The sequence below is a fragment of the Anabaena sp. 54 genome (genome assembly GCF_017355725.1).
GTDB classification, from domain to species: domain Bacteria; phylum Cyanobacteriota; class Cyanobacteriia; order Cyanobacteriales; family Nostocaceae; genus Dolichospermum; species Dolichospermum heterosporum.
The window spans coordinates 1-230,686 of sequence record NZ_JAAVWA010000001.1 but is presented as its reverse complement, the minus strand read 5'-3'; the positions used below and the strand labels follow the sequence as shown (position 1 = coordinate 230,686).

Genomic DNA, 230,686 nt, shown 5'->3' with positions numbered 1-230,686 from the left:
AGTTTATAATTAAAATACAGTGTAATATTGTCCATAACCTAGTAAATAACATAAATAATTATGAATGTACAACTTGTTGATTCCCTTGTAGAAATTGTTTCCAAATTGACTCCCGAAGATCAGAAAATTTTCTTATCTAAACTTTCTCATGTCAATATAATTCTGCCAGCAGAACAGCAAAATTTAACATCAGCAGAAAAAGTAGCACAATTTCAAGAATGGTTATCTCAATTTCCTCAAAGTAATATTACTCTATCAGATGAATCACTGCGTCGAGAAAATATTTATGATGATAGAGGAATATAAAAAGCTATTTACTTGATAGCAATATTATTCTGAGATTTGCAAATTCTCAATCTCTGGAATATAACCTTATACAGAATTGTTACAAAGTATCGAAAAATCTTTTAGCAGGACAAATATATGTTTGGCAAAAAGCAGCCGGAACAACCCAGTCAATCCCAAACCATGAGCGGTATAACAGCGACTGGTGCTGTGATTGGACAACAACAAGCAGGACGTGATGCCCAACAAAATCAATCAGGCACACTGGAAACACAGCAACAAATCACTAATACGGATGCAGTTAAGCAATTAGAACTTTTAGAAATAGCCATAAAAGCTGCAAAACTAACTCAAGATGAGAAAGATGAACTGCTGGACTATTTGCGACCTGCCAAGCGCGAAGCAGGTAAGGATAGTGTGAATAAAGATATGGTGGGGCAGTACCTAAAACCAGTTAGTGAGACGCTCACAATCATGAAAGATACCACTGAAGCGGGTAAGAGCCTGTGGACTACTGGACAGGAAGTTTTTAAGACCATTGCCCCCTGGTTAGGAGTAGCAGCGAAATTAATCGGAATGTAGAGACATTTGGTTAAATTTGCGACAAAATATAAACAGACTTCTCCAAAAAAAAATGTAGAGACGTTCCATGGAACGTCTCTACAAGGGTTTTAGGATACGCATATTTAATTTCTGGAGATGTCTACTGGTGATTAAGACGCTGGTGGAGTTATTTGTGGGTGGGGGTAATGGGGCAAAATCAGGATATTGGCAATAGCTCACTTGCAAATAGTGAAGTTCAGCAAGCTCAAGCAGGGCGAGATGCGTTTAGTTTTCAAAATAGCAACGATAACCAAGTCACTATTAATAATATTATCTTGCGGATGTTTGGCAAATCAGAGTCACCGCAGGTTAATTGGGAATGGGGAAAGTTAATACTAGAAACAAAGCAGTTACCTGATATTCGTCAACGCTTGACGGATACGTTGGGACGGAAGCGCATTTCGATGGATGTCTCTCTGCAAGAACAGCTATCTTGGGTAAATCGAACTTTGCAGATTGATGATCAAGATTATGGAACTCTTGATGCCAATAAATTACTAATTGAGACCTATGGAAGAGATGATATTGCCGGGAAATTGCTAATTTTAGGAGCGCCGGGAGCGGGAAAAACTACAGCGTTGTTAAGTTTAGCAGAGCAGTTAGTTGAGGGGGCGCTGAAAAATCCCCAAACTGTAATTCCGGTTTTATTTGAGCTTTCAACTTGGCGTGATGATAACCAAAGTATTGAACAATGGCTAATTGAGCAACTTTATGAACTGCATGGGGGAAACCGCAAATCTAAAATTTATGAACGCTGGTTAGAGCAACGGGTGTTATTGCCTCTGTTGGATGGTTTAGATGAACTGGGACTAGAAAGACAGAAAAAATGCACTATTAAACTCGAAGAATTTGCCCAGCACTATCCTCATGTCGTTGTCTGTTGTCGCATGAAAGAATTTGCAGCGGTAGACATGAAGCTGAAAACATTCAGAGGTGCGGTGTATCTCCAACCTTTATCGGATATCCAAATTCAAAATTATCTCCATAGCCTAAATCGCTCAGAATTATGGTCAGTGATTCAGAAAAATCCTGACTTGGAAAAGCTGCTAGAACTGACTTCAGAGGGTGAGCCGGGTTTGTTGCGTGTGCCGTTGTTTGTTAAGCTGGTTATTGATGTGTATGACCCAGAACAACCCATTAGCAGCAAAGCGGACTTATTAGAGAAGTATATTGATCGTCAGTTGTTGAGAGATACTCGTGAGCAAGACCGCCGCAAAGAAAAGGAAAAGGCTAAATGGGCATATAAAACAGTAGAAGATGAACCCCACTGGAAAAAAACCCGACGTACTCTAAGTTGGATAGCAAGGCAATTGCAAGCTAACAACACGGTAGAGTTATTGATTGAGCAAATCCAGCCGAGTTGGATTGAGTCTGAAAAGTTACTGCGACGCTATCGGCGGATTGTTACTTTGACATTTGGTTTGATTGGAGGTTTGATTGGAGGGCTGATTGGAGGGCAGCCTGGAGCGTTTCTTTTCTCGTCCTCGCTGAGTTTTGGGCTGTTTGGAGGGCTGCTTAATGGAGGGATAGTGGATCTAATGGGTAAAATTGAACCTGTAGAAGCATTTCAAATTTCCATATCTCGCGCAGCGAAACGAAAATTTTTAAAGAATTTCTCTCGTGGGCTAATTGAATGGCTAGGTTTTGGGCTGATTGGATCGATCATTTTCGGTTCGCTTTTTGGGTTGATTCCAGGGCTAATTTTCATGCTGATTAGAGGCTTGAAGGAGGAATTAAAGGTGCGATCTTGTCCCAATCAAGGCATTTGGAATTCATTAAACAATATGCTATTTACAACAATCCTTAGCTATCCCTCCGGCGTGATTTTGCTTATGACGAGTCCAGTGGCTCACAGAGTAGCAGAAAAGCACGACTGGCTAAATGATTTGCGGGGGATTTTTTTCCGCAACTCACCCCAGGATTTGCCGCTACAAGTAGTATTTATGGCTCTGTTCTTCGGCTTCTTTGCAGGAGGTGGACGAGCCTGTTTGCAGCACCTTTGTCTGCGCTTTGTCCTTTGGCAGAGCGGTATACCCTGGAATCTTGCCCAATTCCTGGACTACTGTGTTGAGCGGCGGTTACTTTTGCGTGTGGGTGGGCGTTATCGCTTCCTGCACCGGGAACTCCTCGACCATTTTGCTCAGTCCCATCATGTTTAGGGCGCAGGGTCTGCGCCCCTACGGGCTTTGCGATTGGTGTGTACTGCTATATTTTTCTGATATTAACTCAAATGATTCTCTAACAAAGAAGCTATAGTCTCTGGCTGCACTTTCTTGTATTGTTTTTTACCTAACATCAAAACACAATTGGGAGCGCTGCTACAGCGTTTTTGACAGTCGGTATGTTCAATGGTGACTTTATCAGATAAACCGCGATCGCCTAAAGTTTTTTCTAAGTCTGATAATAACCCCTTTCCACCCCGTTTCATGCAACCAGATTTTTGACATACCATAATCTTGGCTTTAGGTTGAGGAAGAGGAAGGGGATGTTTGACAAGACAAAAACCAACCGCTTGAATTTGATAAGCTTCGAGTTTTAATTTCCTGTTACGGGGGTTTAATTTACTAATAGCATCTATATGAATTTGCTCACCAGGGACTAAAGATAAACCTATAGAACAACGTAAATTTTTAGGAATTTTAATTTTGATATTTCCCCCGGCAATTCCTAACTGTAAATGCTTATATTTTCCAGTTTTTTTCCCCGCAAAACCTAAAAACTGTCCTTCAATATTTAATTCCGATAAAGCCAAATATTTTTCACCCATTTGTGATAACCCAATTTTTTCAAGAGAAAATTTAATAACTTAGGAGTCAGGAGGAAGAAGAAAGAAGAAAGAAGAAGGAAGGAAGAAGGAAGAGGAAAAAAAGAGATTTTTACCTTTTACCTTCTTGGTATTGATGGGAATTTTAAGGAAGACGTTTAGCTTCTACTGTTACGGGTAAACGACTTTTATCGGGAAATTCACTAAATTCTAGTTCCCAACCATTAGTTAAAGTGAGAATTTTACCTGCTTCACCATCTCTTTCTTTGACTACTTCTTCTTCTAAATCTTTTTTAGGGACGTAGACAACTAAAGTACCAGCATCATTCATTCGGAGCATTACTTTCATGTGTTTCCTCAGCAGATTCTAGTTCTCTTTTTCGACAACCGATGATGTACCCTGTTTCCAAAAAATGTACAGCATAGATATAATAAGCTTGCAAAAATGTGCCAATGCTGGAGACATAACCAACATCACCAATTTTTGCTAAAACTTCCCCAATTTCTCTACCGGGAAAAGTTCCATCGTTTTTGATTAGTTTCTTAACTCGAACTTTTTGACCAATTTCAAAAATGGGTTGCGAGTCCAGTTCTATTTCATCACGTTGCATGGGAATACCTTTTTTCGCTGACTAAATTTAATAATTCTTCTGTAGTGAGACTGCGTTTTTTAAGGATTGATTGCTGACGGACTACATCTAAAATAGCTTGGGTTTCTTGAGAATCGAGAAAGATTCCATGCTGTTCTAAGAGATTAGATAATGAATGCCGACCAGAATGTTTACCTATGACTAAACGCCGTTCCCAACCCACATCTTCAGGAGCATAAGGTTCATAAGTAACGGGGTTTTGCAGAACACCATGAGCATGAATACCAGACTCATGAGCAAAGGTATTTTCACCCACAATTGCTTTCCAAGGTTGAACATTAGCACCGGAGGCTTTAGCGACTAATTGAGATAGTTTTAACAAGTGTTGAGTTTGAATTCCTAAGTCAACACCGTAAATACATTTTAGAGCCATGATTACTTCTTCTAAAGCGGCATTTCCGGCTCTTTCTCCTAGTCCATTAACGGTAGTATTTACAGATACAGCACCAGCTTTGATTCCGGCTAAGGCGTTAGCAGTTGCTAGTCCAAAATCATTATGGGTGTGAATCTCAATAGGAATTGATAGAGTTGATACTAAATGCTTAACTTTAAGGTGAGTTCGGAAGGGATCAAGTACCCCAACTGTATCACAAAAACGAAAACGTGATGCTCCCCATTCTTGCGATAACATGGCAACATCTTGGAGAAAGTTTTCGTCGGCTCTAGAAGAATCTTCACCACCAACTGATACCCAAAGACCTTGATCTAAGGCGAAGCTAATACAGTCTTTGAGCTTTTGTAAACTTACTCGCCATTGTCCATGAAATTTAGCGGCAATTTGCACTCCAGACACAGGAATAGCAATATGTACTCGCTCTAGTCCACAGGCTATAGAAGCTTTTATATCTGATAATACAGCGCGATTCCAACCTAATAGTTTAGCGTTTAAATCTAAGTTACGAATGGCAACAATGGCGCGAATTTCTTCTTCTCCCATTGCCGGAATTCCCACCTCTAATTCATGGACACCAATGGTATCTAGGAATTGAGCGATCGCTACTTTTTCTTCTAAGTTAAAAGCAACACCTGCTGCCTGTTCCCCATCACGTAATGTCGTATCATTAATCATGATTTGATACATTTTCAACATCCCTCTAGCGGAGTTTTTTGTAATATCCTTGTTCGCTACAATTCTTCATGGTGGTAGATGGGCAATAAATTCTTAATTGAGCGAATAAATCATGAATCATGATTTACGATCCTTAATTATTAATCAAATATTTCTGTTGCATCTGTATGACAAGAAACAAAAGATAAGTATAATTTATCCAATATTTCTGGTGGTATTATTTGTGGATTTTGTTAATAGCCAATAACCCAGACAGATATTAGTAAATCCTGTAAAAAATAACATACTCATACCAGCAATCAAACTAAGTAGGTTAGCATTGAAAATTGTCGTTTTGGGAAGGCAAGAGTGAAGAAGCTTTGGGTGATTTTACTTTTATTTACACACTTTGGTTTTATTGTGTTCACCTACTTAGTAATCATAATTATTACCTCTTATGTTTACTGGTAATTTTTCATCTACCTCAATTCAGGATGTTCTGCAAGCCAATCAAAAATTCTGTCTAGTTGTTGCAAATCCACTAAACCATATTGCCAAAGCAGCATCGGTAAAGGTCCATGATTGAACTCAGGATGTCGCGTTGCTACAGCAATATCAGCCTGGGAAAGTGCCAGTTCTTTTTGGAGAAATTGCAGTAACTTCCTATCAATACGATTAATTACCATAATTGGACATTGACAATTGAAATCAACATAAGGTACAAGTTATTCCCATCAGCAATTACTAATTTTTTAGTTTTAGTAACCTGGGTGAACCTTAGCTTATGTGAATTATCTGGAATATGCAAGATAGTTTGTGAGTGAATAATGACTTGAGATCAATCAGACTTGCATTAAAAATTAACCTCTGATATGCTTTGGATTAGACAGGGCTAGAATTATTAATTGTTATCAGTCGTACTAATCAAAAAAACATGATTGTTTCCAGCAATCTTTACTCAACACCGTTACACAAACAATTCTCTAACCATGTCACCAATTGATGACGAGAAGCAAAAAATTGCATCAATGTACTACGAACAAGAATCGCTTCTTCTAGGTTATTAACTTGCACGCGCAAAGACCCATCCGGGGGACAGGAACAGGAAATCATCAACTCTTGCAACCGATGATAAATACACCATCTATCACCTAAAGGAACTTGCAAAATTTGTTCACCGACAGTTAAAAAGTTACAATTTGGTGACATCAGTAATTCACAATTTATGGAGTTAACTTTATTGATCATCTTGGTGATGATTAGTGAGAGTTTGGACTTGTTGTTCTAACTGCTCAATCCGCGAGAGTAAAGAACGAATCACACCTGCCTCTATATCGGGTAATTTGCCATGTTCTAAGGGGGAAATGGGGTTACTAGACTTAGGAGCAATAATCCGTCCAGGAATGCCCACCACAGTGGCATCTGGAGGCACATCACGCAAGACAATTGACCCTGCACCAATACGGACGCGATCGCTAATTTGGATATTTCCTAATACTTTCGCACCCGCACCGACAACAACATTACTACCCAATGTCGGATGACGTTTACCGCTTTCTTTGCCAGTTCCTCCCAATGTTACACCCTGATAAATGAGTGTATAATCTCCCACAATGGCAGTTTCACCAATGACAACACCCATGCCATGATCAATAAATACACCCTTACCAATTTTTGCTCCTGGATGAATTTCAACACCTGTGAAAAATCGTCCCCAATGAGAAATCAACCGGGGAATAAAACTCACATTGTGGATATGTAACCAATGTGCAAGACGATGTAAACACAGAGCATGAAAGCCGGGGTAACAAAATATGACCTCTAACCAATTACGTGCTGCTGGATCACGCTCAAAAATAATCCGAAAATCACTGATTAATGGTTCTAAAAAAAATCTAAAACCTTCATGTTTACGTAGCTTTGTATTTACAGTCTCAGTCTTAATGATCCTGTTTAATGACTGGTGCATTGGTATTGTTAGGTGAAAAAATCCTGTACTGTTTTCATGCTTATATCAGATAACTTCCAAACAGACAGAATTAGCAACGCAGATTAGATTTATTAAATTTATTAAGCTTGTACTCAATATGTTTAACTGCCTATTTAACAGAACTTTACATTTTCTCTTGGGGTAGGGGTACTAGCTTTTGATCACAGGGGTACTGGTATTTTCAGATCAGGGATGCAGCTTTTTTGTACTCACCAGAAACCTCTTAACCTGTAGGACTTTACAGCTATTTAGGCAAGATATTCTTCCATATATTTAGTTGTACTCATTTCCTGATAAACACTGTTTTGATGACAGTAAATATAGATTTTATGTATTACCTACTACTATTATTATTTTATTATTTTGGTAGTGGAAAGGTGGATTTCTTTATTTTATTTTCGGATTTGTTTGCTGTATGTGGGGATACAAAATTGTAATAAGATCCCCGACTTCTTTGATTCATTCTGTCCATAAATAATAAATCAATGTTAGAAGTCGGGGATCTGGGTATGAACGATTGCTATATCAATCAAGAACCAAAGAAATATTTCATCTTAATCTTAATATCAGTAGTAGTTTTAGATACAGCAACAGCCGAATCATTAAACTTAGGCGGTCCGGTGAAAACCTCTGGATTATTAGAAAACCCAAAACCTTCTATGGGCGCACCAAAAGAACCAGTATCGAGATTACCATTTTCATTGGCATCATGAATTAATCCAACAGCATAACTACCCGCTCTCAAGTTATCGAAAGTCAGTTTTTGAGATATTTTTGTGATCTTGATACATTGGGATTGTAAAGCATTTTTACTATCACTAGGAAATCCCTGACTTTTATCAAAAAGCGTAGCACAAATTTGTCCAGATTTGTTTCTGAGTCCCTCTACTTCAATTGTCAGACTACTATTCAACTCTGCCTTAGCATTAGCTAAAAAGAGTAAATTTCCCAATATAGGGAGTAGTAACATTAGCCCCAGACTTGATGTTTTCCGTAACACAGTGTTTAACTGTTTCTTCACTAATTTACCCTCTATTAAATAAAACTAATATGTTACCTACTAGCCATGTTGATTTTCTGATGGCGTAACAAATGCGAGAATCTTACTGTGTCAGTATAGCAAAAAGTAACAAGATGTCGAAAATCATGGAGATTACAGTCTAATATGCTGACAGAGAAATTAATTGATAAGTAAGTGAATAGCAGAAAACCGACATAAGTAACGGAAGGTAAAATTGCCCAAAATGCCTTCTCTGTCGCTGTTCACCCTTTCCTATTTCTTTGTCATCAGGACAATTTTTAACGCTAACTTACTTAATTAAAACTAATCAATTAAAATCCGTCATCATTAAAATTATGGAGTATAATATGTTTTGTGTTCTAGCTTAAACCAACTGCAAAGATCCAGATTTTATCTGATTGCAGAACAATGACCCTATAAACGGCAACTTAACAGTTACATATCTCGGTGATTCCAGACATTAAGGATTGATTAACAAAGGACTTTTCAACCAATCATTATCTGTTTTATGCGAAACTCCATTCTGACAGGATTACTTCTAGCGGGGTTTCTATCTCTACCTTTAGAGGTGGTCAGTCACACCCCCGGTTCATCTGTTGCTCTAGCTACTCCCAATAATCAGAACCGTGAACGTTACAATCAGTATATGCGGGAAGGGTACAAAAAAACCGCAGTTAGAAATTTTAAAGCAGCTTTACTTTCTTTCAAGGAGGCTGAACAATTAATTCCCGGCGATCGCTATGCTCAAAATGCTATCAGAAATGTACAAGCCTACATTGGCCGGGGTAAGGTACTTAGACTTAGCTTTGTTCCCACCAAACCCATGAGACTGAGACAAGGAGCAACCAGAACAGGATCAACAAGAAGTTGCTTAAATGCTGTTAGTAGTTTGGATGGGAAAAATCATCAATCAGAATTGACAGCCTTAACAGCTATGTCTGATACTGATAGCTCACAACTGACGACATCAAATCATCCGACATTCTTTTTCTACATTCCTAAAACTGCTGAACCAATTCAATCTCTCGAATTTGTCCTCAGAGATGAAGCTGATGAACCCTTGTACACCAAGAATTTCAAAACACCTCCCCAAGGTGGCATTTTCAGTATCAAAGTACCTGATCATCGCCCATTAAAACTGGATCAGAAATACAATTGGATGTTGTCAGCAAATTGCTCTAATTATGGCAAACAAGCAGGCCTGTCCTTAACTGGTGTAATTCAGGTTGTTAAAGATGATAACCTCTCAGATGCCATCCAACAGACCAGTAATCCTATAGAGCAAGTAATGCTTTATGCTGCATCTGGAATTTGGGAAAATGCCATTACCACCTTGGCTGATTTACGTCGTCAAAAACCCAATGATCCCACAGTTCAGGATTATTGGGAGCAATTATTAACATCAGTTAAACACTTGGAAGAGGCAAACATTGCCCAAGAACCACCTCTGAATTGAGGATAATTGAGCAGTTTTTTTGCAAATACTTAACCCAGATCCCCGACTTCTTAAAGAAGTCGGGGATCTTTTTGATTTTGATTTAAGAGGATTGAATCTTTTGTACATTTAGTTTGTATAATTATAGCGGGCAAGATGCCCGCACCACAAAGGTTAAGTAAATTGTGGTTATCAAATTTAGCTGCGTAACAGCTTACAACCAATTACCCAAAAGAACGTAACCTGCCCAATAGTTAGGATCTTTGTAATCCTGACTTTGCAGTAATGCTAGTTGGGCTTGACGTAAAGCATCAGCTTTACTAATATTCTGATTCTTAAAAGCCTCATAAAACTTAGCCATGAGCATGGAGGTTGACTTGTCATCAACTAGCCACAGAGTTCCCAATGTACTCCGTGTACCTCCCCTGATAGCAACACCTGCTAATCCCAAAGATGCTCTCTTGTCCCCCGTTAAAGTCTCACAGGCACTCAACACCAATAATTCCACCGGATCTCTCGAACGCAATAAATTATCTAACTCATTGACTCTTAGCTTCTTATCGGAGGTAACAATAAAAGTCTGATCAGGTTGGGAACTAAACGCACCATGGGTAGCCAGATGAATAATTGAAAAAGAGGAGGAATTAAGCCTATTAGTCAAGGCGTTGCTGGTAAACTCTTGATTAAGTAACTTAGTTGAATTAGGCAGTAGGGATTTAATGTTGTTAATTTCATCCTTCACAGACTTTAACTCACCAAAATCTCTACCTTCAATAGTTCGTGAATCACTCAACCCAGCGATTAAGGCCGGGACATTTTTCTTTTGGAAACGCTGAACGTCCACCAGTTGCAAACTAGGAGCTAAAGCAATATTATACTGTTCGATTAGATATTTTGGCTGACCGTTTTCCTGACGCTTGTTTAACACAGACATGGGAAAGTTTTGCAAAGAACTATCCAGGACAAAAACTAAAGTTTTCACCCCACTCTCCTGTAAGTCTTTTTCCCCAGGACCAATGATCAAATCATATAATTTTTGGGCAATAACGGGTAATGTACGACCACTACCAGTATCTTCAGCGGTAATAATAGTTATTCCGTCTGCAATCTGACGCTCAAAATCTTGTTTATTTTTCTCAATCTTGGAAGTATAACGAGTTAAAGGCTTTTGGGGTAACTTGACAATCACCTCAAAACGGTCTTCTAATAGCACAGGATAAATCAGCGCGGCGTTAGGATCTTGTTTATCAATCACCTCATCAATACTCACTGACCTGCTAGAATTATCATCACAGGCTGATCGCAAAAAGTTTTCTAACTCTGCTAATTTTAAAGAATCAATGGTTTCACGAGCCAATTTCAGGTCTTCTGCTGGTACTTCTTGCGGTTGCAAAAGTAAACTCACATATTCTAGGTAAACAGGCTCAGTATTTTCCCGGAAATTAAATTGACTGTCTCGGTTAACAGCGACAAGATCACGGCGGAGAGATTTCAGTGTTGCTAATGATGTTTTATAAGAGTTAAGAGCCTCTTTATTTTTACCTTGAGCCTTAAATATCCGTCCCTCTTGCCATTGCCATTGATAGGTTAGTTCTGGTGCTTTAGCTTGGCGAGAATAATCTAATGCTTTTTGGGTGTAATTATTAGCACTATTCCAGTCTTGACGACTTTCGGCTAATTGACCCAATAATCCCATGATAGAAGATTGTGTCCCCTTGTCTTCCAATTGACTGGCAACTTCATCAGCCTGATTTAACATCTTCTCCGCTGCTTGGAAAGATTCTGCTTTCACAGATGATAAATTTAGGGTCGTTGGTTTCAGACAATTCGGCTGTTGTTGCTCTAAACACAGAGAATTTTTCACGTATTTAATTTGAGCATAAATACTTTCTCGACTGGGGGATAAATAGGTTAATGGAACTTTGATTTGATTTTTTAAATCAGTGGCTTCTTTCCATTTTTCCTGTTCCATTAAGATTTCTAATTGACCCAATTGAGATTGAAGTTCTATAATCTGTAAAGAAGGCAAAGGAGACTGAGGTTTTCCAGTTGGTGAAGGAAACTGAGACTGAGGTTTTCCAGTTAGTGAACGAGACTGAGGTTTTTCAGTTGGTGAAGAAGAAAGAGAAGCCGCTTCTTTATATTGAGCTAAGGCTTGTTCTTGGTATTCAAGTCCTTCCTTATTATTTAGTTCTATATTTCTATTAGCTAAGTCCCGTTGAGTGTTACCTAAATTCAGTAAAACCTTACTCTGATCTTCTCTAGAACCACTTTTTCTGGCAATATCTAAACTAGCCTGGAGAATTTTTTCAGATTCTGCTAAATTACCTGTCAGACGCATGACATTACCAAGACTTCTGAAAGCCTTAGCTTGATAGGTTTTCTCAGAATTAGCTGATATTTTATCCTTGATTGTAGGTAGAGTCGAGGGCGGGTATTATCCCGCGCCCCTCTCTGTTAAATCTGGACGTGCCACTTTCACGGCATCCAGCTTCCGATGTTCTTAGCTTTCGCTTTTGCTCATGTGAATATAATCGTGGCAGCTTTCATGAATTGCTAGAAGGTTTTTAGGTTTACCATTCTTATGGTTTCCATCTATATGATGTAAGTGTACCTTCTCATCACTGAGCATTTTTAACCCACAATTACCACATTTATGGTTTTGCCGTTTGAGGGCTTTAGAGGTGTTACCGTCATATAACTTACTGTTGCGTTCGCTCCAGTAGGTTATATCTCCGTCGTAGGGTGATTTTTCACCTTTGACATTGATATGTTTATTTTCGGAGTAAGGGACTGCTGGGAACGCCTTATCTAGTAATTGCTTACTAGTGTAGCGATTCTGCTTTGTTTCCTTGTTGAATACCCTAAATGCTCTAGTTTCGATGTGGAATAACGAGTTTCTTGACCCGTCCATCTTGCAGAAGCGGTGGTAATTCCTCCAACCTCTAACTACAGGGGCTAATTTCTCAGCCTTTGTGGTAGAACCATAATTCGAGTTGTTGACGATGTGTTTTACTTTCTTGCGGAAAGCTTTGAAATTGTCCGCTGATGGGACGCATCTAAACTTCCCGTTTTTCTGGACTTTAAAATTCCAGCCGAGGAAATCAAACCCCTCTGTCGCGGCGGTTAACTTTGTCTTTTTCTCACTGACTTTCATTCCCCGCTCTGCTAAGAACTGACTGATTTTGTCAAGTATATCAGTTGCATCGTCTTGTGGTCTGAGTATTATTACCATATCATCGGCGTAGCGAATTGATGGCTCAATAATCCTTTCCTTTGGGGTCTTGTCTGTGATTCTGTAGCCTGACATCTGGTGATATCTGTGAATACTTTCAATCCCATTTAAGGCGATGTTAGCTAAAAGTGGACTTACCACCCCGCCTTGAGGTGTTCCTTGTTCAGGAAACTCTGGATTAACTCCGGCTTTGAGACAGCGGAATACTCCCTGTCTTATACTCTTAGGAGCGATAAGTTTATCCATGATGGCGGTATGGTTTATCCTGTCAAAGCATTTTTCAATATCGAGTTCTATAACTCGTTTATCTATTCCATTGCAAAATGAGCGTAGGTTGTTGAACAGGATTTTCTGGGCATCGTGAGCCGAACGCCCCGTCCTAAACCCATAGCTGTATGCGTGGAAGGTTGCTTCGTGCGCTGGTTCTAATGCGTATTTGATAAGGCATTGATACGCCCTATCGGCAATAGTGGGGACTTTGAGAATCCGGGTTTTACCATCCTTTTTAGGGATGGGTATTTCACGCAATCCCTGGTGATTCCAGTTATTGCATTCTGTTCTAAGTTTTTCATTTAGTTCAAACCTTTGCTCGAATGAGAGCGCGGTTTTCCCGTCAATTCCCGCTGTCTTTTTCCCAGCATTTAGCTGTGTTACTTGACGAATAGCCAGTAATCTTGCTGCGGTTGATTTCAGAATCAGCTTTTGTAGGGACTTAGCTTTGCGCTTGTCGCCAACTTGAACCGCTTTGTACACTCGTTTTTGTAGGCGGAATAGGTTACGGCGGAATTTCTTCCAAGGTAACGTTTTCCAGGATTCACTAGAGTTTTCTCTGTGTCTAATCATGCTCTGCTCCAATTTGTGTATTCTGAACACCTCAGACCAATTACGGTCTGTCCTACCCGAATTGAAGGAGTTCCGCTGCTCGTCTAGCCTACTTTAGGGTTCGACCTCCCTAAGACCCTCAATCCGTTTTTATTCGTTCCCTCGGTTAGATTGTTAGTTCCTTTAGGTGTAGCCATTTCAACTACTGGAATCCCTAGACTCTTGCCGCTATTAATTAAAGATGCGGCGGGAATTAATTCCAGTTAAGTCAGGATTTTTAATGTTGTGTCCTGCTTCGTAGTTAGTCGCTTTTCTAGGCTCTGTTTCACCGTGGGAACTCCCCATTAGCACCAGTGTCACCCCACAACGGATGTCTGATTGCGCCCTGTTCCTAGCTTCGACCTCCCGAAACCGAGTCGGGTCATCGTAGGCAGATAGGGAGTCATACCTGAGTCTGGTAGATGGGACTTACACCCATATCAGACCGAGAGTTCAACCTTTCCTCTATTACTAGAGTTGGGTTGGTTAGCTTATGTACGGGCTGGATACCGTGATTCAACTAACAACGAATCGCACTTAATTTCTACATCAGAAATCATACATTTTTTCTCAGTATAACCAAGAACAGCCAATAAAGTTTGACAAGCTCGCGGATACAGTCCCAAGTCTTGCATAGCTTGAGCTTGGTTAATCTGATTTATCAACCCCATTTGATTATTTACAGAGTTGGGATATAGTTGTGCTGCTTGCTGCCATGTATTTAAAGCTGCTTGAGAATCTCCGGTTTTTTGCTGAAGTTGTCCTTGAATGTCAAGGGCTTGAGCTAAAACCCTCTGTTGTTCTGTAGTAATTTTAGCAGACTCCAAAATCTTCAAACTTAGGTTAATTTCGCTCTTAGCTAATTCCCATTTTCCCTGTTGCTGATAAGTCAAAGCAAGATTACTTCGTACTAAGGCTTGATTAAGAGAATCCTGGGGTAAGGACTGGATAGCTTGTTCCCAAATTGGGATAGCTTCGCTAAATTTCCCAGCTTTATACAATTGGCTTGCTTGTTGAATTAATTGGCCATTATCCGGTTTATTTGTCTGATTTTGGGCAATTACGGGAGTAATAGTCAGGGAAAAACAAAAAAGTAAAATCAGTGGCAAAAAACGATAGAATCTTTTTTTGCAGAGAAAATTTGTTTTTCTGGGTTGTTTTCCGGGTTGTTTTCTGATTTATGCTCATTTTCAACTCTACCTTAATTTGATGCACAAGTAATAGCAGTATTGACTCTCTCAGCGGGGTTTCCTGTGGAATGACCGACCAAAACCACATCTCCCTGACTATTGATTTCCCAACCCTGGGCTGGAATAATGGTTTTAAATGCTGTTTTCTCCATGTTTGCAGATGTAGAGTTAATTGCTGATGATGATTTTACAGATGTGGGCGCAATTAAACTTACTTCTACCTCACTACTACTAGGCAGTTGATCTGAAGTCAAGGCTAAACCCCCTCGACCTTTAACTATTAATGAATTTGAATTTTGTGAACTTTGTCCTTGACGGCAAGAATTGGTGATAATGGTAGCAGTCAGTAAATTTTCCGGTAAATCAATTAATCCTTGACTAGGATCTACTTCTGGAGTATTCGTTTCTACAACTCCATCAACACCTGTTTCCGAACTAGCGTCAATTTGCTTACCTTTATACCCGAATATTCCCTGGGTGGTAATCTTGATATTGCCACCCTTACCTTGCGTTGCGTTGGCACTAATGTTACCACCATTACCAATAATAAATTTAGTGTTAATTGTCACGTTACCACCATTACCATTTTCCCCCGCACTAGCTTCAATTTTGCTATTATTTTGACGGATAGTATCGGGAATATTCAGGGTGATATCACCGCCCTGACCACTTTTGGTACTGGCTGAGATGGTAGAATTATTCAGATTTAGGTTATCTCCTATTAGAGTAATATTACCACCGTCGCCTGATCCTTGACTATTCACAGTGATTTGAGAACTATCCAATTCTATCAGTGTGGGGTCAATGTTAATGTTTCCTGCTTTTCCCGTAGAGTCTGAAGTAGCGCTGGAGGAGATGGTACTATTGCTTAATTTGAGGTTGTCTGTGATGTCAAGTTTAATGTTTCCTGCATCACCGTTAGCACGAGTATCAGTAATAATAAGACCACTATTTTCCAAGGTTAAATTAGAGGTTGTAATTTTGATATTACCCCCTTTTCCTTCACCGTCATTGAATAACGTGAAGGAGTTATCATTAAAACCTCGATATACTATACTACCAACAAAACCTTGATCATCAATAGTAATGTTACTTGCTTTAATGTCAATATCTCCTGCATTGCCTATACCACCAGTACCAGTATTAATTTGAGAAGAAAATGAACTATTATTGTCACTGTAACGGCCTTTGATGTTTATATCACCAGCTTTTATAGTGATCTTCCCGCCGTTCCCGTCTCCTCGTTGTTTAACAATTGTACCGTTTGGAAGTGTTTCATAACCACGGATAAGACTCGTTATCCCACCACCATTAGTTAAAGACAAAGAACCTGCTTTTAAGTTTAAGTCAATGTTCCCTGCATTACCTTTGGCACCTGGATTTACATCACTCCGAATGCCGTTAAAACCATCTATTTTTACATCTGCTTTTACACTATCTTTTGCTGTAATGTCAATATTTCCTGCATCGCCTATACCATTGGTACTGGCATCAATAAAACCACCATTTTCCAAGGTTAAATTAGAGGTTGTAATTTTGATATTACCCCCTTTTCCTTCACCGTCATTGAATAACGTGAAGGAGTTATCATTAAAACCTCGAGATACTAAACTACTAAGAAAACCTTGATCATCAATAGTAATGTTACTTGCTGTAATGTCAATATCTCCTGCATCGCCTATACCAGCAGTACTAGTATTAATTTGAGAAGGAAAGCCCTTGATGTTTATATCACCAGCGTTTATAGTTATCTTGCCGCCTTTTCCGTCTCCTCGTTGTTTAACAATTGTGCCGTCTCGAAGTGTTTCATAACCACGGATAAAACTCGTTATCCCACCACCATTAGTTAAAGACAAAGAACCTGCTTTTAAGTCAATTTTAATGTTTCCTGCATTACCTTTGGCACCTGGATTTACATTACTCCGAATGCCGCTAAAACCATCTATTTTTACATCTGCTTTTACACTATCTTTTGCTGTAATGTCAATATTTCCTGCATCGCCTATACCATTGGTACTGGCATCAATAAAACCACCATTTTCCAAGGTTAAATTAGAGGTTGTAATTTTGATATTACCCCCTTTTCCTTCACCGTCATTGAATAACGTGAAGGAGTTATCATTAAAACCTCGAGATACTAAACTACTAAGAAAACCTTGATCATCAATAGTAATGTTACTTGCTGTAATGTCAATATCTCCTGCATCGCCTATACCAGCAGTACTAGTATTAATTTGAGAAGGAAAGCCCTTGATGTTTATATCACCAGCGTTTATAGTTATCTTGCCGCCTTTTCCGTCTCCTCGTTGTTTAACAATTGTGCCGTCTCGAAGTGTTTCATAACCACGGATAAAACTCGTTATCCCACCACCATTAGTTAAAGACAAAGAACCTGCTTTTAAGTCAATTTTAATGTTTCCTGCATTACCTTTGGCACCTGGATTTACATTACTCCGAATGCCGCTAAAACCATCTATTTTTACATCTGCTTTTACACTATCTTTTGCGGTAATGTCAATATTTCCTGCATGGCCTATACCATTGGTACTGGCATCAATAAAACCACCATTTTCCAGGGTTAAAGTTGAAGTATCAATAGTAATACCCCCGCTATTTCCCACTCCTGTATTGAATACCCCACTAGTTAGAAATCCCCCAATAGTTACACCTTGGGAAGCCTTAATGGCGATATTCCCAGCATTACCTTTACCAAAGGTACTGGCATTAATAAAACCACCATTTTCCAGGGTTAAAGTTGAAGTATCAATAGTAATACCCCCACTATTTCCCACTCCTGTATAATTTACCCCACTAGTTAGAAATCCCCCAATAGTTACCCCTTCAGTAGCTTGAATTTCGATTTTTCCCGCATTACCTTTACCACTGGTACTGGCACTAATAAAACCACCATTTTCCAGGGTTAAAGTTGAAGTATCAATAGTAATACCTCCACTATTCCCCTGTGCTTTATCTTTTACGTCACTAGTTAGCCTTCCTCGGACATTTACCCCTTGAGTAGCCTTAATTGCGATATTCCCAGCATCACCTTTACCCAAGGTACTGGCATTAATAGAACCACCATTTTCCAGGGTTAAAGTTGAAGTATTAATGGTGACTTTACCCCCGCTATTTCTATCTATTGTCTCTATTGTACTGAATACCCCACTAGTTAGGAGTCCCCCGACAGTCACCCCTTGGGTAGCGTTAATTGTGATATTCCCAGCATTACCTTTACCAAGAATATTGGTACTAATAATACCACCATTTTCCAAATTTAAAGTTGAAGTATCAATAGTAATACCCCCGCTATTTCCCTCTCCTGTATCCGTTACTCCATTGGATAGCCCTCCCCCAATAGTTACCCCTTGGGTAGCGTTAATTGTGATATTTCCCGCATCACCTTTACCAAAGGTACTGGCATTAATATAACCATCCTTATCTACAGTTAAAGTTGAAGTATCAATGGTGATACCCCCACTATTTCCCTCTCCTGTATCCGTTACTCCATTGGATAGAAATCCCCCAATAGTTACCCCTTGGGTGGACTTAATTGCGATATTCCCAGCATCACCTTTACTATAGGTACTGGCACTAATATAACCACCATTTTTCAGAGTTAAATTGGTAGTGCTAATTGCGATATTCCCAGCATTGCCTTTACCATAGTTACTGGCATTAATCAAACCATTCTTATCTACAGTTAAAGTTGAGGTATCAATAGTAATACCCCCGCTATTTCCTTGTGCTGTATCGTTTACCCCACTAGATAGCAGGGCGTTTTCCCCGACAGTCACCCCTTGGGTAGCCTTAATTGCAACATTTCCAGCATTACCTTTACCATTGGTATCGGCACTAATATAACCACCATTTTCCAGAGTTAAAGTTGAGGTATCAATGGTGACAGTACCCCCAGTCCCTTGTGCTGTACCTTTTACGTCACTAGATAGCCCCCCCCGGACATTTACCCCTTGGTTAGCCTTAATTGCAACATTTCCAGCATTACCTTTACCATTGGTATCGGCACTAATAAAACTACCATTTTCCAGAGTTAAATTTGCAGTATCAATAGTGACGTTACCCCCATTCCCTTCACTAGAGGCAGCAAAAACACTGGTATTAATCGTACCACCATTTTTCAAAGTTAAAGATGAACTGTGGATATTAATATCCCCAGCATTCCCCTTACCAAACTCGTCTACAATATTAGCAATAGCGGCATTATCTAGGGTGACTTGCTCAATATTATTAATCTCAATATTCCCTGCTTGAGCATTTGCTGAACCTAAGTTCTTTTGTATCCCCCCACGCACCCTACTATTCCCATTCACATTCAAATTTCGGGAATTTATGGTAATACTACCACCACCAGCAGCACGGACATTGATTTCAGCACCATTACTTAAACTGACATTTCCCCTAGTCACACCTTGAGGAAAGGTTGAGTAGAAATTTTCGTTGAAATTAACAGTTCCCGTCTGGGTTAAACCACCCAATTGTATCTGACTTCCCGGTGATAAAATTCCCGCTCTCAATCCTTGTGCATCAACACCATTACCATTAATATTGACATTACCACCAATTAGCGCTAAGGTTTTGTCTTGAGGAACTTTCAATCCCTGACCGTTATTAAATGCTAGGGTAGAACCAGCTAGATTAACATTAATATCCCCAGGATTATTGCGGAAACCTAACCCTAGAGGAATATTCACAGTTAACAACGGTGGCGCTGTGGGATTAGTGGTAGTAAACTCGTAGTTATCAAAAACAATTTTATCCGCAGTGGAAGCGACAAAAGAACCTTTGACATCTAACTGAGCATTTGGACCAAAACTAATACCATTGGGATTAATTAAAAACAGGTTAGCATTACCTAACACCCCTAAAGTTCCGAAAATATTTGACTGACTGCTGCCAGTAACCCTGGTTAAAATGTTGTTAATATCAGCAGGGTTACTAAAATAAACTCCCTTACCAGCATCTACATTAAAATTAGTGAAACTGTGAAATAAATTAGTACCACGGGTTGCTCCTCCCTCAATGATATCACTGGTAAGTCCCTTAACAGTATCACTTCTAGTAGTAGAACCAACGGTATTATCCGGTGTCAGTTGCGCCTTAACTATCCCAGTATTAGCAGCGACAATCAAGCCAGTGACAATCTGTAATATTAATTGTTGAATTAGGGTTGTTCCAGATAGGTTAAGCTTCATAATCTTGACTCCACAGAGAAGTATAAACGGTTTTCTGATGATGTTTTATCCTGAGAATTCAGATCAATTAGAGTATGTCCCCAATCAATACGAGCCTTGAGTTGATCTGATTTCCACTGTAAACCCAGACCAGCACCGACCAAAGAGCCATCTTTGTTGGTATTACCAGGATTTACCTTAGTGTTACCACTACTCCATCCCGTGCCAAAATCTACAAAGGGAATAAGAGATAATCCACTTTGCTGATTGATTGTACGTATAATAGGAAACTGAAATTCTGTAGATAGTAAGAAGCCATTATCCTTTAATAAAGCATCCTGACGATAACCCCGGACGCTGGATAATCCCCCTATACCAAACTGTTCTAGAGGTACAAGACTCTCTTTGCTCAACTGTAAGTTAGAACGCACCATCAGTAACATATCATTTTGGCGATTTAAAGAACGTACGTATTGTCCCTGTCCACGCCATGCGAAGAAACGACTATCGGGAATACCGTTATTATTGGTAGTAGCATCCAATATCCCTAGTCCAAAATTAAATTGAGAATAAAGACCTAGTACAGATTTTGAGTTGCGTGTCACCCAATTTTGAGAAAAGGCAATTTTAGAAATGCGAGTTTCACCGTTGTCATTTGCACCAATAGACAAAGGAAAACCGTCTGGACCGAGTTTAGTTTTACTGATTTGTCGGGAAAAAGCTAGACCTAAACCCAATTCTTGACTAGGAGTTTGCCATAATGGTTGATTAAAACCTACTTCGTAGTAACTGGAGTTACCAGTAATATCTAGTTGATCAAAGGGTGGTTCTGTGACACTGGTTCTTGTGATTCCTCCAGAGACTTTAATTGTCCCATTGCGGGGATTTAGTGGTAAACCATAGCTGACATCTAAGGCGTTGCTACCATCGGTGTTAGAGTAACTAAGACTAAAACTATCACCCCAACCAGACAGATTATTGTCGGTAATTGTCGTTCCCCGTCGCCAACTACCGACACTGGGAGCGCGGCCGTTATTGGTGAAAATATCAATATGAAAGGTATCTGCTTCTTTGACCGTAACTTCTAACACACTTAAATCCGGTCGCACTCCCTGTGATATTTGTGCAGAAATATCCTGAATTTGTGGGTCAGTTTTCAGCAGTTGTAAAGCCTGAAGAATGCGCTCTTGATTGAGGGGAGCTTTTGTGCTTAAACCCAACCGGGAACGAATATAATCAGATTTTAAGCGTCGAGTCCCTTTAATAACAATATTTTCGATGCCTCCTTCAATAATTGTCACCTTAACTATTCCCCCTTGAGCGGAAATATTTTGAGGCTCAATCACCGCCGCAGAGTTGATATAACCCTGATTCCGGTACAGGTTATTTATGCGAGATTCTACTGATATTAAATCAGGAAATGTAATTTCTTGATCAATTAAATCATTGACTGCTGATCTTAATTTTTCCTGGGTAAAGGCTGTATTACCAACAAATTCAAATCCCTTGATATTCACAGTCCCCGGAATATTTTCCAAAGGAGAGGGAGTGACTGGAGAGGGTGGGGTTTCCAGTTTCGGTTCTTCTGTGGGTTGGGGAGTGGGTAGAGGGGGTTCAGGTGTCGTTAATGTGGGTCTGGTGGGGATTTGACTCATGATTGATTGTGCTTGAACAACCCCTGCATTCATCAACCCCAAGGAAAAGATCCCAAAACAAGCCATACCTACCCAAGCTGTTTGAGTGGCAGATAATACAATCGGGAAACTATGATTAGGTGGGTAAATTTTTAGGTTTTGAGGGTTTCCATGGGCGAAAATCCCTGATAGTAAGGAAAACCCGGCCGAGATGCTGGTAATATCATCTTGGCAATAATGCTGTTGCTGATAACTAACTCTCACACTGGATGCTGGCGGCAACATGGAATAACTCCCAAGTTTTTCAACACCCTCAGTATACGATGAATCGTAATTAATTTCACAAGTATTAATTTAAAATATGGTTAAAATTTATTAAATATCTTTGAGAATTAGCCTTATGTGGCTACCTTTCTTTAGTTCGCTTTTGTGAAAGGATTTACCCCCCTTAGTCCCTTGTGAAGAGTGAAAACAAAAATCCAGTCCCCTCCCCTTTACAAGGGCAGGGAGGGTTAGGGTGGGGTAATTTAATATACCGCTCTCTCCTCTGACTTAATTAAGATCTTCGGCGTTGCTGATTAAGGGTATGAATTTTAGTCTCACGCAAAGGCGCAAAGACGCACTGAGGTTTGAGTTTTAAAGATTCAATTTGGGAATTTCATACCTCGATTCAGCAACGCCAGATCTTCTAGTATCTCCTTAACTGACTCATATCTTTTGGTAAAATCAATACTTACCATCTTATTTAAGACTCTAACCAATTCGTCATTGTCATTGATAGTTGCTATTCGTTGCCAATTTTGCAAAGTCACCTCACCTGTGGGAGATGTGTTAGCAATGACAATTAAACCCGTATTCCCATGTCTCCGAAAATCTTTGGGAGTTATCCCTGTTAAGGCTTGGATAGCGATAATTCCCAAAGCATAAATATCACTGTTCAATCTTGGCATTCCATTCAATTGTTCACCGGGTGCGTAATTCATGGTACCAAAACCAATAGTCAGATTCTCTGGAGTCTGCTGTTGAGGTTGGATTTGTTTAACACCACCAAAATCAATCAAAACAATCTTATCATCTTCTTTTCGCCTGATTAAGTTATCGGGTTTAATGTCTCGGTGAATGACACCATAACTATGGACAAAAACGAGTACCTGTAAAACCTCTTTGAGGATATTGATTACCTGATCATAGGAGCAACATATCCCAGGAGTTAACTCCTTAGTCAAAGTATGACCCTCAATATATTCCTGAATTAAATAAAATTCCTGATTTTGTTCAAAGAATGCTAATAATTGGGGTATTTGTTGGTGTTTTCCCAAGGTTTCCAGAATAGATGCTTCATTATTGAATAGACGAGTAGCTATTTTCAAGTATTCTGGATCTCGTTTGGCCGGACTCATTTGTTTGACAACACAGAGAGGATTTCTTGGCCGTTGAGTATCTGCGGCTAAGTAAGTTTTACCAAATCCACCACCACCCAATCTCTCAGTAATTTGATAACGTCCTTTGAGGAGGGCATTGTTGTTTAATGGTTGTCCTGAAACATAATTGGTATTATTATACTCAGCATTGACCTGATGCGATCGCAACTGGGCGATTATCTCTGCTTGTTTCTCTAATATTCCCCTGATTTTTTGTTCTTCTTGCTTACTTGCATAATTACTGTAAGCAAGTACGGCATTAGTTGTCAAAATTAAACCTAGTGCGGGAGCAATCACTGGCAACCATCCAGCTTGAGTAAAAATAATAAAATTACCAGCAAATAGAACCAGCAAGGATATAGTTTGCCCTACACCCAAGCCTAATGGATGACGAATCCGACAGGCTAAAAATCCACCAATGACAGACCATGTTCCTATCCAGAGGAATTCACCCCAAAGAGGTAAAAACCAAAATAAAGGCTGTTTGTTTAAAACGGTACTGAGAATCTCACTAGTAATTTGTGCATGAATTTCTACACCTGTTATTCTCCCAGAATCGTCCGCTTTTCCAGAATTAAATGGGGTATTAAAAACATCTTTTAAGCTTGGTGCTGTAGAACCTATTAAAACAATCCGGTCCTTAACTAAGTTGGGTTGAATTTTACCCGCAAGTATGTCCGTAAGAGTAACTTGTTGGGCAATCTGACGGTGAGAACGATAATTCAGGAGAATTTGGTATCCTTGGGTATCTGCATTCTCATAACCACCAGAGTGAGCTTTTAGGGGTTTAAAAACAACATCCCGTAGTTTTAGTTCTTTCTCAGTTGTTAGTTGGGGTTGAATACCGCCAACTGCTAGATATTTTGTGGCTAACTGCCAGCTTAAGGAATAGGGACTTTGGCATTTATCAGACTTCTCCACATTAACTGAGATTAAATTACGGCGAATAAAACCATCAGTATCTTCCACTAGGTCACTAAATCCTGCCTGTGATGGTTCTACACCTTGGGGTGATGCAATACCATCACTTTTACTGTCAGCGTGTTTACAGACTGGGATAATCACATCACTTTGCTGTAGGCGTTGTAGTAGTTTTTCGTGACCAGGTTGTACTGGTAAGTCACGGAAAATGTCTAAACCAATGGCTCTGGGTTGATATTGTTCTAGTTTATCGAACAACCGATCTAAAGTTTCACTGGATAAAGGCCAATTCCATTTTTGCAGGTCTTCTTCCGTTATACTGATGATTAATAGTCGCTGATCTGGACCTTGATCAGGAAGTAGTTGTACCATCTGATCATAGATTTTCAATTCTATGGTCTCTAATACTTGCAGTTTCTGAAGTCCTATAACTAAGACTGTAACCGCACCACAAATAATCACTGGTTGGTTTCGGAATTTTAGGAAGTTTGACAACATTCTCATCAGTTTATTGATGATATTGGAGTCATGTAAAATAGTCCTTTCCATACTTTTTCAACTTAGAAACGATACTTAACTAGCTTGAATATATTTAAGCGGAAATCTGGAAAAGTTAAGGCGTTGCATAATGGCTACATTTCTACAACGCTTATATTAGACATCTCCAGAAATTAAATGTGCGTATCCTAGAACTCTTGTAGAGACGTTCCATGGAACGTCTCTACATTCTTTTTTGGAGATGTCTACTGTATAACCGATCTGGCATTACTATAGAGTATAATATATTGAAGATGGTTTTGTGTAACCAACTCAAAACTCTTCAAATACCTTCTAAGGGACTTCCAATTAAAAAAATACCCAAAAATTTCTTGTGGTGCGGGGCGAAAAGCCCGCTAATCATCAAGGACGGGCAGGATGCCCATCCCACAAAATTGGGTAATTTATTTTTTGGTGTTCCCTAAAACCCCTCTCCAAACCTCTCCTTTGCACCTCTCCCTAACCCTCTCCTCTTAGGAGAGGGAAAAGGAATAATATTTAATACTGGAGAGGCTTTGAACCTTGTTCTTTGTATGATAAAAAAGTCCAGCTTCTAGTACAAAACGGCGTAAATAAACCAACCATTCTAAATCCTCCAAAAGCCTATACTGTCTTCATTTTGACTTTTGACTTTTGACTTTTGACTTCCGCCTTGCGGTACTAGCCGTTTTGAGTATAAGTCCTAATAATGATCAAAAAATTAAATCTTTTGCAAATTATCTGCATTAATATAGATGGTGTAATTAGGCTGTATTTATTGTATAGCAAGCAATACAGCTATAAAAATATCATTAATAATCGAAAACTTAAAAAAATATAAATTGCATTTTTACTCTAAAAAAAAATGATAGGTTGTATACAGAATTGAATTTCGCACGTATCTGGAGTAATCGGGTTGATTTTACTCCAGTTTTTTAACCTCAAATCTCTGAATAACAAGAGTTTCTAGGAGAATTTCCAGGAAAGTTGAGTACAGTCGAATATCAAGAAAATTCGCTAAAAATATAGCCAAAACCCTTACAGATATTGAGTTTGAGATGAGTACAAAGAAATCCTGAACCCCTAACTATAAATACTCGTACCCCTAACTATAAATACTCGTACCCCTACCCGAAAAAATCTTTTTTAATTTTTGTATCGTTGCAATGCAAGGATTTAAGGATTTGAGTACAAACATAATAAATCCAATAAGTTCTATCCTGGTGTAAACCAAAGGGGACAAAAAAAGGGCTGCTATAAATCATTTATCGCCAATCACTTAACGCTCCTTAACAAAACCAAGTTAGCAGTCAAAAGTGAGTGGAGGGATGAGATTAGCACCATGTCTAAAATAATTTAGGTATTGGCAGTAGTAAAAGCATCTCCCACAGTGGCTCTCAAGTCCACCTCCAACAGCGAAATTCAATGACACTACCTGCTACAGATATTCTCACCTCCGACTTTCAGAATGCCATTATCACCCCCGCTACATCTGCTGCTTGCGGTTGCGACAGCACCACAACTCCAGAAATGGACGAAAAACTCATAGAGCGTATTTCTAAACACCCTTGCTATAGTGAAGAGGCTCATCATCACTATGCACGGATGCACGTTGCCGTCGCTCCAGCTTGCAATATTCAATGTAACTATTGTAACCGCAAGTATGACTGCGCTAACGAAAGTCGTCCTGGAGTAGTGAGTGAATTACTCACACCGGAAGAAGCTGCACATAAAGTGTTAGTAATTGCCGGAAAAATTCCCCAAATGACTGTATTGGGAGTTGCCGGTCCTGGTGATCCTTTGGCTAATCCAGAAAAAACTTTTCGGACTTTTGAATTAATTGCAGACAAAGCACCAGATATTAAATTGTGCTTATCCACAAACGGTTTGATGCTGACAGAACATATTGATCGCATCAAACAATTAAATATAGATCACGTTACTATTACCCTTAATACCATTGACCCCGAAATAGGCGCACAAATCTATTCTTGGGTTCACTATAAACGCAAGCGTTACAGAGGGGTAGAAGGAGCAAAAATTCTCCTAGAAAAGCAGTTGGAAGGATTGCAAGCTCTCAAGGAAGCTGATATCTTATGCAAAGTTAATTCCGTGATGATTCCGGGAATTAATGATCAACATTTGGTAGAAGTTAATAAGGCTATTCGTGAGAGAGGCGCATTCTTACATAACATTATGCCGCTAATTTCTGCACCAGAACATGGGACTCATTTTGGTTTAACTGGTCAACGTGGACCAACAGGAAAAGAACTGAAGGAAGTCCAAGACAATTGCTCTGGTAACATGAAAATGATGCGCCACTGTCGCCAGTGTCGAGCCGATGCGGTAGGATTATTAGGAGAAGACCGTAGCCAAGAATTTACTAAAGATAAGTTCATGGAAATGGCTCCAGAATATAACTTTGAAACTCGTCAAGAAGTTCACGAAGGGATTGAGAAATTTAGAGAAGAAATTAAGGCTGCTAAAGATAAAGCATCAACTGGCAAAAAATCTGCTAATAGTCCTAAAATCTTAGTTGCAGTAGCAACAAAAGGCGGTGGATTAGTTAACCAACACTTCGGACACGCGAAGGAATTTCAAGTGTATGAAGTTGATGGCAATGAAGTTCGTTTTGTTAGTCACCGCAAGATTGATCAATATTGTCAAGGTGGTTACAGCGAAGAAGCTACCGCAGACAATATAATGAAGGCAATTGCAGATTGTAAAGCAGTCTTGGTATCAAAAATAGGCAATTGTCCCAAGGAAAAATTAGAAGCAGCAGGAATAAAAACTGTTGAAGCCTATGATGTAATTGAAAAGATTGCTTTAGAATTTTACGAGCAATATGTTCAGGCTAATGGGTAATTGGTAATAGGTCATGGGTCATAGGTAATATTGTTCCAATCACCAATCACCAATCACCAATCACCAATCACCTATTACCTATTACCTCTTCACCAATTTACACAAAGGTAAATAATCATGGCTTACGAAATTACTAGCCAGTGTATTTCCTGCAAGTTGTGTTTATCTGTTTGTCCTACGGGTGCAATTCAAGAAGTTGACGGTAATTACTGGATTGACTCTAAACTTTGCACAAATTGCGCTGGTAGTATTCACACTGTACCTCAATGTAAAGCCAGTTGTCCTACTGTTGATGGTTGCGTTAAACAACCTAGTGATTATTGGGAAAGTTGGTTTGCTACTTACAACCGGGTTTTAGCAAAGTTAACCAATAAACAAGACTACTGGGAAAATTGGTATAAGTCCTATTCTCAGAAGTTTTCCGAACAGTTGCAAAAGCATCAAGGAGAAGCAGTTATATAGGTGACAGGGGACAGGTGACAGGTGACAGTTAAGTAATGGGACAGAATTAATTACACAACTGATTTTTCTGTTCCCTGTTCCCTGTTCCCTGTTCCCTCTCTCAACGAGTGAATTTAATTTTGTCCGACTACTTAACAGGGAATAGGGAATATTTATATTTATCTTTATTCCGACTCCTGATAGCGTGGCGTTAGCCATAATCCTGACTCCTGACTCCTGACTCCTTCTTTATCACTTTATACTTTTATAGAGAAAATCATGCAAAATAATTGTATCTATCTTGATAATAATGCCACCACTAAAATAGATCCTCAAGTTGTTGAGGCAATGATGCCTTATTTGACGGACTATTATGCTAATCCTTCTAGTATGCACACTTTTGGTGGACAACTTGGGAAGGCTGTAAAAACAGCTAGAGAACAAGTAGCTGCTTTACTGGGAGCAGATGAATCAGAAATTGTTTTTACCAGTTGCGGAACTGAGGGTGATAATGCTGCTATTCATGCGGCGTTATTAGCTCAACCTGAAAAACGTCACATCATCACTTCCCAAGTAGAACATCCGGCAGTTTTAAATGTCTGCAAACAATTAGAATCCAAAGGTTATCAAGTTACTTATTTGTCAGTAAATGCTAAGGGACAAATAGATTTGAGTGAGTTAGAAGCTTCTCTAACTGGTAATACTGCTTTGGTGACAGTAATGTATGCCAATAATGAAACCGGCACTATCTTTCCAATTGAAGAAATTGGTGCTATGGTTAAGGAATACGGCGCTCTCTTCCACGTTGATGCAGTGCAAGCGGTAGGCAAAATATCCTTGAATATGAAGACCAGCACCATAGATATGTTAACTATATCTGGTCACAAAATTCATGCTCCTAAAGGTATTGGTGCTTTGTATGTGAGACGTGGGGTTCGTTTCCGTCCTCTATTAGTTGGTGGACACCAAGAACGAGGACGCAGAGGCGGTACAGAGAACGTTCCGGGAATTATTGCTTTAGGAAAAGCTGCGGAATTAGAACTGTTACATTTAGAAGAAGTAACTCAGAGATTAACAAAGTTGCGTGATTATTTGGAACAGTCTCTTCTAGCTAAAATTCCTGATTGTGAAGTAAATGGTGATGCCAAAAATAGATTACCAAATACTACGAATATCGGGTTCAAATATATTGAAGGTGAAGCAATTTTGCTTTCTTTAAATAAGTACGGTATTTGCGCTTCCTCTGGCTCTGCTTGTACTTCTGGCTCTCTAGAACCTTCTCATGTTTTACGAGCTATGGGTTTACCTTACACTACTTTACATGGTTCGATTCGCTTCAGTCTTTCTCGCTACACAACTGAAGCTGAAATTGATCAAGTAATTGCCGTAATGCCGGAAATTGTTGACCGTCTTCGGGCTTTATCTCCCTTCAAAAATGATAATGCTGATTGGTTACAACAACAGTCAATGGTCAGTAGTCATTAGTCATTAGTCATTAGTCATTAGTAGTTAGTCATTAGTCAGTGGTCAGTTTTCATTTACTACTAACTAATGACAAATCACCAATCCAAAATCTAAAATCCAAAATCTAAAATTAACTATGTGGGACTACACTGATAAAGTATTAGAGTTATTTTACGATCCTAAAAACCAGGGTGCAATTGAAGAAACTGGCGAAGCTGGTGTGAAGGTGGCAACCGGTGAAGTAGGAAGTATTGCTTGTGGTGATGCTTTAAGATTACATTTGAAAGTTGAAGAAGCAACAGATAAAATTCTCGATGCTCGGTTTCAAACTTTTGGTTGTACTAGTGCGATCGCATCTTCAAGCGCTTTAACTGAAATGGTCAAAGGTTTGACTTTAGATGAAGCTTTAGGAGTAACAAATAAGGAAATCGCTGATTATTTAGGTGGTTTACCTGAAGCAAAAATGCACTGTTCTGTTATGGGTCAGGAAGCTCTAGAAGCTGCTATCTATAATTATCGTGGTATTCCTCTAGAGGCACATGACGATGAAGAAGGTGTCCTCATCTGTAGCTGTTTCGGAATAACTGATGCTAAGATTAAGAAAGCAGTTGCACAAAACAATCTCTTCAGTGCAGAGCAAGTAACAAATTATGTAAAAGCTGGTGGCGGATGCGGTTCCTGTTTAACGAAGATTGATGATATAATAAGAGAAGTAAAGCAGGAAGCCGCCAACAAAAATCTCCACAGCTACAAGGCGAAAGCTAAAACAGAAATTCCTAGTTCAGAGCAAAAAAGACCATTAACTACAGTTCAAAAAATTGCCCTGATTCAAAAAGTATTAGATGAAGAAGTCCGACCCGTTTTAATCGCCGATGGGGGAGATGTAGAACTTTATGATGTCGAAGGCGATAAGATTAAAGTCATTCTTAAAGGTGCTTGCGGTTCATGTTCTAGCAGCACTGCTACTTTAAAGATTGCGATTGAAGCGAGATTACGCGATCGCATCAGTAAAGAAATTATTGTCGAAGCAGTTTAGAAAAAAACAGCTAATGGTAAGGGTTTACGCCGTAAACCCCTACAACTGACAAAGAAAAAAATCCTTACAACCTCATAAATACTATGAACACCACTCGATTTTCTGTAGAGCGATCGCCTCCATAGATAGCGACGTTCTACAAACGCTCACCGCCGTAGAACTTGGCCGTGAGAACCAACAAAACCACCAATCAACTAATTCTAGGAAACACGAACAATGACTGAAGAAAAAATTAGACAGATAGCTTTCTACGGCAAGGGCGGTATCGGTAAATCTACCACTTCTCAAAATACTTTAGCCGCTATGGCTGAAATGGGTCAACGCATCATGATCGTAGGTTGCGACCCTAAAGCTGACTCTACTCGTTTTAACAATGTGGACACCTCTCACAGCCAATTTCTCGGATAATAATTATCTATCAAAAAATGATAATTTGATACAGGTTATCTACTTAAATTAAGAGAGTTTTATCTTAATTTTTTCAAAATGAGAATTGCTGCTCGGAAGGAGTTAGCATTGATGGAGGATTTGATTCCGTTGTTGCACAAGCTGGCGCAGGGGCGAGAAATTTCGGGTTTGGGGGCGTATGAGCAGTAATATAGATAGATATCGTCGGTACTAGAGAAACGACAGCTATGAACTCTATTTTGCAACAAATTCAACACCATGCCGCCGCTCTACCGATATCATCGCAAGCGGAGTTACTGAATTATGCTGTTTATTTAGAACAAAAAGCACGAGAAAAAACGCCTATCACTTTAAACCAAGTAAGGCGCGAAGGTTTGGCGCAAGCATTGACGCAGGCGGTGGCGTTAAATCCTTTTGCAGAAATTGCTGATCCAGTTGTTTGGCAGCGTGAACAACGCCAAGATCGCAATTTATTCGGGAGAGACGATGCTGATTGATAGCAATTTGATTATTTATGCTACTCAGCCGCCATATTTTGTCAAGCCAACCTCTAGAGATCAACCACCATGTCAACATCAATTGCAGAAATATTACCCGCGATTGCCGCCCTATCCCATGCGGATAAATTTCAACTAGTACAGATAGTGTTAACACAACTAGCGCAGGAAGATAGTATTAAATTCGGACAAATACAGCAACCTACCCAGCCATTTAGTCCACGCTCGTTTTTTGGGGTTACTCACCAACCAAAGCAAGTCATTGATGACTACTTAACCAGTAATCGTGAAGGTTGGCTCTAATGCCTTACTTGATTGACACCAATATCATCATCTACTATTTTAACGGGTTGACAGATGACGAAGCCATCCACGCCATACTCGCCGATAGTTTCAAAATTTCTATTATCACCAAAATCGAATTTTTGGGCTGGGGGCAGTTTGCGGCTGATCTTGAATTGCATACTAAAGCGAGGGAATTTATCAGCCATGCCACAGTATTCGATCTGAAAGAAGCTATCACTGAACAGGCTATCTTGCTCAGACAGAAATTTAAGACCAAAACACCAGATGCCATCATCGGTGCGACAGCTTTGGTTAACGGTTTAACTGTTGTTACCAACAATACACTTGATTTCAGCCGTTTAGGTGTAAAAACCATTGGTGTAACTATTAAATAACTTCCATCATGAACCGACAAGATTATCGACAGCTACAAGTTCCGCAAGGAAGAGGAGCGTTATTCTCGTCGTGTCGCAATGGAAAAGATCATTGAGGAGCATGATTCTGATTCTAGAATAGTTTAATCTCAGCACTTTATAAGAATAAAATTTTCAAGATTGTACTTAAACTGAAAAATATCAGATATAATTGATAGAAAAAATATCAATTTATTGAGGAGTTAATATGGCAACAATATCGAAAGAAAAGCAGCTTTAAGATTTCAACAGAGGCAAGCGATGACCTCTTTAAAAGCAAAGCACAAGAACGATAGATAATATTTAAGGAAAACCAGAAAAGCTTCTTTAGCTAAAGAAGTGGAGACTATGAAAACCAGTCAAAAAAAATTAGGTTGAAACTTTAAGAGCCAAACACAAAAATTATTTAGCGGGAATTAAATAATATGGAAAATCAAAATCAACTTAACCTAATCTTGCAAGGCATTCAAGACTTGCAACAAAAAACTTCAGGATTCTACAATGTAGAACAGCGAGTTTACAGGCTAGAAAAATCTTTTTCTTTGCTAACGACTCAAATAAAGGTTTTAGAAACTCATCAGGATTCTGATAAAGAAAACTGGAATAAACTCGATTTACATAAAGATAGAATTAGAAAAGCAGAGGAATTTATTGGTTTAATAGAAAAAATTCCCGGTGGACTCACATCTATTTTAGTGGGACTGATAATTTTTCAATTTATGATCGCGGTTACGAGTGATGTTTTAGTGCGATCGCTTGGATTTAAAGAAGTTATAGAAATAGTGAAGCCTAATTAATCTTTATAGTTATTTTTTTCCATAAGCTTAATGGTTGAGTATTTCTGGGTGGGATAATTTGTTGTCTTTGCGGGTTTCTAGAGCATCTGTTTTGGTGTTAAATTAATGTTCATTTTCTTGTTAAAAAAAGGCTATCTCTGTTATAGAGACAGCCATTAGTTTTCATATTTGATAATTATTTTTTTGAAGCAAATCTTCTAGTTCATCCAGTCTGGATCATCAATATTATAAGCCCAAAGTTCACCACAGTCTTGGCATTCCCAGAAACCATGATTATGGTCGTAAGTTGTATTCTTTGAGTTGCAACTTTTGCAGTTATTCAACCTTTGATTATCTTGATTAAACATTTGGAAACTCCCTAATTTGTAAATCTTCTGGAAATTCAGATAAAATTCCACCTTTTTTATCGCTGATTTTATAGGGTTGGTTATTCAATATTGGTTTAGCACCAAGTTGTTTGATAAATGGAGAAATGTTGGCTTTTTGGCATTGATTTAGGAGCGAACGCAAATGTTCAAGATGAGTAGTTCTAGCATTTGCCCCTGACTCTCCCCCTAATATGACCCAATGTAGTCTGGGAGCGCATTGATCACAAATTGCCGCACCACATACAGGATAAGCATCAACACCGTATAGTTGACTTTTTTCCTTTCCGCAACCATCACAGATACCCGCACCAATAAACTCACCCAACCATTCTGATAAATCAATGTCTTCCAGAATCGGTTCACAACTGAGAAACCGAATCTTCGCAGGGGTTTTCAGTAGATAATAAACGTCTTCAGCGTCTTTCTGTGTGCATACTGAATACCCCAACCACAGATGATCTAATGGTAACTTGAGTTCCGTTTCCTCTAAGAATCTGCAACTTTCCTCAACCAATTTGCGTACCCGTTTTGTTAGCTTGGTTTCTAGTATTTCGGATTTAGCTTTCACCAATGCAGATTGAATCTTTTGGAGACGGTCAGGACTGGTGAAATACTGGTGCATAATTTCCGGGCGTTTGGTGAGAATTTGGTAAATGTTCCACCGGGCGATGATCATATAGACCACAGCTTCATCTATGAACTCAAAGGGGACTTTTTCGTGAAATAAATCCCCCAAATTAGCGACAAATACGAGTTCGGGTTTTTCCCAGTTTCCCCATTCCAAAATCCATTTTAAGCGTTGGGGTTGTAGGTTAATGTGTCCTGTCCATTGGAGTTTACCATTGGTTGATTTCCTAACTGTTCCTGCAAAAACATCAGAGATTTTGGGGTTCGGATGATGTGAATGAATCCAACTTTCCAACACTGCATAGCAATTCGCGCAGCCATCCGAATCAGGGTCACAGCCCGTTACTATTGGCCATGTATTCCCAGTCCATTCAATATTAGAATCTTTGCTCATTTTTAACCTTCCAACTTGGGATTTTTAGCTTGTTCAAGTAACTCCAACATTTTCCTCAATGTTTGTTCACTCAGGTAAAGGTAACGCTCACTATAGGTATCCGGGGCAGCATAGAAAAATCCAATTGTAATTTCGCATTTCTCACCAGTAATGTAATCAACATTTTCTTCATCATCACTGGATGTCTTGATATCAAAATCATCTATTTGCATACTTACTCCAAACTATTCAAAAGTAACCAAAATCATTAAGTGACAACATTTAAAAAAAGCCGGGATAACCCCAGCCTATTTATTATTTACTTGCCATAGATATCACCTTCTGGTATATATTCATCGGCAACAGGGGAATTACCATTAACAGTGAAAGTCTCTACTGGTTTGGATTTATCAAGCAGTTTTCTGTATTCTTCTCTGACAGCTTCCCGACATTTATCTTGGAGAAGTTGAGTACACATATCCTCGTTTTCTCCTTCTGATATTGATGCCCAGAGTGAACAGCCTAATACGGCACTATTAAAGTCGCCTAAGTTAAACTTTCTTTCGTAGCTAACTGCGATGGTTTTGATGAACATTTTAACCTCTATTTTTATTGAAAATTAACCAAAATCATTAAGCGGTAGCATTAAAAAAAGCCGGGATTTCTCCCAGCCTATAATTCCAGTTAATTAGCTATTTTTAGGACTCCTTTTAGCAATCTCAGCAGAAATTTCCTGGTACATATCGTATGCACCAATGCAATCATCAGGTAGATTACTTGGATATTTATAGCCATATCTTAGTAAGGCATAAAGTAAATTGATTTCATCATCATCGAAGTTAGCAAACCGAGACATATTTTTCTCCATTATGTAACATTAATGATTACCAATACCACTAAGCGGTAGCATTAATCATTTTGGTTCTACCGTTCCCCTTATGATCAAACATCCTTGTGAGATATCCAAAACCATTGGTGTACATGGGTTTGATATAAATTAATAAGCGATCGCCTATTTTTGAGCATATTAAAGCCTCAAACCCAACCAGGATAAGGGTTTATGCCATATTTGTTCCAATAAATCATAAAGGGAGCGGTAGAACCATCATTTTCTAAACATGAGAACATTAATAGGCTGGGAAACCCCAACCCGATTAATTACTGATAAACTTCTAAAAAGTAGTGTTGAAGTTTTTGAGCTAATTCATTAATTAACTTCCGGTTCTTCAAAGTTTCCAGACACCAATTTTCATCAGTATAGTTTTGGGCATAGAGATTAATTGCAGACTTGGCAATCAGAAAAAATGCCATTTTCAAGGAATTTTCTGTATGAGATTCTAACAAATATTCTCTTTTTATGAGATTACTTAATCTACAAATTTCTTGTTCATTTGTTGAAGCCAAGTAAATTTGTTCAACTGTTATGTTATCCTTAAAGTAATCACATTTTTCCGCAATATCAACAAGTTCGGACTCATCTTCTATTTCAAATTCTGCAACTAATTCATGTTCACAATAAAACTCTAATTCTGGCTCACCTTCTCCCATACTAGGAGAATTATAATAATGTATATGGTGTTTGCAGTCTAAACAGCTAAATTCAGTCATTGGGGATTCCAAAATCAACACAATCATCAAGCGGTAGCATTAAAAAAGACCCAGAAATAAACCTGAGTCAAATAACTAGATAAAAGATGTTTTCTTATTAGCAAGTTCAATTAATTCATCTACAAATTTACATAAAGTTTCCATATCATCATTTGGAGCTTTACGAACTTGTATAAACGTTTCATCTAAATCTGGTTTATCACCATCTCCCATCAGTCCGGGGTCAAACAAGATATGAACCAATGCTACCTTAGTGTTCTTAGCCCATCTGGTAACTTGAATTTCATAATGTCCATATAATCCATCATCATAGCAAGGGTCTTTACATATAAACATGGAACTCTCTAAAAACTCTATAAACTTTTTATCCGGTGAAATCCAGGTTCTTTTTTCCATTTTCTTAATATCAAACAGTTCTGCGTACATTTCTAATTTCTCCAAGTTAACACCCAAAAGTCAGCAATACCAATATAGGTATTGCCAACTAATTATTAAAAATTGTCTGGGTCATTCCAACCGGGGGGATTAAATACTAAAGTTGGTTCAAACATAATATTTTCCCCATAATCTCTAACAAGGTCATCACAGTTTCTCAGAGATTTAATCAAACAACTACCAAAATCTGGAGTACAAGCGTTACCATCAAATATATAGAAATCAGGATCGGAAGAAAGACTAACTTCGGAAGCATATCGTTGGTCAATCCATGTAGGATGATTTTCATAAATTTCGATTTGGAATCCTTGATAATGAACTATCATGTTATTCATGGGTGTCTTCGCAATTAATAAAAACCACAACCTTGCAGCGGTAGCGTCCCCACAGAAAAAGAGTCAGAATTACTCCTGACTCCTGGTTAGCTTAATAAGCGTTAAGCATTTGACTAACTAAACTAGGATTAAATTCAACAAGTCTTTCTGCAAAAGATGCCGACTGTTTAATCTTTTCTTCCTTGGATAGTTTCATCAACTCCTGAATTATCAAACTGATTGCACGACGTTCAGCTTTATAATCCTCGAACTGAGAAAGCCATACCCAATTAATCCCTGAACTTGAAAAATGCTGAACAATAGTATCTGTGTCGGTAACTTCTCGAAGCACGTCCCTAGTTTTGTTCTCACCTTTCTCATCTTGAAATTCCTCAGTAACTAATGTCTTAGTTTTGTAAAGAACTTCATAAACTTTTCCAAGCTCATTATCATCTTCGGAAATAATTTTGATAAGTTCATATCCATGACTTTCCAAAACCGCACTCAAATATTGAAAGAATTTCTCATCTTTCTCTTTCACTGTTTTCTTAGATTTCAACATTACAAAATCTCCCCAATTACCCAAGCCTGAAAACTAATACTTGTCCATTGCGGTTTTAATGTTTCCATTAGCAATTCAGCTTTTGATTTAATTTCTTGGTTTTCATTATTATTAATTAAATCAATTAATTCCAAACAAATAGAATCTAACTCACTGAAAGTATCTATACCATTTTGGATTTTAGATTCTAACTTAATTAATAATTCAAGCATTTTTCTTTCAAACAAACAACATCATCATTAGGCGGTAGCCCAATAAAAAAAAGGCAACTATTTCAGTCTGTCCAAAAACTTAAATCCCCAGTTTTCTCTGTTTTATGTTTTGCTATGCCAGAATCAAATTTTGTTACCGAGCCAGTAATAACTAACTCGGTTTTTATCTTTACTCTTTCCAGTTATTTGGATTTTCTGGCGATGCTAAACTTTGTTCATAGGTATGGTTCATAGTCATATCGCTAAATTGCCGTTTGGCAATCTTTAAGCCCAATCCTATAAAATCTTTATGATCTTCCTCATCCCATAACGGAGATAATGCAATCGCTTCAATCAATCTTGCATTATAATCAGTTAACACTCCATGTATTTCTAGAGTATCAACTAATTTCAACAATCTTTGTTTTGGTGATGGAGGACGGTAACATCTATTTGTTGTTAGCAATGCTTTTGGCGTAAAACCTGTTAATAATTTCATGAATTTCCTCTAACTAAAAAAAGAGCCGGGATTTCTCCCAGCCCAAAACCTAAATCAAATCAATTATTTACCGCCTTTAATCTTCTTAACATTTGATGGTGGTAACTCTGGCTGTTCTTGGCCACCTTCAAGAAGTGCAGTTATTTCTTCGCTAGACAAACCATCTAAACACTGCATATCACGAGTACCTTCAAAATCAAATAAAGCTGGTTGAGTCTGTAACAATCCAGCTATTTGTTGCAATTGCTTGTTTTCGGGTTCACCTTGACGTTCTCTCCAGTCGAAAGCAACTGTATAGTATGGACCATCTTTACCAGATTCTTTGTTGAATTTGATAGTGAATATTCCCATACCCGGATCTTGTTCACTAATTACATCCTGAACCTTGCTAAACAAGTTGGAAATACTTTGTTTCTTGATATAGCAAACACAGACTGTATTTTGTGGCAATATTTTGGGATCTATGTTTGGTGCAGCAACAAAGAATAATTGAATCCATTGACCTGTATATTGTAGTCCCAGATTTCCATAATACTTAGAGACTTTGATGATAGAAATATCAATTTTATCATCTGGATTACTGCGTCTGTGCTGTGGTTCTTTTCCACCTACAAATATTCCTCCATCTTTGCAGTTTAATCTCACACTATAAGGTACATCAGGTAAAGAAATTGCATCAACTGGTTTTTTCCCAAATACTGAAAACATGATTTTTCCTCTTATTACAATTCAAACTATTTAAAAACCCAAAAACTTATGACATGACTAATCTGAAATGAAAAGCCAAAACCTAAAAGCGGTAGCACAGAAAAAATGCAGAAACTTAGTATTTATTACCAAATTTCTACATTAATTCTAAACAATTTACAAGAACACTGAAAGGGTTGGTTTTAATGTCATTGTCTCTTGACGACGTAATTCATATTCCTTTTTAAGCCTAGAAAGGTATGAAGTGAACATTACACGATTTCGTTCTAATTCTAGTTCTGCGATCGCCTGTTGATGCTTCTCAATTTCCGATTCAATTCTAGCTAAATCGTTGGCTTTATTTTGAGATAATTTAGCCGTTGCTGTTCTGATATCTGATTCAAGTCTGTTTAACTTCAAATCAGTTTGAGGTGTTTCGTATTGTTTCTTGAATACCAAAACAATTTTGCTGTTATTGTTCTGGTAAACAGTTTTATTTTTGGTGTTTTCACAAGTACCCAAAACTTCTATTGCTTCACCAACTGCTTCTGGCATCAAGCCTTCAATTTCAAATTGCAACTTAGAAATATTGTTTCTAAGCTCAAGTAACTTTTCCAGATTTTTCATGATAAACTAACTTCAGTAATTAACTTGTTAGAGGGGTTAGTTGCAATCCTAACCCTTCATTTTTCATGAATTCAATTCAGATTTATTCTGGTCAGACGTGGACATTGCCAGAATTGATTCTAAAGTTTCATGGTCAAACTCAAGTAGTTTCTTGCAACCAGCTTGAAAAGATTGAAATTTCTCCCTGGCATAATCAGAATCTACAAAGTTAGTTCTGAAGAGAAAATCATAATAATCCATATTCCAGTAGGCTTTTGCCAATTGATTCAAAAATTCAGTTGTCATTATTCATCCTCTTTGATATTAAATTTGTCAGCTATTTCTTGCCAATTAATTTCTTCAAGACTTGCTGTAAGTAAATAAATCAATGGTTGAAATAATATTGAATCTTTACTTTCTAAGAAGTGATTTTTCAAGGATTCAAAATATTTCTCTAATTCACTTGCAGATGATTCACAAGGTAATCCATTGTTGGTTATCCACATTGAAATTACATAAGTTTCGTAATTTCTCCAACCTTCCCATCTACCATCATTCATCACAGTCATCATCTTTTTCTGTATCGTCTTCGTCGCTATCAATCCCATTTAGTTCTGTTAATTGTTTCCAATTCACCACATTAAGCGACTCGGTAAGTAGGTCTTCTAACGCACTACAAAATCTGTTATATTGCGATTTGTCTTTGAATATTTCATTTTTGAGATTTAAGAAACTATCTTTCAATTCCTGTTCTGACAAATCACAATCTTCAATCCATAAACTAACTTGCCAAGTCTCGTCATTTGAGTATCCGTTACAAGTCATTATTTTTTCATCCAGATAATACAATCATGAACACAACCACTAAGCGGTAGCACTGAAAAAATAAAGCAGGATGCCTATGGCAAACGAAGATATTAAAGTTCAGATACCACCGTTGTTTTACCGTCAAAAATCTCAACTTTCACAACTTTTTCTAGGTTTTCAATCGGGTAAGTTCCCACATCGAAATATTTTCCTAGAAAATACTCAATCGTTGATTCATAAGATGCCGTTGCACTGATTGAGGTTTTCCATGTATAGCCTGTAGTGGTTGTGAGTTTTGCTGATTTGAGCATTTATTTTTCCTGATGGATTTGCATAACAAAACCCCTAACTCTGTTGTGAATAGAATTAGGAGTGTTAAAATTAGAAATGATTAAAACAAACTGAATTGAGTATGATTTGGTTTTGGTGGTTGATAAATTGAGACTTCTTTCGTTTTTGGATGCACTTTAATCACAGGCATCAACTTCTTAACTGCCATGCAATAAGTTTTGAAAGCTCCACCTGTAAATCTTCCGTCATAAATTGCAATACACAAATCAGAATGATCAATCATGTATCTATTTCTGATGTGCATACAATCTGCGGTATAGTTGGGTCTGAGAATTACTTGATTTTCTGCATATCTGAGAAGGCGATCGCTTTCTTTCCTGTGCTGCAAACTCCACAATTCTGATTGATTAGCGCAAGGGATTACAGCCGTCCAAGGTAAGTTCCTACTCATTAAAACCTTTGCAGCTAATTGATCTGAACCTAAAGCCATACCAAGAAAGAAATGATTTATCCCCATGTCTAAAGCTAAGTCAATTGCTATGTTGATTTGTTTGGTGATATCAGGGATTTTTCTATGACCTGTAAAGCAAGCAATTTTCTGAGAATATAGTTCTGGGTATTCTGGCTCATATCTGGTTTCTTCAACAGATACACCATGAGCTTCAATTGTTTGAGCAATATATTTCATTATGAAACTACTACTAAAGACCACAACCAAAAGGCGGTAGCACAGAAAAAAATGAAATAAATCCTAATCTTCATGATGAAAGCTAGGATTCCAATTAATTAAAAATCTATTTCCTCGCGGATTTGCCTATACCGACGTAAATCATTGTGATTTCTTGCTTTTAATTCATTCAACTTTTCAAGAGCTTCATCAAGGTTTTGAGTGTTATAAATACAATATTGTCTACCCTTTTCAAATACGCTATAAAAGCCTGTTAAACCAATACTTTTCCCATATTTTGTCAAATCCGTACACCATTTGACATAAAGGTTATTGCCTACAGCAGCTAATTCATGCTTGATTAATTCATCTTGTCTGATTCTATTACCTCTAGCGATCGCTGAATTTAAAGCTTCCTGACGAGATTGAGAAGAAAAATCAAAATCTTCACTCAAAACTAGCTTATCATTGAGATATATGTCATAAGAAAACACATTCATTCCCGCTGATTCACGATAATACTGACGAAGATTACGGATAGAACCTTTGATTTCTGGATGCTGGTAAAACATTTGTTTAAACCTTGGTAAAACATTAAAAACAAATTCTCTTCGCGGTAGCGTTATAGCAATAAAAATCATGAAAAAAATAGTGATCGCCTCCAATCAAGAAAGCGATCGCTAATACCAAATGCTCAATAAACTTGTCTGATAGTCAAATTTAATCTTCCTCCAGATTTGAGAAGATTAGATGTACCATGAATTATGCCTTTAATGCCATGATAAAACATCCTAGATTCGCCATGTAAAATCAAGATATCGCCACTTTTCAAGATAATCTCTTTGGTAGGATCTTTTCTACGTTTACCACCTATGAGAAAGATTCCATCATCACCTAAACTAATACTAATAATTGGTGATTTTTGATTAACTTCAGTGTTATCTTGATGAAGTCCTAATTTACTACTCTGAGTATAATAATTAATCAAACAAGTCTCAGGTTTATAGTTATAATCTCCAACTTCTGCTGCTAGAGATTTAGCTAAATTTCTGATAACTCCTGGAATTGGCTGCCAAGGTTTATTAGTTACAGGATGTTTCTCATCATACCGATAACCATTTTGGTCAGAAATCCAGCCAACTTTACCACAATTGGTCATTTGATAATTAAAGGGAGAGCCATTTTTCATTGTCGGACTGAAAAGAGGGGATTTTTTACCAATTTCTCTACAATGTTGTAAAATTTCTTGTTGTTGAGATTCGGAAAGATATTGTTGTAGATGTAGCATAAAGATGTCCTAAAAAAATAAACTAAATTCTCTTAGCGGTAGCTGCAATATCGTAAAGAATTTAGTAATTCATTAAAAAAAAGCCCCAATTCCTATAGGAATCAGAGCTATTAAACATCAGAATTTATATTGTTGCTAGAATCTGACCAATTTTGTCATAGATTTCATTGTCAGAAATGCTTCTAAATTCTCTGTTTTTAACGTAATAATTACCATCAAAAATCATACATTTATCGTGATAATACAAAAATATGTATTTATCGGGATAACATGATACTAATTGTTCTAGATGTGGTTTGATTACTTCGTTGAAATATTTAGTATTTTCTGCTAATTTTCTGAATGCTGCTTGAACTGGTGTTTCTCCAGGTTTTCTATCAATCGGCTGTTGTTTAAATTTTCTTACGAACTTGACCATTATTTTCCTCCAGTTGTAATTAAAAAAAGCTTCTAACCTCATATAGAGATTAGAAGCTATCAAATCAATCAATCAAATATTTAGTATGGAGGATACCCATATTCATCATCTCCATCTTCACTTTCTTTAAAGCCATTCGTTTGACTAGTTTCATAACCAAACTCTCTAGCTTTCTTAGCTGCTACTCGTTCTTGAATTAGTTTCTTCTCAGAATAATGTTCTGATCTAACACTTAACAACTCATCAACGGTAAAACCTAAATCTTGGATAAATTCAATTAATTCATCTAAAGATTTATCGTGAATTGGATCTATTTTCCATTCATCACCAAATTCTGTATTATAACCTTCTAAGCCACGTTTATAATTAGGATTATCAAGCTTATGCTGTTCCCAACTCATAACTCGAATAGCATCCAATAAAGTTAAACGTTGCTTTTCAATAACTTGAACTTCTTGTTGAGATTTTGTGACAAATTTAATAGCCATGATGAAACTCCTAAAAGAAAATAAAATGAAAGAAAAAAAGAAAAGGAATCAATTGACTCCCAAAATCTCTTCGCGGTAGCGTCCATATTCAATAAAATGCTGAAATAAATATTCAATAAAATTCCTAGTAGCACTCACAATAATTTGCAAATGCTACCAAAATAAAATCACTTATAATACTCGCTATACGCCTGTTTAAACCAATCTTGCTGAATTATCCAATTCACACACCTAATAATTCCATCCCCATGACATTGCAAAGGACTACACCAACAAGTTAAGATTACATTTACACCCTCAAGAACTTTAAAGCATATATCCCTGAGAGCGATTGTTGTTTCATCAAGTATTCCCTCATTCATCCAAAGTTTAACTTTGTCGTACAAATATTTATCGAACATTTTACAACTTTCAAATCTTTCTTTCTCGCTGCTAAGTTTAAATGGATTATGTAAAGGACTTTCTTGTAAGTCATAAAACTTATTAGCTCTACCAATATAAATTTTATCTTGACCGATAAAACCATCACGTTTACCATTGATTACTTTAATCATAATTCATTTTATTTTATTAATTCAATCACTGCCAGAATTAACTAGCAGTAGTGTTACATTATCTATTCATCTTTATCATTTAGATGATTAGAAATTACGCTTACAAGACTGTCAATATTTGATTGATTAAGCATTTTATTCTTAACTATCAAATCAAATACATAAATTGACTGCATGGGGTTTAATTGTTTGAGCTTTTTAACAACATCACTCCAAACACCATTAATGATTTTATTTGACAATTCTTCAGCAAAACACCAAGCTTCTGATGCTTCAATATACATTTGATTCACCTCTTGTCTAAACTAAATTATTCAGAATTTCGTTGTTTGGCAAACAATTACAAACTCATTGTTTCTCACTTCTAAACAAATCACAAACTAAAAGCAGTAGCAAAGAAAAATCATGTTTTTAGTTGGTGTTACGAAAAAATCAATAACACCAACTTGTTTTGTTATTACATCTGCACTAATTCAAAAACTGACTCAGCTATTAAACCTCTAACTTTTATCTCCAATGGAAAGCTAGGATGTTTAACACGCTTGGCTTCTCTTGGAGTTCCGTCGTCACCTTCAAAATACCCATTATTCAATGCAACCCATTCAGCAAAGTTTTGATATTCTGAATAGGATTTTAACCCGATATAGGTGATAAAACTCTTGAATCCAGAATCAGAATCAGGCGACTCCTCCCAGTGAAAGCGATTACTGAAAGTTCCGACAATTGTAATGCGATCGCTCAACTTAACTACTGTATAATTTCCATGAGGTGAAACACTTTTAACTTCACCTTCAATTCCTGCAAAATTGATTCTGTTCATGATATAATTCTATTATTACTAAAACACCCTAAATAACAGGGAATAGCCTCTAACTATTCCCATTTTTTTAATTCTAAGTATCCTAGCTATCGAGCCATTTCAAGTTATCTTAGAATGGCTTGTTTCTTAGCGGTATACACAAAGCTCTCTAATTCTAGCTGGATAGAAATTGCAGACTGTTCAAGAGAATCACTAGGATATTTTGCGGATAAGTTTCTGATTTTCTCCAAGATTTCTGCGACATCATTTTCAAGCATCTTCAACATATTACTGTCCATTGGTGGTTCAACTGCTTTAACTAATTTCATGGCTTTAAACAACAACAGCAAACTCTAAAGGCGGTAGCACAGAAATAATTTTGTTATGATTACCTGTATTGATTACTTCGCTGGAATTGGTGCGTGGGAATTAGCTGCTAAAATTCTTGAACAAATTTATGGTTATCAGGTTTTCACAACTTACCAATTTGTAGAGATTCTTCCTTCTGCTCAACAAGTATTGCGTTCACACTATCCACTAATTCCTATTCACTCTGATATTAAAACTTACACACCACCGCAAAATATAGATGTCTATTTCATATGATTTGGTGCTACCGCCCTTGGGTTTTGAAGATTTTAGTTTTTTAAATATGGCAAGAAAACCAGGAAAGCCCAGAGAACTTTATGATCCTTGCAAAAATCCTCAACATTTTAATGCAAAACCAGACGTTGCAGCAGATTATTGGGAGTTGTATCAACAAGGGCTTAGTTTACAAGAAGTAGCTGAAAAATGCAATTCAACAAGAACTTCTGTTCATAATCTTCTAAAATCTCATGGGTATAAACTTAGAACTCAAAAAAGACTTCCATCTGTTATGTTTAATGGTGAAAAATACACACTAAAAACTCATGGTTATTATATTAAAACAACTCAACCGAGATCACTTTTACATAGAGATATTTGGGAGTACCACAACGATAAAATTCCTTGCGGTTTTGACGTTCATCATATTAACCATGATAAATTAGATAATAGGATAGAAAATCTTCAAATAATGACTTGCGAGGAACACACAAAACATCATCATCAACCTAAACCTGTTAGAAGGCTCGATACCGGAGAAGTTTATGAATCCGTGAAAATCGCATCTCAGAAAATTGGGATTTCAGGCGCGACTATTCGCCAATCAATCAATAAAGGCTGTAATGCTGACAATAGTAAATGGGAGTACGTTGATTAATGCAAACTTTTAAAGCAATTAGTTTATTTTCTGGAATTGGGGCATTTGAACTTGCTGCTAAATGGGTTTTTGGTGAACAATATCAAACCCTTCAATTTGTAGAAATAAATCCTATTGCTCAAAAAGTGTTGCAATCCCATTTCTTGAATGTTCCTATATGGAATGACATTTTAACTTATCATCCTCCAACACCTAAGAAACTCGGTTTTCCTTTAATTGTTGTTGGGGGATTTCCTTGTACAAATACATCAAATGCTTTGATGAGAGTAAAATTTTTAGCAAGTCTATGAATGGGCGATTACCTCCTTCGCAGAGTTATTTTTTGGTATTTTCCAAATTAAATTTCGTAATACCAAATATCCTCTTGTCTCACGATAATTCGATGCAGGGGAAGTCTATCAATCAATCCCTCCTGTTCCAATTGTCCCAGCAGACGAGTGATAGTTACACGAGTAGAACTGATCAGTGCTGCTAAATCTTCATGAGTTAGACGCATATCAATTAAACGCCCTTGTTCTACTTCTGAGCCAAATTTTTTGGATAACCATCCTAATAGTTGAATCAGCATAGTCTCTACTTTTTTATGGCTGCGAATCACCATTAATTCTTCCGCTTGTTGAATGTGATACAGCAAAGTTTCTGTGAGTTGATGCCAATCATCCACAGGTAAAACAGTGGCTTCTACTGTGGTTAAACATTCCATCCGATAGAGTTTTATTTTCGAGAGAACTTCACCAACCACATCTCCCGGACCCCATAATCCCAAAGCTACTGTTGTACCGTCTTCTAGATAAGTGTATGTCATCACAAAACCGCTTTCTATTTGCCACACAGCATTTTTTTTAACGGGCAATAGCGATCGCCTGGTGAAAATCTTTGGAGTATTGTTAGTAGATGATTGAGTTAAACCTGTGTATAATGACATCAGCGTATATATTACTAATTTCCGATGTAGTAACCGTAGTATACATTATTCTTGATTTAAAAAGTATTGTATTGAGATATTTTCCCGAAAATATTCAGCAATTTTGAGAATCTTGCATACAATCACCCTAAATCCGATAGAGTTATGGTATTTTACTTATTGTAGGTGTGGTACTATCACATCTAACACTCAAAAGTAAAATAATTGCGGTTAACAGCCGATAAATCTATCAATGTACAGTAGTATTCTGAATACAGATTTGAATAGTCAAAACTACGCTCTTCTGGATCTTTCTGCAAAAGTGGAATACGCGCTCCTAGCACTGTTAGAACTAGCCAGCCATCACGATAAAAAAGTTCCTTTGACTATGAGTGAGATTGCCGCCAAGCAACCCATACCAGAACGCTATCTGGAACAGATTCTCACTCAAGTGCGGCGTGCGGGTTTAGTCCACAGTCAACGTGGCTCAAAAGGCGGTTTCTTGTTAATGCGTGAGCCTTGGCAAATTACTTTGCTAGAAATTGTCACCTTGGTAGAAGGTGAACGGAAAGACAAAGAAAGCTCTGAGACTCCGACGATAGAAAAAACTTTGGTTCTGGAAATCTGGGAAAAAGCTAATGCGGCTGCAATTGAGGTTTTGCGTAGCTATACACTCCAAGATTTGTGTCAAGAAAGAGAGACTCGCGCCCAAAATAATCCCATGTATTACATTTAGTTATCAAGAGGTATAGCAATGCGAATAGCCAAAAATATCACCGAGTTAGTGGGCAAAACACCCTTAGTACAGTTAAACAAAATTCCTCAAAGTTTAGGAGCATTGGCGCAGATTGTTGTCAAACTAGAAAGTATGAATCCTGCGGCTTCTGTGAAAGACAGAATTGGCGTGAGCATGATTCAAGCAGCAGAGGAACAAGGCTTAATTATTCCTGGTAAAACAACTTTAGTTGAGCCAACTTCTGGGAATACAGGCATTGCTTTAGCTATGGTTGCAGCCGCTAAAGGCTACCGTTTGATTTTGACGATGCCAGATACTATGAGTCAGGAAAGAAGACTCATGCTAAGAGCTTATGGGGCGCAATTAGAGTTAACACCGGGGGTAGAGGGAATGCGGGGAGCGATCGCTAAAGCGACAGAAATAGTTGCTATCACCCCCAATGCTTATATGTTGCAACAATTCAGCAATCCTGCTAACCCCCAAATTCACGCTCGCACCACCGCTGAAGAAATTTGGCATGATACAGATGGAGAAGTTGACATCCTTGTGTCAGGAGTAGGAACTGGGGGAACAATTACGGGTGTTTCCGAAGTAATTAAACAACGCAAACCCAGCTTTCAAGCAGTTGCAGTTGAACCAGTTAATAGTCCAGTATTAGCAGGCGGAAAACCAGGTCCACACAAAATTCAAGGTATTGGCCCCGGATTTATTCCCGCTGTTTATCGTTCAGAACTGATAGATGAAGTCATTCAAGTCTCAGATGATCAAGCGATTATCTACAGTCGGCGGTTAGCGAAAGAAGAAGGACTGTTATCAGGAATTTCTGCTGGTGCGGCTTTATATGCGGCATTGCAACTAGCTAAACGCCCAGAAAATGCCAATAAATTGATAGTTATGGTGCAGCCTAGCTTTGGTGAACGCTATTTGAGTACCGTATTATTTCAAGATACCAATGAGAATGAATGGTTAACTAAACTTTGAAAATTTAATCATTGGTGATAGAAACAATTATTTCCTCTTCTCCTTTATCTTGGTTAATATCATTTCTCTTCACCAAAAACAATAAACAAATACAACTACCAAGGAGTTTTAACGGACTTAACGCTTTACTTTTCCATATAATGACTACTCCTAAACCCATCAGCACAAATGGCACAAGATAATTACCATACTTGGTCAAAAAATCAGCTATTTTATGCTGATGGGTTAACTGATATGCTGCATAACACCAAATGCCTAACAGGAGAAAAAATAAACTGATAATTATTAAAAACCCCTCTAATTGAATGCTAGAAAATAACGGTATATAAATGCTAATATTATCACTACCATTAGCCACCGTTATCGCTGCCACAGTGTAAATTTGTGGATTTAAAAAAGATGATGTTATCTCCTCTGTCATATCAGCTAATTGTTCAGTTTCTTTATTCACTAAACTACTGATACCAATAGCAATAGGAATTAAGCCTAGTAAACCAATCCATGATTGAGGCAGAATCAGTCCACCAAATAATCCAGGTAAACTGAAGATGACGAGAATAGTAAAACCTAAATATTGACCAACAACAATTTGCCAAGGGCGAAAATTTTTATTTACTTGCGAAAAAAATACCAACAGAATCAAAATATCATCAATATTAGTTGCTATGAAAGCAACTACCCCGGTAATAATTGCTGTCAATAAATTATTCATTTTAGATAATTTCAATAGTGATTACTTAAATCATGTAGGTTGGGTTGACGGAAGGAAACCCAACATTTCCGATATCTCTAATATTCCTGGTATTTTGTTGGATTGCGCTGTCGCTTAACCCAACCTACATTTTTTTAATTGAACCTGAAACTTATGAGATTAAATTTAGTGATCCAAATATTGCTATCTTAATACTCCCGGTTCGCCCATTTTTGCGAGAGTTAGAAGAATTCTACTCAGGAGTAAAAGATTGACCACTAAGCTGAGTATAAATAGTAGGGGGAAACCCAAGTAAAACAAGAATACGCTGCTGTAAAGGGGAAAGAGTAGTTAAATGAGTGTAGACTTCATTGTTAACCTCAATTAATATCAATGTGATTTCTTTAAATGCAACAAGAAGCATTTCAGCAGTAGGACGTGCCGTTTTACGCTGAGGATTACCAGCATAAAGTCCAGCCAATTTTTCTTGATTTTTGTCAAGATGGCGACGAACCTGAAACTCTAAAAGAGTCAAAACTCGCAAACCAATTGAAAGTAGTCGGATCAAACCAGTAATATGGTCTTCACGTTGTAAATAAATTGGAGTTAAAGAAAGAGGAAAGCCTTTAAGTCGAGCAAATCCTCGTTCTGTCAAATACTCATCTCTATAAGCACGAACTGCTTGTTTCAAACTCAGGTTAGCTTCAGTTTCATTAGTGACATAAACTCGCCAGCCTAACAGTTGAACTTGTTGTTTTACCGCGTCTTCATTAATTTTAAAATCTAAATTAAAGGAAACTTCTTCTATTATTTGAGATTGACGTTCGCCATATTGTCTTTTAACTTTTTCAACTCGCTGAGTTTGAATATCAATTTCAAATAATCCCCCAGTCCGATAACGCTTGAGAATCTCAGCTACAGATAACTCCCACTCTGGAAATGATGTCAGCTTTTTCTTGCCGCGTTTGGGGATTTTTAGTTGTTCAAGAGCATGAACGGTTTTCTGTATGCGTTCACGTAGATATTTTTCCTCTGTCTGGGCAATGGCATAAGAACGGACTACTAATTGTCGCTCTTCCCAAGATATTTCTTGCTCGTTAATCTTTTCTTTTTGGAGCAATTTTAGTTCAAATCCTTCAGCAATCTCTCTCGTTTTTCCATCTGCATAATCATAATTGATAGTTGTCAATTCTTGTTTTTCATCCCAAACTGGTTGCAGATATTCTCTTAATTTTTCTGTCGGTGTTTGCTTGGCATTTAAAGGACATAGATAAAAATCTCCCCCTGATACAATATGGATTCTTGTCCCCATTGATGCCATTTTACAGTCCCCAATATACAGTAATCCTGGCTGTTTTAGCGTCGAACGGACTCTCTCAATTGCGGGGATATATAAAGGGTCATCTGCTTTTTCTCCCGATAATATTTCTGTTGCTATTGGCATTCCTAATGGGTCTAATGTTGATAGCATGATTTTGACTTGTGCCAAATCTGGACGATGGTCTTTGCTATGACCCCATTGAAATAGCCCTTCAGTATTCACCCCGCAATAACTTGAAGCTGTTGTACTATCCAGTCTTACCCGTTCTGGTTTGATATCATACACTTGCAACAAATTACTTCCCAGTTCTTCCTCAAACGCATACCAGTTCTCGTCACAGTTAAGGTAACGCAATACTGCTTCTAATCGGTCATCGGTTAGGTCAAGTTCGTTTAAGCTTTCACCAATCAATTTTTTCAATGTTTCTAACCGTTTACCAGCCCAGGCTTGAACTTGATTTAAACGGTGGTCTGCTTGCGATAAGATATGTGTTAACCAGATCACTGCTACATTCCCCAAGCTTTGTCCTCGCCAATTTCCATGGGTGGGGAAGTTTTTATCTATTAGCTTTTGTACACCCATCCGTTCTATCTGTGTGAGTAGTACGGGTATGTCATCTACTCGTTCGTTTGTAATTATGGATTCAGTTGCCATAACGTCGAACATATACTTACTTAGCTTATTTTGTATAACCTGTCTCTGATTATACTTTTATCTGCACATTTTTCCTAACTCCCTAAAAAATGGGCGAACCGGGAGTTAATAAATAGTATATTTTTGAATTTTACCATGAACAAGTTTGCTACTGCTTTTACAGAAGGCATAATTGCCTTTGCTGCCACTAATATTGACGATATCATGATTCTGCTCTTATTTTTTTCGCAAATAGATCGAAATTTTCGGCGTAGACATATTTTTATCGGTCAATATCTTGGCTTTACAGCTATTATTATCCTCAGCTTACCAGGTTTTTTTGGTGGCTTAGTCATCCAGCGAGAATGGATTGGATTATTAGGAATATTACCAATTGCAATTGGGATTAAGCAATTAGTAAATCGTGAAGCAGAAAGTACAGAAGTGCAGACGGTGAATATTGAACAGAATAGCCCTCAATCTTCTTTTTTATCAAGTATTTTACATCCAAATACTTATAAAGTTGCAGCTGTGACAGTTGCTAATGGGGGTGATAATATTAGTATTTACATACCCCTATTTGCAGGTCAAGATATTGTTGGGTTAGGAATAATTTTAGCGGTATTTTTTGGTATGGTAGGGGTTTGGTGTGCTATCGCTTATTTATTAAACCGTCAAGCTAACATTAGTTATATTTTAAGTCGCTATGGACAGGCTATTGTCCCTTTTGTATTAATTGGTTTGGGGCTATTTATTATGTATGAACGAGGGACATTTAACCTATTATTTGGACAGGTAAATTAAAAAGCTGATGGAGGTATAGATAATCATGCCTGTGAAACTAATTTCCAACTTACCATCATTAAAATGCTATAGATAATAAATCTTAGTGGACGTTGAGGGGTAATCTCACAAAGTTTAGCACCAATAAGAACTCCGGGAACAGAACCTATCCAAATAGGGATTACTAAACTCCAATCAACAGTTCCTAAAGTTAGATGTCCCAGGGATGTAAATATTAGTAAAATGGCGGCTTGAGTAATATCTGTACCCACCAATTTTCGGGCATCTAATCGGAAAAAAGCTATGATAGCTAAGGCAAACATAGAGCCTGATGAAACACTTGTCATTCCCACAGAAAAGCCTAAAATTGCGCCAATGAGTAAAGTTAGAAAACGTCCTTGATTGGTTTTTAAATTTAATTTTGGCAATTCGGGTAAGTTGATTTTGGGAAAAAATGTCATCAACAACATTTGGATTAATGCTGTAAATGTAACTATCAAAATCATGACTCCTAGTAACCGCAGTAAGAGGCTATCTAGATTATGTTCTCCACTTTGTCTGAGTTGATGTAAAACTCTTACTCCCAACAGCGAACCAGAAACGCTACCCATTGACAGCCATTTAACTATTTCTAGATCAAGGGTTTTTTGTTGCCAGTGTTTTACTCCACCGACTACTTTCATTAATGTGGCTGCAACCACATCAGAACTAATAGCAACAGAAGGTGGTACTTGAAACACAAAAATCAACATAGGAGTGATCAAAGATGCACCACCTATTCCTGTTAAACCCACAATGATGCCAATAAAAAAGCTGAAAGCTGGTAGTAATAAATAGTCCATACTGGTATGAGTGTAAGGTTGTTGAGAAATGAAGAAGATAAGCTTGAATAGACTCAATTTTATGAATACAAAAAATCGCTGTCTAAGTTTGTTCAGAATGACTTTTTATAAATCTTGTAAATAGACTTTTATTACTCCTGAAGGGTAATTTTTTAGCCTAAGTGTTGAAAGATACCCTAGTTTTGGCAATTTTTCATAAAACTACAGCATCTCTATCAACTTACTGTATTATAAACTCATAAATAATAAAATGTCTAGTACCAGTATCTATAAAGTTCTTTTAGTGAAGATCTTCTGATTTTTACCACTCCGCAGCCAATTATTTCTCTTGTCTGGGGCTTAATCATTTGATTCCATAGGTAGAGGTAAAGCAAAAGCTCATTGGTGTTAAGCTGTTACGCAAAATCTTCATCCCGCAAGGAACTCAAGTTCCTTGCTAATAGCGAAAGTCATCTTTTAGTGCCACAAATATTGATGATTTAGTCATCCTGACTTTGTTTTTCTCTCAGGTGGATGCTAAGTTTCGCCGCTGGCATATTATTATTGGTCAATATCTAGGTTTTACAGCCTTAATTTTAACTAGTTTGCCTGGTTTTTTTGGCGGATTAATTTTACCCCGTCCCTGGATTGGTTTATTTGGCTTAGTTCCAATTATCATTGGTATCAAGAGTTTAATGAATCAAGAAACAGATGAATTAGAGGATGCAGAGACAGAAACAAAAGTTTCTCAGGAATCGCCAATAGCGAGATTTTTTAATTTGCAAACTTATAGTGTTGCGGCTGTTACATTTGCCAATGGAACGGATAATATTAGTATTTATGTGCCGATATTCGCCAGCAGTAATTGGCAAAGTCTACTAGTAATTTTGGGTGTTTTCTTTTCATTAGTGGGGATGTTGTGTTATGTAGCACATAAGTTAACTCGCAATCAAGCGTTGGCTACGCCCGCCGAAGGCATCGCTGATATCTTTACTAAATATGGAAATCTTTTTATGCCCTTTATCTTAATCGGATTAGGTACTTTTATCTTCCTCGATAGTCATAGTTTTAGTCTCCTCAATCTTCTGTATAGATAAACGAAGTTCTCTGTTTACATCCTGCTGACAAAAATTATCTAGGCATCATAAATATAGATTAAACAAAAGGGGAATTCAAATTGAGCATATTAGCATTTTCTTTACTGGTTTGGTTGGGATCATTTAGTGCCGGCTTAGTCGGAGCATTAACTGGGTTAGGTGGTGGAGTCGTCATAGTTCCGTTATTAACTTCCGTCTTTGGTGTTGATATTCGCTATGCGGTTGGGGCATCATTAGTATCAGTGATTGCGACATCATTAGGTTCAGCTTCTACATATATTAAAAAAGGCTACGCTAATCTGCGCTTGGGGATGTTTCTGGAGGTAGCCACCACCATTGGCGCTCTGATTGGGGCTTTAATTACCACTCATGTAACCGTAAAAATACTTTCCTTGATTTTGGCAATTGTGCTAATTTATTCAGCATATCTGTCTCAACGCCCCAGACCAGAACAAACAGAAATTGCTCCACCAGACCCCTTAGCAGAATATCTCCAACTTAATGGGACTTACCCCACTCCTGATGGTGTAATTCCTTATCAAGTTCATGCCTTACCTGCTGGGTTCAGTATTATGTTAGTAGCAGGAGTGCTTTCTGGTTTATTAGGAATTGGTTCGGGGGCATTCAAGGTATTGGCCATGGACCAAGCCATGCGTCTCCCTTTTAAAGTTTCTACGACCACCAGCAATTTTATGATTGGTGTCACAGCCGCAGCCTCAGCAGGTGTTTATTTAACCCAGGGATACATAGATCCAGGTTTATCTATGCCGGTGATGTTGGGAGTGTTACCAGGTGCTTTTTTAGGAGCGAGAATTTTAATTGGTGCTAAAACTCAAATTCTCAGAATTATCTTCAGCTTTGTATTGGTAGTAATGGCGTTAAAAATGGTCTATAACAGTCTAATAGGAGGGCTGTAATTATGTATAAGTTAAATTCTGGTTTTCGCTGGACTTGCACAACACAGATAGAAAGAAAAGTTGGAGCTTTCACTTTTGAATTAGAGGAGCAAGATTGTGATATTCAACAGCTAGAAGAACAGCATCTCAATCATTATGATGAAAATGTTAATCATCAAAAATTCACAAAATCAGCCAATGAAAAACAATTAGAATTTTTACTTAGTAACCTCCTTAAATATGGAGTTTTAATCGCTAGTTCTATAGTATTATTCGGAGGTATATTGTATTTAATTCATCATGGTTATGAGCCTGCTGAATATCAAATATTTCGAGGTACACCATCTGAATTTCATTCCCCAACAGGTGTAGTAAATGCTGTTTTGGCAGGTAGCCGCCGGGGAATTATTCAATTAGGATTGTTGATACTCATTGCTATTCCTATTTTGCGCGTGATCATTTCTTTCTGCACTTTTCTTTTACAGCGAAATTTTGTCTATGTAATTATTACGTCATTAGTGCTTGCTAGTTTAACTTATAGCCTGGTTGGCGCATATTACTAATATTTTTCACAAATAGACGGTGTAGAAAATATTGAATTTGATCAAAAAAAACAGTATTGGTTTTGGAGAAACAAATGGACAAAAAAAGGCTAGGTATTACCCTAGCCAAAAATCCACATCAACCGCAAACTATTATTGCTATTTTCAACCAACTAGTTACTGCTAATTAAACAATTACCATCGGTTTAAAACCATTTTATAATCCCACGAACTCAGGTATTTATCAATTTTGAGTCCAGGTTATTTCCCCTGGAGAGAATGTAAATAATTTAGTTGTGGGAACTGCTCGCTTGCAATTCTACGACAATTTTGATGATGAAATATGCAAACGATGGTAATTTTTTTGGGTTTATTAGTTGGGGTAAGATCCCCGACTTCTTATTTGATGATGTCAATTAAATTATTAACCAATGATAGAAGTCGGGGATCTCCTTTTTTTAGCAAATTAATATTTTTTTCTTGGACATTTTTAACTGTTTCCAGAGAATACGTATTTGTTTATAAGCCTCTTCTGAGGAAAGTTTACCACCAGTTTGTAGACCAGAAATATAGTTCACTCGTTGTGAAAAATCTTGAAGTTGGGCATTAAATTCTAAATGTTCTGACTTCAAATCTCCATAATAAGGACTACGAGGATAAAGAAAATCAGAGAGTTCCGATAGCAAATCAGAGTATTGATTCATAAATACCTTTAGTTACTATATGCTAATTCCTTGATATCAGGTTGGGATTTATTAACAGCTTGGATAAATTCGGTTAAAACTTCTTTGAGACGTTGATCAATTTCTTCATCCAATTGCAAACTACCATCAGCTTGAATTTGAATTTGCTTATCTACTGCGTAAACTGTACTTAAAATATGCCTTGCACCTAATTCACCTAAAACTGGTTTCAAAGCATATTCTATTGATAATAAATGAGCGATTGTACCACCAGTAGCTAACGGTAATAAAACCTTACCATTCAAAGCTTTTTCAGGTAATAAATCTAAAAAAGATTTGAGTAACCCTGTATAAGCAGCTTTATAAATTGGGGTGGCAATAATTACACCACTTGCTTGTTCTAATAATGCTTTTGGTTTTTCTAAAGCTGGACTGTTATAACGTCCATAAACTAAATCCTCAGCAGGTAAATCTCGCACAGAAATAATATTTGTTTCTAAGCCTTGTTCAGAAAGAATTTGAGTTGCATATTCCAAAATTCCGTAGGTTCTAGAAGGATGAGAAGGACTACCCGCGATCGCTAAAATATAAGCCATTTGACAAAAACCTCTTGATTTAATTAATTTTTAACTAATCTACAGTTGCTACTGTTGTTTCTCTAAGTTGTTCTTTAAGCTGTTGGGGAAATTCTCGGTTAGCAACAATTTCACCAAAAGGACTTAATAATTGTGGTTCTACTGTTGGTAAATTATCCAAAGGTAAACGAGGGAAAAGCAATTCTGCTACTCGATAAGCTTCCTCTAAATGGGGATAACCAGAAAAGATAAAAGTATCAATTCCTACGTCTGCATATTCCTGCATTCTTCTAGCAACAGTATCAGGATCACCTACTAATGCAGTTCCCGCACCACCCCGAACTAAACCAATTCCTGCCCATAAATTAGGGCTAATTTCTAATGCTTCTCGACTGCCATTATGTAATTCCTTCATGCGTTTTTGTCCTTCAGAATCCATGCGAGAATAAGCTTGTTGGGTTTTAGCGATCGCATCTTCATCTACATAACGAATTAAATCATTAGCAGCATCCCAAGCTTGACTTTCAGTTTCTCTGACAATGACATGAAGACGAATTCCAAAGCTTAACGTTCTCCCTTGTGCTTCTGCTAAACGTCTCACAGAAGCAATTTTTTCTGCTACTTGTTGAGGTGGTTCACCCCAAGTTAAATAAACATCAACGTGCTTGGCAGCAATTACTTGAGCAATCGGAGAAGAACCACCAAACCACAAAGGTGGATGAGGTTTCTGGATATTAGGAAATAGGATTTTCCCCTCTTTAATATTGAGATAATCACCTTCAAAGTTAGAAATTTCACCGCCAGCAATTTCTCGCCAAACTGTTAAAAATTCATCGGTTAATTGATAGCGATCATCATGACCAAGATGCAAACCATCACCAGCTAATTCAACAGGATCACCACCAGTCACGACATTAATTAATAATCGTCCGCCAGAAATTCTATCAAAAGTTGCTGCCATTCTTGCCGCTACTCCTGGTGACATCAACCCCGGACGGATTGCTACTAAAAACCGCATTTTTTTAGTGTATGTTACCAAAGTTGAAGCCAAAATCCAGGCATCTTCACAGGAACGACCAGTGGGTAATAAAGCCCCTGTAAACCCTAATTGATCAACCGCTTGGGCTATTTGTCGCCAATAATCAAAATTCACTGAACGACCACCTATAGCAGTTCCTAGATAGCGTCCATCGCCATGTGTGGGAATAAACCAAAGAACTTGCATGATATTTAAGTGTAAAACTTTGTAATCAAAAACTCAATCAATAACTACGCTAACTCTATCGGTAAACCGTATTATTTGGGTAATGACTAAGAGTATTACATAAATGGACTAAGAAAACAATACTTTTACCAAAATCAACTTTAATCCTATCGGGTATTAGTAGATTAGCCCTTCAAATAACTGGGATTCCATTGCAACCAGTAGTTTTCCAAAGCTTTAGCAATTATATCAGCCAGTTTACCGAACAAGGCATAGATTACAATACTTAAAACTACAACATCAGTTTGCATAAATTCTCTAGCATTTGTTGCCATATAGCCAATGCCGGAGTCAGCAGCAATTGTTTCTGCGACAATCAGTGTTAACCACATAATCCCTAAAGAAAACCGCACACCAACTAAAATTGAAGACATTGCCCCTGGGAGAATAATTCGCCAGAATAAACCCCAAGTATTTAAACCGTATATCTTACCCATTTCAATCAATCCGTGATCAACACTACGAATCCCATGAAAAGTGTTTAAATAAATGGGAAACATAACACCTAAAGATACTAGAAATAATCTCGCCTCATCACCAATTCCAAACCATAAAATTACCAATGGAATTAATGCTAAGTTAGGAATATTCCGCAACATTTGCAGTGATGTATCTAGTAACTTTTCCGCAATAGGAGAAATACCATTAAGTAAACCTAAACTAAATCCAATACTTCCTCCAAGTAAAAATCCAGATACTGCTCTTAGAGAGCTAATACCAATATTTTTGGGAAGTTCACCGCTTTGAGTTAATTTAATGGCAGCAGTAACAACTGCTAAAGGTGCGGGTAATATTCTGCTGGGAATAACACCAATAGAAGACAAAAACTGCCACACTACAATTATTGTAATTGGCACAAGCCAAGGGATAAATGATTGAATATAGCGATTTTTGATAAACTTAAACTGGAACTTATTTTTTTTAGTTCCATACTTTGAGGAAAAATCAGTAGGAGGAGAGGAAACTTTCATAATAATTTATTAAGTGATGAGGAAAATAATTATGGCGGGATTTAACCGCCGTGGTAAAAATCAGAATAACTACAGGTTATTTTTTACTAATTCTTTGGGGTGTAATAGCTGCATATTGTTGAGAACTTAAAACTGATTCTTTAATGGCAATTTGTTTAGGAATAACACCTTCTTTATAAAACAAATCGGCAATGCGTTGTTGTTCAGCAACAAGAGATGAGTTGATTGGACGTAAACGGAATGTCCGTCTACGAACTACCACAGCTAAAAGTGCAGGATCAAGTTTTAGTTCAGGTGCAAGAATTTTAACAACTTCATTAGGATTAGATTCTGCCCATTCTCCTAATTTATCTACCTCTTCTAAAACTATGCGAACAATTTCTGGATTTTCTACAGCAAAACTCCGTCTAGCCATATAAAATCCGCCTTGAGTGGCAATTTTGGAAGCATTTCTCAAAACACGAGCATTAGCAGTTTTTTGAACAACAGCAATAAATGGGTCCCAAGCAACCCAAGCATCAATTTTCTTTTGAATAAAAGCATCACGGGCTTCTGCTGGAGTTAAACTAACTGCTTGAATATCGCTATATTTCAAACCTACTTCACCTAATGCTCTAAGTAGTAAATAATGTGATGCTGATCCTTTTTGAAAAACAACTTTCTTACCTTTAAGATCCTTAACTGTCTTAATAGGAGAATCTGGCTGAACAACAATAGCACTACCTTCACCTTTACTAGGTTTACGTCCAGCAATATAAGCTAATTGAGCGCCAGCAGCTTGAGCAAAAATGGGTGGTGTTTCTCCAACAGAACCAATATCAACTCTGTTAGCATTCATGGCTTCCATTAATTGTGGACCAGCGGGAAATGGAGACCATTCTACCTTGATACCTAAAGGCTCAAGACGCTTATCTACCACTCCTTTGATTTTCACAATATCACCAGATGTTTGATAAGCAAGTCGGACTACTTTTGTCTTGATACCTGTTTTGTTAGTAGCATTTTGAGCTTGTACTATACTAGTCGCAATAGGAGCAGAAAGAAGAGCTAAGGCTAATGCTGAGTATTGAAAGAATTTCTGTAAAACTGTGCGTCGTGGTAACTTAAAGTTCATAATTATGTCTCATCACTTAATTTCAATTCAAATTGTTTTATTACTGTTTGACTACAAAACCTAAAATGGGCGACTACCCGCTAAACTAATCCGTTTCATAACCCGACGTTGATTAGGATCAAAAGCTTGGCGATAATGCAAAGTAGATTGATTATCCCAGTAGACAATATCGCCTACAGACCACTTATGTTGATAATAAAATTTAGGCTGATGAAGATGATTTCTCAACTGTTCAATTAATTCCTTACCTTCTTGAGGTTCTAAACCGACAACTTCAACTTCTGTGGTGTAATCTAAATACAAAATCTTCTTACCACTCTCTGGATGTGTTCTCACCAACGGGTGGGGAAAAACAGGACTAATGAGAGGAATATTCTTATCTTCACGATATTTTCGGCGAGGTTCTCCTGGTTTATTTAAAAATGGATTATAAGTAATCAACCGTAAATCTGCAATTCGTTGTTTGGTTGATTCATCCAAAGTTTCATAAGCCAAATTGAGATTTAACCAAGAAGTATCTCCACCTTCCGATGGTACTTCTAAAGCATAAAGTAGAGAACCACTAGAAGGATAGGGTGTCCATTTATGATCAGAATGAAATGCTAATTCACCTGTACCTGTGTAACCACCATCAACATTAGAAACGGGAATTATAACTGGTGTTACTCCTGGCTGAGAAGCGAGAACTGGAACATTATCTGGTGGGACAAATAATGAACCAAAATTAAAACTAAAGTTCAAAAATTCCTCATCACTAAGATGTTGGTTTTTGAAGATGAGAATATGATAATCTCTAAGTGCTTGTTTTAATTGTAAAATAACTTCAGGTAGAACTTTTTTACTAGCATCTAGTTCAGTAATAACTGCTCCTAATGCAGCATCAAGAGGAGTAATTTGGAAATTAGTTAAAGTAAGTGTCGGCATGGTTAAAAATCAAATTCATTCAAGTTTCATAATTTTGTCAAAAATCAATTTAAGTTTTACTTCTTTTTACTTTCTCCCGAAAATAAAGAGAAATAAAACTATTATAAATTGCTATTTTTTAGCAAGCACTTCCTTCGGAGTAATTGCAGCATATTGTTGAGGAGTTAAAAACCCATCTCTAACATTTACTTTTTTAGGTATAAGCCCCAAACTATACCATTTGTCTGCAACTTCCTGTTGTTTTTTTATCACTTTCTCGTTAATTGGCACTAATGCAAAATCATATTTATTGTGCATTTTTTCTAAAGTTGGTGCATCAAGTTGAGTCGCACTAGTGAGTAACTGAGCAATTTCTTTAGGATGGGTTTTAGACCAAACTTGTGCTTTTTGTAATTCTTCCAAAAAGATTTTAATTACTTGAGGATTTTCTTGATAGAATTTGCGATTGGTGGAATAAAAATTGTTAGTATCTTTTAAACCATTACCACCATCTAATAAAACGCGACCCACTTTATTTTTTACATTTCTGGTGACAAATGGCTCCCAAATAAACCAAGCATCTACTTTACCTTGGCTAAAGGCGGCGTTAGCATCTGGAGGTGCTAAAAAAACTGAAGTTACATCAGCGAGTTTTAAACCTTCTTTTTCCGCTGCTCTAACTGTAAGGTAATGTCCAATAGATGCTTTTTGGAAAGCAACTTTTTTGCCTTTCAAATCCTTGAACCGCTTAACAGGTGAATTGGGAGGAACTAGAAGTGAAACTGCCCTACCATCAGAGGAGTTAGCTGCTAAATATACAAGAGGAACTCCGGCTGCTTGAGAAAAAACTGGAGGTGATTCGGCTGTAGATGCAATATCAAGTCCATTTGCATTCAAAGCTTCTAACTGTTGTGGTCCGGCAGCAAATTCAGGCCATTCAACTTTATAGCCTAAAGCTCCTAATCGTTTTTCTAGATTACCTTGTTTTTCTAAAACTGCGACGGCTGTAAGTTGTTTAGAACGAACTATTCGGACTACTTTTTTGTTATTACTAGCAATTAGCTTACTATTTGTGTTAGTTGCACTGCCAGTAGATGAAATTGCTTGCTGTTGAGCGCTATTATGGGGTGTATTCCAAATAAATACTGTGGCAGATAAGAGTAAGCTGGAGCTAAAAGTGGATAAAACAGAACGACGAGTGATCTGTTTGTTTTTCCATGATTTCAATTTACTTTCCCAATTCAGCATGATTGAATTCCCCTTTTTTTGAAACATTTTCTAGTTTTGTTAAATATTTAAGAAAGTGAGGTAGAAAAAATAATCTACCTCAACACGGTATGAAGAAACCTAAAAATAACTGACAGTAATGCTTGGTAAGCTATGTAGAGAATATCAGTTATCAGTCAAATACCAAGAGTCTTTAAATCCTAAGATTAGGAAAGAGAAGTTGAGAAAAATTGGCTTTCTCACTTTTCACCAATATCACCTACTAACTCTAAACAATCTCAGAAGGCGCTGGGAAATTTTTGGGTATGAACTTCGGTGTTGATTAGAGGATAACCTAGACAACAGCACGGGCTGACTACTTGAACGCCTATCTGTACAAATTTGGCTTTTTGCAGACTTTCTATGGCGATAGTCATAATTTTTGCTCCAAACAGTTTCTAGTAATGACATTTAGGCAGATACAGAACTCAATAAATAAGAAGATGAAGATCCAGATACCAATTCTGTTTGTGATGATTCTTGTTTACCCATTACTCTGTCTAAAATTCTCTCTACAGTCTTCGCAAACTTTGCATCTCCTCTAGCCCGTGGACGGGGAAGATCAATTTTTACATTCATACTAATTTGACCATTTTCAATCAAAATTACTCTGTCTGCTAATACCACGGCTTCTTCTACATCATGGGTAATTAACAGTGATGTAAATCCTTGTTCCTGCCACAAACGTTCTAATAATTGCTGCATTTCAATTCTAGTTAAAGCATCCAACGCTCCCAACGGTTCATCTAGTAGTAATAAAGAAGGTTTACTGGCCAAGGCTCTGGCTAAAGCTACCCGTTGCCTTTGTCCACCGGAAAGTACAGAAGGCCATTCATGAGCGCGGTCTTCTAACCCTACTTCACGCAGAACTTGTAAAGCCGTTTGTTTGGCATAAACTTTGGAATTAGTACCTATTAAACCTAACTCTACATTTGCTAATACTCGTTGCCAAGGTAACAACCGAGCATCTTGAAACATCATGCGGATAGCGGGATTAATGGGTTTATCAGAATATTTGCCATTTAACAAAACATCGCCGCCACTGGGAGCATCTAACCCAGCCACTAGACGCAACATTGTACTTTTACCACAGCCACTGCGACCAACAATAGCCACGAATTCTCCTGGCTGAATTTCTAAATCAATTCCTTGTAAAACAGTTTTATTTCCAAAAGACTTTCGCAGTCCTTCAAGATTTAATTGCATTCCTTTTACTTGATTAGTCATGATCAAAACCTCTTAATTGTGGATGTTTGATTGGTGATTTGGAGTAAATCTGTCAAATAAAAATAGACAATGCTTGTGTAGGATTTTTCTGAGCCGAAATTCTGAGAAAATTCATATATTTATTTTCCGGCTTGAGGAAATTTTAAGATTGACAGAAATTACTCGCTTTTATTTACTTGAATCTCTCTGGACAGAAAGCTTTAGTAAACAAGCATCTGGTATTACTACCAATATGCTTGTTGTGCCAATCTGTTTTTCCCAGGTAGAATCTACTGTAAGTTGGTAGGGATACCGTAGCTTTAATTTAGTTTGGCATAACTAGATAAAAAATGCAAGTATCTTTGAGAAGAATTTTATGAAAAATATCCATAAAAAAATCCCCACTTGTTTATGAGGATTTATTTCACAGAAAATTTGGCAATTAATATATTAATTGCTGACATCAAACAATAAGAAAAATTTATTTTTGACTATTAGTTAACAAATTCTTGTGATTTATATTCTTGTTACAAAAGTTAATTATTGTAATTTAAAACCCAAATTATTCAGAATTTCCTTTAATCTATGCCGACCAGACAAAGATTCAGCCGATGCTACCCTTTTACTAGAATGTTCCGACCAATCACCAGGAATATTCATGTGTTGTGAATTGTAAAATTTCTCCATGATTTGGTTATATTCTGATATTCCTTGCTCTTGTTGGGCAAGTTGATATGTTTCTCGATGTAAGACTACAGATTGAGATAAACGTGGTTTAATTGCCACATTCACAACTGGATCAGCATAGCCTACACACAAACCAAAAACAGCAACTACATGAGGAGGTAAATTCAATATCTGCGCTACCTCTTCTGGTTTATTTCGTAATGCACCGATATACACAGTTCCCAATCCAATAGATTCTGCTGCCACTACAGCATTTTGTGCTGCTAATGCGGCATCTATGGCCGCCATCAAAAACATTTCCAAATAATCTAAACCTTCATGAGGTAGTCCACGATTTTCGGCAATGTTTGTGAGTCTGGCTAAATCTGCTAACCACACTAAAAATAAAGGAGATTGGCGAATATGTGCTTGATTATTAGTTAGTTTTGATAATTCTTCTTTGCGATTTACATCTTCAACTGCTACTACACTCCAAGTCTGGAGATTGGAAGAAGTAGAAGCAGATTGAGCAGCCGCAATTAAAACTTCTAAAGTTCCTGGGGGTAAAGCATCAGGTAAATAAGCACGAATTGAACGATGTGATAACAGAGTTGCTAAGGTGTCACTCCAGGGAATATCTGGATTGAAGTTACCACCATAGCGATGATTAAGTAATTCAGTTGGGTTAGTCATAATTTACAGAAAAATGATTATGGAAATGTCAGAATCAGGATTTACAGGATTAAAGGATTAACAAGATGAAAATGTCTGAATCAGGATGTCCAAGATTTAAGGATTAACAGGATTCGAGAATTTTAATAAGTATGAAATCTTGCAAATCTTCAAATCTTGTAAATCCTGATTTATGCGTTAAAATCTGAAGGTGGTACGAAGCCAACCAACTACACTACCAGGATTAGTAGTATCTGAATTTGGTGCTGTTACCCAAATAAATCCAGGTGTAACTTCAATGTTGTCAGTAAGTTTATATTGATACCATCCCTCAACGTGCAGAGAGGTATCTTTGTCGGCTTGACCTTTACCTGCTCCTAAATCAACATTTTTACTAAGTCCAGTTAGTGTTGGTGCTTGACCTACAAAAATGCCTCCTAAACTACCTTTTTTCCCTAAATCGGGAGATGTTAGTCCTACTCCCCAGTTCCAAACTTGACCATCTCCTTGTCCCAAATAACGATGGGATGAATAACCTACAAAACTATTGATTGCTAATCGGGGATGTATTTTATATAATGCCCCAAGTCCATAAAGATTTCCCACTGTTCCTTGATCAACAATACCCTTAGCTGCGTTGGCTGGGTTAGTGGAAATGGTACTATTTGCTAGGTTACTTCCCGCCGCTGAACCAAAGTTTGTTCCACCTTGACCTAAAGTACCCGCTGGACTATAGGTGTTAGCGTAACTCAAACCTAGTCGAAAATTCTTTTTGGGACTGAAATATGTTATCTGTCCAAATGCTACATATCTACCTGTAAATAAGCCATTTTTAGGTGCGGGATTATCACCATTAGGCGCACTGTATGATGCACCTAATTGCCACTGTTTACTTAGGTCGTGAAGTATGGCAATTCCAGGGCCTGTATCTCCATAGTTATAGACCATATTCCGCCGGGAAAATCGGGAAATCCCGTTAGAAGCTGACCCTTCAAATGGGTTTGTTGGACCACTTAAACCAATCTCGTTTGCTCCATCAGATTGGGCAAAAATGTTAAATTGGGTCTTTTTACCAACTGGAAACCGATAACGGATACCACCAACAGAAATCTGATTTGCGCCAAAACTAGGACTGGCATTATCGGCAGTTCTACTGTCAAATGTACCAAATATTCCGCCAGTGGGATTATTTGTGCTAAGTCCTGTTCCAGTTCCTCTAGGATTAGGTACTCCACCTAATGAGTTAATATTTCCACCGGAAAGTGTTAATCGTAGTTGATCTTTACCAGTAAAACTACTACTTAATATTAAGCGAGTCCGCTGGGAAAATGTAATGGTGCGGGGTGCAGGTTGTTTGGTAACGACGTTATTCCCAGCTAAAACTCCACCAGCTACAAACTGCACTTCACCTTGTAGCTTAGTTGTTGTTGAAAATTGATTACCTTCTAATTCTGTAGTTCGTGCTTCTATTGTCTGTAATCTTCCGCGTAATACAGTAAGTTCGGCATTAAATTCTTCATTTAGTCGCTGTATGCTTTCCAAATCTGTTTTTAGAGCCAAATCAGATGTAGATGCAGCAATAAGTTTATTGACTTGATCTAAGCAAGCATTTAACCCTGCGGCAAATTCATAGCGAGTCAAAGCTCGATTACCACGATATTTAGTATCAGAACCCACTAAGCAATCATAACGTTCTATAAGAGATTTTAAGGCCTCATAAGCCCAGTCAGAGGGTTGGACATCTGAAAGCTGGGATACAGATGTAACTTGTGATTCATCTGATAAAGAGGAAGGTTCTTTTTGGGCAATTATTTGAGTAATTTTGTTAAAGTCAGGAGTATTGATGTTGACTGGTGATAAAGTCTCTTTGTTTGTTGTTTCATTTTCTCCTCTTATTTCACTAGCAGAAGTTTTTGTACTAGCTGCTAAGACTAATAGGAATACAGACATTGGGAAAGTTAGCAATAAATTACAAGCAGTTTTTTTCATTTTGATAACCTCACACACACAAAATTTAAGGCAGTACGAAATCATCAATAATTTCGGACTTAGCATAGGAAATATCAAGGAACTTCTCAGATAGAAATTTTCGGTAATAGGTCTACTGAGACTGGTTTTGTATTCGTAGTGACAGGAAAGCCTATAGTAGCAACTAAATTACCCTATATTATATAATCCGGTAATTTGGTCAAGTTACTGTAGTTAATCTGTTATAGATAGCAGTATTTCACAAAAAATCTAGAATTTGAGTATTGGTGGATACATTTTTGATAATTTTAAATTAATTGTTACAAAGGGTTGTATATCTAAAATTTGTATGATATTATGCTTTTTCAGGTATTAACTCCGTTAAATCAGTAGATTTAGTGTAGTTTGATGAAATAGTGATATTTTTAGTTTTTGTAGCAAAATGGAATCAGGAGAATCATTAAAACATTATGAAATACAACCAACTTGGTGCAAGCGACCTCAATGTTTCAGAAATTTGCTTGGGAACTATGACTTATGGGCATCAAAATACTATTGAGGATGCACATGAGCAACTTGACTATGCTGTTACCCAAGGGATAAATTTCCTAGATGCGGCAGAAATGTATCCTGTCCCTCCTCGTGGTGAAACCCAAGGGAAAACTGAGGCTTATATTGGTGAATGGTTGAAGAAACAGCAACGAGATAAATTAATTGTAGCTACTAAGATTGCTGGTCCGGGTCGTCCTTTTTCTTGGTTGAGGGGTGGAAATAATAAAGTGGACAACGGTATTTAAAACCCAATGTCCAAGAAGCGGTGAAGGCTTATGTGGAGATTGCTAAAAAGTATAATCTGTCACCTGCTCAATTAGCGATCGCATTTGTTAAAAGTCGCTGGTTTGTGAAAAGCACAATTATTGGCGCAACAACTTTGGCACAATTGCAGGAAAATATAGATAGTGTCAATGTGGTTTTAGATCAAGAGATTTTCGCGGAAATAGATGCAATTCATACTCGTTATCCTAATCCAGCACCTTAAGCGAGTTTTGTAAAAAAATACAAAGCGAGATTCTCACCTCACTTAATAAGTAGCTTGGCACAATTAAATATAAAACCTCTCCCTAATCCTCTCCTACAAGGAGAGGGAAAAGGAATAAATCTTGGTACTGGAGAGGCTTTAACTCCCCCTTCCCTACCAGGGAAGGGGGTTGGGGGGTTAGGTTTGTATTATATTTTTTAACGCCCACTTACTTATTAATGATAGTAAGAGTTACTTTAGAAAAAAAATGTTATTATCTGATTCTGTTACTATTACTGATGTAGAAGCAGCGCAAAAAAGGCTTTTAGGTATTGCTTATCAAACACCAGTTATTACTTCTAATACTTTCAATAAACTGACTAAAAGCCAAGTATTTTTTAAATGCGAAAATTTTCAACGGACAGGATCATTTAAGTTTCGTGGTGCTTATAATGCCTTAGTCCAATTATCAGCCCAGCAAAAAATAAAAGGCGTTATTACCTATTCTTCAGGAAATCATGGACAAGCGATCGCTCTTGCTGGCAAATTACTTAACATTCCCACAATTGTAGTTATGCCTGATGATGCACCGATAGTCAAACAAACTGCAACTCGCGGTTATGGTGCTGAAGTCATTTTGTATAACCGTGAGACAACTAACCGGGAAGAATTAACCAAAAATCTCGCAGCAGAACGCGAATTAACTTTAATTCCCCCCTATGATCATCCTCATATAATTGCTGGACAAGGTACAACTGCATTAGAACTAATTCAGGAAGTTGGACAACTAGACTACTTATTAGTATGTTGTGGTGGTGGTGGATTAATTTCTGGTTGTGCAGTTGCGACAAAAGCAGTTTTACCTAATTGTAAAATAATCGGTGTAGAACCGGAATTAGCCGATGATGCTACTCGTTCCTTTTATACCAAAACCTTGCAAACTGTCCACAATCCCCATACCATTGCTGATGGTGTCCGAACTCCCAGTTTGGGTAAAATCACCTTTCCCCTAGTCTTGCGATACGTAGATGATATGGTGACAGTATCGGATGCAGGCATAATTCGCACCATGTTCTTGATTTGGGAACGCTTAAAAATCGTTGTTGAACCTACCGGAGTTATAGCCGCAACAGCATTATTAGAAGGTGTAGTTAAAGCGCCGGGCGCGAGAATTGGCGTAATTATCAGTGGTGGAAATGTAGATTTATTGCAAGTTAGTCAATTGAAGCAACTTAATCATCTTTTGCATTACTAGATAAATAATTATCTAACTACTTGATTTTTCCCAAATTGATATGGTACTCTGTGTTTATATTTAATCTACGGTTTTTTGATAGACATACCGTATTTTTATGTTATGGTGATGAAAGACACTGTTGAGAATCTGAATTTTTAGCAATCGGGAATCTTCTTTTATGCCAAAAGATTGGTTAGAATGGCACGATCTTTACAACACTGAACCCAAATTACAGCAACGGCTAGAAATCGTGCAGGAATATATTTCCTATAGTTTGGATAACTCCCCAACTGGTAATATTCGAGTAGTTAGTGCTTGCGCTGGTGATGGGCGAGATTTATTAGGAACTTTAGCAATTCATCACCGCGCTAAAGATGTATATGCAAGATTGGTAGAAATCAATCCTGAGTTAGTTGAACGTGGGCGTGCAACTATAGAATCATTGGGTTTAACAAAACAAATTGAGTTTATCAATGGTGATGCAACTGCTGCTGATAACTATGTAGGAGCAGTACCAGCAGATATTGTGATTGTTTGTGGTATTTTTGGCAATTTAGCTGATGAAAATGAACTCAATCGTTTATTAGGAAATTTGAGTTTTCTGAGTAAAAAAGGTGCTTTTGTTCTCTGGACTCGTGGACATTCTAACGGTATTGCTTACTCAGAAACCGTGCGTAAATACTTCCGTGATTTTGGATTTGAGGAAGTTAACTTTAAAGTCACAGCAACAGGAGATATGGGAGTAGGGATTCATCGTTATTTAGGTGAAAATTTACCTACACCCAAAGAAGAACAACTATTTGTATTTTCTGGCGTTCCAAATAAGGCAAGGTAAGAAATGTCTATTGCAAGCACTACCATATCCAATTGGGATCAATTATTAGAAACTGCTCGACAAAATACCCCCGCCCGTCGAGTTAAAAGACCAGGACAAGCACCTTCTACTGCTCCTATTCCTAGCAGTTATCATAAACTTCCGACTAATATAAAACCACCAGTATTATTATATAGAGATAGTAACTCTTGGTGTCCTTTCTGTGAACGAGTTTGGTTTGCGTTAGAAGAAAAACAAATTCCCTTTGAAACAGAATTTATTGATCTGAGTAATAAACCGAAATGGTACACAGATTTAGTGCCAACAACTCTTGTTCCCGCAGCAAATATTGAGGGCAAATTCGTTTATGAATCAAAAGATATTCTTTTAGAATTGGAAGAACACTTTGGAGAAACATTGTTACCTGAAAATCCCGAAGAAAATGCTCTTGCTAGACAATGGGTTGAAGATGCAGAAACTAATGGTTTTCGGGATATTGCCTATAAATTCTTGAGACAACCTCCAGAAGATGCTAAAGAATTATCAAATTTAGAAGCAGAATTTGAAGCTAAATTAGATGAAATTGAGAAAACTTTAGGGAGATACCCAAAACCCTATTTTTTATCAACATTTAGTTTGGTAGATATTATGTATAGTCCCCATTTAGATAGATTGGCGGCTAATTTACCAGTATATAGAGGATATCACATCAAAGGAAATCCTCGTTTTCCTCTCATCAATGTTTGGTTTGCAGCACTTAAAAAACGTCCTGCTTACAACAGAGTTAAATCAGACAATATTACTAATAATTTACTTTTACGCCGTAGATTTGGTGTAGAACCTATTGGTAATCCCTTACCTTTAGATTTATTTGATGCTGAATTTATTGAATATCGGGCTGAAGCAGCAGAAAGATTAAGTGATAATCGAGAAACTGCTATTGGCGATATTCTCAAAAATTCAGGAGTTCAATCTTTAGGTGATATCTCAATAATCAAAGAAATTGTTGATTTTCACCTCAGACTATTAGCTGATTATCTCCTTAATGGTAATAACGAACTATTACTAGGAGGAAGAACAGGTGGAAAAGAAAGTATAGATCCAATTATCGCGGCTACAGGGGCTATTACACTGGCTTATGTGAGAAATAGGATTTGTGCGCCACGAGATATGAGTGCTGGTGCTGCAACCGCATTACGAGCCGCAGCAGATAAGCTTTTGGCATCTATTTATTAATTTTTTTGACACAAAGGTGGAAACTAAATTAGTAGGGTGCGTCAGATATCAAAAATCTGTTTATTTATAGAAATTATTAAGTCTGACGCACCATAAAACAGATGTTCATTGTAACATTTTTTAATTTTGTTGGATGCAAAAAGGAATAAAAATGAGTGATTTAAAAAAGGTTAATGATGATTTGAGTATCGCTGGGCAAATTTCATCCAAGGAATTAAAACAATTGGCAATAGGAGGTTTTAAATCAGTTTTAAATTTACGTTCTCCTGATGAAAATGGTTTTTTCAACGATGAAAAGCAAGAAGCACAAATTGTAGGATTGGAATATGCAAACATTCCCTTAAATTCTCAAGCACCAAATCAAGAATTAACAGCAAAAGCAATTCAAGCTGTTGAGAATTTGTCTAAACCAATTTTAATTCACTGTGCTGGTGGTGCAAGAGCCGGAGGAATAGCCTTGATTGCTGATGCACTTCAAGCAGGTTTAACTTATGAAGAAATCGCTCAAAAAGCTAATGAATTGAGCATTAATTTAGAACAGCCACATCTCAAGCAATTTCTCGTAGAAAATTTTGCAGTTAAGCAAATTTAGATTTTTTAAATTATTTGGTTTGTAAATTTATCAGGGGGTACAATTTTTTATGAGTTTAGAACTAAATCTATCGGGTAAAACAGCAATTGTTACAGGTGGTAGTGCGGGAATTGGGTTAGCTACAGCCAAAGCTTTGTATAGTGAAGGTGTGAATGTAGTTATTGCTGCTCGCAATCAAGAAAAACTTTATCAAGCAATAGTTGATATTCAATATTTACCCAATACAGAGGCTAAAGTTATTAGCGTTAGTGCCGACTTAACTAAAGCTGAAGATGTTGAGAAGGTTGTTTCTACAACAATTGAACAATTTGGTAAAATTGACATCTTGATTAATAATGCTGGTTCAGCCCGTGCGGGTTCATTTTTAGAATTAAGTGATGAAGCATTTTTAGATGCTTGGAATTTAAAACTTTTGGGGTACATTCGATTAGTTAGAGCCGTTGTTCCCTATTTGAAAAATCAAGGTGATGGGCGTATTGTTAACATTATTGGTGGTGCTGGACGGACACCCCGCCCCAACTTTCTACCAGGAGGAACATCCAATGCGGCTCTACTCAACTTTACACGAGGGATTTCTAAAGAATTAGCCCTAGATAATATTAGGATTAATGCCATTTCTCCCGGTCTAACAGACACAGAAAGAGCGAAAACCTTAGCAGTGCAAAATGCCCAAAGTTTGGGTATTACGGTAGATGAATATAAAGCCCAAGCAGTGAAATCAATACCTTTAGGAAAAATCGTCAAGCCTGAAGAAATTGCTGCACTAGCTTTATTTTTAGTTTCTGATTTAGCTGCTTCTATAACTGGTGCAGAAATTCAAGTTGATGGTGGAACTACACCAGGAGTTTAAGTTATTGAGTAGGTTGGGTTAAGCGACAGCGCAACCCAACATTTTCAGAATTTTGTTGGGTTTCCTTCCGTCAATTAATGTTACAAAAAAGAGGAATTTCCATGACTCAAAAACAATTATTTTCCCAAGATAGCGATGTTGATCAAACCTTATTAGCTGATGTATTAGTAATTGGTGGTGGACCTGCTGGAACTTGGTCAGCGTGGAGTGCTGCTAATGGTGGTGCAAAAGTGGTTTTGGTAGATAAAGGCTATTGTGGTACAAGTGGCTGTGCCGCCGCATCAGGTAACGGTGTATGGTATGTTGCACCAGAACCAGACAGTCGAGAGGCTGCAATGGCTTCTAGAGAAGCTTTAGGAGGATTTTTATCTAGCCGTGATTGGATGCAACGGGTACTAGATCAAACCTATGCGAATGTCAACCAACTAGCTGACTGGGGTTATCCTTTCCCTACAGATGAAGAGGGTAAACCCTATCGGCGCAGTCTGCAAGGTCCAGAATATATGCGTTTGATGCGGCAACAAATAAAACGGGCAGGAGTGAAAATTTTAGATCACAGTCCGGCTTTGCAGTTGTTGGTAGATGCAGAAGGGGCTGTAGCTGGGGCGACGGGGGTTAACCGTCAGACTGGCGAAAAGTGGGTTGTGCGATCGCATTCAGTGATCATTGCCACCGGAGGCTGTGCTTTCTTGAGTAAAGCCTTGGGTTGCAATGTGCTAACAGGCGATGGATATCTCATGGCAGCCGAAGCGGGTGCAGATATGTCGGGAATGGAATTTTCCAATGCCTATGGCATCGCACCTGCTTTTTCTTCTGTCACCAAAACCTTATTCTATAATTGGGCAACTTTCACCTACGAAGATGGTACACCCATCCCCGGTGCTGGTTCACAAAAAGGGCGTTCTGTGATTGCCGAAACTTTGATAACTCAACCAGTTTATTGCATCATAGACAAAGCCTCAGAAGAAATGCAGGTAACAATGCGGTTATCTCAACCCAATTTCTTCCTACCCTTTGATCGTGCAGGTATTAATCCCTTTACTCAACGCTTCCCTGTAACTCTGCGTTTAGAGGGGACTGTCCGGGGTACAGGTGGCATTAGAATTACCGATTATACTTGTACTACTTCTGTGCGTGGACTTTATGCCGCTGGCGATGCAGCTACAAGGGAATTAATTTGTGGTGGTTTTACTGGTGGTGGTAGTCATAATGCAGCCTGGGCGCTATCTTCAGGGTATTGGGCAGGACAGTCTGCGGCTACATACTCCCATAATTTAGGTGTGCAAGCCAACCAACGACCAGTTCAAGCTGTAGGTAGTGTAGGATTTATTTCTGGTAGTGAAAAACAAATTCACAGTGAAGACATCATCAAAGCCACTCAAGCGGAAGTTTTCCCATATAACCGCAATTATTTCCGCAATGAACAAACTTTAACGGAATCATTGCAAAGATTACATTCTCTCTGGGATGAAATTCGCAATAGTCAAGTTGCAGATAATAGCAATATTCTCCGCACGAGGGAAGCTGCGGGAATGGTAGCCACAGCTAGATGGATGTATAGCAGTGCCTTGGAACGCAGAGAAACAAGAGGTATGCACAAACATTTAGATTATCCAGAACAGGATACTAATCAACAACATCATTTAATTAGTGGTGGTTTGGATCAAGTTTGGGTGAAAGCTACACCTATACAGGATACAAAAGCAAAAGAACTTGTAACTGTTTAATTGTAGGTTGGGTTGACGCTCATGTTACCCAACATGATCAAAACTTTTGCTATGTTTCATTCTCCTCAACATGATCATAACTTGTGTTGGGTTTCACTTCGTTCTACCCAACCTACATCAATATTAATTTTGGATTTTTATTATGATTGAATTAGTTAGTGAATCCCGGTGCATTGAATGTAATATCTGTGTTAAAGTTTGCCCGACAAACGTATTCGATAAAGTACCAAATGCACCTCCAAGAATTGCCAGACAAAGCGATTGTCAAACCTGTTTTATGTGTGAATTATACTGTCCGGTAGATGCGCTGTATGTTGCACCAGACGTAGAACCATTAACAGGAATTAATGAACAATCATTAGCAGAAGCTCAACTTTTAGGAAGTTATCGTAAAAATATCGGTTGGGGAAAATCTGTTACGAATACAGCTAAACAAGATTCAACATATCAATTGTTGCAGAAAATGAAATAGAATATCAAAAATAATCAGAGTTATTATGAAACTGATTTTACCAGTAGAAATTGCCCATGAACTTGAGCCGCATTTACCTGAAAATACTATTGTAGTGCGTGTAGATAGTGAGGGTAATATAGATGGTGATGCCACAGATGCAGAAGTTTATTTTAGTTGATTTTATCTCAAACCTACTACTTTACATCGAGTATTAGATGCTGCGCCTTTGCTGCGTTGGCATCATGCACCAAATGCAGGTGTAAACCATATTTTGACACCAAAATATTTAGAAAGAGATTTAATTTTAAGCAATGGGGCAGGGATTCATGGTATTCCTATTGCTGAATTTGTAATTACTTATTTACTGGCTTACACTAAGCAATTACCAAGTTTATATCAGCTACAAAATGAGCATGATTGGCAAAGAGGTTTACCAATTCAAGAATTATTCGAGAAAACTTTATTAATTATCGGCGCAGGTGGAATTGGTCAAGAAATTGCTGTTCGTGCTAAAGCTTTTGGAATGCGTATTTTTGGTAGTTCTCGTCATCCAAAACCATTACCAAACTTTGATAAAGTAGTCGGTGCTAATGAGTGGAAAAAATTACTTCCAGAGGCAGAATTTGTGGTAATTGCCACCCCTTTAACGCCGGAAACAAAGGGCATGATTGATGTGGAAACCTTACTTTTATTCCGCCCTGATTCCTATTTAATTAATATTGCCCGAGGGGCAATTGTTGATGAATTAGCACTTACTAAAGCTTTACAAGCAGGTTGGATTGCTGGTGCAGCTTTAGATACAGTTTATACAGAACCATTACCAACAGAGAGTCCTTTGTGGAAGTTGCCAAATATTTTTATTACCCCCCATTGTTCTGGTAATTCTCCTAGAGTAAAAGAGAGAACACTTGCCCTATTTCTGGATAACTTAAAACGCTATTATCAAGGTAAGCCTTTACGTAATGTGGTAGATAAAACTGCTGGTTATTAGGAATTTTTATTCGTCAAAATAGGAAAACCAGATTTTTTTTGATATAATCTACGGTAAGCCTATCGAGTTGCTGTGCTTTAGTTTTTTATTGACAAGAGAATTTATCATGACATTAGCCCAAGACATTAATATTCAGATCCATCAAAAAGCATATCCTCATGTTTTAGGGAAGGTATCAGAACTAGGAGTATCCTTATTTAAGGGGACATGGTGGTATATTCATCCTTATATAATAGTTTTCAAAATCATGCTGCTTGCTTTTGCTAGTCTCAGTTTTTTATATATTCATTACTCTAGGCAAAAGCTAATTAAAATTTTCCAAAATAGCAGTGTTTAAAAAAAAGAATGACTAAGATTACAAAATTACAGGCTGTATCTTATTTAGCTCCTAATTATTTTGGACTATATCAGGAGATTACAGCTTATTTAGGTCGTGTTTTACAAGTAGAAATTGCACTACATCAAAGTAAATACGACCCCTTAAAAGACACTCTATTATTTAAAGACCAAATAGACTTGGCTTTTATTTGTGGATTACCACTAATTCGTTATAGTCAAATAGCACCAAATCAATTACAGACATTAGTTGCGCCTGTGATGCAATCATCTCGATATGGTGATTGTCCTGTATACTATGCAGATGTGATTGTTAAGACTGATAGCAATATTCAGAAGTTTGCTGATTTATCAGGGAAAACTTTTTGCTATAATGACTCTGGTTCTAATAGTGGTTATCATTTACTTTGGCGGTGGTTGAGTCAAGAAAAATATCCACCCAATTTCTGGGGAAAATCTCTAGAATCAGGTTCTCATCAACGTTCTATTCGTTGGGTAGTTGAAGGACTGGCTGATTGTGCAGCCATTGATAGTGTTGTATTAGAACAAGAATTACGGGATTTTCCTGAATTATCACACCATTTACGTGTGGTGCAAATAATTGGACCTTCTCCGATGCCACCATTGGTAACAGCGCGGCGTTTAGGTATCTCTTTGATTCAGCAAATGCAATTGGCTCTACTCCAACCAGATGCTCAGTTGCAAGAAATTATGAAACAATTTAGTGTTAAGCGTTTTGATGCAGTGAAGTTAGAAAATTATCTGGTACTTAATCACTCCCGGTTCGCCCATTTTTTAGGGAGTTAGGAAAAATGTGCAGATAAAAGTATAATCAGAGACAGGTTATACAAAATAAGCTAAGTAAGTATATGTTCGACGTTATGGCAACTGAATCCATAATTACAAACGAACGAGTAGATGACATACCCGTACTACTCACACAGATAGAACGGATGGGTGTACAAAAGCTAATAGATAAAAACTTCCCCACCCATGGAAATTGGCGAGGACAAAGCTTGGGGAATGTAGCAGTGATCTGGTTAACACATATCTTATCGCAAGCAGACCACCGTTTAAATCAAGTTCAAGCCTGGGCTGGTAAACGGTTAGAAACATTGAAAAAATTGATTGGTGAAAGCTTAAACGAACTTGACCTAACCGATGACCGATTAGAAGCAGTATTGCGTTACCTTAACTGTGACGAGAACTGGTATGCGTTTGAGGAAGAACTGGGAAGTAATTTGTTGCAAGTGTATGATATCAAACCAGAACGGGTAAGACTGGATAGTACAACAGCTTCAAGTTATTGCGGGGTGAATACTGAAGGGCTATTTCAATGGGGTCATAGCAAAGACCATCGTCCAGATTTGGCACAAGTCAAAATCATGCTATCAACATTAGACCCATTAGGAATGCCAATAGCAACAGAAATATTATCGGGAGAAAAAGCAGATGACCCTTTATATATCCCCGCAATTGAGAGAGTCCGTTCGACGCTAAAACAGCCAGGATTACTGTATATTGGGGACTGTAAAATGGCATCAATGGGGACAAGAATCCATATTGTATCAGGGGGAGATTTTTATCTATGTCCTTTAAATGCCAAGCAAACACCGACAGAAAAATTAAGAGAATATCTGCAACCAGTTTGGGATGAAAAACAAGAATTGACAACTATCAATTATGATTATGCAGATGGAAAAACGAGAGAGATTGCTGAAGGATTTGAACTAAAATTGCTCCAAAAAGAAAAGATTAACGAGCAAGAAATATCTTGGGAAGAGCGACAATTAGTAGTCCGTTCTTATGCCATTGCCCAGACAGAGGAAAAATATCTACGTGAACGCATACAGAAAACCGTTCATGCTCTTGAACAACTAAAAATCCCCAAACGCGGCAAGAAAAAGCTGACATCATTTCCAGAGTGGGAGTTATCTGTAGCTGAGATTCTCAAGCGTTATCGGACTGGGGGATTATTTGAAATTGATATTCAAACTCAGCGAGTTGAAAAAGTTAAAAGACAATATGGCGAACGTCAATCTCAAATAATAGAAGAAGTTTCCTTTAATTTAGATTTTAAAATTAATGAAGACGCGGTAAAACAACAAGTTCAACTGTTAGGCTGGCGAGTTTATGTCACTAATGAAACTGAAGCTAACCTGAGTTTGAAACAAGCAGTTCGTGCTTATAGAGATGAGTATTTGACAGAACGAGGATTTGCTCGACTTAAAGGCTTTCCTCTTTCTTTAACTCCAATTTATTTACAACGTGAAGACCATATTACTGGTTTGATCCGACTACTTTCAATTGGTTTGCGAGTTTTGACTCTTTTAGAGTTTCAGGTTCGTCGCCATCTTGACAAAAATCAAGAAAAATTGGCTGGACTTTATGCTGGTAATCCTCAGCGTAAAACGGCACGTCCTACTGCTGAAATGCTTCTTGTTGCATTTAAAGAAATCACATTGATATTAATTGAGGTTAACAATGAAGTCTACACTCATTTAACTACTCTTTCCCCTTTACAGCAGCGTATTCTTGTTTTACTTGGGTTTCCCCCTACTATTTATACTCAGCTTAGTGGTCAATCTTTTACTCCTGAGTAGAATTCTTCTAACTCTCGCAAAAATGGGCGAACCGGGAGTAATTACTCATGGGGAAAATCGAATTTGGGAATCAGCAGTTATTAATGAATATCTGGATGAAGTATTTCCTAACCCACCGCTTTTACCTAGCAACCCCATTGCAAAAGCTCAGGCTCGGATTTGGATAGATTTTGCTAATACTAGATTAGTTCCTGCTTTTTCTACTCTGTTACGCAGTCCAGATTTTCAAAAGCAAGAGGAAGCTAAACAAGAACTCTACAAACATCTAGAATTTATTGAAAATGAAGGTTTAGGAAAACTTTCGGGAGATGGTCCCTACTGGTTTGGTGAATCTATCAGTTTGGTTGATTTTACCTTTTTCCCCTGGTTTGAAAGATGGGCTGCTCTTAAACATTATCGTGGCTTTGGTATTCCTGCTGAATTCACTCGTTTGAAACAGTGGAAACACGCGCTTAAAGAACGTGAATCAGTGAAAGCGATCGCTCATTCTAAAGAGTTCTATATTGAGCGATATGCTAAATTTGCTGTTCCTGTTCCTGTGGCTGCTTAGTCAAACGCTGCATTCAACTATTCCTAAATTGAGAACACAGATTTATGAGTTATCAAAACATAGAAATTAAACCAATTGCTGGACGTATTGGAGCAAAAATTAAAGGTGTTAATCTAGCTGAAAATCTCAGTGATGAAATCATCAGCGAAATTAGAAAAGCCTTAGTTAAATATAAAGTCATCTTCTTTCGTGGACAAGAACTTGATGCTAATGGACAAGTAGATTTTGCCCGTCGTTTCGGTGAAATCACTACCGCACATCCGACAGTTCCATCACTTCCTGGACATCCAGAAGTATTGGATTTAGATTACAGCCGTACCGTTGCCCGTGCGAATAACTGGCACACCGATGTTACATTTGTAGATCGTCCGCCCCTTGGCTCTGTCTTGCGGGCGCTAGTAATTCCGCCGGCGGGAGGGGATACTATTTGGGCAAATTCGGTGACTGCATACCAAGATTTACCGGAGAATTTGCGTAATTTAGCGGATAAACTTTGGGCTGTACATAGCAATGCTTATGATTATGCCACAGCCTTTGATATACCTGAAGAAGTGAAATCTTACCGAGATGTGTTTACTTCAACGGTGTATGAAACCTTGCATCCAGTGGTGAGAATTCATCCTGAATCTGGGGAAAAGGGTTTGTTTATTGGTGGTTTTGTGCGGCAAATTCGCGGTTTATCTCCAACTGAATCAGTCGATATTATTCGCTTGTTGCAATCTTATATTACACGACCTGAGAATACAGTACGTTGGCGCTGGAAAGTTGGTGATGTGGCATTTTGGGATAACCGCGCTACTCAACATTATGCGATCGCTGACTATGGAGATCAACCCCGTCGGGTACAGCGTGTAACCATTGCGGGTGATATTCCTTTAGGTATTGACGGTAAGTATAGTCAAGCCATTAAAGGAGATTCTGCGGCATATATTCCCAATCTTGTAGCAAGCTTAATCACAGGCTAACTTTAGGGTGTATTACCGCAAAGGGTAATGCACCATTTTGATATGAATTTGAAAATTTAAGGAGTTGGATTTTATGGCTTTAACATCTTCGACAATGTTACCTTTGGGGACTTTAGCACCTAATTTTCATCTCCCAGATGTGGTTTCAGGTAAAACGATTTCATTGGCAAACTTTGCTGATAAAAAAGCTTTGGTAGTTATATTTGTTAGTCGTCATTGTCCTTTTGTGCAACATATCAAGTTTGAATTAGCAAAATTAGGACAAGATTACAAAAATAGAAATGTGGGTTTTTTAGCAATTAGTTCTAATGATATTAATACTCATCCTCATGATGCACCAGAATTACTTAAAGATTTTGCCCAAGAAATAGATTTATCCTATCCTTTGCTTTATGATGAAAGTCAAAAAGCGGCTAAAGATTTTTTTGCAGCTTGTACTCCAGACTTTTTTGTATTTAATGCTAATAGAAAGCTGGCTTATCGAGGACAGTTAGATGATAGTCGTCCAAAAAATGGTTTACCTGTCACTGGACAAGATTTACGGAAAGCAATTAATTATGTTTTAGCAGATGAGGTAATTACTTGGGAGCAAAAGCCGAGTATTGGTTGCAATATTAAATGGAAAGCAGGGAATGAGCCGGTTTATTATAAAGTTCCGGTAGCGGTTGGGTAGTTAGGAATTTTTTTGAGAAAATAGTTAATGTAGAGATGTTTTAGGAAACGTCTCTACAGAATTTTTGATTGCACTGAATTTATATAAATCCTATTAATCAAATAAACTTGCTTCCACATATAAAAAATATCACATATTTAAAAAAATCTATTTTAAATAATAACCATTTCTAAATAAACGAATACCTTGATACCAAGGATTTACTAGCAAAAATGATATATGTAAAACATAGAATATTTTTAAATAAAATGGCATCAACTCCAAAACAAACAGAGATACAGCATAATAATTATAAAACCCATTTAATAAAGGATTTGACTTACGTAATCTAGTAAAAGATTTCAGAGAAAGAATCATACGTAAGTGTAAAGCAGCATAAATCGTAAGTAAAATAACTAAAATATTAATTTGCCAAGATGTTGAAAATAACTGAGTCATGACAATTAAGCCAATAATAATTAATATTTGTATAAATGTGCTATAAATCCATAATCTTTTAGGAATAAACATTTGATCTGAATCAAGCATTTTACTTCCAGCAGATATAACAAAACTTCTTGCTCCACATTCAAAATCTGTTTTTAAATCTTTTAACCCACTAGGAACACTATTTAAAAGAAGTAAAAGTAAAGTTAAACTTACAGAAAAAATAAAACTTTTTAAGGAGATTTGTTCTGCTTTTGATAAAGATCCTACTAAACATAGCATTCCAATAGAAGTCGCTAATGCCAACTCTGCCAGAAATTTAGATACTTTACCATGTTTACTCCATATATCGTAAATTGCACCCAAAATAATACTTACACAAAGTAAAATTAAACCCGTATTACTTCCTTGAATAATAAAATAATAAATAACTAACATTATAGGAATCTGAATTAGAGTAAATATCCATGCCTCCCATAATTGTACCTTTCCAGTAACTAATGGACTACTTTTTCTTGATGGTGCATTTTTATCTATTTTTAAATCAAGAATATCATTTAATGTGAAGCCAAATAAATGAAAACAGAAACCAACACTCCCTAAACTTAAAAAGTCTAGGAAAGATAAATAATTTAAAACCGTTAATCCTCCCATAATAGGTACAGTTATTGTTAATACTGATGTTAAAAAACGAGAGACTAAAAGCAAATTATATATTTTTTTTATCATGTTTTTTCCAAATACACTTTATTAATTTTAAATTACAGTTAACTTTGTATTAAATGACTCTTGTATTATTAGTAATATAAGAGTCATTGATATAATCAATATCAACCACACATACAATCACTACTACCACCTGTAGAACCACCACCTGTAGAACAACAATCACTAGTATCGAAACAACTACCACCACCATCAATACGAGAGGGATACAGAAAGTTCTTACCTAGATAATGAGATTTATAATGATCTGTTTGAAAAGGTGACATAAACATTGCCGCTTGGAAAATATCCCCTATTCCATATCTCTCAAATTTGAAATCACTTTCACAAGTAGCTAGTTCAGAAATAGCCACTAAATTTTGGTTAACTGGCTGAAATAACAGTTGATTAATCATATCTTCATAGCGATATAATTTAAGCTGATTAGTCCTTTTTTCAATTGTATTTTTAAGATCCGTGAAACGACTAACCAGCCATTGAATACCTTCTTTCGACAGAGTTAAAATTCCCTTTTCCTGTGCGCTAAATTGTCTTAGTGGATTATAGTGACCATTTGCCATATCAGATGTATAATCATTTACGGCATCCATCAAATAGAGATATGAACCGTAAGAACTACCAATCTTAATTAGATTTTCTTCATTTTCTGGTTTGTTTGCTAACTGCGATGTCATCCCAAATAAATAAGCACTAACAGTCGCTGAAGGAGTTGATGAATCTTGTGTTTGAGTTTGTTCAGCTAAATTTTGTAAATTTCCTAATTCAGTCAAATATTTAGAATCAAAATTTAATTCTGTTAATGTTTCTAAAGCTTGTTTATGTGCTTTTTGCAGCAATGAATTAAGAACAACAGCCGGAATATCTTTTCCTTGAGAATCCTGAATATGATCTATAGTATTAACACTTGCCAAAGCAACAGAAATAGCCGCAGCGAACTTACTAGCTATATTTTGGTTTGTTGTTACTTTTATTAATGGGTTAAGTGGACAACGACGTTCTACAATATTTATTTCTTCAGGGTTTTGTGCAGTTACTAATAGATTCAGAAGAATTGTCTCATGGCGTGTTAATAATCTGGAAAACAAACCATAAGAATCACCTAAAGCATGACACAAACCACACATATGAGTTTGGTAAATTTGTTTTTCTTGCTGACTGATAATATTTTTAGCAAAACAATGCTGCTTATTTAACATAAGGTAATAACCTCTAAATTATTTACTTTTAGGTAAGTATGCCAAACTGGCAGCATAATTAGCAACTAAAATAGAGCGGAATTTGACGGAATATATGTTACAATAAGTCAAACCATGTTAAGATTCTTTTCAAGAAAAGCGGAAAAAACCGGAAATAGACGGATTCAATTATAATTGCTCATCATTCTAGAAAATCGTACTAAAAGCTATGATCCTACAAGATGTATTAAAATTTGCCGATAATTTGGTATTTGAACAAACAGGAGAACATTTAAACGATCTACAAGAAGCAATTATTCGGGGAGTTTATGAGGGTAAAAGTTATGCTCATATTTCCAAAGATCGTTATTGTAGTTCTGGTCATGTTAAAGATACTGCTTATGAATTATGGAATTTACTTTCAGAACTTTTAGGCGAAAAAATTGATAAGTTTAATATGGGTTCTACTTTAGAAAGATATACCGTTTCAAAGGTTTCTTCTTATGGAAATTCTGTGTTGCAAATTAATAATCATGCTTGTTTAAATACCATTAATTTGGAAAATAGTAAAAAACCCAATGATGTTAAAACAGAGAAAATAAGACACACCATAAATTATGATTTAAGAGAACTTCCTCAAGCATCTTCTTTTTATGGAAGGACTACAGAATTAAACCAAGTACAAGAATGGATCACTCAAGACAGTAACAACCTAATTTTAATTTATGGCATTAAAGGTATTGGTAAAACATCTTTAATTATTGAACTTATTAATATTATTAAAAATAATTTTGATTACGTTGCTTATTATAGTTTAAAACTTAATCCCTCTTTAGGAAATATTGAACAAAAAATTTTAAAATTAGTTTCACATTGTGCGGAAGAAGATAATATAGAAGTTTTGAATGAAATTTATCCACAAAATTCAACAGAAAAAGTTAAAAAAATAATAGATTTATTGTGTCAACATCGTTGTTTAATTATTTTTGATGATCTACAGTTTTTATCTAATCAAGAAAATGAAAATAAACAAGTAACTGAAGATTTTGGTTTATTCTTTGAGAAAATAGGACAATTGAAACATAAAAGCTGCTTAGTTCTATTAAGTTCAGTTAATCTCAGAAATATTTTTGATTTATCAGTTAATTCTTTATCTACCCAACTACTACAATTAAAAGATTTAGATGCTGTAGCAGCAAAACAATTATTACAAGAAAAAGGAATAAAAGATGATGATAAAATAGAAAAACTTATCCACATTTACCAATATCATCCTTTATGGTTAAAACAAATTTCCAATGTAATCCAGAATTTACTTGATGGTGATCCATCACTGATATTAGAAAATAATCAAACTTTCCTCACAGATAATATGCAACAGGAATTTAAGGTGATTATTAATCAACTTTCAACTAGAGAAAAACAGATATTAATGGTATTAGCAAATCATGAAACATATTTATCTACAAGTGATATATTTAAACAATCATCTTTATCTTTAAATGAAGTAATTAATGGGTTAGAAAAAATAAGCGATCGCTGTTTACTTACACAACAAAATTCTAGTTTTCAAATAATTGGAATCATTAAAAGTTATATTCAAACATACAAGAATGGAAATGAGGATAACTAAGCAATTTTTTTCTAATAATTCATAAGGATATATGAAAATATTGAGAACAGCTTTTTCATGTGATTTAGATGGAGGATGAACTTCTTTAGCCTTTTCTACAACTTCTAAAATACTTGGATCAAGTTTCGCATAAAAAGCCCGTAGAGTCTCCATCTAGTTTCAGTTTTTACCCAAAATCACGAAACTCCTTACCGTGCCATATTCGTAATACAAAAATTGCATCCTCAAGACGTAAATATCGCACAACATAATCACCAGCTACAAGTTCACGGACATTTTCAAACTCCGGTATAGAACGCCCTATATCGGGATGCAGTACAAGTTTTGCAATCGCTTGTCGTAGCCGCAGAGATATGCGTTCTGCCGCTTTGGGATTATGAACCGCGATAAACTCCCGTAGCCGAATCAAATCTTGAACTGCACTTTCCGAAAACTCTAATTTCATAGCAAATGAGCCTTAGTTTCACCCGCAGTTCCCCAAGTCTCCAACCATTTCATCACCTCTTCTCCTGATACTACACGACCGGCTTCAATATCAGCTAAAGCTTCTTGAGTTTCTGCCAATATCCTTTCTTTAAGTTCTTCCTGCTCAATATACCGACGGAGAGCATCATTAATTATCCAACCTTTAGAACGCTTAATCCGGTTAGCAGTGGTGTCCAGTTTCTCTTGTAAGTCATCATCAAGCCGAAAACTCGTGGTACTCATGAAATTACCTCAATAATGCACAATATTATATTGCATTATTTTTAATATAATTCATTATTCATCAACTTTCAACCAGAGAAGTAATGAATAATTCATTCCTTATGACAAACTATGAAAATGTCTGATAGCGTAGCGTGGCGCAAGCCATATCAGGATACTCAGGATTAAAGGATTAACAGGATGAAAAAATACAGATGATTATCCCACAGCATACTCTGTAAACTTCCTCATAAAAGGAGATTGAAACCCCAATACAATATCCTCCTTTGGAACTCCCACAGCAACTAAATTTTCTGCAATATCATCTTCAGTACCATTCCATTGCAGCCAAATTTTTTCACCTTTAATATCAATATGAATAATACAACTATGTACCCATTCTTGACCTTCCCAACCTACATGAACTATTTGATAGTGGTCACGTTGTGTATCAAAAATTGTCTCAACTTCTATATTCCCGTTAGCAGGTTTTTGTTCGCTATATTCTTGTAAAATCTGCTGTACAAGCTGGCGATATCTAGTTAGTTTATCCATTCTGCAATCACCTCATGCTCTACATCATAAATAATCATTTTGACTTGATTCTCTTCAATCATATCTCTAGGAAAATCAAGATTAAAAAATGTCTTATAAGTTGTTAAAGGTACTGCTAAATACAAAACACGATCTGGCTGTCGTCTTCTTAATGCACCTCGATAATTAATAAACTGTCCTAACGCTGTATGAAATTCCGAAATTGCAGACGACCTCTCCAAAAAACTTTTGATTTCAACAGCAATTTTTTCTCCTTCTCTTTCTGCCGCAATCAATTTTTCTGCGGCTAAATCAATAGACAGATTTACCCCGCCTACACTAATTGATAGGGGATCGTGAGTAATCTGCCAACCGTCCTTCTGTAGAGCTTTTTTGACAACTTCATGAAAGACATCTTTAGCCGACATACTGAATCCCTAATTATATTTCCAACTTTTATCTTACCTCATTTCTTCCTCTCTGTGACTCTGCGCCTCTGCGTGAGACTCATTCCTTTATAAATCCTCATGCAACTCCCCCAACTTCCTAATCTCCGGCCAAATTGCGGCTGTTGCCACCACCACCAAAATCGTCCCAATACCACCACCAACAACAGAAAACACCGGACCAAATAAAGCCGCAGTCAAACCAGACTCAAAACCACCCAACTCATTAGAAGCACTAATAAACACACTATTAATGGCCGCAACACGACCCCGTAAATGGTCGGGAGTGCGAATTTGCACCAAAGTATGACGAATCACCACGCTAATGCTGTCTAACGCCCCGCTAAATGCCAACATCAACAACGACAACCATGTCCAACGAGACAGTCCAAAAATAATTGTCACAATCCCAAACCCGACAACCGACCAAAGAAGGGCTGGTCCAGCTTTGCGGATAGGTGGTAAATATACTAACAATGCTGCCATAATCAACGCACCTATTGATGGGGCTGCTTGTAAATAGCCCAATTCCACCGGACCAACGTGCAGAATATCTTTGGCAAAAACGGGTAATAATGCCACTGCACCACCCAGCAAAACAGCAAATAAATCTAGAGTGATAGCTGCGAGAATGAGTTGATTATTCCAAACAAATTCAGCCCCAGCAGCTAGAGTTTTCAGGGATATTGGTTCTTTTTTAAAGTCGGTTTTTTGGGGTTTAATGGCTGCGGTGAGGAAAAAACATGATAGTGCTGCGATCGCTGCTAATATATATACTCCCGTCGCATTCTTGAACAGAGCAATACTAAATCCTCCCAAAGCTGGCCCAATTACCGACGCTAATTGAAAACTACTACTATTCCAAGTCGCTGCATTGGTAAAAGCACTCGTAGGTATCAACTGCCACATCAGCGCATCACCCGCAGGTTTGAGAAATGCCCTGGCTACACCTGTTAATAATAAGCAAGCATAAATTAGAAAAACTGCACCTTGATAATAGGAAATAGCCGCTAAAGTTAGAGAACAGAACATTAATAGCAGCATTGCCAATAAAGTAATCTTTTTTCGGTCATTCTTATCAGCAACGTGACCCGTAATCAACGTCAGGGCAATCATGGGGAGAACCTGCGCCAAACCGATTCCACCTAAAGCCATCGCTGAATTTGTTCGCTCATATAGCTCCCAGCCCAGCGCTACCGTCTGCATTTGTCCCCCCGTGAAGAGGACTACACGCCCAATGGTAAATAGCCGATAATCTCGAAATCTCATGGCTGCAAAAGGATCGTGTTGTGCAGCCTGAGTGTTATGGTGAGTTGGTTTCTGTTTGCTCGAAGACATTTTTTAGTAGAGTCAAGCCTGATTCAATTTGTGATACCTGCTCTGGTGTCAAACTCTCCAGAATTTCCGCAATTTCCCCGCGAGTTTTTTCCTGGGATTGCTCTAAAAGCAGCTTTCCCTCTCTCGTCAAATTCAAAACTACTCGTCGTCGTTCTTGAGGATTATCTGTCCGTTGCACCAGATTACGTTGGACTAATTTTTCTATAGTTGTGGATGCTGTAGCACAGGTGACACCTAAATGATCTGCTACCTCAGACAAGGAAGCACCAGGATTGCGATTCAGAAATGCAAGCGATCGCAATTGTGGTATAGATAAAGAGTCAGAACTGTGCGATCGCATTTCAGATCGGATAAACCGCATCAATAAGGGGACAGTTTCCATCACCCTTGCGGCACATTCTTCAGAGGGTTTATCCAAACTCATAAGACCGTTTTTCTCCAGATTACATCGCCACCCGTGGATAAAGTCGTCCACAGATGTAGGTTAAACCTATTAATGTTAGCAAGAGAATTGTACAATCTAACCCAAACCCATAAATACTTGAGCCATTTGCCAGCATTGCACCGCGTAAAGCATCCACTTCATAAGTCAAAGGATTCAAGTGGGAAATGACCTTTAACCAACTTGGCATTAAGGAAATAGGATAGATGGCATTACTGGCAAAAAACAACGGCATGGTGATTAATTGCCCAATACCCGTAAATCTTTCCCGCGATTTCACCAAACAGCCGATGATTAAGGAAAAAGTGCAAAAACAAGCTGCTCCCAAAAATATGACTAGCACAACTTGCAAGAAAGCCAAAGGATTGAGATTGAGGTGTACACCCAGCAAAAACGCTAAAAGGTAAATAAACACCACTTGGAAAAAACAACGAATCCCAGCCGCAAAAGCTTTGCCCAAGACAATCGCTGCACGGGGTATGGGTGCAACTAAGAATTTCTGCAAAATCCCTAAATCCCGTTCCCAAATTAACGTCATTCCCCCAGCAAAAATAGCAACAAACAGCGCACTCTGAGCCAGAATACCGGGAGTCATAAAATCCAAGTAAGGTAAATTACCTGTAGGGATAGCACGAGTCCGAGTAAATACTTGCCCAAATATCAGCAGCCATAAAGCCGGTTGTACAGCCCGAATCACTAAATCACTAGGATCATGGCGAAGTTTCCGCACTTCCAATTCAGTAATTACCAGGGTTTTAGTAAATAGTTCTTTAATATTAGAAAAAATCCCTTTAGGACGATTATATCTGGGTTCAACCCAACCGTTGAGTGGTACGTCTGGTTCTTGCAGTCTCACGATAACTCACTCCTGATACTAATTGATTTCCTGCGTAGTGGATGAAGACATCATCTAAGGTTGCTTCTGGTTTCCCAATAGCTGCTTTTAAATCTGTGGGTGAACCGGTGATAATTTCTTTACCCTGGTTCATAATCACGACTCGATTGCAAAGATGATCCGCTTCTTCTAAAAAGTGGGTAGTTAAAAAGATGGTTGTACCGTACTCAATCCGCAGTTGCTGTACAAGTTGCCATACTTGGGTTCTTGCAACTGGATCTAATCCGACTGTTGGCTCATCTAGAAATAAGATTTGGGGTTGATGTAAAATGGCTTGAGCAATTTCCAGTTTCCGAATCATTCCCCCAGAAAAAGTTCTCACTAACTGATGTGCTACATCCTCCAAACCCATAAATTCCAGCACTTCAGCGATTTGCTGTTTTCTGCGTCGAGGGGGAATATCATACAATTTAGAGAATATTAACAGATTTTCATAACCCGTCAAAGTCCCATCTGCTGATAAAGCCTGGGGTACATAACCTATTACTCTTCTGACTGCATCAGGTTGATGAGTCACATCATAACCGGCTAAGTATGCTTTCCCGCTACTGACTGGTAGCAAGGTAGTTAACATCTTAATTACTGTACTTTTTCCCGCACCATTGGGACCAAGTAAACCAAAAACTTCTCCAGATGCAACGGATATATTTAAAGCATCAACGGCTGTTGATTTTTCAAAGCGGCGCGTCAGTTCCAAGGTTTGCAGTATTACTGACTTTGGAACTTGTGCAGGTATTTCCGCAGATTCTATTCTTCCCGTAAGTTTCGTCACGAGTCGGATTTACTTCCTTGTTCAAATAATTAGAGTATCTAAATATTAGTTTGACATATTTCTGCTAAAAGTCAAGACCAAGGATTAATGATGATAAGCCCCGTCCCAGCAAAATCTTTTTCGGTGTGGGGTAGACTGCATATCTGGCAACTGTGATAAATAACAATAAATATTCCTGTCAAATCTCGTACCTATTTGACTACTGTATGTGTAATAATTCCTATTATGTGTTTATTAACCAAGCACAAGTCATAATTAGATCCGTAATTCTATGTATGAAACTTTTATTGACCTAGATGAATTGATAGTGCGCTGTAAAGATAAGCAAGCTAAGAAATTAATCCAAGAGGCTGTTGCTTGTTATCGAGCCGGAGCATTTCGCTCGTGCATAGTTGCAACATGGAATGCAGTAGTATTTGATTTTCTTCACAAATTGAGAGAATTAGAACTATTAGGCAATGGTGAAGCATCAAATATGTTACAAGAATTTGATGATTTAAGAATTACAGAAAATGTACAAAAGCTTTGGCAATTTGAGTCAAATATCCCCAATATTGCACTCAGACAATTTGAACTTATTTCACCTGTAGAACAGACAGATATTGAAAGACTATTGAAAGATAGAAGTAGATGCGCTCATCCTTCTATGGTATCTTTAGAAGAACCATTTGAAGCTACAGCCGAACTAGCACGCTATCACTTAAGAAGTGCAGTAATACACCTTTTACAGCGTAAAGCTGTTCAAGGTCGTTCTGCTCTTAATCGAATTTGGAAGTCTCTAAAATCAGAAAATTTCCCGTCAGATGTAGAAAGTGCTATTATTGTTCTTCAAAACAGTCCTCTAGCTTGTGCGCGTCAAAACGTAATAAAAGATATTGTTATCGGATTAACTAAAAGTCTTTTAAGAGACTCACTTCCAGAAGATGAAAGACAACGCCAATTTGCAGCACTTAATGCTGTTTCCAAAATGTATCCCAAGGAAGTTGGAGAAATATTGAATGATAAATTATCCAATCTTATTGAAGATAAAATTGATGATGCAAATGGGGACAAAGTAATTATTTATCTTGGAAGTGTTACAGCATGGGAAAGTATCAGTGAACCATGTCAGATTAAAGCAAAAGTTTTTATTGATAAATTAGATATATATGACAATAAAAACTTTAGGTCTTGGTCAAACAAAAAGCCTTTATTATTTAATAATATAAACATATTAGTAAAAGCGAATTATGTAGATTTCTTAAGAGGTTCAGTAATTAGTAAACTACAAATACCTTTGGAAGAACTACTAGATATTAAAAAGCATTATAACTCCCGGTTCGCCCATTTTTTAGGGAGTTAGGAAAAATGTGCAGATAAAAGTATAATCAGAGACAGGTTATACAAAATAAGCTAAGTAAGTATATGTTCGACGTTATGGCAACTGAATCCATAATTACAAACGAACGAGTAGATGACATACCCGTACTACTCACACAGATAGAACGGATGGGTGTACAAAAGCTAATAGATAAAAACTTCCCCACCCATGGAAATTGGCGAGGACAAAGCTTGGGGAATGTAGCAGTGATCTGGTTAACACATATCTTATCGCAAGCAGACCACCGTTTAAATCAAGTTCAAGCCTGGGCTGGTAAACGGTTAGAAACATTGAAAAAATTGATTGGTGAAAGCTTAAACGAACTTGACCTAACCGATGACCGATTAGAAGCAGTATTGCGTTACCTTAACTGTGACGAGAACTGGTATGCGTTTGAGGAAGAACTGGGAAGTAATTTGTTGCAAGTGTATGATATCAAACCAGAACGGGTAAGACTGGATAGTACAACAGCTTCAAGTTATTGCGGGGTGAATACTGAAGGGCTATTTCAATGGGGTCATAGCAAAGACCATCGTCCAGATTTGGCACAAGTCAAAATCATGCTATCAACATTAGACCCATTAGGAATGCCAATAGCAACAGAAATATTATCGGGAGAAAAAGCAGATGACCCTTTATATATCCCCGCAATTGAGAGAGTCCGTTCGACGCTAAAACAGCCAGGATTACTGTATATTGGGGACTGTAAAATGGCATCAATGGGGACAAGAATCCATATTGTATCAGGGGGAGATTTTTATCTATGTCCTTTAAATGCCAAGCAAACACCGACAGAAAAATTAAGAGAATATCTGCAACCAGTTTGGGATGAAAAACAAGAATTGACAACTATCAATTATGATTATGCAGATGGAAAAACGAGAGAGATTGCTGAAGGATTTGAACTAAAATTGCTCCAAAAAGAAAAGATTAACGAGCAAGAAATATCTTGGGAAGAGCGACAATTAGTAGTCCGTTCTTATGCCATTGCCCAGACAGAGGAAAAATATCTACGTGAACGCATACAGAAAACCGTTCATGCTCTTGAACAACTAAAAATCCCCAAACGCGGCAAGAAAAAGCTGACATCATTTCCAGAGTGGGAGTTATCTGTAGCTGAGATTCTCAAGCGTTATCGGACTGGGGGATTATTTGAAATTGATATTCAAACTCAGCGAGTTGAAAAAGTTAAAAGACAATATGGCGAACGTCAATCTCAAATAATAGAAGAAGTTTCCTTTAATTTAGATTTTAAAATTAATGAAGACGCGGTAAAACAACAAGTTCAACTGTTAGGCTGGCGAGTTTATGTCACTAATGAAACTGAAGCTAACCTGAGTTTGAAACAAGCAGTTCGTGCTTATAGAGATGAGTATTTGACAGAACGAGGATTTGCTCGACTTAAAGGCTTTCCTCTTTCTTTAACTCCAATTTATTTACAACGTGAAGACCATATTACTGGTTTGATCCGACTACTTTCAATTGGTTTGCGAGTTTTGACTCTTTTAGAGTTTCAGGTTCGTCGCCATCTTGACAAAAATCAAGAAAAATTGGCTGGACTTTATGCTGGTAATCCTCAGCGTAAAACGGCACGTCCTACTGCTGAAATGCTTCTTGTTGCATTTAAAGAAATCACATTGATATTAATTGAGGTTAACAATGAAGTCTACACTCATTTAACTACTCTTTCCCCTTTACAGCAGCGTATTCTTGTTTTACTTGGGTTTCCCCCTACTATTTATACTCAGCTTAGTGGTCAATCTTTTACTCCTGAGTAGAATTCTTCTAACTCTCGCAAAAATGGGCGAACCGGGAGTAATTACAGGTACTTTTCCATAGGGAGAAACTCTTGTAAAACCTTCTGGTTTATTCTGCAAATCAATTTCAATCAAATCAAAATCAATACCCTTTTCTTGAAGTACCAAGCGGGTACGGTGAGCATAAGGACAAACAACCGCACTATAAATCTTAATGTCAGCCATATTTAAATTCCTTAGTAAATTAGGATTTGTGTTAGGGAAATTTGTTGACATCAAAAACCCAAATCTTAAATAGTCAGTAGTTACTTGAAATACCGAGATCAGCGCAGATATGACTATTGCCAGTTATCTGTGCATCACCCTTGACGGGGCTGAATAATTTATTGATGACTTGCGACAAAATAGAAACTACAGTTTGTTGACCGATTTATCGGTGTTTGTTTTAGTAGTATTGCATGACCCCAGGAAAAATTCAAGTGGTTTTACAAAAAAATCTGTGCTTCACTAAATTTATGACTTACGAATGATTAGTATATCTAAATAATTATTGAGTTATACTTATGAGCAAAAGGTGAAATCAAGAACTATGAATACAAATACTGATATTACTGGTTTTCATGCACATATTTATTTTGATACCGCTAGTCGTGAAGCGGCTGCTCGTGTAAGAGAAGGTTTAGGTGCTAAATTTGATGTAAGATTGGGACGTTGGCATGAACAGCCTATAGGACCACACCCCAAATCAATGTATCAAGTAGCTTTTTTACCACATCAGTTTGGTGAAGTTGTGCCTTGGTTAATGCTTAATAGAGAAAGTTTAGATATTTTGGTTCACCCAGAAACGGGAGATGATGTCAAAGATCATACGGATAATTCTCTGTGGTTAGGGGAGAAGCTACCGTTAAATATTGAGTTTCTGCAAAGGTTGAAAACTATTTAAATTTACAAAAATGCTTTCTTATACAGTCCTTTTTGACCTAGATGGAACTCTCTCTGATCCTAAAGCAGGGATTACTCGCTGTATTCAGTATGCTTTATCGGAACTTGGTTATAAACCACCAGATGCTAATGAATTGCTTTGGTGTATTGGACCACCACTGAAAAGCAGTTTTTCCCAGTTATTGCAAACCGCTGATGACACATTACTGGAGAAGGCAATTTTACTATATCGTAGTCGCTTTTCTACGATTGGGTTATTTGAAAACTCCCTTTATCCGCAAATTCCCGAAACCCTAAAAATTATTCGTGCTGCTGGTTATCAGACTTTTGTAGCGACTTCTAAACCTCAAATTTATGCTACACGCATTATTGAATATTTTGATTTAGCACCTTTTTTTGATGGTGTTTATGGTAGCGAATTAGATGGTAATAGAAGTGTGAAAGGTGATTTAATTTCCTACATTGTAGAGAGGGAAAGTCTTTTACCTTCTACTGTGGTTATGGTAGGCGATAGGCTTCACGATATTATCGGAGCTAAGAAAAACAATATTGCTTCAATTGGTGTGACTTATGGCTATGGAAGTAGGGAGGAATTGGAAACTCACAAAGCTGATTTAATTGCTGATTGTCCAGATCAAATTCCTGTATTACTACCTTTGATTTGATTAAGATAGCAAATTTAAACCTATTTGTTAACAGCTAATTTCTAGCTAAAAATCTGAAGTTTAGCTTCATCAAATACCAAACCTCGACGGGCAAAATATTTATGAATGTTGATTTGCACAAATAAATCTTTTAGTTCTTCGGAAATTTCAGATGGGGGATTTCCTGATAAAGCAGTTGTAATTAAACGTTCTGCACTGTGAATTTCTCCACAGTCAATTGCTAGGGTTGCGGCACTACGATACAATATTGAACGGGTTGGTTCTGCTGCAAAATCATTTGTTATTAATTCCGCTGCTAATCGTTCTTTTTTAAATGCTTGTCGGGATAGTTGGGAAGCTAAATCTAAGTTACTTCTAAGTTTAGCAACTTGTGCCATTTCGGCTAAATCCATAGCTTGTTGATGTAACTCTTGAATCTGACTCATTTTTTTACTATGAAGGCTAAAGGAAAAAGATTAAATTGAGGTTGTCTAAGTTTATTTACTAGTTTTTTCTTTATTTTTTTTAGCTTTATTCTTTATTTTATTGATTTTTTTGATCAAGATCGTCTTGAATTTTAATAAAATTATCTGTATTAAGGCAAGTTAAAAAAATAAGATTGCGGCATTCCATTGATAAATATAAGCAATAATTTAATATATTAGTATTAATATCAATCTTGTACTTACGTAATATCTCTAAAATTTGATCACCTTGATTCTCAGCATTAATATTCTTAATATCTTCTTTTATTTGATATATATTTTTATCTATGTTATCAGTATTAATCCTTTTTATACAATTAAATTTTAAGTCTTTAAAAAACTTGTTTATATCCTCTTGATTAGCAAAGTCAAAAGAAATATTAAATGTTTGATATCTTAACAATAGCTTTTCTAGACAAGAATCAGAAACAAAATTTTTCATCTTCTGTCTTAAGATTTTTTCAGTTTCTTGTTTTAAAATTTTCGTAATATTATCATAGTTTTTTTCTTTTAAGGGAATACCAGTGTCATTATTCACCCAACGGTCATCTATTAACAACTCTCTCCACTGGTCTACCATATATTGTACAGATGTTATAAAATATATTTTAATATGAGAAGAAATAATAAATTGGCATTCTTTTATCTTTTGTTTTTCCTTGGGAATTTGATCTAGATATCTTAGTATTTTTTTAGGAATCCAATGACCAAATTTTGTTTTAATACCATACTTACCCCAGTCAATTTTATAACTATTATTATATTGTAGAAAAATATTTTCTATATCTTCATTAATGCCTTGAAAATAATTTTTACTAGCTCCACCTTGTTCTATAAAGTCTTTTTGCTTATACTCATCAGTTTTAGATTCTTTTTTCCCCTTTTCATTGAAGTTATATGTATGTTGTAGCACAGCATTAATAGTTATATCATTTCGTTCAACAAAACACCCCAATTGAATTAGAGCATATTTGAAATAGTAATCATCATCAGCTACAAATGTATTTATTTCTGAAACATCCATAAATTTGTTGTCTAATATTTTTAAATCGCTACAAAAATTTTCTATATCATTTTCATCTTGAGTATTATATAATATTTCTATATTTCCGTTATTTTCAGTTAAGCCTCTTCCTGTTAAATTAGCTGATCCTAAAACCAAACTTCCTTTTTTAGACGTATCCGAAAATAAACAATATGCCTTAGCATGAAACAAGCTAGAAGAGTTATTAACTTTAAAAGATATCTCAATATTATGGAAATGCGTATTTTTAATCCAATTATTGATCTCGTCTAGTCCTATACATATAGCTTCTCCTCTATCTATATATATTGATATTTTATATAAGTTTATTTTTTCTTGTAATGCTTTAATTATTGCATTGGCAGATTTTAAATTAAAATAACAGCTTACTAAAATCAGATGGTGCTTTTCTCCTATTACATTACCACGCAATAAAAAATTAACCAATAATTGTTGTTTGTCTTTTTCAAAAAAGAAGTTATTTGTGTAAATCATTGATATTTGTATTTCTATTAATCTTATATATGGCTAGTGCAAAAATGGTGTTGTGATTTAGATATTAATTTCATCTTTGATGAAATTATCATACTTAATTCTCTATTAAAGTGATTAATATATAGGAATCCTACTTGAATCTTGGTCAGTATACCGAGATTCAACCTTTAATTTTACGGTGTTTCCGGTTTAGAACTTGTTCAAAAATCAAATAGGAGTCCTATAATTAATTATACCTCAATATCTGAAGTTTTGCTGAGTTTAAAATTACATCGTAATCATCTAGAATCACACCACTTGACATATAGTAACATAAAAGTTACTATATCATTATGTCTAGTATAAAAGTTCAAGAATATCTTAAAGAAGATGGTTCTAGCCCTTACCAAGAATGGTTTGATAGCTTGGATGCCCAAGCTGCTGCGAAGGTAACAGTTGCTAAATCTCGTCTGGAGTTAGGTAATACATCAAATGTTAAATGGTTTGATGGAATCGGTGAATATAAAATTGATTGGGGTTCTGGATATCGGATATATCTTGCTCAGGATGGTAAGGAACTTATAGTATTATTTGGTGGAGGAACAAAGAAAAATCAGCAATCTGATATTAATCGTGCTAAAGAATTGTACCAAGAATACAAAAGACGAAAAAAAGAAGTTAGTAAAGAGCAAGCAACTGACAACGATAATAGAGAAAAGAGGTAATTATGATGGCACTTACTAGAGATTTTACAGAAACTGTTAACGCACGAGTACAAAGAGATTCTAAGTTTGCGATCGCTCTACTTGATGAAGCAATTTCTCTCTTTCTCAATGGTGAACCAGAAACAGCAAGACTGATTTTAAGAGATATTGTCAATGCAACAGTAGGGTTTGAACAGTTGGCAATTGAAACTTCTAAACCAAGCAAAAGCTTACATCGAATGTTATCTGTAAAAGGTAATCCAACGATGGATAATTTGACTGCAATCTTTAATGTTTTGCGTAAAAATATGAATGTTAATATTAATGTTCAGACAACAGAGGTAAAAACTATTTATGTCACACCTTGAACAAATTGAAACTGCAATTCTCTCACTTCCATCTCATGAATTTGAGAAACTGAGACAATGGTTTTTAAACCTAGATTATGAACGTGGGGATGAACAGATAGAACGTGATATTGCAGATGGTAAATTAGAAGCATTAGCGGAAGAAGCGATTTAATATATAGTTTTGTTTATTCCAACAAAGTCGCAAACGCCCAGACTGATTATAGCCTAAGCGTTTGACCATTGGGTCGCAGATAAACTTCTGCAAGTAAAAAATAATTAAACAGGCATCATTTGCATGGATCTGCACGATTCTGCACATCTACGGCAAGCAGCAGCACATTCCATCATCTTGCTATCATCGCTCATTTTTTCGCAGGTTGTTGCACAGCGATCGCACATTTCCGCACATAACATACAAGTGCGATCGCTGAATTCAGAACCAGCCATCATCATATTTGTACACATCATGCACATTTCTGCACAATCCCGCAGCATTGTCATCATGGTTGTATCCATGTACTTACTACCTTTAGTCATACAGTAAGTCATGGTTTCCATGCACATTTTATGACATTCCATGCAAGCGTTCACGCACATTTGCATTTCATTGGTCATAGATTTGGTCATCATCATCATCATAGTAAATACTCCTTGATTTTTTGATATGTATCTTCACCTGAGTTCGATGTAAGAAAACCAGCTAAAAATGAGTATTCAAAAGGGTTAGAGGCTTTTCTGGAAAGAGCCTATATTCTCAATAAGCCTTAATTATTGAGAATTAATAGGAAACCAGCCTAGATTTAAGTAAATTTTCATAACAAAATCTAAATTTATATTACGAATACTATTTGAATACAAACTCAAAGTACCTCAGATTAGGGACAATAGAAGAGGTTTAATTAAAGAAAATTAATGATTATAACTCATGGAATTAGAAACTATTTTCTGTGAAATTGATGATTTTTGTACCTATTTTGAGCCAATATTTCAAGCTCAACTTATCCCATCCCAAATAAAAAAAAGAATTAGACCCAGCCGATTATGTCTAAGTGAAATTATGACAATAATTGTGTATTTTCATCGCTCTAGTTACCGCAATTTTAAAGATTATTACCTGAAACATATCTTCAAATATTGCCAAGGTGAATTTCCCAATTTAGTGAGTTATCAAAGATTTGTTGAATTAATGCCAAATGCTTTAATTCCCTTGATGTATTATCTGAATACACGAAAAGGACTCAATACAGGTATAAGTTTTATTGATAGTACCTCTATTCCCATTTGTCATTCTAAAAGAGCCAAGACAAATAAGGTCTTTAAAGATTTAGCTGGCTGGGGGAAAAGTTCTATTTGTTGGTATTTTGGGTTTAAACTTCATTTGATTATTAATGATCAAGGAGAGTTACTTGCGTTTCAAATTACTCCTGGAAATACAGATGACCGAAAACCTGTTCCCACTTTGACTAAGAACTTATTTGGGAAAATATTTGGAGACAAAGGATATATTTCTCAAAAACTCTGGCTTGAACTTTGGTCTAATGGACTCAAATTAATCACTCCTTTCAAGAAAAATATGCGGAATAAGCTCTTGTCCCTGGAGGAGAAATTAATGCTCCGAAAACGCTCTTTAATTGAAACTGTTAATGACCAACTCAAAAATATTTCACAACTTGCTCATTCTCGACATCGAAGTGTTACTAATTTCATGGTTAATGTTGTTGCTGCAATAATAGCTTATACTTGGCAACCTAAAAAACCTTCTTTAAGATTTGATGAAAATGAAATTGAAACCTTACCAGTTTTATTAGCTTAATTACCAATTAAATATCAATATTACCTAATAGTAAATACATTTCAAAAAATTAATTTTTTGAGAACTTTTTGGCGTGGGCTTTAATTCTCAATAACCAATACTTATTGACAGAACTGTTGCTGTTACGTACTTTTAGACTTTTTATTTACATCGAACTCAGGTGTATCTTCAGTTCTGAGCCGAACTAATTACAACGCTAATTCAATTTTTTCAAAAATCAATAGGAGATGCAACCCTGAATTAAAATTGATAATTCCGATAGAATTACCGGAGTTTGTGTAGCATTGGTAGATAAATTAATGATATTTTTTTGATGAAGTTCTGATTAAATAAGGGTTACAAACTTTATTTTAAAATTTCTAATTTAGTAAAGTTATCAGCTTTTCAATTAGATATATCTATCCATATTGACTTATTACAAAATATTAATATTATTATTTCTTAACACAAAGCGAAAAAACAGCGTTAATTTTTTCTATAAAAGCAGAAGTTATTAACTTTAACTAATAAACTTCTGCCTTTTTATCCTCTATCTTATTGCTGATTTTTAAGATAGAGAATTTTCTAAATCAGCTTGCAAATCTAGATAATGCTCAATTCCGACTGACAACCTGACTAAATTATCCTTAATACCCCGTTTAAGTCTTTCTGTTTCTGGAAGTGAACCATGAGTCATTTTACTAGGATAGCAAAGAAGTGATTCAACACCTCCCAAACTCTCAGCTAAAACAAATAACTGCAACCGAGAGGCAAATTTTTCCACTTCATCAAAACCACCTTTTAATTCCAAACTAATCATCCCCCCAAAGCCAGACATTTGTGATTTGGCTAAGTGATATTGTTCATGACTAGGTAAACCTGGATAGTAAATTCGCTCAACTTTGGGATGTTGTTCTAAAAATTTCGCCAAAAACAAAGCGTTTTTCTCATGTTCGCGCATTCTTACCGCTAAAGTTTTAATTCCACGCAATACTAACCAACTATCAAAAGGACTAGGAACTGCACCAATAGCATTTTGATAAAACTTGATTTGCTGATATAGTTCCTCATTAGAAGTAACAACTGCACCACCAATAATATCGCTATGTCCACCCAGATATTTAGTTGTACTATGAACAACAATATCAGCACCTAAATTTAAAGGCTGTTGAAAATAGGGACTAGCGAAAGTATTATCAACTACTAAAATTAGATTGTGTTCATGGGCAACTTTTGCCAATGCAGCAATATCAATAATTTTCAGCAAGGGATTTGTCGGCGTTTCCATCCAAATTAACTTAGTATTAGGTTGAATTGCTGTTTCAAAATCATTGATATGATCAATATCAACATAAGTAGTAGTCACACCCCAATTTGTCACTACCTTTTCTAACAACCGATAAGTTCCACCATACAAATCATCCCCTGCAATAATGTGATCTCCTGTTTTTAGCAAACTTAAAATAGTCGTAGTTGCGGCTAAACCAGAAGCAAAAGCTAAACCAAACTTACCATTTTCTAAAGCAGCTAAAGCATCTTCTAAAGCTTGACGGGTGGGGTTGCCTGTGCGCGAATATTCATAACCTTTATGTTGTCCAATTGCTTCTTGCTGATAGGTAGAAGTTAAATAAATTGGTACAATTACCGCACCAGTTTGGGCATCTGGTTTTTGTCCTTCATGAATGGCTTTAGTTTCAAATTCCATTGTTTTCTCTTTTTTATTCGTGAGTTTGATTAATCCAATATTTAATTAAATCGGCTCTAGTTATTAAGCCAATTGGGATATCATGACTGGTAATGATAATTCCTGTTGTTCCCGATAATAAAACTCGGTAAGCTTCAGAAATATCAACTTCTTCATCTAGTAATGGTAATGGTTTACCCATGACTGCAAAAACTTCTTGATTAGAAAAATTAATTCCATCATGGAGGCATTTCATTAAAGATGCTTCATTCAAACTTCCTAAAACTTGATTATTATCAATTACAGGTAATTGAGAAATATTGAGTTTTTGCAGTAAATTTGTAGCTGTGCTTAAGGTATCACGAGGAGCAACAGCAACTATTGAAGGAAAATCTGTTTTTTGTGAAAGAATTTCTCCAACTTTAATAGTTCTTGTTTTTGTTCCTTCCCAAAAACCATTTTCCTGCATCCAGGTATCAGAATAGATTTTATTGATGTAGTTTCTACCTGTGTCTGGTAACAGTGCCACAATGTATTTAGGTTCGGTTAATCTAGCGGCATATTTGAGGGCAGCGGCTACTGCTGTTCCACAAGAACCTCCTACCAATAAACCTTCTTCCCTTGCCAAACAACGCGCCATATTAAAGGATTCTTTATCATTCACCCGCACCATTTCATCAACTAATTGGCGATTAAAAGTTTTAGGAATAAAATCTTCACCAATGCCTTCAACTTTGTAAGATTTTGGGCTATCTCCTGATAAAATTGAACCTTCAGGATCTGCACCAACAATAATAATATTGGGGTTTTGTTCTTTGAGATATTTGGCTACTCCAGAAATTGTGCCACCTGTTCCCATACTGGCGACAAAAACGTCAATTTTCCCTGCACTATCTGCCCAAATTTCTGGTCCTGTTGTTAAATAATGGGCGAGGGGATTATGGGGATTTTCAAATTGATTTGGTCTGTATGCACCGGGAATTTCTTTAGCGAGTCTTTCAGCTACACCGTTATAACTTTCGGGAGAATCAGGAGGTACTGATGTTGGTGTGACTACGACTTCTGCACCGTAAGCTTTGAGTAAATTGATTTTATCCTGACTCATTTTATCGGGCATCACAAAGATGCAACGATATTTTTTCACGGCCGCGATAAGTGCAAGTCCAACTCCTGTATTTCCAGCGGTAGCTTCGATAATAGTTCCACCTGGTTGTAAAAGTCCTGCTTTTTCTGCGGCTTCTACCATAGTGAGAGCTATTCTATCTTTTGTACTCCCACCAGGGTTGAGATATTCGACTTTGGCGTAAATCGTGGAGGCGATGTTTTTTGTGATGGAATTGAGTTTAACTAATGGGGTTGTACCGATCGCTTGTAAGATGTGATCATAAGTTGCCATATTGCCTCTTTATGACTGGGGGAAGTTGGTTTTTATGGGTTTTTAATGGTTGGATGTTGTGGAGAAAATCGCAAACAGCACTGAAACAAAGGCAGATAAAAATGGGCGATACCAATAAAATACACTAAATTCATAGTGTTAATGTAGTATACTCAATTTTGAGTTGAGGAATATAAGGTTAAGACTAAGAATTGATCAGAATATTCATTATAAAATTTAATATTTTATCGAGTTGGCAAAGTTCTTTCCACTTATTTACTACTTATACTTTGGAGTTTTCATACTTGTCTTTTATACTCTACTGTATTTGCACTCAGTAATTAAATAGTGCATTTGAACTATACGCTGTATTCAAATTGAGCCATCGCCCGCCCTAGAGTCATCAAATACTTAGAATATCTAACAATTAGCTGCCAATAAAATTAGTTAATCAATTTTTTCTTAAAAGGTACTTGCTTTTTCATGAGAGTTATGAGATTCTACTATTAATCTACGATAACTCGGTCGAGATGCAGTAGTTTATTGACAACCCACCACTAACGCTAATGCCTACAGCTATGGCTAAGGAGTTGAAAAAGCTTTGCTAAAAACTAAATATGCAGCAGTTACAGTGGCATAGCTGACAACTGCTATCCCAGAAAATCATTATCATTCTATATTCATCTAGTAAAAAATATTACTTGGAGTCTGATATGGGCAAACAACAAAAACAACTAAGACTAGGTGCATTTTTACCCGGAGCAGGTCAGCACGTTGCAGCTTGGCGACATCCCCAAGCACAAAGTAATGGCGCTCTCAACTTTGAGCATTATAAGCAGATAGCCCAGACAGCCGAGCGCGGTAAATTCGACGCATTTTTTCTCGCCGACGGTTTAGCCTTGCAACATCGTCCCGGTGCAGAAGGACGCACAGCCTTTGGAGGTGACTTTGAACCTGTTACCCTATTTTCAGCCTTGTCTGCGGTGACAGAGCGAATTGGTTTTATCGCCACTGCTTCTACTACTTATGAAGACCCGTATATTCTCGCACGCAAATTTGCTTCCTTAGATCATATTTCTGAGGGAAGAGCCGGCTGGAATGTGGTAACAACTGGTAGTAGTGAAACAGCCGGCAATTTCGGTTTGGAAAACCATCCTATTCACGCAGATCGCTATATTCGCGCCCACGAATTTATTGATGTAGTCAAAGGTTTGTGGGATAGTTGGGAAGACGATGCTTTTGTTCGTGATAAGGAAACAGCTTTTTACTACGACCCCAATAAAATACATGAACTGAACCATAAAGGCAGATTCTTCTCCGTGCGCGGACCATTGAATATTGCCCGTCCACCCCAAGGTTATCCTGTAATTGTGCAAGCAGGTTCTTCTGAAGATGGTAAAGAACTGGCTGGTAGAACTGCCGAAGTTATATTTACTGCTCAACAAACCCTAGAAGATGCTCAAGCCTTCTATGCAGATGTTAAAGGTAGATTAGCAAAATATGGCCGCACACCAGACCAACTCAAGGTTATGCCTGGTGTCTTTCCCGTAGTTGGCATTACAGAGGCAGAGGCAAAAGCCAAGTATCAGGAACTACAGGATTTAATTCATCCTCAAGTTGGTTTGGCTTTATTACAGGGACTTATAGGCACGGATCTTTCCTCTTATCCCCTTGATGAACCACTGCCAGATTTACCAGAAACCAATGATAACAAAAGCCGCCAAGCATTATTAATTGATATTGCCCGCAAACACAATTTTACCATTCGGGAGCTTTATCAATGGATTGCGGGAGCGCGTGGTCATTGGACAATTATTGGAACACCAGTGCAGATTGCAGATCAACTGGAAAGCTGGTTTGTCAATGATGCTGCTGATGGCTTCAATATTATGCCTCCTTATCTTCCTGGCGGACTAGATGATTTTGTTGACTTGGTAATTCCTGAACTACAACGTCGGGGATTGTTCCGCTCCGAGTATGAAGGAACAACTCTGCGTGAAAATCTGGGTTTATCTCGTCCAGTTAATCAATATCAAAAGGTATTAGCAGCAGTTTAAATAATTGGTTTCGCGCAAAGACGCAAAGGAGCAAAGGCGCAAAGTTTTAGATTTTAAATCTAAAGTTGAGCCAATTTCCAATTACACCATACAAAGATAAAAATATATGAGCGCAAAACGTCAGTTTCGATTAGGTGCATTTATTCAAGCTACTGGTCATCATATTTCTGCTTGGCGACACCCGAATACACAAATAGATGCAGGTTTGAATTTTGAGCATTACAAGGAAATTACTCAAACTGCGGAACGGGGGTTATTTGATGCTGTTTTTCTAGCAGATAGTCCAGGCGTTTGGGGTGGTTCTCCTGAAACTCAAATTCGTAATGGGAAAATAGCTCATTTTGAGCCTGTTACTCTATTTTCTGCTTTATCCTCCGTTACCAAAAACATCGGTTTTATTTCCACTGCTTCCACTACCTACGAAGAACCGTACACATTGGCACGGAAGTTTGCTTCCCTAGACCATTTGAGTAACGGTCGTGCAGGATGGAATGTAGTCACCACAGGGAATGAAAATGCGGCGGCTAATTTTGGACTGGAACATCATCCAGAACACAGCCAACGTTATGAACGGGCTGAAGAGTTTGTGGAAGTGGTGCAAGGTCTGTGGGATAGTTGGGAAGATGATGCCTTTATCAAAGATAGAGAATCTGGTGTTTATTTTGATGCGGACAAACTGCATACATTGAATCACAAGGGCAAATATTTTGCTGTTAGGGGTCCTTTAAATGTTGCTCGTCCACCCCAAGGTTATCCAGTTATTGTTCAAGCTGGTGCTTCTGAACCAGGAAGAGATTTAGCGGCACGCACTGCTGAGGTAATTTTCACTGCTAATCAAACTTTAGCCGATGCTCAGGAATTTTACGCGGATGTTAAAGGGCGGTTGGCGAAATATGGACGTTCTCCAGACGATCTTAAAATCATGCCTGGTGCTTTTCCCATCATAGGGCGAACGGAAGAAGAAGCTCAGGAAAAATATGAGTTTTTGCAATCTTTAATTCATCCCGATGTAGCTTGGGGAATTTTAGCCAACTATTATAAGGGTGTGGATTTATCTAAATATTCTTTAGATGATATAGCTCCTGAATTACCCACTGATACCAACAATAACAAGAGTCGTCTGAAACTGGTTAAGGATTTAGCTACTCGTGGCACTCTTACACTGCGTGAGTTATATCGTTCTTTGGCGACCGCACGGGGTCATCGTACCATTTTGGGTACTCCTGAAGCGATCGCTGATCAATTAGAAGAATGGTTTATCAATGGTGCGGCGGATGGTTTTAATATTATGCCACCGATCCTACCTACAGGATTGGATGAGTTTGTGAATTTAGTCGTTCCTGTTCTGCAAAAACGCGGACTCTTTCGTACTGAATACGAGGGTAGCACCTTGCGTGAAAACCTTGGTTTACGTCGTCCAGCTAATCGTTTTGCTGTTAAACAACAGGAAAAAACATTGGCGTTTGCGTGATTTCTACAGATCCCCGACTTCTCAAAGAAGTCGGGGATCTAAACCATCCCGTCAGCACAGACGTTAAAAGCCTACCGGAGTCCATGCAAACTATCGGAAAGTTAAGCTTGTTTAAAAGACAAGAATCTTCAATCTCACGTTAAAACTCAAGTCAAAATCAACAGCACGATATCCCACATATCCCTGATTTCTTGAAAATTCATAACTTTTAGATTCTGCAATTGTTTGAGAAGTCAGGGATCTAAGTTGTCTTGTAACTTTTCTAAGGAAAATATGACTAAATATAGCAAATTGAAAAGCTCTCCTTCCGCCGCAGTTAGAGCTAATCTCGATTATCCTGTCATTGATACTGATGTTCACACTAATGACTTTACTCCTGCTCTTGAGGATTATATAGCTCACTACGGCGGTGTGAAGCTGGTAGATGAATTACGCAAAGCTGAATCCTCCCGTCTCAATTCCAAGAGTGAAGGTAAAGACTGGTATCAACAAACTCCAGAAGAACGTCAGAACAACCGCACAATTCGCTCCCCTTGGTGGGCTAGAGTTACCCGTAATACCCTAGATTTGGCTACTTACACTCTCCCCGCATTACTCTACGAACGGCAAGCGGAACAAGGCTCAGACTATTCGGTACTATTCCCCAATAATGCCTTAGCTGCTGCTGGTGCAAGTAAGGAGAATCGGCAATTATTGCAACGGGCAATTAATCACTATCATGCTGATATTTATCGCAAATATAGCGATCGCCTGACTGTAGTAGCTGGTATCCCCATGACTACTCCCCAAGAGGCAATTGAAGAGTTAGAATTTTCCGTAAATACACTAGGTTTGAAGGTGGCAAATATCCCTGGTGGTGTAAAACGTCCAATTAAGGCGATCGCTGATAAATACCCAGCCGAGCAATTTCCTGAAATCGGCAAATATGCTTCTTACATTGACTTTTACGGTCTGGACAGCGAATACGACTATGATCCCTTCTGGGCTAAAGCCGTCGAATTAGGCGTACCTCTCACCACCCATTATGGTAGCCAAGGATGGACTGGACGCTCCTCCATCAGTAACTACATGAACAACCACATCGGCCACTTTGGTGATGGTTCACAAGCGTTTGCGAAGGCATTGTTCTTTGGTGGTGTAACTAGAAGATTCCCACAATTACGAGTTGGGATGCTTGAAGGTGGTGCAGATTGGGGCGCTCACGTCTACATTCATTTGGTAGATCGTTTCTCCAAACGGAGTTTAGAAGGATTGCAAAACTACAATCCAGACCTCACCAACGCTGATGAGTTGTTCGAGTTGTTTGCAGAGTATGGTGGAGAAATTACTCAAGGATATTCTCTCAGCAAAGAAGAGTTAACCAAGAGTGTATTGGGAGCTTCCTTTAACCGTCACAGTCGTTCACCAGTGGGTAGTGAATTAGAAGATTTTGGTGCAGCAGGTATTCAGTCAATTGAAGATATCCGCGATCGCTGGGTGAACAGTTTCTTCTTTGGTTCTGAGTCCGATGATCGCACCATTGCAGCCGCATTCAATGACAAAGCCAACCCATTGGGAGTCAAACTCAACGCCATTTACTCCTCCGATGTTGGTCACTGGGATGTACCCGATCTCACCGCACCTTTAGCGGAAAGCTGGGATTTGGTCAGAGAAGGGGTAATTTCTGAAGATGACTTCAAAGCCTATGTATTCGGCAACCCCTATAAATTCTATACCCAAGCCAACCCTGATTTCTTCAAAGGTACGGCGGTAGAATCCAAACTACCTAAAACTGAATCTCAAGTAGAGAACAAAACTTTGGTAGGTGTGTAAATGACCTTGTGAGGTTACGCCAAATAAATCCCATAGAGACGTTATACATAATACATAACGTCTCTACATCAAATAATGAAGAAAATGAACCGCAGAGGCACAGAGGACGCAGAGAAATTAAGAAAAGAGAAGATTAGTGAATTATGAGTAACTCTAATATATTTAGACCATACTCTTGCATCTCTATTCCTTTGCGCCTCTGCGTGAGATAAAAATTCTACAACTAACATTTTCATGACATTACCAAATACTAAACTCGGTCAAACCGGACTCACCGTTTCCCGACTCGTTCTCGGTACAATGACCTTCGGACTACAAACCGATGAAGAAACTTCTATAAAAATCCTCGATACCGCAGCCGAAGCTGGAATCAACTTTCTCGATACAGCCGATGTTTATCCCCTTGGTGGTGGATTACCCACTGCTGGACGAACAGAGGAAATTATTGGCCGCTGGTTAAAAGGTAAACGCGAACATTTTATTGTTGCTACTAAAGCCGTCGGTAAAGTCGGTTCTGCACCTTGGGATCAGGGATCTTCACGCAAACATATTTTAGATGCCATTGATGCTTCCCTGAGACGACTGGGAACTGATTATGTTGACCTGTATCAATTGCATTCTGATGATGCTTCAACTCCCCTCGATGAAACTCTAGAAGCACTCGATACAATAGTTCGTGCTGGTAAAGTCCGCTATATCGGTGTTTCCAATTTCTTAGCTTACCGACTAGCCCGCGCTTTGGGTCGTGCAGATGTCCGTCATTTGACTCGCTTTGTCTCCATTCAACCCCGCTATAATCTCTTATTCCGGGAAATTGAGCGAGAATTATTACCCCTAGCGCAAGAAGAAGGACTGGCTGTAATTCCCTACAATCCTTTAGCAGGTGGACTGCTGACAGGTAAACATAATCTGACTGAAGGACCAAGATCAGGTACTCGTTTTACATTGGGTGCAGCCGCAGAACGTTATCAGGAGCGTTATTGGCATGACCGTGAGTTCAATACTGTGGAGGAATTACGCACAGTGGCGGATCTAGCAGGATTATCTCTGACTACTCTAGCTTTAGCTTGGGTTCTGGCTAATCCGATTATTACAGCCCCCATCATTGGTGCTAGTCGTCCAGAACAACTTTTTGACAGTCTCAAGGCTTTGGAAGTAACACTTGATGACAATTTGAAACAAAAATTAGACGATATCACCGCAGAATATCGTAGGGGAGATTCTCTGCGTTAGGTGGCTTTTGAATGATTTTATTAAACTTTACCGGACGGTTGTTCCAGCCGTCTATTTTTATTTTTTACAGCAGATAAAATGATGAAAAAAATCAAACTTTCTAAATCTTTTCAACGCGCTCCCAATGCGCCAGAATTACCAGATACTCCTTTTCAATTTATTTGTTATTTCGTGAATCAATTCCGCTGGTGGTATGTATTAATGGTGTCTCTGGAAATCATACACGCCACCTGTGGGATTATGTTACCCTATGCTATTGGCGAAATGATCCGCAGTGTGACCCGCTCCACAGAAGACAGCAAACTCATTTTTGATACCTTAAAACAACCTCTAATCCTGTTCACGTCCTTGAGTGTGGGTGAAGTAGTATTTGGACGTTCTGCTGGACTGTTACAGACTATCCTCCATCCTATCCACAGACAGCATATTGTTCGGTCTTTATATGCCTATTTACAACAACATTCCCATCGCTACCTGAGCAGTAGTTTTGCTGGAGCATTAGCCCATCGCATTGCAGAAACTTCTTTGGGTGTCACCCAAACCATGCAAATGATGATTACTGAATTTATGCCAGTAATTATTGTTTATATCGTCTCCACAATTTTACTGTATCGCGTCTATCCTCCCCTGGCTGCATTTGTGGGTATTTGGGCAGTTTTATTCATCAGTATTTCCTTCTGGTTAGCGACTCGTTGCCGAATTTATGCCCGGAAAGCCGCCGCTGCTAGAAGTGAAACAACAGGCATTATTGTAGATTCGGTGACAAATCTCACCAGTAGCCGACTATTTGCTCGTTTGGGTTTTGAACGCCGCTATTTGAATGACCAATTAAAGCGCGAACTTAAAGAGGTGAGAAAGTCTAACTGGTATTCTGAACGAATTCGCTGGTTTCAGTTTATCTCAGCAGCAGTTCTGAAAATCGGTACTTTGTATTATTCACTTTCTCTCTGGAGTCAAGGAAAGATTGCTGCGGCTGACTTCGTTGTTGCCACCAGTTTGTCACTTTTAATCATTAGTGAAGCTCGCAATTTAAGCAAACGGTTTTTAGAATTTTTTGAACATATTGGTAATGTAGCTAATGGTGTGAATACTATCATTCAACCCCATGAAATCATAGATCGGGACAATGCGATAAATCACACCATCACTAAAGGTAGTATTGAGTTTCGGCAGGTGCATTTTGGCTACTCATCAAAGAAAACTGTATTCACTAATCTCTCTGTCACCATTCAACCAGGAGAGCGCGTCGGATTGGTGGGTTTTTCTGGTTCTGGGAAATCTAGTTTTGTCAATCTGATTTTGCGTTTATTTGACCCCCAATCGGGACAAATATTGATTGATGGGGTGGATATCAAAGATATGACTCAGGAAGCCCTACATTCGCAAATTAGCCTGATTCCTCAAGATCCTTCTCTGTTCCATCGGACTTTGTTAGAAAATATTCTTTATGGACGTTTAGAAGCTTCAGAAGCAGAACTGATAGAAGCAGCACGGAAAGCTTATGCTGATGATTTTATTGCCCAAATGAGGGAGGGTTATGATTCTCTGGTGGGGGAACGTGGTGTTAAACTTTCTGGGGGACAAAGACAACGAATTGCGATCGCTCGCGTTATCCTCAAAAATGCACCCATCTTAATCTTAGATGAAGCTACTTCTAGCCTCGATTCCATTACGGAAAAAGCCATTCAAGATACCCTAGATTCAGCAATGAATGGAAAAACGGTAATTGTGGTGGCACATCGTTTATCTACTATCGCGCATTTAGACAGGATTTTGGTGTTTGATCACGGTCGCATTATTGAAGATGGTACTCACTCTAAGTTATTGGCTAAGGGTGGGGCATATCACAGATTATGGCAAATGCAAGCGGGTGGATTTTTACCAGTAGCAGCTATAACAGGTGACAGTTGACAGAGTTAACGCAATTATTTGACATACGGCATATTGCTGTATTAAATTGTATTTACGAGTCTATCTAAAACTAATTAATATGAATGTTGTATCTAATCCAAAACCGATAGCGAAACTTGAAGCTCGTATCAGCAAAAGACATCAAACACTAAAACTAAATATTGAAGATGCTGAAGCTTTTGTTGATGCTCTAGTCAATCCTCCAAAACCTAATCATGCCCTGAAGACAATGGCACTACGATATCAGCAAATAATGTCAGTGTAATGACTCTCAAGATCGAGCCTTTATAGTTTTTCAGATAGCAAGCCCTAGATATATGTTTCCTGATAATCCTGTCATAGATCCTACTTTAGATAAATTTAATCGCCTTCCTTTTTCTCAGCGCGTTGCTGAAGTAATCAGTAAACCAAAAAGTTTTTCCCAAAAAGCGATTCCTATAAAACACTGATGCTATCATCAAACAATCAGTAATATAAAATACTTTTTAATTCCCAGTGTTCTAACCAGTAGATATCATATAGATAACAATTACTTATGATTGGCTGGGTAATAATTTCTTGACGCTAACCGGATGGAATATAAATGCTTTCAACGACTTGATATTTCCTCTGTAGGGCTTGAGATAAAAAAGCTAACATCTGTTTGAGTGTGAAAAGTGTGCGATAAATTAATCGACTACCCTTCCTTTTACGGCTGATTTTGAGCCATAGTAGATTCACCCAGATATTAACTAGAAGAAAGGATATTCCAATGAATAGTAATCTCAAAACTGGATTTTTGTTATTCGTCTTAATTCGACAAATATTTTTCAGACGATAACTAGTTTCAATGCCAAATCTTTTTCGATAATCTTGATAGATATAATTTAAATTTGTTTTGACCTTATAAGCAAGATAAACAAAGTATTGAACTCCATGCTTTTTATGCTTTCCCTTTCTATATTTACAGACAATCCATAAATCAAATGTGACGAAATCATCTTTGTCTCTTGTAATGGTATAGGTAGTTTTATAACTTTTTTTACCCTTGAGAAATTGTTTGATTCCTCCTTTTTTTCCAGTCTTGATAGCAGGCATAAGAAAGGGGATATCTAATGCCTGTAACCATCTAATTACAGGAGTATTAAAAAATCCTCTATCCAAGTAGAGTTTTTTTACATTTATTTTGAGGGGTTCAAGTTCTGCTAATAAATAAGTAATTAAAGCCACACTAGTATCTAATTGGCGAACACCTCTTATTGCCAGAGTTACACGCTTATTATTACTAATAACGTATAAAGTGGCATAGGCGTAAAATGAATTAGTACCAGATTTAGCTTCACTTCGATATATGTAGGGTAATTCTGACGGTGTTGGTTTACCATAATAACAAATTAAATTTAAATCAATCGCTATTTTTAAACACCCCTTTTTTAATCCTAAAGGAATTCGACTTTTTAATGCTTGATTTATTTGCGCTTCTAATTCCTCAAAATTATTAATTTTATTGAGATGATATCTAATATCATTAGCTGTCGGAATATTTTTTAACAATTTAGCTGTGTTTTCAATACTGTCTCCAGTGCTGGCTGCTTTAACCAGAATCTCGAATAAAGTTTGTTGGTCACAGGCTCCTTGCGTTTCAATCGAAAAATTTTCTACTAAACACTGAATAACCTGCGTCTTGGGTTTCTGAGTCGGTTAAAACGAGTTCTTCTGTAGATTCGCCCTGCGTGGCTTTTGTTAGAGATGAAACAGTCAATTTTTTCAACCAATATGCTACACACTACATTCATCATTTCATATTTTGACCCAGTGCAAATTACTATAACTATTTCTTATGTATTTAGTATTTTATATCACATAAATGTCTATCGTATTTTGTTGTTGATGCCTGCTTCGTCTGTAGCAATAGCGTTAGCATTCCGTAAAAATCGCTCTTTGGGAAAAACTTTTTGGTTTACTGGTAATAGCATCACGACGCGACCGGAGCAGCATTGTAATCGGAATCTATGGAGCATGGGGAGAGGGTAAAACTACTGTCTTCAACTTTATAGAAAAAAAGCTTGAAAGCAATTCGGATATTATTTGTGTACGCTTTAATCCTTGGTTTTTCAAAGATGAAGAAAAGTTACTTCTAAGTTTTTTCAAGACATTAGCAGACGCGCTCAATCAAAAGTTGCAAACAAGAGTGCAAGAAATTGGAGGTTGGCTTGCGAAGTGTGGAGAAATTCTTGCTCCTTTGTCTTTAGCAGATCCAACAGGAGCAGTTAGAGGTTCTGGACAAATCTTTGAAAAGATAGGTAATCTTTTTTCTCAAGTTGAGTTAGAAGAGAATAAAAAGCGCATTGAAAAAATACTGGATGAGGAGAACAAACGAATTGTTATTTTTATAGATGATATTGATCGTCTTGATAAATCAGAGATACAAAGCATATTTAAACTTGTTAAGTTATCTGCTGGCTTTAGGAATACAATTTATCTCTTGGCTTTTGATGAGGAGAAAGTTGCAGCAGCAATTTCTGAAAAATATGGCTCTGGAGATGTGGATGCAGGACGCAGCTTTTTAGAAAAAATTATTCAAGTGCCACTAACTTTGCCACAAGTGAGTTTTGGCTCTCTACAAGAATTTTGCTTTAAATGTATTGATGATGCTCTAAAAAATGCAGAATTAGAACTAATAGAGGAAGATGTCAGAAGATTCTTCAAATACTTTTCAGAAGGTTTAGCAATTCAGCTAAAGACACCAAGAGTTGCCCAAAGATATGGTAATGCTATTACTTTCTATGTTCCTCTTTTGAAAGGTGAAGTAAATATAGTTGATTTATTACTTATTGAGGGAGTAAAAATTTTATATCCCAAATTGTATAACTCCATTAAGGAAAAACCGAGCTATTTTCTCGGTGAAATTCTGGATCAAGGTGCAAACTTTGAACAAGTCAAAAAGTTGATCAATGATTTTATTGAAAAAAATATTTCTGATTTGAGCCAAGAAGCTCAATTATGTGCCAAAAACTTACTCAAAGAATTATTTCCTCGATTGACTGGGGTACTAGGAAATATTCATCATGGCTCAGACTGGCAGGCAAAATGGACTCAAGAAAAACGAATAGCTTCTTTACGATATTTCAAAAGATATTTCGCGTATAGTATTCCTGAAGACGATATCTCAGATCAAAGATTGATAGTTTTTCTAAGCAAATTGGACAAGGGTAGTACATCTGATATTAGTAATGAAATAAAGGAAATCACAAACTATCAAGGTTCAAAGATAGAAACATTTATTACTGAGATTTTTAGAAAAGTTAATCAGTTGTCACCGTCAGCTTCTCAAAATCTAGTCCTAGCTTTAGCTCAAATAGGAGATTATTTCCCAAAACCCGAAACACTGTACTCTTTTGATAGTTCTTTTAGTAAGGCTGGAATTTTAATTAGCGATTTAATTCAGCGACTTGATACATTTGATGCGAAATTTAAGTTATGTCAAGATATTCTTCAAGTTGCTGAACCCATATCTTTTGCTACAGAATGTTTTAGATGGATGCGTATAATTAAAAAAGATGAAGAAAAAGATGAAGAAAGTTTATTTTCTGAATCTGCTCTTAAATCCCTTGCTGAAATAGTTGTTGATAGGATTAGAAATATAGCTCAAGAAGAAGCTATTTATACTATTTTTCCTGATAGTGCGCGTGAGTTACTTAGCTTTTGGGCATATTGGTCTTCAAAAGAAGAGACTAACAACTACTTGCAAAAATTATTTGAAAATGATTCTTCTAACTCCGTAGAATTTCTAAAGTGCTATATTCCAACAGTTTGGTCTATGGGAATGGAACCTCCTTATCGTGTGGGCTTACCTTTTAAGGGAGATATTGATCGACATAGTTACGATGCAATTATCTCTGTAGTTGACGCTGAATTGTTTATTCAATTTTTACGAAGCATTTATAGTGAAAAACTTAATTCGCAAGAGTTTTATCAAAAAAATGACCCGCGATCATCAGAGGAATTAGCTGCTTGTCAGTTTGTTTATATTCATCAAAAAGTTTTGACCGAATTAAATAATATAGACTCAAACAACTCTGAAACTTGATTCTGAAGATTCAAAATTAAATTAAAACAAAGATTGCCTGTATCAAAAATTAACACATCTTCCCTGATACTCTCAATAGCATCAGCAACCAGTTTATTTTTACAACAATAGTTATCTATTCTAACCACGAATAAAAAAGTAAATAGTCATGCTAAAACCAACAACAATCACAAATATCCGCACAAAACGAGGGTCTAATCTCCGAGCATAATGAGCGCATAAATAACCACCAAGTGAACCACCCACAGCCATTAAAATAGCCTGATGCCAAGCAATTAAACCAGCGAACATAAAAGGAAAAATAGCGATACCGTTGATACAACTACCAAGAAAAGATTTAAAAGCATTCATGGTGTGAATATTTTTAATACCTAAAAAGCTTAAAGTTGCTAACATTAAAATTCCTAAACCTGCACCAAAAAAACCTCCATAAATAGATATTGCTAATTGAGCAATCACAAGAATTAATAAAGGTGGAGATTCTGATGATGATTTTTTGCTTTGAAATTGTAGCCACATTTTCAGAGGTTCGCTAAATGTAAATATCAGCGTGGCTGAAAGTAACAGATAAGGAAGTAGCTGTTTAAACACATCCGCAGATGTATATAACAAAATAATAGAACCAATTCCCCCACCAATTAAACTGGTAATACATAGTATCAAAAGCTGTCGTCGCGGAATATGTAAATTGTGACGATATGCACCCGCACTGGCCATAGCTGCAATCCATAAAGCAGTATTATTTGTAGCATTGGCAGTAATTGGCGATACACCAGTAAATATCAACGTGGGGAATGTAATAAAACTACCACCTCCCGCTACAGCATTAAGTGACCCGGCAATAAACGCGGTACTGAAAAGAAGCAAGCTATGGACAAGTGTTAAATTGTTGAGCATTTTGGCTGGTAAATTTTGAGAACAATGTTTGCTAAAAGACTTGTTTTTTAGTAAAAACTATGGAATACTCCTAATATAATACGCTAATCCGACCAAGAAACCGTAGTTAACTTAAAACCCTGGTAGTTTGCCAGTTAAAAAATTTAAATCGTAGGAGTGAAATTGATTCACTTCTATCTTTGGCTGTCATTCAACTTGCGATTTTTGCAATTAACCAAAAATTCAAACAAATCCTAATCAAGGAAAGGACTAAATGAGTAACTTACAACTTTATTACGCTAAAGCCTCTACTTTCTCCCAAAGAACCCGTGTGGTATTACTGGAAAAAGGAATTGATTTTACAGCAATTGAAATTGATTTACAGAATAAGCCAGAAGCTTTTACCCAAGTTTCTCGCTATGGTAAAGTTCCTGCGATTAAGCATGGAGATGTAGAAATATATGAGTCTACAATTATCAATGAATATTTAGAAGAAGTATTCCCCGAACCCGCTTTATTACCTCATGATCCTGCTAAAAAAGCAGTTGCTAGGATTTGGATTGACTACGCTAATACTCGTTTAGCTCCAGCCTTCGGTAAATTGCTGCGTGGTAAAGATACACAAGAACAAGAACAGGGACGGAGAGAGTTTTTAGAGTCTCTTTTGTATATTGAAGAAGAAGGATTAGGTAAACTTTCTAGTAATGGTGCTTACTGGTTGGGGGAAAATTTAAGTTTAGTTGATATTAGCTTCTATCCTTGGTTTGAAAGATTACCAGTTTTGGAGAAATTCCGTAATTTTACACTGCCAACAGAAACACCTAAATTGCAGCAATGGTGGGAAAATCTGCGTCAACGGGAATCCATTCAACAAGTTGCTAATCCTACAGAATTTTATGTAGAGAGATTTGCTAAAATTCTCGGTTTAACAGTCCCAACGGCGTAAAATGCAGTTTTTGAAATTACTTTAATATTAGTGCTAATTAAGGTAATTTCACTAATAATTAATGGTTTGATTAAATACAAAGAATGGTAAAAATGACGTTTAAAAGTTTCTCTTTCAAAAGTTTAAAAAAACCTAAGTTATTTGCTTTGGTGACAATGTTTTTTGCCTTTGTAGTAAGTATCCCCTTATTACCTTTACCAGTATTATCAGCTGATTCTCGCGCTAACATTCAGTTTGTTTCATCAAATTGGGTAGCTGAAAACGCCAAAGATCCCAACCTCAGAATTTTAGATGTACGTAATTTTCCTCTCGACTATATAGAAGGACATCTTCCCAATGCTGTAAACATTGCTGATATGGCTTTTAGAGGTCCAAAAGAAGGATTACCAGTACAATATTGGGACAATCAAAAACTAGGCGAAATATTTGCCAACTCAGGAGTAAGAAATAATAGTCGTGTACTCGTATATTCAGATGGTAGAGATGTTTTAGGTGCGACAATGGTTGCTTATTTACTAGAACGTTCTGGATTGAAAGATATTGCCGTATTAGATGGTGGTTATACTGGTTATAAAACTGATCAAGTTGTCACAAAAGAATTTCCTAAATACTCAGCCAGTAAATTCACAGTTCGGGATAACCCTTCAGTGCGTGTGAGTTTAAATGATGTGAGAAAATTTATTGGTAAGCCAGGAGTTACTTTTATTGATCCTAGACCAGAAAAATTGTTCCGGGGTGAAGAAAATATTTGGATACGCAATGGACATATTCCTGGTGCGCGGAATATTCCTTGGGTAACATTTACAGATGCTAAAAATCCTCACAAATTAAAGTCATTAGATGAGATTAAGAAAATTCTGGCAGATAAAAAGATTACTCCTGGAAACGACATTATTGTTTCTTGTAGTACAGGACGAGAAGCTACATTACAATATGTGGTTTTAAAGCATCTGCTTAATTATCCCAAAGTCAGAATTTATGAAGGTTCTTGGACAGAATATAGCACTCAAAAAGATTTACCAGTGGCTACAGGAGAGGAAAAACTAACTTAGAAGAACACAAGTTAAAAGTCTTTTCCAGTATTTCTGTCATGAACTCATAGTTTATGTTAACTCCTGCTTCCTTTCCCTTTGGGACGCTACGCGAACAAATTTTTGAAAAATAAATCCATGAGGTATGCAAGTAATTTTACTAATCACTGCTTCAATTTTCATCTTTAGTCCAGTATATGTATTTGCTGCTAATAATCTCGATCAAGATAACTTGGTCAGTTGTAGAAGTAGTAAAGATCAACCTCCCAGTGATTCTACAAGCGATCGCTCAGGAGCTTAGTTATCTATGGGATTATCCATCCAAGTAGTAGCTAATCCTACAGAACTTTATGTAGGGGGATTGGACAAAATTCTTGGTTTAAAAGTTCCAACAGGATAAAATGCGGTTCTTAATATTACTGCTGATTCAGGTAGTTGCACTCATATCACTATTTACCAATTCGCCAGCATTAGCAGATACCGTTAATCCCTGTCCTCCAGGAATGGTAATGATTTCTGGAGGCACATTCAAAATGGGAGCAGATGATTCTGGTTTTGAGGAAGAGCGAACAGGAGAAAACGTGACAGTTAGCTCCTTCTGCATTGATAAATATGAGGTAACAAACGCCCAATTTGCTGAGTTTGTCAATGCCACAAATTATGTAACAGTTGCCGAACGTCCATTATCAAAAAAGCAGTTTCCCGACTTACCAGATGAGCAGAGATTACCAGGTTCTCTGGTATTTCAAATGCCAAAACAAGGCGTTAAGCAAGTTCAGTTTCTCAGTTGGTGGCATTGGACACCCAGTGCTAATTGGCAGCATCCTTTTGGGACTGATAGCAGCATTACAGAGAAAGAAAACTATCCAGTTGTGCATATTGCCTACGAAGATGCTCTAGCCTACGCCCAATGGGCAGAAAAATTACTACCAACAGAAGCACAGTGGGAATACGCCGATACCGGAACAACTCATATCGGCTTTCGATTAGTAAAAAACCTGAATTAAAGAACACTCTCTTAATTCCTCTCTGTGCCTCCGCGTCTCTGCGTGAGAAAAAAATATGTTAAATTTAATTTTGCGAGCGCTCGCATTATCTCTTTCCATCATTTTCCTCATCACTACTAGCCCCGCACTAGCAGATACAGGCAAAGTATTACCGATTAATCCACCATCTTTTAAAGGTAAAATCGGCATTACTTACAAAGAATCAACACCAGATTTTCCCGCACCAATTAAAGCTCCTGAAAAAGCCCCTAATGTACTATTAGTACTATTGGATGATGTGGGTTTTGGTCAAGCAAGTACCTTTGGTGGTGCTATAGAAACTCCGAATTTGACTCGTTTGGCGGAAAAAGGATTACGTTACAACCAATTCCACACTACAGCCCTTTGTTCACCTACCAGAGCAGCTTTATTAACTGGACGCAATCATCATTCAGTGGGTACAGGCGTAGTTGCAGAGTTAGCATCTGGTTTTCCTGGTTACACAACTATTTTACCTAAGAGTGCAGCTACTGTAGCGGAAGTATTACGGCAGAATGGTTATAATACAGCAGCTTTTGGTAAATGGCACAATACACCAGATTATGAAACTAGTGCGGTTGGACCCTTTGACCGCTGGCCGACATGGTTGGGATTTGAGTATTTTTACGGCTTTTTGGGTGGTGATACTAACCAATGGAGTCCGGCTTTAGTCGAAAATACCAAGCGGATTGCACCACCAACCAATAATCCTGATTACCATTTGACACCAGATTTAGTAGATCATGCTATTAGCTGGATTCATTCTCAACAGTCTATAGCCCCTGATAAGCCTTTCTTTACCTATTTGGCTACCGGTGCTACCCATGCACCTCATCACGCTCCTAAAGTCTGGATAGATAAGTATCAAGGCAAATTTGATCAAGGCTGGGATAAATTACGAGAAGGAACTTTTACTCGGCAAAAACAACTGGGTGTAATTCCTGCTAATGCCCAACTTACTCCTCGTCCCAAAGAATTACCAGCGTGGGATTCCTTATCTCCAGATGATCAAAAAATCTATGCCCATGAAATGGAAGTATTTGCCGGATTTTTAGCATATACAGACCATGAAGTAGGAAGATTAATTAATGCCATTGACCAAATCGGTGAATTAGACAATACCTTAGTTTTCTACATTGTTGGTGATAACGGCGCTAGTGCTGAAGGTGGTTTAGCAGGTAGCGTCAATGAATTAAAAGTTTTCAATAAAGTACCCGAAAGTCGAGAACAACTTCTAGCTTCTTTGAATGACTTAGGTAGTCCCAAAACCTTTAATCATTATCATGCAGCTTGGGCTTGGGCTGGTACTACTCCCTTCCAATGGACAAAGCAAATAGCTTCTCATTTTGGTGGCACTCGTAACCCCTTAATTATTGCATGGGGCGATCGCATTAAAGATCAAGGCGGACTTCGTAGCCAATTCCATCATGTCATTGATATTACGCCAACTATTTTTGAAGCTGCGGGAATTACTGCACCTACAAAAGTTAATGGTGTGAAACAACAGAAGATTGAAGGTACTAGCCTACTTTACACCTTTGATGATCCTGAAGCTGCTTCTGAGCGTAAAACTCAGTATTTTGAGATGTTCGGAAACCGGGCTATTTATAATAATGGATGGATAGCTGCGGCTCGTCATCCTCGATTACCTTGGCAGGGTACAATTAATGCTGACTTCGAGAAAGATCCTTGGGAACTATACAACATTGATGAAGATTTTAGCGAAGCGAATAACTTAGCATCTGAAAATCCAGAAAAACTGCAAAAACTGCAAAAGTTATTTTTATCAGAAGCGCGTAAACACAAAGTTTTACCATTAGATGATCGCCTTTCTGAACGTTTTGATGTCCAAAGTCGTCCTTCCCCAGCCGCAGGACGGACAACTTTTACTTACTATTCTGGTGCAGTTAGTATTCCCGAAGGTAGCGCCCCAAGTCTGAAAAATAAATCTTTTAGCATTACGGCTGATGTGGAAATTCCAGAAAGTGGTGCAGAAGGTGTTCTATTAACCCAAGGAGGACGTTTTGCTGGTTGGGGATTTTTCCTCGAAGATAGTAAACCAACTTACGTTTACAACTTTGCTAATTCCGAACGCTACATTATTCAATCTTCTGAAAAATTAGCATCAGGTAAATCAACAATCAAATTTAATTTTGATTATGACGGTGGTGGAGTTGGTGCTGGTGGAATAGGGAAGTTATTCATTAATGATCAACAGGTGGCTGAGGGTCGAATTGAAAAAACTTTACCCTACCGTTTGGCTTTAAATGAAACTTTTGATGTGGGTCGAGATACAGGTACTCCGATTGTGGAAACCTATCAAGTACCATTTGCATTCACAGGTAATTTACAGAAGGTTACTTTAAATTTGAAGTAATTGTTTTCTCACGCAGAGCCGCAGAGGCGCGGAGAGCAAGATTGAGAGGATATTTTAAAATTCATACTCAATTATTTTCTTCTCTGGTGTGTCCTCTGTGCCTCTGTGGTTAGTTTTAAAAAAGATTTTGAGGCTTAACAGAATCATATTGAATATTCCTTTCTTCTTTGCCTATTGGCGCGAAATAAGAAATTTATGAACGAAATTATCCCCATCCTTGACAAAATTGCATTTCTGGCTTTTGTTGTTGCTACTATGTTTGGTACGGGTTTAAAGTTAACTATTCAACAAATTTGGCAACCTCTTCGTAATATCCGTTTGGTTGTTTTATCGCTATTTGCAAATTTTGTTTTAGTGCCACTTTTTGTATATTTGTTGCTGCAAGTAATACCTGTTAATGAACCTGTGAAAGATGGTTTTATTATCATGGCATTAGCATCAGGTCCTCCAGCATTACCTAAACTTGCCCAAATAGTGAAGGGGAATTTAGCTTTTTCTACAGGGTTGATGATGATGCTAATGTTCGGCACTATTTTTTATATGCCGATTGTATTACCATTAGTTTTGCAAGGTGTAGAAGTCAATTCTTGGGATATTGCTAAACCTTTAATATCTTTAATATTAATGATGCTAACACCATTAGGAATTGGGTTATTAATTAAGGCAACATATCAGGATATCGCTTTAAATCTCCAAACAATTACTTTCAAAATATCTAATTTTGGATTGCTTTTAGGTTTAGGAGTGAGATTGATAGTACACTTTAATGAAATTCTTGTTTTATTGAAAACTGGAGTGATATTTATTTGTGCTATTTTTATTATCTTCTCTTTTACTGTGGGTTATTTGTTAGGTGGTCCTGGTATTGATACTCAAAGAGTTTTAGGAGTAGGAACTGCACAACGTAATTTTGCCGCAGCATTGTTAATAGGTACGAGCAATTTTGATAATCCGAATGTGATCAGTGTGATTATGGTGACAAGTTTATTAATGATGGTTTCAGTTCTAATTTTAGGTAAAAATCTACCAGAATTAGATCAAGAAGAAGGTATGGGTGCGGAAATAAAGCAGCTTGAAGTTTAGTGATGACATAGGAGGGAAAATGATGTATATAAGAGCCAAATAATAATTGACAATCTTTAATGTATTTTTGAGTGTCTAGCAGGTGACAATGCCAGACTTGATCTATAAGTTGACTAGGAACGAAATAATTGGTATTAGGATAGAGCCAAAACAACATCAAAAAACATATATATTGTGCGATCGCCCAATCAGCTTGTTTATCAGTCAAACCGCACCTAGACTCAGGCTTCATGAGCCGATATTTTACAGAACTAAATTCCGGCTGACTAGGACTTTGATGAATAAATTGTAATAACTTTTTGTTCACAATGACACCTGGTATAATTACATTATTGAATCAGAAAAGCATATTGGCGTTATTGCTATTGCTCTGAGTGATTCCTAGAGTTCTATCAGCAGGTTTATCGTCCGTTATGCAAATTTAGGTAGTGATCCGAAAGTAGTGAAAGAGATAAAAGCTATGCCAATCGCATATTATAGTCTTATGTAACAATACCTGACAGGATGAAAAAAATAGTTAAGATACCCATAGAATAAGACGCATAGCTCTCTCACTCTGTTGATAATACTTCTGCTTATTAGGAAATAATCTTAATAATGATCTAACTGAAAGCCAATAAAATCGTGACGATATCAATAGGGTTTCAGGACTTTGGTGAAGGTATAAGGTATTGTTAACTAACATCATTTAATTATCGGTAAAATCCACTTTTATAGTGTTAATAATCTTCAGAATTATGTTAAAATACATAAATAGTTATTCTGTAAAACTATGACACCAGAAGAATTATTAAATCAAATATCAGACGGCATCTGGATTAACAAAGGTGGCTTGAAAGTTCCCGATGATGTTGTTCAGGCTTTGCAACGAAAAGAGGATTGGTTTGATGGATTAAACCCTGTTGTTTATTCAAAAAACAATCTTCCCGATATAAAAGGAATTTTAAATTTTTTCTCCGAACAGGAATTAGATCAAGAGGTTAGTTTCGCCGCAACTGAGATTTTACAATCTTGTTATGGTGTGAATAAAGTAGTTAATTCAAAAGTTCACGATAATCCCCAAGCATCAGGAGAGAATAAATTAGATTTACTTGCTGGTCAAGCTACTAAACCGGACGATTACACAGCAGCAGTAGAAGTAAATAATTTATTTATGAATTGGGGAAATATTGTCAAAAGTAATTATACAAATAACAGTGATGATATTTTTCTAAGAATCAAAAGCATCGAAGAGACTAATAAAAATTGGTTTCAAGATAAAGTTGATGATTTGAAGGCACAAGTATTAGCTGCTTATGATGATTTAATGTCCCGATTTGATGAACAAGAAGATCCTGTACCCCAAGAAGTCAGGAATCATTTTATTGCAGTTAGAGAAAAAACTGAACAGAACTTTTCTGAAGCCATAACTGAGTTTCCACAAGACAACGACAATTTAGTAAATATATTTTTAGGATTATTTAACAAACTCAAAGAAGAATTGAATAATATACTTCAGCAAATTAAAGAAACGATATTTGGTAAGGATGAATCTAAAGCAGCCAAAGTAGAGGCCAGACAAGAAAATAAAGGCAAAGTAGATATAATCAAATTCCTAAAAAGTAAAGTCATTCGTCCTACTATGGTAGGTATCAGAAGGCTATTTACACAGGGTAAAAAGTTAGTTGAGTTCAAAGACCAAGCTAACTATGCTCAAGATAATCTAAAATCACAATTTGGAAGTGTTGTGAGTAATTATGGTGCAATCACACCAGTACCAACACCAACTAATTTAGATGTTGTCAATATGCTTTGTAAAATAGCTGAAAGTTTGCTATCAACATTTATATTAAAAGGCATTTCATTACCAAGAGCATTTTTTGATGCTATTAAAAATACTGTAGTTTCAGTCATCACTAAAAGATTATCTATCCCTGCTAGTGAAGCAATTCGATATATTACGGGAGGGATGCTAAAATCAGCCAAAGATTTATTACCAGCAGTTTTCAATAATACAGGAATGTTTGCAGGTGCATGGGGACTTTTAACCGCTTGCGCTCCTTATATTTTAGCAGCAGCAATAATTATAATTATTGCTATCAATATGGCTAAAAAGAATCAATTGGGTAATTTCATTTGGTTGTTAGGAATTAAAGAGAATCAGATTGAACCTGACCTGGGAATTGCCAGAGTAAGCGGTGATTCACTGGAACGTATGAAATGTTTGAAAGAGTTTAAACTTGACTTTCTTGAGGAAACAAATAAACAATATCAATATTTATATGCTTTAACCTTTAAAAGTGAGAATCTTTCTAGAAGCTTTGACATGACCGAAGAAATGCCAATCATATTATCAGAAGAAGCTGCTAAAATTATCAGAGATGGGTTTTCTTATTTAGAAGATATGCCACCTTATTGATAATAATTTGGACATACAATTTTATGCCTACAGAATTTACAAATATCAAATATGAACCGGATGGTTCGGCTGGAGAAATCCAAGTAGTGACAGAATGGCCAGTGTGGAACTGCAAAAAGCAGGAATGGATTAAAGGAGAAAAAACTACACTGAGAAATATATTACTTGCAGCAATGCACCCTGGATTAATTTTCTCCATTGGGGAAATTCCCACTACAGAGAAAAATCCATCAACATTAAATCCGTTTAAGCCAAAAAATTATGAAAATGCGTTCTTTCTGGATTTAGCCAGTGGTTCTAGAAATCATGGTAGATTTACCTTTTCCAATAAGTCTACAGTTGGTAAATATTACTATGGTACTGCTGATAAAGACCAATGGAAACGCATAATTTACGGTTCAATCCTTCATACTGGCTGTAAGAAAATCATCTATTTAGAAATGAAATACATTGTTGTAGATGATGAAAATCGTGATCCTGATGGTAATTTGTTAGATGACCCAGTAAATAACATTCATTGGAAAACTGGCGATTCCCACGCTAAAGCTAGTCTGCGTCTGATGGAAATATTAGGTTTACCTGTAGAAGAAACTGAGAACGTAGATATAGACAAGCCAATTCAATTTAGGGCAGCTTTATTTAAAGAATGGATAGGAAAAGGTACACTTGCCTATAATCCACATCTGGATACTTCAGGATTTGATTTAGCAATTCCCTTATCTTCACTCAAGGGTAATAAACCAGCGTTAGGAAACTATCAAGGTAAAATATTAATGGGATTAGTATTTGATGGCGAAGTTCGTAGAGCTAAACCTGGTTGGATGCTTTTACAGTGGTTCTCGTTTGAAGTCTTAGAAAAAGATAGTATTATTGACAGATTAAAAGAAAAATGCGATCGCCTATCTCAAGCCTACAATTCCATTGTTGATTTAGCTGAAATTCTCAGAATTGACCAATCAGAAGCTGAAGCAGAATTACAAGAAGGGAGTGAAGAATTACAGTCTGAAGCCGAATATGAAAATACCATGATTCGTGTCGTCAGGGTTGATAAAAATGGTGTTTTGTTACTTCATCCCTACATCGTCAAACGGATTAAGGAACGATTACGGGCTTTATGGTTGAACTTGGCCAAAGCAGCAGGAATTAGGTTTTATTCTGTGATGGTACAACCTGATGAAAGTTTGGCACATTATCATACTGTTTTGGAAGATGGGTCAGTAAAGGGTAGAAAAGTATTTTGTGCGCCTGACTTTGAAGAGGGTTTATACATAGTTTTCTGTAACCCTATGCGCCATTGGGGGGACTGTCAATTGTGGGAAAATAAATATGAAGGGACTTATACCAATGCAACGGGAATTATGGCAGTTACTACTAAGCTCGCTTTAACGCTTGGCAGAGATTTTGATGGAGACTTCGTACAGTTAATAAAGGCTAGTGCGTATCCAAATATGAGGAATGCGATCGCTAATTTCAAAAAGCCTCCAGCAACAAAGAAATTTCCCAAAATGGCATTACAGGGGAATCTTCAACAAATAGCTCTTAACTCCATGAATGATATGACTGGGATTGTGGCCAGTTTATTAGCTAGAGCAAAAGCTGCTAATGCGGAGGATAAAGTTTTGTTAATTCCTGCCGGTGGTGAACAAAAAGAAAACGAGGAAATGACCGTTATTGATTTTCTATCTCAACAAGTACAAATTGCTGTTGATAGTTTAAAGTCTGCATATCCCAATAATAAAAATGGATTGGATGCGGTTAAGAAATTCTTAGACGAAATAGAAGCTGAAGCCCCCTGGTTAAAGGATTTTAAAAATGATGATTGTTATGCAAAAAGACCTTGTGCAGTTAATCAAGATTCACAAGATACAATTTCTAGACTGGTAAAATTAGTTAATGGTTATTGGGGAGAACCTAAATTTTTTGATGGTGATTTGAGAGCTTACGAAAAAGTTCTTTTCAGTGATATTGAACCTTCTCAGGAACAATTGGATTATGCTCTTGCTCATCGTGCAGCTTACAGAGAAGCTATTGGTAGAGCTATCAAATGGAAAGTACAAAACGACAGCAGTACAATAATGATTAGGCAGGTTGCACAGGCAACTAAAAATAATAAAGAGAAAATATTTGCAAAAACCAGTCCAGACGGAAAAACTTATGATCCACGTTCTTGGGCTGCGGCTTATTGGAGAATAGCACATCAAGCGGAAACTGGAGATGCCGGTTTAGCTTTTATGATATTTGGAGATGAGATTGTGACTGAACTTAAAAACATCCCAGAAAAAGAAACCCAAACATTAGTAGTTTATGGGGTAGATAAAATTGGTATTCCCCAAGTTCAGAAAAAATGGACGGGGCAAGAAATTCAAGTCAGGGGGATTATTGATGAGTACAATGGCAAAACTTATTTTAAGCTACAGGCTTATAATCAAAAAACTCTGGAGTGGATTAATTTAGGCAATATTTCTGATAAATATCAGCCTTATTTTTTGCCAGGACAATCAAAGAGAATGAAGATTTACTCAATTTCCATGAACGCACAAGGTAAGACCAAACGAGCCGCATTATTCAACAAAGATATGAGTCAAGAAGAAATTGATAAATGCTTAATTTTTGAGCTTAGTGCCACAACTAAATAATAAGTTATAATCTGGGAAAGCTTAACAATTTACCCTAAAAATACGCCGATGAACGCTCAATTAATTGAATATATTCAAACATCAACTGGACTGCAAAAAAACACAGTTGAATCCGTTCTCAGTGCTTTCGTCAAATACATTCAAATAAGTCTAACTCAGAAATTTTCTGTCAACTTATTAAAGTTTGGGACTTTTTCAGTCCGATTTCTTGATGAAAGAGAAGGACGTAACCCTAAAACTGGTGAGAACATAACAATTTCTGCTAAGTGGAAACCTAGATTTAAGTTTTCCGCTGATTTTGTTGTCAATCCAGATCCTGTTGCTGAGTTTGAAGCTAAAGAGCCTAAAATTTGGCAAATTCAAATAGATGGTATAGCTGTTGAAGTTCCAGAGTTTAAACTCCATTCTTATTCTGTTACTAAAAATACTCCAGTCTGGAGTGAAGAAACAGGTTGGGAATTAGCAAAAAATATTCCAGAACTTGAATATTTATTTTAGATTTTGGATTATCTCAATAGATATTGTACAAAAATACCCCTGTCCAAAAAGGATAGAGGTATTTTTTTGAGAGGATTAATTCATCAATTTCAACGCTACGGAGTTAATATTTTTAATCCGTATAATTTACCGTCAAAACCATTGAAATTTCCTATAACCAGTCCATTTGTAGTGTTGTATGTTTGTGTAACTGGTTTTGATGCTAAAATTCCATTTACATCCAGTGTTACTACATTATTGGATCTAATTATTTTGATAGTATCGAGGGCATTAATACCAGATACAGAATTGGGGATTGTGATGACATTATTCTGCCCAACACCAACATCAAAGCACCAATTTGAGCCATCTGGGCGCAGATTTAATAATCCATCTGGTTCAACTCCCATGATATTAGAATATTGGGGATCAATTGCTAATTTAATTTCTATGGCGAAATCTGCATTAAAGTTTTCCTCTATACCCTTAATGGTTAAAGAAGATGATCTTTTGACAAAGGACAGATGCTCACCTAATGAATCTATTCCAGCAGTTATATTATTAGCCAAAATGCTCAAACCATTGGCTAACATAGTAGCCATATTTAATTGGTAGGATTTATCAAAAAGCGTAGGTGTAGGTGTAGGCGTTGGTGCAGGTGTAGATGGAATAAACACCTCACAGACCTTGACAACACCATACAAGGGATCTGAACCAAAGAAGGCGACATCACAAGTCCCAGACCCACTCACTGTTTTTTCAATCCAGGTGTTGTTGCGTCCATAACGAACGCGCTGCGACTCGCCGACAGTAAAAGCACCCCCTTCTCCGGCCACTTGTACCCACGAACCTGACGGAGGCGTTGGTGTTGGTGTGGGTTTTGGAATTGACTGTAAAATGAGCGATTTAATATCACCAAACTTCACTCCTTTTGGACCGCCCAGAGTGGGAACAAGAGCAATCAGAGTGTCATCCTTAATAAGGTTAGGTGCGATAGCTACGCTGACCGAAGGTATCGCTTCACTCGCTCTATCCACAATAATTAATTGGGCTGTTTTCACTGGAGCATACTTAGCTCCTTTGATAGAACCGAGTATAAGTTGAACTGTTTCTTCCCCTTCCTCGTAAGCATCTTGTACCACGCTCACAGGAACGTATTTATTGTCACTTTCACCATCTGCCCAGGTTAGAGTAACGCTGACTTTTTCAATATCTTTGCCTACAGTTGCACTTTCGGTTTTAGCAGTTACTTTGACACTTGCAATTCCAGATGTACCACCAGTACGGCTAACTGCTATTCTGTCACCTACCCAAGTACCAGATTCAGTGATTTTATAGGTAGGTTTGGTAAATTGAAGAATTCCCGTTGATAGAGTTGATGTGGTTGGCATGAGTTTAATTCCAAAAAATCAATAGTTTGTATTAATAAGGTGGGTATTACCCACCTTAAAATAGTTAAAAATTAAGTTTGGACTAATAAACCGCAAGCAATTACCAAACCATCTGTTGCCTTGCCAATAATATGAACAGATACATAAGGATCATTGTCTGCATCAACATAGACAACATTAATATTATCTAATTGAGAAAAGATATTTTTAATGTCAATGGAAAAATCCAAAGATTTAACAGGCGTTGCTAAATCTGCCAGAGTTGCAGCAGGGGTTAAAGGTGTGATAGTTGCACCAGTTGGTACTAAGTCTGGATATAAAGAGTAAGCTTTTTCTAACAATTCTTGAACAGCCATTTTATTGCGATTAGCAAATGCTTGTTCTAAGGTTTCATATCGGATTGTGCGAGTTTGAGGAACTACATAACCGGGAGGAATTAACCCAGTTTCATCAAGTGCATCAGTTCTCGTTTCAGACTTGCGAAGTGAAGCATCTAAAGACAGATAGCGTTTTTCATCCAAGATTAAATTTGTTGATGTTTTGACCGAAAGAGGTGCGCCATTGCTAGATTCGGTTTTTTCAAAGTCGCTGGCATCATCACGAATAATCTTGGTGCGAAGCAAAGTAGAAGCGTCTTTCTTGGTTAATGTAGTAGCCATTTATTTTTACCTAAAATCTAAAATTCTTAGATTATTCTAACATCAGAAAGCCGAAAATAGTCAACCCTAAAAATCAGCTAAAGTATTGCTATAAATGGTTCTTATCTCATACTAAACTGGTTTATTTTATAATTAATGATTAATCAAATTGATTTTGTTAAACCAGTTTTATTAGCTCCATTTCCCAGCAATTATCTTAATCTCTCCATTTTCTTCAGAGATAGATTCAATATTAAAGCCATTAGCAGCTAGAGAATTTAAGGCATTTTCACGGGCATAGTTAAAGGTTAAAGTTCTCATAAATTTTTCAGCATGATGATTAGCTCCAGCGTAATTGAGAAACTTGAATTCATCTTCTAATTTCACAAATCCGAAATCACTAGAATCATTCCAGTGAGACTTAGCTTGTGGTCTATGAATAACAAAATCAATTGTTTTGTAATTCTCGAAACAGTGAGTAGTAACGTTTTTCTCTAGGGTTGCGCCAACAAGAATATTTTCGAGTCCATTCTCAATCATTTTTCTAAGCACAGATTCTAAAACTTCAGCGTTTTTGATTGTAGTTCTGATGTGGGTTAAATGTGACATTGTTAATTCCCTATTTTGAATGGTTCTGAAAATACCAGCTTTTCCTATTACCCAATTGTGTAAGCTTTCTCTACCTTCTGTTTTTGGCATCGTTTGGCGTAGTTTGTGTCAATAACGTGCTGGATTGCAAGCTGTGAAACCCTCAAGTATTCTTGACTGGGTTTTTTATCTATTTCTTGTCCTGGTCGGTAGTTTTTGTAAACCAAAGCCTGTAAATATGTTGGTACTAATTTCCAATGATTACTACACATCAGGTATTGGGGTTTCACTTTCATACAACAGTTTGGAAGATGGCAGTAATGGCACTGAGAAATTAATTTCTGTTCTACTGGTTTAGCCATAAATTATCGTCTTGTTTAACATAAATTTCTGGGTTTTGATATATGGCTTCACCACGCAAGCTATCAGGTAATAATTCCTGAGATTCAATATTGCCTAGAGATTTTTCTAAACCTGCGGTTAAATTAATGCAATTTTCACCATCACCATTAATTATTCGCTCTGTGATAATTCCGTCTTTACCGATGGTAATTTCAATTTGTTTGTATTGCATCTGAAAATCCTATCCTTTGGTTTATTAAAAGGTGGTAGCTAACCACCAATTACGCTACTTTCTTTACTGATTTAATGAGTCAATAATTTCTGAGATTCAACTGGGAAATTGTGGGGTTATTTGATGTCATATAATCCTTGGAAAATTCTGAATAATTTCCAGGGTACTGTCAAGAAACCTATTAATTAACTCAATCCTTACTTCATAAGATATATTGGAATTATCCAGATTTTCAATTTGAAATTTTGCCGCTAACATATTATTGATGGCTATTGATAATTTCCTCTTTATTTCATTAATTACCTCTTCATTAATTTCTGTATTCTTAGTTAAAGTTGCACCTTGAATTAATTCACCAATTTCTGATATCGTAGGTTTATATTGCCAACTTGAAAAATCTCTGTCTGATGCCATATCAAATACCTCAATCATCAACCTCTATAAGTGGTAGCCATTGAATAAAGCTAATTTCAGCAATTAGTCGGTTGCCTTAAAATTCTAATTTCGTGCATTTTAGTATTGCTTTAAAAGCAGTAAGACGGGGCAGTTTAGCAAAACTACCCCTAATTTTTTTAATGTTCAGATGGTAGTAAAAGAATGCTATTCTCAACGTATAGCTTCATTTCTGTTAAAGGAAAATCAGTAAATTCAATATCTTGTCTAATTACTGGTTTTACTCTCTCAACTGGCGTATCTTCCCAGCAAGTTAATACTGCTTTATGATTAGGGTTGGGATTTATAAAACCGTATTTTTGAGGTAATTGATTTTCGGTATTAGTGACAGTTAGTAACCATAGCTGAAAATATCTCAAGTTTTCATTAGACAGTAATCTCTTGGTTTGATGGGAAGCGATCGCATCTATTAACCAATATGCTTGGGCTTTTTCTGCTAAATATTTTACTCCTGTAGTGTATTTCAACACTTTGCTCCAATGTAAATAATACTGTTCACTTCCAGTAAAATTAGCTAAATCCTGAATCAATTTTGTGGCTGAAATCATGGATTATTCCAAATAATTATCAACCTCTAAAGGCGGTAGCACAAAATTAATTTCACTCACTTTTAAACTGGCACTTTTAGCACCGCTATATTCTGCCCATTTAGTTAAGGATTGAATTTGAGTTTGGGAGATTTGAGCTAATGGTATACAACTAGCAATAGAATCCAACAAATCACCTTGAGTAAATTCTTCATTGCGACTGAAAGCATTTTGCATCCCTTCATAAATCACTTGTTCAATTTCAGCCCCAGAAAAATCTTTTGCTCGACTGGCTAATAGTTCAAAATCAAAATCAATGCGATTAGGACGCAGACGGTTTAGATGGACTCGGAAGATTTGCGATCGCTCTGTTTTGCTAGGCAGATGTACAAAAAATATTTCATCAAGTCTACCTTTACGAATTAATTCAGCAGGAAGCAATTCAACATTATTAGCAGTGGCAATAATAAATACTGGGCTGGTTTTTTCCTGCATCCAAGTAAGCAATGTGCCGAACACACGCCTAGATGTACCAGAATCACCGTCACTCCCAGTATTAATATTGCCAAATGCCTTATCAATTTCATCCAGCATTAGACAACAAGGAGATATAGCCTCAGCTAGTCTAATTACCTGTCTTACCCGGTTTTCACTTTCTCCAACAATGCCACCAAATAGCCTTCCTACATCCAATCTGAGTAACGGTAATTTCCACTCAGCAGCAATGGTTTTAGCTGACAAACTTTTCCCAGTCCCTTGAATCCCTGCAAGTAAAACCCGGAATGTGGGATAAAATGTTTATTTTGAAAATCTGCATGAATTAATATAACATTAACTCAAACACAACCCATGATTTTAAAATCAAAAACCACCTCCAGTACCAATCCACAGAGCTACGAGACCAACTGCACCAGCAACTTTCAAGGCATTTTTCATGACTTCTTCGCCTTTCTCCTCTTTAGCTTTTTCCTTTAAAACTTTAACAAAAAGGAAGCGTTCAGAAAGTGACAATGAAGAAATATATTGCGGAGTAAATTGATAAGGATTTATACTCTTAAATTTATTAATTTTTTCTTGTCTATAATTTTTTACTGACAAAATATCTAGGTCTAATTTTTTTATAACATTACTAACTGCGATAACATAACTATTTTTATAAATAGGTGATTTGAGTTTATTAAATTTGGAATATGCACCAACACTTGTTTTTAAAACAATATGGGTATGTAATTCTGCAAGGTAAATATGTTGATGATCTTCTATTTGTTCTGGAATTAATGAGAAATAATCCTCACTAAAAATAAAACCACATAGAAGTCCAATAGTTACAAATACGAAGGAAGCCAGAAAAAAGCTAAATTCCATTTTACTAGTTGGAAAAAAATTGTTCATTAATAGTATCCAGGATAGCAACATAATCGAAAAAAATAATGCTATACAACAAGAAAATGGTAATCCAAAATATATTATTCTCAAGAATCTATCTAGCTTTAATAATGGAGTATCTGGAAATAAATTTCTCGATGTGTGTCCTTTAACTGTGGATAGATAGTCATAGTATTGATTTTCAATATTATCTATAGCTTGCATATGTTTTGACCATATTATTTGTTCTTCTTGTTGCAATATTTCAAAACCTTCTGACAAGACAGATGGAGAAAGCAAATCCTCAATATTATCTACAGATTCTCTTGCATTAGAACTTAATTCATCTGTGCAATTTTGATCATATTCTGAACGCAATTTGTCATCTTTCAGAATTTGATATGCTTCATTAATCAGTTTTAAACGTTCCTCCGCTAGTTTTTTCAAATGTGAACCAGATTTAGATGGCAATTTGTCTGGATGAAGGTCTTTACATAAAGAGATATAAACTTCCCTTATTTCTTTAGCAGTAGCATTCTTGCTAATTTCAAGAACGTCATAATAATTCTCTGAATTTTTGCTCATAGCTTGTTTTTAATGTTATTTTTAGGAGTAACTGTGAATATTTATGGTATTTATTTTACTTCAAATTATTTTGCACTGGCATAACTTGAACTAAACTGTGATTGATCTTGAATTTGAAATTGGGTATTGTGTTACCGGAGTAAAGCCCAGTTTCTGACTGTGTGTATTATATCAGGATATGTCTCTTAACTAGAGGATTGCCTGTACTTTTTCTTAAATGACTCAGAAGCTTGACAAAGAAATTCTATCATTTGGGAAGCTCCAACGTATGCTACGCCATGAAGGGATACACTCCTCTCACCGTTTATACCATTCATGTGATCTGAAATTATAGATTGAATAACACCGACTAATTGTAATATTTCTCTATATGAATCAGGGAAATCCTTAACAATTAGGTTTGGCTCTAAAAAATATTGCTTGTCAGAGTGAGCAAAATATTTATCACGTTGTTTAAAAAGCTTCTCGCGCATTGCCTTACAATTATCAAGTTGTTTATCATGCTCCTTGATTATTTTTAATGGTATTTCCTCACCACGCCATAATAATTTCTTGCGATTAGATGATACAAAATTAATAAAACGTATAAAATCCCAACCGTTCTTGTTATTTTCAAGAAGCTTTGATAATGTTATAACAATATCTATATGTAAAGCCTCAGTTAGAATTGGCATTAATGGAAAAGCTTCTAGTACATTTCTATCAGCAGAATGCAATGTTTCATTGAAGTATTGGTAGCAACCAATTTTCAGTACCAACGATTCATAAACAATAGTATTCAGCCTTTGAGCGTATGCTTCATAATCAGATTGATGACTCATTTATAATATTAATATCTTGGTTAACAGTTTACAATTGTATCATGTAAAGTCTATCTGTTGTCAATAACAATAACCTACATAACAGATTTTTTTTGATCCGTTATAAACTCAATTCTGATTCAAAAATAGGATTTAATCAAGTACAAGTAGGTTTATATAATAAAAGCGACATTTATTGCTGGTAATGAAGCGATCTGCTTGCAGCGGCGCTTCGCTATTGCATCATCAGATTATACCTCTGGTACAGAACGTCGTCGGATTGGTGTCCGGTTTGATCAGCAGGTTGAGCGCAAAGACCAACAGATTTTACTAGATTTTCGGACTAACGGCGAAATGTTTGGGGAGTTTGCCGGATATATCCCAGGGCTTCTTAACTGGGTTTTGAGTATGGGTGAAGTTCGTGCTAAGGAACTTCTGAAAAATCACTGTGAAGCTTCCCAATTACTCTGTCAGCAAAAAGCAACCATGTTGACAGAAACTAATCCTTTAGCAGCTTGGGCAGATGAAGAACTCGTACAAGAAACTGGATATAGAAATTATGTAGGTATTGCCCAACAAATCAGATTTACAACAGGTGATATAGGTCAATCTGAATCCTGGACTGCATATCGCAACGCTAATACTTGGCTTTATCCTAACTATTGTCAATACGCGCAAAACACAGGCACAAATCCGTTATCTCAGAAACGGTTTACCAGTTTGTTACTTGATTTGTTACAGGCACAGTTAAAGTTGCCAATTTCCAAAGGAACAGACAGAAAGGGGTCTTATTTTGAAGGTATCAGAATAAAAACAGGTAGCGATGATGACATTTCTACATTAATCACAAAGATGTCTGAATTAGAACCAAATAATAGCGATTTGAATACTGAATCAGAAAAATGTGATGGGTCGTGTGATGGGTTGGTGATCATTAAGAATATGGGCGATCGCAGAAAATTCCCAAATCCAGCAGGATTTAACAACTTATCAAAAATAGAATCAAAAGAAATTACTCCGTAGACAGAACTTCTTATTGTCCACCCTTAAATAATTTCAAGAAGTAACAATGTTTGCTAGAGAACTCCCAACATTTTCAATATTCGACCACCTAGATAAATTGCAAATAGTCAGACAGACTCGAACTGCTATTAGAGCTATTTGTCCAATTTGTGGTGGTAACAATCTTGAGATCACAACATCTGGCAAAACTGCCGGACGTTACGCTTGTTATTCCAATATTGGATGTACATCAGAACAGATTAGAGAAGCGATCGCTCCGTTAGTCCAAGGCAACGCACCCGGATCAGAAGCCTTTGAAAAAGCTGGAAGTCATTATAGGGGTTTGGGCAGACGGATAAACCTAAGAGTTTTACCTGCACCGCTCAAACTCTACAAGCCTGTACTTTTACCAGCAGGTGAAATAGTTCTGGCCACACTTCCAGAAGATGTAGATGTTGTACCAATAGTTCAAAAAGGACTTAACACAGAAATTATCTATCACTACAGTTGTGAACAGTGGGTATTAAGAACTGACTTTTATAACGAAGCCGGAGAACGCACCCATAAAACGACGAAGCCTTGGCATATCAACGCAGACAGTAAGAACGTTAATTCCAAGGGTGAAAAACCATGGCCAATTTACAGAATCCATGAAGCTGAACAATTTGCAGTTGATCAATGGGTGTTGGGTGTTGAGGGTGAAAAGTCTGTGGAATCAGCCCGTTTTCTTGGTATTTGCACCGTTACTTGGATGGGTTCAGCCTGGTCCGATGTTGATTTAGAAAGTGGGTTCATTTCTCTCAAAAAGGCGGGTGTGGCTGGTTTAATCTACTGGCCAGACAATGATGAGATTGGGGTGAAAAAGGCATTAGCGATCGCCAATGCAGCAGCCAAAATCCAATTTCCTTGTCTCGTATTGAACCCGTTGGAACTTTGGGAAGAAATGCCAGAAAAAGGCGATATTGCCGACTGGGTAGCAGCTAATGGGGATTGGAGTCGTGAACAGTTCATTGCAATAATGAACCGGCTGATAGGACAAACTGCTGATAAATTCACTGAAAAACTTGTCAACTGGGATGCTGAATTTATCGAATATGGGGGTGATGGTGGTAATCATAGATCAATTATTGAGTCCTGGTGTGAAGCTGAATTTTCTGATTTGGTGGCTGAAAAGTATCGTGATCAGTTGGCTTGGAATGTAGAGGAAGAACAATGGTACAGATATTCTGCAAACATTGATGGTATTTGGGGATTAGAAACCTCGAATGCTGTCTCATTGATTTGTGAAACAGAAATTAAACCTTACAAGTATTATTTCTGTGACAAATATGGTAGACCTCACCCTATCTCACACGGGTTCACTTCGGGAGTCGAGCGCAAATTAAGAGCAAAATTAGCCGTCAAAGAATGGGATGAAATTACGGGTTTCATTCCTATGATTAACGGGCTGTTAAATCCTACAACTCTTGAACTTACCCCCCACTGTCCCGCCCATAGACTGACTTGGTGTTTACCTTATCAATATTCTGCGATTCCTACGGAGCGCTTCGCTATCGCAACTTGTCCACCTATCGAAGCATGGTTTAATTCTCAAGTTCAAGACCAGGGAACTATAGATGTTTTACGGGCTTATCTTTATGCTGTCGCCAGTGGTAAATCAGAGTGGCAACAATATTTAGAAATCATCGGCAAGGGTGGGACTGGTAAGGGGACTTATACCCGATTAGCACAAGCACTTGTAGGACTTAGAAACACCCACTCTACAAAACTGCAAAAACTAGAAAAATCTAACTTTGAATCTGCTTCACTCAAAGGTAAACGCCTATGTGTGATCACAGACTCAGAAAGATTTGCAGGTGAGGTTTCAATACTTAAAGCCATGACTGGTTCTGATTTAATTCCCTACGAAGTCAAGGGTAAACAATCTACATCAGGTTTTATATATCCTGGGATGATAATTATTGCTGGTAATGAGGCGATCTGCTTGCAGCAGCGCTTCGCTATCGCATCATCAGATTATACATCTGGTACAGAACGTCGTCGAATTGGTGTCCGGTTTGATCAACAGGTTGAGCGTAAAGACCAGCAGATTCTACTAGATTTTCGGACTAACGGCGAAATGTTTGGGGAGTTTGCCGGATATATCCCAGGGCTTCTTAACTGGGTTTTGAGTATGGGTGAAGTTCGTGCTAAGGAACTTCTGAAAAATCACTGTGAAGCTTCCCAATTACTCTGTCAGCAAAAAGCAACCATGTTGACAGAAACTAATCCTTTAGCAGCTTGGGCAGATGAAGAACTCGTACAAGAAACTGGATATAGAAATTATGTAGGTATTGCCCAACAAATCAGATTTACAACAGGTGATATAGGTCAATCTGAATCCTGGACTGCATATCGCAACGCTAATACTTGGCTTTATCCTAACTATTGTCAATACGCGCAAAACACAGGCACAAATCCGTTATCTCAGAAACGTTTCACCAGTTTGTTACTTGATTTGTTACAGGCACAGTTAAAGTTGCCAATTTCCAAAGGAACAGATAGAAAAGGGTCTTATTTTGAAGGCATCAAAATAAGAACAGGTAGCGATGATGACATTTCTACATTAATCACAAAGTTGTCTGAATTAGAACCAAATAATAGCAATTTTAATACTGAATCAGAAAAATGTGATCGGTCGTGTGATGGGTTGATGATGGGTGATGTGATGGTTGAAACTCTTATAGAACAAGCCTGTGATGGGTGTGATGGCAAAATTGACAATTATTCAATCGAGAATGAGAACATCAAAAATACTCTAAGTATGAATACTGGTACAGCCTTACAAGGAAATTTGGCTTTTGACCCATCACAACCCATCACACAGGTAGTTATAGAAATGCCTAAAACTACTGCTGTAATTGAGGTTGAAGCTACTGTGATGGGTGAATCTGTACCATCACAATTACAAGAGTTGCAACGATCAGGAGAAGTTGCCAATACTGAGACAGAAAAAGCAGAAGAATTTCTTGTACTGAGCGAACTTGTACTGACTTGTGCCGAGCGAAGTCGAGGTAGCGAAGTCGAAGTAGTCGAAGTAATCAATGTAGAGGCTGTAATTGCTGAAAGAAACAACAAATTCCCCATCGGTTCTTATGTTTACTACAAGGATTCAAGGTTTAAAGGATTTGGGGAATTAGGAAGCAAAAGACTATGCCAAGTAATTGCACATTTAGATTGGTGTCCAGAACATATTCAAGTTAAAGGTAAAGGCGTTGAAGGAATTGTAGCCTGTGCTGATTGTCAATCTTTAACCCGACACGAAGAATTAAAACTAGGCTTGTCCAGAAAAATACGTTAATTGTCAGTGGCATTTAAACAAAGGACAATTAACAATTAACAACTGACAACTGACAATCATGAAAAAATGTGTAAATGAAGATGAATTAATGAGGCACAGACAAGATCTAAAAAATCACTGCCATGAATTAATTGATTTGATATTCCGACATCGCTATGGAATTAAATTACTCTTGTCCGCTAGTAAAGCCTTAGAAATGATTGCTGATTACAAAGCTAACCGTAATGGGAACTATGTTAAAAAATTTCCCCTGAATGTTCAAGATGTAGACACATTGCCAACGGTGGTTAAGGAATAGTTTAGAATCAGAGAACACTGATAAATAATTCATACAAAACAATATGAAAATATTGATTCTTGAGAAACACAAAACTTGATTTGATATTTGATTTTGTGTCTGAATAATAAATTTGTTCATCATAAACAGACAAAAATATCAAAAACTAGCTAGACTAGTTACAAGACTTCACCTATTATGATATGCAGGAAACAGCGACTCAAGTATTGATTCGTGTCTCTAAAAAATGGTATAGGATTCGGTATTTAGATCCTTATACCAGAAAGAGATTAATGTTATTATCAGAAGAAGAATTTGAAGTAGAACTTCAAGGGCTGCTTAAACCCGCAGCTTGACTTCTTTGATTTCACCATTGGCAACTTTTACGTAATCAATTAATTCTTTATATATTAAGGATTTATCCGCCCAGGGTGTTTCATCCCAAAAATTAATATTGCTACAACAAAACGCAAGAATATCAAATAGTTCGCTGTTGATTTTATTAACTACGGTTTCTTTTTGTTTGATTTTATTTATCTCTAAAATTGTTTGGTCAATAGCATCTTGAATTATTGGGTTTTTAGGTAAAAGTCTCAGTGATTTTAGTTGTTCTTGTCTAGCAATCAATTCCGGGCTATCCTGTGTTTCCACATTTGAATTTGTAATTGCATATTCCTTAATTTCCCTGTGCCGTTCTACTAAGGTTTGATCTACCGTTAAAATAATATCTGGTAGATAGGTACTAATTTTGTTGCTACAAAAATCATTTCCCATGTTTTCATGTTTTTTGCAACGGACTCTATATGTCGAATTTCGTTTCTTACAAAAACATTTATAGCCGCAGTCAGCACAAATAATCTGCCCAGCTAGGGGGAAAATCTCTGTTTCCTTTTTTTCTCTACCGTAGCTGTATTTAGATTTATTTTCGTCAAGTTTTCTAACTATGCGTTTGAATATATCCTCAGTAATCAAAGGTTGGTGAGTATCTTCATGAATATCCCAGTTCTCAGGTTTATTTAAATTGTCCTTGATATTGTAGGCGGTACATCCTCTGAGTACAGGGTTTAAAAGCCAGTAACGCAGTCCGGCAGCAGTCCACTTGAGATGATAAGTTTGCAGTAAATATTGACCCGTACTCCTCAATGTAGCCCCATCACCGAGGAAATATTCAATCATCTTGTGAGCGATCGCCCATTTACTAATTCCATTCATCTCAGATAAATCAGGAGCATACTTTTCATCCACGCGACAATACCCAAAAGGTGGCCGGGGAGAAGCCTTTTTCTGCTCTCTAAAAAAGTTCATGCCATTTTTGATACGATTAGCGAGTAGCCTAGATTCAAATTCAGCCAATCCAGCCATCTGATTCACAGAAAACCACCCAAAGGGGGAAGATGGGTCAACGGGGGCATCCAAAACCGTGAGTTTGACTTTGTACTCCTCAAAGATAGCGATCGCTTTGTGAATCCCCACCACGCTGCGTCCTAGTCGGTCAATTCTAGTACAGATGACTTCGGTAATCTTGCCTTGTTTGCACTGAGCAATCATTTTATTAAATTCTTTCCTCTTGTCGCTGCGCCCGGACTCAACATCTGAGAAGATGACAATAGCGCCAGCCCTTTCTACTCGTGCTGTTTGTTGTTCCAAAGCATTACCTTCATCCTGTTCACGGGTGGAAACCCTCACATAACCTGCTTTCATCATCATTCCTCATACTGCCCATATTGTTAATATAACTCTACTCGTTTGATGCTTCACTCCAAGGCTCAAACAACCGTTCTTCACTTGGCTGCTGAAAGAGGATCTGTTGAAGACCTAGAACTTCATGAAGTAATGCTCAAAGGTTTCCGCGACGTTAAATGCGTGGAATCCGGTGGTCCAGAACCCGGTGTAGGTTGCGCCGGTCGTGGTATTATCACCGCTATTAACTTCCTAGAAGAAAACGGTGCTTACACAGATTTAGATTTCGTATCTTACGACGTACTAGGTGACGTTGTATGTGGTGGTTTTGCTATGCCTATCCGTGAAGATTAAGCTATTTTGTCTGGGGTTTTTGTAAATGCAATTGGTTGGGAATTTTGATTTTTTTTATGCCCTATTTTTGCCCTGGGAAATTTTAGATAAATGGGGTTTTTGTTAGGATTTATTCTTTTATTTACCCTATTTTGTCCCTAGTGTCAAGGGGGATACATGATTTTTGATAAATGGGTTACTAATTGTCATAATTTTTCAATGTCTAAATCATCATTAACTGCTACTAACCACGAACTACGATTAATGGAGTATTGTATGACGGTTATTTCTCTGGCGTTACAGTTTTCAGTAGGGTTATGAATCCAGTATATCGGGTTTTGTGACTCCACTCTAAAGTTCTCAATGATAGCCAACCAGTAATCTGAACCATATTCTTTTGCTTTTTGCCACTCTCTTTCAGTTAAAGTTGGAGAACAAGAACCTAATGAACTTTTAACTTCAATATATTTTCGTTTGTTACCCTTTTCAGCCAAAAGGTCATATCCACATCTTTGCTGAGATACATCGTATACAATCCAATCATTATTTCGTAAAACCTCCATTACATATTGTTGAGCGCCCCAACCACTATTTGATCCTGGTTCAGGTATTTCTACTTCTGAAAGTATTGGATTTGGAATCTCTTTAATCTGTCTATCAGATGAAAGTTTTGAAATTGCTGGAACTGAAACAACTGCCTTTAATAAGCTTTGTGAAATAGGGGTGTAATCTACTGACGGAAAATTTTCCAATAGTTGTAGATTATACTGATTCTGTTTCTTATCCTCAAAGTATACGATTAATTCTTCTTGAGAGAAGCCATAGTCACTTGCAAAATCATTAATATCAACTTCCTTGCGACTAACATAAATACCAGGTAATGGGTCGTGATACAAGGCAACTATCAAAGGTAATATAGGTATACGTTGCCCATTTGGGGCTATATGTGGTAGAAAATTTTGTATGTTTGCCATATCTACAAGAGAATAGCTTTCTCCCCGCACAGTTGTTTCGGCGCGAAGCCATTTTGGTTGTTCTTCGCCTCGGTATTTAGCCTCACTTTGACATAATATACAAGTGGCATTTTTTAAGCTACCTTGTTGTACAGGTTGAAGATATCGGCAATTCAAACGATTTTGATTCAAAAAATCATGGTCAGCTAAATCTTTTGAAGAGGCATAACAAACTATTCCTTTCTGAAGGCGGAAGTTGTTTCTCCAAGTATTTTGAGGAGAAGTATTCCCAAGACCAACAACACCAGTTTTAGCCAGATAGTTGTTATCAAATAACCTGAGTACGCAGTTATTTGATGGTCTAGATTCTTTACTGTATAAGTCATCTATATTTTTCTGAATAATTAAGGCTGAGACAGATTGATCGGAGAAAATACTTGGGATTTCACTTCGCCAAAATTTCAATGCCAGAAAAACCTGAGTTAAGCGACCTTTGAAATTTCGCCCTACACTGTTTCCATACTTTTGGAGTTCTTTTAACGATGCCTCGTATAAGTCTTTATTCGTTATGTCAATCACTTTTAAGCATCTCCTAGTATATTACTTTTTGACTTAATTTAAACCTTGAATAGAGACAGAAGTGTAAATTTCTTTATCGTGCAATTTTTTTAAATACTGTGCAGGTGTGATTATATTACGCATTAAGGATTGGTATTTAGTTAGTGCTGGCATTATGTAATCAAGATGTTCTCCATCCTGTCCAGCTTCTAAAGGTGGTAGATCACTGATGGCTTCATCAACTCTGACTACTGGTGAAAGACCTAGTAAACCGCTTCCATCTGAATCACATACAGGTGTGGGAGGTGGAATAGGCTGTTTTTCTTGCTGCAAACCGATCAAAATTACACGCTTGCGCCTTTGTGGAATTCCATAATTTGCTGTATCTACTTTCCAAGTTGAAAGATTATCTGTTACTGATTCAAGAGCAGTTTTTATTTGCTGAAAAACTAAACCATTTTCCATACTTAATAAACCCATAACATTCTCAAAAACAAAACCATCTGGATTTATTGCTTCAATAATTTGTTGATAATTTTTAAATAGTGAATTACGCTCATCCTGCATTGACCTAGCATTACCAGCAGTAGAAAATCCTTGACATGGTGGACCTCCCAAAACAAACAATTTAGAATCAGGTTTACTTTGTCTTGCAGCAACAGCTAATGAAACAATTTTTGAAAAAACTTGATCATCCCTAATATCTCCAACAATTACAGAAGAATCAATATTTTTAGCATAAGTTTCCAGAGCTATGCGCTCAATATCGTTAGCGACTATAGGTTGCCAACCAGCCCATTTGAATCCTAGTGCTAACCCCCCTGCTCCTGAGAAGATATCTACAAACATTCCCGGTGATCCTAAATGCAAGGCGATTTGATATGCCAGAAGTGGTGGAACAGCATTACCTATTTGTGTATTAATCGCAGTACGAGATCCCAGGAAACAAAAATTATCTGGGAAGCTTTGAAGCCTTGCTGCTTCACGTTGGCTAATGACCCGATGCTGACCACCTGCATAGTCATAATGGAGATGACAGCCATTACCAGGACGATTAAAGTAAGTGTTGATTGTGTAAGCTGGTGCATCTGGGTGTAATCGCCCATAGTAAGTAGAGCGGCTTCCCTTACCCTGAGCATAACTTTCTCGAATTTGAACTAAACGTTGAGATGGTATGGAAGTTGGAATATTTTTCCAATTACCTCCAGGTGGAATGTGTACCACCATTGCCAAGTCAAGGTCACTGAGTTTTGCTGAGTAATGATTTGGAATCATGAGTTTCTCCACATTGGATGATCAAGCAAGTTTTGGCACTCCTCTGGTGTAAGTTTAGGGAAAGATTGCATAATTTCAGCTAACCCTTGACTATCTAAACCATAAGCTTTAGCAACAACAATCTCAATTTCTACTTCTGCTGTAACATCCCCGGCTAGTTTTCGCTCAATCATTGGAACTAATTTTGTAGTCAATTCAGAGGTAATTGGTGGTATGCGAGTCTTGCGTAACACCCCTACAGAAACATGAGAAGTTGATAGCATCGAGCGAACTTGAAACTCAAAAGGTAGTGAGGACATAATACCAAGAAGAGTGTAAAGCTTTGAAAAATTATCTGTTCGGAAATGCGCTACACCAAGAGAATTACCTGTAACCCAGTTTTTAGGAATAATTGTTGCCTGAACCCTTCGCTTTTGAGTAGTTCGGCTCACATCTCTCCATACAATTCGTGGATATTTGACTGACGAAGGAATACTTAGTTTTTTGTCTGGATCAATAAACATAGAAGGTTGGTTAACTAAAGTTAACCTGTTGATCATTTTTCCTTTAAGAAATGGATAATAACCTTTTAATGTTAAATAGCTTGTATGCCCTGTTTCATCTAATTCTCGACCTGTCCATAGTTGCCCTTCACAATCGCCTTGTAAATCTCCAAGGGTTTTTAGTTCTGAAAAACTAAGTAGATGATTGAGTTGTGATTTATTAGAATAAACGGGAATAACATAACCATTTGATTTTAAAAAGCTTTCAGGTAACTTAAGTTCTTGATGATATTCTATGCAACTTAAATTCTTGTCAAATTTGTAAGTAAAAGTTTTTTGTCCAGGATTATTTGCTTGAATTGTTATATTAACACAAGCTTGATCAACACCTTCAAAAAGTCTGGATTCAGAGGGAAAGTAATCTATATATTTAATTGCATGATTTGTCAGTAACCACTTTCGTAAAGGTTCAGAATTTTGATCGCTAAGGAAAGATATCGGTGAAACAATTCCTGTAACTCCATGATTTGTTGTCAAATGGGTGGCAACTTCCAAGCCAATACGAGCAAGATTGATACCCCAACCCGCGAACATTTTTCTCGGCATTGACAGTGGAAAATTATTTTTTAGTTTTTGTGATAACGCTCGCAACGATTCAATATACATTGACTCTGTTTGCTCATCCAATCTTTCAAGGTCACGGCGATCTGGCTTAATAACTTCCCAGGGAGGATTGGTAATTGTAATGTCGAATTGTGGTTTATTATCTGTTTGTCTTCCTCTAAATTGGGATATAAAATAAGCAAAGCTATCGTGAGAAAATGCGCTCAGAGTAAAATTAATGCCGATATAATTGGCCATTTTCTCAATAGCCTGCTTTGCTTGAATGACTGCTTGCTCATCACAGTCCCATATTTCAATTCGCCATGATCGATTTGTCAGACTAGGAAAAATTAAAACACGCTCCAAAAGCCAAACAATTAATCGCCCGTCACCGCAAAATGGATCAATAACAGATAGCTCTCCAGTATTTTCTGTACGAGATGCAACAGTCAGAACACTATCAACCAGCCGTTCACCAATGAATTTTGGAGTGTAAAACTTACCAGTTGTCTTGATTAGAAGGTTATCTCTCCCAAGTCCTACTTGAGCAGCAGGTGTAGACTGAAGTATTTCTAGGTGATTCACGGTTGACTCTCTGGTTCAAAGTTGTTAATAATTTTAATTATATTCTATTTAGAATATAAATCAAGCATCTGGTTTGTCGGATTTAGGTCCTGGTTTGGGACTCCTATCTATATAATTGCGTAGGCTAGAAGCATCAATTAACCAGATTCCACCTGCACGACGAGCTTTTATTAGTTCTTGACGAATAAGTAGCCGAATGTGCTGGGGTGTATAACCTGATTCAAGAGAAGCTTCTGAAACAGTAATCATTTCGGTGTCAGTCATCTTTCCACAAGATTTTTAGTTATGTGTTGCGTTGTCCGCATTTATTAGTTTTGATCTAGAGTTAATTTTACTCTACTAAGTAGGTGAACAGAAAAATTTAAAGGTATGTGAAGAAAAGTAAAATCACTCAAAACTCTCTTCCTGTTCCCTGTTCCCTGTTCCCTGTTCCCTTGCCCCAACGACAATTTTTAACGCCCACCTACTTAATCTCCAGCTTTTTATAAAGTTGAGTTGATCGTATTTCCGATTTTATTTTGAGGAAGGAGAGCGATCGCAACGCACTCCGCAGGAATCGCTTTTCGGGTATTGTGGGTTATGAGAGCGATCGCATTTCCGGTGTTTTTGGTTATGAGAGCGATCGCATTTCCGGTGTTTTTGGTTTTGAGTGCGATCGCATTTCTGATGTTGTGGATTGTGGAGTGCGATCGCATTTCCGATGTTGTGGGTTATGAGAGCGATCGCATTTCTGGTGTTTTTGGTTATGAGAGCGATCGCATTTTCGGTGTTGTGGGTTATGAGAGCGATCGCATTTCTGGTGTTTTTGGGTTATGAGAGCGATAGCGAAGCACTCCGTAGGAATCGCTTTATTTTAGGTTTAATATTATAATTATAATTATAACAATATTGATAATTAAATCAAAACACCAATAATATGAAAACATATTTACAAACTTCTACCAACAAACGATATCAAAATGTTTCGGAAGAAAAACTAGATGGTGCTACTTATACACCAAATATTTTAGCAGATTTTCTAGCAGCAAAGATTATTGATATTGTTAAACAACGAGATTTTTCATCTCCTATTAAAATTTTAGACCCCGCAGTTGGTGATGGACAACTATTAATTAGTCTGTTAAGGTCTTTTGAAGATATCGAAAAATTCAATCTAGAGATATATGGTTTTGATACTAACTCTCATGCTTTGGAAATTGCCAAAGATAAAATTAAACAGGAATTTCCTAAAATCATTTGTAATTTCTGGAATGAAAACTTTTTAGAATTTGTTTCTCCCCAACTAGATAACTATAGAACTCTAAATTTATTTGAACCCGTTTTTGATCAATCTTATCATGTAGTTATTGCTAACCCTCCCTATGTTCGCACCCAAATTATGGGAGGATTACAAGCTCAAAAAATCGCCAAGCAATTTGGTTTATCAGGTCGTGTAGATATCTACTATGCTTTTATTCTCGGTATTGCTTCAATTTTACATCCTCAAGGTATAGCTGGAATCATTACTTCTAATCGGTTTATGACTGTGAAATCAGGAATTTCAGTCAGGAAAGCTATCTTAAATAACTTTAATATCCGTCATGTATGGGACTTAGGAGATACAAAGCTATTTTCAGCCGCAGTTTTACCTGCCGTCCTCTTAGTTGAAGGTAGAAATACAGTAAACCAAAATTTTACTGCTTTTACATCTATTTATGAAACTAAAAATCCTGCTCAAGAATTTGCGGATAATCCCATTGAAGCTATATCTAAACAAGGAAATATAAAAATTAGTGATGGCAGAAGTTTTTTAGTACAACACGGAGAACTCAATAGTAACATAAATAATGGCGGAATTTGGTCTATCACGACAGCAAAAATTGATAGTTGGCTGAAAACGGTTGAGTCTCATACTTGGGCAACTTTTCGTGATATTGGAGATATTCGAGTTGGGGTGAAAACTTGTGCTGATAAAGTATTTATTCGCTCTGATTGGCAGAAAATGTCTGAAGTAGAAAAACCCGAACTTTTGAAATCATTGACTACTCATCATATTGCTAGACAATTTAAACCTGTTGAAACTAAACAGCCTAAACAAATTCTTTACCCTCATGAAGTAATAGAAGGTCATAGAAATGCAGTAGATATTTCTTTATATCCTCGAAGTAAAGCATATTTAGAACTTTACCGTACTCAACTTGAAGATCGGAAATATGTTATTAATGCAGGGCGAAAATGGTATGAAATTTGGGTTCCTCAAGATCCGTCAGCTTGGCAATATCCTAAATTAGTATTCCGTGATATTTCTGAAAAGCCTACTTTTTGGATTGATTTAAGTGGTTCTGTAATTAATGGGGATTGTTATTGGTTGATGAGTAAAAATCCCCAGAATATAGATTTATTATGGTTAGCTGTAGCGGTTGCCAACTCCACTTTTATTGAAAATTTCTATGACTACCGTTTTCATAATAAGCTTTATGCTGGAAGAAGACGCTTTATGACTCAATATGTTGAACATTTTCCTATCCCTAATCCTCAAAGTTATATAGGTAGAGCAATTATTCAAAAAGCTAAAGATATCTACAATCTAATTCCCTCTCTAGAAGCAGATATAACTTGGAGAGAATTAGACTCTATGATTTGGGAATCCTTTGGATTAGCTATCGAAGAAATTAGTCGGTAACGGTATTTGCAATTTCTTATTGAGGACTTTTCCTTGAAATTGGGGAAATCTACTAAAAAATCTCTCACCTGTTGTTAGATAAAACTTTGTGAGTATAAGATTTCCACCACTTTTAACAGCATAAAAAATAGCATAACGCACATCACAATGACGAATTTGACAATCACTTATCTTTGGTACATCCAGAGGATTTTTACTGTCTGGACAAACTAATCCAAGGTCAATTGTTGGTGAAGTTTGAAGTTTTACTTCTAGTAATTGGTGACGGATATCAGGAAATCTTCCATCATCTTGATAATTTTGATAGCCTAATTGCTGACAGATAAGCCTATGCAATGCTGCTCCACGATTGCGTTCTTGGTCATATCCAATATCAACTATAGATTGTCCAATTAGCTGCCGTAAGCAATTGAAAATTTCTTCAATTGGCAATATTTCCCCCAATTTAGGATAATTTATAGGGCTACTAACTAATTGCAAATCAACGTTTTTATTAAGAAAGGGTAAAAGCAAATTTGAATCTTGATTAGTGACTAATTCAGCATCAATTTGTCCAGTTAATAGTTTTGCTTGATACTTTTGAGTTAGAGTTCCTGTAGTATCAAGTTTTGCCAGGATATCTCCTGTTACAACTTTCACCTTGGTGATCAAATCATCACTACTCACCCTGATTAATACATATCTTCTTATTGCTTCAGGTTCATCATTCCAAATCTGCAAATTATTAGACTTTTGAATGTAAGTATCGAAAAATTGACCTGGAAAACGAGGCTTAGTTTTCTTAAACGACTTGGGAACTGGATAGCCAAGAGCTTTACATATAAGTTCTTTAACAAACTTAGAACGAGTCTTTATACTACTTAATTTTTTATCTTGCAGCGAAGTTCCTCTTAAAGCTACATCAATCAATATTTCTAAATCTGGTGTTGGTATCCAAAGATTGCGATCGCCAACCTCAATATAATCATATATGGATAGTCCACTTTCGCTGATTGCTTGTACATATTGTTCCACGCTAGATTTGTGATCTGACATCTTTTAACTCTCTTTTACTCAAAATTTCAGAAATACTGGTTTCTACAGTAACAGCTTACCTCTGAAGTGCTGAGTGTTATATGTGAGCGATGTCTACAACTAGCTATACCTAGGCTTTTCAGTAATATTTTTTTAAGCAAGATGGAGCGATCGCGAAGCACTCCGCAGGAATCGCATTTCTGGTGTTGTGAGTTTTGAGAGCGATCGCTTCTACTAAAAACGGTATAATACTTTTATTCTCAAGGATAATACTCATGGAAATCCAAGAACTTAAAGCAATAATCAAAGAAAGCATCCGCGAAGTTTTGCGAGAAGAAAGAATGTTACTTTGTCAAGTCCTCATACCCTATGTAAGTGACGAAGAACAAGAAGAACTAGATGAAATATTTGGTTCACCATCAGATTATCAAGATGAAGAATCAGTTGATATGACAGAGTGGGTAAAACATGGCCATAAAATTTCGTAAGAATGCTATTAAGTTTTTAGAAAAAGCAAATCTTGAAGATGCTGAGAAAATCCAGGAAAAAATATCCCAACTTCTATATTTTGTCGAAGAACAAGCCATTATTCCCTTTACAGAACTTGATATTAAAAAAATGAAAGGAGATTGGGAAGGATTTTATAGATTACGTATTGGTAAAATCAGAATTGTCTTTACAGTTAATACCCAATCTGGTGAAGTTGAAATTTTCACAATTGGTACAAGAGGAGATGTTTATAAATAAAAGTTTTTAAATTAATAAAGATGTGCATTGTGGGGATGCGATAGCGTTCGCGGTAGCGTCCCGGAGGGAACTAGCGCTCCGTAGGAATCACATTTAGTGTGTCCAAGTAAGTGATTTAATGCTTTAATTAGGATTAAGGATATAACTTTGAGAACTTTTATCAATTCAAAGATAAGGAGATAAAGATGCAAATTGCAGTCAAGCCAGATCAAGAAAAATACATTCTTGAGAAACTACAACAAGGTAAATATAAAAGCATTGATGAGTTATTATCTATAGCTTTTCAACTTTTAGAACAACATGAGGAAAAAGAAAAGCAACTTAGTGAATTAAGACGAAAAATTGCTGAAGGAACAGAGCAAATTCGTCAAGGTGAAGTAATAGAAGGTGAATTAGTTTTTCAACAACTACCACAAAAGTTAAAATATGACTAAATTACTAAGAAATCAGGGTTTTTCAAATGCACATTATTACTCGTAAACGACTAAATGAATTTGCTAAACTTTATCCAGATACAAAAAATGCTCTATCTCAGTGGTATCAATTAATAAAGGACAATGAATTTAGCTCATTTGTAGAACTCCGTCAAATGTTTCCATCAGCAGATCAAGTTGGTAAATTGACAGTTTTTAATATTGGTGGTAACAAAGTTAGACTAATTGCAGCAATTCATTATAACCGCCAAAAAATCTATATCCGTGCTGTGCTAACACATTCAGAATATGATGAAGGAAAGTGGAAAGAATAATGCAAACTTTAAACTTTGAAAAAACCATTAATGCTTGGTCATCCATTGCCGAAAATGTCTTTGTTCCTCACACAGAACAGGAATATGAACACTTAGTTTATATACTAGATTCTCTGATAGATCAAGTTGGTGAAGATGAAAACCATCCCCTTGCTTCACTCATGGAAGTCATCGGAGTTTTAATTGAAAACTATGAAAATGAACATATTCCTGAACTAGAGGAAGAGTAATTATGAATCACCATTACAGTATTTTAATTCAGTGGTCAGATGAAGATCAAAAATATGTAGTCAGTTTTCCAGAGTTTGGTCCTTATGCCCATACTCACGGAGAAAGCTATGCAGAAGCTCTAAAAAATGGAGAAGAAGTATTAGAACTTTTAATGGAAGAATATCAGTTACAAGAAAGATCACTTCCACAGCCTTTAATGGTAGGTTCTTCTATGACAATTGGTTAGTAACTTTTAATTGCTGAATTACCCGCCATTTTGCATCATCCAAACTAACATACCCAAAATTTCTTCCACAGGAGGTAGAGAATAATCCATTAAATCAATAGTAACAAGATCATTTTCCAACTTCAGGAAACGCCATTGTGTACCACTACTAATTACACCATAAATAACACGAAGGGGATTATTTTTAGCAGCATTAAATCTTTGCGCGGCCACCATCTCTGCAATACATTGTCCAAACCCAGTTCTTAAATCAGCCTTTTTTGCTTCAACAATGACAATTACCGGGGCTTCAATTTCTAACACTTCAGGAGAACTACTTAATAGAAAATCGCAAATTCCATTAAGTCCTACGGACTCATCAACTGTAAAATCTTCACCCGAAAATAAACTAATTTGCCGATTTAAAATTCTTCTGACTTCTAACAAAACTGGGTAAATAATCCCTTCCGAACGGGCTTTTTCACTAGCAGAACCAGCCAGCGGTAAACTTTCTTCAAGATATGCTTTTAGCGTCACAGATGGTTCAATTTTTTCAAGAATAGGAATAAAACGCCCACCTTCCTGAGTTTTTAAACCAAAAGCTTCTTTAACCTTACCAATAGATGTAAATTGACTATAAGACATATCTTGTAACATTCCTAGTTTTATAAAATTACTCTTTGCGCCTCTGCGTCTTTGCGTGAGGCTAACTCTTATCCTAACTCAATTTTCATCAAACTGTGTCCCATCTGCAACCTCAATCTTTCATTGTCAATTCTCAACCTTTCATTTTCCTGTTCCAATCTAATCACCATATCCTGTAAATCTTCCACCTTTGATTTTTTCTTAATCGCTTCCTCAATTGCAACCTTGCGATTTTCTAAACTAAACCACTTTTGATAAATGGATGTGTGCATATTCACAGAATGACCCAAATTATCAGCAGCAGCTTTAATAGGAATCCCCATCAAATGCGCTCGAATTGCCCAAGCATGGCGTAAATCGTAAGGTTGAAAGGGAATCCCCACAAATCTAAACCATCTATCTGTACCATGTCGTACAGCGTTGATTTCTCTACTGGTAATTTTATTTTGGATTTTTGCTTTTAATAGTGCGATCGCTTCCGTATCCCCTTTTAAATTAAAACTTTCCACCCAACGCGGATATAATGGTAAAGCTTCCCTTTCTCCCGTTTTACATTCTTGGTTCACACGCCATGTATTCATCGTATTTTCTGATGATAACCACCAATTTAAATCAGGATTAACAAAAATTTCAATCGGTCTTAATCCATAGGTTGCTAATATCCCATAAACCCAACGCCAAAGTTGCCAATTATTTCTATCTTCCCTAGTTGTCAACTTACTAGGACGATTAATTGCATAGGTTTCAAACTTGAGATATTCTGTTTCTATCTCTGCATCAGTAGGAATATCACGCTTACGTTGAGAAATAGCTTTGATTTTTAAATTACTTAATTCTGGAACTTCTAAACCAGAGCATTTACATAAAACCCTAATTACCTTAATTAATTCATTTTTTACACTATCGGAAGATGGGCAAAATTTCACAGCATCAATAAAATTGGCATTTATTGCTAATTTATCTTTTGGCAAATGTGTTTTAGCAATGTAGAAATAACTATTAAAAGTATTGTTACTTTTGAGAGTGCGTTTCCTAGTTTGGAAATAGTTATTTTCAAACTCAGAAACCAACTCAAACATGGTGAGGAACTTAGCTTTAAATCTAGTTTTGCCTAAATATTTATCAGTCCAAACAAATTGTTTTCTGGCAATTAATTTTCCCAACTCATTAGCTTCTTCTTCTGCCGTATTTAAACCATCAAAACTAAAAGGAATACCCAGAGAAATATCATATTGCTTTGTGCTGCTACCGTTTTTATCAATATCACCTGGTTTAATAGGTAAAGTAGTTCTCAACTGTAATGAATTGCCGGATTTTCTGACAGAAACACTTACCCTAGCGGCTCTTAGTCTAGCATTAATTGCCTTTAATTCTGTGGTCAGTTTTGCCGTTAAGTGATTTTCTTGGTTTTCTACTGCTTGCATTCTGCCTAAATATCCCCCGTCGGTAATAGCTGTTTGGTGAAAATCGGCAAATGCTTCCTGTGTTCTGTCCATACCCTAGATTTACCCTAATAAAAAAACTGTTCACTCCAGACAATGATTGCGGCAAACATAGTTGAAAATGAACATTTTCCGGCTTTTCAAATTATCTTATTACTCTTTACCGTGAAGGTAAAGCACAAGAAATCTACATCGTTACATCAGGTGAAATGATGGCGATGTATGCTGCAAACAACATCGCTCGTGGTGTACTTAAATATGCTCACTCCGGTGGAGTTCGTTTAGGTGGTTTGATCTGTAACAGCCGTAACACAGACCGAGAAATCGAATTAATCGAAACCTTGGCAAAACGGTTGAACACCCAAATGATTCACTACGTTCCCCGCGACAATATAGTTCAACACGCTGAATTACGTCGGATGACAGTGAACGAGTATGCACCTGATAGCAAACAAGCTAACGAATACCGCGCACTAGCTAAGAAGATCATCAACAACAAAAACCTCACCATTCCTACACCTATTGAAATGGAAGAGTTGGAAGAATTGTTGATTGAGTTCGGTATTCTCGAAAGCGAAGAAAACGCTGCAAAAATGCTGGCTAAATAGGCATAATTCGCTACGAAGAAAGAATTTTCTAGTACCAGGAAAAAGGCAGAGAGCAGCACATCAAAAGCTCTCACCTTTGACCAACATTTCCCTATCGCTACAGGGGACTTCATGTCCCCAAACACCTCATCCCTATTTCCGTTCCTTTAGGAGCAAGAGAGATTAACAATGACTTCGACCGACGACAAGAAGATTGTTGAACAAAGAAAAGAACTAGTTAAAGAAGTTCTCAAAGCTTACCCCGAAAAAGCTGCTAAGAAGCGTGAAAAGCATTTAAACGTATTTGAAGAAGGTAAGGCTGATTGTGGTGTTAAATCTAACATCAAATCCTTACCTGGTGTAATGACCGCTCGTGGTTGTGCTTACGCAGGTTCTAAAGGTGTGGTTTGGGGTCCTATCAAGGACATGATCCACATCAGTCACGGTCCCGTTGGTTGCGGTTACTGGTCTTGGTCTGGTCGTCGTAACTACTACTTAGGTACAACAGGTGTTGATACCTTTGGTACTATGCACTTCACCTCCGACTTCCAAGAACGCGACATCGTGTTTGGTGGTGACAAGAAACTGACTAAATTAATTGAAGAATTAGATGTATTATTCCCCCTAAACCGTGGGGTTTCTATTCAATCTGAATGTCCTATCGGTCTCATCGGGGATGACATCGAAGCAGTAGCTAGAAACACATCCAAAACCATCGGTAAGCCAGTTATTCCTGTTCGTTGCGAAGGTTTCCGTGGTGTGTCTCAGTCTTTAGGACACCACATCGCTAACGACATGATTCGTGACTGGGTATTCCCCAGAGCAGACAAGGCTAAGAAAGACGGTACATTGAAGTTTGAAGGCACTCCTTATGACGTAGCCATCATTGGTGACTACAACATCGGTGGTGACGCTTGGGCCAGCCGGATTTTATTAGAAGAAATGGGTTTGCGCGTTGTTGCTCAATGGTCTGGTGACGGTACAATCAACGAAATGTTGATGACACCAAATGTGAAGATGAACCTCATCCACTGTTACCGCTCGATGAACTACATCAGCCGTCACATGGAAGAAGCTTATGGTATACCCTGGTTAGAATATAATTTCTTTGGTCCTACCAAGATTGCTGCATCTTTACGTGAAATCGCTTCTAAGTTCGATGCAAAAATCCAAGCAAATGCTGAAAAAGTAATTGCTAAGTACCAACCTACAATGGATGCGATCGTTAGTCAATATCGCCCCCGTTTGGAAGGTAAGACAGTTGCAATGATGGTTGGTGGTTTACGTCCCCGTCACGTTGTTCCCGCTTTCCAAGATTTGGGAATGAAGATGATTGGTACTGGTTATGAGTTCGCTCACAGTGACGACTATAAACGTACTACTCACTACATCGAAAACGGAACTATCGTTTATGACGACGTTACCGCTTACGAATTTGAAGAATTCATCAAAGCATTGAAGCCTGACTTAGTTGCTTCCGGTGTGAAAGAGAAGTATGTATTCCAAAAGATGGGTCTTCCTTTCCGTCAAATGCACTCTTGGGATTACTCCGAACTTGATTATGTTGCTGGAAATGTGCGTTGATTTGGGGTTTTTTGGTTGGGGAATTATGAGAAGTTGATTTTTAGCCTAAGTGAAATTTATATAGTTTGTGAGTAACATTGTTTGTTGGCTACTGAATATAGTATAACTCTGATTCAGTCTCGTTTTGAAATTTGGCTTAAATTTGGCTTAAATCAAGAATGTTAAATGGAAAACTTTTTTGTTGGGAATTTTTTTAGACTAAATATGACTATAAGACAAAATCGTGTTTATTTATACTTAAAATAAAATATCCTTACATAAATTATGTCTACATAGAAAGCCATAGTTTTTTGGAATTAGGGTAAAGTTTAATTTCCATCATCATTGTCGAAAAGGCTGTTCTATCGATCTCTTTATAAAAGGATAAGCAAATTAAAAGAGGCGCACCCAAGGAAAGATACTACATTGTGAATTACGAAATATAGTCTATGTTACCAGAGAATACACGTAAAGCTGAAAGTTTCTGATTTTTGATATCTAAGTATTGACTGTACGGGTAGTTTCAGTATATATCATAATATAATGCTTAACTAGCTAAGAGGTGATCTTTAGAAGAAAAGCTATGATACACAGAATTAAAATTGTGCAAAATATTCTTTAGGCTAAACAGATGACATCAAAAATTATTCAACAACGGAGTCAAATTTGGCAGAAATATGATGAAGCTGGTAAGCAGCAGAAAGAACTTGCTTCTTACTCTAGTCAGTTTAGTTCTGCTGGTGTAGTTCCAGATATGTCTTTTTTGACTGCAACAAAAACACCACCTGACGAAGTAGCGGCATCAATTCGGGAGATAAAACAGGAAGTAGATAAAATTAAAAAAGCAGAATCTAGTATTGAACAATATCAAGCGGAGATTGCAGCAACCAAGAAGCAGTTTTTCATTGTGGTGGGGGTTGCTGCTTTTGTAGTTGTTGTTATTTTGTTTATGCTTCTCAAACGGTAAAGCTCGTAGAAATTGATATTAAATCGTAAATAGAAAGTTTTTATTGTTGTCCTGTAAGTGATGGGAGGAAGATATGTTTTGGATTTGGAAAAAACGGGTTGCCGAGCTAAAGAGAAAGATTAATGCTGCTCAACAAGAAATTCAAGCAGCGCAGGAGAAAGGGCAACTATTTTTTAGGCATGGGACAAAGTTTAGCAAGCAAATTGAGGAGTTTTTTAAAGGGCAATTTGCAGAAAATCAAAAAGAATTAGAGGGTTTTCTTTCTGGTTGTGAAACAGTTGATGTGCGGGGATGGGAAGCTAATTATTGGCAATCCTGGCAACCTTCTGATGCTTTGCTCAATAACTATATTCGCATTGGTGCAAATGTCGAGTCAAGAGGCGATCGCCTCTTTGCAGTTCCACATTATGCACCGTTTATTGGTAAGAACAAAACTTTAATTGTATTAAGTAATGATAATACGGCTGACCAGGCGATCGCTCTACTACAATCACTGGCAATTCGTATAGCACTGACCCTACCACATCAATCTCGTTATACATTGATTGATCCAATTGGTGGAGGTTCAGCCTTTCCCATGCAAAGATTTCTTCCCTTTGTTCGTGAAACAAGTGATGATATCCGACGAGATTTAGATCAAGTTAGTGCTGATATTAGAAGAATTATCGCTACCTATCTTGATGCAAGTGCAGATTCATTTGACCTTTTACCAGAAGATACTCGTATTAACGAGCGGTTAGAATTTATTTTCGCTGCCAATTTCCCAAAAGAATATGATCAACGTGCTATTCAAGCACTTTATAGTATTGGTAGAACTGGTCCAAAAGCTGGCAAATACTTGATTCTTCACTATAATAAATCGCAGTCACTACCACGCAATATGGGAATGGATGGCTTTGAAAATGCTGCCTATATTGATTTAACTAATGGCTACAGTAAGGTTGATCCCACAGCTTGTCAGCTAAAGTTTGTTCCAGATATAGCACCATCTCCTAGTTTACAAACAGAGCTTTTTAATGAACTTAGCAAAGCCAAACCACCTCAACATAACCTAGAATGGGATCAGACAGTTGAAATCCTTAGTCAACATTGGTGGAAAGAAAGTGCTGCTGAACTGATTGAAACACCAGTTGGAGACTATGGTAGTAAAGAACTTTTAAGGGTATGGTTTGGTGAAAAAAACCAAGAAAATACCTGCGCTCATGGCATATTAGGCGGTACTGCTGGCTCAGGGAAATCAACTTTGTATCATGTCATCATTATGGGGTTAGCAATTCGCTATGCACCTAATGAACTAAAAATGTATTTAGTTGATGGTAAGTCTGGTGTTACTTTCCAACCTTACCGAGATTTACCTCATGCTGAAGTAGTTTCTCTGCACACAATGCCAGAACTATCCCGCAGTGTTCTTTCTGAATTAGTTGCCGAAATGGATTATCGGTATGATCTATTTGGTTCGGTGGGTGTGGAAAAGTTAGCAGATTACCGGAAAAAGGGGCAAACTAAAGTTAAACTTCCCAGAATTTTACTACTTGTAGATGAATATCAAGAGCTATTTGAAGGAGATCAAGATGGGATCGCATCCAGTTATTTATTAAAACTATCACAACAAGGACGTGCGGCTGGAATCCATTTTTTATTGGGTTCTCAAGGATTTAGTGCCGTTGGTATGTTAAACCGTGACGCTATTTTCCAAAACGTTCATCTGATGATGGCCATGCGGATGAGGCCAGATGATATTCAATCGTTAACAAGTTTTGGTAGACGTGGCAAGCAGTTGATTATGACTTGTGATTTGCCAGGTAAAATCGTAGTCAATGATCAGCTTGGTGATGACGGTGCAAATAAACTAGGAAAAGTTGCTTTTCTGAAGTCAGATGAACGAGATAAGCTAGTTCAAAAGCTACATCATAAGGCGCATACAGAATTTTCTCCTGATAATTTACCCCTGCGTATTGTTTTAGATGGCAAGGAACAACCGAACATTATTGAGAATCCACAACTGCGTAACTTGTTGGAACATTCTGCTTGGCTAACTCCGCAACAGTGGCAAATAAAAGCACGTAAATCAAAGCAAGAAGGTGGTTTAGGTATTTCTGATTGGTTCTCGGCAGAACGACCTAGAGCCGTTTGGCTGGGACAAGAATTTAGTGTGCGTGGACAGGCAATGATCGTATTGCGGCGGCGCGTTTCTGAAAATGTTGTGCTAGTTGGCAGTGAAAATACAGCTATCTATGGAATGCTTGCAGGAATTCTCACCAGTTTGGCGGTGAATACTAATCCCAAGACTACAGAGTTCTACATTTTTGATCGCAGCATGGCAGAAACCCAATGGTGTGAAACATTAAAAATGCTTTGTGCCAGTGTTTTAAAACCTGTTAATTTTCCTATAAAATTTACACGCAGTGTCAAGGATATTGGAAAATTTGTAGATTTATTAATAGCAGAATTAGATCAACGGACTCAACTGGACGATGACGAACGGATTTCTAAGCCATCTATTTTTGTAGTCATGACAGAACTAGATCAGGTGGATGAAATTCGTCGTCAACCTGATGCTTATGGTATGACTGACTCTCCACTAGGTGAAAAACTCCGTCGTTTATGTGTTGAAGGTTCACGGTTAGGCATTCATATTATCTTGAGTTTTTCTGGACTTAAAGCCATGCTCAATGTGATTGATGAACGCCGTGATTTGGTTAATTTCCGTCATCGCGTGGCTTTACAAATGTCTGAGGATGATTCTTTTACCTTTGTTCGTAATCGTACCGCTTCACGGTTACAATTAGATGGTAACAAACCAGTTTCTGCATTATATCTTGATGTGGAAAGCGATCGCGCAGTCCGCTTTAAGCCATATAGCACTGAAGCAACTATTCCTCTGAATGAGCAGCTTCATCAAATTTCTGAAACCCTTAAAAAATGGAGACAAAAACTATGAGTATGAATGATACTTTCCGTGAAATGAAAAACTTCCATGATGAACTCCGTCGGTTTAATCAAAATCTCCAATCTTCAATGAATGATTTGCAGAACAACCACGATCAGGTTTCTCCACTTTGGCAAGATGATATGCGGAAGGAATACGATGCTCAATGGCGGGAATTTGACGAAATGATGAAAAATTATCTCAATCGTGAAGCCCCAGCTTATACCCAATTTCTTGATAAAAAGTTGAAAGACCTTGCCCGTTTTCTAGGTCGCGGATAATTTTAATCTTGAATTAATTTAATAATTAGTAATCTATCAACTAAGGAAATCTAAAACATGACTTATAGCGGTGCTACAGATACACGACTTCTACTTGCTGGATTACAGAAATATCGTGAAAGTTTGGAGAAGCATATAACTCAACTAACCTCAGAATACACTCAGCTTGAACAGCGTTGGCGTGCTTTTAATGCAGTTTCAGAAGGTGATTATGCGAACCAATTTCGTTCAGGTTGGATGCAAACAGATGCACGTTTTAAAACTTATATCAATCAATCACAAAAGATTAAATCTTTGCTAAATGAACGAATTGCAGCTTTAGAAGAATTTAACAGACAGGAGGGTAGTTTGTGACGACTTATGATCCTCGTGTTCTGATTCGTGCTTTTAATACTCTACAAGAGGAATTTCAAAGATTTAATCAAACTTCTAGTGATACCCTCAAGGAAGCAGAACATACCCAAAAATGCGCTCAAGACAGGGTTAATCAGGCATTGAGAGTAAGTGCGATCGCTCTCAGTCAAGCAAAATCTGACATAGAAGATGTGCAAGTCGTTGATCAAGAAGTTCGTGATTTGCTCTCAAACTCCAGTGCTGCTGTAGAAACTGCTCATCGTACAGTAGAAATGGTGGGTAAATTTCGACAGCAAGCAGAAACAACCCTGGCAACTTGGCAAAATAAACTACAAAAGGCTATAGCATGGCAAGCTCAAGCAGAGGCAAGACTACAGAGAGCAATTCAAGAGTATAATCAGGCGCAACGAAGTTTAGCATCTGCCCAACAAAACTTGGCATCTGCTCAACAAAATTTGGCATCTGCTGAAGCCAGTTTACGAAGTTGCATGAATAATCCAGAAAGTAAAAATTGTAATCGTGAACAACGAGCCTACGACAATGCTAATGTGGCAGTTGCAGTAGCTATTCAAGAGTTACAACGAGCAGGAATTGAGTTACAACAAGCAGAAATTGAAGTTGAAGCAGCACAGGAAGAACTAGAAAGGGCAAAAGCTAAAGTGCGAGATTGTCAGCAAGCGGTTGGCTATGCAGAACAAGCTGTACAACACGCGAACCTAGCTACAGAACAGGCTAACCAAGCTATAACTGAGGCAGAACGCAGTTTAGAAAGTGCCGAATCTGCTAATCGTGCTGTAACAAAAGCTAGTACAAAAGCAACCGAGGAACATGAATTAACTGAACAAGCAACAGGTCAAGTTCATCAAGCAGAAGGTTTCGTCACTCAAGCACAAGTTAGCGTTCAGAGGGCAAGAAATCAAGCAGACTCAGCTTATAATTTCGCTGTTCGAGGCAATCAAGAACTTGGATATCGTACAAAGTTGCTTGTACTTTTTAATCAAGTTGATTCCAGTTTATCTGCTACAAAGACTGTGCAATCGAATTCTGCAACTACTCAACCTCAATCATCAGTAGCTAATTCTTTAGCGGATAGTCTTAAGTATGTAGATAGATATAATTATTTAGATGAAGAAAATGGATCAGTAAGAATTGAAGCTAAAGATATGGATGGGAAAGATGTCGGATTTATTACTGCTGAAAGAACATCTAATAACAGAATAAAAATAAAAGATACAGTTGTTCCAGATGACTTGCAAAAAAAAGGTATTGGCTCTGGTTTGTTGTCTAGGCTTGAAAACCGATTTCCTAAAGGTACAGAGCTATACTTTCAAGAAAACCAAAAACCAGAGTTCTGGAGCAAAAAAGGGTTTCAACAAAGAGTTACAAAAGATGGGATAACAGAATTTTTTAAGGTTATCGAATAAATGTTAAGCATTAAATGAAATGGTATTATAAAATATGACTCACACTGGCAGTACAAACAGTAAATTTCTATTAACAGGGCTGATAGAATACCGAAAGAGCCTAGAGAGTCACTTGAATAAGCTAGGTTCACAATATATCCAATTAGAAAACCGTTGGCGAACTTTTAATGCAGTTTCAGAGGGCAATTATGCAGAACAATTTCGAGCAGGTTGGACACAAACAGATGCGCGTTTCCAGACTTATCTTGCTCAGTCTGACAAAATCAAGTCTTTTTTGAATGAGCGCATTGAGTTTCTTGCTAGGGTAAATGGAGAAAATCCTGAATTGTACATATCAAGTCCTGCAAATTCTTCCAGAAATGGAGGATCTACTTCATCAGAAACTATAGCATCTGAGCCAAAGATAAAAGGTAATTCTAAATATCTAAGCGATAACTTAGACCGCATTACAGAAAATAAAATTCCGGGAACAGATAAACTTTATCCACCTGGTAAATACCAAGCTCATCATGTAATTCCTGGTGCTATTGCTAATAAAAGCCCTCTAGTTAGAACAGCAATAGAAAGATTTGGATTTGATATTGATTCAGCTATAAATGGTATTTACTTACCAGAAAACGAAACTCAACAATCTGTAGTTAAAAATATGACTGGTGTTGATTTACCTATACACTCAGGATATCATTCACGCTACAGTTCAATAATTAACGATATTCTTGAGGTACATTGGCAAGATATAAATGGTGAAGATCATTTATCTGAGTTTTTTGTACATGAAAGTAGTACACAATCAGATCAAATAATTCTCAATACTTTACATACAGCCATTGGTATAATCAAGAATTTAATAGTAGATGGAACATTAGATACAGAGGATATGTACAAAAATCGTCAAAAATCTTAGTAATTTTTATTTAGATGAGGAATTATGGAAGAATCTACTTGGTACACAAAACAGCGATCGCAACTAGAAGACTCACTTTGGACATTTAAACAGCGATATCGAGTTCTACAAGATTTTCAAAAAGATATTCAAGGAATTTGGCAAGATGACGCAGCTACTGAAATTAATGGCCGCTATTTTCGTCCCCATGAGGAAGATAGTCAGCAAACTTTGACAGCACTAGCTAGGCAATTGTCATTCTTAAGTGAGTCCGATGCAAAACTGCAAATGGCGAGTCAACTTATTTTAGAAGCCAATCGGTTATCAGAAGAGATAGAAAAATTAATAACTTTTGCTAATCAAGATATTTCTAGATCCCACAGTGAGTACAGTGTTTTTCAAGAACAAAATTCTGCTGCTAGAAGCGAACTACCTACAATTACTCAATTAATAAATCAGGCTAATAGCTTTAACGATAATTGATTTTGCTGGTAATAGTTGCTAGGCAATATGCTTGCAGCAGCACTTACGCGATCGCTACCAATTAATGACCTTCAAACGGTTGATCTTTGCAAATTCTTGATCAGCAGTCACTAAGCTTGCTGAATTTTGGATTGTTATTGCAGCAATTACTGCATCAGGTAATTTTAACCGATATTGCTGACGAATTTCGATAATCTTGTCAACTAATACCGGATCACCTGCTGCCAAACCAACAATTTCCACTCGCTGAATAAATTGTTGAAAAAGTTGGAGATCGCTTTGAGTTAGCCCAGAAAAAACCAAAAATTCAATCTGGCTAATAATCGAAATCCCAATCCAATTAGCATTTTGAAGTAATTGAATAAGTTGGGTATTACCTTGTAACAGGGCAATGATCGCATTCGTATCTAGCACATAGCGATTACCATTCATCTCTTAATGTCCTTTGCATCACTACTGCATCTCCTTGCCAATTTAACCGTCCTACCAAATCAGAAAAATCATACTTGAGATTTTGATCTTTAGATGGGACAACTGGATTAATTACCAGCACAATACTTACTTCTCCCGGATCAAGTTGTGTGGGAATGTCAAGATGCAAATGACCTGATGAATCCACTATCGTTGTAAGTTGAAGAACTTCCATTTTGATGTTAATAATTGGATATCAATTTTATTTTAGTCCAAACTCAAGTAACAATCATCATAAATGATAAATAAAATTCTGTAAATCCTAAAATCCTGGATATCCTGATAGCGAAGCGTGGCGTTAGCCATTTCAGACAATTAATGCTACAATAAACAAATAATTACTTGGTATCATATCATGATGATTACTCAAGCACTGGAATTACAACCTAACATCTTAGAAGATATATCAGAAGATATCATTTTCCCCCCCAGTGACCTATATAGTGATGAACCTCCCGTGGAAACAGAACTGCATCTCGAACAAATAATGCTCTTAATAAAATCTCTCAAATGGTTATGGAAAGAGAGAACTGATTTTTATGCTGTTGGAAATCTGAGTATTTACTATAGTCCTCATCAAAAGAAATCAGAAGATGTGAGAGGTCCAGATTTTTTCGTAGTTTTAGGAACAGAACGGAAAACTAGAAAAAGTTGGGTAGTGTGGGAAGAAAATGGTAAATATCCTAACCTGATTGTGGAAATTCTCTCACCAACCACAGCTAAAACTGATAGAGAAACTAAAAAAGAACTTTATCAAGATACTTTCCGCACACCTGAGTATTTTTGGTTTGATCCCTATAGCTTAGAATTTGCAGGTTTTTATTTAATACATGGTAAATATCAACCTGTAGAACCCAATGAAAAGGGACATTTATGGAGTCAAGAATTAGATTTATATTTAGGAATTGTTCAGGGTTTATTAAGGTATTTTACACCAGATGGAGATTTAGTTCCCACACCGGAAGAAAGTGCAGAATTTGAAGCTCAAAGAGCAGCAATTGAAGCTCAAAGAGCAACAATTGAAGCCCAAAGAGCAGCAATGTTTGATGAAAAAGCTCAACGGTTAGCAGCAAAGTTGCGAGAATTAAATATTGATCCAGATACAATTTAATTTAGATCCCATTTAGATCCCCGACTTCTTTGAGAAGTCGGGGATCTAGGGATCGATAATTCACGAATTTCCTCACTACTATTGATAATTAGACAACTTTGATGTTTGGTTGTTGATAATAATTTAAATAGATTTCCGTATTCTTCATACCCTTGTTGATATTTACCTGATACTTGATGCTTTGAAAAAATACAGTTAACATCGTCAATGATAATCAGATAAGAGTGTTTTTCTATGGCTTTTTTAAATTGTGAAAGTTGATGAGGTGAATTATCTGGAATAACCTGATCATTAGGGTAAATTGTCTCTGTGATTAGTTGTGTTAAACTGGGTAGAGATTTTAAACTTTTATAAATAACAAACTCAAAATTTTCTTTGATATTATCAACTAATTTTAAAGCTAAAGCAGTTTTTCCAATACCTTTAATACCCAGTAAGGTTATTAAATTACATTTTCCTTGGAGGATTTTTTGTTGTAGTAATGATAATTCTACTTTGCGTCCATAAAAATCACCGATTTCAGGTGCATCTTTTAAATCTAGATGAGAGGTTATCTGTTCTTGTTTATGGATAATTTCATGATTTTCTGGTGATGGTGCAGATTCTTTAAAAAAATTACCACTATTGATTTGTATTCCTTTAAAAATATTAGTTGAAGAGAAACTACATCTACCTAAAGTTGACTTGACATTAAATTTATTAACTTTTTTTCCAACTGCTTGAGATAAGGATTTCCACAGTTTACTGGCGCTATCCTTGATGTATTTTTCGCTGTGGTGGTGTTCTGTGGCGATATCTGCGTAAGTTCTACCCTGTAGTGTCCCTTCCAGGATAGCTCTTTGTAAATCATTGAGATGGTGTCCTTGATGCTCAAAGACTTGGTTATCTGCAATTTCAATTATCTCTTCAATATTTAACACTACTCCCCCCCTTCAAGTCAAGACTTTTTGATATTCTATCATGCTTTTAATACATCTTCTGGGGAGACTACACAGACAAAACCCATCTGCGCTGGTTGGAAATTTGGGCGTTGCTGATTAAGGGTATGAATTTTAGTCTCACGCAAAGGCGCAAAGACGCAAAGGTAAGAGTTTTAAAGGTTCAATTTGGGAATTTCATACCTCAATTCAGCAACGCCGAAATTTGTTAGCCTGGCGAGTGGAAGTCACGGCTACACAGACAAAACCCGCCTTCGCGGGTTTGGTGTAAGAGATAAATTTTTGACTAATGGCGTTTGTGAAGATTTTTATGGGTGACAGAATATTACTTTTAGAGACTTTTTCACGTTTTTACATACTTTTGAGGTCTTGACATCCTCTTTTGGGCGTATTAAATTCAGTATGTTTGAAAACTATTGTAACTTATTGTGGGTTGGGTAGTGAATTTCATATTTATCTACATTTACTCCCAATAACAATTTGTACGTTATTTGAACGGGGGAATTGACATGAATAAGATCATATCATCTGCGATCGCTTTTATGGGTGACATAATATTACGTTTAAAGACTTTTATATCACTTATACATACCTTTGAGGGCTTTACATCCTCTTTTGGGCATATTAAATTAAGTATGTTTTAAAACTATCGTAATTTATTGTGGGTCGGGTAGTGAATTTCATATTTATCTGCATTTACTCCCAATAAGAATTTGTACGTTATTCAAACGGGGGAATTGACATGAATAAGATCATATCATCTGCGATCGCTGTTTCTGCCATTACTGTATCTACTGTCTTTGGTTTAAGTTTAGTTAATGTGAATATACTACCAGCCCAGGCTCAAAAATCATCAAATTCTAAAACATGGTACATACGTTACACAACTTTTATTGCGGGGAAAATAGTAAAAGTACCAGGAAGGGAGAAGTGGCTTAGGGGAGATAACAGGGAATTTAATGTAGACGCTAAAAGTTACCGGACAAGAACTGATGTTACTATTGTCTGTAAAACGGGGAGCAACAATGTCACCATGCGTCCATTTATTGGTAAATCAACTGAAGTTACTTCGGACGGTAAAGTTGTTGACTCTGCTATTGCATCAAGTAATGGTATTAAATTAAAAATAATACATCAGCAATATCCCACCATCAAATTTACAGTTAAACATGAAGTCGGGATTCCTCGTAAGTTGTTGTTGCTAAGTCCAGATATTGATTATTCTTACACAGGAGAATTTGATTGCGAAAAAGGAACTTATACACTTGAGGGGGAACATGATAAAGCACCGAATCACGAAGTTTATATCAAAGACTCAGCGTCTGTTGGGTGGAAGACCATATACAGATTTAACGGAGAGGACTTTACGTGTTTAATTCCAACTGCGTGCTTTAAATCCAAATGGAATTGGCCTAGTGATTAGTCACACTTACACAAGCAAAACCCGTTGGGGCGCGGGTTTGCTACAAGATATGGATTTTTGACTGGTGGAGTTTGTGAGTATTCCCAAAAATTATCAAGCCAAGCTTTTATTTTGTTTAAGAGATTGGAGTACAAGCTAACCGAAAAGACCGATCTCATAAAGTATTAAACAATTGATGGTAAATAATATTATGACATCCGATCAAATTTCAATAGAAGTCAATGGTAAGGTAGATGTCTTTCAACTGTCTGCTTACGGAAATGAGCAAGATCAAGATCAGACGGATCAAGAAGGAACTGTAAAAGTTAATGGAAATGAATTAGAACTTCAGGGAAGTCTATGGCGAAAAGTCAAGATTGACCATAAAATCACCCCTAAAACAATTTTAGAATTTGAATTTCAGGGTATTAAAGAAGGAGAGATTCACAGTATAGGATTTGATAACGATAATGTGGTGTACGATAAAAACCTTCTTAATGATCAAACGACTGACGATACAACTTTTCAGATATGGGGATCACAGGAATCAAGTTTTAAATGGAATCCAATCACTAACGGTATTGATAGATATGCAACGAATTTGGGGTGGCATAAATACAAAATTTTATTAGAAGATCACTTCAACGGTAGGTTTTCTTACCTAACATTTGGTAATGATCAGGATGTTACTAATCCGACTGCCACTGCTAAATTCCGTGGACTGAAGATTTATGAAAACCCGGATACTCCTGAAGATCCAAATCCCGAATCTGACGAAAACCCGGATACTCCTGAAGATCCAAATCCCGAATCTGACGAAAACCCGGATACTCCTGAAGATCCAAATCCCGGACTTTTTGAAAAACAGCTATCTAATACAAATATTTATGCTATAAAGACGTACGGATCTTTTATATATATTGCGGGATCTACTAGTAAAAACCTAGATGGAAAAATTAATAATGGTAAAAATGATGCTTTCATCAGTAAGTACACTCTTGAAGGTAATTTAGATTCGACAGAACTGTTAGGATCACCAGGCGATGAATCCGCCAGGGCGCTGGCAATAAATACTGATGGTTGGATATATCTTGCCGGTAGTACCATTAGTGATAATAGTGATGTCTTTGTTGCACAATTGAAAGCTGATAATCCAGTGGCTTCAGTGGCTTACTTCCCGATATACGGAACTAATAAAAATGAATACCCAAATGCTATAACAACAGGATTAGATGGTTCTATATATGTTGCCGGTTCGACTGGAGGACAGCTGGACGGACAAAATAATAATGGTGGTATTGACGCTTTTATTACAAAATATACAAGTGATCGTACTAAACCTAAAGTATGGACAAAGCTCTTAGGAACTAGTAGTGATGATTCTGTCAATGCTATAACAACAGGATTAGATGGTTCTATATATGTTGCCGGTTCCACTGGAGGACAGCTGGACGAGCAAAATAATAATGGTGGCATTGACGCTTTTATTACAAAATATACAATTGATGGTACTAAAGTATGGACAAAGCTCTTAGGAACTAGTAGTACCTGAGTTCGATGTAAGAAAACCAGCTAAAAATGAGTATTCAAAAGGGTTAGAGGCTTTTCTGGAAAGAGCCTATATTCTCAATAAGCCTTAATTATTGAGAATTAATAGGAAACCAGCCTAGATTTAAGTAAATTTTCATAACAAAATCTAAATTTATATTACGAATACTATTTGAATACAAACTCAAAGTACCTCAGATTAGGGACAATAGAAGAGGTTTAATTAAAGAAAATTAATGATTATAACTCATGGAATTAGAAACTATTTTCTGTGAAATTGATGATTTTTGTACCTATTTTGAGCCAATGTTTCAAGCTCAACTTATCCCATCCCAAATAAAAAAAAGAATTAGACCCAGCCGATTATGTCTAAGTGAAATTATGACAATAATTGTGTATTTTCATCGCTCTAGTTACCGCAATTTTAAAGATTATTACCTGAAACATATCTTCAAATATTGCCAAGGTGAATTTCCCAATTTAGTGAGTTATCAAAGATTTGTTGAATTAATGCCAAATGCTTTAATTCCCTTGATGTATTATCTGAATACACGAAAAGGACTCAATACAGGTATAAGTTTTATTGATAGTACCTCTATTCCCATTTGTCATTCTAAAAGAGCCAAGACAAATAAGGTCTTTAAAGATTTAGCTGGCTGGGGGAAAAGTTCTATTTGTTGGTATTTTGGGTTTAAACTTCATTTGATTATTAATGATCAAGGAGAGTTACTTGCGTTTCAAATTACTCCTGGAAATACAGATGACCGAAAACCTGTTCCCACTTTGACTAAGAACTTATTTGGGAAAATATTTGGAGACAAAGGATATATTTCTCAAAAACTCTGGCTTGAACTTTGGTCTAATGGACTCAAATTAATCACTCCTTTCAAGAAAAATATGCGGAATAAGCTCTTGTCCCTGGAGGAGAAATTAATGCTCCGAAAACGCTCTTTAATTGAAACTGTTAATGACCAACTCAAAAATATTTCACAACTTGCTCATTCTCGACATCGAAGTGTTACTAATTTCATGGTTAATGTTGTTGCTGCAATAATAGCTTATACTTGGCAACCTAAAAAACCTTCTTTAAGATTTGATGAAAATGAAATTGAAACCTTACCAGTTTTATTAGCTTAATTACCAATTAAATATCAATATTACCTAATAGTAAATACATTTCAAAAAATTAATTTTTTGAGAACTTTTTGGCGTGGGCTTTAATTCTCAATAACCAATACTTATTGACAGAACTGTTGCTGTTACGTACTTTTAGACTTTTTATTTACATCGAACTCAGGTAGTAGTGATGATTCTGTCAATGCTATAACAACAGGATTAGATGGTTCTATATATGTTGCCGGTTCCACTGGAGGACAGCTGGACGAGCAAAATAATAATGGTGGCATTGACGCTTTTATTACAAAATATACAATTGATGGTACTAAAGTATGGACAAAACTCTTAGGAACCAGTAGTGATGATTCTGTCAATGCTATAACAACAGGATTAGATGGTTCTATATATGTTGCCGGTTCCACTGGAGGACAGCTGGACGAGCAAAATAATAATGGTGGCATTGACGCTTTTATTACAAAATATACAATTGATGGTACTAAAGTATGGACAAAACTCTTAGGAACCAGTAGTGATGATTCTGTCAATGCTATAACAACAGGATTAGATGGTTCTATATATGTTGCCGGTTCTACTGGAGGACAGCTGGACGAGCAACCCAATATTGAGGGTAATGCTAGTTTTGTTCGAAATATTTCGAATGATGAGGAGGTTACTAATAATGAAGTTCCCACAGCAAATGCAATTGCAGACCAAAACGCTAAACAAGATAACGTCTTTAATTTCCAACTTCCCACCAATACTTTCACAGATATTGATGCTGATGATGTTCTTACCTATTCAGCCACATTAGAAAATGGCGATGCTTTACCAAGTTGGTTAACCTTCAATTCTACAACTCGCACCTTTAGCGGTACTCCCACTAATGATAATGTGGGTAGTTTGAATATTAAGGCGATCGCTACAGATAAAGCCGGGGCAACTGTTAGTGATATCTTTGTAATTACCGTTGAAAATGTTAATGATGCACCGACATTAGGAAATACAATTGCAGATCAAAACGCTAAACAAGATAACGTCTTTAACTTCCAACTTCCCACCAATACTTTCACAGATATTGATGCTGATGATGTTCTTACCTATTCAGCCACATTAGAAAATGGCGATGCTTTACCAAGTTGGTTAACTTTCAATTCTACAACTCGCACCTTTAGCGGTACTCCCACTAATGATAATGTAGGGAATTTGAATGTTAAGGCGATCGCTACAAATAAAGCCGGAACATCTGCTAATGATATTTTTGCGATCGCAGTCGAAAAAATCATTGACAACCAATCTACAACTGTAGGAACTCCAGGAGATGATAAATTAATTGCTACTCCTGGTAGTCAATTCGATGGTCAAAACAATATTGTATTTACAGGTGCAGGTAAAGATGAGGTAGACCTGTCCACTGTATCTGTTTTTCCCAACTCAGGTAACAATATCGTTGATCTGGGTAGCGGTGAAGATACAATTTTTGTGAATAAAGGCGATCGCGCTTTCGGTAGTGACGGTAATGACACCTTTAATGCTAAAGATGGTCAAGGTGGCAACCGCATATCCGGTGGTCTTGGGGATGATACCTTCTACTTGGGTAGCAATGACCGCGCTTTAGGTGGTGATGGTAAAGATATCTTCAGAGTTAGTCTTGGTGGTGGTAACTTAATTTCCGGTGGTGCTGGCGCTGACCAATTCTGGATTGTCAATGCTGAATTACCCTCTTCGGCTAATACCGTGCTTGACTTCCAACTGGGTACTGATGTCATTGGTATTCAAGGTGCTGTCAGTTTAGGTATTACCACATCCACACTCAAGTTAAATCAAGTTGGTGCTGATACTGCGATTGTCTTCAACAATCAAACTTTAGCGACTCTGACTGGGATTCAAGCCAGTAGCTTGAGTTTGACAGATTCTAAACAGTTTGTCTTTGCTTAGAATATAATTCTCCCATAGGGGTTTAGCGCGATGCGTTAAGCTCCTGATCTAGGGATATAGGGACAGCGATCGCTCGAATTAACCACCGAATACCTCATCCTGGAAATCCTGAAATCCTGGAAATTCTGATTCAGACAAATTCCCACAGCGATCGCTCGAATTAACCACCGAATCCTTCATCCTGGAAATCCTGATTCAGACAATTAATTACCGTCAAATTAACAACCTTATTTTAATGCGATTAGAGTTATTTCATATCCCCGACTTCTCTAAGAAGTCGGGGGTCTATTTCATATTTATTTTGGACTATAGGGCAGAGAAGAATGGTGTACAATAATACGCAATTTTCCATCACCACCTCTAATAAACTGCCAGGTTTTATCTACTGTTGTGACTTTACCTGTTTTATCAGTTATGGAAACATTACCCATAGTGGTAGCAGTATTACCAAGAATAAAAATACCAGCGTTGCGAATTTCCACCTTTCGCCATCCTTTGAGAGCAAAACCAGTATCTTTAGGGAAGGAGGAATCACCACCCACAAAATAAGACAAAGCTCCTTTGTGTGTCGTGCGGAAGGTCTGGTCTCCAGTTGTCAAGGTTGGCTTGAACAACACCAATCCCGATTGATAAGCATATGCTTGATCTATTATATTGTCAGCCAATTTTCTAGCAGCGGCTATCCCCTTTTCATCATAGGTGGTACTGATGGAAACCAATGCTTCACCCCAGGCTTTTTGAGCAGCCAGGACTTCAGCCTCAGTAATGGATATATTAACTACTGATGTCTTAGAATTTGATGAGGTCGGCTTAGTGGTGGTACTATTAACTTGACCATGAGCCATCAATGGCGCAGTAACCAACAAGGCTATAGTAGCAGCGGTTACAGAAAGACTGACTTGTAATTGTTTAAAGGGGTTGGTATGCATACTAAGAAGAAATATCAAAGGGGAAGTTAAAAAACGTCTCCACAACATCTAACAACCTTGTGCCAAATCAGTCCAATATTTACTATAAATAGTTACCATAAGTAATCATCTATGCTATCATTTAATGATTTAATTTAAGGTGTTGTGCATTTAATTTGTATAATTCTTGCGGGCAAGATGCCCGCACTACAAGAAATTTTTGGGTATTTTTTTAATTGGAAGTCCCTTAAGGTAAGTTCCTTTTGGTCGAGCAATTTTTAGATCGCGTGGATGACGGCAAAAAGCTATGGCAAATGTTTAAGAAATTTGCGATAATTTGGTGAAAGTAATTGACAATTAATGCTACAATAAATCAATAATTACTTGGTATCATATCATGATGATTACTCAAGCACTGGAATTACAAACTAACACATCAGAAGATATCATTTTCCCACCCAGTGACCTATATAGTGATGAACCTCCTGTGGAAACAGAACTGCATCTCGAACAAATAATGCTCTTAATAAAATCTCTCAAATGGTTATGGAAGGAGAGAACAGATTTTTACGCTGTCGGAAATCTGAGTATTTACTATAGTCCTCATCAAAAAAAATCAGAAGACGTTAGAGGTCCAGATTTTTTCGTAGTTTTAGGAACAGAACGAAAAACTAGAAAAAGTTGGGTAGTGTGGGAAGAAAATGGCAAATATCCTCATGTCATTGTCGAAATTCTTTCACCAACCACAGCTAAAACTGATAGAGAAACTAAAAAACTACTTTATCAAGATACTTTCCGTACACCTGATTATTTTTGGTTTGATCCTTATACATTGGAATTTGCAGGATTTAATTTAATCAGTGGCAAATATCAACCCTTACAACCTAATGAAAAAGGACATTTATGGAGTGAAGAATTGGGGTTATATTTAGGAATTCATGAAGGTTTATTAAGATATTTTACATCATTAGGAGTTTTAGTTCCTACACCGGAAGAAAGCGCAGAGATGGAAACAACAAGAGCAGCAATGGAAGCAGAAAAAGCGAAAATATCAAATGAAAAATCTCAAAGGTTAGCCGCAAAATTGAGAGAGTTAAATATTGATCCAGATACGATTTAAGGAAATCTAAAATCAAATTGTGTTTGTTTTAATTACCCCAACTTTGTATATTAGGAGGATAATTTTATGTCAATCATGACAATTAAAGATGTAGAACAAGTCCAAACTGCTTTTAGTGAAGCAGGGTTAGATTATGATGTTGAATTAACAAACGGGAGAATTTCTATCGTGGGTCCATCGGATATTGTATCTAGTGAAATTAGTAGTCGTTTAATTGCTTTCCTCTTTGCTTGGGTAAATCCGCGTCGTTTAGGAAGAGTATTTGATTCTGCTGGTGGTTTTATTTTACCTGATAGCAACCTCACCGCACCAGATGTTTCTTTTGTTCGGGCTGCACGTCTGCGTCAAAGTCCCCGTTATTTTGGCGAACTTGTGCCAGATTTAGTAGTAGAAATTAAATCTCAAAGTGATAGAATTAAACCTTTAGTTACTAAAATTCTCAACTTTGTAGAATTAGGTGCTGTGATGGGAATTTTAATTGATCCTGATGAAGAAACTGTTACAGTTTATCGTCATCAAGGTGAACCAACTATTTTAAATAATGGCGATATTTTAACTTTACCAGAACTTTTTCCCGGTTGGGAATTAGCCGTTTCTGAATTATGGCCTCCTATTTTTACTGAAGAAGAAATAGAAGGTTAATTTGTTTGATCGGATTGGTTTTTTGTGGAGTTCTTTGATGAGAAATCGGGAATTTTGCCCCAAGAGTGCGGAGAAACCTCCACACTCATCTTTGATTTTATTCGTGGATAGTCACTTTGATCATTTTAACTGGAGTTGTGGGGCGATCGCCTGCACCCGTGGGAGTAGTTTCAATGGCTTTCAATACATCCATCCCTTCAGTAACTCGACCGAAAACAGGGTGTTTAGATTGACCAGGTGTAAACCAATCCAGATAGTGATTGTGGACAGTGTTGATAAAAAACTGGCAACTACCACTATTAGGTCTTCCCGTATTAGCCATAGACAAAGTTCCTGGTTCGTTAGAAAGTTTCCCATCTTCAGGATGCTCATCTTGAATGCAACCATCAGGACTATTACCTGTACCCGCACGAGGAGAGCTAGGATCTTTACTGTAAGGACAACCAAACTGCACCATGAAGTTATTAATCACACGGTGGAAATGTAGACCATCATAAAACTCACTTTTAGCCAATTTGATGAAATTTCCCGCCGTTATGGGCATAACATCGGTAAATAGCTCAAGAGTAATAGTACCAAGGGAAGTTTCTAGAGTTGCGGTGGGATTTGCCATGAATATTGAATTACTAATCTTTGTAATGGGTTGTTTTGTCGCTTCTAGTGTACCTAAAATATTGGCAATAATCTTCACAACTGGAGTTTAGACTAATTTCCCCTCCTGATCCGCAAAAGTCTCTCTAGGCAAGGCTTTAAGGGTTTCCAAGTCATTTTACGTCTTGTAAGTCATCAACCTTAGGGACTTCCAATTAAAAAAATACCCAAAAATTTCTTGTGGTGCGGGACGAATTGCCCGCTAATCATCAAGGACGGGCAGGATGCCCATCCCACAAAATTGGGTAATTTATTTTTTGGTGTTCCCTTATACAGCAAGGGGTTGAGCCTACAAAAAAAGATTTAGTCTAAAGTCCAATTCACAAAAATCCACGCTGAGGTTGTTTTTTCGGCATTTTAATCGGGAAAAGCTAAACCAGTTCTCGGATCTCTGATATATAATCCTAGTGTCAAACTCCGCATTACTTCATCCCAAATCGGGATTAATTGTTCTGCTTGATCTGCCCAATAATCAAAGGTAATTAAACATTGAATATTTGAACCCAAACCCACACAAGTCCGAGAAAAAGCTTCCCTGGGTTCAGCTTGAGTGTCAATAAATTTAATTTCACACCACATAATCCGGGCTGTTTGTCGCTTAACAGTAATCACTTCTCCTCTTTCAATCACATCACGGCTATCATCTTCCATGATTTTCTTCAAAGTGTGTTTAAGGGGAAACAGTGTCCAGTCATTCGGGGGTAAATGATTGTAAGATACCTCTAAACAACAATCATCATCAGGTGGTTTTTTATCCATGAACTTAAAAGATTTTTCTTGTGGTTCAAATACCCAATTTTGGGGAACATTGAAGCGAACCGCGCCTCTCCCAGCTACAAAAATCTTATAATCATCAGGACCTTCCCAATGATGATCTGGGCTTAATTCTAGGGTTTCTTTAATCCATTGAAGATTGCTTTTTTTCCGCTTGGCCATAGTTTTAATAAGGGATTAAATTTTAACTGACATTTATCAAACTTATGTTGGAAATATATTTTTACGTTTCTATTTCCAATCCTACACCATCATAAAGTATTTCTATGGGAAATTCAAATTCAATACTTGATAAAGTGATGATGTCTCCAGTAGTGTAGGGATAGTAAAGCCACATTCTTCCTTCTCCTCGACAGTAACGTTCAACAGATATTTTTTCGGAATCAATCAAGATGTATTCTTGTAAACTAGGCATTGTTAAATAATATCTGAATTTTTCTCCTCTATCTTTATTACTTGTACCAGGAGAAAGAACTTCAACAATCAATTTAGGGTTTTGAATAAATTTGCGGGCATTAAGGTCATCAGGGTGACAACTAACGATAAGATCAGGATAGAAGTATGGGCTTTTAGGGGTAACTTGCACTTTCACATCTGATACATTGACTCGACAACCTCTAGGACGCAGATGTGGATATAGGTTTCTGTAAAGATTGAGAGCAAGATCATTATGGGGAATTGTACCACCAGTCATGGCAAAGACTTCGCCATTGATATATTCATAGCGAATATCCTGGTCAAGTTCCCATGCAAGATATTCTTCAATGGTCATTTTTTGCGGTTGTTGAGGAATGGCTATCATATGAGGATTTTTCTAAGTTTGTTTTGATTATAGCAACTACAATTAGAGTTATTTTCAGGTAAGTTTCGATAAATTATTAAGATTCTTTTCACATTTTGCGGCGCAGATAGTGGTTTAAAATGAGTTTAGGATATTATACTTAGATAAAGTTGCCTTAAACAAAGCTGAAAAATTAAATATTTTCACTAAGTTGAATGTGACGGTTATTTGTGTAAATTAGTTAATTTAACTATCTTATGATGATGAAAAATGAAAAATGGAACACAGAAAATATTCTCAGTCAAAAAGGCAGAATAGTAATTGTCACAGGTTCAAGTAGCGGTATCGGTTATGAAACGGCGCGGGTTTTAGCTAATAAACAAGCATCGGTGATCATTGCGGTTCGTAATTTGGATAAAGGAAATAAGGCGTTGGCGAAAATTATTCAACAGAATAAAGATGCTGATGTTCGGGTAATGGAACTTGATTTGGCGAATTTAGCATCGGTTAAAAATTTCGCAGAAAACTTTCAGAAAAATTATTCACGTTTGGATTTATTGATTAATAATGCGGGTGTGATGATTCCGCCGTATTCAAAAACAAAAGATGGTTTTGAATTACAATTTGGAACTAATCATCTCGGACATTTTGCTTTGACGGGACAACTTTTAAAACTTTTGATTAGCACGCAAGGTTCACGAATTGTCAATGTTTCCAGCGGCGCACATAATTTTGGCAAACTAGATTTCGATGATTTGAATTGGGAAAAGAGAAATTATGCCCAATGGACGGCTTACGGTGATAGCAAACTTGCTAATCTTTATTTTACCTACGAACTCGACCGGAAACTAAAAGAGCAAGGGATAAACACCCTTGTAACTGCTTCACATCCGGGTTGGACTGCAACTGAATTGCAGAGAACGGCGGGTGATGTGATGAAATATCTCAATGGTATCTTTGCTCAAGATATCACAATGGGCGCATTACCAACTCTGCGGGCGGCAATTGAAGAAGGTTTGAAAGGGACGGAATATTTCGGTCCCAATGGATTTATGGAGATAAGTGGCTATCCAGTCAAGGTGGAATCAAATCAGTTATCCAAAGATCGAGCGATCGCTCAAAAACTATGGGTTGTATCAGAACAACTCACCGGCGTGAAATTTGAATTGAATAAAAAGGCATAAAACCCAGGCAAATAAGAAAATGGGCAATGTCTACCATTAACCTAAATTCGAGCCATCTTTTACGCCATTGTGAAGCTTGCCGTGCGATGCCTACGGCGAGCGAAGCGATCGCTCTCAGGTCTATAATAGTTTTCACTCAGACACACTAACCCACTCCACTGAAAACAATGTTGCAGAATATCATCATCTAACCAATCAAATTTTTCTTGTAAAACTCGCTCGGCTAATTTAGTAGCTGTTCTGGAATCTGCACCACTTTCAACTATGACAATAAACTCAATCACTGACTTCTCCTTCTACCACGCAATCTTCACCTTCAGCATCCCAAAATTCACCTGTTGTTAAGGTTTCTTTTGCCCATTCTACATCAGGATATTCATCTAAACGTTTGGAAACTGTGAAACCTGATTTACTATTATTTAATATGTGGACTTGAGAAGGAGCAAGTGCATCAATAATATAAGGGGAATGAGTAGAAAAAATAATTTGCAGGTTGGGATTTTCGGCAATGATTTCTTTGAAAACTGTCATTAACTCACGTTGTGCTTGAGGATGAAGTCCCTGTTCCACATCATCTAATAAAACTAAATTAGGTTGATTAGGATTCATTAATACAGTTAATAATCCTAACGTTAACATTGTTCCATCGCTAATTGCATGGGCTGGAATACGTTCACCTGTATTCATATCTAGCACAATTTCTTGTCCTGTCATTTCCTGAGTTTCTTCATAGGAAATAGGTTTACCGTTAACTTCGATTAATCGCTGACGAATGACTGGAACTTTTGCTCGTTTTATGCCAACTTTGCGGACATTTGGGACAATTCGAGTCAGCTTTTCTTCTATTAATTGAAATTTATCTGGGGCTTCATCACGGAGAAAATCTAAGGTAGGTGCTAATCCTGATCCGTCAAATTCAACTCTTGGTGTGACTTCATCACTGTAAGCTGGTTTTGCAAGATTGTTGGCCACTAATTTTAGGTAAACAATAGGTGGTAAATATTCACGAAATATATGAGGGTATGTAATGTATGTTTCTTTTTCAAAACTATCTTCATTTTCACATATTTTCCATGATGTTTTTGGAATCCAACGTTTACTATTATCCTGCTTCCAGCTATAGGAGATTTCCCAAATATCTTGATTTGGATCTTTCCAAAAACCACTTGCAGTCAAAGACATATATTTTTCCCCAATTTTTGTAAGAAATTGAGGTGAATTTTCATTTATAAATGTTGTTATGAATAATTGAGAATTGACAAGTTTACTTAGATTATGCAATGCTTGTAACACACTTGTTTTACCTGCACTATTTTTTCCTACGAGTCCATGTAATCGGGAACTATCGAAATTGAGTTCTGTAGATTTATGGCTTTTGAAATTATGAAGAATTAGTTTTTCTAGCATATTTTTATAGATCACAATAACTCAGGAATATGTTCATTTTCATAGTTTTCAATTAATGCACCAATAACTTCCATAAGCGATGCAAGAGGATGGGTTTCATCTTCACCAACTTGATCAATGAGAGTATCAAGTATATTAACCAAGTATTCATATTCTGCTTCTGTGTGAGGGACAAAAACATTTTCAGCAATGGATGACCAAGCAGTGATAGTTTGATTGATGTTTAAGGTTTGCATTATTCTTTTCTTGAGGCGTTGCTGATTAAGGGTATGAATTTTAGTCTCACGCAAAGGCGCAAAGACGCACTGAGGTTTGAGTTTTAAAGGTTCAATTTGGGAATTTCATACCTCAATTCAGCAACGCCCTTTTCTTGAATGTACCTCAAAAGCCAAATCTGCACGGTAAAAACACACATCAAACTCTAAAAAGAAGTTCATACGCCCTAATAATAAAGGTACATCATCAGATAAGCACCACGCAAAAACTAAGCGAACAGGCTCAAATGATCCAATCTGGGCAGATACCAGTAAACCTCTTGCCTCTACTGGTGCTAAATTGCCAGCCAATATCACAGAAGTAGTTTGTTCCTCCCAAATTGCACCTAGCTGGATACCTACACTGTATGGCAGAACGTTAACACTTGCGCCAGTATCCAATAAACCGGAAACGTCTACTGATGAGTTACGATAAGTAAGTGTTAATGGTAACTTTGGTAGAGCATCAGGAACACCAAAGGTATCATATCCCTCTGTAAAGGAAAATCTTTGAGTTTTAGTCATTTTACTTTTGTTCGTCGGCTTCTAGTAGTTGGGCAAGTTGATGTGCGGCGGCATGGGAATTAAGCGGTGATAAAATAGAATAGGTTGCTCCCTGTTCTAATGATGGTTCTTCATCCCTAGATAATTCGGAAACTAGAAACTGCATTACTTTTAGTTTGTCGGCACGATTTAGATTTCGCAGGGTGGGAAATAGTTCTATGGCGTTCATGATTTGTAGTTTTAATTTTTCTGATCAGGGATTTATTCTAACATACTCTCTAAAAATAGGAGATAAATTAAACCATTTTACTGAAGTTTTAATAAGCTAACATCAGTTCTGCAACATCTACCTCAGAAAATCCCATTAACTTTCCCACTTGCTTAATGTACATTTTTTCCGTTATGTGAAAATCTCCATCACGCTTTGCAAGTGCGATCAAATCAATTAATAAACCTAAAGCATCATCGGGATCATCGGGATATTTAGCTATTAATGAATAATCTACTTCTATTCTCTGAGAGGATAATAAATTTTTGATTTCCTGAATTTCTGCCGATGTTAAATTAGCATTGGTAATAATCGTCTTGAGATATTCTTTTTCTTGAGGCTCAACACTACCATCAACTTTCATTAAATTAATCAGGGTTTTAATCTTTAATAATTCTAGTCTTTCTCCTGTTATATTATTTGCTTCTATGTCAGATGTAGGAAAAAGATTATCAGTATATTCAATGCTACATTCATTTAATGATTCAGTCTCATCTAATATCTCAATTTCTTTTTCAAATATTTGAATAGCCTTATTACCTACTTGTTTAGTTGAATAGGCTGACCATAAACCCATAGCAGTAGCACCAACTCCAGGTAAATATTTACTAACAATTGATTTCGTTGCACTGTTGACTACATTTCCTGTCAATTGATGAACTATACGTTTAAATATGGACGGGGTTAATTTTCTAGTGATAATTTTACTACCTTGAGCAATAATAACTCTATTTGCTACTGCATTGATGCCGGGGGTAATTAATCCTGTACCCAATGAAGAAATCAAGACACCAGCTAATAGTTCCTTGTTTAAATATTGCTGCTTATCATAAGCTACACCCACATCATAAATCATGGCAATTTGGTTTCGCATGACTGTGATAATTTCTGGAGCAACTGCTAATATTCCCAATGGACCTGCTGGTACTAAATTAGCTGCTACTGATATCCCTCCATTCCGTTTTGCATAACCATTAACAATTGAATTAGCTGATTCTATGGAAGGTCTTTGATCTTGATAAGGATTTTTAGTAAAATAATTACTTCTATCTTGTGCAACTATATCAAATGAAGCGATGATTTTTTCACTAACTTTGTTTTGTCGTTCTTGAATAACTTTATTACTGGTATTTTGTTGGTTGATCATGTATATAGCAATTCCCATTCAATTTGATTTAGGATAATTCTACAGTATAATTTTACTCAGTGTCAAGATTTGATAGTAGCAAATTTATAAACCTTGAATTTCCTCCCGTTCTTCAAAATGAAGCTGTTCTGGAAGTTCAAGCGGCTCACCTTCCCAACTACCTATCACTTCTTCCAAAAATCTACGAGAATATCCTAATTCTTCTGGTGTTTTACTTGCAGATTGTAATGATTTTTCTGCAATACGTTGAAATACAATTACTATTTCTAACTCTTCATTGGCAAATTCATCAGGAAGTTCAACTTTGAGAATTTTATCATTACCAATGTGTGTTTTAATTTTCATACTTTCCATAGACTGATCTCCTGGTTGATTATGTTGTCAGCAGTTTGGATAAAATTTTTGATGGTTGTTCACGAATTAATTATAGAAATTAGTTTAGAAGGTAAAGGAATTTGTTGTTTACCACTACAATAAACAGTTTCTATCCATAACTCTCGCGCTTCATTAATATTTTCTATTGCTTCTTCTAAATTGTCTCCCTGAATCATACAACCTGGTAAGTCAGGAATCATCACTGTATATCCTCCGTCCTCTTCTGGATAAATAGACATGGGATATTTTAAAGACAAATAATATTCTAAAGATAGCATTTTTTCGGCTAGGTGGTTGAGATAATTCTTCATTGACCAGTTATACCACACCTCACAAAAATAATATTCTTGGTTAATCAAACTTAACTCCGTTTATAAACCATTTCCATCCTCAACTTCTCTACCTCAATCTTCAACCGTTCATTCTCCATTTTCAACCACCTGTCATTTTGTTTTGATTATAACAACTACAATTACAACTATTTTGAGTTTATTAAAGTGTGCTTTCATGAAAATTTCGCGCTAAGATGCTCTGAAAGACTCTAATAGACATCTCTGAAAAAGAATCTGAAACTCTGAATCTGTCTAGCTGAAAACCTAATTTCTGGAGAGGTCTAATCTTTAGGTAATGGCAGTTAATTCTGAAATATCTTTATAGATATTTAATATTCCGTAGTGTTGTAGTGAATGATCAGACATAGTAAAATACTGATAAACTTAGTTTTTACAACATCTGGTCAATGAAAACAATCTTAAATTCTCAGCATCCCCTGATACTTAAGTTGGCTGCAAGTATTTTGGTATTTTTATCAGTTTTCGTAACTGGTATAAATTCTGAAAGTTTGGCCGCTGCTGAAAAAGTAACTTTTGCAGCCTATGGTGATATACCTTATTTCGCAAAGTTAGCAGATGGTAGAACTGATGAGCAAGTTTTGATCCAAGATATTGCGCCTAAATTCCGCCAACGTGAAGATATATCCTTTGTGATTCATTTGGGTGATCTTGGTCGTCCCCAGGATACTTGTTATGATACTTGGTTGGAGAAGAATAAGACATTTTGGAAAACCGATATAGTTAAACCTGTGTTTTTTACACCAGGAGATAATGATTGGACTGATTGCGATCGGGAAGGTCTAACTGTTAGAAAATCAGAGTTGGAAAGACTAGACGCAATTAGAAAGGTGTTCTTTAGTAAACCTAAAACCCTCAATCCTGAATGGCGATATGAAGAACAAGCCACTTTACCTGAAAATGAAACTTGGTGGTATAAAGGTGTCCGTTTTGTAACACAACATATCGTCAGCACTGACAATGGACGCACTGAGATACTTCTTGATGATCCTATCAAAGTTAATCAATTAGTTGATGAACGGGATAAAGAGAATGCTATTTGGCTTAATCATGCTTTTGAAATGGCAAAAGATAGCGATACATCGGCTGTAGTTGTAGCGACTCAATTAGATCCTTTTGCTCCTGATGGCAGCACGAATGATGTTTTCAGCAGATGTTTAAATAATCATGCGTATAAAGGATTCTGTGAACAATTGCAGACATTGGCGGCAAATTTAGATAAACCAGTGTTATTGGTTCACGGTGATACTAATGCTTACTGTTATGATCAACCCTTTCCTGTAGGTAAAACTCCGAAATTATGGCGCTTGAATGCACCTGGTGATTTTAAAGTGATTGATGCTTCTTTAATCTCTTTTGATCCTAGCAATTCTAGCAAACCTTTTGAAGTTACCGGACTGTTATCAGGTAAAGAACCTCCTCAAATCTGTGATTACAGTAGATAATAGGTGATTAATTGATGATGCGATATGTGTTAAAAACACAGCGATCGCACATCATATAATTATTTTTGGTGTTGCTGGTTTAGTTTCAGCAACGCCAAAAAATGAAACCACATCACACAAAAATGAGATTCTTAATTAACCAAACTTAACTCCGTTTATAAACCATTTCCATCCTCAACTTCTCCACCTCAATCTTCAACCGTTCATTCTCCATTTTCAACCCTGTATTTTCATCCTTAATCAACTCCACCTCATTCCGTTTACTCAAAGCCTGATTAATTGCCAACTTCCGCATATCTAAAGAAAACCAACGTTGATAAGTTTTCGTATGAATCTGCACACTATGACCCAAATTATCCGCCGCAGCCTTAATAGGAACTCCCAAAATATGCGCTCGAATTGCCCAACCATGACGTAAATCATAGGGTTTAAAATCTAATCCAATTTTTCTAAACCACCAACTCACCCTTTGGATTAAAGCCGTGATTTCTGCATGATTATTTTGGTCTTTTTTACTAATTGCGATCGCCAACATTTCCAAATATTTAGGATTTCTTAAATCAAATTCATCAATCCATTCTTTATATAAAGGCAAGGCTTCTCTTTCACCAGTTTTACAATTTTTATCAACCTTCCAAGTTAAATCTAGATTTTCATCACTTAACCACCAATCAATATGAGGATTAACAAAAAGTTCTCTGGGACGTAAACCAAAAACCGCCAACATTCCATAAGTCCAACGCCAAAGTTGCCAACTATCTTTCACATCTTGATTAACTTGTTTACCTCGATTATTTAGATATTCATCAAACTTGTAAAATCCCGTAACTATGTCCTTATCTGTAGGAACATTGCGGGAATTACTTTCAGGAACTTTAGAATAATTAGTTAAATTAATCTCTATTTTAAAAAGTTGGCAAAATACAGAAATAGCCCTCACCGCATTATATTTAGCCCATTCCTTATCTATCTTATCAATCGCATTAATCAAAACTTCCCCAATTGCCAAATCATCAGCATTTGTATAACGCTTAATTCGAGAAAAATAATAGAAAAAAGTATGTTCACTTTTATTCGTGCGTTTATGGGTTTTAAAATATTCCTCCTCAAACCTTGCCAATAACTCACCAATAGTTATTAACTCCTTTTTAATTGTCTCATTTCCCAAATATTTATCATTCCAAATAAAACTTTTTCTAGCAATTAACTTTCCTAATTCATAAGCTTCCTCTTCAGCAGTTTTCAGTCCATCAAAGTTAGCAGGAATATTCAAAGTGATATTGTATTGTTTTCTTCCCGTTCCCCTTGTATCCTCATCTCCCGGTTTAATGGGTAAAGTTGCCCGTAATTGCAGACATCCGTTTGATTCCCGAATTGTTACTCTGGTTTTTGCAGACTTCAAACGCAGATTTACCTGTTCCAATTCCCATAGTAGCTGTTCTTTCATAATCCTTGGCGTTGCTGATTAAGAATATGAATTTATTTCACGCAGAGACGCAGAGGCACAGAGAAATTTAATTTTTCCTTTGCGTGAGACTTATTCTGAATCTTTCAGACTATATTTAGAGTAAAAATAAATCAGTTAATTGCAAACATAGTTTATCGCTGACATTGCTCACTGCAAACATAGCGAAATTAAATAGTGACGAAACCCACCTATTCCTTCGGAACGCTACGCAAACTTGGGTTCAAAAGTCTTGATTTTTCATTACTCCACGCCGGTGGACTTTGTTTGTGTAGTAGCGATTTGGCGTTGCTGATTAAGGGTATGAATTTTAGTCTCACGCAAAGGCGCAAAGGCGCAAAGACGCAAAGGTAAGAGTTTTAAAGGTTCAATTTGGGAATTTTATACCTCAATTCAGCAACTCCCGATTTCTAATCGCCGAAAACTTTTAAAACATCCTCCTAAATAAATTGGGTAGGCATCGGCAATATAATATTAAGAATTAATAATGGAATCACAAGTATCACAAATCACTGTACCCAGGTTATGCTAAAATCTGTCTGGGGAGGATTTTGTAGTATAAGATGCTTTAATCCTATGAATCTATCTGGTACTGAGTTAAAAAAATTAGTGAATGCCATCATTAGTGCTTATCCCACTCAAGAGGATTTAGCAATGATGGTTCAGTTTGAATTAGCAGAAAATTTAGAGGCGATCGCTGGAGGTGGCAATCTCACCCAGTTAGTATTTAATCTAGTGACAAAATGGGCAATTCCTAGAGGCAAAATCTCGCGTCTAATTATAGCAGCTTATGAAACTAATCCGGGTAATCCTGAACTCAAAGAATTTTATGAGTCTATGGTTATCAAGAAAAGGTTTATTGTAGATTCTGCCATCAAGAAACCAGACTTTGGACCCGATATTAACTGGCGTGGAGAAACCGATGAAATTCAACTCCAAAGTTGGCTACAACCTCAACCAGATTATTGGGATGTGGGATTTTTAAAAGGAGCGATCGCCCAATCATCTTCAGTTTGTCGTATTGAAATTCTCTATCGTAACATCATGGGAACAGGAGTTTTAATTACTCCTAATAAAGTCTTAACTAATTATCATGTTTTAAAATATAGTGAAGAAGATAACCTAGAAAATAATGCTTTAAATGCCATTTTAAAATTTGGCTGCTTAACTTCAGATAATGGTTTAGAAACACAAGGTAAATCTTTTCAATTAGATAGAGAAAACCCAATCTTATGCTCTAGTAAAACAGAAGATTTAGATTATGTTTTATTACAAGTAGAATCGAAAATTACTCAAGCAACAGACATTAAACCTGCTCGTTGGGATGGTCAAAAATTACCTATGGAAAAGATGGGAATCAGTGTCCTACAACATCCTGAAGGAGACTCAATGAAATTATCAGTTAGTCAAGATGGTATTACCGGAGTTTATCAAAATAGCGGTTTAGTTCAATATGTGAATAAAACGGCCGTAGGATCAAGTGGTTCACCTTGTTTCGATGAAAATTGGTATTTAGTAGCTTTACATCATGCCCAAAAAGCGAAAACTTTTGGCTCAATTAGAGAGGGTATTTTATTTGCTAGTATTTATCAAGAAATTAAAGATTTTTTAAATTAATTTAAGGAGTTAATATGGGACGGAGAATTATTACCAGTCAACTACAAGCTAAAGGCGAAGAAGCAAAATTAGACGGCTATTTTGATAAATTAATTAAGTATATTCCCACTGAAATTGTCGGTGGTTGGATTGCAATTATAGGACTAATTAGAGGTGCTAGTAACATACCCACAAATACTATATTATGGATTTTATTCATTATCTTTACTGGACTAACTGCTCTTTATATTCTCAATCAAACTTTTGAATCTAAAAAGCCTCTAGCAATTAAACAAACGATCATTTCTACTATAGCTTTTATTGTTTGGGTATTTGCTTTAGGAAAACCTTTTGATTCTTTGAGTTTTTATAATCCTGTTTATGGATCAATTTTGTTGATTTTGTATAATTTAACTATTCCTTTGATTAATCCTGTTGAAGAGAGTAAGAAAAATTAATTTTATCTGGAGATTGAATTATGAAGTTATCAAATAAACAACAGAAAAAACTACGAAAAGCTTTAATTGATGCTTTTCCAAATAAATTCTTACTAGAACAAATGTTATCAAATTCATTGGATAAAAATTTAGATACAATTGCTGGAGGGGCTAATTTAGAAGAGATTGTTTTTAATTTAGTAAAGGTAGCAATTGCTAGGGGATGGATTCAAGATTTAATTACCTCTGCGTATGAAGAAAACCCTGGAAATCTAAGTTTACAAGATATTCGGAAAGAAATTGTAAGTAGTAACCAAACAATAGTTTCAAATAATCGGGAAACGCTACTAAACACGATAAGTAACACAGTTGATCCTTTCCTTGATCCATATTTTCCCGATGGTAAACTGATTAATCTATTAAAACAATTAAAGCCCGATTTAATTAGGCCAAAAAATATGGATTATATTCCATCAAATAGGAATAATCCTTATCCAGCTTGTGAGCAAAATATTATAGAAGTTTTTTGGAAGCACTCAGGTCGTTTACTAATTCTCGGTGAGCATGGCTCTGGTAAAACTACAACTTTACTAGAATTAAATAAATCTTTAGTTGATAAAGCTAAAAATGATTCAAATACACCTATTCCAGTGATATTTAGTCTTTCATCTTGGGATAACCAAAAGATGGAAAAATGGCTAGTAAGTGAATTGGTAAAGTCCTATGCTATTTCCGATGAAAGTGCATTTAATTTACTCAAAAATCGTCAACTTCTACCATTGTTAGATGATCTAGATCAACTAGATAGATCTCGACAGTATAAATGTGTAAAAGCTATTAATGATTTTATGTCGATGACACAACCTCTAATAGATTACTTGGTTGTATGCAGTACCGAAGGTGGATATAAAAACAATCCTCAGCTTAAATTAAATGGAGCAATTTATTTACATCCTTTAACTAAAGTACAAATTAATCACTATCTGGTAGCCATAGGTCATTCCAAATTATGGAAAATTATTCAAGATAAAAACCACATCTTAGAGTTAATAGAAAAACCCCTATTTTTATTTATGATGTTAAACATTCCTGAAAAAGAATCAATTATAGAAATATGGACACGTTTTCCTAATGATAAAGGAATTTTATTTGATTATTATATAACAAGATTAGAAACAAGATTAGAAGATTATCAACAAATTACAAGTAGAAAAGCAAAAATATGGCTTAAAAATTTAGCTATAAAGTTTAAAAATGAATCTAGCAATTATTTATTAATTGAAAAAATTCAACCTGACGATTGGTTAATAACAAGTAATAAAAAAAGAATATATCATATTATAGTTGGATTAGTGATTGGAATAATTATTTTCTTGTTTTTATTAATATATATTTTCTTTTGTAAATCTATCTATTATCCAGTAAATAATCCTCTTTTGATAGTATTAAGTATCCTCATAAGTATAATAATAGGACTGATAACTAGTTTGTTAAATACAGAAATAAAACCAGTTGAAACTATTAAAATACCCTGGATAGAAATAGGAGATGCCGTTAGATTAGCAGGATTAAAAGATAGAATCATAGGTGCATTGATTTCTTCTATTAGTAACATTACTAATATTAATTCTGAAAAAATTTATAATTTGATATCAGTAAGTTGGTCTTTAGGAAAAGGAATTTTTGGTTTTGTAATTCCTCTTAATGTAATGTTTGATAAGTTTTTACGTAATTTACGAGGTATTGAGCTACAGATAGAAGAAAGAACAATAGTTAATCAGGGTATTAAAAATTCGGCAAAAAATGGTCTATTTATTGCCTTAATATCTGGTCTCTTATTAGGACTATTTATGGGACTATTTGGACTGATAGGCAACTTTGGGAGTTCAGGAAATATACAAGAGGCTGATAAATTTTTGCCGATACATCTTGCATTAGTTGGAGGATTAGTCGGAGTGTTGTTTGGTGGGTTATTTGGTGGAATACTAGCTTGCATTCAGCATTTTACCCTGCGTCTCATTATTGCTTTTCAAGGAGATATGCCTTGGCATTATATTAGATTTCTAAATTATGCCACTAAACAAAGGTTTTTACAGAGAGACGGCGGATGTTATCGGTTTATTCATCCATTACTACAAAAACATTTTAATAAAATAGACACACGCTGATTTTATAAAAAAGGTTCTTCCGTACTTACTATCCTAAATTATTAATCTTGACTAGATATATACATAACTTAGATGAAACCCGGGTGTATATCCTGTAAATCCTCAAATCCTGGATATCCTGATTCAGACAAAATTAAAAACCATTAAACCATCAAAATAAATACTCCGGCCCTTATCACGGTTACGACGGATTCGCAATTTTCGCTCGGGACATGGATTTGGCGCTCAACAGCCCAACCTGGGGATTAATCGGCGCTCCCTGGAACAAGAAAGCTCAAGCTAAGGCTAAAGCTAAGGCTTCCGTCTAGGGAACAAAAGATAGTCTGGGGTTTTACCCCAGGAGAGTTGGGAAGTCAAGATTCAAAATTAAAAATTCAAAGTTCTGGATTTTGCATTCTGAATTTTGAGGCACATTCCCCACTCTCCACCGATCGCAAACATCATACACAGCAAGCTTGGAGATATAGAAATGCCTCAAGATCCAAAGAAGATTCAGGACCACGTTGAGCTATTCCACCAGCCAGAATACCAACAACTGTTTGAAAACAAGAAACAGTTTGAAAACGGTCACACCCCTGAAGAAGTACAACGGGTTTCCGAATGGACGAAAAGCTGGGAATACCGTGAAAAGAACTTTGAACGGACAGCTTTAACCGTTAACCCAGCTAAGGGTTGTCAACCTTTAGGCGCTATGTTTGCGGCTGTGGGTTTTGAAGGTACTCTTCCCTTCGTTCAAGGTTCTCAAGGTTGCGTAGCTTACTTCCGTACCCACTTAACCCGTCACTACAAAGAACCATTTGCTGGTGTTTCTTCTTCCATGACAGAAGACGCTGCTGTGTTCGGTGGTTTACAAAACATGATTGATGGTTTGGCTAACTCCTACAGCTTGTACAAGCCAAAAATGATCGCTGTTTGCACCACCTGTATGGCAGAAGTTATCGGTGATGACTTACAGTCATTTATCGGTAATGCTAAGGAAGCTGGTTCTGTTCCTCAAGATTTCCCAGTCCCTTTTGCTCACACACCTAGCTTCGTTGGTTCTCACATCACTGGTTACGACAACATGATGAAGGGAATTCTTTCTACCTTGACAGAAGGTAAGAAGAAAGCCAAGAGCAACGGTAAAATCAACTTCATTCCTGGTTTTGATACCTACGTAGAAAACAACCGCGAAATTAAGCGGATTGCTTCTTTAATGGGTATTGACTACACCTTGTTATCTGACAACAGTGATTATGTTGATTCACCTTGTGATGGTGAATACAATATGTATCCAGGTGGTACTAAGCTAGAAGATGCAGCAGATTCCATCAACGCTAAAGCTACCATTGCTCTTCAAGCTTACTCCACCACCAAGACCCGTGAATACATTGCTAAGGAATGGAAACAAGACGTTAGTGTTTCTCGTCCTTGGGGTATCCAGGGAACTGACGAGTTCTTGATGAAACTCAGCCAAATGACTGGTAAGGCTATTCCTGAAGAATTAGAAATCGAACGTGGTCGTGCAGTTGACGCAATGACCGACTCCCATGCTTGGTTACATGGTAAGCGTTTCGCTATCTACGGTGATCCTGACCTAGTTTATAGCGTAGTTGGTTTCATGTTAGAAATGGGCGCTGAACCAGTACATATCTTGGTTCACAACACCAACGAAGTATTCGAGAAAGAATTGCAAGCATTGTTAGATTCTAGTGCCTTCGGTAAGTCCGCTAAAATCTGGGGTGGTAAAGACTTGTGGCACTTACGCTCCTTGTTGTTCACAGAACCCGTAGACCTATTGATTGGTAACTCCTACGGTAAGTACCTGTGGCGCGATTGTGGTGTACCTTTAGTCAGAATTGGTTATCCTATCATGGATCGTCACCACTACCACCGTTATGCAACCGTTGGTTACAAAGGCATAATCAACCTGTTGAACTGGATTGTTAACACAGTCTTTGAAGAAATTGACCGCACCACCAATGTTGCTGGTAAGACCGATATTTCCTACGACTTAATTCGTTAAGAAATGTCTGTAAGGATGGGGAAACCCCACCCTCGACAATAAACAAAGGGGATCGGGACTTAGGTAATTTACCTAAAATCCTATCCCCTATCTCTAATTCCTAGCATAAGCTCTTTGTTCCTTTGATCTACTTGACGGATGAATTTTCAAATAAGTTCCTGGTAATTGGTGATAAAATCCCCCTTTTCATCCTGTTCATCCTTTAATCATGGACATCATCGAACAGAATTCAGGAGTCACCGAGTCAGAATTCAGAATGAATTCTGTGCGAGTGGCGGATGAATAACTGGGTTTAAGAGACTTCCAAGAAATAAATTATCCCAAGAAACGAACCACAGAGGCACAGAGTACACAGAGAGAGAATTTTTGCATCAGTTTTGGGACATTTTTTTATTTGGAAGTCTCTAAGACCCCCACCAAATCGTAGATTTGGTGGTCTTTAATCAGTCGCAGGTTTGAATCCTCGACTGATTGATTCTGACTCCTGGCTACTGACTCCTGACTCCTTCTTCAACTCGACTATGGCTACGCCACGCAGGCTATCGCTCGATAACCACCTGATTCTGACAATTTTTCTATTTTCTCTTGCAAAACCAAATGTTATGAAAATCCCACACCTAGAAAATACAGATAAATACATATCTTTTTTGAAAGTTTATCTGTGTAAATATTAAGTTAATCAGATTTTGCAGAAAATCTAGAAATCAATCCAAACTAAGTATAAAAACTTGGTTATTTTTGGGGAATTAGAATTATTATATTTATTATGTCCTGTGGTAATCCTAAATTATTTGTGAGATATTTCTCACTTATTTTCTATTACAGCAACTTTCTATTATCTTTTCTGTAGAGACACAAACCCAGAAATAGATAATGTTGTAAATAGTTCCACAAATAATTTTTATTAATTTAAAATATTTTCGTCAAAATCATCATCTTGATGATTAACTTTAAGCAAGATTTGTCATGGTAGTAAACTCCATCTAGCACGAGAATAAAAATGAAAGTCACCCAAAGCAAAATTAACGAACTTCTGAGTGAATCAGGATGCGAACACAATCAAAAGAAACAGGGAGAAAAGAAAAATAAATCTTGTACCCAACAAGCCCAACCTGGCGCGGCTCAAGGTGGTTGTGCCTTTGATGGAGCGATGATTGCTTTAGTTCCTATTACTGATGCTGCTCACTTGGTACATGGTCCGATCGCTTGCGCTGGCAATTCCTGGGGAAGTCGTGGAAGTTTGTCTTCCGGTCCAATGCTTTATAAAACAGGTTTTACTACCGATGTGGGTGAAAATGATGTGATTTTTGGTGGTGAGAAAAAGCTTTATAAGGCGATTTTAGAAGTTAATGAAAATTACAAACCTGCGGCAGTTTTTGTTTACGCCACCTGCGTTACAGCCTTAATTGGTGATGATATTGATGCTGTTTGTAAGGTAGCAGCCGAAAAAACTGGAACTCCGGTAATTCCTGTGATTGCTCCCGGATTTATTGGCAGCAAAAACTTAGGTAATCGCTTCGGTGGTGAGGCTTTACTAGAATATGTAGTTGGTACTGCTGAACCGGAATATACTACACCCTATGATATTAATATCATCGGTGAGTACAATATTGCTGGGGAAATGTGGGGGGTTTTAAGTTTATTTGAAAAGTTAGGAATTCGGGTTTTATCGAAAATTACTGGTGATGCTCGTTATGAAGAAGTGCGTTATGCTCACCGGGCTAAATTAAATGTGATGATCTGCTCACGAGCGCTCTTAAATATGGCGCGAAAAATGGAGGAACGTTATGGAATTCCTTACATTGAAGAGTCATTTTATGGAATTAGAGATATTAATCGTTGTCTGCGAACTGTAGCTGCTAAATTAGGTGATCCTGATTTACAGGAACGCACAGAAAAACTTATTGCTGAAGAAACTGCGGCTTTGGATATTGCCCTTGCTCCCTATCGAGCCAAGTTGAAAGGAAAGCGTATTGTTCTCTATACTGGCGGTGTGAAAAGTTGGTCAATTATTTCCGCTGCGAAGGATTTGGGAATTGAAGTTGTGGCGACTAGCACGCGCAAAAGTACAGAAGAAGATAAAGCGAAAATCAAAAATTTGTTGGGTAATGATGGGATCATGTTGGAGAAAGGAAACGCTTCCGAACTCCTGAAATTAATTCAAGAAACTAACGCAGATATGCTTATTGCTGGCGGTAGAAATCAATATACTGCTTTGAAAGCGAGAATTCCCTTTTTAGATATTAACCAAGAACGTCATCATCCCTATGCTGGTTATGTGGGTATGGTGGAAATGGCGCGGGAGTTGACTGAGGCTTTATATAGTCCCGTTTGGGAGCAAATTCGGAAGCCAGCACCTTGGGAGTAATTGTCTCACGCAGAGACGCTCCAGGCGCAAAGGAAGAAATATCTTGTTAATTCTTGTGGGGTAGGCATCCTGCCTGCCCTTGGACGGGCTAGAAGCCCATCCCACAAGATTGTTAGATGTTCAGAAGTTTATAATTTATCAAAGATTAATTTATGGCGATCGCAATTGTTCCAGAAAAGTCTGTGACTGTAAACCCCCTCAAACAAAGTCAGGCTTTAGGCGCTTCTTTGGCTTTTTTGGGTTTGAAGGGAACTATGCCTTTATTTCATGGTTCTCAGGGTTGTACGGCGTTTGCAAAAGTGGTTTTGGTTCGACATTTTCGGGAAGCTATTCCTCTTGCTACTACTGCAATGACGGAAGTTACTACTATTTTGGGTGGTGAGGAAAATGTGGAGCAAGCTATTCTCACCTTGGTGGAAAAGGTACAACCAGAAATTATTGGTTTGTGTACCACTGGGTTAACAGAAACTAGAGGTGATGATATAGAAATGTTCTTGAAAGAAATTCGAGAACGTCACCCTGAACTTAATCATTTAGCCATTATTTTTGCTCCTACTCCTGATTTTAAAGGTGCATTGCAAGACGGTTTTGCAGTTGCGGTAGAAAGTATAGTTAAAGAAATTCCCAAAGCCGGGGGAATTAAACCAGAACAAATCACAATTTTAGCTGGTTCTGCGCTCACTCCCGGAGATGTGCTGGAAATTCGAGAAATTGTCACAGCTTTTGGTTTAGAACCAATCTTTGTTCCTGATTTGGGAGCTTCTTTAGATGGACATTTGGAAGATGGTTATACTCCTATAACTGCTAGTGGTACAACCCTCAAACAATTGCGTTCTTTAGGTAGTTCGGCGTTTACCTTAGCATTAGGTGAAAGTATGTTAGGGGCGGCGCAAATTTTAGAGGAACGCTTTGGAACAAGTTATCAAGTATTCAGAGATTTAACAGGATTAGAACCTGTAGATCAATTTCTGCAAAAGTTATCTTTATTAAGTGGAAATCCCGTTCCTGAAAAATATCGTCGTCAACGTCGGCAATTGCAAGACGCAATGTTAGATACTCACTTTTATTTTAGTTCCAAACGAGTATCTTTAGCTTTAGAACCAGATTTGTTGTGGACTATAGTTGGATTTTTGCAATCAATGGGAGCAGAAATTCACAATGCTGTGACAACAACTCGTTCCCCATTACTTGAACTACTTCCTATCAATAATGTCACTATTGGTGATTTAGAGGATTTTGAAAAGTTGGCATTAGGTTCTGATTTATTAATTGGTAATTCCAACGTAAATACCATCTCTAAACGTCTCTCAATTCCTCTCTATCGTTTAGGTATTCCCATCTATGACCGATTAGGAAACGGTCTATTTACCAAAGTAGGCTATCGCGGTACTATCGAGCTTCTTTTTGGGATAGGAAACCTATTCATAGAACACGAAGAATCAACAATGATGAACCAATGGTCATCAGTAATCAAGAAATAACACCTGATACCATTTTTTCTATCTCTGTGTCCTCTGTGCCTCTGTGGTTCGTTCATCTTAATTCAGAATAATTAGTATGACAACCGACCACCAACAACTGACAACTGACAACCAACAAAGGACAAATGAAAGTGAAAATTGCTTTTACGACAACTGACCGAATTCATGTTAATGCTCACTTTGGTTGGGCTAAGGAAATTGATGTTTATGAAATTTCCGATAATGGATATGAATTTATCGAAACTCTCAAGTTTGAAGGTGATTTGAAGGAAGATGGTAATGAAGATAAAATTACCCCTAAACTTCAAGCACTGAATGATTGCACAATTGTTTATGTTGTCGCTATTGGTGGTAGTGCAGCCGCTCGTTTAATTAAAAAGAGCGTAACTCCAGTTAAGGCTAAATCTGAAGAGGAAAAAATTGAAGATATTCTCAACAAATTAGTCAAAACTCTCAAGGGTAATCCTCCACCTTGGTTACGGAAAGCTTTAGGGCAGAAAAAACTTAGTTTTGCTGAAGAACTTGAAAACGAAGCAACATTATGAGCATAAATGATGTGAATGGAACTGGTAACAATTCAGAGGTGGTTTTAACTCCTTTCCATAAATCATTAGTTCAACAAATCCGGGCGCAAGATAGCTATGGTTTTTACCGGAGTTGGACTGATGAGTTAATCCTCAAACCCTATGTTGTTACTAAAAAAAAGAAACGGGAAATTTCCGTGGAAGGTGAAATTGATCCCGCTACAATTTCTCGCATCAATGCCTTTTTTCGGGCTGTAGCTGCCAGTATTGAAAAGGAAACTGGACTCATTTCCAACGTCGTTGTTGAACTAGGACATGAGGGTTTCGGCTGGGCTTTAATATTTTCTGGACGCTTATTATTAGCGGTAAAAACTTTACGTGATGCCCATCGTTTTGGTTTTGATTCCTTCGAGAAATTAGACGAAGAAGGCACAAAGTTTATCGAAAAAGGTATTGATTTAGCCAAACGTTTCCCCGAAGTTGGCAATCTTTAATTAGTCAGTGGTCAGTAGTCAGTTGTCAGTGGTATTTGAACAACGAACAACTGACAAAGGACAACTGACAAAGGACAAAAAATATGACAATTGAGGAAATCACCAACAAGATTAAAAAGCTAAATAGCAAAGCAGGTCAAATGAAAATGGATCTGCATGATTTAGCGGAAGGATTGCCCACAGACTACCACAAACTGATGGATGTTGCTGCGGAAACTTATGAAATTTACTGTCAGTTAGATGGACTCAAGCAACAACTCAAAAAAATGGAGAATTCTAAATGAGTACCAATATTGATGAATTTAAAAAGCTCGTAGATGCAGAAGAGTTTTTTATCTTTTTTAATCTGTTCTACGACCAAAAATTTGTGAACGTAAATCGTTTACATATTTTGAAAAAGTTTTCTCAGTTCATGAGTCAAATTGATGATACTTATCCCCAGATAAGTGATGAAGAAAGATTAGAGAAATATTGCACAGCTTTGGAACAAGCTTATCAGGTGTTTATAGAATCTACACCTCATGAACAAAAGCTGTTCAAGGTGTTTAATGATAAGCGGAAAAATGTAGTTACCCTGACAGAAATCACCTCAGATTAGGAGTTAAAAAGTGATCAACCTAACGCCTACCGAATTGGAACGCTATAGTCGCCAAATGATGCTTCCTAATTTTGGCGAATTAGCTCAAAAGCGCCTGAAGTCAGCGACTGTTTTGGTGTCAGGTGTGGGTGGATTAGGCGGTACGGCGGCGCTTTACCTAGCAGTAGCGGGCGTTGGGCGGCTAATCCTAGTCCGGGGTGGTGATTTGCGGCTGGATGATATGAATCGTCAGGTTTTGATGACTGATGACTGGGTGGGTAAACCTAGAGTATTTAAAGCCCAAGAAACACTCAAAGCCATCAATCCTGATGTCCAAGTGGATGTAATTCATGATTACATTACCGCTGAAAATGTGGATGAGTTGGTGCAGTCGGCGGATATGGCTTTGGATTGCGCTCATAATTTCACGGAACGCAATTTGTTAAATGAAGCCTGTGTGCGCTGGCGTAAGCCAATGGTAGAGGCGGCTATGGATGGAATGGAGGCTTATCTCACCACGATTATTCCTGGTGTTACGCCTTGTTTATCCTGTCTGTTTCCAGAAAAGCCTGATTGGGATCGGCGCGGGTTTTCTGTGCTGGGGGCGGTTTCTGGGACTTTGGCTTGTTTGACGGCTTTGGAAGCGGTCAAACTCATTACTGGTTTTAGTCAACCGCTGTTGTCAGAGTTGCTGACGATTGACTTGAACAGAATGGAATTTGCTAAACGCCGTTCTCACCGCGATCGCAATTGTCCAGTCTGCGGTAATACTGCCCCTTGGAGATATTCCCAATCTCAAACTGCAACAGTGTAAAGTACCACTTTTTCAAAATCCACATTCCAAATCAGAATATTCGCTACAGAATAGGAAACAAAATGACTGTTACTTTAACAGAAAAGGCTGAATTTCGTCTGCGGGCATTTTTAAAAGGTTCTGCAACCGAAGACGCTAAAAAGGGTGTCCGCATCTGGGTTAAAGACGGTGGTTGCAGCGGCTACGAGTATGGCATCGAAATTACCAGTAAGCCCCAACCTGATGATGTCGTATCTCAACAAGGAAATGTGTTGATTTACGTTGATGCTAAAAGTGCGCCGTTATTAGCAGGTGTGGTAGTTGATTTTGTTGAGGGAGTCATGGATAGCGGTTTCAAGTTTTCCAATCCCAATGCAACTGATACCTGCGGTTGTGGCAAGTCTTTTAAAACCAATGATGGTACTCCCACAGGTGTACCTTGTGGACAATAGCTCTATAGCAGGTGACAGGGAACAGGTGACAGGTGACAGTGCTAAAAGTCTTTTATTTATTATTAGTTGATGTCCTCACCTCCTTGTCCGTTGCTGTAACTCAAAAGCTCACTTCATTAATCTTTGAGGAGAATTGGAAAATGGCAAGTTATCAAGTAAGATTGATCAACAAAAAAGAAGATTTAGACACTACAGTTGAAATTGACGAAGACACCACAATTCTAGAAGGAGCAGAAGAAGCTGGTATTGAATTACCTTTTTCCTGTCACTCCGGTTCTTGCTCTAGTTGTGTAGGTAAGATTGTTGAAGGTGAAGTCAATCAAGACGATCAGGTTTTCCTAGATGATGAGCAAATGGGCAAAGGATTCGCTTTATTGTGTGTTACCTATCCTCGTTCTAACTGCACAATCAAAACCCACCAAGAACCTTACCTTGCTTAATACAATATTTGTAGGGGTTTAGCATTGCTAAACCCTTTCATTTTTAACAATGATGGAGAATGTTCATCTCGTTCATCTCGTTCCCAGTCTCTGACTGGAAACGCATTTTAGAAGGCTCTGCCTTCAATGATATTAGAGGCAGAGCCTCATCAACTGCATTCCTAGTCAGAGACTAGGAACGAGATGTGGTAGGGATTTGAGATTAAGTTGACACCATTAAGCTTTTGCTTTACCCTTTCATTTTTAACAATGATGGAGGATGTTTATCATCTTTCATCATTTCAATTTTCGCTTTTTATTTTGATAATACAATGTTTACTCCTTTTACTATTATGGGTTGTTCTTTAGAATTGCTGAAATCAGGAGATCGTGGCATTGTTACTGTTTGCCAAAGTCAAGATGAGACAATTAGAAAAAAGCTGATATTAATGGGCATTAAAACAGGGAATACGATTACTGTAGAACAGCAATTTCCGACTTTTGTGATTAAATGTGGTGGTTTATCTATGACTATAGATCGGGAAATAGCACGGGCTATTTATGTGCGGGTAATTGATGGGTGAAAAATAGAGATTATTAACTTTTGTTTAAATTGTGATTTAAAAGACATAAAACCTGTATTATTAGGTCAATGTAACAATTTAAATTAATACTCATTGATAATTGTATGAAATTACAAGAAATATTAGACTGTAGAAATAAAATTCTTCTGGGTGACAATCTATCTGTTCTCAAACAAATAGAGAATGATAGTTTTGATTTAATTATTACTTCACCACCATATTTTCAACAACGTGATTATGGAAATGGTGATTTGGGTATAGGTAATGAAGCAACTGAAGGAGAATATTTAAAAAATATACTAACAGTTTTTTGGGAATGTGTGCGCGTCTTGAAAAAAACTGGAGCAATAGTTTTTAATTTGGGAGATAAATATATTAATGGCAGTTTATCTCTAATTCCTTATAAATTTGCAATTCAAGCCACCCAAAATCAAAGTATTTTTCTTATTAATCAAATTACATGGTCAAAACTAAATCCTACACCACGTCAAGATAAAAGGAAATTAATACAAGCTACAGAACCTTTTTTCATATTTGCTAAATCAAAGGATTATTACTTTAATTTAGATAGTTATTTACAACACTTAGACACTTTTCATAAAAGCATAAAAAGTAAACCATCTGATAAATTAGGTAAAAAATATCTGGAATTAATCAAAAATTCAGATTTAAGCGAAGAACAAAAAATAAATGCTACTAAAGCATTAAATCAAGCTATTTTGGCAGTACATAATGGAGAAATTGAAGGATTTAGAATGAAAATTCATGGAATACATAAATTAGCCTATGGTGGACAAGATGGAGGCAGAAATAACCAAATTAAGAATAATGGTTTTACTATTATTAGAATTTTAGGAAACACGATGAAAAAAGACATCATCGAAAGTCCGGTAGAAATTACTAAAAATAATCATCATCCAGCAGTTTATCCTATATATATTATTCAAGAACTTATTAAATTGTTAACTCAAGAAGGTGATTTTGTCCTTGATCCTTTTTGTGGTAGTGGGACTAGTTGTGTAGCAGCTAGAAATTTAAATAGAAACTATTTAGGAATTGAAATTAATCCTGAGTATGTAAATTTAGCTAATAACCGTATGGAAGAACCTGATTCTAAACAACAGGAATTATTTATATGAAATATAATTATAATCAAGACATAGAAATATTAGAAAAATTTTATCAGCAAGCAATTGAATTAATTGAAAATCAAGCATTATCAGAAATTCAGGAAGAAATAAAAGTGGTTCTTCGGTTCTTTTTATGGAAAACCTGGTTCAAAACCATTGAAAGCCTTATTGTGTAGGCATTTCATTGAAAATATGGTCATAATTGTTTATAACCCTTGCCCCGTAAGGGTTTTGTTATAATCAATCCTCAATTACCATAAAAACAACGCAAGAGCCATAAAAGTAAGCCTAGATATTTTTATTCAGAAAATAGAAACTGATAAATCTTTAATTCAGGTAATTATTACAACTTTACTTAAGAAAATAATTAAACCTGAGCAAGATATTAGGTTACACATGGCTAAATTTCCAAATGGATATTCTGCTAGAGTCCTTGATACTAAGGTAACTACACCATTTTTTAAAATAAATTTTCCACGATACGCTAATAAGGAAACTGCATTTTTAACAAAAGCAACACGCGCAGAAATTATCTGGAATTTTGAGGAAGGAATAAAATTACCATTGAGAAGCAAAAGTTTAGTTGAACCTTTTTTAACACTAATTGATAAAATTGAAAATCAAAAAATTGATATTGAACAATGCATAATTTATATTTTATCGCAGTTGCATCTTCTGTCCCAATATCATGAAGTGGTTTTTTTAGAAACTTTAGAAGTTGCTAATTCTGTAAATATTATCAATATTAATAGAGTGATGAAAATGGTAGAAAGACATTTTCAAGAACCTTTAAGTTCTAGGCTACCAGTTATCGTAATTTTTGCTATTTACAAACAGTTATTTAAAACTATCCGCAGATTTGAAAATAAAATATTACTACCTTTAAATGTTCATACTTCTGCTGATAAACATGGTTATGGTGATATAGAAATAAGAGATAACCATAATAATCCATTTGAAATATTAGAAATAAAACATAATGTTCCTATTGATAGAAATATGATATTAGATATAGTGAAAAAATCTGCCAATACAACAATAGAAAGGTATTATATTCTGACGACATATAAAGACTGTTTTATTAATCAAGATGAAGAAGAATATATTAATGAATTAATTTTGAATATTAAAAGAGAAAGTGGTTTAGAGATTATTGCTAATGGTATTGTGAATACTTTAAAATATTACTTGCGTTTTATAGAAGATTATCGTGAATTTATTAACACATATACCGAAGAATTAGTAAAAGATGCTAGAAATTCAACAGAAATTAAAGAATCTCATATTCAAGCTTGGCGGATAATTTTACAAGAATATCTATTCTAACTCAATTAAAAACCCAATCAGAAGAAAAGTGAGAATAAACAATGAGGAAAACTCTAAAGAAAAAAGGTTCTTCGGTTATTTTTATGGAAAACCTGGTTCAAAATCATTGAAAGCCCTATTGTGTAGGCATTTCATTGAAAATATGGAAATAATTGTTTATAACCCTTGTCCCGTAAGGGTTTTGTTATCATCAATCCTCAATCACCATAAAAGGGACGCAAGAGCCAGAAAAAACTAGAACAGTTACCACTAGAAAGACAGCAAAAAATTTCTGAAGAATCTAACTTTCTCATTGCTGAAGAAATGACACGACAACAATTGAGACTAGCACTCAAACTCACTCAAGAGCAAATGTCAAAACTTCTTCAAATTGATCAAGGAAATATTTCTCAAATGGAACAAAATACTGATTTAATGCTTTCAATTCTGCGAAAGTATATTGCTGATTTAGGTGGTGATTTAAAGCTTGTTGTTGAATTTCCTAACCGTCCACAAGTTACTTTATCAGGAATTTCTGAGATTGATATCTGAGTAGCCAACCATATCTTGAACCTGTAGAAAGCAAATTTTCCTTTTAGGTAAAATTTTGATCCAACCTACAGCATCAAATAATATAATAAATGTAACTGCTATGTTCTTTACCACTTGAGAATATATGATAGAACGAGAAATACTGAATCGTATTACTACAAATCCCAAAGTAATGGCTGGAAAACCGACAATTAAGGGTACACGCTTAACCGTCGAGTATATTCTTAATCTCCTTGCACATGGTGCAACAGTCGCAGAAATTCTGGAAGAATATGAAGGTTTAGTAGAAGCAGATATTCGCGCTTGTTTATTATTTGCATCTCGCTCTCTAGAAAGTACCAGTTTCATGCCTTTAATTGCGGAGATTGCTTAGATGCGATTTTTAGTAGATGAAAATACAGGTGTGACTGTCGCTCGCTGGTTACGTGAACAAGATTATGAAGTTTTCTCAGTTTATGAACAAGGACGGGGAATAGATGGGAATAGATGATGACACAATTATTCAAAAGGCCTTTGATGAAAATTGGATTTTGATTACTAGTGACAAAGATTTTGGCGAGAAAGTTTATCGAGATAAATACCCTCACCGGGGTGTGATTCTTCTGCGTTTGGAAAATGAACGCTCTGCAAATAAAATCTATATTTTACAACAGGTATTAGAGCAGCATAAGGAACAGTTAGTAGATAGTTTTGTGGTAGTCACTGAAACTCAGATTAGATTTGCCAGGATAGGATAATTACTGATTCAAAAGAAAAATGAGAATGAAAAATGGGGAAAATTGATAACATAAGTTCATTTTTTATAAATATCTTTACGGTGTTGACAATGAAGAACTATAACAGTAAGAGTTTCATCATTAATTTCATAACGTACTCGATAATCTCCTATTCTAATTCTATATTCATTATCAAAACCACTGAGTTTTTTAACTCCAAATGGACGAGGATCTTCAACTAGAGATAAAATTTTCTCTAAAACTCGCTCATTTATGGTTGGTGGTAAATTTTTCAGTTGTTTCTGCACTGGTTTTGGGATAATAACTTCATAGCTCATGAGATTTGAGGATTTTGATTAGCAATATATTCTTGAATTGTTTGATAGTCGCCATTTTGATAAGCTTTGCGAGATTCTGCAACTTCCGACATAATTTGGGGATTTTGTTCTATTAAATCTTCTTCATCTTCTAAAAGTTGTTCTTCTAGAAATTCCAAAAGTTGATGCTTTTCTTGTAAATTGAGAGATGAAATTGCCGCAATTAATGATTCAAAGGAAATTTGTAAGTTAACTACTGTCATTATTAATAATCCTTTTGAGGTTAATTATATTTTCAATTATGTCATATTTTCAGTTAATGTACTACCAGAGAGAGAAGTTATAACTATAGCGTAGGTTAGCAACAGTACAAAAAAGGTGCGTTATGCGATCGCTAACACACCCTACAAAACTGGTGGTAATGCGATAGCGAAGTGCTCCGTAGGAATCGCTATCCGACCATTATTAGCCCGATATTGGTAATCTTGGTGTATTACAAAATGAAGTGCGGAATGTGGGCTACAATCCCCAATCTACAACTAGCAACCGCGGATCAAACTCTCGCAATAAACGTACCAGTTCTTTTAAATCATTAATAGAACTTACACAGACGCAACCCGCACTACCAGGACTGTGTCCCTCTTTAATCCAGTTCCAATCAGCATGAAATCCAAATGCGTCACGGTCATCTGATTGCTTACCAACGAACGGAACCCATACAGGACCAAGTCCGTTGTTTAAGTGTGGATGGGATGCGTTATAATTATCTTTACCTCCTGCCCAGTCAATATCGCCGATAATATAGCTACCTTGAGGAATTGGCTGTAGACTACCTGGAAAACTGTCAGGATCGCTAAATAGTAAGAAACGCTGCGCTCCTGGTGCGCCAGATACTACCTCTAGGGATTCAACCACACCTCGTGTGGGATGTACAAACTCCAATTTACACAATTTCAAGCCTTCATACGCATCTTTACTGGTGCGTGTAAGGCGACAGTAAACGCCTCTATCCGGCGTAGGAGCAGGAACAAGTCCCCGCGCTCGTCTTAGAGCATTTTCGAGCGCTCTTTTGGTTTCTTGTCCGACCTTACCATCAATTTTGCTTAAAGCCTCACGTCTTTGCAGCAGTTCAACAGCACTTTTGGTAATATCATTAAACTCATTTGGCTGCGAAGTCATCCGCAGGAATCCCAATCCTGCAAGAGCGCAATTGAGGATATAGCAATCATCTCCGACATCACCCTTGACAATTAATGCACTGGTAAATGGTAGAGGTACAGGAGCAGGGTGATAGGGACGTTCTTCTACTGATGAAGTAGTAGGGGTTGTAGTTGGGACTGAAGTGGAACTTGCAGAATTTCCCACCGAAGGATTTAACCCATCTCTTCGGAACAAAGCTTCTTCGTCATTACGACGATTGACTAATCCTGGCAAAACTGTTCTAGTACCATTGTCTGTACCATGTACCCAACGGTCAAATTCGCGGGCTGCACCTTCGTAATCTACGTCATTATTCAGTTTTCGTAATAGTGTTGACTCACCAAATGCTCCAATGCCAATGTTATAAACAAAGGAAACTAAGGCATCAAACATACCTTGTGTTAAAGCTGCTCGACAAAGCTGATCAACATCTTCTGCTGCTTGTTCAACTTCCATCTTCAACCAGCGTTCTGCTGTTGTTAGATTGATAACATCACCGGGCTGAATGGGTCTGTTCAAATCCAAGTGTTCTATAGAACCGAACCCAATCGTCCATATTCCAACTGGATCTTTATACGCTTCAATCAAACCATCAGGGCGCTTCTTGTGCAACCCCTCCCATTTTTTAATTAAACTAAAACACTCGTTACTTGGTTTCATGCGTTTAACTCTAGGCTAAAGTTCTTTTGAGATCATCTTCAAATTTTTTGATATACCTCCAGTAATGTTGAGGGTTCACAAAAAATAAGATGTGTTAAAAGGTACTAAGTTTCCTTTTGTTCTTCACCCACTTTACACCACACACTCAAACCTGAAAAGCGGAAAAAAGCGGATTGCAAAAAAAAATTACAAACAGACGGAAAATAGCGGAAATATACGGATAAAGTCTGCTATCATTACTTGTGTCGCGTTACATTTTTAACTATGCAGGTTCACGAACTACTACAACTTGTGGATGAGGCTGTCTATCTCAATACAGGCAAACGTCTCAATGACTTGCAACGTGGAGTTATTCAGGGGACACTAAAGCATCAAAAGTATGCTGATATTGCTGAAGATTGTGGTTGTAGCGCGGGTCATGCAAAGGATGTAGGTTACGAACTTTTAAAAATGTTATCTGATATTTTTGATGAACCAGTTGATAAAAGTAATCTTAAATCAGTTCTAGAACAACAGGGAAATGTGAATATTTCTTTGGGTGATAATAGTAAAATTAATAGTAATTTAATTGGCTGTATAAATATTGGTTCTAAACAACCTAAAACTAAACCAGATAAAAGCCATTCTGGTAATTCTAAATTAAAGCAACAAAATCAGAATAAAACTAAGATAGAAAAAATTGATAAATTACGATATTTTGGTTTAAATGATGAGCAAATTGCAGAGGTGTTAGAGTTACCTTTAGAGATAATTAAACAGGTAGAATCAAATAATTGAGTAAGAGTATTGTATATATGTTAGACTTTCCTCTTAATTCCCAAATCCTTGATCAATATTAAAAAATATGGGTCATTTGTTTAAATTGTGATTTTTAGCATCCAAATTCTGTATAGTACTTAACACAGAATTTAAATTTATTGTTCATTTACAGCGGTTTCCGCTCTTATGAGGTACATCTTAGCCCCCTCATCGCTTGCGGGGAGGGGGTTGGGGGTGGGGTTCTTGTACCTCATAACACCGGGAAGTGCTGTAGTTTCTGCGTTTCTTCAGGAGTCATTTTTTCTCTTCATCACTTTTCGGCTATTTTGCCTTTTATTCTCCCTGAAGTCTCTAAGCATCTATGCTTACCGCATAATTGGGATGCTGCCATAGCAATTTTTAATTGCTGAGACTTCTGGTAATATTTTCTCAGATTATTCTGGCAACTCTGGCAAGTCGAATAAAACTTTAGTCATATAATTTTCTGCCCAATCTATCCCAAAAGCCTTTTCTAAAACTCTACGGGTTTTATCATTTTGTTGTTGTTTGGTACAATAATTATATTGTCCAGCCATAATTTGAGCTACTTTTTCAGGTGCAACTGGACTAGATGCGATCGCTTGGGTACAATGAATATCTAAAAATGATTCTACGTGAGACAAAAAACTTGTCTCTTCTTCGGGGGAACTAGGACGAATAAACAGACAAAAATCGGAAAAAATATTGCCCCATTCTGGTAAATCACGAGGTTGAGAAAAATTGCCTGTGGTTAATTTACTAAGTTGGGAATTATAACCATCTGGTAAAATTCGATCTAAGTTTACTGGCGAAAGATCAGCAATAGCAGCACTAATTTGACCTCTACCTCCGACTAAATCACAACCAAACATGGGAAGATCATATTCAGGATGAGGAAACATCACACAGTGCAGAATATCTAACATATTCCCCACCTTTGCTAGTTCCAAGTGTATTTTGCGAAACTGGGGACTTTGATAACAACGATTTTCGATAATCAGTTTTTCCCCTTCTAATTTACCTTCTACATATCCCAATTCCGCAGGTAAATGGTATGGTGATAAGTCTAGGTGTTTATGCCAAACCGCTTCAATACAATCAGCTAGTTGATGAATCAGGGGATGTTGTTGTTCACGGAGAGAAGGTGTAGAAGACATATTATTTAGGAAATACAATTTATTTCCTAGTTTACAATTATTTGTACCAGATCAACTATTCTCCTGATATTTCTCTTTCTAGAACCTCTTGTAGTTGTGGCAATAATGAGGATAAATCATTTTGAATTGTTTCCAGACTCTACTCAAATCAACTTGAAAATATTCGTGAGTTACAACATTTCGCATCCCTCCCATTAACCGCCAAGGTATAAGAGGATAGCGTAACTGAATATCATTAGGAACATTTCTAGTAGCTTCTCCAATCACGACGAAATCATAGAGAACAGCTTTGACAAGCGTTTGATTTTTTGTAAATTCCTCAAACGTTACACCCCTTGTCCTTTGCTTAATTTCACTGATAGATAAGACAATATCTTGAATACGAAACCGCCAATCTCTAGAAGGCACGAATGACATCCTTTAATACAGGTTTTCGCAAATGTTCTCTCAAAGCATCCTCCGTTCCCAAATCAACAGAACATCCCAGAATATCTTCTAAATAATACTGCACTTGCAAAAGTTGAAACAACCCACCCGAACGATTAAACTCCACTAAAAAGTCTACATCGCTATCTGAACTAGCTTCATCCCGCGCCACTGAACCAAACAAATTAAGGGATTTTACTCCCAGTTCCTGCAACTTTTCTCTATGTGCAGCTAAAGTTGCCAGTACCTCATCTCGTTTCATGCTTTATTTTCCTAAACCAATTCTATATTAAGATAGTAGTGCAGCACGGCGTAAATAAACCAACCATTTTTAATTGCCAAAAATCTTGCTCAATATTGCTTTTGACTTTTGACTTCTGCCTTGCGGAGTCCCTATTTTTTAACATTTTATCCATTAAAAATTGGGAATAATAATTACTTAACTATCCCCAAAAATCTGTAACTTCATATCCCAATTCCCCGATCATCTGCCGCAATAAAGGTAAACTCAAACCAATGACATTACTGTGACAACCCTCGATTTTCTCCACAAATAAACTCCCAAAACCTTCTAAAGCAAATGCTCCAGCGCATTGAAGAGGTTCACCTGTAGCTACATAGGCAAGAATAGCGTGATCGCTCATTTTCGCAAAATACACCCTAGTAACTTGACATTTAACCACAGTTTGATTTTTAGTAGTATCAATCAAAACATGACCAGTGTACAAGTCACCAAAATTACCTTGCATCAATTGCCAGCGAGCGATCGCTTCCTCTGCATCCCCTGGTTTACCGTAAATCCCTCTACCCATAGCCAAAACTGAATCACAACCCATCACCAAAGCCGCTGGAAATTGGGAAACCATAGTTTCCGCCTTACACTTAGCCAGCGTTTTCACCAATTCCCCAGGTTCAGTTAGTTGTATTTGTGACTCATCAAAATCACTCGGACAAACTATTGGTTCAATTCCCACAGTTTGCAATAACCGACGACGGGCAACAGAAGCAGAAGCAAGCACAAATTGCGGAATTTTCATAGATTTCTGTATAAATAATGTTTGGTAATTAATAATTGAATAACTTATTTTTGTAAGCACTCCCCAGTCCCCAGTCCCCAGTCCCCAATTAATAAACAGCGAAAGAACTCACAACTTCATCAATCATTCGTTGCAGCTTCTTCCAACGTCTCTCAGGAACAGAAGCATTAAACGTAAACAGCTTACCACGACTGATAGCCACACTAGAAATATTATGTCTTTCCTGTCCATTCGGAAATTTAACTGCATATTCTAGAAAGTAGTAAATTTTCCCATTTACTTCCCTTGCAGCCGCATTGATTAACTCAGCAGTCCGATCAGAACCTACAGGAGCAAGAGCCGCCTTTCCTAATTTATAACCAACTTCCGTTGGTGTTCCCAATTCCGCTAAAGTTTTACCAGAGGGAACAGGACTAATTACCACAGACACATTTTCTGATACTTCAATTAAATCGTGAAACACCACATCAGGCCCATCACCAACTTTAACTTGTAACCAACCATTAGGATAATCAAACTGATAACCGTCAGCACTATCTACAAACCGATTTAGTCCAGCCGCATTAGCCACACCAACACTACTCAAGCTGAAGCTCAACACCAATAATAAGATCAACGTAATTCTTTGCCACATTTTTTCCAATTCCTTTTGTCCGTCAAGAATACAAGGTAAAGATAATTGCAAGTTCTTATTTTCTCACTAATCTGGACAATCTGGAGACTTTCCTTTTGCCATCTTCTTCAGACTTGATAAGTATGTGTGCTATAATTGGACAGTCTCGCACCTTGTGGTCAAATAAAAAACCTCTTTGTTGTCAAAATCAGCCGCAAGCACATCTAAAAGTATGAAAAAAGTTGTCGTTGGTCTTTCCGGTGGCGTTGATAGTTCCGTAGCCGCCGCTATGCTGCATAATCAAGGCTATGATGTAATTGGTTTAACTCTTTGGCTGATGAAAGGCAAAGGGCAATGTTGCTCTGAAGGAATGATCGACGCGGCTAATATTTGTGAACAATTGGGTATACCCCATGAAATTGTTGATATTCGGGATGTCTTTCAAACAGAAATTATTGATTTTTTAGTGACAGGTTACAGCGTAGGCATTACGCCGTTGCCTTGTTCCCAATGTAACAAAACGGTGAAATTCGGTCCAATGGTGGAATATGCAAGGGAAAAATTGGCATCGGATAAAATCGCCACAGGTCATTATGCCCAAATCCGCTACGATGACACCACTAACCGTTACCAACTATTACGAGCCGTAGACCGCAACAAAGATCAATCTTATTTCCTCTATGACTTATCCCAAGACTTATTAGGGGCAACAATTTTTCCCCTGGGTGAACTGAATAAAACTGATACTCGCAGAATTGCTACTGAATACAACTTAAAAACCGCCGATAAACCAGAAAGTCAAGATTTATGCTTAGTAGAAAGCAATGGCTCTATGCGGGCATTTTTAGATAAATATTTAGCTCCTCGACCTGGTGATATTGTGGATACCACTGGTAAAGTTTTGGGACAACATGATGGTGTTCATCATTACACCATTGGTCAGCGAAAAGGCTTAGGCATCGCCGCAGCCGAACCCTTGTATGTAATTGAATTAGATGCAGCTAATAACAAAGTAGTTGTAGGCGATCGCACCAAAGGATCTCAGTCAGAATGTACAATAAATCGAGTAAATTGGGTTTCCATAGCTGAACCCGTTGCCCCCATTCGCGCCGAAGTTCAAATCCGTTATCGTTCCCAACCCGTACCCGTCACAGTCATTCCCCTACCAGATTCCCGCGTCCGGTTAGTATTTGATGAACCACAATTCAGCATCACCCCTGGACAAGCAGCGGTTTGGTACGACGAAGATATGGTATTAGCTGGCGGAATCATCGAACAATCGTAGGGGCGCAGGGCCTGCGCCCTGTCTTTCTGGGGAGAGAACCACCTCTGGCTTAAATACCGCAAGGGGTCTAAATTAAGGGACTTCCAAGAAATAAATTATCCTGATTAACGAACCACAGAGGCGCAGAGGACACAGAGGAATAAGGGTTTGAGAGATTTTTGCGTTAGGTGGTTGAGTATTTTTTTATTTGGAAGTCCCTAAGTGGACTCGTTGAACCAAGAATCTCAGTGGCTAAAGCCAGTAAGAGTGTCAAAGTCATGATAGTTTCGATCCGTATCTTTACCCCTGAGAGTGTAAAATCACTTGTATAGGCATAAAAATTGTGCAGATTCAGGAGTATCTTTGTATAAGCATTCAAAACGAACAAAATTGTGCTTTTGTGCAATTTGGTACAAAGTAGTTTGAGTTTCGGGCAAATCATAAGTAGATATATGATTTTCAATCATGGACATATCTTGAGACGAGAGTGCAGTCCAGTTTTGACGCATATTTTCTAAGTAGCGATTAACAAATTTTTCTCGGTCTTCCCCTTCTTTACAAACTATGTCAATCAAAACAAATACACCCTTGGGTTTCAAAAGATGGAATACTTGCTCAATAACTTTATCTTTTTGTGCCAAACTTAGATGATGTAAAACAAAGGAAGTCGTAACTATATCAAAGCTTTGCTTTCGGTTTTCAGCTAGTTCCTCAACAACTTTCGATATGTCGTCTTCAATAAAAGTTTGTTCACAGTTAATTTGTGCCATGTTGCCTTGGGCAATTTCCAAAGCAGCCGCAGATAAGTCAATTCCGGTATAGGAGGCAACGGTAGTATTTAATAAAGCTTGAACTGATGAACTAGCATCACCGCATCCAAGTTCAAGTAAGGAAAATGGTGTTGGCAAGTAATCAGTTAATAATTTATGCAAAACACCATAAATTTCTCGGTGTTCCATGTAATTATTGGCTAAGACTTTTTGATATGTTTCCCAATTCTTCTTAAAGTAATTATCTGATTGAGTTTTCAGAGTATTCATGGAAGCATTCCCATAACTGACAATATATTGAAAATAATAGCAGTATAAGAGGATGTTTGAAAAGTATCAGAATTAATCGAGATCCCCCCAACCCCCCTTACAAAAGGGGGCTAAATTCCTCAAAGTCCCCCTTTTCAAGGGGGATTTAGGGGGATCTGCGGGTGTCAGATACCACACGAAAAAGTTTTCAAACAACCTCTTAGTTTCATTGGGTTGTTAATTGGCTGTTCCCCTGCACAAACAAAACCACCCGTTAAAAATTTTATCAATGCGTAAGTCATAATTATTTTTTTGTCCATAAAAAAATAAAAACCGTGAAAAAATAAATTCACGGCTTTAATAAAAAATGTGGTGTGAGGAGACTTAACTCACTTCATCATACTTCATCTAAAAATTAGAAGTTCAACTACCGCAAATTTCTTTACAAAGTAATTCTTTGATGACATATATATATTCTTAATATTTGTCACCTTATACTATAGCGCCACCACAACTAGAACCACACCCCGCAGTACAACCATAGCAATATTCAGCAGTTTGGACTTCTTGAATTATATCTAAACTACCAATTTCTAATAATTTGCTCACCGTCAATTTTTCACCATTGCTAGTTTTTGCAGGTAAATTCATCATTTGGTTAAAATCACAATCAAAAATATTCCCTAAATAATCAATTGAAAGTTGTTCACGACACATTAAACCATCAATTGTGTTGGGGTTAAAGTGAGACTCTAAAAAATGCAAATACCTAGAATAAAGCTGCTTTTTTTCTAAATGAAACTTGGTTCTCCCCACAGGTATATTAGTAATGGTGAAAAGATGATTAAATCTAATATCAAAATTTTCCATCAAAAAGGTTTTATAAGCCTTTTCTAAATTTTCCTGTTCGGGAGTTAAAGAAAAATCTTCACTATTTGGTAATGGAGGATTGTACACTAAATCTAAAACTAAATTTGGGTTTTCACCATAACCAATTTTATTTAACCATTGCAAAGCTTGAATAGATTGATCAAAAACACCATTCCCCCGCATTTTATCCACATTGTCTGCCAAATAACAGGGAAGAGAAGCCACAATCTTGACTTGATGTTGAGCAAAAAAATCTGGCAAATCCTCAAATCCCTCCACAAAATAGATTGTCAAATTTGATCTCACAATTACCTGTTTACCTGCCTTTATAGCAGCTTCTACCAATGACTTAAAACCATAATTCATTTCTGGAGCGCCACCAGTTAAATCAACAATTTTGATTTCTGGAAACTTCTCAATCAAGGTAATTAACTGTTGACAAATTTCCGGTGTTAATTCCTCAGTTCTCTTGGGACTAGCTTCTACATGGCAATGGTTACAAGCTAAATTACAACGTTTTCCCAAATTAATTTGTAAAACGTTAATTTGCTTTTTTGTTAAAGGTGAATTTAGCTGTTGAAAAAAAGGTGTAATCATAGAAGCATCTCTAGCACGAATTTCTATAAGAGGATATTTTAAAGGTCATTCAACCTAAGAGGATGTTTGAAAAGTTTTGAATATATAGACTGACCCCTCTCCAAACCTCTCCCCTGCAAGGGGAGAGGCTTTAAAACCCCCATTCCCTTGCAGGGAAGGGGGGTAGGGGGGTTAGGTTTTTGGAGATTACGGGTTTGATATAATACTTTTCAAACAACCTCTAAGAGACAGGGGGAAGTGGCAGACTATTGATAATTGGAACATACCACTTGACTAAATCGAAAGTTTCCTATATCATAGAGAGACAACCCATCAATCATTCCCGAAATCTAAGTAAAATATTTTTGATCGCTCCACTCCGTTACGCTAGGGAAGTGAAAAGAATAAGAGCGCAAAGCGCAAAAGAGCAAAAGTGTAGAGTGCTAACAAGTCCTCGCCGCACCACTACATACAACCCGAAAACCAAGATGGTCGTTGAGGTTATCGAGGTCGTAGTAGTCGCGACAAGCAGAACGGCAATAGCCAGGATTGCCGTACCACGAACCACGGCGCAGCCGCTTAAGTTGACTGATTAGACTTGTCCAAGCACTGCCATCGGTAAGCGCGTTTATATAGTTTCCATGCCACCCATCCTCACACCATTCCAGCACATTCCCACACATATCATATAAACCAAAAGGGTTGGCGGGAAAAATTCCTACCTCTGTGGTTTTTTCTCGATATTGTCCTTTTTGTCCCTGCCCGTAAGTGTAGTTACCATTATAATTAGCTAAATCCGTAGAAATTGTTTCCCCACAATAAAACGGGGTAGTAGTTCCTCCACGACAAGCATATTCCCATTCAGCTTCGCTAGGTAAACGATAGGTTTTATTTGCCATTCGGGAAAGTCTGGCACAAAATTCTTGAGCATCATTCCATGATACACACTCAACAGGCAAATTGTTGGTGAGTGAAGTCGAACCATCAGCTTTAAAATAAGATGGATCAGATTTTAAATCAATGTTAACCTTTTCTAGTGCAGCCACGACTCGCCATTGTTGTTGAGTAACTGGATATTTACCCATGAAAAATGGGGGAACAGTAACTTGATGTTGTGGACTTTGATAAGAACTATAACCTTCCTCATTTTCTGGAGAACCCATTTTGAAAGTTCCACCAGGGATAGATACCATTTCCAAAGTTACACCATTTCGCAGGTTTTGTGTAAAATATTCTGCACTTTTAGAAAGGTAATTTAACGGCGTATTTCTTGTTACCGTTGATAGCAAATTTGTTGATATCTTAGCAGTTTGAAAGTCAAACTTCTTTATTGGAAATCCAAGTTTTCTCTGGGTTTGCTGGACAATATACTCAATTCCTTTGTTGCTACTAATGGACAGCCAATTCTTTATTCTCTCGTATTCTTTTGGATGCTCTCTTTTAATTTGTGGCAGATCTATATCATGCAAAATAGGCAGAATTTTATCACTTTCTAATATATTATCAAATTCCATAAAAGTCCATTCTTTGTGTTTAGCAAAGTAACTAGGACTAATTACGACCATTCCATACTGTGATTTTTTTAGACCTTCTGTAATTTTCCTATTTAATTCATCTCCCCACTCAATTTCTTGTTCGTCGTACCATACTCGATAGTTTTCATCAATTAATCTTTCATACAATGGTCTAGCAAATGTCTCTTTATCTTCAGACGCATGACTGAGAAATACATGATATTCACCCATAAATACTCCTTTTATTTCAATATTTAACTATTTTTAGAAAACCTTTACCATTTTACTCCTCCACACCAGCAATAATCGCCAAAGCCTTCGCATACTTTTCTAAATCACCTCGCAAAGCAGCCAACTCGCTTCGCAACTTTGCTTCTTCTGTCCAACTCACCTCATGTTCTTTAGCACTCACCCCTATAGGCCGTCTTGCTTCCCAAGCCTGTAAAATAGGATGCCATTTAGCTAAAAATGGTCGCAACCCATTATTCAACACCGCAATAGCAATACCCCCGACTGAGTTCTTAGAAGCACCCACATCAGGCCCAGCCGCTTTGAGAACTTCGCGGGTAGTTCCGAATAAACTATACAAAGAATTCAACGCTTCCCGCACTAACCCCTGGTCAACTTCTAAGGATTGCACAGCAACCCGTGTCACCAGTTCCACATACAACGACCAAGCGGCTTTCCGTTCCGTTGTGTCCGCTTCCCATTCCGCAGCACCAATACCAAAGGGAAGACTAATAGATACCTTTTTTAATTTTGCGGGATCTTGTTTAGGCATAAACAGCCATTTTAATAAAATTAATTATTTATTCCATCTAAATTAAACCATACTGAACTTAGAAATAAAAGCAAGAGAATTTATAATTTGGGGAAATCTTGCTGTTTGAGCGAGTTACACGCATTTATTTAGACATCTCGTTCCCATGCTCTGCGTGGGAATGTAGTTAAGAGGCTCTGCCTCTATTATACCTAGAGGTAGAACCTCTAAGATGACATTCCCAGTCAGAGACTGGGAACGAGGAAATTGCGTCGTTTGGGAATAACTTATTGAGTAGGGTGCGTCAGATAGAAGAAATCTGTTTTTTGTCAAAATATCCTCTCTGACGCACCCTACAAGAGATAAAATTCACTAGAGTTTAGATAGAAGAATTACTCAATTACCGTGAAAACCGATACAATTTTCTATAGCTTATTTCAAGCATTTCCTAGCATCTTTTTTGAACTAATTAATAATTCTCCCACAGAAGCAGATGTTTATGAATTTACCTCTCGTGAAGTTAAACAACTGGCTTTTCGTTTAGACGGTTTATTTTTACCAACCACCAAAGATCCTAAAAAACCATTTTACATTGTCGAGGTTCAATTTCAACCCGATGATAATTTATATTATCGTCTCTTTGCAGAGCTTTTTCTCTACCTACGACAATACAAAACTCCTCATCCTTGGCAAGCTGTCATCATCTATCCTAGTCGTAATATAGAAAGAGAACAGAATTTACAATTTGGCGAAATCTTGCTACTTGAACGAGTTACACGCATTTATTTAGATGAGTTGAGAGAGAGTTCTTTAGGGGTGGGAGTTGTTAAACTAGTAATAGAAACAGAGAAGGCTGCACCAGCATTAGCAAGACGCTTAATTGCACAAGCAAACCAACAACTAACTGATATCAAAATTAAACGGGATTTAATTAATCTGATTGAGACAATTATCGTCTACAAATTACCCAAAAAAAGCAGAGAGGAGATTGAAGCTATGTTAGGTTTAAGTGAGTTGAAACAAACCAGAGTTTATCAAGAAGCTTTAGAAGAAGGTAAGGCTGAAGGTAAAGCTGAAGGTAAAGCTGAAGCTACCAAAAAGTTTACTTTGCAATTGTTACGAATTGGCATGAATTTACAACAAATTTCTGAAGTTACTGAATTATCTCTTGCACAAATTCAGGCTTTACAAAAGGAAATTCAAGAATCATAGTTTTAGGACTTGCTGATAGCGTGGCGGATGATTATTGCATCGTCACGCAAGCTATAACTATCTAAAATTAACAACATCCCCCACCATCGTAATACCATGTAGAATCAGTAATTATAATTTCTTCAGGATTTACAACTGCTAAATTTCTAGCTGTTTTATCACAAACTGCTGCGGGAATTCCTCTTTGTAAAATATGCCCATTCTTATCATCAAAAAATATTTCCTTACCTGCATAAATCGCTGTTTTACCAGTAAAAATACAAGCACCGTCCGCGGGAATTTCCACTTTAAAAGCCACAGAATCTAGACTTTCTAAAAGTAGATTTTCTTCTAATTGATAATTGTGTTTATCTAATAAGCGATAAGGACGACGAGCGCGAATTTCAATTTGTCCAAAACCAGCATTAATAATTAAGTTAGTATACCCTTGATATGTAAGTGCGCCAGATAAACACAAAGCGCGTAAATGTTCATTTTGTTGTAAATGAGCAGGAATTGGACTTGTTGCAATCGGGTCACTCATCTGCAAGCGTCCACCTGGTTTCAATACTCGATATGCTTCCTTTAAAGCACGAGTTAAATCTGCTGGTTCAAAAATATTAAACAGGCAATTTTGCGCTACTACATCTACAGAAGCATCAACAACAGGTAAATTAAACGCATCTCCCGGACGAATTTCGACAAAGCTAAGATCAAACCAAGGGTTTTCCTTTGCAGCAAGTTGTAAATTACGGGTTGCAGCTTCTCTCATAGCTTCCACAGGTTCGACAGCAATAATCGCACCAGGACGACGAGAAAAATAAGCAAATTGCAAAGCTTCTAAACCGCCACCGACACCAATATATAAGACTGTTGGTTCATTATTGAGTTCGTTGTGATGAACCGTAGTTCCACAACCATAGTTCATTTCCTGCATAGCTAGAGGAATTTTCAGTCCTGGTAGTTGTAAAGGCGTACTTTGGACACAACAAAGACCTATTTCTGGTGTTTGGGCAACTTGGCTGTAAAATTCGGCTGCGGTTTCTAAATAGGTCATAATCTCAAATTAGGGTTTATGGCTTGACTTTTATTGTCAAAAAGAGTATTATACATGACTAATAGAAGGGGAGTAGCTGCTGACAGTAAATTAAAATTTTCTGTTCAGTATATCTAAGTCAACATACTGGTGATGAGCCTGGTTTAGATAGCGAATAAATAAAGTATTTGAAAGCGAGACCTTCACTGACTACACATTTAACTATGTGGAGTTCAGTGAGGTTTGATTGCTCTCATTGATACTCCACACAGGTAAAAAATCCTTTAGGAGTTTGAGAGAGTGTTAACAGCTTTTACCCAAGGTTTACTACTAATTACCTTTTCCGAACTAGGTGATAAAACATTTTTTATTGCTGTGATTTTGTCCATTCACCACCCCCGACGCTTGGTATTCGCTGGTGTGGTAGCTGCTTTGGCGGCTATGACTGTCTTATCAGTTGCGTTTGGGCAGGTAGCATCTTTATTGCCAAAAGACTATATTCATTACGCCGAAATAGTTTTCTTTATTGCCTTTGGTTTGAAGTTAATTTATGATGCCAATAAAATGGCTATATCTGCTACCGAAGAAGTCGCAGAAGAAGCACAAGAAGCGGTGGAAAAAGCAGATTTAGATAATTCCCAGCAAAAAAGTGTTTGGTCAATTTTACTGAAATCCTTCGTATTAACATTTATAGCAGAATGGGGCGATCGCACACAAATAGCCACCATAGCCCTAGCTGCTGGAAATAACCCCATTGGTGTCACCGCTGGTGCAATATTAGGACACGCAATTTGTGCAGCGATCGCCGTCATCGGTGGTAGATTAATAGCAGGTAAAATTTCCGAACGGCAAATTACCTTTATCGGCGGCTTCCTATTTATCATCTTCGGCATAGTCGCCGCCATAGAAGGCAAATAAATTCAACCCCGTAGGGGCGCAGGGCCTGCGCCCTCATCCTACGCCCTCATCCTGCACCCTCATCCTACGCCCTCATCCTGCGCCCTCATCCTGCGCCCTCATCCTGATTCTACCCTGCAAACCCTTACGGAGTGACCGTAGGTGAAGGCGTAGCTGATGCCGTAGGAGTAGGCTCAGAAACCGCTCCAGCCCTATTGATTTCGTCCTTATACTGAGCTGGTGCTAAAGCCGTCGCACTATCAAATAAAGGTTTTGCTTCATCAAGCTTACCTTGTTGTTTAAACAGCATAGCCTTTGCTAAAACGGGGCGAAAATCTTGAGAATCTTTCTTGATTGCTTGATCATAAGCAGAGATAGCTTTATCATCATTCTTTTGAAAAGCGTAGACACTACCCAAAAGCACTTGGACAGCAACCACATCCACACTTCCTGGTTTAATAGTATTAGCTTGGGTAGCAGCAGCCAAACTTTCTTGTAATAAGCCAATAGCTGCTTCTGGACGCTTTTCACTTAATTGCAAATTCACCATCCCCTGCAAAGCCTTCAAATCGCCCGGTTTTGTAGTTAAAATAGTCCGGTAAGTTTGAGCAGCCCCCTCCTTATCGCCAATTTGTTGTTTAGCTTGTGCTAATAAAACCCCATACTCTGACTGTTGGGGATTGAGTTTAGCGAGTTTTTCCAAAGGTTCAATCACAGCTTGAATATCCGCTGGTTTCACTTCCCCTCGGCTTTTTTGACTCAACAAACTGAGACGTGCTTGCAAAAGTCCCTTGAGTGCAGTTTGATTTTCTGTATCTTTCTGTAAAACTAATTCATAACCCCGAACTTGATCTTCCAGTTTTGACTTTTGCTCCGATAAAGATATTTTAGGGTCAGCAGTGGGCTGATTTTGTGGAGATGATTGGGGTTTATTAATCGCTGTAAGGATGGGTATAATAGAGACCCCTACAAAAGCAACAACAGCGAAAGCTAACACTACCCTAACTATCCAGCGATTACGCGATTCAGACACAATATTATTCTGCTCCTCAATGGTAATGAAATTAATGGCAAAGTTAAAAATTTCCAAAACTTTGCGGAATACGGTCATTTGTCTGTGAATTTTATAACAAATAAATATCTATCCTGCTAAAGTAAGTGATGACTTTAGGAAGACCCGTCCGAATTATCGCTATGCTATGCTTCCGATAGCGTAGCTTGGCGTAAGCCATAACTGGATTAAAGCCGCTAAATTGCACATTTAGTGTATAAATGTGGGATTCTGCGTCTTGATTTTCGTACAGAGCATTAAGGGAGTAGCCAGATTAAAAAGAAATATACTTTAATCAGCTACACACTGGCTCTTTTCCTTTGTCTTTATTAAATCCCACAATGGGGTATGTCTTGTGCCGCAAGGAGTTTTTATGAATTCCGACCTGATGCCGTCTTCTGAATCCGCAAATTTCACAGCCTCTAACCAAGGCATAAAAGAGATTGAACCCCCTGTTAGTGCTAATACATTAGCAGACCAATCCTCTAAACTGGAAAGTTCTCTCACTGACTCTAGCAAACCTGACTCTAATGGACATTTGGCTAATCGAGAACAACCAATTCCACCTCCTAGCGAACCGACTCAATACCGAGCTATTGGGTTAATTCGCGGGTGTTACCATGCTAGTGATGAACAGTTTACCCAAGGAACATTAATCACAAAAGATGGGGTTGAACTTAATGCCGTCCTCTTAGGTCGGATTATGAGTTTAGTCAAAAATCACTTAGACCTAGAAACAGAACATCTATGGGTAGTTTATCCCCGCACTAGACAAGAAAATGACGCATTGCACCTGCAAATTGTTGGTGTTTGGGAACCAGAAAATCTGGCGAAATATGAACTATATGAAGCTGGTACAGATTCGACAGCAGTTTCTGATAACGGTAGGGTAGCGTTAAGCATTAATCCAAAACCCTCATCAGCAGTTCCTGATGGTGGTTTTTCTGTGCGTGGTGAGGTAGTTTACCAGTCCTTTGACGAAAAGAGTTTGGTTGTGAAAATCAAACAAGCTCCCCGTAAACCTACTGATAAAGCTAAATATTTTAAGTTGAAACTCAAGGGCGTATTAACCACCAAAGCTGTGGGTAAGTTCTGGGACTTCAATGTTAAACGGGAGGCTGACGCATTAGTAATAGTTAATGCCGAAGCGATCGCCGATTTACCCAAAAAACGCCGACCACCCTTCAAAGGAGCGCCTCGTGGTGCCGGTGGTGGTGGTAGAAAGCCATTCCCTCCTAGACGCAATGGAGAAGCCCCACGTCCCATTAGAAAGACAGCAGGTGATGCCACCACAGTCATCACCAAACCTGTGCCAAAAACCCCCACTCCTAAGCCGGTTAAAAAGCCTAAACTTGGGGATTAGGTAATTAGTCAGTTGTTAGTTGTCAGTTGTCAGTGGATAATTTTCTTTCTCCTGACTTCTAACTCCTGAACCCCTGAATGGGCGCAGGCCCTGCGCCCCTACCTCCTGAACTCCTCATCTTAAAATTCCGTCCAACGGTCTTGAGGTAAAAAAGAACGCTCCATAGGAATTGGGGCTACTGGTTCAGTGAGAGTAAATTTCCCTTCAGTAATCCATTGTTTTAACTCTTGGGCTACTTGTCGGGAAAGAAACAAACTAGCTAAAGAGGCTACTCGTACAGTCCTGCCTTCAATAGTGATACGTCCAGATTTAAGTTGAGCGTAACTCACTAAACCGAAAGTAGGACGGACACGACGAGGAATTGAAAAATCTACAATTGGTGCTACTAAGTCTTTGTCTTGGACAGCACAGCGTTCTACCACACCAGTATTTAAAACTGGCAGTGGTACACCTACACCCATCATTAAAGATGGTCCATAGCTTTTAAAATAACAACCTCGTATCCATCGCGCGTCCATTTGTTTAGCATCACCAATTAACGCTAAAGTTGCCGATGGTCCAATAGGTGTCCGATTTTCTAAACGCTTTTGCAAGGGAAAATGTTGTGTCCCTTCCCAAGCTACATAACCAATACCCCCTGCGAGAAAGATCCTCGTCCCAATCCCCACAAGTTGTAAATCGGGATCATTGAGGAGGGGTGACAGTGAACCAGGGTTAGAATAGACCGCATTCCCCACACGGGGTTGCAATGGTCCTAAGTAGGTATGCAGTGGGCGATCGCCTCCATTCACCCCAACAATAAAATTTTGATAAAGATTGCGCGGATTAAATAAATAAAACTGATTGATAGTGTCACGGGTAACGGTGGTTTCAAATGTGGCTCTAGGGTAGCAATCGGTAACTTGTCCCATAGCGCGAACTTGGATAGATTTACCGGCAATTAAATCCTCAATTACATGACCACCACCACGTTCCCGCACTTCTTCCCCATCTAGGGAATCAACTGGACAACTAGCACCCAAGTATAAATCTACCGCCCCAAAACCAGCATAAGCTGGAACTCCGTCCAACCAGCAACGCCGAATTTTAATCGGTGGGTCAGTATGTCCTAAGTTAATAATTGCACCACTTGATTCCATCGGCTCAAATGTGCCAGTGGTAATTACATCTACTTCTTTAGCGGTTTTAGCAACACCAATTTCAGCAACTCGCGCTTTTAACTCTTCAACCGTCCAGACTACCGCCCGTTTTCGGCTGATTTTCTCATTAATTTCCGCAATTGTTCGCATTTTAAATTTATTTGAAGGACTATCGGTACACTGGGGGCGTTGACGATAGCCTGCGTAACGACGAGGGAGTAATTTTTAAGACCGTATTCTAAACGGAAAAGTGTCAATCCTCTACTCTGAGTTTAACGGAATCAGCATGGGAAGGTAGACCTTCTGTAGTTGCTAAGATGTCAATGGCAGATGCCACTTTTTCCAAGGCAGTTTGTGAGTATTGAATAATACTTGAGTGTTTTAAAAATGTTTCTACCCCTAAAGCGGAAGCATAACGGGCAGCACCAGAAGTAGGTAAGGTATGGTTAGGACCCGCCAAATAGTCGCCTACAGCTTCAGGTGTGGAACTACCCAGGAATATTGCCCCAGCATGGCGAATCTGGTTAATTAAAGCCCAAGGATCGGCAACTTCTAATTCTAGGTGTTCTGGTGCAAACTCGTTGGAAAGTTCGGCTGCTGCTGCGAGGGATTCTACCACCACAATTAAACCATAATGGGCGATCGCCTTTTCCGTATCTATCCGCCGTGGGTGATCTACCAATTGTCTTTCCACCGCCATTTGCACTTTTTTCGCCAACCCCGCATCCGTTGTCAGCAAAATCGCTGCCGCCATCGGATCATGTTCTGCTTGGGCTAATAAGTCCGCCGCCACATAAGCAGGATTAGCTGTTTCATCAGCAATTACCAGCACTTCGCTAGGACCTGCTAAAGAATCAATGCCCACAGTTCCGTAAACTAACTTTTTAGCCAAGGTGACATAAATATTACCAGGTCCGGTAATCACATTGACTTTGGGGATAGTTTCCGTGCCATAGGCTAAAGCTGCGATGGCTTGAGCGCCCCCCACACGGTAAATTTCCTGAACTCCTGCTTCTTGGGCCGCTACCAAAACCGCAGGATTCACCATTTTACCGCCTCTAACTGGTGTCACCATCACTACACGAGGGACACCTGCCACTTTTGCGGGAATGGCATTCATTAACACTGTACTGGGATAACAAGCCCGACCGCCTGGTATATATAAACCTGCTCGATCTACCGGGGTGTAGCGTTTGCCTAAAACTACTTCATCATCGCCAAATTGTACCCAGCTTTTGGGGATACGCTGACTGTGAAAAGCCTCTATTTTTTGGCAAGCTAGTCGAATCGCCTGGAGCAAATCCTTGGATACCTGTTGGTAGGCTGCATCCAGTTCTGATCCTGTTACCTTGAGTTCTTCTGCTTTCAGAATTTGGTGATCAAATTCGGCTGTATAATGTAGTACAGCCTTATCGCCTTGGCGCTTCACCGCTTGCAACACTTCGCGGACTGTTGCTTCTTTATGAAGTACCTGTTCATCCTGGGTGCGATCGCAGATTCGTTGAAGTTCTGATCTAACGTCTGCCTGCTGAGTAATAATTCGCAGCATGGAATAATGACAATACCAAATTTTACAATATTCGCAAAACAAGAACTACTTGGGCTTTTTACCGGCTACGACAACATCGCGTTAGTAGAACAACCATTCAAAATAGCTAAAAAGCCTAAAATATCAGCTTTTTGACTTTTGACTTTTAACTTTCGACTTCCGTTTTGCCGTGTTAGGGGATCAAGCTGAATGTAATTCTCTTCTCTAGCTTAACCTGGATTTTTTTGATACTACTTTATAAAATTCAGACAGCCTGAGAAATTTAATATCCCAGAAGTCTGAATTTGGGGAACTGATCTGGTTTCTTTGTCAGTAAATCATTTTAATCTATTTTTTCAGGCTCACGCATCAGCTTTTCCGCCCAAATAAAATATTTTTTTTCAGAAACTATCACATTAGCGAAAATAATGCTATATTTATTAAACCTAGTAGTGTGTGTACATAATTAATAGTCTTTTTTGGAATTACTGTGGCGAATACAAAGTCTGCTCTTAAACGCGCACAAATCGCAGAACGTAACCGACTGCGTAACAAAGCATATAAATCAGCCGTGAGAACGCTGATGAAAAAATACTTTAGTTCTGTGGAAGCTTGTGCTGTCAACCCGACAACAGAACTCAAGCAGGAAGTGGAAGCGAGAATGTCCGAAGCTTACAGCAAAATTGATAAAGCTGTAAAAACTGGCGTGCTGCATCCCAACAATGGAGCCAGAAAAAAGTCAAGATTGGCTCATAAACACAAAACCCTTACCGCTTAGTCAATAGTTCAGTGGTCAAGAGATTTTGGATTTTGGATTTACGATTTTGGATTTACTTCTACCCTCAAGTGTGGAGACTGATGATTTTAGATTGGTGACTTTGGATTAATTCCGCTCTCTCATGGCGGATCTTGTCCCAAAAATTCTCAATCCAAAATCTAAAATCCAAAATCTAAAATTTTTCACCAACAAGCCATGCAACTTATAGATACCCACGTACACATTAACTTTGACATCTTTCAGCCAGATTTAGCAGCCGTGCGTTCCCGGTGGCAAGAAGCAGGAGTAGTGCGATTAGTCCACTCCTGTGTTCACCCCCAGGAATTTGCGAGCATTCAAGCTATAGCAGAGCAGTTTCCTGAACTTAGTTTTGCTGTAGGGCTGCATCCTCTAGATGCTCATAAATGGGATCAGCAAACAGCTACCCAAATCAAGTCTTTAGCCAGTTCTCATTCCCAAGTGGTAGCCATTGGGGAAATGGGGTTGGATTTCTACAAAGCAGATAACTATGAGCATCAACATCAAGTATTTGCATCACAATTAGCGATCGCTTGTGAACTCAATTTACCAGTGATCATCCATTGTCGTGATGCTGCACCTGCTGTCAGAGACGTACTGCAAAAATGGCGGGACTTGCATGGAGAAAGAGTACGGGGTGTCATGCACTGCTGGGGAGGGACACCAGAAGAAACTCAATGGTTTCTGGATTTAGGTTTCTATATTAGCTTCAGCGGCACTGTTACCTTCAAGAATGCTCAAACTATTCAAGCGAGCGCGGCTATGGTGGACAGCGATCGCTTGCTGATAGAAACAGATTGTCCATTTCTGTCACCCGTACCTAAACGAGGTGAAAAACGCAATGAACCAGCCTATGTTCGCTATGTAGCGGAAGCACTAGCAAAACTACGAGCCGAAACAATAGAAGAAATTGCCCAGAAAACCACCCAAAATGCCTGTAGATTATTCGGTCTATCATTATAAATGATCATCAAATCTTTAGCATTAGCAATGATTTAACTTATAAGATCCAAACGGAGGATAAAAATGTGCTAAAATTAATCCCTCCAAAACATTTAGGTCAAGCCATAATGGTAAAGGAAGGATAATAATTCCTAAAGCTCAATTTGTGCTGTTATCAACCCGATATTAGCCAGTTTGAGAGTTTGTGGTTTTAGCCCGCTTAATCAATCGAAGCGACCCAGATCTAAAATCCAACATTGTCTGCCCATCCACTTAAATCTCTACAAACGGATGCTCTCAATAGATCACAAGCATTGGCAACCAAGGTTTCACTGGAAAAAACTTGAAAAGGTAGAAACGGCAATCCTTTGGTATATCAAACCTATAGAAAATCGTTAAAAGTAATTGTCCACCCCAGACAATCATAGCAATATCAAATCCATAGTGCAGCCTTAAACACAACGTTGCCCTATCGAATCCTACTCCGGTTTCAGTCCCCAGTTTTGGGAATCCACAACCAGGACCAAGTGTGAGGTGTAAAAGGTGAAAAAGTGTGAAGTAGAAAGAAATTTTAGGGCTAACGCGACTGTTGCGCTATCAGTCAAAAATCTAGCAGCCAACTATTGTCAAGCTTATGGACTTCATACCTTTGGACTCATATTCTAGCACAAAGCCTTCATGGCAGACTCGCAGCTATGGCTGCGCCACGCAAGCTATCGGCTTCCTTTAAAGTTTAACCAGGTTGATAAAGGTAAAGGCATGACTAACGACGACAAATACATGGAATCCGCCTTTCTGTTACCCGACTTGATTGAAATTCAGCGTTCTAGTTTTCGCTGGTTTCTAGAAGAAGGGCTAATAGAAGAACTGAATTCTTTTAGTCCAATTACAGACTACACTGGCAAATTAGAACTGCACTTTTTAGGTAATAACTATAAACTCAAAGAACCTAAATACAGCGTTGAAGAATCCAAGCGGAGAGACAGCACCTATGCAGTGCAAATGTATGTTCCTACCCGTCTACTGAACAAAGAAACAGGAGACATTAAAGAACAAGAAGTATTCATTGGTGATCTGCCCTTGATGACAGATAGAGGCACATTTATCATTAATGGAGCCGAGCGTGTCATTGTCAATCAGATTGTGCGATCGCCTGGAGTTTACTATAAATCAGAAATTGATAAAAACGGAAGACGTACCTATTCCGCCAGCTTAATTCCTAACCGGGGCGCATGGCTCAAATTTGAAACAGATCGTAATGACCTAGTTTGGGTACGGATAGATAAAACCCGGAAACTATCAGCCCAGGTACTTCTGAAAGCACTGGGATTATCCGACAACGAAATTTTTGATGCCCTGCGCCATCCAGAATACTTCCAAAAAACCATAGAAAAAGAAGGGCAATTTTCCGAAGAAGAAGCCCTAATGGAATTATATCGAAAACTTCGTCCCGGTGAACCACCTACAGTTTTAGGTGGACAACAGCTTTTAGACTCCCGCTTCTTTGATCCTAAACGCTATGACCTGGGAAAAGTTGGTCGTTATAAACTCAACAAAAAACTTCGTCTTTCCGCCCCCGACACCATGCGCGTCCTTACCCCTGGGGACATTCTCGCTGCCATTGATTACCTCATTAACCTAGAATACGATATCGGTAGTATTGATGACATTGACCACCTCGGAAATCGCCGAGTCAGAAGCGTTGGGGAATTACTGCAAAACCAAGTCAGAGTAGGGTTAAACCGCCTAGAAAGAATTATTCGAGAACGGATGACCGTATCCGATGCCGAAGTTCTGACTCCCGCATCCCTAGTTAACCCCAAACCCTTAGTAGCAGCCATCAAAGAATTCTTTGGTTCAAGCCAACTAAGTCAATTCATGGATCAAACCAACCCCCTAGCGGAATTGACCCATAAACGCCGCCTCAGTGCCTTGGGTCCAGGTGGTCTAACCAGAGAAAGAGCCGGGTTTGCAGTTCGAGATATTCACCCCAGCCACTACGGACGGATTTGTCCCATCGAAACACCAGAAGGACCAAACGCCGGACTCATTGGTTCATTAGCTACCCATGCCCGTGTTAACCTCTACGGTTTTCTAGAAACACCCTTTAGACCAGTAGAAAACGGCAAAGTCTTATTCGATGTTCCGCCCGTCTACATGACAGCAGACGAAGAAGACGACCTCCGCACAGCCACCGGTGACGTTCCCCTAGATGAAAACGGTTACATCAAAGGACCACAAGTACCAGTTCGCTATCGCCAAGACTGGACAACCACCGGACCTGAACAAGTGGATTACGTGGCAGTTTCTCCAGTACAGATAGTCTCAGTAGCTACCAGCATGATTCCTTTCTTGGAACATGACGACGCTAACCGAGCGCTGATGGGTTCTAATATGCAACGCCAAGCTGTACCCCTGTTAAAACCAGAACGCCCCTTAGTGGGAACAGGTTTAGAAGCCCAAGCGGCAAGAGACTCCGGGATGGTGATAGTTTCCCGCACCGATGGCGATGTAGTCTATGTTGATGCCACAGAAATTCGTGTCCGCGCCAGTGGTCAGTTGTCAGCAGCCAGTGGTAGCCAAGTTATTGAAAAAGGCCAAGAACTTAAATACAAACTTTCCAAATACCAACGTTCTAACCAAGATACCTGCTTAAATCAGAAACCATTGGTGAGAATCGGCGAAAAAGTCGTTGCCGGTCAGGTATTGGCAGATGGTTCCTCTACAGAAGGTGGAGAACTGGCATTAGGACAAAACATCGTTGTCGCCTATATGCCTTGGGAAGGTTACAACTACGAAGATGCGATTCTCATTTCCGAGCGCTTGGTGCAGGAAGATGTTTATACCTCAATCCACATCGAAAAATACGAAATCGAGGCGCGACAAACTAAACTCGGACCCGAAGAAATCACCAGAGAAATTCCCAACGTCGGTGAAGATGCCCTCAGACAATTAGATGAACAAGGGATTATTCGGATTGGGGCATGGGTAGATGCTGGAGATATTCTCGTTGGTAAAGTCACTCCCAAAGGTGAATCAGACCAACCCCCAGAAGAAAAACTGCTCCGGGCTATCTTTGGTGAAAAAGCCCGCGATGTCCGCGACAACTCTCTGCGAGTTCCCAATGGTGAAAAAGGTCGGGTAGTTGATGTCCGGTTATTCACCCGTGAACAAGGTGATGAACTGCCACCAGGGGCAAATATGGTGGTTCGGGTTTATGTAGCTCAAAAGCGCAAAATCCAAGTGGGTGACAAAATGGCTGGGAGACATGGTAACAAAGGGATCATTTCCCGGATTTTGCCTGCTGAAGATATGCCCTATTTAGCCGATGGTTCACCAGTAGATATTGTTCTCAATCCCTTGGGTGTACCTAGCCGGATGAACGTCGGTCAGGTGTTTGAATGTTTGCTAGGTTGGGCTGGTCATAATTTGGGAGTCAGGTTCAAAATTACTCCTTTCGACGAAATGTACGGGGAAGAAACTTCCCGTCGCCTAGTTCACGGCAAACTCCAAGAAGCCAGAGACGAAACTGCTAAGGATTGGGTCTATAACCCCGACAATGCCGGGAAAATCATGGTTTATGACGGTCGCACGGGCGAACCCTTTGACCGGGCTATTACTGTCGGTGTTGCCTATATGCTCAAACTCGTGCATTTGGTTGATGACAAGATTCACGCTCGTTCCACAGGTCCCTACTCTTTGGTGACTCAGCAACCTTTGGGTGGTAAGGCTCAACAGGGTGGGCAAAGATTTGGAGAAATGGAAGTTTGGGCATTGGAGGCTTTCGGTGCTGCTTATACCTTGCAGGAGTTGTTAACAGTTAAGTCCGATGATATGCAGGGACGGAATGAGGCTCTGAATGCCATTGTCAAAGGCAAAGCTATTCCCCGTCCTGGTACTCCTGAATCCTTCAAGGTATTGATGCGCGAGTTGCAGTCTTTGGGCTTAGATATTGCGGTGCATAAGGTAGAAACTCAAGCAGATGGTAGTTCTTTGGATGTGGAGGTAGACCTGATGGCAGATCAAGCTGCTCGACGGACACCACCTAGACCCACCTATGAGTCGCTTTCCCGTGAATCTTTGGAAGGAGATGATTAGTGAGGCAGGGGAGGTAGGGGAGGTAGGGGAGGTAGGGGGAGGTAGGGGAAGGTAGGGGAGGTAGGGGAGGTAGGGAAGGTAGGGGAGGTAGGGGAGGTAGGGGAGGTAGAGGAAGGTAGGGGAGGTAGAGGAGAATATTTTTACTCTTGCCCCCAACTCCCCCAACTCCCCCCACTCCCCCCACTCCCCCACTCCCCCACTCCCCCAACTCCTGACTTCTGTTTATTAATTTTTAATTCTCATGAGATCCCCCCAAAATAATCAATTTGACTACGTAAAAATTGGTATAGCTTCGCCAGAACGCATCCGCCAGTGGGGTGAGCGTACCTTGCCTAATGGACAACTCGTAGGTGAAGTTACCAAGCCAGAAACTATTAATTACCGGACTCTCAAGCCTGAGATGGATGGGTTGTTTTGTGAACGGATTTTCGGACCAGCTAAGGATTGGGAGTGCCATTGTGGTAAGTATAAGCGGGTGCGCCATAGAGGGATTGTGTGCGAGCGCTGTGGTGTAGAAGTAACAGAATCCCGCGTCCGTCGTCACAGGATGGGTTTTATTAAGTTGGCTGCCCCGGTGGCTCATGTTTGGTATCTCAAGGGGATTCCTAGCTATATTGCGATTCTCCTGGATATGCCGCTGCGGGATGTGGAGCAGATTGTTTATTTCAACTCTTACTGTGTTTTAGCGCCTGGTAACGCGGATACTCTCAGTTACAAACAACTGTTGAGTGAAGACCAGTGGCTAGAAATTGAGGATGCTATCTACAGTGAAGATTCCCAGTTAGAGGGTGTGGAAGTGGGCATTGGGGCTGAGGCTCTGTTGCGGTTGTTGGCGGATATTAATTTGGAGCAGGAGGCGGAAAGCCTGCGGGAAGAAATTGAGAAAGCCAAGGGACAGAAACGGGCGAAGTTAATTAAACGGCTGCGGGTGATTGATAATTTCATCGCTACCGGTTCGCACCCAGAATGGATGGTGATGGAAATTATCCCCGTGATTCCCCCAGATTTGCGCCCGATGGTGCAGTTGGATGGGGGGCGGTTTGCGACAAGCGATTTGAATGATTTGTATCGCCGGGTAATTAATCGCAACAACCGTTTGGCTAGGCTTCAGGAAATTCTCGCCCCGGAGATTATTGTCCGTAACGAGAAACGGATGCTGCAAGAGGCTGTGGATGCTTTGATTGATAATGGTCGCCGGGGACGGACGGTGGTGGGGGCTAATAACCGCCCGCTGAAGTCGTTGTCGGATATTATTGAGGGCAAACAAGGACGGTTCCGGCAAAACCTGTTGGGGAAACGGGTGGACTATTCAGGGCGATCGGTAATTGTGGTCGGACCAAAGCTGAAGATTCACCAGTGTGGACTGCCACGAGAGATGGCGATTGAGTTGTTCCAGCCCTTTGTAATCAATCGTTTGATTCGGTCGGGGATGGTGAATAATATCAAGGCGGCGAAGAAGCTGATTTCTCGTAATGATCCCAGTGTGTGGGATGTGTTGCAGGAGGTGATTGAGGGACATCCGGTGATGTTAAACCGAGCGCCGACGCTGCACCGCTTGGGGATTCAGGCTTTTGAACCGATTTTGGTGGAAGGAAGAGCGATTCAATTACATCCTTTGGTGTGTCCGGCTTTTAATGCTGACTTTGACGGTGACCAAATGGCGGTTCACGTGCCGTTGTCCTTGGAGAGTCAGGCGGAGGCGCGGTTGTTGATGTTGGCTTCTAATAATATTTTGTCACCGGCAACGGGTAAACCGATTGTCACTCCTAGCCAAGATATGGTGTTGGGGGCGTATTATCTGACGGCGGAAAATCCCAATGCAACGAAGGGGGCAGGTAAGTATTTCTCGTCTCTGGATGATGTAATTATGGCTTATGAGGCGCAGCAGGTGGAACTTCATGCCTATATTTACGTGCGCTTTGATGGGGAAATTGATTCGGGTGAACCGGATACTGAACCTTTGGAAGTGATTGAGGACAAGGATGCTAAGGGTAGGGTGACAAGTCGCACCCTAATCTATAAGTTCCGCCGGGTACGGGAAGATGGTCAGGGAAATTTGATTTCTCAGTACATTTATACGACTCCTGGCAGGGCGATTTATAACAAGGCGATTCAGGAAGCGATAGACGCTTAGGGAGTAGGGGAGGTAGGGGAGGTAGGGATGTAGGGGAGGTAGGGGAGGTGGGGGAGGTAGGGATGTAGGGGAGGTAGGGGAGGTAGGGATGTAGGGGAGGTAGGGATGTAGGGGAGGTAGGGATGTAGGGGAGGTAGGGATGTAGGGGAG

243 protein-coding genes and 6 pseudogenes are annotated in these 230,686 nt (G+C 37.5%); 125 read left to right on the top strand and 124 right to left on the bottom strand.

The window, feature by feature from the left end:
• Positions 1-60: 60 nt before the first annotated feature.
• The 3 genes from HEQ36_RS01260 (at position 61) to HEQ36_RS01250 (ending at position 3,047) form a co-directional block, all read left to right on the top strand.
• Positions 61-306, top strand: coding sequence for a hypothetical protein (locus HEQ36_RS01260; RefSeq protein WP_168635017.1), 246 nt, complete (start codon positions 61-63; stop codon positions 304-306).
• Between the two features lie 117 nt (positions 307-423).
• On the top strand, positions 424-867 hold the full coding sequence (locus HEQ36_RS01255) for a hypothetical protein (RefSeq protein ID WP_168635016.1): 444 nt from the start codon (positions 424-426) through the stop codon (positions 865-867).
• A gap of 167 nt (positions 868-1,034) precedes the next feature.
• The gene (locus tag HEQ36_RS01250) at positions 1,035-3,047 is read left to right on the top strand and encodes an NACHT domain-containing NTPase (RefSeq protein WP_168635015.1); all 2,013 of its coding nucleotides are present in this window, start codon (positions 1,035-1,037) and stop codon (positions 3,045-3,047) included.
• 62 nt (positions 3,048-3,109) lie between these two features.
• Here HEQ36_RS01250 and HEQ36_RS01245 read toward each other — a convergent pair whose 3' ends face one another.
• From HEQ36_RS01245 to HEQ36_RS01210, 8 genes are all read right to left on the bottom strand, one after another.
• Positions 3,110-3,655 (bottom strand): (2Fe-2S) ferredoxin domain-containing protein, encoded by a 546-nt coding sequence (locus HEQ36_RS01245; RefSeq protein ID WP_168635014.1) that lies wholly within the window; start codon positions 3,653-3,655, stop codon positions 3,110-3,112.
• A 142-nt stretch (positions 3,656-3,797) separates the two neighbouring features.
• Positions 3,798-4,001 (bottom strand): putative nitrogen fixation protein NifT, encoded by a 204-nt coding sequence (gene nifT / locus HEQ36_RS01240; protein WP_168635013.1) that lies wholly within the window; start codon positions 3,999-4,001, stop codon positions 3,798-3,800.
• Entirely contained in the window at positions 3,976-4,263 is a 288-nt protein-coding gene (locus HEQ36_RS01235; RefSeq protein WP_015078853.1) for a nitrogen fixation protein NifZ, read from the bottom strand. Before HEQ36_RS01235 ends, nifT begins: the two co-directional genes overlap by 26 nt.
• Positions 4,253-5,383: a homocitrate synthase gene (gene nifV / locus HEQ36_RS01230; RefSeq protein ID WP_039201681.1), complete on the bottom strand. Its 1,131-nt coding sequence runs from the start codon at positions 5,381-5,383 to the stop codon at positions 4,253-4,255. Before nifV ends, HEQ36_RS01235 begins: the two co-directional genes overlap by 11 nt.
• 446 nt (positions 5,384-5,829) lie before the next feature.
• Entirely contained in the window at positions 5,830-6,036 is a 207-nt protein-coding gene (locus tag HEQ36_RS01225) for a DUF2949 domain-containing protein (protein ID WP_027404318.1), read from the bottom strand.
• Between the two features lie 268 nt (positions 6,037-6,304).
• Positions 6,305-6,559, bottom strand: coding sequence for an Asr1405/Asl0597 family protein (locus tag HEQ36_RS01220; RefSeq protein WP_027404317.1), 255 nt, complete (start codon positions 6,557-6,559; stop codon positions 6,305-6,307).
• A gap of 28 nt (positions 6,560-6,587) precedes the next feature.
• On the bottom strand, positions 6,588-7,319 hold the full coding sequence (gene cysE, locus HEQ36_RS01215; protein ID WP_053540243.1) for a serine O-acetyltransferase: 732 nt from the start codon (positions 7,317-7,319) through the stop codon (positions 6,588-6,590).
• Positions 7,320-7,869: 550 nt separating this feature from the next.
• A complete protein-coding gene (locus HEQ36_RS01210) occupies positions 7,870-8,310 on the bottom strand; it encodes a DUF2141 domain-containing protein (RefSeq protein ID WP_053540242.1) in 441 nt (146 codons plus the stop codon).
• 559 nt (positions 8,311-8,869) lie between these two features.
• On the opposite strand from HEQ36_RS01210, the gene HEQ36_RS01205 reads away from it, so the two are divergent.
• Complete coding sequence (locus tag HEQ36_RS01205; protein ID WP_168635012.1) at positions 8,870-9,817, top strand: DUF928 domain-containing protein; 948 nt, start codon at positions 8,870-8,872, stop codon at positions 9,815-9,817.
• 193 nt (positions 9,818-10,010) lie between these two features.
• Here HEQ36_RS01205 and HEQ36_RS01200 read toward each other — a convergent pair whose 3' ends face one another.
• From HEQ36_RS01200 to HEQ36_RS01175, 6 genes are all read right to left on the bottom strand, one after another.
• Positions 10,011-12,137, bottom strand: coding sequence for a CHAT domain-containing protein (locus HEQ36_RS01200; RefSeq protein WP_168635011.1), 2,127 nt, complete (start codon positions 12,135-12,137; stop codon positions 10,011-10,013).
• 162 nt (positions 12,138-12,299) lie between these two features.
• Positions 12,300-13,874 carry a reverse transcriptase domain-containing protein gene (locus tag HEQ36_RS01195; protein ID WP_290706444.1) on the bottom strand — a complete coding sequence of 525 codons (1,575 nt, stop codon included), beginning with the start codon at positions 13,872-13,874 and terminating at the stop codon, positions 12,300-12,302.
• 509 nt (positions 13,875-14,383) lie between these two features.
• Positions 14,384-15,001: a tetratricopeptide repeat protein gene (locus tag HEQ36_RS01190; protein WP_290706443.1), complete on the bottom strand. Its 618-nt coding sequence runs from the start codon at positions 14,999-15,001 to the stop codon at positions 14,384-14,386.
• Positions 15,002-15,093: 92 nt separating this feature from the next.
• Positions 15,094-20,292, bottom strand: coding sequence for a filamentous hemagglutinin N-terminal domain-containing protein (locus HEQ36_RS01185; RefSeq protein WP_290706442.1), 5,199 nt, complete (start codon positions 20,290-20,292; stop codon positions 15,094-15,096).
• On the bottom strand, positions 20,289-22,190 hold the full coding sequence (locus HEQ36_RS01180) for a ShlB/FhaC/HecB family hemolysin secretion/activation protein (RefSeq protein WP_205748392.1): 1,902 nt from the start codon (positions 22,188-22,190) through the stop codon (positions 20,289-20,291). Before HEQ36_RS01180 ends, HEQ36_RS01185 begins: the two co-directional genes overlap by 4 nt.
• Positions 22,191-22,549: 359 nt before the next feature.
• Complete coding sequence (locus HEQ36_RS01175) at positions 22,550-24,796, bottom strand: CHASE2 domain-containing serine/threonine-protein kinase (RefSeq protein ID WP_233455376.1); 2,247 nt, start codon at positions 24,794-24,796, stop codon at positions 22,550-22,552.
• 1,392 nt (positions 24,797-26,188) lie between these two features.
• On the opposite strand from HEQ36_RS01175, the gene nifB reads away from it, so the two are divergent.
• From nifB to HEQ36_RS01130, 9 genes are all read left to right on the top strand, one after another.
• Positions 26,189-27,628 carry a nitrogenase cofactor biosynthesis protein NifB gene (gene nifB, locus HEQ36_RS01170; protein WP_039201673.1) on the top strand — a complete coding sequence of 480 codons (1,440 nt, stop codon included), beginning with the start codon at positions 26,189-26,191 and terminating at the stop codon, positions 27,626-27,628.
• Between the two features lie 117 nt (positions 27,629-27,745).
• A complete protein-coding gene (locus HEQ36_RS01165) occupies positions 27,746-28,090 on the top strand; it encodes a DUF362 domain-containing protein (protein WP_039201672.1) in 345 nt (114 codons plus the stop codon).
• Positions 28,091-28,348: 258 nt separating this feature from the next.
• Positions 28,349-29,554, top strand: a complete 1,206-nt coding sequence (gene nifS / locus HEQ36_RS01160) for a cysteine desulfurase NifS (protein ID WP_039201671.1) — start codon at positions 28,349-28,351, stop codon at positions 29,552-29,554.
• Between the two features lie 115 nt (positions 29,555-29,669).
• Positions 29,670-30,569, top strand: coding sequence for a Fe-S cluster assembly protein NifU (gene nifU / locus HEQ36_RS01155; RefSeq protein WP_039201669.1), 900 nt, complete (start codon positions 29,670-29,672; stop codon positions 30,567-30,569).
• 216 nt (positions 30,570-30,785) lie between these two features.
• The gene (locus tag HEQ36_RS01150) at positions 30,786-30,977 is read left to right on the top strand and encodes an AAA family ATPase (RefSeq protein ID WP_267902159.1); all 192 of its coding nucleotides are present in this window, start codon (positions 30,786-30,788) and stop codon (positions 30,975-30,977) included.
• Positions 30,978-31,204: 227 nt separating this feature from the next.
• Positions 31,205-31,474 carry a hypothetical protein gene (locus tag HEQ36_RS01145; protein ID WP_168635002.1) on the top strand — a complete coding sequence of 90 codons (270 nt, stop codon included), beginning with the start codon at positions 31,205-31,207 and terminating at the stop codon, positions 31,472-31,474.
• Positions 31,475-31,543: 69 nt separating this feature from the next.
• Positions 31,544-31,777: a hypothetical protein gene (locus tag HEQ36_RS01140; protein WP_015081229.1), complete on the top strand. Its 234-nt coding sequence runs from the start codon at positions 31,544-31,546 to the stop codon at positions 31,775-31,777.
• Positions 31,777-32,154 (top strand): type II toxin-antitoxin system VapC family toxin, encoded by a 378-nt coding sequence (locus HEQ36_RS01135; protein WP_168635001.1) that lies wholly within the window; start codon positions 31,777-31,779, stop codon positions 32,152-32,154. Before HEQ36_RS01140 ends, HEQ36_RS01135 begins: the two co-directional genes overlap by 1 nt.
• 443 nt (positions 32,155-32,597) lie before the next feature.
• Positions 32,598-32,969: a hypothetical protein gene (locus HEQ36_RS01130; protein ID WP_168635000.1), complete on the top strand. Its 372-nt coding sequence runs from the start codon at positions 32,598-32,600 to the stop codon at positions 32,967-32,969.
• 197 nt (positions 32,970-33,166) lie between these two features.
• Here the strand turns inward: HEQ36_RS01130 and HEQ36_RS01125 are convergent, their stop codons facing one another.
• From HEQ36_RS01125 to HEQ36_RS01000, 26 genes are all read right to left on the bottom strand, one after another.
• Complete coding sequence (locus tag HEQ36_RS01125; protein ID WP_168634998.1) at positions 33,167-33,316, bottom strand: TFIIB-type zinc ribbon-containing protein; 150 nt, start codon at positions 33,314-33,316, stop codon at positions 33,167-33,169.
• The gene (locus tag HEQ36_RS01120; RefSeq protein WP_168634997.1) at positions 33,309-34,358 is read right to left on the bottom strand and encodes a DUF5131 family protein; all 1,050 of its coding nucleotides are present in this window, start codon (positions 34,356-34,358) and stop codon (positions 33,309-33,311) included. Before HEQ36_RS01120 ends, HEQ36_RS01125 begins: the two co-directional genes overlap by 8 nt.
• A gap of 2 nt (positions 34,359-34,360) precedes the next feature.
• On the bottom strand, positions 34,361-34,570 hold the full coding sequence (locus HEQ36_RS01115; protein WP_168634996.1) for a hypothetical protein: 210 nt from the start codon (positions 34,568-34,570) through the stop codon (positions 34,361-34,363).
• Between the two features lie 86 nt (positions 34,571-34,656).
• The gene (locus HEQ36_RS01110; protein WP_168634995.1) at positions 34,657-34,932 is read right to left on the bottom strand and encodes a hypothetical protein; all 276 of its coding nucleotides are present in this window, start codon (positions 34,930-34,932) and stop codon (positions 34,657-34,659) included.
• 93 nt (positions 34,933-35,025) lie between these two features.
• A complete protein-coding gene (locus tag HEQ36_RS01105; protein WP_233455375.1) occupies positions 35,026-35,193 on the bottom strand; it encodes a hypothetical protein in 168 nt (55 codons plus the stop codon).
• A gap of 302 nt (positions 35,194-35,495) precedes the next feature.
• A complete protein-coding gene (locus HEQ36_RS01100; protein WP_168634993.1) occupies positions 35,496-35,945 on the bottom strand; it encodes a hypothetical protein in 450 nt (149 codons plus the stop codon).
• Between the two features lie 75 nt (positions 35,946-36,020).
• Positions 36,021-36,371: a hypothetical protein gene (locus tag HEQ36_RS01095; protein WP_168634992.1), complete on the bottom strand. Its 351-nt coding sequence runs from the start codon at positions 36,369-36,371 to the stop codon at positions 36,021-36,023.
• A gap of 65 nt (positions 36,372-36,436) precedes the next feature.
• Positions 36,437-36,715: a hypothetical protein gene (locus HEQ36_RS01090; RefSeq protein ID WP_168634991.1), complete on the bottom strand. Its 279-nt coding sequence runs from the start codon at positions 36,713-36,715 to the stop codon at positions 36,437-36,439.
• 91 nt (positions 36,716-36,806) lie between these two features.
• A complete protein-coding gene (locus tag HEQ36_RS01085; RefSeq protein ID WP_168634990.1) occupies positions 36,807-37,256 on the bottom strand; it encodes a hypothetical protein in 450 nt (149 codons plus the stop codon).
• The gene (locus HEQ36_RS01080) at positions 37,256-37,468 is read right to left on the bottom strand and encodes a hypothetical protein (protein ID WP_168634989.1); all 213 of its coding nucleotides are present in this window, start codon (positions 37,466-37,468) and stop codon (positions 37,256-37,258) included. The genes HEQ36_RS01085 and HEQ36_RS01080 overlap by 1 nt, the downstream gene beginning before the upstream one ends.
• A gap of 169 nt (positions 37,469-37,637) precedes the next feature.
• Positions 37,638-37,946 carry a hypothetical protein gene (locus tag HEQ36_RS01075; protein WP_015080870.1) on the bottom strand — a complete coding sequence of 103 codons (309 nt, stop codon included), beginning with the start codon at positions 37,944-37,946 and terminating at the stop codon, positions 37,638-37,640.
• Between the two features lie 63 nt (positions 37,947-38,009).
• A complete protein-coding gene (locus HEQ36_RS01070; protein WP_015080869.1) occupies positions 38,010-38,654 on the bottom strand; it encodes a hypothetical protein in 645 nt (214 codons plus the stop codon).
• A 156-nt stretch (positions 38,655-38,810) separates the two neighbouring features.
• Positions 38,811-39,260 (bottom strand): hypothetical protein, encoded by a 450-nt coding sequence (locus HEQ36_RS01065; RefSeq protein WP_168634988.1) that lies wholly within the window; start codon positions 39,258-39,260, stop codon positions 38,811-38,813.
• Between the two features lie 63 nt (positions 39,261-39,323).
• The gene (locus HEQ36_RS01060) at positions 39,324-39,545 is read right to left on the bottom strand and encodes a hypothetical protein (RefSeq protein WP_168634987.1); all 222 of its coding nucleotides are present in this window, start codon (positions 39,543-39,545) and stop codon (positions 39,324-39,326) included.
• Complete coding sequence (locus HEQ36_RS01055) at positions 39,545-39,811, bottom strand: hypothetical protein (protein ID WP_290706440.1); 267 nt, start codon at positions 39,809-39,811, stop codon at positions 39,545-39,547. Before HEQ36_RS01055 ends, HEQ36_RS01060 begins: the two co-directional genes overlap by 1 nt.
• A complete protein-coding gene (locus tag HEQ36_RS01050) occupies positions 39,792-40,064 on the bottom strand; it encodes a hypothetical protein (RefSeq protein ID WP_168634985.1) in 273 nt (90 codons plus the stop codon). Before HEQ36_RS01050 ends, HEQ36_RS01055 begins: the two co-directional genes overlap by 20 nt.
• A gap of 92 nt (positions 40,065-40,156) precedes the next feature.
• Complete coding sequence (locus tag HEQ36_RS01045; RefSeq protein WP_168634984.1) at positions 40,157-40,357, bottom strand: hypothetical protein; 201 nt, start codon at positions 40,355-40,357, stop codon at positions 40,157-40,159.
• A gap of 80 nt (positions 40,358-40,437) precedes the next feature.
• Positions 40,438-41,025 (bottom strand): SLOG family protein, encoded by a 588-nt coding sequence (locus HEQ36_RS01040; RefSeq protein ID WP_168634983.1) that lies wholly within the window; start codon positions 41,023-41,025, stop codon positions 40,438-40,440.
• Positions 41,026-41,123: 98 nt separating this feature from the next.
• On the bottom strand, positions 41,124-41,576 hold the full coding sequence (locus HEQ36_RS01035; RefSeq protein ID WP_168634982.1) for a hypothetical protein: 453 nt from the start codon (positions 41,574-41,576) through the stop codon (positions 41,124-41,126).
• A gap of 122 nt (positions 41,577-41,698) precedes the next feature.
• Positions 41,699-42,292 (bottom strand): alpha-ketoglutarate-dependent dioxygenase AlkB, encoded by a 594-nt coding sequence (locus HEQ36_RS01030; protein WP_168634981.1) that lies wholly within the window; start codon positions 42,290-42,292, stop codon positions 41,699-41,701.
• A 124-nt stretch (positions 42,293-42,416) separates the two neighbouring features.
• On the bottom strand, positions 42,417-42,710 hold the full coding sequence (locus tag HEQ36_RS01025; protein ID WP_015080860.1) for a hypothetical protein: 294 nt from the start codon (positions 42,708-42,710) through the stop codon (positions 42,417-42,419).
• A gap of 80 nt (positions 42,711-42,790) precedes the next feature.
• Positions 42,791-43,198: a hypothetical protein gene (locus HEQ36_RS01020; RefSeq protein WP_233455374.1), complete on the bottom strand. Its 408-nt coding sequence runs from the start codon at positions 43,196-43,198 to the stop codon at positions 42,791-42,793.
• 167 nt (positions 43,199-43,365) lie between these two features.
• Positions 43,366-43,752, bottom strand: a complete 387-nt coding sequence (locus tag HEQ36_RS01015; RefSeq protein WP_168634980.1) for a DUF4326 domain-containing protein — start codon at positions 43,750-43,752, stop codon at positions 43,366-43,368.
• 62 nt (positions 43,753-43,814) lie between these two features.
• Entirely contained in the window at positions 43,815-44,036 is a 222-nt protein-coding gene (locus HEQ36_RS01010; protein WP_168634705.1) for a hypothetical protein, read from the bottom strand.
• A 173-nt stretch (positions 44,037-44,209) separates the two neighbouring features.
• Complete coding sequence (locus HEQ36_RS01005; RefSeq protein ID WP_168634979.1) at positions 44,210-44,572, bottom strand: hypothetical protein; 363 nt, start codon at positions 44,570-44,572, stop codon at positions 44,210-44,212.
• A 104-nt stretch (positions 44,573-44,676) separates the two neighbouring features.
• Positions 44,677-44,880 (bottom strand): hypothetical protein, encoded by a 204-nt coding sequence (locus tag HEQ36_RS01000; protein WP_233455373.1) that lies wholly within the window; start codon positions 44,878-44,880, stop codon positions 44,677-44,679.
• A gap of 55 nt (positions 44,881-44,935) precedes the next feature.
• Here HEQ36_RS01000 and HEQ36_RS00995 point away from each other — a divergent pair, with 55 nt between their 5' ends.
• The 3 genes from HEQ36_RS00995 to HEQ36_RS00985 are packed head-to-tail and all read left to right on the top strand — an operon-like array spanning position 44,936 to position 46,084.
• Positions 44,936-45,157 (top strand): DNA cytosine methyltransferase, encoded by a 222-nt coding sequence (locus HEQ36_RS00995; protein ID WP_168634977.1) that lies wholly within the window; start codon positions 44,936-44,938, stop codon positions 45,155-45,157.
• Positions 45,141-45,794, top strand: a complete 654-nt coding sequence (locus tag HEQ36_RS00990; RefSeq protein ID WP_205748391.1) for an HNH endonuclease signature motif containing protein — start codon at positions 45,141-45,143, stop codon at positions 45,792-45,794. Before HEQ36_RS00995 ends, HEQ36_RS00990 begins: the two co-directional genes overlap by 17 nt.
• On the top strand, positions 45,794-46,084 hold the full coding sequence (locus tag HEQ36_RS00985) for a DNA cytosine methyltransferase (RefSeq protein ID WP_168634976.1): 291 nt from the start codon (positions 45,794-45,796) through the stop codon (positions 46,082-46,084). The genes HEQ36_RS00990 and HEQ36_RS00985 overlap by 1 nt, the downstream gene beginning before the upstream one ends.
• Before the next feature lie 47 nt (positions 46,085-46,131).
• Here HEQ36_RS00985 and HEQ36_RS00980 read toward each other — a convergent pair whose 3' ends face one another.
• On the bottom strand, positions 46,132-46,719 hold the full coding sequence (locus HEQ36_RS00980) for a Crp/Fnr family transcriptional regulator (RefSeq protein WP_168634975.1): 588 nt from the start codon (positions 46,717-46,719) through the stop codon (positions 46,132-46,134).
• A 232-nt stretch (positions 46,720-46,951) separates the two neighbouring features.
• Here HEQ36_RS00980 and HEQ36_RS00975 point away from each other — a divergent pair, with 232 nt between their 5' ends.
• Both HEQ36_RS00975 and cysK read left to right on the top strand, forming a co-directional pair.
• The gene (locus HEQ36_RS00975) at positions 46,952-47,434 is read left to right on the top strand and encodes an Rrf2 family transcriptional regulator (protein WP_168634974.1); all 483 of its coding nucleotides are present in this window, start codon (positions 46,952-46,954) and stop codon (positions 47,432-47,434) included.
• 18 nt (positions 47,435-47,452) lie between these two features.
• Positions 47,453-48,415 (top strand): cysteine synthase A, encoded by a 963-nt coding sequence (gene cysK, locus HEQ36_RS00970; protein ID WP_053540227.1) that lies wholly within the window; start codon positions 47,453-47,455, stop codon positions 48,413-48,415.
• 4 nt (positions 48,416-48,419) lie between these two features.
• Here the strand turns inward: cysK and HEQ36_RS00965 are convergent, their stop codons facing one another.
• Both HEQ36_RS00965 and HEQ36_RS00960 read right to left on the bottom strand, forming a co-directional pair.
• On the bottom strand, positions 48,420-49,127 hold the full coding sequence (locus HEQ36_RS00965) for a cadmium resistance transporter (RefSeq protein ID WP_168634973.1): 708 nt from the start codon (positions 49,125-49,127) through the stop codon (positions 48,420-48,422).
• Positions 49,128-49,359: 232 nt separating this feature from the next.
• Positions 49,360-51,081 carry an IS1634 family transposase gene (locus HEQ36_RS00960; protein ID WP_053538855.1) on the bottom strand — a complete coding sequence of 574 codons (1,722 nt, stop codon included), beginning with the start codon at positions 51,079-51,081 and terminating at the stop codon, positions 49,360-49,362.
• A gap of 135 nt (positions 51,082-51,216) precedes the next feature.
• On the opposite strand from HEQ36_RS00960, the gene HEQ36_RS00955 reads away from it, so the two are divergent.
• Positions 51,217-51,864: a cadmium resistance transporter gene (locus HEQ36_RS00955; RefSeq protein WP_168634972.1), complete on the top strand. Its 648-nt coding sequence runs from the start codon at positions 51,217-51,219 to the stop codon at positions 51,862-51,864.
• A 23-nt stretch (positions 51,865-51,887) separates the two neighbouring features.
• Here HEQ36_RS00955 and HEQ36_RS00950 read toward each other — a convergent pair whose 3' ends face one another.
• Positions 51,888-52,685 (bottom strand): sulfite exporter TauE/SafE family protein, encoded by a 798-nt coding sequence (locus HEQ36_RS00950; RefSeq protein WP_053540225.1) that lies wholly within the window; start codon positions 52,683-52,685, stop codon positions 51,888-51,890.
• 467 nt (positions 52,686-53,152) lie between these two features.
• Between HEQ36_RS00950 and HEQ36_RS00945 the strand changes: the two are divergent.
• From HEQ36_RS00945 to HEQ36_RS00935, 3 genes and pseudogenes are all read left to right on the top strand, one after another.
• Positions 53,153-53,761 (top strand): annotated as a pseudogene (locus HEQ36_RS00945) (cadmium resistance transporter); the annotation flags it as partial.
• Between the two features lie 80 nt (positions 53,762-53,841).
• Positions 53,842-54,678, top strand: coding sequence for a sulfite exporter TauE/SafE family protein (locus tag HEQ36_RS00940; protein ID WP_053540223.1), 837 nt, complete (start codon positions 53,842-53,844; stop codon positions 54,676-54,678).
• 2 nt (positions 54,679-54,680) lie between these two features.
• Complete coding sequence (locus HEQ36_RS00935; protein WP_053540222.1) at positions 54,681-55,220, top strand: DUF1634 domain-containing protein; 540 nt, start codon at positions 54,681-54,683, stop codon at positions 55,218-55,220.
• Between the two features lie 437 nt (positions 55,221-55,657).
• Here HEQ36_RS00935 and HEQ36_RS00930 read toward each other — a convergent pair whose 3' ends face one another.
• From HEQ36_RS00930 to HEQ36_RS00890, 9 genes are all read right to left on the bottom strand, one after another.
• Positions 55,658-55,903, bottom strand: a complete 246-nt coding sequence (locus HEQ36_RS00930) for a hypothetical protein (protein WP_053540221.1) — start codon at positions 55,901-55,903, stop codon at positions 55,658-55,660.
• Between the two features lie 8 nt (positions 55,904-55,911).
• Positions 55,912-56,478: an NADPH-dependent FMN reductase gene (gene ssuE, locus HEQ36_RS00925; protein WP_053540220.1), complete on the bottom strand. Its 567-nt coding sequence runs from the start codon at positions 56,476-56,478 to the stop codon at positions 55,912-55,914.
• Between the two features lie 34 nt (positions 56,479-56,512).
• Positions 56,513-57,682 carry an FMNH2-dependent alkanesulfonate monooxygenase gene (gene ssuD, locus HEQ36_RS00920; RefSeq protein WP_168634971.1) on the bottom strand — a complete coding sequence of 390 codons (1,170 nt, stop codon included), beginning with the start codon at positions 57,680-57,682 and terminating at the stop codon, positions 56,513-56,515.
• Positions 57,683-57,846: 164 nt separating this feature from the next.
• A complete protein-coding gene (gene ssuC / locus HEQ36_RS00915; protein WP_168634970.1) occupies positions 57,847-58,692 on the bottom strand; it encodes an aliphatic sulfonate ABC transporter permease SsuC in 846 nt (281 codons plus the stop codon).
• 76 nt (positions 58,693-58,768) lie between these two features.
• Positions 58,769-59,806 (bottom strand): sulfonate ABC transporter substrate-binding protein, encoded by a 1,038-nt coding sequence (locus tag HEQ36_RS00910; RefSeq protein ID WP_168634969.1) that lies wholly within the window; start codon positions 59,804-59,806, stop codon positions 58,769-58,771.
• A gap of 60 nt (positions 59,807-59,866) precedes the next feature.
• Positions 59,867-60,730 carry a TauD/TfdA family dioxygenase gene (locus tag HEQ36_RS00905; protein WP_168634968.1) on the bottom strand — a complete coding sequence of 288 codons (864 nt, stop codon included), beginning with the start codon at positions 60,728-60,730 and terminating at the stop codon, positions 59,867-59,869.
• A 111-nt stretch (positions 60,731-60,841) separates the two neighbouring features.
• Positions 60,842-61,957 (bottom strand): aliphatic sulfonate ABC transporter substrate-binding protein, encoded by a 1,116-nt coding sequence (locus HEQ36_RS00900; RefSeq protein WP_168634967.1) that lies wholly within the window; start codon positions 61,955-61,957, stop codon positions 60,842-60,844.
• A gap of 257 nt (positions 61,958-62,214) precedes the next feature.
• The gene (locus HEQ36_RS00895) at positions 62,215-62,352 is read right to left on the bottom strand and encodes a hypothetical protein (protein WP_168634966.1); all 138 of its coding nucleotides are present in this window, start codon (positions 62,350-62,352) and stop codon (positions 62,215-62,217) included.
• Between the two features lie 34 nt (positions 62,353-62,386).
• Positions 62,387-63,202: an ATP-binding cassette domain-containing protein gene (locus HEQ36_RS00890; protein ID WP_168634965.1), complete on the bottom strand. Its 816-nt coding sequence runs from the start codon at positions 63,200-63,202 to the stop codon at positions 62,387-62,389.
• A gap of 148 nt (positions 63,203-63,350) precedes the next feature.
• Here HEQ36_RS00890 and HEQ36_RS00885 point away from each other — a divergent pair, with 148 nt between their 5' ends.
• Positions 63,351-63,488, top strand: a complete 138-nt coding sequence (locus HEQ36_RS00885) for a hypothetical protein (RefSeq protein WP_168634964.1) — start codon at positions 63,351-63,353, stop codon at positions 63,486-63,488.
• 233 nt (positions 63,489-63,721) lie between these two features.
• Here the strand turns inward: HEQ36_RS00885 and HEQ36_RS00880 are convergent, their stop codons facing one another.
• Positions 63,722-64,540 (bottom strand): NADPH-dependent oxidoreductase, encoded by an 819-nt coding sequence (locus HEQ36_RS00880; protein ID WP_168634963.1) that lies wholly within the window; start codon positions 64,538-64,540, stop codon positions 63,722-63,724.
• A 177-nt stretch (positions 64,541-64,717) separates the two neighbouring features.
• Positions 64,718-66,508: an iron uptake porin gene (locus HEQ36_RS00875; RefSeq protein WP_290706426.1), complete on the bottom strand. Its 1,791-nt coding sequence runs from the start codon at positions 66,506-66,508 to the stop codon at positions 64,718-64,720.
• 449 nt (positions 66,509-66,957) lie between these two features.
• On the opposite strand from HEQ36_RS00875, the pseudogene HEQ36_RS00870 reads away from it, so the two are divergent.
• The 15 genes and pseudogenes from HEQ36_RS00870 to HEQ36_RS00800 all read left to right on the top strand — a co-directional run bounded on the left by HEQ36_RS00870 (position 66,958) and on the right by HEQ36_RS00800 (position 80,533).
• A pseudogene (locus HEQ36_RS00870) lies at positions 66,958-67,526 on the top strand (aldo/keto reductase).
• A 247-nt stretch (positions 67,527-67,773) separates the two neighbouring features.
• Positions 67,774-68,760 (top strand): threo-3-hydroxy-L-aspartate ammonia-lyase, encoded by a 987-nt coding sequence (locus tag HEQ36_RS00865; protein ID WP_168634961.1) that lies wholly within the window; start codon positions 67,774-67,776, stop codon positions 68,758-68,760.
• 160 nt (positions 68,761-68,920) lie between these two features.
• Positions 68,921-69,577 (top strand): class I SAM-dependent methyltransferase family protein, encoded by a 657-nt coding sequence (locus HEQ36_RS00860; protein ID WP_168634960.1) that lies wholly within the window; start codon positions 68,921-68,923, stop codon positions 69,575-69,577.
• Between the two features lie 3 nt (positions 69,578-69,580).
• Positions 69,581-70,792, top strand: coding sequence for a glutathione S-transferase family protein (locus tag HEQ36_RS00855; RefSeq protein ID WP_168634959.1), 1,212 nt, complete (start codon positions 69,581-69,583; stop codon positions 70,790-70,792).
• A gap of 151 nt (positions 70,793-70,943) precedes the next feature.
• Complete coding sequence (locus HEQ36_RS00850) at positions 70,944-71,384, top strand: sulfur transferase domain-containing protein (protein ID WP_168634958.1); 441 nt, start codon at positions 70,944-70,946, stop codon at positions 71,382-71,384.
• 49 nt (positions 71,385-71,433) lie between these two features.
• Complete coding sequence (locus HEQ36_RS00845) at positions 71,434-72,234, top strand: SDR family oxidoreductase (RefSeq protein WP_168634957.1); 801 nt, start codon at positions 71,434-71,436, stop codon at positions 72,232-72,234.
• A 101-nt stretch (positions 72,235-72,335) separates the two neighbouring features.
• Positions 72,336-73,961 carry an FAD-dependent oxidoreductase gene (locus HEQ36_RS00840; protein WP_168634956.1) on the top strand — a complete coding sequence of 542 codons (1,626 nt, stop codon included), beginning with the start codon at positions 72,336-72,338 and terminating at the stop codon, positions 73,959-73,961.
• A 142-nt stretch (positions 73,962-74,103) separates the two neighbouring features.
• Positions 74,104-74,433: a ferredoxin family protein gene (locus HEQ36_RS00835; protein WP_168634955.1), complete on the top strand. Its 330-nt coding sequence runs from the start codon at positions 74,104-74,106 to the stop codon at positions 74,431-74,433.
• Positions 74,434-74,458: 25 nt separating this feature from the next.
• Positions 74,459-75,406: pseudogene (locus HEQ36_RS00830) on the top strand (D-2-hydroxyacid dehydrogenase).
• Between the two features lie 106 nt (positions 75,407-75,512).
• Positions 75,513-75,743 carry a hypothetical protein gene (locus HEQ36_RS00825; protein WP_053540201.1) on the top strand — a complete coding sequence of 77 codons (231 nt, stop codon included), beginning with the start codon at positions 75,513-75,515 and terminating at the stop codon, positions 75,741-75,743.
• An 8-nt stretch (positions 75,744-75,751) separates the two neighbouring features.
• Positions 75,752-76,549, top strand: coding sequence for a PhnD/SsuA/transferrin family substrate-binding protein (locus HEQ36_RS00820; RefSeq protein ID WP_168634954.1), 798 nt, complete (start codon positions 75,752-75,754; stop codon positions 76,547-76,549).
• A gap of 74 nt (positions 76,550-76,623) precedes the next feature.
• On the top strand, positions 76,624-78,345 hold the full coding sequence (locus HEQ36_RS00815; RefSeq protein WP_053538855.1) for an IS1634 family transposase: 1,722 nt from the start codon (positions 76,624-76,626) through the stop codon (positions 78,343-78,345).
• A 22-nt stretch (positions 78,346-78,367) separates the two neighbouring features.
• The gene (locus tag HEQ36_RS00810) at positions 78,368-78,895 is read left to right on the top strand and encodes a glutathione S-transferase C-terminal domain-containing protein (RefSeq protein ID WP_290706420.1); all 528 of its coding nucleotides are present in this window, start codon (positions 78,368-78,370) and stop codon (positions 78,893-78,895) included.
• A 44-nt stretch (positions 78,896-78,939) separates the two neighbouring features.
• Entirely contained in the window at positions 78,940-79,860 is a 921-nt protein-coding gene (locus HEQ36_RS00805) for a TauD/TfdA family dioxygenase (RefSeq protein ID WP_168636894.1), read from the top strand.
• 73 nt (positions 79,861-79,933) lie between these two features.
• Positions 79,934-80,533, top strand: coding sequence for a thioredoxin family protein (locus HEQ36_RS00800; RefSeq protein ID WP_168636893.1), 600 nt, complete (start codon positions 79,934-79,936; stop codon positions 80,531-80,533).
• 147 nt (positions 80,534-80,680) lie between these two features.
• Here the strand turns inward: HEQ36_RS00800 and HEQ36_RS00795 are convergent, their stop codons facing one another.
• Both HEQ36_RS00795 and HEQ36_RS00790 read right to left on the bottom strand, forming a co-directional pair.
• Positions 80,681-81,688, bottom strand: a complete 1,008-nt coding sequence (locus HEQ36_RS00795; RefSeq protein WP_168636892.1) for a UbiA family prenyltransferase — start codon at positions 81,686-81,688, stop codon at positions 80,681-80,683.
• 101 nt (positions 81,689-81,789) lie between these two features.
• A complete protein-coding gene (locus HEQ36_RS00790; protein ID WP_168636891.1) occupies positions 81,790-82,881 on the bottom strand; it encodes a DUF5685 family protein in 1,092 nt (363 codons plus the stop codon).
• Positions 82,882-83,089: 208 nt separating this feature from the next.
• On the opposite strand from HEQ36_RS00790, the gene HEQ36_RS00785 reads away from it, so the two are divergent.
• A complete protein-coding gene (locus HEQ36_RS00785) occupies positions 83,090-84,493 on the top strand; it encodes an ATP-binding protein (protein WP_168636890.1) in 1,404 nt (467 codons plus the stop codon).
• Between the two features lie 166 nt (positions 84,494-84,659).
• On the opposite strand, the gene HEQ36_RS00780 is transcribed toward HEQ36_RS00785, so the two are convergent.
• The 8 genes from HEQ36_RS00780 to HEQ36_RS00745 form a co-directional block, all read right to left on the bottom strand.
• Positions 84,660-84,938 carry a type II toxin-antitoxin system RelE/ParE family toxin gene (locus HEQ36_RS00780; protein ID WP_168636889.1) on the bottom strand — a complete coding sequence of 93 codons (279 nt, stop codon included), beginning with the start codon at positions 84,936-84,938 and terminating at the stop codon, positions 84,660-84,662.
• Complete coding sequence (locus HEQ36_RS00775) at positions 84,935-85,201, bottom strand: CopG family ribbon-helix-helix protein (RefSeq protein ID WP_168636888.1); 267 nt, start codon at positions 85,199-85,201, stop codon at positions 84,935-84,937. The genes HEQ36_RS00780 and HEQ36_RS00775 overlap by 4 nt, the downstream gene beginning before the upstream one ends.
• 198 nt (positions 85,202-85,399) lie before the next feature.
• Positions 85,400-85,735, bottom strand: a complete 336-nt coding sequence (locus HEQ36_RS00770) for a XisI protein (protein ID WP_053540181.1) — start codon at positions 85,733-85,735, stop codon at positions 85,400-85,402.
• Complete coding sequence (locus HEQ36_RS00765; protein ID WP_053540182.1) at positions 85,723-86,142, bottom strand: XisH family protein; 420 nt, start codon at positions 86,140-86,142, stop codon at positions 85,723-85,725. The genes HEQ36_RS00770 and HEQ36_RS00765 overlap by 13 nt, the downstream gene beginning before the upstream one ends.
• An 87-nt stretch (positions 86,143-86,229) precedes the next feature.
• Positions 86,230-87,498: an MFS transporter gene (locus HEQ36_RS00760; RefSeq protein WP_168636887.1), complete on the bottom strand. Its 1,269-nt coding sequence runs from the start codon at positions 87,496-87,498 to the stop codon at positions 86,230-86,232.
• A complete protein-coding gene (locus HEQ36_RS00755; RefSeq protein WP_168636886.1) occupies positions 87,464-87,922 on the bottom strand; it encodes a MarR family winged helix-turn-helix transcriptional regulator in 459 nt (152 codons plus the stop codon). The genes HEQ36_RS00760 and HEQ36_RS00755 overlap by 35 nt, the downstream gene beginning before the upstream one ends.
• A gap of 19 nt (positions 87,923-87,941) precedes the next feature.
• Positions 87,942-88,796, bottom strand: coding sequence for an ABC transporter permease (locus HEQ36_RS00750; RefSeq protein ID WP_168636885.1), 855 nt, complete (start codon positions 88,794-88,796; stop codon positions 87,942-87,944).
• Positions 88,753-89,607, bottom strand: coding sequence for an ATP-binding cassette domain-containing protein (locus tag HEQ36_RS00745; RefSeq protein ID WP_168636884.1), 855 nt, complete (start codon positions 89,605-89,607; stop codon positions 88,753-88,755). Before HEQ36_RS00745 ends, HEQ36_RS00750 begins: the two co-directional genes overlap by 44 nt.
• Before the next feature lie 271 nt (positions 89,608-89,878).
• On the opposite strand from HEQ36_RS00745, the gene HEQ36_RS00740 reads away from it, so the two are divergent.
• Positions 89,879-90,949, top strand: a complete 1,071-nt coding sequence (locus HEQ36_RS00740; RefSeq protein WP_168636883.1) for a hypothetical protein — start codon at positions 89,879-89,881, stop codon at positions 90,947-90,949.
• A 74-nt stretch (positions 90,950-91,023) separates the two neighbouring features.
• The gene (locus HEQ36_RS00735) at positions 91,024-92,745 is read left to right on the top strand and encodes an IS1634 family transposase (RefSeq protein WP_053538855.1); all 1,722 of its coding nucleotides are present in this window, start codon (positions 91,024-91,026) and stop codon (positions 92,743-92,745) included.
• On the opposite strand, the gene HEQ36_RS00730 is transcribed toward HEQ36_RS00735, so the two are convergent.
• Positions 92,683-92,949, bottom strand: a complete 267-nt coding sequence (locus HEQ36_RS00730; RefSeq protein WP_267902205.1) for a glutathione S-transferase N-terminal domain-containing protein — start codon at positions 92,947-92,949, stop codon at positions 92,683-92,685. The two genes, HEQ36_RS00735 and HEQ36_RS00730, sit on opposite strands and share 63 nt — an antisense overlap.
• A gap of 364 nt (positions 92,950-93,313) precedes the next feature.
• Here HEQ36_RS00730 and HEQ36_RS00725 point away from each other — a divergent pair, with 364 nt between their 5' ends.
• Positions 93,314-93,667: a DOPA 4,5-dioxygenase family protein gene (locus tag HEQ36_RS00725; protein WP_168636882.1), complete on the top strand. Its 354-nt coding sequence runs from the start codon at positions 93,314-93,316 to the stop codon at positions 93,665-93,667.
• Between the two features lie 10 nt (positions 93,668-93,677).
• Entirely contained in the window at positions 93,678-94,331 is a 654-nt protein-coding gene (locus HEQ36_RS00720; RefSeq protein WP_168636881.1) for an HAD family hydrolase, read from the top strand.
• Positions 94,332-94,372: 41 nt separating this feature from the next.
• Here the strand turns inward: HEQ36_RS00720 and HEQ36_RS00715 are convergent, their stop codons facing one another.
• Together HEQ36_RS00715 and HEQ36_RS00710 are read right to left on the bottom strand one after the other, a co-directional pair.
• Positions 94,373-94,756 (bottom strand): hypothetical protein, encoded by a 384-nt coding sequence (locus HEQ36_RS00715; RefSeq protein WP_168636880.1) that lies wholly within the window; start codon positions 94,754-94,756, stop codon positions 94,373-94,375.
• Between the two features lie 97 nt (positions 94,757-94,853).
• The gene (locus HEQ36_RS00710) at positions 94,854-96,314 is read right to left on the bottom strand and encodes a hypothetical protein (RefSeq protein WP_168636879.1); all 1,461 of its coding nucleotides are present in this window, start codon (positions 96,312-96,314) and stop codon (positions 94,854-94,856) included.
• Positions 96,315-96,646: 332 nt separating this feature from the next.
• Here HEQ36_RS00710 and HEQ36_RS00705 point away from each other — a divergent pair, with 332 nt between their 5' ends.
• The 3 genes from HEQ36_RS00705 to HEQ36_RS00695 are packed head-to-tail and all read left to right on the top strand — an operon-like array spanning position 96,647 to position 97,519.
• Positions 96,647-97,018 (top strand): type II toxin-antitoxin system RelE/ParE family toxin, encoded by a 372-nt coding sequence (locus tag HEQ36_RS00705; RefSeq protein WP_168636878.1) that lies wholly within the window; start codon positions 96,647-96,649, stop codon positions 97,016-97,018.
• A gap of 2 nt (positions 97,019-97,020) precedes the next feature.
• Positions 97,021-97,365, top strand: coding sequence for a DNA-binding protein (locus HEQ36_RS00700; RefSeq protein WP_233455567.1), 345 nt, complete (start codon positions 97,021-97,023; stop codon positions 97,363-97,365).
• Positions 97,352-97,519, top strand: a complete 168-nt coding sequence (locus HEQ36_RS00695) for a hypothetical protein (RefSeq protein WP_168636877.1) — start codon at positions 97,352-97,354, stop codon at positions 97,517-97,519. The genes HEQ36_RS00700 and HEQ36_RS00695 overlap by 14 nt, the downstream gene beginning before the upstream one ends.
• A 104-nt stretch (positions 97,520-97,623) precedes the next feature.
• Here HEQ36_RS00695 and HEQ36_RS00690 read toward each other — a convergent pair whose 3' ends face one another.
• Positions 97,624-97,986: a four-helix bundle copper-binding protein gene (locus HEQ36_RS00690; protein WP_168636876.1), complete on the bottom strand. Its 363-nt coding sequence runs from the start codon at positions 97,984-97,986 to the stop codon at positions 97,624-97,626.
• Positions 97,987-98,272: 286 nt separating this feature from the next.
• Between HEQ36_RS00690 and HEQ36_RS00685 the strand changes: the two genes are divergently transcribed.
• Positions 98,273-99,160 carry an IS982 family transposase gene (locus HEQ36_RS00685; RefSeq protein WP_168634808.1) on the top strand — a complete coding sequence of 296 codons (888 nt, stop codon included), beginning with the start codon at positions 98,273-98,275 and terminating at the stop codon, positions 99,158-99,160.
• Between the two features lie 547 nt (positions 99,161-99,707).
• Here the strand turns inward: HEQ36_RS00685 and HEQ36_RS00680 are convergent.
• Both HEQ36_RS00680 and HEQ36_RS00675 read right to left on the bottom strand, forming a co-directional pair.
• Complete coding sequence (locus HEQ36_RS00680) at positions 99,708-100,844, bottom strand: cystathionine gamma-synthase (protein ID WP_168636875.1); 1,137 nt, start codon at positions 100,842-100,844, stop codon at positions 99,708-99,710.
• Between the two features lie 13 nt (positions 100,845-100,857).
• Positions 100,858-102,219, bottom strand: a complete 1,362-nt coding sequence (locus HEQ36_RS00675) for a cystathionine beta-synthase (RefSeq protein WP_168636874.1) — start codon at positions 102,217-102,219, stop codon at positions 100,858-100,860.
• 692 nt (positions 102,220-102,911) lie between these two features.
• On the opposite strand from HEQ36_RS00675, the gene HEQ36_RS00670 reads away from it, so the two are divergent.
• The 6 genes from HEQ36_RS00670 (at position 102,912) to HEQ36_RS00645 (ending at position 110,947) form a co-directional block, all read left to right on the top strand.
• Positions 102,912-104,255, top strand: coding sequence for an LLM class flavin-dependent oxidoreductase (locus tag HEQ36_RS00670; protein ID WP_168636873.1), 1,344 nt, complete (start codon positions 102,912-102,914; stop codon positions 104,253-104,255).
• Between the two features lie 106 nt (positions 104,256-104,361).
• Positions 104,362-105,726 carry an LLM class flavin-dependent oxidoreductase gene (locus tag HEQ36_RS00665; protein WP_168636872.1) on the top strand — a complete coding sequence of 455 codons (1,365 nt, stop codon included), beginning with the start codon at positions 104,362-104,364 and terminating at the stop codon, positions 105,724-105,726.
• A gap of 273 nt (positions 105,727-105,999) precedes the next feature.
• On the top strand, positions 106,000-107,538 hold the full coding sequence (locus HEQ36_RS00660; protein WP_168636871.1) for an amidohydrolase family protein: 1,539 nt from the start codon (positions 106,000-106,002) through the stop codon (positions 107,536-107,538).
• Between the two features lie 234 nt (positions 107,539-107,772).
• Positions 107,773-108,771, top strand: a complete 999-nt coding sequence (locus HEQ36_RS00655) for an aldo/keto reductase (protein ID WP_168636870.1) — start codon at positions 107,773-107,775, stop codon at positions 108,769-108,771.
• A 78-nt stretch (positions 108,772-108,849) separates the two neighbouring features.
• Complete coding sequence (locus tag HEQ36_RS00650) at positions 108,850-110,682, top strand: ABC transporter ATP-binding protein (protein WP_168636869.1); 1,833 nt, start codon at positions 108,850-108,852, stop codon at positions 110,680-110,682.
• 79 nt (positions 110,683-110,761) lie between these two features.
• Positions 110,762-110,947, top strand: coding sequence for a DUF1778 domain-containing protein (locus HEQ36_RS00645; protein ID WP_168636868.1), 186 nt, complete (start codon positions 110,762-110,764; stop codon positions 110,945-110,947).
• Between the two features lie 299 nt (positions 110,948-111,246).
• Here HEQ36_RS00645 and HEQ36_RS00640 read toward each other — a convergent pair whose 3' ends face one another.
• Positions 111,247-112,233: an ISH3 family transposase gene (locus HEQ36_RS00640; RefSeq protein ID WP_290602942.1), complete on the bottom strand. Its 987-nt coding sequence runs from the start codon at positions 112,231-112,233 to the stop codon at positions 111,247-111,249.
• Positions 112,234-112,437: 204 nt separating this feature from the next.
• On the opposite strand from HEQ36_RS00640, the gene HEQ36_RS00635 reads away from it, so the two are divergent.
• Together HEQ36_RS00635 and HEQ36_RS00630 are read left to right on the top strand one after the other, a co-directional pair.
• Positions 112,438-112,695 carry a hypothetical protein gene (locus HEQ36_RS00635; protein ID WP_205748615.1) on the top strand — a complete coding sequence of 86 codons (258 nt, stop codon included), beginning with the start codon at positions 112,438-112,440 and terminating at the stop codon, positions 112,693-112,695.
• Positions 112,595-114,751 carry a KAP family NTPase gene (locus HEQ36_RS00630; protein ID WP_325064631.1) on the top strand — a complete coding sequence of 719 codons (2,157 nt, stop codon included), beginning with the start codon at positions 112,595-112,597 and terminating at the stop codon, positions 114,749-114,751. Before HEQ36_RS00635 ends, HEQ36_RS00630 begins: the two co-directional genes overlap by 101 nt.
• Positions 114,752-114,871: 120 nt before the next feature.
• Here the strand turns inward: HEQ36_RS00630 and HEQ36_RS00625 are convergent, their stop codons facing one another.
• Positions 114,872-115,648 carry a sulfite exporter TauE/SafE family protein gene (locus tag HEQ36_RS00625; RefSeq protein ID WP_168636866.1) on the bottom strand — a complete coding sequence of 259 codons (777 nt, stop codon included), beginning with the start codon at positions 115,646-115,648 and terminating at the stop codon, positions 114,872-114,874.
• Between the two features lie 253 nt (positions 115,649-115,901).
• Here HEQ36_RS00625 and HEQ36_RS00620 point away from each other — a divergent pair, with 253 nt between their 5' ends.
• The 9 genes from HEQ36_RS00620 to HEQ36_RS00580 all read left to right on the top strand — a co-directional run bounded on the left by HEQ36_RS00620 (position 115,902) and on the right by HEQ36_RS00580 (position 127,621).
• Positions 115,902-116,573: a glutathione S-transferase family protein gene (locus tag HEQ36_RS00620; RefSeq protein ID WP_168636865.1), complete on the top strand. Its 672-nt coding sequence runs from the start codon at positions 115,902-115,904 to the stop codon at positions 116,571-116,573.
• 92 nt (positions 116,574-116,665) lie between these two features.
• Entirely contained in the window at positions 116,666-117,625 is a 960-nt protein-coding gene (locus tag HEQ36_RS00615; protein WP_205748614.1) for a sulfurtransferase, read from the top strand.
• A 124-nt stretch (positions 117,626-117,749) separates the two neighbouring features.
• The gene (locus HEQ36_RS00610; protein ID WP_168636863.1) at positions 117,750-117,905 is read left to right on the top strand and encodes a hypothetical protein; all 156 of its coding nucleotides are present in this window, start codon (positions 117,750-117,752) and stop codon (positions 117,903-117,905) included.
• Positions 117,906-118,005: 100 nt separating this feature from the next.
• A complete protein-coding gene (locus HEQ36_RS00605) occupies positions 118,006-118,611 on the top strand; it encodes an SUMF1/EgtB/PvdO family nonheme iron enzyme (protein ID WP_233455566.1) in 606 nt (201 codons plus the stop codon).
• A gap of 55 nt (positions 118,612-118,666) precedes the next feature.
• Positions 118,667-121,006 (top strand): arylsulfatase, encoded by a 2,340-nt coding sequence (locus HEQ36_RS00600; RefSeq protein WP_168636862.1) that lies wholly within the window; start codon positions 118,667-118,669, stop codon positions 121,004-121,006.
• A 195-nt stretch (positions 121,007-121,201) separates the two neighbouring features.
• Positions 121,202-122,089, top strand: a complete 888-nt coding sequence (locus HEQ36_RS00595) for a bile acid:sodium symporter (protein ID WP_168636861.1) — start codon at positions 121,202-121,204, stop codon at positions 122,087-122,089.
• 772 nt (positions 122,090-122,861) lie between these two features.
• Positions 122,862-124,487, top strand: coding sequence for a hypothetical protein (locus HEQ36_RS00590; RefSeq protein WP_168636860.1), 1,626 nt, complete (start codon positions 122,862-122,864; stop codon positions 124,485-124,487).
• Positions 124,488-124,510: 23 nt separating this feature from the next.
• A complete protein-coding gene (locus tag HEQ36_RS00585; protein WP_168636859.1) occupies positions 124,511-127,123 on the top strand; it encodes a hypothetical protein in 2,613 nt (870 codons plus the stop codon).
• Between the two features lie 6 nt (positions 127,124-127,129).
• The gene (locus tag HEQ36_RS00580) at positions 127,130-127,621 is read left to right on the top strand and encodes an HU family DNA-binding protein (RefSeq protein WP_325064630.1); all 492 of its coding nucleotides are present in this window, start codon (positions 127,130-127,132) and stop codon (positions 127,619-127,621) included.
• Positions 127,622-127,716: 95 nt separating this feature from the next.
• On the opposite strand, the gene HEQ36_RS00575 is transcribed toward HEQ36_RS00580, so the two are convergent.
• The 10 genes and pseudogenes from HEQ36_RS00575 to HEQ36_RS00530 form a co-directional block, all read right to left on the bottom strand.
• Entirely contained in the window at positions 127,717-128,991 is a 1,275-nt protein-coding gene (locus HEQ36_RS00575) for a Calx-beta domain-containing protein (RefSeq protein ID WP_168636857.1), read from the bottom strand.
• A gap of 71 nt (positions 128,992-129,062) precedes the next feature.
• A complete protein-coding gene (locus tag HEQ36_RS00570) occupies positions 129,063-129,650 on the bottom strand; it encodes a hypothetical protein (protein ID WP_053540150.1) in 588 nt (195 codons plus the stop codon).
• 171 nt (positions 129,651-129,821) lie between these two features.
• Complete coding sequence (locus tag HEQ36_RS00565; RefSeq protein WP_053540149.1) at positions 129,822-130,328, bottom strand: DUF1257 domain-containing protein; 507 nt, start codon at positions 130,326-130,328, stop codon at positions 129,822-129,824.
• Complete coding sequence (locus tag HEQ36_RS00560; RefSeq protein WP_199924295.1) at positions 130,286-130,579, bottom strand: hypothetical protein; 294 nt, start codon at positions 130,577-130,579, stop codon at positions 130,286-130,288. The genes HEQ36_RS00565 and HEQ36_RS00560 overlap by 43 nt, the downstream gene beginning before the upstream one ends.
• Positions 130,564-130,791: a DUF2997 domain-containing protein gene (locus tag HEQ36_RS00555; RefSeq protein ID WP_053540148.1), complete on the bottom strand. Its 228-nt coding sequence runs from the start codon at positions 130,789-130,791 to the stop codon at positions 130,564-130,566. The genes HEQ36_RS00560 and HEQ36_RS00555 overlap by 16 nt, the downstream gene beginning before the upstream one ends.
• Positions 130,792-130,917: 126 nt before the next feature.
• Entirely contained in the window at positions 130,918-131,205 is a 288-nt protein-coding gene (locus HEQ36_RS00550; RefSeq protein WP_168636856.1) for a hypothetical protein, read from the bottom strand.
• 158 nt (positions 131,206-131,363) lie between these two features.
• The gene (locus tag HEQ36_RS00545; RefSeq protein ID WP_053540146.1) at positions 131,364-131,792 is read right to left on the bottom strand and encodes a DUF6876 family protein; all 429 of its coding nucleotides are present in this window, start codon (positions 131,790-131,792) and stop codon (positions 131,364-131,366) included.
• A 3-nt stretch (positions 131,793-131,795) separates the two neighbouring features.
• Positions 131,796-132,548 (bottom strand): annotated as a pseudogene (locus tag HEQ36_RS00540) (AAA family ATPase); the annotation flags it as partial.
• Between the two features lie 84 nt (positions 132,549-132,632).
• Positions 132,633-133,721 (bottom strand): DnaJ domain-containing protein, encoded by a 1,089-nt coding sequence (locus HEQ36_RS00535; protein WP_168636855.1) that lies wholly within the window; start codon positions 133,719-133,721, stop codon positions 132,633-132,635.
• A 185-nt stretch (positions 133,722-133,906) separates the two neighbouring features.
• A complete protein-coding gene (locus HEQ36_RS00530; RefSeq protein WP_168636854.1) occupies positions 133,907-134,542 on the bottom strand; it encodes a hypothetical protein in 636 nt (211 codons plus the stop codon).
• 198 nt (positions 134,543-134,740) lie between these two features.
• Here HEQ36_RS00530 and HEQ36_RS00525 point away from each other — a divergent pair, with 198 nt between their 5' ends.
• The 4 genes from HEQ36_RS00525 to HEQ36_RS00510 all read left to right on the top strand — a co-directional run bounded on the left by HEQ36_RS00525 (position 134,741) and on the right by HEQ36_RS00510 (position 139,496).
• Entirely contained in the window at positions 134,741-135,544 is an 804-nt protein-coding gene (locus tag HEQ36_RS00525; protein ID WP_168636853.1) for a hypothetical protein, read from the top strand.
• A gap of 46 nt (positions 135,545-135,590) precedes the next feature.
• Complete coding sequence (locus HEQ36_RS00520; protein ID WP_290706391.1) at positions 135,591-138,863, top strand: DUF5906 domain-containing protein; 3,273 nt, start codon at positions 135,591-135,593, stop codon at positions 138,861-138,863.
• A 58-nt stretch (positions 138,864-138,921) separates the two neighbouring features.
• A complete protein-coding gene (locus HEQ36_RS00515; RefSeq protein ID WP_053540140.1) occupies positions 138,922-139,161 on the top strand; it encodes a hypothetical protein in 240 nt (79 codons plus the stop codon).
• 182 nt (positions 139,162-139,343) lie between these two features.
• Positions 139,344-139,496, top strand: coding sequence for a hypothetical protein (locus HEQ36_RS00510; protein ID WP_160170653.1), 153 nt, complete (start codon positions 139,344-139,346; stop codon positions 139,494-139,496).
• On the opposite strand, the gene xisF is transcribed toward HEQ36_RS00510, so the two are convergent.
• The gene (xisF, locus tag HEQ36_RS00505) at positions 139,480-140,847 is read right to left on the bottom strand and encodes a fdxN element excision recombinase XisF (RefSeq protein WP_053540139.1); all 1,368 of its coding nucleotides are present in this window, start codon (positions 140,845-140,847) and stop codon (positions 139,480-139,482) included. The two genes, HEQ36_RS00510 and xisF, sit on opposite strands and share 17 nt — an antisense overlap.
• Positions 140,848-140,874: 27 nt before the next feature.
• Here xisF and nifH (HEQ36_RS00500) point away from each other — a divergent pair.
• Positions 140,875-141,168: pseudogene (gene nifH, locus HEQ36_RS00500) on the top strand (nitrogenase reductase); the annotation flags it as partial.
• Between the two features lie 191 nt (positions 141,169-141,359).
• Here the strand turns inward: nifH (HEQ36_RS00500) and HEQ36_RS00495 are convergent.
• The 4 genes from HEQ36_RS00495 to HEQ36_RS00475 are packed head-to-tail and all read right to left on the bottom strand — an operon-like array spanning position 141,360 to position 145,873.
• A complete protein-coding gene (locus HEQ36_RS00495; RefSeq protein ID WP_053540138.1) occupies positions 141,360-142,685 on the bottom strand; it encodes a DUF3883 domain-containing protein in 1,326 nt (441 codons plus the stop codon).
• Between the two features lie 33 nt (positions 142,686-142,718).
• On the bottom strand, positions 142,719-143,939 hold the full coding sequence (gene dcm / locus HEQ36_RS00490; protein WP_168636850.1) for a DNA (cytosine-5-)-methyltransferase: 1,221 nt from the start codon (positions 143,937-143,939) through the stop codon (positions 142,719-142,721).
• Complete coding sequence (locus tag HEQ36_RS00480) at positions 143,936-145,609, bottom strand: Alw26I/Eco31I/Esp3I family type II restriction adenine-specific DNA-methyltransferase (RefSeq protein WP_168636849.1); 1,674 nt, start codon at positions 145,607-145,609, stop codon at positions 143,936-143,938. The genes dcm and HEQ36_RS00480 overlap by 4 nt, the downstream gene beginning before the upstream one ends.
• 60 nt (positions 145,610-145,669) lie before the next feature.
• A complete protein-coding gene (locus HEQ36_RS00475) occupies positions 145,670-145,873 on the bottom strand; it encodes a helix-turn-helix domain-containing protein (RefSeq protein WP_053540135.1) in 204 nt (67 codons plus the stop codon).
• Between the two features lie 315 nt (positions 145,874-146,188).
• Between HEQ36_RS00475 and HEQ36_RS00470 the strand changes: the two genes are divergently transcribed.
• Together HEQ36_RS00470 and HEQ36_RS00465 are read left to right on the top strand one after the other, a co-directional pair.
• On the top strand, positions 146,189-146,425 hold the full coding sequence (locus HEQ36_RS00470) for a hypothetical protein (RefSeq protein ID WP_168636848.1): 237 nt from the start codon (positions 146,189-146,191) through the stop codon (positions 146,423-146,425).
• Positions 146,426-146,525: 100 nt separating this feature from the next.
• Positions 146,526-148,271, top strand: a complete 1,746-nt coding sequence (locus HEQ36_RS00465) for an N-6 DNA methylase (protein WP_168636847.1) — start codon at positions 146,526-146,528, stop codon at positions 148,269-148,271.
• On the opposite strand, the gene HEQ36_RS00460 is transcribed toward HEQ36_RS00465, so the two are convergent.
• A complete protein-coding gene (locus HEQ36_RS00460; protein WP_168636846.1) occupies positions 148,245-149,306 on the bottom strand; it encodes a restriction endonuclease in 1,062 nt (353 codons plus the stop codon). The two genes, HEQ36_RS00465 and HEQ36_RS00460, sit on opposite strands and share 27 nt — an antisense overlap.
• Before the next feature lie 118 nt (positions 149,307-149,424).
• Entirely contained in the window at positions 149,425-149,562 is a 138-nt protein-coding gene (locus HEQ36_RS00455; protein ID WP_168636845.1) for a hypothetical protein, read from the bottom strand.
• Here HEQ36_RS00455 and HEQ36_RS00450 point away from each other — a divergent pair.
• From HEQ36_RS00450 to HEQ36_RS00425, 6 genes are all read left to right on the top strand, one after another.
• Positions 149,561-149,773 carry a hypothetical protein gene (locus HEQ36_RS00450; protein WP_168636844.1) on the top strand — a complete coding sequence of 71 codons (213 nt, stop codon included), beginning with the start codon at positions 149,561-149,563 and terminating at the stop codon, positions 149,771-149,773. The two genes, HEQ36_RS00455 and HEQ36_RS00450, sit on opposite strands and share 2 nt — an antisense overlap.
• Positions 149,754-150,032, top strand: coding sequence for a type II toxin-antitoxin system RelE/ParE family toxin (locus HEQ36_RS00445; protein ID WP_168636843.1), 279 nt, complete (start codon positions 149,754-149,756; stop codon positions 150,030-150,032). The genes HEQ36_RS00450 and HEQ36_RS00445 overlap by 20 nt, the downstream gene beginning before the upstream one ends.
• A gap of 185 nt (positions 150,033-150,217) precedes the next feature.
• Positions 150,218-150,466 (top strand): type II toxin-antitoxin system ParD family antitoxin, encoded by a 249-nt coding sequence (locus HEQ36_RS00440; RefSeq protein WP_168636842.1) that lies wholly within the window; start codon positions 150,218-150,220, stop codon positions 150,464-150,466.
• Between the two features lie 26 nt (positions 150,467-150,492).
• Entirely contained in the window at positions 150,493-150,780 is a 288-nt protein-coding gene (locus HEQ36_RS00435; RefSeq protein ID WP_168636841.1) for a type II toxin-antitoxin system HigB family toxin, read from the top strand.
• Positions 150,780-151,010 carry a hypothetical protein gene (locus HEQ36_RS00430; RefSeq protein ID WP_096665327.1) on the top strand — a complete coding sequence of 77 codons (231 nt, stop codon included), beginning with the start codon at positions 150,780-150,782 and terminating at the stop codon, positions 151,008-151,010. Before HEQ36_RS00435 ends, HEQ36_RS00430 begins: the two co-directional genes overlap by 1 nt.
• A gap of 2 nt (positions 151,011-151,012) precedes the next feature.
• On the top strand, positions 151,013-151,237 hold the full coding sequence (locus tag HEQ36_RS00425) for a type II toxin-antitoxin system HicB family antitoxin (RefSeq protein ID WP_053541341.1): 225 nt from the start codon (positions 151,013-151,015) through the stop codon (positions 151,235-151,237).
• An 18-nt stretch (positions 151,238-151,255) separates the two neighbouring features.
• On the opposite strand, the gene HEQ36_RS00420 is transcribed toward HEQ36_RS00425, so the two are convergent.
• Together HEQ36_RS00420 and HEQ36_RS00415 are read right to left on the bottom strand one after the other, a co-directional pair.
• On the bottom strand, positions 151,256-151,861 hold the full coding sequence (locus HEQ36_RS00420) for a hypothetical protein (protein ID WP_015081303.1): 606 nt from the start codon (positions 151,859-151,861) through the stop codon (positions 151,256-151,258).
• A gap of 68 nt (positions 151,862-151,929) precedes the next feature.
• Entirely contained in the window at positions 151,930-153,357 is a 1,428-nt protein-coding gene (locus HEQ36_RS00415) for a site-specific integrase (RefSeq protein ID WP_168636840.1), read from the bottom strand.
• Between the two features lie 110 nt (positions 153,358-153,467).
• Here HEQ36_RS00415 and nifH (HEQ36_RS00410) point away from each other — a divergent pair.
• The 9 genes and pseudogenes from nifH (HEQ36_RS00410) to HEQ36_RS00370 all read left to right on the top strand — a co-directional run.
• Positions 153,468-153,911, top strand: a pseudogene (gene nifH, locus HEQ36_RS00410) (nitrogenase reductase); the annotation flags it as partial.
• Positions 153,912-154,079: 168 nt separating this feature from the next.
• Entirely contained in the window at positions 154,080-155,474 is a 1,395-nt protein-coding gene (nifD, locus tag HEQ36_RS00405; protein WP_168636839.1) for a nitrogenase molybdenum-iron protein alpha chain, read from the top strand.
• 610 nt (positions 155,475-156,084) lie between these two features.
• Positions 156,085-156,420: a hypothetical protein gene (locus HEQ36_RS00400; RefSeq protein WP_168636838.1), complete on the top strand. Its 336-nt coding sequence runs from the start codon at positions 156,085-156,087 to the stop codon at positions 156,418-156,420.
• A 73-nt stretch (positions 156,421-156,493) separates the two neighbouring features.
• Complete coding sequence (locus tag HEQ36_RS00395; RefSeq protein WP_168636837.1) at positions 156,494-159,361, top strand: FtsK/SpoIIIE domain-containing protein; 2,868 nt, start codon at positions 156,494-156,496, stop codon at positions 159,359-159,361.
• Positions 159,358-159,630 (top strand): hypothetical protein, encoded by a 273-nt coding sequence (locus tag HEQ36_RS00390; RefSeq protein ID WP_168636836.1) that lies wholly within the window; start codon positions 159,358-159,360, stop codon positions 159,628-159,630. Before HEQ36_RS00395 ends, HEQ36_RS00390 begins: the two co-directional genes overlap by 4 nt.
• Before the next feature lie 57 nt (positions 159,631-159,687).
• Positions 159,688-159,984 (top strand): hypothetical protein, encoded by a 297-nt coding sequence (locus tag HEQ36_RS00385; RefSeq protein ID WP_168636835.1) that lies wholly within the window; start codon positions 159,688-159,690, stop codon positions 159,982-159,984.
• On the top strand, positions 159,981-161,408 hold the full coding sequence (locus tag HEQ36_RS00380; RefSeq protein ID WP_168636834.1) for a hypothetical protein: 1,428 nt from the start codon (positions 159,981-159,983) through the stop codon (positions 161,406-161,408). Before HEQ36_RS00385 ends, HEQ36_RS00380 begins: the two co-directional genes overlap by 4 nt.
• A 112-nt stretch (positions 161,409-161,520) precedes the next feature.
• Positions 161,521-162,312, top strand: coding sequence for an AHH domain-containing protein (locus HEQ36_RS00375; protein ID WP_290706375.1), 792 nt, complete (start codon positions 161,521-161,523; stop codon positions 162,310-162,312).
• A gap of 24 nt (positions 162,313-162,336) precedes the next feature.
• Positions 162,337-162,774 (top strand): hypothetical protein, encoded by a 438-nt coding sequence (locus HEQ36_RS00370; RefSeq protein WP_168636832.1) that lies wholly within the window; start codon positions 162,337-162,339, stop codon positions 162,772-162,774.
• 54 nt (positions 162,775-162,828) lie between these two features.
• Here HEQ36_RS00370 and HEQ36_RS00365 read toward each other — a convergent pair whose 3' ends face one another.
• Both HEQ36_RS00365 and HEQ36_RS00360 read right to left on the bottom strand, forming a co-directional pair.
• Positions 162,829-163,206 carry a type II toxin-antitoxin system VapC family toxin gene (locus HEQ36_RS00365; RefSeq protein WP_053540127.1) on the bottom strand — a complete coding sequence of 126 codons (378 nt, stop codon included), beginning with the start codon at positions 163,204-163,206 and terminating at the stop codon, positions 162,829-162,831.
• Positions 163,196-163,420, bottom strand: a complete 225-nt coding sequence (locus HEQ36_RS00360; protein WP_015081312.1) for a hypothetical protein — start codon at positions 163,418-163,420, stop codon at positions 163,196-163,198. The genes HEQ36_RS00365 and HEQ36_RS00360 overlap by 11 nt, the downstream gene beginning before the upstream one ends.
• 180 nt (positions 163,421-163,600) lie before the next feature.
• Here HEQ36_RS00360 and HEQ36_RS00355 point away from each other — a divergent pair, with 180 nt between their 5' ends.
• Positions 163,601-164,356, top strand: a complete 756-nt coding sequence (locus tag HEQ36_RS00355) for a Uma2 family endonuclease (RefSeq protein WP_053540126.1) — start codon at positions 163,601-163,603, stop codon at positions 164,354-164,356.
• Here HEQ36_RS00355 and HEQ36_RS00350 read toward each other — a convergent pair.
• Positions 164,353-165,276: an NB-ARC domain-containing protein gene (locus tag HEQ36_RS00350; protein ID WP_290706372.1), complete on the bottom strand. Its 924-nt coding sequence runs from the start codon at positions 165,274-165,276 to the stop codon at positions 164,353-164,355. The genes HEQ36_RS00355 and HEQ36_RS00350 overlap by 4 nt on opposite strands.
• A 760-nt stretch (positions 165,277-166,036) precedes the next feature.
• Here HEQ36_RS00350 and HEQ36_RS00345 point away from each other — a divergent pair.
• The 4 genes from HEQ36_RS00345 (at position 166,037) to HEQ36_RS25925 (ending at position 171,295) form a co-directional block, all read left to right on the top strand.
• On the top strand, positions 166,037-166,717 hold the full coding sequence (locus HEQ36_RS00345) for a hypothetical protein (protein ID WP_168636831.1): 681 nt from the start codon (positions 166,037-166,039) through the stop codon (positions 166,715-166,717).
• Positions 166,718-166,907: 190 nt separating this feature from the next.
• Entirely contained in the window at positions 166,908-168,248 is a 1,341-nt protein-coding gene (locus HEQ36_RS00340; protein WP_290706370.1) for an SBBP repeat-containing protein, read from the top strand.
• 245 nt (positions 168,249-168,493) lie between these two features.
• Positions 168,494-169,381: an IS982 family transposase gene (locus HEQ36_RS00335; RefSeq protein WP_053540817.1), complete on the top strand. Its 888-nt coding sequence runs from the start codon at positions 168,494-168,496 to the stop codon at positions 169,379-169,381.
• A 186-nt stretch (positions 169,382-169,567) separates the two neighbouring features.
• A complete protein-coding gene (locus tag HEQ36_RS25925; RefSeq protein ID WP_367272376.1) occupies positions 169,568-171,295 on the top strand; it encodes a putative Ig domain-containing protein in 1,728 nt (575 codons plus the stop codon).
• 296 nt (positions 171,296-171,591) lie between these two features.
• Here the strand turns inward: HEQ36_RS25925 and HEQ36_RS00320 are convergent, their stop codons facing one another.
• Positions 171,592-172,224, bottom strand: coding sequence for a hypothetical protein (locus tag HEQ36_RS00320; protein ID WP_053541337.1), 633 nt, complete (start codon positions 172,222-172,224; stop codon positions 171,592-171,594).
• Between the two features lie 376 nt (positions 172,225-172,600).
• Between HEQ36_RS00320 and HEQ36_RS00315 the strand changes: the two genes are divergently transcribed.
• The gene (locus tag HEQ36_RS00315) at positions 172,601-173,323 is read left to right on the top strand and encodes a Uma2 family endonuclease (protein ID WP_053540122.1); all 723 of its coding nucleotides are present in this window, start codon (positions 172,601-172,603) and stop codon (positions 173,321-173,323) included.
• A gap of 66 nt (positions 173,324-173,389) precedes the next feature.
• The gene (locus HEQ36_RS00310) at positions 173,390-173,965 is read left to right on the top strand and encodes a Uma2 family endonuclease (protein WP_168636829.1); all 576 of its coding nucleotides are present in this window, start codon (positions 173,390-173,392) and stop codon (positions 173,963-173,965) included.
• Between the two features lie 97 nt (positions 173,966-174,062).
• Here HEQ36_RS00310 and HEQ36_RS00305 read toward each other — a convergent pair whose 3' ends face one another.
• From HEQ36_RS00305 to HEQ36_RS00295, 3 genes are all read right to left on the bottom strand, one after another.
• Entirely contained in the window at positions 174,063-174,656 is a 594-nt protein-coding gene (locus HEQ36_RS00305; RefSeq protein WP_234413222.1) for a peptidylprolyl isomerase, read from the bottom strand.
• 317 nt (positions 174,657-174,973) lie between these two features.
• Positions 174,974-175,552, bottom strand: coding sequence for a hypothetical protein (locus HEQ36_RS00300; RefSeq protein WP_053540120.1), 579 nt, complete (start codon positions 175,550-175,552; stop codon positions 174,974-174,976).
• Positions 175,553-175,613: 61 nt separating this feature from the next.
• On the bottom strand, positions 175,614-176,192 hold the full coding sequence (locus tag HEQ36_RS00295) for a Uma2 family endonuclease (RefSeq protein ID WP_053540119.1): 579 nt from the start codon (positions 176,190-176,192) through the stop codon (positions 175,614-175,616).
• A gap of 242 nt (positions 176,193-176,434) precedes the next feature.
• Here HEQ36_RS00295 and HEQ36_RS00290 point away from each other — a divergent pair, with 242 nt between their 5' ends.
• Positions 176,435-177,355 (top strand): SDR family NAD(P)-dependent oxidoreductase, encoded by a 921-nt coding sequence (locus tag HEQ36_RS00290; protein ID WP_053540118.1) that lies wholly within the window; start codon positions 176,435-176,437, stop codon positions 177,353-177,355.
• Positions 177,356-177,414: 59 nt separating this feature from the next.
• Here the strand turns inward: HEQ36_RS00290 and HEQ36_RS00285 are convergent, their stop codons facing one another.
• The 8 genes from HEQ36_RS00285 to HEQ36_RS00250 form a co-directional block, all read right to left on the bottom strand.
• Positions 177,415-177,639: a hypothetical protein gene (locus HEQ36_RS00285; protein ID WP_053540117.1), complete on the bottom strand. Its 225-nt coding sequence runs from the start codon at positions 177,637-177,639 to the stop codon at positions 177,415-177,417.
• Complete coding sequence (locus tag HEQ36_RS00280; protein WP_168636828.1) at positions 177,632-178,762, bottom strand: AAA family ATPase; 1,131 nt, start codon at positions 178,760-178,762, stop codon at positions 177,632-177,634. Before HEQ36_RS00280 ends, HEQ36_RS00285 begins: the two co-directional genes overlap by 8 nt.
• 11 nt (positions 178,763-178,773) lie before the next feature.
• On the bottom strand, positions 178,774-178,998 hold the full coding sequence (locus HEQ36_RS00275) for a hypothetical protein (protein ID WP_053540115.1): 225 nt from the start codon (positions 178,996-178,998) through the stop codon (positions 178,774-178,776).
• 117 nt (positions 178,999-179,115) lie between these two features.
• On the bottom strand, positions 179,116-179,541 hold the full coding sequence (locus HEQ36_RS00270; RefSeq protein WP_053540114.1) for a hypothetical protein: 426 nt from the start codon (positions 179,539-179,541) through the stop codon (positions 179,116-179,118).
• Between the two features lies 1 nt (position 179,542).
• Positions 179,543-179,749, bottom strand: a complete 207-nt coding sequence (locus HEQ36_RS00265) for a hypothetical protein (protein WP_053540113.1) — start codon at positions 179,747-179,749, stop codon at positions 179,543-179,545.
• 88 nt (positions 179,750-179,837) lie between these two features.
• A complete protein-coding gene (locus tag HEQ36_RS00260) occupies positions 179,838-180,935 on the bottom strand; it encodes a TerB family tellurite resistance protein (RefSeq protein ID WP_168636827.1) in 1,098 nt (365 codons plus the stop codon).
• A gap of 84 nt (positions 180,936-181,019) precedes the next feature.
• Positions 181,020-181,289: a hypothetical protein gene (locus HEQ36_RS00255; RefSeq protein ID WP_053540111.1), complete on the bottom strand. Its 270-nt coding sequence runs from the start codon at positions 181,287-181,289 to the stop codon at positions 181,020-181,022.
• Positions 181,290-181,348: 59 nt separating this feature from the next.
• Positions 181,349-181,669 carry a type II toxin-antitoxin system HicB family antitoxin gene (locus HEQ36_RS00250; RefSeq protein ID WP_233455564.1) on the bottom strand — a complete coding sequence of 107 codons (321 nt, stop codon included), beginning with the start codon at positions 181,667-181,669 and terminating at the stop codon, positions 181,349-181,351.
• Between the two features lie 380 nt (positions 181,670-182,049).
• Here HEQ36_RS00250 and HEQ36_RS00245 point away from each other — a divergent pair, with 380 nt between their 5' ends.
• Complete coding sequence (locus HEQ36_RS00245; RefSeq protein ID WP_053540110.1) at positions 182,050-183,105, top strand: metallophosphoesterase; 1,056 nt, start codon at positions 182,050-182,052, stop codon at positions 183,103-183,105.
• Between the two features lie 145 nt (positions 183,106-183,250).
• Here the strand turns inward: HEQ36_RS00245 and HEQ36_RS00240 are convergent, their stop codons facing one another.
• Entirely contained in the window at positions 183,251-184,552 is a 1,302-nt protein-coding gene (locus HEQ36_RS00240; RefSeq protein ID WP_053540109.1) for a site-specific integrase, read from the bottom strand.
• Between the two features lie 594 nt (positions 184,553-185,146).
• On the opposite strand from HEQ36_RS00240, the gene HEQ36_RS00235 reads away from it, so the two are divergent.
• The 21 genes from HEQ36_RS00235 to HEQ36_RS00135 all read left to right on the top strand — a co-directional run bounded on the left by HEQ36_RS00235 (position 185,147) and on the right by HEQ36_RS00135 (position 202,192).
• Entirely contained in the window at positions 185,147-186,187 is a 1,041-nt protein-coding gene (locus HEQ36_RS00235) for an effector-associated domain EAD1-containing protein (protein ID WP_168636826.1), read from the top strand.
• A gap of 14 nt (positions 186,188-186,201) precedes the next feature.
• Complete coding sequence (locus HEQ36_RS00230) at positions 186,202-186,624, top strand: hypothetical protein (protein WP_168636825.1); 423 nt, start codon at positions 186,202-186,204, stop codon at positions 186,622-186,624.
• Positions 186,625-186,644: 20 nt separating this feature from the next.
• On the top strand, positions 186,645-188,771 hold the full coding sequence (locus tag HEQ36_RS00225) for an effector-associated domain EAD1-containing protein (RefSeq protein WP_205748612.1): 2,127 nt from the start codon (positions 186,645-186,647) through the stop codon (positions 188,769-188,771).
• A 469-nt stretch (positions 188,772-189,240) separates the two neighbouring features.
• On the top strand, positions 189,241-190,776 hold the full coding sequence (nifK, locus tag HEQ36_RS00220; protein WP_039201005.1) for a nitrogenase molybdenum-iron protein subunit beta: 1,536 nt from the start codon (positions 189,241-189,243) through the stop codon (positions 190,774-190,776).
• A gap of 1,000 nt (positions 190,777-191,776) precedes the next feature.
• Positions 191,777-193,144 (top strand): nitrogenase iron-molybdenum cofactor biosynthesis protein NifE, encoded by a 1,368-nt coding sequence (gene nifE / locus HEQ36_RS00215; protein WP_039201003.1) that lies wholly within the window; start codon positions 191,777-191,779, stop codon positions 193,142-193,144.
• 152 nt (positions 193,145-193,296) lie between these two features.
• Positions 193,297-194,625 (top strand): nitrogenase iron-molybdenum cofactor biosynthesis protein NifN, encoded by a 1,329-nt coding sequence (nifN, locus tag HEQ36_RS00210; RefSeq protein WP_168636824.1) that lies wholly within the window; start codon positions 193,297-193,299, stop codon positions 194,623-194,625.
• 125 nt (positions 194,626-194,750) lie between these two features.
• A complete protein-coding gene (nifX, locus tag HEQ36_RS00205) occupies positions 194,751-195,170 on the top strand; it encodes a nitrogen fixation protein NifX (RefSeq protein ID WP_015081330.1) in 420 nt (139 codons plus the stop codon).
• A complete protein-coding gene (locus HEQ36_RS00200) occupies positions 195,164-195,643 on the top strand; it encodes a NifX-associated nitrogen fixation protein (protein WP_168637101.1) in 480 nt (159 codons plus the stop codon). Before nifX ends, HEQ36_RS00200 begins: the two co-directional genes overlap by 7 nt.
• Positions 195,644-195,726: 83 nt before the next feature.
• Positions 195,727-195,927: a CCE_0567 family metalloprotein gene (locus tag HEQ36_RS00195; protein WP_053540100.1), complete on the top strand. Its 201-nt coding sequence runs from the start codon at positions 195,727-195,729 to the stop codon at positions 195,925-195,927.
• Complete coding sequence (nifW, locus tag HEQ36_RS00190) at positions 195,924-196,241, top strand: nitrogenase-stabilizing/protective protein NifW (protein ID WP_168636823.1); 318 nt, start codon at positions 195,924-195,926, stop codon at positions 196,239-196,241. The genes HEQ36_RS00195 and nifW overlap by 4 nt, the downstream gene beginning before the upstream one ends.
• Positions 196,242-196,251: 10 nt before the next feature.
• Entirely contained in the window at positions 196,252-197,034 is a 783-nt protein-coding gene (locus HEQ36_RS00185; RefSeq protein WP_039200998.1) for a HesA/MoeB/ThiF family protein, read from the top strand.
• A gap of 62 nt (positions 197,035-197,096) precedes the next feature.
• Positions 197,097-197,465, top strand: a complete 369-nt coding sequence (locus tag HEQ36_RS00180; RefSeq protein WP_039200997.1) for an iron-sulfur cluster assembly accessory protein — start codon at positions 197,097-197,099, stop codon at positions 197,463-197,465.
• 140 nt (positions 197,466-197,605) lie between these two features.
• On the top strand, positions 197,606-197,905 hold the full coding sequence (locus HEQ36_RS00175) for a 2Fe-2S iron-sulfur cluster-binding protein (RefSeq protein WP_039201032.1): 300 nt from the start codon (positions 197,606-197,608) through the stop codon (positions 197,903-197,905).
• Between the two features lie 311 nt (positions 197,906-198,216).
• Complete coding sequence (locus HEQ36_RS00170) at positions 198,217-198,468, top strand: FeoA family protein (RefSeq protein WP_168636822.1); 252 nt, start codon at positions 198,217-198,219, stop codon at positions 198,466-198,468.
• Positions 198,469-198,572: 104 nt separating this feature from the next.
• Positions 198,573-199,607: a site-specific DNA-methyltransferase gene (locus tag HEQ36_RS00165; RefSeq protein ID WP_039200993.1), complete on the top strand. Its 1,035-nt coding sequence runs from the start codon at positions 198,573-198,575 to the stop codon at positions 199,605-199,607.
• Positions 199,604-199,774 carry a hypothetical protein gene (locus tag HEQ36_RS00160; RefSeq protein WP_168636821.1) on the top strand — a complete coding sequence of 57 codons (171 nt, stop codon included), beginning with the start codon at positions 199,604-199,606 and terminating at the stop codon, positions 199,772-199,774. Before HEQ36_RS00165 ends, HEQ36_RS00160 begins: the two co-directional genes overlap by 4 nt.
• Positions 199,775-199,994: 220 nt before the next feature.
• On the top strand, positions 199,995-200,924 hold the full coding sequence (locus HEQ36_RS00155; protein ID WP_205748610.1) for a DNA methyltransferase: 930 nt from the start codon (positions 199,995-199,997) through the stop codon (positions 200,922-200,924).
• 303 nt (positions 200,925-201,227) lie between these two features.
• On the top strand, positions 201,228-201,455 hold the full coding sequence (locus HEQ36_RS00150; RefSeq protein ID WP_081981380.1) for a helix-turn-helix transcriptional regulator: 228 nt from the start codon (positions 201,228-201,230) through the stop codon (positions 201,453-201,455).
• 124 nt (positions 201,456-201,579) lie between these two features.
• Entirely contained in the window at positions 201,580-201,828 is a 249-nt protein-coding gene (locus HEQ36_RS00145) for a DUF433 domain-containing protein (protein ID WP_168636820.1), read from the top strand.
• Complete coding sequence (locus tag HEQ36_RS00140) at positions 201,829-201,945, top strand: DUF5615 family PIN-like protein (RefSeq protein WP_267902203.1); 117 nt, start codon at positions 201,829-201,831, stop codon at positions 201,943-201,945. It abuts the gene before it with no gap.
• Entirely contained in the window at positions 201,932-202,192 is a 261-nt protein-coding gene (locus HEQ36_RS00135) for a DUF5615 family PIN-like protein (protein WP_267902202.1), read from the top strand. The genes HEQ36_RS00140 and HEQ36_RS00135 overlap by 14 nt, the downstream gene beginning before the upstream one ends.
• A gap of 56 nt (positions 202,193-202,248) precedes the next feature.
• Here the strand turns inward: HEQ36_RS00135 and HEQ36_RS00130 are convergent, their stop codons facing one another.
• The 3 genes from HEQ36_RS00130 to HEQ36_RS00120 form a co-directional block, all read right to left on the bottom strand.
• The gene (locus HEQ36_RS00130; RefSeq protein WP_168636819.1) at positions 202,249-202,509 is read right to left on the bottom strand and encodes a type II toxin-antitoxin system RelE/ParE family toxin; all 261 of its coding nucleotides are present in this window, start codon (positions 202,507-202,509) and stop codon (positions 202,249-202,251) included.
• A complete protein-coding gene (locus HEQ36_RS00125) occupies positions 202,506-202,751 on the bottom strand; it encodes a hypothetical protein (RefSeq protein ID WP_168636818.1) in 246 nt (81 codons plus the stop codon). Before HEQ36_RS00125 ends, HEQ36_RS00130 begins: the two co-directional genes overlap by 4 nt.
• Before the next feature lie 256 nt (positions 202,752-203,007).
• Complete coding sequence (locus HEQ36_RS00120) at positions 203,008-204,348, bottom strand: glycoside hydrolase family protein (protein ID WP_168636816.1); 1,341 nt, start codon at positions 204,346-204,348, stop codon at positions 203,008-203,010.
• A 264-nt stretch (positions 204,349-204,612) separates the two neighbouring features.
• On the opposite strand from HEQ36_RS00120, the gene HEQ36_RS00115 reads away from it, so the two are divergent.
• On the top strand, positions 204,613-205,125 hold the full coding sequence (locus HEQ36_RS00115; RefSeq protein WP_168636815.1) for a hypothetical protein: 513 nt from the start codon (positions 204,613-204,615) through the stop codon (positions 205,123-205,125).
• Between the two features lie 416 nt (positions 205,126-205,541).
• Here HEQ36_RS00115 and HEQ36_RS00110 read toward each other — a convergent pair whose 3' ends face one another.
• From HEQ36_RS00110 to psbP, 5 genes are all read right to left on the bottom strand, one after another.
• A complete protein-coding gene (locus HEQ36_RS00110) occupies positions 205,542-206,282 on the bottom strand; it encodes a phycocyanobilin:ferredoxin oxidoreductase (RefSeq protein WP_168636814.1) in 741 nt (246 codons plus the stop codon).
• Between the two features lie 78 nt (positions 206,283-206,360).
• Positions 206,361-206,690 (bottom strand): DUF86 domain-containing protein, encoded by a 330-nt coding sequence (locus tag HEQ36_RS00105; protein WP_205748609.1) that lies wholly within the window; start codon positions 206,688-206,690, stop codon positions 206,361-206,363.
• The gene (locus HEQ36_RS00100) at positions 206,680-206,970 is read right to left on the bottom strand and encodes a nucleotidyltransferase (RefSeq protein ID WP_027404262.1); all 291 of its coding nucleotides are present in this window, start codon (positions 206,968-206,970) and stop codon (positions 206,680-206,682) included. The genes HEQ36_RS00105 and HEQ36_RS00100 overlap by 11 nt, the downstream gene beginning before the upstream one ends.
• Positions 206,971-207,151: 181 nt before the next feature.
• The gene (locus tag HEQ36_RS00095) at positions 207,152-207,745 is read right to left on the bottom strand and encodes a nucleoside triphosphate pyrophosphatase (protein WP_168636813.1); all 594 of its coding nucleotides are present in this window, start codon (positions 207,743-207,745) and stop codon (positions 207,152-207,154) included.
• 88 nt (positions 207,746-207,833) lie between these two features.
• Entirely contained in the window at positions 207,834-208,379 is a 546-nt protein-coding gene (psbP, locus tag HEQ36_RS00090) for a photosystem II reaction center PsbP (RefSeq protein ID WP_053541333.1), read from the bottom strand.
• A gap of 211 nt (positions 208,380-208,590) precedes the next feature.
• Here psbP and mnmA point away from each other — a divergent pair, with 211 nt between their 5' ends.
• Entirely contained in the window at positions 208,591-209,643 is a 1,053-nt protein-coding gene (mnmA, locus tag HEQ36_RS00085; protein ID WP_168636812.1) for a tRNA 2-thiouridine(34) synthase MnmA, read from the top strand.
• Positions 209,644-209,942: 299 nt separating this feature from the next.
• On the opposite strand, the gene HEQ36_RS00080 is transcribed toward mnmA, so the two are convergent.
• The 4 genes from HEQ36_RS00080 to HEQ36_RS00060 form a co-directional block, all read right to left on the bottom strand.
• Positions 209,943-210,662, bottom strand: coding sequence for a class I SAM-dependent methyltransferase (locus HEQ36_RS00080; protein WP_168467412.1), 720 nt, complete (start codon positions 210,660-210,662; stop codon positions 209,943-209,945).
• A 471-nt stretch (positions 210,663-211,133) separates the two neighbouring features.
• Positions 211,134-212,108 carry an arsenosugar biosynthesis radical SAM (seleno)protein ArsS gene (arsS, locus tag HEQ36_RS00075; RefSeq protein ID WP_168636811.1) on the bottom strand — a complete coding sequence of 325 codons (975 nt, stop codon included), beginning with the start codon at positions 212,106-212,108 and terminating at the stop codon, positions 211,134-211,136.
• A gap of 422 nt (positions 212,109-212,530) precedes the next feature.
• Positions 212,531-213,832 (bottom strand): SUMF1/EgtB/PvdO family nonheme iron enzyme, encoded by a 1,302-nt coding sequence (locus HEQ36_RS25920; protein WP_168636591.1) that lies wholly within the window; start codon positions 213,830-213,832, stop codon positions 212,531-212,533.
• A gap of 52 nt (positions 213,833-213,884) precedes the next feature.
• Positions 213,885-214,382, bottom strand: coding sequence for a hypothetical protein (locus HEQ36_RS00060; protein ID WP_168636590.1), 498 nt, complete (start codon positions 214,380-214,382; stop codon positions 213,885-213,887).
• Between the two features lie 384 nt (positions 214,383-214,766).
• Between HEQ36_RS00060 and HEQ36_RS00055 the strand changes: the two genes are divergently transcribed.
• Positions 214,767-215,573, top strand: a complete 807-nt coding sequence (locus tag HEQ36_RS00055) for an Rpn family recombination-promoting nuclease/putative transposase (protein WP_168636589.1) — start codon at positions 214,767-214,769, stop codon at positions 215,571-215,573.
• 67 nt (positions 215,574-215,640) lie between these two features.
• Here the strand turns inward: HEQ36_RS00055 and arsM are convergent, their stop codons facing one another.
• Positions 215,641-216,609 carry an arsenosugar biosynthesis arsenite methyltransferase ArsM gene (gene arsM, locus HEQ36_RS00050; RefSeq protein ID WP_168636588.1) on the bottom strand — a complete coding sequence of 323 codons (969 nt, stop codon included), beginning with the start codon at positions 216,607-216,609 and terminating at the stop codon, positions 215,641-215,643.
• Between the two features lie 279 nt (positions 216,610-216,888).
• On the opposite strand from arsM, the gene HEQ36_RS00045 reads away from it, so the two are divergent.
• Positions 216,889-217,506 (top strand): TMEM165/GDT1 family protein, encoded by a 618-nt coding sequence (locus HEQ36_RS00045; RefSeq protein ID WP_168636587.1) that lies wholly within the window; start codon positions 216,889-216,891, stop codon positions 217,504-217,506.
• A 124-nt stretch (positions 217,507-217,630) separates the two neighbouring features.
• Here HEQ36_RS00045 and HEQ36_RS00040 read toward each other — a convergent pair whose 3' ends face one another.
• On the bottom strand, positions 217,631-218,518 hold the full coding sequence (locus HEQ36_RS00040; RefSeq protein ID WP_168636790.1) for a lipopolysaccharide assembly protein LapB: 888 nt from the start codon (positions 218,516-218,518) through the stop codon (positions 217,631-217,633).
• Between the two features lie 391 nt (positions 218,519-218,909).
• On the opposite strand from HEQ36_RS00040, the gene HEQ36_RS00035 reads away from it, so the two are divergent.
• The gene (locus HEQ36_RS00035) at positions 218,910-219,899 is read left to right on the top strand and encodes a hypothetical protein (RefSeq protein WP_168636586.1); all 990 of its coding nucleotides are present in this window, start codon (positions 218,910-218,912) and stop codon (positions 219,897-219,899) included.
• 119 nt (positions 219,900-220,018) lie between these two features.
• Here the strand turns inward: HEQ36_RS00035 and HEQ36_RS00030 are convergent, their stop codons facing one another.
• Positions 220,019-221,188, bottom strand: coding sequence for a homocysteine biosynthesis protein (locus tag HEQ36_RS00030; protein WP_027404247.1), 1,170 nt, complete (start codon positions 221,186-221,188; stop codon positions 220,019-220,021).
• A 103-nt stretch (positions 221,189-221,291) separates the two neighbouring features.
• Positions 221,292-222,587 carry a histidinol dehydrogenase gene (gene hisD / locus HEQ36_RS00025; RefSeq protein WP_168636585.1) on the bottom strand — a complete coding sequence of 432 codons (1,296 nt, stop codon included), beginning with the start codon at positions 222,585-222,587 and terminating at the stop codon, positions 221,292-221,294.
• A gap of 469 nt (positions 222,588-223,056) precedes the next feature.
• On the opposite strand from hisD, the gene rpsT reads away from it, so the two are divergent.
• From rpsT to HEQ36_RS00005, 4 genes are all read left to right on the top strand, one after another.
• A complete protein-coding gene (gene rpsT / locus HEQ36_RS00020) occupies positions 223,057-223,344 on the top strand; it encodes a 30S ribosomal protein S20 (protein WP_027404245.1) in 288 nt (95 codons plus the stop codon).
• Between the two features lie 195 nt (positions 223,345-223,539).
• Complete coding sequence (locus tag HEQ36_RS00015) at positions 223,540-224,325, top strand: TatD family hydrolase (RefSeq protein ID WP_039202358.1); 786 nt, start codon at positions 223,540-223,542, stop codon at positions 224,323-224,325.
• Between the two features lie 738 nt (positions 224,326-225,063).
• Positions 225,064-228,402: a DNA-directed RNA polymerase subunit beta gene (gene rpoB, locus HEQ36_RS00010; RefSeq protein WP_027404243.1), complete on the top strand. Its 3,339-nt coding sequence runs from the start codon at positions 225,064-225,066 to the stop codon at positions 228,400-228,402.
• A 241-nt stretch (positions 228,403-228,643) separates the two neighbouring features.
• Entirely contained in the window at positions 228,644-230,536 is a 1,893-nt protein-coding gene (locus HEQ36_RS00005; RefSeq protein ID WP_053540076.1) for a DNA-directed RNA polymerase subunit gamma, read from the top strand.
• Positions 230,537-230,686: the final 150 nt, after the last annotated feature.

Bases quoted from the DNA above. Each gene is read 5' to 3' on its own strand.
- HEQ36_RS01070 (WP_015080869.1), bottom strand. From the start codon at position 38,654: ATGTTTTCAGTATTTGGGAAAAAACCAGTTGATGCAATTTCTTTACCT.
- HEQ36_RS00315 (WP_053540122.1), top strand. From the start codon at position 172,601: ATGATGATTACTCAAGCACTGGAATTACAAACTAACACATCAGAAGAT.
- HEQ36_RS00455 (WP_168636845.1), bottom strand. From the start codon at position 149,562: ATGAGTATTATCCTTGAGAATAAAAGTATTATACCGTTTTTAGTAGAA.
- HEQ36_RS00725 (WP_168636882.1), top strand. From the start codon at position 93,314: ATGAATACAAATACTGATATTACTGGTTTTCATGCACATATTTATTTT.
- HEQ36_RS01080 (WP_168634989.1), bottom strand. From the start codon at position 37,468: ATGCTTGAATTATTAATTAAGTTAGAATCTAAAATCCAAAATGGTATA.
- HEQ36_RS01030 (WP_168634981.1), bottom strand. From the start codon at position 42,292: ATGCTACATCTACAACAATATCTTTCCGAATCTCAACAACAAGAAATT.
- arsM (WP_168636588.1), bottom strand. From the start codon at position 216,609: ATGACCTATTTAGAAACCGCAGCCGAATTTTACAGCCAAGTTGCCCAA.
- HEQ36_RS00825 (WP_053540201.1), top strand. From the start codon at position 75,513: ATGACATTAGCCCAAGACATTAATATTCAGATCCATCAAAAAGCATAT.
- nifX (WP_015081330.1), top strand. From the start codon at position 194,751: ATGAAAGTGAAAATTGCTTTTACGACAACTGACCGAATTCATGTTAAT.
- nifW (WP_168636823.1), top strand. From the start codon at position 195,924: ATGAGTACCAATATTGATGAATTTAAAAAGCTCGTAGATGCAGAAGAG.
- HEQ36_RS01005 (WP_168634979.1), bottom strand. From the start codon at position 44,572: ATGAACAGAATCAATTTTGCAGGAATTGAAGGTGAAGTTAAAAGTGTT.
- HEQ36_RS00595 (WP_168636861.1), top strand. From the start codon at position 121,202: ATGAACGAAATTATCCCCATCCTTGACAAAATTGCATTTCTGGCTTTT.
- HEQ36_RS00300 (WP_053540120.1), bottom strand. From the start codon at position 175,552: ATGGCCAAGCGGAAAAAAAGCAATCTTCAATGGATTAAAGAAACCCTA.
- HEQ36_RS00470 (WP_168636848.1), top strand. From the start codon at position 146,189: ATGAGAGCGATCGCATTTCCGGTGTTTTTGGTTATGAGAGCGATCGCA.
- HEQ36_RS00155 (WP_205748610.1), top strand. From the start codon at position 199,995: ATGGCTAAATTTCCAAATGGATATTCTGCTAGAGTCCTTGATACTAAG.
- HEQ36_RS00535 (WP_168636855.1), bottom strand. From the start codon at position 133,721: ATGAGCAAAAATTCAGAGAATTATTATGACGTTCTTGAAATTAGCAAG.
- HEQ36_RS00530 (WP_168636854.1), bottom strand. From the start codon at position 134,542: ATGAGTCATCAATCTGATTATGAAGCATACGCTCAAAGGCTGAATACT.
- HEQ36_RS00545 (WP_053540146.1), bottom strand. From the start codon at position 131,792: ATGATTTCAGCCACAAAATTGATTCAGGATTTAGCTAATTTTACTGGA.
- HEQ36_RS00780 (WP_168636889.1), bottom strand. From the start codon at position 84,938: ATGAAATTAGAGTTTTCGGAAAGTGCAGTTCAAGATTTGATTCGGCTA.
- HEQ36_RS00695 (WP_168636877.1), top strand. From the start codon at position 97,352: ATGTCACACCTTGAACAAATTGAAACTGCAATTCTCTCACTTCCATCT.
- HEQ36_RS00875 (WP_290706426.1), bottom strand. From the start codon at position 66,508: ATGAAAAAAACTGCTTGTAATTTATTGCTAACTTTCCCAATGTCTGTA.
- HEQ36_RS01175 (WP_233455376.1), bottom strand. From the start codon at position 24,796: ATGGAAAGGACTATTTTACATGACTCCAATATCATCAATAAACTGATG.
- HEQ36_RS00585 (WP_168636859.1), top strand. From the start codon at position 124,511: ATGCCTACAGAATTTACAAATATCAAATATGAACCGGATGGTTCGGCT.
- HEQ36_RS00710 (WP_168636879.1), bottom strand. From the start codon at position 96,314: ATGATTTACACAAATAACTTCTTTTTTGAAAAAGACAAACAACAATTA.
- HEQ36_RS00790 (WP_168636891.1), bottom strand. From the start codon at position 82,881: ATGTTAAATAAGCAGCATTGTTTTGCTAAAAATATTATCAGTCAGCAA.
- HEQ36_RS00620 (WP_168636865.1), top strand. From the start codon at position 115,902: ATGAGTAACTTACAACTTTATTACGCTAAAGCCTCTACTTTCTCCCAA.
- HEQ36_RS00415 (WP_168636840.1), bottom strand. From the start codon at position 153,357: ATGGACAGAACACAGGAAGCATTTGCCGATTTTCACCAAACAGCTATT.
- HEQ36_RS00260 (WP_168636827.1), bottom strand. From the start codon at position 180,935: ATGATCAACCAACAAAATACCAGTAATAAAGTTATTCAAGAACGACAA.
- HEQ36_RS00235 (WP_168636826.1), top strand. From the start codon at position 185,147: ATGAATCTATCTGGTACTGAGTTAAAAAAATTAGTGAATGCCATCATT.
- xisF (WP_053540139.1), bottom strand. From the start codon at position 140,847: ATGATGATGAAAGCAGGTTATGTGAGGGTTTCCACCCGTGAACAGGAT.
- HEQ36_RS00900 (WP_168634967.1), bottom strand. From the start codon at position 61,957: ATGCTGAATTGGGAAAGTAAATTGAAATCATGGAAAAACAAACAGATC.
- nifS (WP_039201671.1), top strand. From the start codon at position 28,349: ATGCAAAATAATTGTATCTATCTTGATAATAATGCCACCACTAAAATA.
- HEQ36_RS00180 (WP_039200997.1), top strand. From the start codon at position 197,097: ATGACTGTTACTTTAACAGAAAAGGCTGAATTTCGTCTGCGGGCATTT.
- HEQ36_RS00295 (WP_053540119.1), bottom strand. From the start codon at position 176,192: ATGATAGCCATTCCTCAACAACCGCAAAAAATGACCATTGAAGAATAT.
- HEQ36_RS01100 (WP_168634993.1), bottom strand. From the start codon at position 35,945: ATGACTGAATTTAGCTGTTTAGACTGCAAACACCATATACATTATTAT.
- HEQ36_RS00230 (WP_168636825.1), top strand. From the start codon at position 186,202: ATGGGACGGAGAATTATTACCAGTCAACTACAAGCTAAAGGCGAAGAA.
- HEQ36_RS00570 (WP_053540150.1), bottom strand. From the start codon at position 129,650: ATGGCTACTACATTAACCAAGAAAGACGCTTCTACTTTGCTTCGCACC.
- HEQ36_RS01020 (WP_233455374.1), bottom strand. From the start codon at position 43,198: ATGGCTATTAAATTTGTCACAAAATCTCAACAAGAAGTTCAAGTTATT.
- HEQ36_RS00890 (WP_168634965.1), bottom strand. From the start codon at position 63,202: ATGACTAATCAAGTAAAAGGAATGCAATTAAATCTTGAAGGACTGCGA.
- HEQ36_RS00650 (WP_168636869.1), top strand. From the start codon at position 108,850: ATGATGAAAAAAATCAAACTTTCTAAATCTTTTCAACGCGCTCCCAAT.
- HEQ36_RS01245 (WP_168635014.1), bottom strand. From the start codon at position 3,655: ATGGGTGAAAAATATTTGGCTTTATCGGAATTAAATATTGAAGGACAG.
- HEQ36_RS00195 (WP_053540100.1), top strand. From the start codon at position 195,727: ATGACAATTGAGGAAATCACCAACAAGATTAAAAAGCTAAATAGCAAA.
- HEQ36_RS00850 (WP_168634958.1), top strand. From the start codon at position 70,944: ATGAGTGATTTAAAAAAGGTTAATGATGATTTGAGTATCGCTGGGCAA.
- HEQ36_RS00860 (WP_168634960.1), top strand. From the start codon at position 68,921: ATGCCAAAAGATTGGTTAGAATGGCACGATCTTTACAACACTGAACCC.
- HEQ36_RS01060 (WP_168634987.1), bottom strand. From the start codon at position 39,545: ATGACAACTGAATTTTTGAATCAATTGGCAAAAGCCTACTGGAATATG.
- HEQ36_RS00170 (WP_168636822.1), top strand. From the start codon at position 198,217: ATGTTTACTCCTTTTACTATTATGGGTTGTTCTTTAGAATTGCTGAAA.
- HEQ36_RS01000 (WP_233455373.1), bottom strand. From the start codon at position 44,880: ATGAAATTAGTTAAAGCAGTTGAACCACCAATGGACAGTAATATGTTG.
- HEQ36_RS00125 (WP_168636818.1), bottom strand. From the start codon at position 202,751: ATGACAGTAGTTAACTTACAAATTTCCTTTGAATCATTAATTGCGGCA.
- HEQ36_RS00845 (WP_168634957.1), top strand. From the start codon at position 71,434: ATGAGTTTAGAACTAAATCTATCGGGTAAAACAGCAATTGTTACAGGT.
- HEQ36_RS01075 (WP_015080870.1), bottom strand. From the start codon at position 37,946: ATGAAATTATTAACAGGTTTTACGCCAAAAGCATTGCTAACAACAAAT.
- HEQ36_RS00265 (WP_053540113.1), bottom strand. From the start codon at position 179,749: ATGAACGCCATAGAACTATTTCCCACCCTGCGAAATCTAAATCGTGCC.
- HEQ36_RS00550 (WP_168636856.1), bottom strand. From the start codon at position 131,205: ATGGCATCAGACAGAGATTTTTCAAGTTGGCAATATAAACCTACGATA.
- HEQ36_RS00100 (WP_027404262.1), bottom strand. From the start codon at position 206,970: ATGAAACGAGATGAGGTACTGGCAACTTTAGCTGCACATAGAGAAAAG.
- HEQ36_RS01260 (WP_168635017.1), top strand. From the start codon at position 61: ATGAATGTACAACTTGTTGATTCCCTTGTAGAAATTGTTTCCAAATTG.
- dcm (WP_168636850.1), bottom strand. From the start codon at position 143,939: ATGATTCCAAATCATTACTCAGCAAAACTCAGTGACCTTGACTTGGCA.
- nifU (WP_039201669.1), top strand. From the start codon at position 29,670: ATGTGGGACTACACTGATAAAGTATTAGAGTTATTTTACGATCCTAAA.
- HEQ36_RS00420 (WP_015081303.1), bottom strand. From the start codon at position 151,861: ATGTCTTATAGTCAATTTACATCTATTGGTAAGGTTAAAGAAGCTTTT.
- HEQ36_RS00385 (WP_168636835.1), top strand. From the start codon at position 159,688: ATGACTTATAGCGGTGCTACAGATACACGACTTCTACTTGCTGGATTA.
- HEQ36_RS00175 (WP_039201032.1), top strand. From the start codon at position 197,606: ATGGCAAGTTATCAAGTAAGATTGATCAACAAAAAAGAAGATTTAGAC.
- HEQ36_RS00760 (WP_168636887.1), bottom strand. From the start codon at position 87,498: ATGTCTTCGAGCAAACAGAAACCAACTCACCATAACACTCAGGCTGCA.
- HEQ36_RS00520 (WP_290706391.1), top strand. From the start codon at position 135,591: ATGTTTGCTAGAGAACTCCCAACATTTTCAATATTCGACCACCTAGAT.
- HEQ36_RS00355 (WP_053540126.1), top strand. From the start codon at position 163,601: ATGATGATTACTCAAGCACTGGAATTACAACCTAACATCTTAGAAGAT.
- HEQ36_RS00110 (WP_168636814.1), bottom strand. From the start codon at position 206,282: ATGTCTTCTACACCTTCTCTCCGTGAACAACAACATCCCCTGATTCAT.
- HEQ36_RS00930 (WP_053540221.1), bottom strand. From the start codon at position 55,903: ATGAATCAATACTCTGATTTGCTATCGGAACTCTCTGATTTTCTTTAT.
- HEQ36_RS00740 (WP_168636883.1), top strand. From the start codon at position 89,879: ATGTATGAAACTTTTATTGACCTAGATGAATTGATAGTGCGCTGTAAA.
- rpoB (WP_027404243.1), top strand. From the start codon at position 225,064: ATGACTAACGACGACAAATACATGGAATCCGCCTTTCTGTTACCCGAC.
- HEQ36_RS00270 (WP_053540114.1), bottom strand. From the start codon at position 179,541: ATGACTAAAACTCAAAGATTTTCCTTTACAGAGGGATATGATACCTTT.
- HEQ36_RS00610 (WP_168636863.1), top strand. From the start codon at position 117,750: ATGCAAGTAATTTTACTAATCACTGCTTCAATTTTCATCTTTAGTCCA.
- HEQ36_RS00440 (WP_168636842.1), top strand. From the start codon at position 150,218: ATGCAAATTGCAGTCAAGCCAGATCAAGAAAAATACATTCTTGAGAAA.
- HEQ36_RS01110 (WP_168634995.1), bottom strand. From the start codon at position 34,932: ATGTTCATCAAAACCATCGCAGTTAGCTACGAAAGAAAGTTTAACTTA.
- HEQ36_RS01165 (WP_039201672.1), top strand. From the start codon at position 27,746: ATGGCTTACGAAATTACTAGCCAGTGTATTTCCTGCAAGTTGTGTTTA.
- HEQ36_RS00225 (WP_205748612.1), top strand. From the start codon at position 186,645: ATGAAGTTATCAAATAAACAACAGAAAAAACTACGAAAAGCTTTAATT.
- HEQ36_RS00360 (WP_015081312.1), bottom strand. From the start codon at position 163,420: ATGGAAGTTCTTCAACTTACAACGATAGTGGATTCATCAGGTCATTTG.
- nifB (WP_039201673.1), top strand. From the start codon at position 26,189: ATGACACTACCTGCTACAGATATTCTCACCTCCGACTTTCAGAATGCC.
- HEQ36_RS01050 (WP_168634985.1), bottom strand. From the start codon at position 40,064: ATGACTTGTAACGGATACTCAAATGACGAGACTTGGCAAGTTAGTTTA.
- HEQ36_RS00635 (WP_205748615.1), top strand. From the start codon at position 112,438: ATGCTACACACTACATTCATCATTTCATATTTTGACCCAGTGCAAATT.
- HEQ36_RS00335 (WP_053540817.1), top strand. From the start codon at position 168,494: ATGGAATTAGAAACTATTTTCTGTGAAATTGATGATTTTTGTACCTAT.
- HEQ36_RS00565 (WP_053540149.1), bottom strand. From the start codon at position 130,328: ATGCCAAAAACAGAAGGTAGAGAAAGCTTACACAATTGGGTAATAGGA.
- HEQ36_RS00280 (WP_168636828.1), bottom strand. From the start codon at position 178,762: ATGCTAGAAAAACTAATTCTTCATAATTTCAAAAGCCATAAATCTACA.
- HEQ36_RS00995 (WP_168634977.1), top strand. From the start codon at position 44,936: ATGATTACCTGTATTGATTACTTCGCTGGAATTGGTGCGTGGGAATTA.
- HEQ36_RS00575 (WP_168636857.1), bottom strand. From the start codon at position 128,991: ATGCCAACCACATCAACTCTATCAACGGGAATTCTTCAATTTACCAAA.
- HEQ36_RS00080 (WP_168467412.1), bottom strand. From the start codon at position 210,662: ATGAATACTCTGAAAACTCAATCAGATAATTACTTTAAGAAGAATTGG.
- HEQ36_RS00135 (WP_267902202.1), top strand. From the start codon at position 201,932: ATGGGAATAGATGATGACACAATTATTCAAAAGGCCTTTGATGAAAAT.
- HEQ36_RS00560 (WP_199924295.1), bottom strand. From the start codon at position 130,579: ATGGCTAAACCAGTAGAACAGAAATTAATTTCTCAGTGCCATTACTGC.
- HEQ36_RS00615 (WP_205748614.1), top strand. From the start codon at position 116,666: ATGACGTTTAAAAGTTTCTCTTTCAAAAGTTTAAAAAAACCTAAGTTA.
- hisD (WP_168636585.1), bottom strand. From the start codon at position 222,587: ATGCTGCGAATTATTACTCAGCAGGCAGACGTTAGATCAGAACTTCAA.
- HEQ36_RS00975 (WP_168634974.1), top strand. From the start codon at position 46,952: ATGTACAGTAGTATTCTGAATACAGATTTGAATAGTCAAAACTACGCT.
- HEQ36_RS01200 (WP_168635011.1), bottom strand. From the start codon at position 12,137: ATGCGTCTGACAGGTAATTTAGCAGAATCTGAAAAAATTCTCCAGGCT.
- HEQ36_RS00690 (WP_168636876.1), bottom strand. From the start codon at position 97,986: ATGATGATGATGATGACCAAATCTATGACCAATGAAATGCAAATGTGC.
- HEQ36_RS00955 (WP_168634972.1), top strand. From the start codon at position 51,217: ATGAACAAGTTTGCTACTGCTTTTACAGAAGGCATAATTGCCTTTGCT.
- HEQ36_RS00865 (WP_168634961.1), top strand. From the start codon at position 67,774: ATGTTATTATCTGATTCTGTTACTATTACTGATGTAGAAGCAGCGCAA.
- HEQ36_RS00340 (WP_290706370.1), top strand. From the start codon at position 166,908: ATGACATCCGATCAAATTTCAATAGAAGTCAATGGTAAGGTAGATGTC.
- HEQ36_RS00515 (WP_053540140.1), top strand. From the start codon at position 138,922: ATGAAAAAATGTGTAAATGAAGATGAATTAATGAGGCACAGACAAGAT.
- HEQ36_RS00810 (WP_290706420.1), top strand. From the start codon at position 78,368: ATGGGCGAACCGGGAGTAATTACTCATGGGGAAAATCGAATTTGGGAA.
- HEQ36_RS00950 (WP_053540225.1), bottom strand. From the start codon at position 52,685: ATGGACTATTTATTACTACCAGCTTTCAGCTTTTTTATTGGCATCATT.
- HEQ36_RS00735 (WP_053538855.1), top strand. From the start codon at position 91,024: ATGGCAACTGAATCCATAATTACAAACGAACGAGTAGATGACATACCC.
- HEQ36_RS00800 (WP_168636893.1), top strand. From the start codon at position 79,934: ATGGCTTTAACATCTTCGACAATGTTACCTTTGGGGACTTTAGCACCT.
- HEQ36_RS01025 (WP_015080860.1), bottom strand. From the start codon at position 42,710: ATGGTCAAGTTCGTAAGAAAATTTAAACAACAGCCGATTGATAGAAAA.
- HEQ36_RS00310 (WP_168636829.1), top strand. From the start codon at position 173,390: ATGTCAATCATGACAATTAAAGATGTAGAACAAGTCCAAACTGCTTTT.
- HEQ36_RS00425 (WP_053541341.1), top strand. From the start codon at position 151,013: ATGAATCACCATTACAGTATTTTAATTCAGTGGTCAGATGAAGATCAA.
- HEQ36_RS01225 (WP_027404318.1), bottom strand. From the start codon at position 6,036: ATGGTAATTAATCGTATTGATAGGAAGTTACTGCAATTTCTCCAAAAA.
- HEQ36_RS00555 (WP_053540148.1), bottom strand. From the start codon at position 130,791: ATGCAATACAAACAAATTGAAATTACCATCGGTAAAGACGGAATTATC.
- HEQ36_RS01150 (WP_267902159.1), top strand. From the start codon at position 30,786: ATGACTGAAGAAAAAATTAGACAGATAGCTTTCTACGGCAAGGGCGGT.
- HEQ36_RS00320 (WP_053541337.1), bottom strand. From the start codon at position 172,224: ATGCATACCAACCCCTTTAAACAATTACAAGTCAGTCTTTCTGTAACC.
- HEQ36_RS01035 (WP_168634982.1), bottom strand. From the start codon at position 41,576: ATGTTTTACCAGCATCCAGAAATCAAAGGTTCTATCCGTAATCTTCGT.
- HEQ36_RS00840 (WP_168634956.1), top strand. From the start codon at position 72,336: ATGACTCAAAAACAATTATTTTCCCAAGATAGCGATGTTGATCAAACC.
- HEQ36_RS01195 (WP_290706444.1), bottom strand. From the start codon at position 13,874: ATGATTAGACACAGAGAAAACTCTAGTGAATCCTGGAAAACGTTACCT.
- HEQ36_RS00775 (WP_168636888.1), bottom strand. From the start codon at position 85,201: ATGAGTACCACGAGTTTTCGGCTTGATGATGACTTACAAGAGAAACTG.
- HEQ36_RS00880 (WP_168634963.1), bottom strand. From the start codon at position 64,540: ATGACTAACCCAACTGAATTACTTAATCATCGCTATGGTGGTAACTTC.
- HEQ36_RS00005 (WP_053540076.1), top strand. From the start codon at position 228,644: ATGAGATCCCCCCAAAATAATCAATTTGACTACGTAAAAATTGGTATA.
- HEQ36_RS01145 (WP_168635002.1), top strand. From the start codon at position 31,205: ATGAACTCTATTTTGCAACAAATTCAACACCATGCCGCCGCTCTACCG.
- HEQ36_RS00935 (WP_053540222.1), top strand. From the start codon at position 54,681: ATGTATAAGTTAAATTCTGGTTTTCGCTGGACTTGCACAACACAGATA.
- HEQ36_RS01040 (WP_168634983.1), bottom strand. From the start codon at position 41,025: ATGAAATATATTGCTCAAACAATTGAAGCTCATGGTGTATCTGTTGAA.
- HEQ36_RS00855 (WP_168634959.1), top strand. From the start codon at position 69,581: ATGTCTATTGCAAGCACTACCATATCCAATTGGGATCAATTATTAGAA.
- HEQ36_RS25920 (WP_168636591.1), bottom strand. From the start codon at position 213,832: ATGGGTGAATATCATGTATTTCTCAGTCATGCGTCTGAAGATAAAGAG.
- HEQ36_RS00400 (WP_168636838.1), top strand. From the start codon at position 156,085: ATGACATCAAAAATTATTCAACAACGGAGTCAAATTTGGCAGAAATAT.
- ssuC (WP_168634970.1), bottom strand. From the start codon at position 58,692: ATGAAAGTTTCCTCTCCTCCTACTGATTTTTCCTCAAAGTATGGAACT.
- HEQ36_RS01055 (WP_290706440.1), bottom strand. From the start codon at position 39,811: ATGATGACTGTGATGAATGATGGTAGATGGGAAGGTTGGAGAAATTAC.
- HEQ36_RS00160 (WP_168636821.1), top strand. From the start codon at position 199,604: ATGAAATATAATTATAATCAAGACATAGAAATATTAGAAAAATTTTAT.
- psbP (WP_053541333.1), bottom strand. From the start codon at position 208,379: ATGTGGCAAAGAATTACGTTGATCTTATTATTGGTGTTGAGCTTCAGC.
- HEQ36_RS00370 (WP_168636832.1), top strand. From the start codon at position 162,337: ATGGAAGAATCTACTTGGTACACAAAACAGCGATCGCAACTAGAAGAC.
- HEQ36_RS00115 (WP_168636815.1), top strand. From the start codon at position 204,613: ATGCAGGTTCACGAACTACTACAACTTGTGGATGAGGCTGTCTATCTC.
- HEQ36_RS00960 (WP_053538855.1), bottom strand. From the start codon at position 51,081: ATGGCAACTGAATCCATAATTACAAACGAACGAGTAGATGACATACCC.
- HEQ36_RS01105 (WP_233455375.1), bottom strand. From the start codon at position 35,193: ATGTCTCGGTTTGCTAACTTCGATGATGATGAAATCAATTTACTTTAT.
- HEQ36_RS00465 (WP_168636847.1), top strand. From the start codon at position 146,526: ATGAAAACATATTTACAAACTTCTACCAACAAACGATATCAAAATGTT.
- HEQ36_RS01130 (WP_168635000.1), top strand. From the start codon at position 32,598: ATGGAAAATCAAAATCAACTTAACCTAATCTTGCAAGGCATTCAAGAC.
- HEQ36_RS01045 (WP_168634984.1), bottom strand. From the start codon at position 40,357: ATGCTCAAATCAGCAAAACTCACAACCACTACAGGCTATACATGGAAA.
- HEQ36_RS01135 (WP_168635001.1), top strand. From the start codon at position 31,777: ATGCCTTACTTGATTGACACCAATATCATCATCTACTATTTTAACGGG.
- HEQ36_RS00680 (WP_168636875.1), bottom strand. From the start codon at position 100,844: ATGGAATTTGAAACTAAAGCCATTCATGAAGGACAAAAACCAGATGCC.
- HEQ36_RS00785 (WP_168636890.1), top strand. From the start codon at position 83,090: ATGATCCTACAAGATGTATTAAAATTTGCCGATAATTTGGTATTTGAA.
- HEQ36_RS00815 (WP_053538855.1), top strand. From the start codon at position 76,624: ATGGCAACTGAATCCATAATTACAAACGAACGAGTAGATGACATACCC.
- HEQ36_RS00715 (WP_168636880.1), bottom strand. From the start codon at position 94,756: ATGAGTCAGATTCAAGAGTTACATCAACAAGCTATGGATTTAGCCGAA.
- HEQ36_RS01125 (WP_168634998.1), bottom strand. From the start codon at position 33,316: ATGTTTAATCAAGATAATCAAAGGTTGAATAACTGCAAAAGTTGCAAC.
- HEQ36_RS00290 (WP_053540118.1), top strand. From the start codon at position 176,435: ATGAAAAATGAAAAATGGAACACAGAAAATATTCTCAGTCAAAAAGGC.
- HEQ36_RS01205 (WP_168635012.1), top strand. From the start codon at position 8,870: ATGCGAAACTCCATTCTGACAGGATTACTTCTAGCGGGGTTTCTATCT.
- HEQ36_RS00130 (WP_168636819.1), bottom strand. From the start codon at position 202,509: ATGAGCTATGAAGTTATTATCCCAAAACCAGTGCAGAAACAACTGAAA.
- HEQ36_RS00625 (WP_168636866.1), bottom strand. From the start codon at position 115,648: ATGCTCAACAATTTAACACTTGTCCATAGCTTGCTTCTTTTCAGTACC.
- nifT (WP_168635013.1), bottom strand. From the start codon at position 4,001: ATGAAAGTAATGCTCCGAATGAATGATGCTGGTACTTTAGTTGTCTAC.
- HEQ36_RS00685 (WP_168634808.1), top strand. From the start codon at position 98,273: ATGGAATTAGAAACTATTTTCTGTGAAATTGATGATTTTTGTACCTAT.
- HEQ36_RS00450 (WP_168636844.1), top strand. From the start codon at position 149,561: ATGGAAATCCAAGAACTTAAAGCAATAATCAAAGAAAGCATCCGCGAA.
- HEQ36_RS01095 (WP_168634992.1), bottom strand. From the start codon at position 36,371: ATGTACGCAGAACTGTTTGATATTAAGAAAATGGAAAAAAGAACCTGG.
- HEQ36_RS01010 (WP_168634705.1), bottom strand. From the start codon at position 44,036: ATGTATATTGAAGCATCAGAAGCTTGGTGTTTTGCTGAAGAATTGTCA.
- HEQ36_RS00720 (WP_168636881.1), top strand. From the start codon at position 93,678: ATGCTTTCTTATACAGTCCTTTTTGACCTAGATGGAACTCTCTCTGAT.
- HEQ36_RS00430 (WP_096665327.1), top strand. From the start codon at position 150,780: ATGCAAACTTTAAACTTTGAAAAAACCATTAATGCTTGGTCATCCATT.
- cysE (WP_053540243.1), bottom strand. From the start codon at position 7,319: ATGCACCAGTCATTAAACAGGATCATTAAGACTGAGACTGTAAATACA.
- HEQ36_RS00445 (WP_168636843.1), top strand. From the start codon at position 149,754: ATGGCCATAAAATTTCGTAAGAATGCTATTAAGTTTTTAGAAAAAGCA.
- HEQ36_RS00255 (WP_053540111.1), bottom strand. From the start codon at position 181,289: ATGGAAAGTATGAAAATTAAAACACACATTGGTAATGATAAAATTCTC.
- HEQ36_RS00345 (WP_168636831.1), top strand. From the start codon at position 166,037: ATGAATAAGATCATATCATCTGCGATCGCTGTTTCTGCCATTACTGTA.
- HEQ36_RS00980 (WP_168634975.1), bottom strand. From the start codon at position 46,719: ATGTCATTATACACAGGTTTAACTCAATCATCTACTAACAATACTCCA.
- nifE (WP_039201003.1), top strand. From the start codon at position 191,777: ATGAAAGTCACCCAAAGCAAAATTAACGAACTTCTGAGTGAATCAGGA.
- HEQ36_RS00985 (WP_168634976.1), top strand. From the start codon at position 45,794: ATGCAAACTTTTAAAGCAATTAGTTTATTTTCTGGAATTGGGGCATTT.
- cysK (WP_053540227.1), top strand. From the start codon at position 47,453: ATGCGAATAGCCAAAAATATCACCGAGTTAGTGGGCAAAACACCCTTA.
- HEQ36_RS00795 (WP_168636892.1), bottom strand. From the start codon at position 81,688: ATGATAAAAAAAATATATAATTTGCTTTTAGTCTCTCGTTTTTTAACA.
- HEQ36_RS00145 (WP_168636820.1), top strand. From the start codon at position 201,580: ATGATAGAACGAGAAATACTGAATCGTATTACTACAAATCCCAAAGTA.
- HEQ36_RS00475 (WP_053540135.1), bottom strand. From the start codon at position 145,873: ATGACTGACACCGAAATGATTACTGTTTCAGAAGCTTCTCTTGAATCA.
- HEQ36_RS00660 (WP_168636871.1), top strand. From the start codon at position 106,000: ATGACTAAATATAGCAAATTGAAAAGCTCTCCTTCCGCCGCAGTTAGA.
- HEQ36_RS01235 (WP_015078853.1), bottom strand. From the start codon at position 4,263: ATGCAACGTGATGAAATAGAACTGGACTCGCAACCCATTTTTGAAATT.
- HEQ36_RS01085 (WP_168634990.1), bottom strand. From the start codon at position 37,256: ATGTTGAAATCTAAGAAAACAGTGAAAGAGAAAGATGAGAAATTCTTT.
- HEQ36_RS01090 (WP_168634991.1), bottom strand. From the start codon at position 36,715: ATGAATAACATGATAGTTCATTATCAAGGATTCCAAATCGAAATTTAT.
- HEQ36_RS01120 (WP_168634997.1), bottom strand. From the start codon at position 34,358: ATGAGCAAAGATTCTAATATTGAATGGACTGGGAATACATGGCCAATA.
- HEQ36_RS00245 (WP_053540110.1), top strand. From the start codon at position 182,050: ATGAAAACAATCTTAAATTCTCAGCATCCCCTGATACTTAAGTTGGCT.
- nifV (WP_039201681.1), bottom strand. From the start codon at position 5,383: ATGTATCAAATCATGATTAATGATACGACATTACGTGATGGGGAACAG.
- HEQ36_RS00460 (WP_168636846.1), bottom strand. From the start codon at position 149,306: ATGTCAGATCACAAATCTAGCGTGGAACAATATGTACAAGCAATCAGC.
- HEQ36_RS00095 (WP_168636813.1), bottom strand. From the start codon at position 207,745: ATGAAAATTCCGCAATTTGTGCTTGCTTCTGCTTCTGTTGCCCGTCGT.
- HEQ36_RS01255 (WP_168635016.1), top strand. From the start codon at position 424: ATGTTTGGCAAAAAGCAGCCGGAACAACCCAGTCAATCCCAAACCATG.
- HEQ36_RS00645 (WP_168636868.1), top strand. From the start codon at position 110,762: ATGAATGTTGTATCTAATCCAAAACCGATAGCGAAACTTGAAGCTCGT.
- HEQ36_RS00835 (WP_168634955.1), top strand. From the start codon at position 74,104: ATGATTGAATTAGTTAGTGAATCCCGGTGCATTGAATGTAATATCTGT.
- HEQ36_RS00665 (WP_168636872.1), top strand. From the start codon at position 104,362: ATGAGCGCAAAACGTCAGTTTCGATTAGGTGCATTTATTCAAGCTACT.
- HEQ36_RS01250 (WP_168635015.1), top strand. From the start codon at position 1,035: ATGGGGCAAAATCAGGATATTGGCAATAGCTCACTTGCAAATAGTGAA.
- HEQ36_RS00395 (WP_168636837.1), top strand. From the start codon at position 156,494: ATGTTTTGGATTTGGAAAAAACGGGTTGCCGAGCTAAAGAGAAAGATT.
- HEQ36_RS00275 (WP_053540115.1), bottom strand. From the start codon at position 178,998: ATGCAAACCTTAAACATCAATCAAACTATCACTGCTTGGTCATCCATT.
- HEQ36_RS00240 (WP_053540109.1), bottom strand. From the start codon at position 184,552: ATGAAAGAACAGCTACTATGGGAATTGGAACAGGTAAATCTGCGTTTG.
- mnmA (WP_168636812.1), top strand. From the start codon at position 208,591: ATGAAAAAAGTTGTCGTTGGTCTTTCCGGTGGCGTTGATAGTTCCGTA.
- nifD (WP_168636839.1), top strand. From the start codon at position 154,080: ATGACTTCGACCGACGACAAGAAGATTGTTGAACAAAGAAAAGAACTA.
- HEQ36_RS00895 (WP_168634966.1), bottom strand. From the start codon at position 62,352: ATGACTATCGCCATAGAAAGTCTGCAAAAAGCCAAATTTGTACAGATA.
- HEQ36_RS00655 (WP_168636870.1), top strand. From the start codon at position 107,773: ATGACATTACCAAATACTAAACTCGGTCAAACCGGACTCACCGTTTCC.
- HEQ36_RS00435 (WP_168636841.1), top strand. From the start codon at position 150,493: ATGCACATTATTACTCGTAAACGACTAAATGAATTTGCTAAACTTTAT.
- HEQ36_RS00015 (WP_039202358.1), top strand. From the start codon at position 223,540: ATGCAACTTATAGATACCCACGTACACATTAACTTTGACATCTTTCAG.
- HEQ36_RS01180 (WP_205748392.1), bottom strand. From the start codon at position 22,190: ATGTTGCCGCCAGCATCCAGTGTGAGAGTTAGTTATCAGCAACAGCAT.
- HEQ36_RS00820 (WP_168634954.1), top strand. From the start codon at position 75,752: ATGACTAAGATTACAAAATTACAGGCTGTATCTTATTTAGCTCCTAAT.
- HEQ36_RS00060 (WP_168636590.1), bottom strand. From the start codon at position 214,382: ATGCCTAAACAAGATCCCGCAAAATTAAAAAAGGTATCTATTAGTCTT.
- HEQ36_RS00605 (WP_233455566.1), top strand. From the start codon at position 118,006: ATGCGGTTCTTAATATTACTGCTGATTCAGGTAGTTGCACTCATATCA.
- HEQ36_RS00600 (WP_168636862.1), top strand. From the start codon at position 118,667: ATGTTAAATTTAATTTTGCGAGCGCTCGCATTATCTCTTTCCATCATT.
- HEQ36_RS00765 (WP_053540182.1), bottom strand. From the start codon at position 86,142: ATGTCGGCTAAAGATGTCTTTCATGAAGTTGTCAAAAAAGCTCTACAG.
- ssuE (WP_053540220.1), bottom strand. From the start codon at position 56,478: ATGGCTTATATTTTAGCGATCGCGGGTAGTCCTTCTCATCCTTCTAGA.
- HEQ36_RS00755 (WP_168636886.1), bottom strand. From the start codon at position 87,922: ATGAGTTTGGATAAACCCTCTGAAGAATGTGCCGCAAGGGTGATGGAA.
- nifK (WP_039201005.1), top strand. From the start codon at position 189,241: ATGCCTCAAGATCCAAAGAAGATTCAGGACCACGTTGAGCTATTCCAC.
- HEQ36_RS00905 (WP_168634968.1), bottom strand. From the start codon at position 60,730: ATGCCGACACTTACTTTAACTAATTTCCAAATTACTCCTCTTGATGCT.
- nifN (WP_168636824.1), top strand. From the start codon at position 193,297: ATGGCGATCGCAATTGTTCCAGAAAAGTCTGTGACTGTAAACCCCCTC.
- HEQ36_RS01210 (WP_053540242.1), bottom strand. From the start codon at position 8,310: ATGTTACTACTCCCTATATTGGGAAATTTACTCTTTTTAGCTAATGCT.
- HEQ36_RS01185 (WP_290706442.1), bottom strand. From the start codon at position 20,292: ATGAAGCTTAACCTATCTGGAACAACCCTAATTCAACAATTAATATTA.
- HEQ36_RS00165 (WP_039200993.1), top strand. From the start codon at position 198,573: ATGAAATTACAAGAAATATTAGACTGTAGAAATAAAATTCTTCTGGGT.
- HEQ36_RS00365 (WP_053540127.1), bottom strand. From the start codon at position 163,206: ATGAATGGTAATCGCTATGTGCTAGATACGAATGCGATCATTGCCCTG.
- HEQ36_RS00590 (WP_168636860.1), top strand. From the start codon at position 122,862: ATGACACCAGAAGAATTATTAAATCAAATATCAGACGGCATCTGGATT.
- HEQ36_RS00705 (WP_168636878.1), top strand. From the start codon at position 96,647: ATGTCTAGTATAAAAGTTCAAGAATATCTTAAAGAAGATGGTTCTAGC.
- HEQ36_RS00700 (WP_233455567.1), top strand. From the start codon at position 97,021: ATGATGGCACTTACTAGAGATTTTACAGAAACTGTTAACGCACGAGTA.
- HEQ36_RS00990 (WP_205748391.1), top strand. From the start codon at position 45,141: ATGTCTATTTCATATGATTTGGTGCTACCGCCCTTGGGTTTTGAAGAT.
- HEQ36_RS00965 (WP_168634973.1), bottom strand. From the start codon at position 49,127: ATGAATAATTTATTGACAGCAATTATTACCGGGGTAGTTGCTTTCATA.
- arsS (WP_168636811.1), bottom strand. From the start codon at position 212,108: ATGATTACACCTTTTTTTCAACAGCTAAATTCACCTTTAACAAAAAAG.
- ssuD (WP_168634971.1), bottom strand. From the start codon at position 57,682: ATGCAAGTTCTTTGGTTTATTCCCACACATGGCGATGGACGCTATCTA.
- HEQ36_RS01140 (WP_015081229.1), top strand. From the start codon at position 31,544: ATGTCAACATCAATTGCAGAAATATTACCCGCGATTGCCGCCCTATCC.
- HEQ36_RS00150 (WP_081981380.1), top strand. From the start codon at position 201,228: ATGACACGACAACAATTGAGACTAGCACTCAAACTCACTCAAGAGCAA.
- HEQ36_RS00510 (WP_160170653.1), top strand. From the start codon at position 139,344: ATGCAGGAAACAGCGACTCAAGTATTGATTCGTGTCTCTAAAAAATGG.
- HEQ36_RS01220 (WP_027404317.1), bottom strand. From the start codon at position 6,559: ATGTCACCAAATTGTAACTTTTTAACTGTCGGTGAACAAATTTTGCAA.
- HEQ36_RS00730 (WP_267902205.1), bottom strand. From the start codon at position 92,949: ATGGCTGACATTAAGATTTATAGTGCGGTTGTTTGTCCTTATGCTCAC.
- HEQ36_RS00120 (WP_168636816.1), bottom strand. From the start codon at position 204,348: ATGAAACCAAGTAACGAGTGTTTTAGTTTAATTAAAAAATGGGAGGGG.
- HEQ36_RS00770 (WP_053540181.1), bottom strand. From the start codon at position 85,735: ATGGATAAACTAACTAGATATCGCCAGCTTGTACAGCAGATTTTACAA.
- HEQ36_RS00675 (WP_168636874.1), bottom strand. From the start codon at position 102,219: ATGGCAACTTATGATCACATCTTACAAGCGATCGGTACAACCCCATTA.
- HEQ36_RS00390 (WP_168636836.1), top strand. From the start codon at position 159,358: ATGAGTATGAATGATACTTTCCGTGAAATGAAAAACTTCCATGATGAA.
- HEQ36_RS01115 (WP_168634996.1), bottom strand. From the start codon at position 34,570: ATGCAAATAGATGATTTTGATATCAAGACATCCAGTGATGATGAAGAA.
- HEQ36_RS00035 (WP_168636586.1), top strand. From the start codon at position 218,910: ATGAATTCCGACCTGATGCCGTCTTCTGAATCCGCAAATTTCACAGCC.
- HEQ36_RS00670 (WP_168636873.1), top strand. From the start codon at position 102,912: ATGGGCAAACAACAAAAACAACTAAGACTAGGTGCATTTTTACCCGGA.
- HEQ36_RS01065 (WP_168634988.1), bottom strand. From the start codon at position 39,260: ATGAAAAATCTGGAAAAGTTACTTGAGCTTAGAAACAATATTTCTAAG.
- HEQ36_RS00910 (WP_168634969.1), bottom strand. From the start codon at position 59,806: ATGAACTTTAAGTTACCACGACGCACAGTTTTACAGAAATTCTTTCAA.
- HEQ36_RS01015 (WP_168634980.1), bottom strand. From the start codon at position 43,752: ATGATTAAAGTAATCAATGGTAAACGTGATGGTTTTATCGGTCAAGAT.
- HEQ36_RS00030 (WP_027404247.1), bottom strand. From the start codon at position 221,188: ATGCGAACAATTGCGGAAATTAATGAGAAAATCAGCCGAAAACGGGCG.
- HEQ36_RS00805 (WP_168636894.1), top strand. From the start codon at position 78,940: ATGAGTTATCAAAACATAGAAATTAAACCAATTGCTGGACGTATTGGA.
- HEQ36_RS00140 (WP_267902203.1), top strand. From the start codon at position 201,829: ATGCGATTTTTAGTAGATGAAAATACAGGTGTGACTGTCGCTCGCTGG.